Origin of the sequence: Parachlamydia acanthamoebae (genome assembly GCF_000875975.1) — a bacterium.
GTDB lineage: Bacteria > Chlamydiota > Chlamydiia > Chlamydiales > Parachlamydiaceae > Parachlamydia > Parachlamydia acanthamoebae.
This window is the reverse complement of sequence record NZ_BAWW01000008.1, coordinates 57,672-288,357: the sequence shown is the minus strand read 5'-3', so window position 1 is coordinate 288,357 and position 230,686 is coordinate 57,672. Positions and strand designations below refer to the sequence as shown.

205 protein-coding genes, 5 tRNA genes and 2 pseudogenes (1 of these 212 running past the window's edge) are annotated in these 230,686 nt (G+C 38.9%); 111 read left to right on the top strand and 101 right to left on the bottom strand.

Translation table 11 applies throughout. From position 1 onward, the window contains the following. A protein-coding gene (locus AOM43_RS05285; protein ID WP_059359325.1) for a tetratricopeptide repeat protein crosses the window boundary here: on the bottom strand, positions 1 to 2,003 show its 5' portion. The gene continues 622 nt to the left of window position 1, outside the view; the window shows 2,003 of its 2,625 coding nt (coding positions 1-2,003); it begins with the start codon at positions 2,001 to 2,003; its stop codon lies beyond the left edge, outside the window. Between the two features lie 234 nt (positions 2,004 to 2,237). Between AOM43_RS05285 and AOM43_RS05280 the strand changes: the two genes are divergently transcribed. Continuing rightward, a tRNA-Arg gene (locus AOM43_RS05280) sits at positions 2,238 to 2,311 on the top strand. A 1-nt stretch (position 2,312) separates the two neighbouring features. On the opposite strand, the gene AOM43_RS05275 is transcribed toward AOM43_RS05280, so the two are convergent. Genes AOM43_RS05275 through AOM43_RS05265 form a run of 3 tightly spaced genes read right to left on the bottom strand, consistent with a single transcriptional unit; the run spans position 2,313 to position 6,605 of the window. Further along, positions 2,313 to 3,038, bottom strand: a complete 726-nt coding sequence (locus tag AOM43_RS05275) for an N-acetylmuramoyl-L-alanine amidase family protein (RefSeq protein WP_013925289.1) — start codon at positions 3,036 to 3,038, stop codon at positions 2,313 to 2,315. Positions 3,039 to 3,053: 15 nt separating this feature from the next. Beyond that, on the bottom strand, positions 3,054 to 4,535 hold the full coding sequence (locus tag AOM43_RS05270) for a UDP-N-acetylmuramoyl-L-alanyl-D-glutamate--2,6-diaminopimelate ligase (RefSeq protein ID WP_059359322.1): 1,482 nt from the start codon (positions 4,533 to 4,535) through the stop codon (positions 3,054 to 3,056). 39 nt (positions 4,536 to 4,574) lie between these two features. Then, positions 4,575 to 6,605, bottom strand: a complete 2,031-nt coding sequence (locus AOM43_RS05265; protein WP_013925287.1) for a peptidoglycan D,D-transpeptidase FtsI family protein — start codon at positions 6,603 to 6,605, stop codon at positions 4,575 to 4,577. Between the two features lie 259 nt (positions 6,606 to 6,864). Between AOM43_RS05265 and AOM43_RS05260 the strand changes: the two genes are divergently transcribed. Continuing rightward, positions 6,865 to 16,014 (top strand): DUF3638 domain-containing protein, encoded by a 9,150-nt coding sequence (locus AOM43_RS05260; protein WP_059359320.1) that lies wholly within the window; start codon positions 6,865 to 6,867, stop codon positions 16,012 to 16,014. 1 nt (position 16,015) lies between these two features. On the opposite strand, the gene AOM43_RS05255 is transcribed toward AOM43_RS05260, so the two are convergent. Together AOM43_RS05255 and AOM43_RS05250 are read right to left on the bottom strand one after the other, a co-directional pair. After that, the gene (locus AOM43_RS05255; RefSeq protein WP_226987408.1) at positions 16,016 to 17,917 is read right to left on the bottom strand and encodes a methyl-accepting chemotaxis protein; all 1,902 of its coding nucleotides are present in this window, start codon (positions 17,915 to 17,917) and stop codon (positions 16,016 to 16,018) included. 110 nt (positions 17,918 to 18,027) lie between these two features. After that, positions 18,028 to 20,073: a methyl-accepting chemotaxis protein gene (locus AOM43_RS05250; RefSeq protein WP_059359316.1), complete on the bottom strand. Its 2,046-nt coding sequence runs from the start codon at positions 20,071 to 20,073 to the stop codon at positions 18,028 to 18,030. 393 nt (positions 20,074 to 20,466) lie between these two features. On the opposite strand from AOM43_RS05250, the gene AOM43_RS05245 reads away from it, so the two are divergent. Beyond that, positions 20,467 to 21,645 carry a DegT/DnrJ/EryC1/StrS family aminotransferase gene (locus AOM43_RS05245; protein ID WP_059359313.1) on the top strand — a complete coding sequence of 393 codons (1,179 nt, stop codon included), beginning with the start codon at positions 20,467 to 20,469 and terminating at the stop codon, positions 21,643 to 21,645. Here the strand turns inward: AOM43_RS05245 and AOM43_RS05240 are convergent. Further along, positions 21,642 to 22,037 carry a tetratricopeptide repeat protein gene (locus AOM43_RS05240; RefSeq protein ID WP_059359310.1) on the bottom strand — a complete coding sequence of 132 codons (396 nt, stop codon included), beginning with the start codon at positions 22,035 to 22,037 and terminating at the stop codon, positions 21,642 to 21,644. The genes AOM43_RS05245 and AOM43_RS05240 overlap by 4 nt on opposite strands. Positions 22,038 to 22,040: 3 nt before the next feature. Further along, positions 22,041 to 22,490, bottom strand: a complete 450-nt coding sequence (locus tag AOM43_RS05235) for a DUF5399 domain-containing protein (RefSeq protein ID WP_013925283.1) — start codon at positions 22,488 to 22,490, stop codon at positions 22,041 to 22,043. Between the two features lie 300 nt (positions 22,491 to 22,790). Between AOM43_RS05235 and rsmH the strand changes: the two genes are divergently transcribed. The 11 genes from rsmH to AOM43_RS05180 all read left to right on the top strand — a co-directional run bounded on the left by rsmH (position 22,791) and on the right by AOM43_RS05180 (position 37,809). Beyond that, positions 22,791 to 23,723: a 16S rRNA (cytosine(1402)-N(4))-methyltransferase RsmH gene (gene rsmH / locus AOM43_RS05230; protein ID WP_059359308.1), complete on the top strand. Its 933-nt coding sequence runs from the start codon at positions 22,791 to 22,793 to the stop codon at positions 23,721 to 23,723. Next, positions 23,720 to 24,022: a hypothetical protein gene (locus tag AOM43_RS05225; protein ID WP_013925281.1), complete on the top strand. Its 303-nt coding sequence runs from the start codon at positions 23,720 to 23,722 to the stop codon at positions 24,020 to 24,022. Before rsmH ends, AOM43_RS05225 begins: the two co-directional genes overlap by 4 nt. 197 nt (positions 24,023 to 24,219) lie before the next feature. Then, positions 24,220 to 25,992 (top strand): 30S ribosomal protein S1, encoded by a 1,773-nt coding sequence (rpsA, locus tag AOM43_RS05220; RefSeq protein WP_013925279.1) that lies wholly within the window; start codon positions 24,220 to 24,222, stop codon positions 25,990 to 25,992. 297 nt (positions 25,993 to 26,289) lie between these two features. Further along, positions 26,290 to 27,564: a transcription termination factor NusA gene (gene nusA / locus AOM43_RS05215; protein WP_006340100.1), complete on the top strand. Its 1,275-nt coding sequence runs from the start codon at positions 26,290 to 26,292 to the stop codon at positions 27,562 to 27,564. A gap of 4 nt (positions 27,565 to 27,568) precedes the next feature. Beyond that, a complete protein-coding gene (gene infB / locus AOM43_RS05210) occupies positions 27,569 to 30,310 on the top strand; it encodes a translation initiation factor IF-2 (RefSeq protein ID WP_006340101.1) in 2,742 nt (913 codons plus the stop codon). A 4-nt stretch (positions 30,311 to 30,314) separates the two neighbouring features. Then, the gene (rbfA, locus tag AOM43_RS05205; protein WP_006340102.1) at positions 30,315 to 30,713 is read left to right on the top strand and encodes a 30S ribosome-binding factor RbfA; all 399 of its coding nucleotides are present in this window, start codon (positions 30,315 to 30,317) and stop codon (positions 30,711 to 30,713) included. Continuing rightward, positions 30,691 to 31,407, top strand: a complete 717-nt coding sequence (truB, locus tag AOM43_RS05200) for a tRNA pseudouridine(55) synthase TruB (RefSeq protein WP_059359393.1) — start codon at positions 30,691 to 30,693, stop codon at positions 31,405 to 31,407. The genes rbfA and truB overlap by 23 nt, the downstream gene beginning before the upstream one ends. After that, entirely contained in the window at positions 31,404 to 32,327 is a 924-nt protein-coding gene (locus tag AOM43_RS05195; RefSeq protein ID WP_006340104.1) for a bifunctional riboflavin kinase/FAD synthetase, read from the top strand. The genes truB and AOM43_RS05195 overlap by 4 nt, the downstream gene beginning before the upstream one ends. Positions 32,328 to 32,475: 148 nt before the next feature. Continuing rightward, positions 32,476 to 34,761: a hypothetical protein gene (locus AOM43_RS05190; protein WP_059359305.1), complete on the top strand. Its 2,286-nt coding sequence runs from the start codon at positions 32,476 to 32,478 to the stop codon at positions 34,759 to 34,761. 232 nt (positions 34,762 to 34,993) lie between these two features. Beyond that, on the top strand, positions 34,994 to 35,830 hold the full coding sequence (locus tag AOM43_RS05185; RefSeq protein ID WP_006340106.1) for an amino acid kinase family protein: 837 nt from the start codon (positions 34,994 to 34,996) through the stop codon (positions 35,828 to 35,830). Then, positions 35,830 to 37,809 (top strand): hypothetical protein, encoded by a 1,980-nt coding sequence (locus AOM43_RS05180; protein WP_059359303.1) that lies wholly within the window; start codon positions 35,830 to 35,832, stop codon positions 37,807 to 37,809. The genes AOM43_RS05185 and AOM43_RS05180 overlap by 1 nt, the downstream gene beginning before the upstream one ends. Here AOM43_RS05180 and AOM43_RS05175 read toward each other — a convergent pair. Then, positions 37,798 to 38,964: a branched-chain amino acid transport system II carrier protein gene (locus tag AOM43_RS05175; RefSeq protein WP_079891762.1), complete on the bottom strand. Its 1,167-nt coding sequence runs from the start codon at positions 38,962 to 38,964 to the stop codon at positions 37,798 to 37,800. The two genes, AOM43_RS05180 and AOM43_RS05175, sit on opposite strands and share 12 nt — an antisense overlap. A 516-nt stretch (positions 38,965 to 39,480) precedes the next feature. Between AOM43_RS05175 and rpe the strand changes: the two genes are divergently transcribed. The 8 genes from rpe to AOM43_RS13280 all read left to right on the top strand — a co-directional run bounded on the left by rpe (position 39,481) and on the right by AOM43_RS13280 (position 45,552). Beyond that, positions 39,481 to 40,194 (top strand): ribulose-phosphate 3-epimerase, encoded by a 714-nt coding sequence (gene rpe / locus AOM43_RS05170; protein WP_006340109.1) that lies wholly within the window; start codon positions 39,481 to 39,483, stop codon positions 40,192 to 40,194. A 49-nt stretch (positions 40,195 to 40,243) separates the two neighbouring features. Next, entirely contained in the window at positions 40,244 to 40,798 is a 555-nt protein-coding gene (locus AOM43_RS05165; RefSeq protein WP_006340110.1) for an elongation factor P, read from the top strand. Between the two features lie 21 nt (positions 40,799 to 40,819). Next, the gene (accB, locus tag AOM43_RS05160; protein ID WP_013925275.1) at positions 40,820 to 41,320 is read left to right on the top strand and encodes an acetyl-CoA carboxylase biotin carboxyl carrier protein; all 501 of its coding nucleotides are present in this window, start codon (positions 40,820 to 40,822) and stop codon (positions 41,318 to 41,320) included. 18 nt (positions 41,321 to 41,338) lie between these two features. Further along, complete coding sequence (gene accC / locus AOM43_RS05155) at positions 41,339 to 42,700, top strand: acetyl-CoA carboxylase biotin carboxylase subunit (RefSeq protein ID WP_036745861.1); 1,362 nt, start codon at positions 41,339 to 41,341, stop codon at positions 42,698 to 42,700. Positions 42,701 to 42,892: 192 nt separating this feature from the next. Beyond that, positions 42,893 to 43,681, top strand: a complete 789-nt coding sequence (locus tag AOM43_RS05150) for a hypothetical protein (RefSeq protein WP_006340113.1) — start codon at positions 42,893 to 42,895, stop codon at positions 43,679 to 43,681. 69 nt (positions 43,682 to 43,750) lie between these two features. Beyond that, positions 43,751 to 44,401: a hypothetical protein gene (locus tag AOM43_RS05145; RefSeq protein WP_059359301.1), complete on the top strand. Its 651-nt coding sequence runs from the start codon at positions 43,751 to 43,753 to the stop codon at positions 44,399 to 44,401. Between the two features lie 42 nt (positions 44,402 to 44,443). After that, entirely contained in the window at positions 44,444 to 45,253 is an 810-nt protein-coding gene (locus AOM43_RS05140; RefSeq protein ID WP_006340115.1) for a hypothetical protein, read from the top strand. Positions 45,254 to 45,267: 14 nt separating this feature from the next. After that, positions 45,268 to 45,552 carry a hypothetical protein gene (locus AOM43_RS13280; protein WP_144016259.1) on the top strand — a complete coding sequence of 95 codons (285 nt, stop codon included), beginning with the start codon at positions 45,268 to 45,270 and terminating at the stop codon, positions 45,550 to 45,552. A 52-nt stretch (positions 45,553 to 45,604) separates the two neighbouring features. Here AOM43_RS13280 and AOM43_RS05130 read toward each other — a convergent pair whose 3' ends face one another. The 3 genes from AOM43_RS05130 to AOM43_RS05120 are packed head-to-tail and all read right to left on the bottom strand — an operon-like array spanning position 45,605 to position 48,147. Then, a complete protein-coding gene (locus AOM43_RS05130; protein ID WP_006340116.1) occupies positions 45,605 to 46,276 on the bottom strand; it encodes an LOG family protein in 672 nt (223 codons plus the stop codon). Beyond that, complete coding sequence (queG, locus tag AOM43_RS05125) at positions 46,269 to 47,294, bottom strand: tRNA epoxyqueuosine(34) reductase QueG (protein WP_226987406.1); 1,026 nt, start codon at positions 47,292 to 47,294, stop codon at positions 46,269 to 46,271. The genes AOM43_RS05130 and queG overlap by 8 nt, the downstream gene beginning before the upstream one ends. Then, a complete protein-coding gene (locus tag AOM43_RS05120) occupies positions 47,197 to 48,147 on the bottom strand; it encodes a YitT family protein (protein ID WP_013925271.1) in 951 nt (316 codons plus the stop codon). The genes queG and AOM43_RS05120 overlap by 98 nt, the downstream gene beginning before the upstream one ends. Positions 48,148 to 48,365: 218 nt before the next feature. Here AOM43_RS05120 and AOM43_RS05115 point away from each other — a divergent pair. Further along, positions 48,366 to 48,438, top strand: a tRNA-Val gene (locus AOM43_RS05115). A 17-nt stretch (positions 48,439 to 48,455) separates the two neighbouring features. Further along, positions 48,456 to 48,529 (top strand) — tRNA-Asp (locus AOM43_RS05110). A 169-nt stretch (positions 48,530 to 48,698) separates the two neighbouring features. Here the strand turns inward: AOM43_RS05110 and surE are convergent. Then, on the bottom strand, positions 48,699 to 49,487 hold the full coding sequence (gene surE, locus AOM43_RS05105; protein WP_013925270.1) for a 5'/3'-nucleotidase SurE: 789 nt from the start codon (positions 49,485 to 49,487) through the stop codon (positions 48,699 to 48,701). 60 nt (positions 49,488 to 49,547) lie between these two features. Between surE and AOM43_RS05100 the strand changes: the two genes are divergently transcribed. Further along, positions 49,548 to 49,934 carry a YidH family protein gene (locus tag AOM43_RS05100; protein ID WP_006340120.1) on the top strand — a complete coding sequence of 129 codons (387 nt, stop codon included), beginning with the start codon at positions 49,548 to 49,550 and terminating at the stop codon, positions 49,932 to 49,934. Here the strand turns inward: AOM43_RS05100 and AOM43_RS05095 are convergent. Both AOM43_RS05095 and AOM43_RS05090 read right to left on the bottom strand, forming a co-directional pair. Then, positions 49,917 to 50,720 (bottom strand): aminotransferase class IV, encoded by an 804-nt coding sequence (locus AOM43_RS05095; protein WP_059359299.1) that lies wholly within the window; start codon positions 50,718 to 50,720, stop codon positions 49,917 to 49,919. The genes AOM43_RS05100 and AOM43_RS05095 overlap by 18 nt on opposite strands. Further along, positions 50,713 to 52,902: a hypothetical protein gene (locus AOM43_RS05090; RefSeq protein ID WP_226987405.1), complete on the bottom strand. Its 2,190-nt coding sequence runs from the start codon at positions 52,900 to 52,902 to the stop codon at positions 50,713 to 50,715. The genes AOM43_RS05095 and AOM43_RS05090 overlap by 8 nt, the downstream gene beginning before the upstream one ends. A gap of 234 nt (positions 52,903 to 53,136) precedes the next feature. Here AOM43_RS05090 and AOM43_RS05085 point away from each other — a divergent pair, with 234 nt between their 5' ends. Further along, a complete protein-coding gene (locus AOM43_RS05085) occupies positions 53,137 to 53,646 on the top strand; it encodes a hypothetical protein (protein WP_006340123.1) in 510 nt (169 codons plus the stop codon). 32 nt (positions 53,647 to 53,678) lie between these two features. Continuing rightward, positions 53,679 to 54,257 (top strand): hypothetical protein, encoded by a 579-nt coding sequence (locus tag AOM43_RS05080; RefSeq protein WP_050784540.1) that lies wholly within the window; start codon positions 53,679 to 53,681, stop codon positions 54,255 to 54,257. A 48-nt stretch (positions 54,258 to 54,305) separates the two neighbouring features. Here the strand turns inward: AOM43_RS05080 and AOM43_RS05075 are convergent, their stop codons facing one another. The 10 genes from AOM43_RS05075 to AOM43_RS05030 all read right to left on the bottom strand — a co-directional run bounded on the left by AOM43_RS05075 (position 54,306) and on the right by AOM43_RS05030 (position 63,853). After that, a complete protein-coding gene (locus AOM43_RS05075) occupies positions 54,306 to 54,839 on the bottom strand; it encodes a hypothetical protein (protein WP_013925265.1) in 534 nt (177 codons plus the stop codon). A gap of 2 nt (positions 54,840 to 54,841) precedes the next feature. Continuing rightward, on the bottom strand, positions 54,842 to 55,507 hold the full coding sequence (locus AOM43_RS05070) for a sugar transferase (RefSeq protein ID WP_006340127.1): 666 nt from the start codon (positions 55,505 to 55,507) through the stop codon (positions 54,842 to 54,844). 85 nt (positions 55,508 to 55,592) lie between these two features. Next, a complete protein-coding gene (locus tag AOM43_RS05065; protein WP_226987404.1) occupies positions 55,593 to 56,522 on the bottom strand; it encodes a polyprenyl synthetase family protein in 930 nt (309 codons plus the stop codon). Next, positions 56,491 to 57,915, bottom strand: a complete 1,425-nt coding sequence (locus tag AOM43_RS05060; protein WP_059359295.1) for a UDP-glucose dehydrogenase family protein — start codon at positions 57,913 to 57,915, stop codon at positions 56,491 to 56,493. The genes AOM43_RS05065 and AOM43_RS05060 overlap by 32 nt, the downstream gene beginning before the upstream one ends. A gap of 52 nt (positions 57,916 to 57,967) precedes the next feature. Further along, positions 57,968 to 58,495: a GNAT family N-acetyltransferase gene (locus tag AOM43_RS05055; protein ID WP_013925263.1), complete on the bottom strand. Its 528-nt coding sequence runs from the start codon at positions 58,493 to 58,495 to the stop codon at positions 57,968 to 57,970. Then, positions 58,495 to 60,696 (bottom strand): LPS-assembly protein LptD, encoded by a 2,202-nt coding sequence (locus AOM43_RS05050; protein ID WP_059359292.1) that lies wholly within the window; start codon positions 60,694 to 60,696, stop codon positions 58,495 to 58,497. Before AOM43_RS05050 ends, AOM43_RS05055 begins: the two co-directional genes overlap by 1 nt. A gap of 17 nt (positions 60,697 to 60,713) precedes the next feature. Further along, on the bottom strand, positions 60,714 to 62,402 hold the full coding sequence (locus AOM43_RS05045) for a HEAT repeat domain-containing protein (RefSeq protein WP_006340132.1): 1,689 nt from the start codon (positions 62,400 to 62,402) through the stop codon (positions 60,714 to 60,716). Then, positions 62,399 to 62,980, bottom strand: a complete 582-nt coding sequence (locus AOM43_RS05040; protein WP_006340133.1) for a Maf family protein — start codon at positions 62,978 to 62,980, stop codon at positions 62,399 to 62,401. Before AOM43_RS05040 ends, AOM43_RS05045 begins: the two co-directional genes overlap by 4 nt. A 23-nt stretch (positions 62,981 to 63,003) precedes the next feature. After that, positions 63,004 to 63,324 carry a hypothetical protein gene (locus tag AOM43_RS05035; protein ID WP_006340134.1) on the bottom strand — a complete coding sequence of 107 codons (321 nt, stop codon included), beginning with the start codon at positions 63,322 to 63,324 and terminating at the stop codon, positions 63,004 to 63,006. 130 nt (positions 63,325 to 63,454) lie between these two features. Further along, entirely contained in the window at positions 63,455 to 63,853 is a 399-nt protein-coding gene (locus tag AOM43_RS05030) for a hypothetical protein (RefSeq protein ID WP_006340135.1), read from the bottom strand. A gap of 217 nt (positions 63,854 to 64,070) precedes the next feature. Between AOM43_RS05030 and AOM43_RS05025 the strand changes: the two genes are divergently transcribed. After that, a complete protein-coding gene (locus tag AOM43_RS05025; protein ID WP_013925261.1) occupies positions 64,071 to 64,667 on the top strand; it encodes a 3'-5' exonuclease in 597 nt (198 codons plus the stop codon). On the opposite strand, the gene mnmM is transcribed toward AOM43_RS05025, so the two are convergent. Together mnmM and AOM43_RS05015 are read right to left on the bottom strand one after the other, a co-directional pair. Then, the gene (gene mnmM / locus AOM43_RS05020; protein ID WP_006340136.1) at positions 64,617 to 65,231 is read right to left on the bottom strand and encodes a tRNA 5-(aminomethyl)-2-thiouridylate-methyltransferase MnmM; all 615 of its coding nucleotides are present in this window, start codon (positions 65,229 to 65,231) and stop codon (positions 64,617 to 64,619) included. The genes AOM43_RS05025 and mnmM overlap by 51 nt on opposite strands. A 3-nt stretch (positions 65,232 to 65,234) precedes the next feature. Further along, on the bottom strand, positions 65,235 to 66,716 hold the full coding sequence (locus AOM43_RS05015; RefSeq protein ID WP_013925260.1) for a hypothetical protein: 1,482 nt from the start codon (positions 66,714 to 66,716) through the stop codon (positions 65,235 to 65,237). A 182-nt stretch (positions 66,717 to 66,898) separates the two neighbouring features. Here AOM43_RS05015 and AOM43_RS05010 point away from each other — a divergent pair, with 182 nt between their 5' ends. Further along, positions 66,899 to 67,318 carry a BON domain-containing protein gene (locus AOM43_RS05010; protein ID WP_006340138.1) on the top strand — a complete coding sequence of 140 codons (420 nt, stop codon included), beginning with the start codon at positions 66,899 to 66,901 and terminating at the stop codon, positions 67,316 to 67,318. A 30-nt stretch (positions 67,319 to 67,348) separates the two neighbouring features. On the opposite strand, the gene AOM43_RS05005 is transcribed toward AOM43_RS05010, so the two are convergent. Continuing rightward, positions 67,349 to 67,873 carry an Asp23/Gls24 family envelope stress response protein gene (locus AOM43_RS05005; RefSeq protein ID WP_006340139.1) on the bottom strand — a complete coding sequence of 175 codons (525 nt, stop codon included), beginning with the start codon at positions 67,871 to 67,873 and terminating at the stop codon, positions 67,349 to 67,351. Between the two features lie 9 nt (positions 67,874 to 67,882). Continuing rightward, the gene (locus AOM43_RS05000) at positions 67,883 to 68,353 is read right to left on the bottom strand and encodes an Asp23/Gls24 family envelope stress response protein (RefSeq protein ID WP_006340140.1); all 471 of its coding nucleotides are present in this window, start codon (positions 68,351 to 68,353) and stop codon (positions 67,883 to 67,885) included. 211 nt (positions 68,354 to 68,564) lie between these two features. On the opposite strand from AOM43_RS05000, the gene AOM43_RS04995 reads away from it, so the two are divergent. Next, a complete protein-coding gene (locus tag AOM43_RS04995; RefSeq protein ID WP_006340141.1) occupies positions 68,565 to 68,990 on the top strand; it encodes a DUF4339 domain-containing protein in 426 nt (141 codons plus the stop codon). A 58-nt stretch (positions 68,991 to 69,048) separates the two neighbouring features. On the opposite strand, the gene rpsN is transcribed toward AOM43_RS04995, so the two are convergent. The 4 genes from rpsN to AOM43_RS04975 all read right to left on the bottom strand — a co-directional run bounded on the left by rpsN (position 69,049) and on the right by AOM43_RS04975 (position 73,486). After that, positions 69,049 to 69,354, bottom strand: coding sequence for a 30S ribosomal protein S14 (gene rpsN / locus AOM43_RS04990; protein WP_006340142.1), 306 nt, complete (start codon positions 69,352 to 69,354; stop codon positions 69,049 to 69,051). Between the two features lie 12 nt (positions 69,355 to 69,366). Continuing rightward, positions 69,367 to 69,504: a 50S ribosomal protein L36 gene (gene rpmJ, locus AOM43_RS04985; RefSeq protein WP_006340143.1), complete on the bottom strand. Its 138-nt coding sequence runs from the start codon at positions 69,502 to 69,504 to the stop codon at positions 69,367 to 69,369. 233 nt (positions 69,505 to 69,737) lie between these two features. Then, positions 69,738 to 71,618, bottom strand: coding sequence for a hypothetical protein (locus tag AOM43_RS04980; RefSeq protein ID WP_006340144.1), 1,881 nt, complete (start codon positions 71,616 to 71,618; stop codon positions 69,738 to 69,740). Positions 71,619 to 71,788: 170 nt separating this feature from the next. Then, a complete protein-coding gene (locus AOM43_RS04975; RefSeq protein WP_059359290.1) occupies positions 71,789 to 73,486 on the bottom strand; it encodes an RAP domain-containing protein in 1,698 nt (565 codons plus the stop codon). Between the two features lie 241 nt (positions 73,487 to 73,727). On the opposite strand from AOM43_RS04975, the gene rpmH reads away from it, so the two are divergent. From rpmH to AOM43_RS04965, 3 genes are read left to right on the top strand one after another with little or no spacing between them, the layout of a single operon-like run. Next, positions 73,728 to 73,865, top strand: coding sequence for a 50S ribosomal protein L34 (gene rpmH, locus AOM43_RS12985; protein ID WP_079891761.1), 138 nt, complete (start codon positions 73,728 to 73,730; stop codon positions 73,863 to 73,865). 6 nt (positions 73,866 to 73,871) lie between these two features. Next, entirely contained in the window at positions 73,872 to 74,231 is a 360-nt protein-coding gene (gene rnpA / locus AOM43_RS04970) for a ribonuclease P protein component (RefSeq protein WP_226987403.1), read from the top strand. A gap of 52 nt (positions 74,232 to 74,283) precedes the next feature. Beyond that, complete coding sequence (locus AOM43_RS04965; RefSeq protein ID WP_006340148.1) at positions 74,284 to 76,317, top strand: ATP-dependent helicase; 2,034 nt, start codon at positions 74,284 to 74,286, stop codon at positions 76,315 to 76,317. A gap of 36 nt (positions 76,318 to 76,353) precedes the next feature. Here AOM43_RS04965 and AOM43_RS04960 read toward each other — a convergent pair whose 3' ends face one another. Beyond that, positions 76,354 to 76,875, bottom strand: a complete 522-nt coding sequence (locus AOM43_RS04960) for a thioredoxin family protein (protein ID WP_100067475.1) — start codon at positions 76,873 to 76,875, stop codon at positions 76,354 to 76,356. A 139-nt stretch (positions 76,876 to 77,014) separates the two neighbouring features. Between AOM43_RS04960 and AOM43_RS04955 the strand changes: the two genes are divergently transcribed. After that, positions 77,015 to 77,494 (top strand): DTW domain-containing protein, encoded by a 480-nt coding sequence (locus tag AOM43_RS04955; protein ID WP_006340150.1) that lies wholly within the window; start codon positions 77,015 to 77,017, stop codon positions 77,492 to 77,494. Positions 77,495 to 77,582: 88 nt separating this feature from the next. Beyond that, positions 77,583 to 78,926, top strand: a complete 1,344-nt coding sequence (locus AOM43_RS04950; protein WP_039377327.1) for an amino acid carrier protein — start codon at positions 77,583 to 77,585, stop codon at positions 78,924 to 78,926. A 1-nt stretch (position 78,927) separates the two neighbouring features. Here the strand turns inward: AOM43_RS04950 and AOM43_RS04945 are convergent, their stop codons facing one another. The 8 genes from AOM43_RS04945 to AOM43_RS04910 form a co-directional block, all read right to left on the bottom strand. Next, positions 78,928 to 79,887 (bottom strand): adenosine kinase, encoded by a 960-nt coding sequence (locus AOM43_RS04945; RefSeq protein ID WP_013925253.1) that lies wholly within the window; start codon positions 79,885 to 79,887, stop codon positions 78,928 to 78,930. Positions 79,888 to 79,894: 7 nt separating this feature from the next. Next, complete coding sequence (gene pgsA, locus AOM43_RS04940; RefSeq protein WP_013925252.1) at positions 79,895 to 80,506, bottom strand: CDP-diacylglycerol--glycerol-3-phosphate 3-phosphatidyltransferase; 612 nt, start codon at positions 80,504 to 80,506, stop codon at positions 79,895 to 79,897. Positions 80,507 to 81,344: 838 nt separating this feature from the next. Beyond that, positions 81,345 to 82,841 carry a glycogen synthase gene (locus AOM43_RS04935; RefSeq protein ID WP_006340155.1) on the bottom strand — a complete coding sequence of 499 codons (1,497 nt, stop codon included), beginning with the start codon at positions 82,839 to 82,841 and terminating at the stop codon, positions 81,345 to 81,347. 79 nt (positions 82,842 to 82,920) lie between these two features. Further along, complete coding sequence (locus AOM43_RS04930; RefSeq protein WP_013925249.1) at positions 82,921 to 84,060, bottom strand: cysteine desulfurase family protein; 1,140 nt, start codon at positions 84,058 to 84,060, stop codon at positions 82,921 to 82,923. Then, complete coding sequence (locus AOM43_RS04925) at positions 84,035 to 84,808, bottom strand: Stp1/IreP family PP2C-type Ser/Thr phosphatase (protein WP_013925248.1); 774 nt, start codon at positions 84,806 to 84,808, stop codon at positions 84,035 to 84,037. Before AOM43_RS04925 ends, AOM43_RS04930 begins: the two co-directional genes overlap by 26 nt. Before the next feature lie 186 nt (positions 84,809 to 84,994). After that, the gene (locus AOM43_RS04920; protein ID WP_013925247.1) at positions 84,995 to 86,794 is read right to left on the bottom strand and encodes an ABC-F family ATP-binding cassette domain-containing protein; all 1,800 of its coding nucleotides are present in this window, start codon (positions 86,792 to 86,794) and stop codon (positions 84,995 to 84,997) included. A gap of 123 nt (positions 86,795 to 86,917) precedes the next feature. Continuing rightward, a complete protein-coding gene (locus AOM43_RS04915; protein WP_226987402.1) occupies positions 86,918 to 87,172 on the bottom strand; it encodes a hypothetical protein in 255 nt (84 codons plus the stop codon). Positions 87,173 to 87,526: 354 nt separating this feature from the next. Next, the gene (locus AOM43_RS04910) at positions 87,527 to 88,138 is read right to left on the bottom strand and encodes a collagen-like protein (RefSeq protein ID WP_013925244.1); all 612 of its coding nucleotides are present in this window, start codon (positions 88,136 to 88,138) and stop codon (positions 87,527 to 87,529) included. Between the two features lie 220 nt (positions 88,139 to 88,358). Between AOM43_RS04910 and AOM43_RS04905 the strand changes: the two genes are divergently transcribed. From AOM43_RS04905 to AOM43_RS04895, 3 genes are all read left to right on the top strand, one after another. Then, positions 88,359 to 89,807 carry an NAD(P)-binding domain-containing protein gene (locus AOM43_RS04905; RefSeq protein WP_059359288.1) on the top strand — a complete coding sequence of 483 codons (1,449 nt, stop codon included), beginning with the start codon at positions 88,359 to 88,361 and terminating at the stop codon, positions 89,805 to 89,807. Positions 89,808 to 90,159: 352 nt separating this feature from the next. Next, complete coding sequence (locus AOM43_RS04900; RefSeq protein WP_226987401.1) at positions 90,160 to 91,209, top strand: MORN repeat-containing protein; 1,050 nt, start codon at positions 90,160 to 90,162, stop codon at positions 91,207 to 91,209. A gap of 194 nt (positions 91,210 to 91,403) precedes the next feature. Then, positions 91,404 to 92,348 (top strand): MORN repeat-containing protein, encoded by a 945-nt coding sequence (locus AOM43_RS04895; protein WP_013925242.1) that lies wholly within the window; start codon positions 91,404 to 91,406, stop codon positions 92,346 to 92,348. 62 nt (positions 92,349 to 92,410) lie between these two features. Here AOM43_RS04895 and AOM43_RS04890 read toward each other — a convergent pair whose 3' ends face one another. The 4 genes from AOM43_RS04890 to AOM43_RS04875 all read right to left on the bottom strand — a co-directional run bounded on the left by AOM43_RS04890 (position 92,411) and on the right by AOM43_RS04875 (position 98,420). Further along, positions 92,411 to 93,001, bottom strand: a complete 591-nt coding sequence (locus tag AOM43_RS04890; protein ID WP_013925241.1) for a lipocalin/fatty acid-binding family protein — start codon at positions 92,999 to 93,001, stop codon at positions 92,411 to 92,413. A gap of 171 nt (positions 93,002 to 93,172) precedes the next feature. After that, positions 93,173 to 95,002, bottom strand: coding sequence for a hypothetical protein (locus AOM43_RS04885; RefSeq protein ID WP_059359286.1), 1,830 nt, complete (start codon positions 95,000 to 95,002; stop codon positions 93,173 to 93,175). A gap of 383 nt (positions 95,003 to 95,385) precedes the next feature. Continuing rightward, positions 95,386 to 96,321 (bottom strand): rhomboid family intramembrane serine protease, encoded by a 936-nt coding sequence (locus tag AOM43_RS04880; RefSeq protein ID WP_059359284.1) that lies wholly within the window; start codon positions 96,319 to 96,321, stop codon positions 95,386 to 95,388. 17 nt (positions 96,322 to 96,338) lie between these two features. After that, a complete protein-coding gene (locus AOM43_RS04875) occupies positions 96,339 to 98,420 on the bottom strand; it encodes a ubiquitin carboxyl-terminal hydrolase (RefSeq protein ID WP_059359282.1) in 2,082 nt (693 codons plus the stop codon). A 368-nt stretch (positions 98,421 to 98,788) separates the two neighbouring features. Here AOM43_RS04875 and AOM43_RS04870 point away from each other — a divergent pair, with 368 nt between their 5' ends. The 10 genes and pseudogenes from AOM43_RS04870 to AOM43_RS04825 all read left to right on the top strand — a co-directional run bounded on the left by AOM43_RS04870 (position 98,789) and on the right by AOM43_RS04825 (position 106,330). Further along, the gene (locus AOM43_RS04870; RefSeq protein ID WP_006340170.1) at positions 98,789 to 99,076 is read left to right on the top strand and encodes a type B 50S ribosomal protein L31; all 288 of its coding nucleotides are present in this window, start codon (positions 98,789 to 98,791) and stop codon (positions 99,074 to 99,076) included. 62 nt (positions 99,077 to 99,138) lie between these two features. Continuing rightward, positions 99,139 to 100,203, top strand: coding sequence for a peptide chain release factor 1 (gene prfA, locus AOM43_RS04865; RefSeq protein ID WP_006340171.1), 1,065 nt, complete (start codon positions 99,139 to 99,141; stop codon positions 100,201 to 100,203). A gap of 7 nt (positions 100,204 to 100,210) precedes the next feature. Beyond that, positions 100,211 to 101,068, top strand: coding sequence for a peptide chain release factor N(5)-glutamine methyltransferase (gene prmC / locus AOM43_RS04860; protein ID WP_059359280.1), 858 nt, complete (start codon positions 100,211 to 100,213; stop codon positions 101,066 to 101,068). Positions 101,069 to 101,122: 54 nt separating this feature from the next. After that, on the top strand, positions 101,123 to 102,451 hold the full coding sequence (ffh, locus tag AOM43_RS04855) for a signal recognition particle protein (protein ID WP_059359278.1): 1,329 nt from the start codon (positions 101,123 to 101,125) through the stop codon (positions 102,449 to 102,451). Further along, a complete protein-coding gene (rpsP, locus tag AOM43_RS04850; protein WP_006340174.1) occupies positions 102,442 to 102,774 on the top strand; it encodes a 30S ribosomal protein S16 in 333 nt (110 codons plus the stop codon). The genes ffh and rpsP overlap by 10 nt, the downstream gene beginning before the upstream one ends. Positions 102,775 to 102,791: 17 nt before the next feature. Continuing rightward, positions 102,792 to 103,445, top strand: a pseudogene (gene trmD, locus AOM43_RS04845) (tRNA (guanosine(37)-N1)-methyltransferase TrmD); the annotation flags it as partial. Positions 103,446 to 103,484: 39 nt separating this feature from the next. Continuing rightward, positions 103,485 to 103,919 (top strand): 50S ribosomal protein L19, encoded by a 435-nt coding sequence (gene rplS, locus AOM43_RS04840; protein WP_006340176.1) that lies wholly within the window; start codon positions 103,485 to 103,487, stop codon positions 103,917 to 103,919. Next, entirely contained in the window at positions 103,897 to 104,595 is a 699-nt protein-coding gene (gene rnhB, locus AOM43_RS04835) for a ribonuclease HII (RefSeq protein ID WP_079978239.1), read from the top strand. Before rplS ends, rnhB begins: the two co-directional genes overlap by 23 nt. A 33-nt stretch (positions 104,596 to 104,628) precedes the next feature. After that, entirely contained in the window at positions 104,629 to 105,663 is a 1,035-nt protein-coding gene (locus AOM43_RS04830) for a magnesium transporter (protein ID WP_059359272.1), read from the top strand. A 61-nt stretch (positions 105,664 to 105,724) separates the two neighbouring features. Beyond that, on the top strand, positions 105,725 to 106,330 hold the full coding sequence (locus AOM43_RS04825; protein WP_079978238.1) for an NADPH-dependent FMN reductase: 606 nt from the start codon (positions 105,725 to 105,727) through the stop codon (positions 106,328 to 106,330). A gap of 38 nt (positions 106,331 to 106,368) precedes the next feature. Here the strand turns inward: AOM43_RS04825 and AOM43_RS04820 are convergent, their stop codons facing one another. Continuing rightward, positions 106,369 to 106,671 (bottom strand): hypothetical protein, encoded by a 303-nt coding sequence (locus AOM43_RS04820; RefSeq protein WP_006340181.1) that lies wholly within the window; start codon positions 106,669 to 106,671, stop codon positions 106,369 to 106,371. A 139-nt stretch (positions 106,672 to 106,810) separates the two neighbouring features. Between AOM43_RS04820 and AOM43_RS04815 the strand changes: the two genes are divergently transcribed. Both AOM43_RS04815 and AOM43_RS04810 read left to right on the top strand, forming a co-directional pair. Beyond that, on the top strand, positions 106,811 to 107,965 hold the full coding sequence (locus AOM43_RS04815) for a hypothetical protein (protein ID WP_036745853.1): 1,155 nt from the start codon (positions 106,811 to 106,813) through the stop codon (positions 107,963 to 107,965). Between the two features lie 326 nt (positions 107,966 to 108,291). Beyond that, positions 108,292 to 109,893, top strand: a complete 1,602-nt coding sequence (locus AOM43_RS04810; RefSeq protein WP_059359271.1) for an F-box protein — start codon at positions 108,292 to 108,294, stop codon at positions 109,891 to 109,893. On the opposite strand, the gene AOM43_RS04805 is transcribed toward AOM43_RS04810, so the two are convergent. Both AOM43_RS04805 and AOM43_RS04800 read right to left on the bottom strand, forming a co-directional pair. Further along, a complete protein-coding gene (locus AOM43_RS04805; RefSeq protein ID WP_006340184.1) occupies positions 109,894 to 111,039 on the bottom strand; it encodes a trans-sulfuration enzyme family protein in 1,146 nt (381 codons plus the stop codon). Continuing rightward, the gene (locus tag AOM43_RS04800; RefSeq protein WP_013925233.1) at positions 111,036 to 112,022 is read right to left on the bottom strand and encodes a PLP-dependent cysteine synthase family protein; all 987 of its coding nucleotides are present in this window, start codon (positions 112,020 to 112,022) and stop codon (positions 111,036 to 111,038) included. The genes AOM43_RS04805 and AOM43_RS04800 overlap by 4 nt, the downstream gene beginning before the upstream one ends. A 171-nt stretch (positions 112,023 to 112,193) precedes the next feature. Here AOM43_RS04800 and AOM43_RS04795 point away from each other — a divergent pair, with 171 nt between their 5' ends. From AOM43_RS04795 to rpmB, 7 genes are all read left to right on the top strand, one after another. After that, on the top strand, positions 112,194 to 113,078 hold the full coding sequence (locus AOM43_RS04795; protein WP_013925232.1) for a YicC/YloC family endoribonuclease: 885 nt from the start codon (positions 112,194 to 112,196) through the stop codon (positions 113,076 to 113,078). Further along, the gene (gene gmk / locus AOM43_RS04790; protein ID WP_013925231.1) at positions 113,068 to 113,691 is read left to right on the top strand and encodes a guanylate kinase; all 624 of its coding nucleotides are present in this window, start codon (positions 113,068 to 113,070) and stop codon (positions 113,689 to 113,691) included. The genes AOM43_RS04795 and gmk overlap by 11 nt, the downstream gene beginning before the upstream one ends. Before the next feature lie 56 nt (positions 113,692 to 113,747). Beyond that, a complete protein-coding gene (locus tag AOM43_RS04785) occupies positions 113,748 to 114,035 on the top strand; it encodes a hypothetical protein (RefSeq protein ID WP_006340188.1) in 288 nt (95 codons plus the stop codon). 11 nt (positions 114,036 to 114,046) lie between these two features. Next, on the top strand, positions 114,047 to 114,712 hold the full coding sequence (locus AOM43_RS04780; protein WP_006340189.1) for a hypothetical protein: 666 nt from the start codon (positions 114,047 to 114,049) through the stop codon (positions 114,710 to 114,712). Between the two features lie 2 nt (positions 114,713 to 114,714). Then, positions 114,715 to 116,757: a methionine--tRNA ligase gene (gene metG, locus AOM43_RS04775; protein WP_006340190.1), complete on the top strand. Its 2,043-nt coding sequence runs from the start codon at positions 114,715 to 114,717 to the stop codon at positions 116,755 to 116,757. A gap of 590 nt (positions 116,758 to 117,347) precedes the next feature. Next, positions 117,348 to 119,432 carry a hypothetical protein gene (locus tag AOM43_RS04765; protein WP_059359269.1) on the top strand — a complete coding sequence of 695 codons (2,085 nt, stop codon included), beginning with the start codon at positions 117,348 to 117,350 and terminating at the stop codon, positions 119,430 to 119,432. 252 nt (positions 119,433 to 119,684) lie between these two features. Next, positions 119,685 to 119,969 carry a 50S ribosomal protein L28 gene (rpmB, locus tag AOM43_RS04760; RefSeq protein WP_006340192.1) on the top strand — a complete coding sequence of 95 codons (285 nt, stop codon included), beginning with the start codon at positions 119,685 to 119,687 and terminating at the stop codon, positions 119,967 to 119,969. Between the two features lie 26 nt (positions 119,970 to 119,995). Here rpmB and AOM43_RS04755 read toward each other — a convergent pair whose 3' ends face one another. Beyond that, positions 119,996 to 120,427 (bottom strand): hypothetical protein, encoded by a 432-nt coding sequence (locus tag AOM43_RS04755; protein WP_013925227.1) that lies wholly within the window; start codon positions 120,425 to 120,427, stop codon positions 119,996 to 119,998. 187 nt (positions 120,428 to 120,614) lie between these two features. Between AOM43_RS04755 and sthA the strand changes: the two genes are divergently transcribed. Together sthA and AOM43_RS04745 are read left to right on the top strand one after the other, a co-directional pair. After that, positions 120,615 to 122,018, top strand: coding sequence for a Si-specific NAD(P)(+) transhydrogenase (sthA, locus tag AOM43_RS04750; RefSeq protein ID WP_226987400.1), 1,404 nt, complete (start codon positions 120,615 to 120,617; stop codon positions 122,016 to 122,018). A 35-nt stretch (positions 122,019 to 122,053) separates the two neighbouring features. Further along, positions 122,054 to 122,587, top strand: coding sequence for a hypothetical protein (locus AOM43_RS04745; RefSeq protein WP_013925225.1), 534 nt, complete (start codon positions 122,054 to 122,056; stop codon positions 122,585 to 122,587). Here the strand turns inward: AOM43_RS04745 and AOM43_RS04740 are convergent. After that, complete coding sequence (locus AOM43_RS04740) at positions 122,584 to 123,477, bottom strand: methionyl aminopeptidase (protein WP_036745866.1); 894 nt, start codon at positions 123,475 to 123,477, stop codon at positions 122,584 to 122,586. The two genes, AOM43_RS04745 and AOM43_RS04740, sit on opposite strands and share 4 nt — an antisense overlap. 189 nt (positions 123,478 to 123,666) lie before the next feature. Here AOM43_RS04740 and AOM43_RS04735 point away from each other — a divergent pair, with 189 nt between their 5' ends. Further along, on the top strand, positions 123,667 to 125,517 hold the full coding sequence (locus tag AOM43_RS04735; protein ID WP_013925223.1) for a hypothetical protein: 1,851 nt from the start codon (positions 123,667 to 123,669) through the stop codon (positions 125,515 to 125,517). A 9-nt stretch (positions 125,518 to 125,526) separates the two neighbouring features. Continuing rightward, entirely contained in the window at positions 125,527 to 126,951 is a 1,425-nt protein-coding gene (locus tag AOM43_RS04730; RefSeq protein WP_006340198.1) for a cryptochrome/photolyase family protein, read from the top strand. Between the two features lie 45 nt (positions 126,952 to 126,996). On the opposite strand, the gene AOM43_RS04725 is transcribed toward AOM43_RS04730, so the two are convergent. Beyond that, on the bottom strand, positions 126,997 to 127,635 hold the full coding sequence (locus tag AOM43_RS04725; protein WP_039377226.1) for a tetratricopeptide repeat protein: 639 nt from the start codon (positions 127,633 to 127,635) through the stop codon (positions 126,997 to 126,999). A gap of 240 nt (positions 127,636 to 127,875) precedes the next feature. On the opposite strand from AOM43_RS04725, the gene AOM43_RS04720 reads away from it, so the two are divergent. Further along, positions 127,876 to 128,457, top strand: a complete 582-nt coding sequence (locus AOM43_RS04720) for a thioredoxin family protein (protein WP_059359267.1) — start codon at positions 127,876 to 127,878, stop codon at positions 128,455 to 128,457. A 22-nt stretch (positions 128,458 to 128,479) separates the two neighbouring features. After that, positions 128,480 to 129,397, top strand: a complete 918-nt coding sequence (locus AOM43_RS04715; protein ID WP_013925221.1) for a TIGR01777 family oxidoreductase — start codon at positions 128,480 to 128,482, stop codon at positions 129,395 to 129,397. Between the two features lie 137 nt (positions 129,398 to 129,534). On the opposite strand, the gene AOM43_RS13665 is transcribed toward AOM43_RS04715, so the two are convergent. The 8 genes from AOM43_RS13665 to AOM43_RS04680 all read right to left on the bottom strand — a co-directional run bounded on the left by AOM43_RS13665 (position 129,535) and on the right by AOM43_RS04680 (position 139,723). Then, on the bottom strand, positions 129,535 to 130,083 hold the full coding sequence (locus AOM43_RS13665; RefSeq protein WP_226987399.1) for a class I SAM-dependent methyltransferase: 549 nt from the start codon (positions 130,081 to 130,083) through the stop codon (positions 129,535 to 129,537). Positions 130,084 to 130,093: 10 nt separating this feature from the next. After that, a complete protein-coding gene (locus AOM43_RS13660) occupies positions 130,094 to 130,411 on the bottom strand; it encodes a class I SAM-dependent methyltransferase (protein WP_226987398.1) in 318 nt (105 codons plus the stop codon). Between the two features lie 124 nt (positions 130,412 to 130,535). Then, a complete protein-coding gene (locus AOM43_RS04705) occupies positions 130,536 to 131,225 on the bottom strand; it encodes a hypothetical protein (RefSeq protein ID WP_059359265.1) in 690 nt (229 codons plus the stop codon). Between the two features lie 10 nt (positions 131,226 to 131,235). Continuing rightward, a complete protein-coding gene (locus AOM43_RS04700) occupies positions 131,236 to 132,330 on the bottom strand; it encodes a hypothetical protein (RefSeq protein ID WP_144016260.1) in 1,095 nt (364 codons plus the stop codon). Positions 132,331 to 133,354: 1,024 nt separating this feature from the next. After that, positions 133,355 to 133,891, bottom strand: a complete 537-nt coding sequence (locus tag AOM43_RS04695) for an NUDIX hydrolase (protein ID WP_039377219.1) — start codon at positions 133,889 to 133,891, stop codon at positions 133,355 to 133,357. Between the two features lie 160 nt (positions 133,892 to 134,051). Beyond that, a complete protein-coding gene (locus AOM43_RS04690; RefSeq protein ID WP_059359263.1) occupies positions 134,052 to 137,261 on the bottom strand; it encodes an efflux RND transporter permease subunit in 3,210 nt (1,069 codons plus the stop codon). Positions 137,262 to 137,279: 18 nt separating this feature from the next. Next, the gene (locus AOM43_RS04685; RefSeq protein WP_006340626.1) at positions 137,280 to 138,500 is read right to left on the bottom strand and encodes an efflux RND transporter periplasmic adaptor subunit; all 1,221 of its coding nucleotides are present in this window, start codon (positions 138,498 to 138,500) and stop codon (positions 137,280 to 137,282) included. A gap of 8 nt (positions 138,501 to 138,508) precedes the next feature. Continuing rightward, entirely contained in the window at positions 138,509 to 139,723 is a 1,215-nt protein-coding gene (locus AOM43_RS04680) for a TolC family protein (protein ID WP_039377207.1), read from the bottom strand. 156 nt (positions 139,724 to 139,879) lie between these two features. On the opposite strand from AOM43_RS04680, the gene AOM43_RS04675 reads away from it, so the two are divergent. Both AOM43_RS04675 and AOM43_RS04670 read left to right on the top strand, forming a co-directional pair. Further along, entirely contained in the window at positions 139,880 to 140,821 is a 942-nt protein-coding gene (locus AOM43_RS04675; RefSeq protein WP_006340624.1) for a potassium channel beta subunit family protein, read from the top strand. A gap of 26 nt (positions 140,822 to 140,847) precedes the next feature. Continuing rightward, positions 140,848 to 141,543, top strand: a complete 696-nt coding sequence (locus AOM43_RS04670; RefSeq protein WP_059359261.1) for an SDR family oxidoreductase — start codon at positions 140,848 to 140,850, stop codon at positions 141,541 to 141,543. A gap of 4 nt (positions 141,544 to 141,547) precedes the next feature. Here the strand turns inward: AOM43_RS04670 and AOM43_RS04665 are convergent, their stop codons facing one another. After that, entirely contained in the window at positions 141,548 to 142,474 is a 927-nt protein-coding gene (locus AOM43_RS04665; protein ID WP_013925203.1) for a hypothetical protein, read from the bottom strand. Between the two features lie 239 nt (positions 142,475 to 142,713). Between AOM43_RS04665 and AOM43_RS13395 the strand changes: the two genes are divergently transcribed. Both AOM43_RS13395 and AOM43_RS04660 read left to right on the top strand, forming a co-directional pair. Continuing rightward, a complete protein-coding gene (locus AOM43_RS13395; RefSeq protein WP_161792754.1) occupies positions 142,714 to 142,881 on the top strand; it encodes a hypothetical protein in 168 nt (55 codons plus the stop codon). Positions 142,882 to 142,889: 8 nt separating this feature from the next. Continuing rightward, positions 142,890 to 143,261 (top strand): hypothetical protein, encoded by a 372-nt coding sequence (locus tag AOM43_RS04660; protein ID WP_059359259.1) that lies wholly within the window; start codon positions 142,890 to 142,892, stop codon positions 143,259 to 143,261. Positions 143,262 to 143,331: 70 nt separating this feature from the next. On the opposite strand, the pseudogene AOM43_RS13655 reads toward AOM43_RS04660, so the two are convergent. Next, positions 143,332 to 143,873: pseudogene (locus tag AOM43_RS13655) on the bottom strand (IS1 family transposase); the annotation flags it as partial. Positions 143,874 to 143,956: 83 nt separating this feature from the next. Further along, entirely contained in the window at positions 143,957 to 144,211 is a 255-nt protein-coding gene (locus tag AOM43_RS13275) for a hypothetical protein (RefSeq protein WP_006341272.1), read from the bottom strand. A 239-nt stretch (positions 144,212 to 144,450) separates the two neighbouring features. Here AOM43_RS13275 and AOM43_RS04650 point away from each other — a divergent pair, with 239 nt between their 5' ends. Next, on the top strand, positions 144,451 to 145,995 hold the full coding sequence (locus tag AOM43_RS04650; protein WP_226987397.1) for a hypothetical protein: 1,545 nt from the start codon (positions 144,451 to 144,453) through the stop codon (positions 145,993 to 145,995). Here the strand turns inward: AOM43_RS04650 and recN are convergent. Genes recN through rnhC form a run of 3 tightly spaced genes read right to left on the bottom strand, consistent with a single transcriptional unit; the run spans position 145,992 to position 149,056 of the window. Continuing rightward, the gene (gene recN, locus AOM43_RS04645) at positions 145,992 to 147,638 is read right to left on the bottom strand and encodes a DNA repair protein RecN (protein WP_059359256.1); all 1,647 of its coding nucleotides are present in this window, start codon (positions 147,636 to 147,638) and stop codon (positions 145,992 to 145,994) included. The two genes, AOM43_RS04650 and recN, sit on opposite strands and share 4 nt — an antisense overlap. Before the next feature lie 15 nt (positions 147,639 to 147,653). Beyond that, positions 147,654 to 148,094 (bottom strand): hypothetical protein, encoded by a 441-nt coding sequence (locus AOM43_RS04640; RefSeq protein WP_059359254.1) that lies wholly within the window; start codon positions 148,092 to 148,094, stop codon positions 147,654 to 147,656. Between the two features lie 47 nt (positions 148,095 to 148,141). After that, entirely contained in the window at positions 148,142 to 149,056 is a 915-nt protein-coding gene (gene rnhC, locus AOM43_RS04635) for a ribonuclease HIII (RefSeq protein ID WP_059359382.1), read from the bottom strand. A gap of 233 nt (positions 149,057 to 149,289) precedes the next feature. On the opposite strand from rnhC, the gene AOM43_RS04630 reads away from it, so the two are divergent. Continuing rightward, positions 149,290 to 149,694, top strand: coding sequence for a helix-turn-helix domain-containing protein (locus AOM43_RS04630; protein WP_006341266.1), 405 nt, complete (start codon positions 149,290 to 149,292; stop codon positions 149,692 to 149,694). Next, positions 149,694 to 150,929 (top strand): DUF368 domain-containing protein, encoded by a 1,236-nt coding sequence (locus AOM43_RS04625; protein ID WP_059359252.1) that lies wholly within the window; start codon positions 149,694 to 149,696, stop codon positions 150,927 to 150,929. Before AOM43_RS04630 ends, AOM43_RS04625 begins: the two co-directional genes overlap by 1 nt. Here AOM43_RS04625 and truA read toward each other — a convergent pair. Genes truA through AOM43_RS04605 form a run of 4 tightly spaced genes read right to left on the bottom strand, consistent with a single transcriptional unit; the run spans position 150,897 to position 153,401 of the window. Then, entirely contained in the window at positions 150,897 to 151,661 is a 765-nt protein-coding gene (truA, locus tag AOM43_RS04620) for a tRNA pseudouridine(38-40) synthase TruA (protein WP_059359250.1), read from the bottom strand. The genes AOM43_RS04625 and truA overlap by 33 nt on opposite strands. Then, positions 151,658 to 152,263 carry a MarC family protein gene (locus AOM43_RS04615; protein ID WP_006341263.1) on the bottom strand — a complete coding sequence of 202 codons (606 nt, stop codon included), beginning with the start codon at positions 152,261 to 152,263 and terminating at the stop codon, positions 151,658 to 151,660. Before AOM43_RS04615 ends, truA begins: the two co-directional genes overlap by 4 nt. Before the next feature lie 7 nt (positions 152,264 to 152,270). Next, a complete protein-coding gene (locus AOM43_RS04610) occupies positions 152,271 to 152,873 on the bottom strand; it encodes a MarC family protein (protein ID WP_006341262.1) in 603 nt (200 codons plus the stop codon). 12 nt (positions 152,874 to 152,885) lie between these two features. Further along, positions 152,886 to 153,401: a hypothetical protein gene (locus AOM43_RS04605; protein ID WP_059359248.1), complete on the bottom strand. Its 516-nt coding sequence runs from the start codon at positions 153,399 to 153,401 to the stop codon at positions 152,886 to 152,888. Positions 153,402 to 153,457: 56 nt separating this feature from the next. Here AOM43_RS04605 and tsaD point away from each other — a divergent pair, with 56 nt between their 5' ends. The 5 genes from tsaD (at position 153,458) to AOM43_RS04580 (ending at position 158,996) form a co-directional block, all read left to right on the top strand. After that, positions 153,458 to 154,486 carry a tRNA (adenosine(37)-N6)-threonylcarbamoyltransferase complex transferase subunit TsaD gene (tsaD, locus tag AOM43_RS04600; RefSeq protein WP_059359246.1) on the top strand — a complete coding sequence of 343 codons (1,029 nt, stop codon included), beginning with the start codon at positions 153,458 to 153,460 and terminating at the stop codon, positions 154,484 to 154,486. 226 nt (positions 154,487 to 154,712) lie between these two features. Beyond that, complete coding sequence (gene rpmG / locus AOM43_RS04595) at positions 154,713 to 154,868, top strand: 50S ribosomal protein L33 (RefSeq protein WP_006341259.1); 156 nt, start codon at positions 154,713 to 154,715, stop codon at positions 154,866 to 154,868. Between the two features lie 85 nt (positions 154,869 to 154,953). After that, the gene (locus tag AOM43_RS04590) at positions 154,954 to 157,113 is read left to right on the top strand and encodes an ABC transporter permease (RefSeq protein WP_059359243.1); all 2,160 of its coding nucleotides are present in this window, start codon (positions 154,954 to 154,956) and stop codon (positions 157,111 to 157,113) included. A 12-nt stretch (positions 157,114 to 157,125) separates the two neighbouring features. Then, positions 157,126 to 157,833 (top strand): ABC transporter ATP-binding protein, encoded by a 708-nt coding sequence (locus AOM43_RS04585; RefSeq protein WP_006341257.1) that lies wholly within the window; start codon positions 157,126 to 157,128, stop codon positions 157,831 to 157,833. A 101-nt stretch (positions 157,834 to 157,934) separates the two neighbouring features. Beyond that, the gene (locus AOM43_RS04580) at positions 157,935 to 158,996 is read left to right on the top strand and encodes a thioredoxin domain-containing protein (RefSeq protein WP_006341256.1); all 1,062 of its coding nucleotides are present in this window, start codon (positions 157,935 to 157,937) and stop codon (positions 158,994 to 158,996) included. Positions 158,997 to 159,030: 34 nt separating this feature from the next. Here the strand turns inward: AOM43_RS04580 and AOM43_RS04575 are convergent, their stop codons facing one another. The 3 genes from AOM43_RS04575 to AOM43_RS04565 all read right to left on the bottom strand — a co-directional run bounded on the left by AOM43_RS04575 (position 159,031) and on the right by AOM43_RS04565 (position 161,511). Beyond that, positions 159,031 to 159,450, bottom strand: a complete 420-nt coding sequence (locus AOM43_RS04575; protein WP_006341255.1) for an iron dependent repressor, metal binding and dimerization domain protein — start codon at positions 159,448 to 159,450, stop codon at positions 159,031 to 159,033. Beyond that, complete coding sequence (locus AOM43_RS04570; protein ID WP_013925188.1) at positions 159,447 to 160,514, bottom strand: hypothetical protein; 1,068 nt, start codon at positions 160,512 to 160,514, stop codon at positions 159,447 to 159,449. Before AOM43_RS04570 ends, AOM43_RS04575 begins: the two co-directional genes overlap by 4 nt. Before the next feature lie 91 nt (positions 160,515 to 160,605). Then, entirely contained in the window at positions 160,606 to 161,511 is a 906-nt protein-coding gene (locus AOM43_RS04565) for a LysR family transcriptional regulator (protein ID WP_059359241.1), read from the bottom strand. A gap of 104 nt (positions 161,512 to 161,615) precedes the next feature. On the opposite strand from AOM43_RS04565, the gene AOM43_RS04560 reads away from it, so the two are divergent. From AOM43_RS04560 to AOM43_RS04530, 7 genes are all read left to right on the top strand, one after another. Then, complete coding sequence (locus tag AOM43_RS04560) at positions 161,616 to 162,842, top strand: multidrug effflux MFS transporter (protein WP_059359239.1); 1,227 nt, start codon at positions 161,616 to 161,618, stop codon at positions 162,840 to 162,842. 175 nt (positions 162,843 to 163,017) lie between these two features. Beyond that, positions 163,018 to 163,980: a hypothetical protein gene (locus AOM43_RS04555; protein ID WP_059359237.1), complete on the top strand. Its 963-nt coding sequence runs from the start codon at positions 163,018 to 163,020 to the stop codon at positions 163,978 to 163,980. Between the two features lie 170 nt (positions 163,981 to 164,150). Beyond that, on the top strand, positions 164,151 to 166,334 hold the full coding sequence (gene recD2 / locus AOM43_RS04550) for an SF1B family DNA helicase RecD2 (RefSeq protein ID WP_059359235.1): 2,184 nt from the start codon (positions 164,151 to 164,153) through the stop codon (positions 166,332 to 166,334). Next, positions 166,331 to 167,383 carry a phospholipase D-like domain-containing protein gene (locus AOM43_RS04545; protein WP_039377157.1) on the top strand — a complete coding sequence of 351 codons (1,053 nt, stop codon included), beginning with the start codon at positions 166,331 to 166,333 and terminating at the stop codon, positions 167,381 to 167,383. Before recD2 ends, AOM43_RS04545 begins: the two co-directional genes overlap by 4 nt. A gap of 94 nt (positions 167,384 to 167,477) precedes the next feature. Then, positions 167,478 to 167,550 (top strand) — tRNA-Thr (locus AOM43_RS04540). Between the two features lie 8 nt (positions 167,551 to 167,558). Further along, positions 167,559 to 167,640 (top strand) — tRNA-Tyr (locus AOM43_RS04535). A 364-nt stretch (positions 167,641 to 168,004) separates the two neighbouring features. Further along, entirely contained in the window at positions 168,005 to 169,000 is a 996-nt protein-coding gene (locus AOM43_RS04530) for a phosphotransferase (RefSeq protein WP_059359233.1), read from the top strand. 262 nt (positions 169,001 to 169,262) lie between these two features. Here AOM43_RS04530 and ybiA read toward each other — a convergent pair whose 3' ends face one another. Then, entirely contained in the window at positions 169,263 to 169,712 is a 450-nt protein-coding gene (gene ybiA, locus AOM43_RS04525) for a riboflavin biosynthesis intermediates N-glycosidase (protein WP_059359231.1), read from the bottom strand. Between the two features lie 163 nt (positions 169,713 to 169,875). Between ybiA and AOM43_RS04520 the strand changes: the two genes are divergently transcribed. The 11 genes from AOM43_RS04520 to AOM43_RS04475 all read left to right on the top strand — a co-directional run bounded on the left by AOM43_RS04520 (position 169,876) and on the right by AOM43_RS04475 (position 183,142). Then, complete coding sequence (locus AOM43_RS04520) at positions 169,876 to 170,634, top strand: class I SAM-dependent methyltransferase (protein WP_013925175.1); 759 nt, start codon at positions 169,876 to 169,878, stop codon at positions 170,632 to 170,634. Positions 170,635 to 171,098: 464 nt separating this feature from the next. Then, complete coding sequence (locus AOM43_RS13390; protein ID WP_006341131.1) at positions 171,099 to 171,248, top strand: GNAT family N-acetyltransferase; 150 nt, start codon at positions 171,099 to 171,101, stop codon at positions 171,246 to 171,248. A gap of 605 nt (positions 171,249 to 171,853) precedes the next feature. Then, positions 171,854 to 172,837, top strand: coding sequence for an aldo/keto reductase (locus AOM43_RS04510; RefSeq protein WP_059359229.1), 984 nt, complete (start codon positions 171,854 to 171,856; stop codon positions 172,835 to 172,837). Positions 172,838 to 172,854: 17 nt separating this feature from the next. After that, positions 172,855 to 174,039: a cupin domain-containing carboxymuconolactone decarboxylase family protein gene (locus tag AOM43_RS04505; RefSeq protein WP_059359227.1), complete on the top strand. Its 1,185-nt coding sequence runs from the start codon at positions 172,855 to 172,857 to the stop codon at positions 174,037 to 174,039. A gap of 47 nt (positions 174,040 to 174,086) precedes the next feature. Further along, positions 174,087 to 175,139: an NAD(P)-dependent alcohol dehydrogenase gene (locus AOM43_RS04500; protein ID WP_013925170.1), complete on the top strand. Its 1,053-nt coding sequence runs from the start codon at positions 174,087 to 174,089 to the stop codon at positions 175,137 to 175,139. 21 nt (positions 175,140 to 175,160) lie between these two features. Further along, complete coding sequence (locus tag AOM43_RS04495) at positions 175,161 to 175,715, top strand: NAD(P)H-binding protein (protein ID WP_226987396.1); 555 nt, start codon at positions 175,161 to 175,163, stop codon at positions 175,713 to 175,715. A gap of 915 nt (positions 175,716 to 176,630) precedes the next feature. Further along, positions 176,631 to 177,137, top strand: coding sequence for an outer membrane factor lipoprotein domain-containing protein (locus AOM43_RS13650; protein WP_226987395.1), 507 nt, complete (start codon positions 176,631 to 176,633; stop codon positions 177,135 to 177,137). Continuing rightward, complete coding sequence (locus AOM43_RS04490; RefSeq protein WP_226987394.1) at positions 177,077 to 178,090, top strand: efflux transporter outer membrane subunit; 1,014 nt, start codon at positions 177,077 to 177,079, stop codon at positions 178,088 to 178,090. Before AOM43_RS13650 ends, AOM43_RS04490 begins: the two co-directional genes overlap by 61 nt. 51 nt (positions 178,091 to 178,141) lie before the next feature. Beyond that, positions 178,142 to 179,230 carry an HlyD family secretion protein gene (locus AOM43_RS04485; RefSeq protein WP_059359225.1) on the top strand — a complete coding sequence of 363 codons (1,089 nt, stop codon included), beginning with the start codon at positions 178,142 to 178,144 and terminating at the stop codon, positions 179,228 to 179,230. Between the two features lie 4 nt (positions 179,231 to 179,234). Next, on the top strand, positions 179,235 to 182,018 hold the full coding sequence (gene rbbA, locus AOM43_RS04480; RefSeq protein WP_006341122.1) for a ribosome-associated ATPase/putative transporter RbbA: 2,784 nt from the start codon (positions 179,235 to 179,237) through the stop codon (positions 182,016 to 182,018). Between the two features lie 2 nt (positions 182,019 to 182,020). Further along, positions 182,021 to 183,142, top strand: a complete 1,122-nt coding sequence (locus AOM43_RS04475) for an ABC transporter permease (protein ID WP_006341121.1) — start codon at positions 182,021 to 182,023, stop codon at positions 183,140 to 183,142. A 379-nt stretch (positions 183,143 to 183,521) separates the two neighbouring features. Here AOM43_RS04475 and AOM43_RS04470 read toward each other — a convergent pair whose 3' ends face one another. After that, positions 183,522 to 183,959, bottom strand: coding sequence for a GatB/YqeY domain-containing protein (locus AOM43_RS04470; RefSeq protein ID WP_006341120.1), 438 nt, complete (start codon positions 183,957 to 183,959; stop codon positions 183,522 to 183,524). A 674-nt stretch (positions 183,960 to 184,633) separates the two neighbouring features. Between AOM43_RS04470 and AOM43_RS04465 the strand changes: the two genes are divergently transcribed. Beyond that, on the top strand, positions 184,634 to 185,590 hold the full coding sequence (locus tag AOM43_RS04465) for an LURP-one-related/scramblase family protein (protein WP_006341117.1): 957 nt from the start codon (positions 184,634 to 184,636) through the stop codon (positions 185,588 to 185,590). Between the two features lie 99 nt (positions 185,591 to 185,689). On the opposite strand, the gene AOM43_RS04460 is transcribed toward AOM43_RS04465, so the two are convergent. The 7 genes from AOM43_RS04460 to AOM43_RS04430 form a co-directional block, all read right to left on the bottom strand. Continuing rightward, positions 185,690 to 187,117: a flavin monoamine oxidase family protein gene (locus AOM43_RS04460; RefSeq protein ID WP_193374855.1), complete on the bottom strand. Its 1,428-nt coding sequence runs from the start codon at positions 187,115 to 187,117 to the stop codon at positions 185,690 to 185,692. Positions 187,118 to 187,332: 215 nt separating this feature from the next. Next, positions 187,333 to 188,265 (bottom strand): phosphotransferase enzyme family protein, encoded by a 933-nt coding sequence (locus AOM43_RS04455; RefSeq protein WP_226987393.1) that lies wholly within the window; start codon positions 188,263 to 188,265, stop codon positions 187,333 to 187,335. Between the two features lie 49 nt (positions 188,266 to 188,314). After that, on the bottom strand, positions 188,315 to 188,983 hold the full coding sequence (locus AOM43_RS04450; protein WP_006341114.1) for a BON domain-containing protein: 669 nt from the start codon (positions 188,981 to 188,983) through the stop codon (positions 188,315 to 188,317). Positions 188,984 to 189,208: 225 nt separating this feature from the next. After that, positions 189,209 to 189,553 (bottom strand): carboxymuconolactone decarboxylase family protein, encoded by a 345-nt coding sequence (locus AOM43_RS04445; protein WP_006341113.1) that lies wholly within the window; start codon positions 189,551 to 189,553, stop codon positions 189,209 to 189,211. Between the two features lie 153 nt (positions 189,554 to 189,706). Then, positions 189,707 to 190,672: a C39 family peptidase gene (locus tag AOM43_RS04440; protein ID WP_006341112.1), complete on the bottom strand. Its 966-nt coding sequence runs from the start codon at positions 190,670 to 190,672 to the stop codon at positions 189,707 to 189,709. A 34-nt stretch (positions 190,673 to 190,706) separates the two neighbouring features. Further along, positions 190,707 to 191,780 (bottom strand): DNA polymerase beta superfamily protein, encoded by a 1,074-nt coding sequence (locus AOM43_RS04435; RefSeq protein WP_006341111.1) that lies wholly within the window; start codon positions 191,778 to 191,780, stop codon positions 190,707 to 190,709. 7 nt (positions 191,781 to 191,787) lie between these two features. Next, the gene (locus AOM43_RS04430; protein WP_100067506.1) at positions 191,788 to 192,555 is read right to left on the bottom strand and encodes a nucleotidyltransferase domain-containing protein; all 768 of its coding nucleotides are present in this window, start codon (positions 192,553 to 192,555) and stop codon (positions 191,788 to 191,790) included. A 178-nt stretch (positions 192,556 to 192,733) separates the two neighbouring features. On the opposite strand from AOM43_RS04430, the gene AOM43_RS04425 reads away from it, so the two are divergent. Both AOM43_RS04425 and AOM43_RS04420 read left to right on the top strand, forming a co-directional pair. Then, positions 192,734 to 193,315, top strand: a complete 582-nt coding sequence (locus tag AOM43_RS04425; RefSeq protein WP_059359223.1) for a hypothetical protein — start codon at positions 192,734 to 192,736, stop codon at positions 193,313 to 193,315. Between the two features lie 30 nt (positions 193,316 to 193,345). After that, positions 193,346 to 193,936, top strand: coding sequence for a chloramphenicol phosphotransferase CPT family protein (locus AOM43_RS04420; RefSeq protein ID WP_059359221.1), 591 nt, complete (start codon positions 193,346 to 193,348; stop codon positions 193,934 to 193,936). A gap of 8 nt (positions 193,937 to 193,944) precedes the next feature. Here AOM43_RS04420 and AOM43_RS04415 read toward each other — a convergent pair whose 3' ends face one another. Then, entirely contained in the window at positions 193,945 to 194,673 is a 729-nt protein-coding gene (locus tag AOM43_RS04415; protein ID WP_006341107.1) for a GNAT family N-acetyltransferase, read from the bottom strand. 205 nt (positions 194,674 to 194,878) lie between these two features. Beyond that, a complete protein-coding gene (locus tag AOM43_RS04410; protein WP_006341105.1) occupies positions 194,879 to 195,778 on the bottom strand; it encodes an NmrA family NAD(P)-binding protein in 900 nt (299 codons plus the stop codon). 158 nt (positions 195,779 to 195,936) lie between these two features. Between AOM43_RS04410 and AOM43_RS04405 the strand changes: the two genes are divergently transcribed. The 4 genes from AOM43_RS04405 to AOM43_RS13505 all read left to right on the top strand — a co-directional run bounded on the left by AOM43_RS04405 (position 195,937) and on the right by AOM43_RS13505 (position 199,508). After that, positions 195,937 to 196,404 carry a nucleotide triphosphate diphosphatase NUDT15 gene (locus AOM43_RS04405; protein ID WP_006341104.1) on the top strand — a complete coding sequence of 156 codons (468 nt, stop codon included), beginning with the start codon at positions 195,937 to 195,939 and terminating at the stop codon, positions 196,402 to 196,404. 352 nt (positions 196,405 to 196,756) lie between these two features. Continuing rightward, on the top strand, positions 196,757 to 197,875 hold the full coding sequence (locus tag AOM43_RS13645; RefSeq protein WP_059359219.1) for an efflux RND transporter periplasmic adaptor subunit: 1,119 nt from the start codon (positions 196,757 to 196,759) through the stop codon (positions 197,873 to 197,875). Continuing rightward, the gene (locus AOM43_RS04395; RefSeq protein WP_039377111.1) at positions 197,865 to 199,274 is read left to right on the top strand and encodes an efflux transporter outer membrane subunit; all 1,410 of its coding nucleotides are present in this window, start codon (positions 197,865 to 197,867) and stop codon (positions 199,272 to 199,274) included. The genes AOM43_RS13645 and AOM43_RS04395 overlap by 11 nt, the downstream gene beginning before the upstream one ends. A 60-nt stretch (positions 199,275 to 199,334) precedes the next feature. Next, positions 199,335 to 199,508, top strand: coding sequence for a hypothetical protein (locus tag AOM43_RS13505; RefSeq protein WP_006341070.1), 174 nt, complete (start codon positions 199,335 to 199,337; stop codon positions 199,506 to 199,508). Between the two features lie 2 nt (positions 199,509 to 199,510). On the opposite strand, the gene AOM43_RS04390 is transcribed toward AOM43_RS13505, so the two are convergent. The 5 genes from AOM43_RS04390 to AOM43_RS04370 are packed head-to-tail and all read right to left on the bottom strand — an operon-like array spanning position 199,511 to position 206,173. Further along, positions 199,511 to 200,743 carry an adenylate/guanylate cyclase domain-containing protein gene (locus tag AOM43_RS04390; protein WP_006341069.1) on the bottom strand — a complete coding sequence of 411 codons (1,233 nt, stop codon included), beginning with the start codon at positions 200,741 to 200,743 and terminating at the stop codon, positions 199,511 to 199,513. Continuing rightward, the gene (locus AOM43_RS04385) at positions 200,740 to 202,944 is read right to left on the bottom strand and encodes a hybrid sensor histidine kinase/response regulator (protein WP_013925143.1); all 2,205 of its coding nucleotides are present in this window, start codon (positions 202,942 to 202,944) and stop codon (positions 200,740 to 200,742) included. The genes AOM43_RS04390 and AOM43_RS04385 overlap by 4 nt, the downstream gene beginning before the upstream one ends. A 5-nt stretch (positions 202,945 to 202,949) precedes the next feature. Beyond that, positions 202,950 to 204,431: a methyl-accepting chemotaxis protein gene (locus AOM43_RS04380; protein WP_006341067.1), complete on the bottom strand. Its 1,482-nt coding sequence runs from the start codon at positions 204,429 to 204,431 to the stop codon at positions 202,950 to 202,952. A 9-nt stretch (positions 204,432 to 204,440) separates the two neighbouring features. Continuing rightward, the gene (locus tag AOM43_RS04375; protein ID WP_059359217.1) at positions 204,441 to 205,418 is read right to left on the bottom strand and encodes a chemotaxis protein CheW; all 978 of its coding nucleotides are present in this window, start codon (positions 205,416 to 205,418) and stop codon (positions 204,441 to 204,443) included. Continuing rightward, positions 205,415 to 206,173: an MBL fold metallo-hydrolase gene (locus AOM43_RS04370; protein WP_006341065.1), complete on the bottom strand. Its 759-nt coding sequence runs from the start codon at positions 206,171 to 206,173 to the stop codon at positions 205,415 to 205,417. The genes AOM43_RS04375 and AOM43_RS04370 overlap by 4 nt, the downstream gene beginning before the upstream one ends. Before the next feature lie 184 nt (positions 206,174 to 206,357). Here AOM43_RS04370 and AOM43_RS04365 point away from each other — a divergent pair, with 184 nt between their 5' ends. Beyond that, positions 206,358 to 207,401, top strand: coding sequence for an FAD-dependent oxidoreductase (locus AOM43_RS04365; protein WP_059359215.1), 1,044 nt, complete (start codon positions 206,358 to 206,360; stop codon positions 207,399 to 207,401). A gap of 45 nt (positions 207,402 to 207,446) precedes the next feature. Here the strand turns inward: AOM43_RS04365 and AOM43_RS04360 are convergent, their stop codons facing one another. The 5 genes from AOM43_RS04360 to AOM43_RS04340 form a co-directional block, all read right to left on the bottom strand. After that, a complete protein-coding gene (locus AOM43_RS04360) occupies positions 207,447 to 208,463 on the bottom strand; it encodes a coiled-coil domain-containing protein (protein WP_226987392.1) in 1,017 nt (338 codons plus the stop codon). Between the two features lie 72 nt (positions 208,464 to 208,535). After that, on the bottom strand, positions 208,536 to 210,362 hold the full coding sequence (locus AOM43_RS04355; RefSeq protein ID WP_006341061.1) for an Hsp70 family protein: 1,827 nt from the start codon (positions 210,360 to 210,362) through the stop codon (positions 208,536 to 208,538). An 11-nt stretch (positions 210,363 to 210,373) separates the two neighbouring features. Next, positions 210,374 to 210,874 carry a DUF2760 domain-containing protein gene (locus AOM43_RS04350; protein ID WP_013925139.1) on the bottom strand — a complete coding sequence of 167 codons (501 nt, stop codon included), beginning with the start codon at positions 210,872 to 210,874 and terminating at the stop codon, positions 210,374 to 210,376. A 15-nt stretch (positions 210,875 to 210,889) separates the two neighbouring features. Continuing rightward, the gene (locus tag AOM43_RS04345; protein ID WP_013925138.1) at positions 210,890 to 212,167 is read right to left on the bottom strand and encodes an amino acid permease; all 1,278 of its coding nucleotides are present in this window, start codon (positions 212,165 to 212,167) and stop codon (positions 210,890 to 210,892) included. Positions 212,168 to 212,250: 83 nt separating this feature from the next. Continuing rightward, entirely contained in the window at positions 212,251 to 213,450 is a 1,200-nt protein-coding gene (locus AOM43_RS04340; RefSeq protein WP_059359213.1) for a M24 family metallopeptidase, read from the bottom strand. A 106-nt stretch (positions 213,451 to 213,556) separates the two neighbouring features. Between AOM43_RS04340 and AOM43_RS04335 the strand changes: the two genes are divergently transcribed. Continuing rightward, positions 213,557 to 214,309, top strand: coding sequence for an ABC transporter ATP-binding protein (locus AOM43_RS04335; RefSeq protein ID WP_006341057.1), 753 nt, complete (start codon positions 213,557 to 213,559; stop codon positions 214,307 to 214,309). A 115-nt stretch (positions 214,310 to 214,424) separates the two neighbouring features. Continuing rightward, a complete protein-coding gene (locus AOM43_RS04330) occupies positions 214,425 to 215,270 on the top strand; it encodes a CDP-alcohol phosphatidyltransferase family protein (RefSeq protein ID WP_013925137.1) in 846 nt (281 codons plus the stop codon). A gap of 13 nt (positions 215,271 to 215,283) precedes the next feature. Here AOM43_RS04330 and lexA read toward each other — a convergent pair whose 3' ends face one another. Genes lexA through AOM43_RS04310 form a run of 4 tightly spaced genes read right to left on the bottom strand, consistent with a single transcriptional unit; the run spans position 215,284 to position 218,506 of the window. Beyond that, positions 215,284 to 215,904: a transcriptional repressor LexA gene (gene lexA, locus AOM43_RS04325; protein WP_013925136.1), complete on the bottom strand. Its 621-nt coding sequence runs from the start codon at positions 215,902 to 215,904 to the stop codon at positions 215,284 to 215,286. Continuing rightward, positions 215,888 to 216,574, bottom strand: a complete 687-nt coding sequence (locus AOM43_RS04320) for a phosphatase PAP2 family protein (protein ID WP_006341054.1) — start codon at positions 216,572 to 216,574, stop codon at positions 215,888 to 215,890. Before AOM43_RS04320 ends, lexA begins: the two co-directional genes overlap by 17 nt. Before the next feature lie 4 nt (positions 216,575 to 216,578). After that, positions 216,579 to 217,241, bottom strand: coding sequence for a queuosine precursor transporter (locus AOM43_RS04315; protein ID WP_006341053.1), 663 nt, complete (start codon positions 217,239 to 217,241; stop codon positions 216,579 to 216,581). A gap of 26 nt (positions 217,242 to 217,267) precedes the next feature. Further along, on the bottom strand, positions 217,268 to 218,506 hold the full coding sequence (locus AOM43_RS04310; protein WP_059359211.1) for an SH3 domain-containing protein: 1,239 nt from the start codon (positions 218,504 to 218,506) through the stop codon (positions 217,268 to 217,270). 366 nt (positions 218,507 to 218,872) lie between these two features. Here AOM43_RS04310 and AOM43_RS13930 point away from each other — a divergent pair, with 366 nt between their 5' ends. After that, positions 218,873 to 219,004, top strand: coding sequence for a hypothetical protein (locus AOM43_RS13930; protein ID WP_013925134.1), 132 nt, complete (start codon positions 218,873 to 218,875; stop codon positions 219,002 to 219,004). A 59-nt stretch (positions 219,005 to 219,063) separates the two neighbouring features. On the opposite strand, the gene AOM43_RS04305 is transcribed toward AOM43_RS13930, so the two are convergent. Further along, complete coding sequence (locus AOM43_RS04305; protein WP_006341050.1) at positions 219,064 to 219,780, bottom strand: hypothetical protein; 717 nt, start codon at positions 219,778 to 219,780, stop codon at positions 219,064 to 219,066. 231 nt (positions 219,781 to 220,011) lie between these two features. Between AOM43_RS04305 and AOM43_RS04300 the strand changes: the two genes are divergently transcribed. From AOM43_RS04300 to AOM43_RS04275, 6 genes are all read left to right on the top strand, one after another. Next, on the top strand, positions 220,012 to 221,307 hold the full coding sequence (locus tag AOM43_RS04300) for a PhoH family protein (protein WP_013925133.1): 1,296 nt from the start codon (positions 220,012 to 220,014) through the stop codon (positions 221,305 to 221,307). A gap of 146 nt (positions 221,308 to 221,453) precedes the next feature. After that, on the top strand, positions 221,454 to 221,783 hold the full coding sequence (locus AOM43_RS04295) for a rhodanese-like domain-containing protein (RefSeq protein ID WP_006341048.1): 330 nt from the start codon (positions 221,454 to 221,456) through the stop codon (positions 221,781 to 221,783). Positions 221,784 to 221,979: 196 nt separating this feature from the next. Continuing rightward, positions 221,980 to 224,718 (top strand): AMP-binding protein, encoded by a 2,739-nt coding sequence (locus tag AOM43_RS04290; protein WP_059359209.1) that lies wholly within the window; start codon positions 221,980 to 221,982, stop codon positions 224,716 to 224,718. Between the two features lie 5 nt (positions 224,719 to 224,723). Next, positions 224,724 to 226,193, top strand: coding sequence for a cysteine--tRNA ligase (cysS, locus tag AOM43_RS04285; RefSeq protein ID WP_059359207.1), 1,470 nt, complete (start codon positions 224,724 to 224,726; stop codon positions 226,191 to 226,193). Then, positions 226,190 to 226,432 carry a hypothetical protein gene (locus tag AOM43_RS04280; protein ID WP_006341045.1) on the top strand — a complete coding sequence of 81 codons (243 nt, stop codon included), beginning with the start codon at positions 226,190 to 226,192 and terminating at the stop codon, positions 226,430 to 226,432. Before cysS ends, AOM43_RS04280 begins: the two co-directional genes overlap by 4 nt. A 2-nt stretch (positions 226,433 to 226,434) precedes the next feature. Then, complete coding sequence (locus tag AOM43_RS04275; protein WP_006341044.1) at positions 226,435 to 226,797, top strand: 4Fe-4S dicluster domain-containing protein; 363 nt, start codon at positions 226,435 to 226,437, stop codon at positions 226,795 to 226,797. Here AOM43_RS04275 and AOM43_RS04270 read toward each other — a convergent pair whose 3' ends face one another. Next, positions 226,798 to 228,042: a hypothetical protein gene (locus tag AOM43_RS04270; RefSeq protein WP_013925130.1), complete on the bottom strand. Its 1,245-nt coding sequence runs from the start codon at positions 228,040 to 228,042 to the stop codon at positions 226,798 to 226,800. 216 nt (positions 228,043 to 228,258) lie between these two features. Beyond that, on the bottom strand, positions 228,259 to 228,825 hold the full coding sequence (locus tag AOM43_RS04265) for an HdeD family acid-resistance protein (RefSeq protein ID WP_006341041.1): 567 nt from the start codon (positions 228,823 to 228,825) through the stop codon (positions 228,259 to 228,261). A gap of 768 nt (positions 228,826 to 229,593) precedes the next feature. On the opposite strand from AOM43_RS04265, the gene sctJ reads away from it, so the two are divergent. Beyond that, positions 229,594 to 230,508, top strand: a complete 915-nt coding sequence (gene sctJ, locus AOM43_RS04260; RefSeq protein ID WP_039377079.1) for a type III secretion system inner membrane ring lipoprotein SctJ — start codon at positions 229,594 to 229,596, stop codon at positions 230,506 to 230,508. Positions 230,509 to 230,686: the final 178 nt, after the last annotated feature.

Sequence of the window (230,686 nt, the reverse complement as noted above, 5' to 3'; positions counted from 1 at the left end):
CGCAAGGCTCTTTGATTTCTGATATAGGCATGTTTGAGTTGTCGATATTGTTTGTGGGCTTTTTCGTAGAGGGAGTTTGCTTTTCGACGACTTGCTTTATCTAAATCGGGCTTAAATAGATCAGTAATTTCAACTTCAATCCACGCAATTTCTCCTCTTAATACCTGAGAAAGTTTGTTTTGGCGTTCATCAATGATCACATCGAGGAAAGCATTCGTTTCTTGTGTAGAGAGTAAATCCTGGCTAGGGATGAAATTAAAATCACTCGATGGACCTGAAAGGGTAGATTTGATTACTTGCCAATATTCTCGGGCAAATGGTCCCCATGCATGAAAGCCTTGTTTCTCTTTTGACTTTGCGGGCCAAGCAGGAAAGCCTTGCTGCCTTTTTACTGTTGCCTCGGAAACATTCTCTCGAAGAGTTTGCAAATCTTCAAACATTTTTGTAATTCTTTCTTTATCTGATTCTAATTCGATGATTAACTGAAAATTGGAAGGATTAAGTTCAAGGTGAATAAGGTTTGTTCTGATTTTATATAAATTTTCAGTATCAATATAATCGACTTTTCTTAAATCTTTAGAGTTCCAGCTAAGAGGTGAGAATGTTTCTCCCACGAGTTGTAACTTTCTTAAAAAAGCTAAACGCCCTTTTAATGTAGTCGGATTGAAATGGGCAGGGGAGCAATGATATAACAAGCGTTCTGCAGATGACGCCTCCCGATCCATTTTATCCTCCTGCATGTTAGCTACAGTTGCAAAGATCTGGTTAATCAGTCCATGGATTTTTTTCTTCTCTTCATTTGAGTTAGCCTCTTTGTCTATCATTTCATGAATGATTAATAAGGGACTTTCAGAAGAGCTACAACCCATGGCCTCAAAGGATGGATCTCGCATAGGAAAGTTGTTTGTTGCAAGAGGAAGAATGCAAAGAAGTCTTTGGGTATTGAATAATTGTTTGCTATATCTTAGGAGTGCCTCGAAATGTGGAATCGGACCCATTTTTAAGTCATCAAGGGGATGCTTAGTCGTTAATCTTTGTAATAAAGCATCGAAAAAGATTTGAATCGTTTTCAAATCTTCGAGAAGGTCAAAGCACGCAATTTTAACAATTAGATTTTGATCCATGACGGAGCGTAAAAAGAAGGCTTGTTGTTCATTTTTTTCAGCGTCATGAAACTGAAAAGGAATGAAGCGAGTGCCTTTAAGCTTAGCCAGATTTTCTATAGCGGCATCACTACAAAAGATGGCTCCGCAAAAGTCGAACAAATACCAGCTATTTTTATCCCAGGGTAAGTGTTTAACAAATTCTCCACGTTTTTCACGAGGAAAATGATACATTGTTTCAAAAAGCATTCTTAAAATTTTTTTTGTGTCTTCAAAAAAAATATCGCATTGCACATCTTCAAGAATCTGAAGAAGCTTGATATCAAATTTTTCAAGCCAATCATCATCTTTTTGTAGACCATCAGGATAAGCTTTAAGAAATGGAATTCCTATTTCACATAATCTTAGCTCTTGATTTAATTGGGCGAATAGCTCTGGGCGCATAAAAGGATAGTGAAGAGGATTTTTAACAAAATAAAATTGGAGAAATTCGATCAGGTCAAGAATTCTTTGAATCTGTAAAGTAAAATCTAGCCCTCTGACATTGACTGTTTCAAAGCTTTGAAGTTCTTCTTGGTAGCTTCTGGTACAAACAATGGGACGTAATAATTGATCAAGAGTTTGTGGAAATTTTTCTTCCGTTTTAAGAGCTTTTATCATCAAGCTTTCATGATGGATTCTGAGATTCCGATATTGTGTATCCAAAAGACTTGCTTTGCTGAATGCGATTAAGGCTTTACCATACTCTTTTAAAATTTTATGAGCCATTCCTTTACGAATCCAAGCTTCTGTTGAGCTAGCGTCGATTTCAAGGGCTGATTGATATTTTGCAATGGCAGCCAGGTAATGTTCACGTTGTAATTCATGATTTCCTTCGCTTATTAAAGTATTCAATTGCATTGGATGGCCTCATGGGATTGTTTTGATAGATGATTTATAAATCAATATGGTCCATCTGTAAATTGAAATATTGTTTGTGGAAGTTCACAAATTCAGGAATAAAAAACAGGTGTTGAGGCTGAGGTGGTAGGATCGACAAGCCTGTGATTGCATCACACTAAAAAGAAGACAAGCGTATGGAAGGAAAAGGCTTGAGAGAAAGCGGATTTTAGATTAATCTTGAGTTCTTTCAATGTTCTCGTAGCTCAGTAGGATAGAGCGGTTGCCTCCTAAGCAACAGGTCGCGCGTTCGAATCGCGCCGAGGACAATCATCCCGCTTTCTTGCTTAGAAATTGGTCAATTCCTTGAGCAACACCCCATGCGAGCTTTTTCAAATAAATTGGATCTTTAATATTTTTAATTTCTTTTTCATTCGTTAGAAAACCCCCTTCTACGAGAATGGCAGGCATATTGGTTTCTCGAATGACGGCAAAATTTCCAGTTCTTACACCTCGTGACTTTGCTGATGTGTTTTGAATGACTTGATCCAAGACTGTGCTTGCTAAGACTTTTGATTGAGCCGTTCTTTGTGTATCTTTATCTGATTGATAATAATAGATCTCAATCCCTTCTGCCTTTTTACTTGGAGCTGAATTGTAATGCAAGCTAACAAAAAGATCTGGATTTTTGGAATTTGCAAATGAAGCACGCTTATCGAGAGGAACAAAGAAATCTGCATTACGTGTCATGGCAGTGGAGTAGCCCAATTGCTTCAAGTAGGTACGTACAAGCCTTGCTGTCGTGAGATTTAGATGCTTTTCGGTATAATTTGTCGATTCAGCCCCTGCATCGTCTCCTCCATGGCCTGCATCAATGATAATGAGTTTTTTTGCATGTTGTCGTTTGATAATGGGAGAATAAGCAATTAAGGAGGGTTCTTCAATGATCACAGGCTGTTCTTCAATACGGGGAGTTCGATGGCTGCAAGACGTCAGTTGAAAGACAAAGAGTAAGCCGAAAAAGACATAAGGGATTCTGGAGAAGAAAGCTTTCATGTACTTTGCCATGGGTTAATAAGTGTTAAGAGACATTTTGGCACAGATTTCTTGAGCAATTTTCCGATCGTCAAATTCGATTGTATGATGAGCAAAAATTTGTGTTGTTTCATGTCCCTTTCCTGCAACCAAAATGATGTCACCCGGATTTGCTTTTTCGATCGCAAAGGCGATAGCAGAAAGGCGATCTGGTTGAACGATATAGTTGTCTTGAAGGGAGAACCCCTCAGTAATTTCCTGAATGATTTTTAGAGGATCTTCTGAACGAGGATTATCCGAAGTTACGATAGTTAGGTCAGAAAAAGATGCACTTGCCTGAGCCATTTTAGGCCTTTTTGTTTTATCACGATCTCCACCACATCCAAAAACAGTGATGATTTTCCCTTTTTTGAGTTCAGATAAGCATTCCAGGGCTTTGTATAAAGCATCTTCAGTATGTGCAAAATCAACAAAAAGATTTAAATCTAGGTCATTTTGAATAGGCTCCAATCGACCAGGAGGGGGCGGAAATTGTTGAGTTAGAGAGATCAATTTTTCTAGTGTAATTTTGCGTGTAAGCCCTACCGCAATAGCAGCTAAGCAATTGTAAATATTAAATCGTCCGATGAGAGGAAAAAAAGTGGAATAGCTGCGTCCCTGATAATGTAGATCAATATGTGTTCCAGTCGGTCCAAAAGATGTGGGGCAGGCACGTAAATCAGCAGGGCTGTCAATTCCAAATGTAAAAATAGGGGTTTTAATCCCTTTTAAAATGGTTTCAAACCAAGGGCAATCAAGATTTGCAATAATTTGTTTGCTTTTCTTAGATGGGACTTGATCGAGCTGCAAAAAGAGTTTTCGTTTTGCGGCCGCATAGCATTCCATATTTTGATGGTAATCTAAATGATCCTGCGTCAAGTTTGTGTAAATGGCGATATCATAATCGATGTGTTCCACTCTTTTTTGGTCAAGTGCGTGAGAAGTCACTTCCATGACGGCAGCTTGGCAGCCTTGATGAACCATTTCTCGGAGCATGTGATGATTGGAATGTACATCAGGCGTTGTGTGAGAGGCTTTGTAACGATACCTACCAAGAATGTATTCGATGGTGCCAATGAGGCCGCAGGGGAGGTTGAGCTGTTCGAGCAAATACTTCACTAAAAAAGATGTGGTTGTTTTTCCATTAGTTCCTGTGATACCGACAGTAAAAAGTTCTTGGGAAGGCATTTGGTAGAAATTAGCAGAAAAACGCCCTTCTACCTCCGCAACATTTTTGCAGATAATCTGCGTGATTTCTTTAAAGGATGGATCGTAAATATCCGTTACAATTGCGGTTGCTCCATGGTTAATGGCTTCTGGAATATATGAAGTGCCATCAAATTTTAATCCCTTTTTTGCGATAAATAAATTTCCTGGAGCAATTAATTGAGAATTTGCACATATGCCAGATATTTCAATTTCTTTTGAGCCTTTAACTTGCACAACAGGAATGTCTTTGAGGACTTTTTTTAACTTCATAGGAAATTTGCACACACTTTTGGTATTGAGACTTAATTTTTATGCCTTGTTATTCCACTTTTCATACATTTCTTGCAACTTCCGAGTTTCTTGCATCCAGTGAGCTTTTTCACTATCACGCCTTGGATCTCCCACGGGGTACCCATAAGGATCGTCGGGTTTAATTCCCAAATACTCTAAGGATTTCATCGCGATTTCCCTAAAAACAGGAGCTGTTGCGACACCTCCACGTGAATTTTTACCAATGCCAGGAATATAACAGCATTCGGGTTCTTCGATTGTGACAAGTAACACAAAAGCGGGATTATCTATAGGAGTAAAGCCAACAAATGTAGCAACGTTTTGAGTTTTTGAATATACTCCATTGACAACTTTTTCGGCTGTGCTTGTCTTGCCAACTTCGGTGTAGCCCCAAATATCCCCTTTTTGACCTGATCCACCGGGCTTTGTCACGTATTTCATCGCTTTTACCACTTCATCTACAATCGGTTTTGAAAGCATTTTAGGGAATTTTTGTGTTCTTGAAGGAGTTGTATGGTCAAGAACGAGTGTTTCTGTCCCATCAGGATTTTTTTTGACAATTTTCCTGATCAATGTGGGTTCTACTAGGTAACCCCCGTTTGCAAGCATAGCATAAGCTCGTGCAATCTGAATACTATTTAGCTGAATATTATGTCCTATGGCTAAAGAAAAGGGGGTTGGTGTAGACCATTCTAAAGCGCCATTTGGATGCTTTTTACCAATTCGAGGAAGTAGTCCCGGACTTTCTGAAGGAAGTTCAAGATTTGTTTTTTGTCCAAACTTGAAAGTTTCTGACAAAACATTTCGGTACCACTCATTTCCTAGACGATTGATCACACGTTCGACAATTCTCGCCATGTAAATGTTTGTCGATTTTTGCAAGGCCATATACATGTTGAGATAATTGTGAAAGCTTAAATCTTTTAAATCTTTAGATCTTCCTGGAAAGCGTCCATTTGCTGTGGGAATCATTTCTTCTGGATCAAAGATGGGGGCTAAACGCATATCACGCATCCGATCATTTGCCATTAAAGCTGTGGCAAGCGTAAAAGGTTTCATGACAGATCCAGGTTCATTTGCATCTGTGAGAGCTTTTATTTTCGTGTGTTCAGTTAAATTAGGATCGTTGAAGTATTTTTGGTAGTCAGGAGGATAAAAAAAAGGGTATTGAGCTAAAGCTAAAATTTCTCCTGTACGAGGTTCCATAATAACAGCCCAACCAGCTTTGCCTTTACATTTTTTTACCCCTTTAGAAAGCTCTTCTTCTGCTATGGCTTGAAGACAATGGTTGATTGTCAAGTAAACATCCGCTCCATTCTCTGGTGGAGTGATCACTTCCCCTGTTTCAAAAGAATGTCGAGGAGAACGCATGAGAAGTCTTTTTCCTTGTTTCCCTTGCAAAAAAGCATTGAATTTAAGTTCAAGTCCGCCAGTCGGTAACGCCTGTTTGGTCGCATCATCTTTTTGATTTTGGATTGTATGTAAAACTTGCCCTAGTAGCTTTCCAAAAGGATAAGATCTTTGGTAATCGGAGATAAAAAAAAGAGCATTGCGCGCAATTTTATGTTGCTTTGCATAACTCAGCCACCATTTCGAGAGCAAATCCTGATCTTCAGCGTTTAACCACATCGCCAATTTGCGATTACGGCTTTTTATGTCGAATTGACTTCGTAAAGCATTTCTTTCTGAAGAAGGCAGAGTTAAATTTTCCAGTAAATAGTGTGCAATGGGATCCCGATGTGCTTCAGGAATCGATAAAGGATCGATATGGAGATGAAATTTTTGAATGTCGACAACAAATTTTTGAGCAGGTTCAGCATGCCCGCGGGCTATCGAAGTGTTCGAAATAAAACTTCCTCTAAGAAAAGGCTCATCGATCGTAAAAAAGTGTTGCTTTTTAGCTTCTTGTGTCCACTTTTCACCTTGAATGATTTGAATGTTGTAGAATTGGACAATCAATAAGGCGAAGAGGCTAAAAATAAAGAGCGCTAAAATGATTAAACGTTTGCGATCTGTTAAAGAAATTTTTTGGGTTGTCTGATTTTTCATTTTTAAATCAAATTTTGGCTGAAATAAATTCCTGAGAGGTTGTTGTTGATTGCATTCTAATCGAACTGCATATTTATGGCATACCTTGAACTCATCTATTTACGTTATTTACTTCTTGAAATTTACTGATGATTATTTTTTACCTGTTTTTATTGTAAAGAGATGTTTTAATTTTTAAATTTTAATTTAAAAAAGCTTTTCTTTATTGAATCTTTACACAAAATTTGTAATTTGCGCGCCTTATTGAAATGAGGGTTTTATGGTATTTTCTGTTCATAGTTTTTCGGCAAATCAATCGTCTTTTATCCCAAGCTCTTTTTCCGCTGAGTTAAAAGAAAAATTGGAAGAAAATTTCGCTTCGATGGAGAAACCTATCACTCCGGAAAAAATAGAAAAATTATCATGGTTAACAGAAGCCACTAAGTACCCTCTTTCAACGACTTTCCAAATCTCTTTATTTGCACTTGAATCGGGGGATCCATTTATTAAAAACTCTTCTCTTGAAGGGCAGATAAAAACTGTGACATTAACCCGTTTCATTGATTGCTTGCAACGTGTGGGTTTCACTAAATATAATCTGGCGGACTTGAAGTTATATGAAGATTGTCTATTTTGGGCTTATCGCATACAGGGTCTCCTTACAGGAGAAAATTTTTCTGACAAGATTTCTGAGCTATCTGATGACCTTGTACAGCGTGTTTCGGGTATGGGGATTGGAGCGCGCCTACTTTTGCCAGGGGGATGGACAAATGGTGTAGAAAGTGGCCACACTCTTTTATATCTTATCCAAAAAAATAAAAACTCTTATTCTTTTTCCGTTTATAATACAGGGATGGGGCTCGGATATCATGAAGGAATTATTGAAAATCATATTCGAAAAGCAGATATAGAGCTAAAAGTAGAGAAAATCCATTCGAATCAAATCTGTCAGCGTGAATTCTTCCAAGCACTTATCGAATTGCAAAGTCTACCTGTCTTTGATCATTCATTAAAATTTTCAGATCGGTCTCTCTATGAAGGACCAATAGCCTATTTAAAAGGAAAACGTGTTTCATCTTCTATTTCGAACATGCCAGAGCTTATGCGCAAGCCACAGCATTCTGGTTCTTGTGCCATGGAAGTTTTATTTGGATCCTTGCGTTCCATGTTTATGGATCACGTGAAAACATATCCGGAAAAAATGGATGCGCTAAATGCTTATAGAAAAGTCAAGTTTGCTTATCGAAAACAATCCCTTGTGGATGCGTGTTTACATTTTTTTGATCCTACAACAACTTGGACACGCACCTCTCATAAGTTGATTTCTGAAGTGAGCAGCAAATTAGCGCGGGATACTTTAAAAATGCGAGCGGATAATCTGTTGACTGAGGAGGAATTTGAAGCTTACGCTTGTACGGCAATTGACATTAAACAGCGTCTCGCTGAAAAAAAACAGCGGCATCTCTCAACTAAAAAAACAAGCGCTTTACTTTCCTTTGAACTGAAGGAACATGCAATTTTGGTAAAAGCGGATTTGTCGCAGCCATTGGGAATTAAAAAATCTCTTGAACCAATCCTCAAAAATCATCTAAATGGACTTCTGCCCATCATTCCATTTGAAACATTTGGGACTATAGCTCCTGAAAATATTCTTGAATTCCTAAAAGATGGAAAAAAACAGATCGAGGCATTTGCGACAGTTACGACAAATTCCTATCAAGTTATTGAAAGTGTCTCAAGATTTCTATATGCCCTTCCTTTACCAGGCGATGCGATAGGCAGGAAATTTTGGGATGAAGTTCCGGATGTACAAATCACGACGTGCTTAGAATTGCTTTTTGATATTTCAGCAAAGTATTTTACTAAACCAGAACTTTTTTTGCCTCGCACAATTATTGGAAGTCACATCTCTCTAGCTATTGGAGAATACCTGGCTCGACGACAACACGAAAATCATTTGACAGGCTATCCATTAGATTCTGCAGGATTCATCGCTTTTGCGCAATCACCTCATTTTACGTTTGAAGACCCTTGTGATCAGCAAAAATTGCAAGACGTTTTGTCCACATTAGCTCCATCATATGTGGATGTGACAAAAAATGTCCCCGTTGGGGTATTGAATTCCATTAATAAAGAGTCTATTTTTTCTTTAATTCCTGGTCCTAACTGGACGATAAAAACAGACGAAGAAACTCCCGAAATAAAATACTATCGTGCTTTAATGTATACGCCTAGCATTTCTCAGGAGCTTGATCGAAGAGGAATAGGTTCGTATGAAAAACGTCTCACCGCATTTTTTCAGGAGAAAGTAAGTGACCAAAACTTAATCCCTTCAAGTGTTCTTTATCTTAGACAGCTTTCTTACTTTGCAACGGGTTTACTACAGAATCAAGTAAGAATGACAGGAGAATGTGTTTTTAAAAATGATTTTTTTTTTGGAAAGAATGTCATTGTTTTGGGCCTAAAAAATCTCTCTAATCAGTCTTCTGTTTCTTTTCGTTCCCCGTTAAATTTTGAGACACAAAGTAAAGACTATATTTTAAAGTTCTTTTCACAAAATAAAAAAATAAAAAAAAGCTTTACTCATCATTTTATGGGCCTAGAGCAAAACCAGTTTATGCGAGACATTCAGAATGAGGAAGTGCGTGATCGGTATATTTCTAGCGCTGTTTTGCAGGATGAAGTGGTTAGAGCTTTGGCTTATTACCAAGAAAGACCCGAGGCACTTCTAGAAGATGTTAATGAACAAGAAATATTAAAGCGCCATATTTTAAAGCCTAGAACATTATTAATGCAGCTTTATAATGAGCCTACAGTTGCTCTAAAGTTGTTATCCTTTATTAATAACCGTCTAGTTTTCTTTCAAAATAACGGCAAAAAAAATCCAGCTTTGTTTTTTTGCAGACTCGGAAATATTTGTAATCGTTATATTCAACATGTTCAAAATAAACATCCAGAAAGATTTCTGGGTATGGAAAAAGAATTAGAGGAAGTATGGCTTGATTATCACAAAAGAGTGACTGAAACCATTCTTCCAAAATGTCAGACTCCTGAAGAAGTGGAAGCAGTCTGCCAAACTTTAAAAAGCATGCACATTGGAAGAGATGTGCAGTCATTGAACAATGAAGAACTCTTAGAGATCGCTCAAGATTATTTTAGAGCGGAAATTTACACGATTTCTGCAGACACAGATTCATCAAGTGTTAGCAAAACCGATCAGTTTTATACGACAGTATTACCTAAAATTCAACATCTGTTAGATGAAGATATCACTTTTCGTCATGCACTTCTTAATGCTGTTCTAAGTCAGATTAAAGGGGAGAAAATTCAGCTAATATGGGAAGGACATTTCCCCCATTTTAAATCCGATCCGTTTTGGATTGATTTGGCCTCCAAAAAAATTTACGAATCAGGAGTCCCTTTTTCCCCTCTATCAAGGGATATGATAGAGCACCCCTTATTTACCAAAATTTTTCCTCAGATTCCTAAAGTTAAAAGTTCTTTTCCAGGGGGATGTGTTGTTATTGATAAAAATGGAGAATCAAAAATTGGATTAGATCAAAATGGAAACTTATTTGTCGAACGAATGATTGACGGCATTGCATATGCGATGGTTAAAGAAGTCCCTGTTCAATTTACACAAGCAATTTCTTATGATCTTTTCCAACATGATCCCATCATTTGGCAACATAATGGCTTGAGAAATGCGCATTATTTGATTCAATCTCTAAAATCTTCAAAGAATGCTCAAAAAGACTTTAGAATCTATTATCAATCATCAATATTCTCTGATTATAGCTTATTGGTTTCGGATGAAATGCATCCGCCCTTTAAATATATTCTTGTTGATCCATGGCATGAGAAAGGGCTTAGTCTATTAGAAGCATTCGAAAACAGAAAACACATCGCCTGCTGGGCTGAAACACAAGATACTTCTTATGTAAAAAAGATTGAAATGCCGCGCATGGGTTTGCATTTCAATGTGGTTAAAGGTTCCAATGGAAATCGAAAAGCTTTTTGTCGTGAAGTTCCCGGATATTATTTAGCAGAAGATCAAAAAGGTGAATTTGGTACAAAATGGCCCAAATATTTGGTATTAGAAAATGCTTTTGGACAAAAAAAAGTTTTAATGCCGAAAAATCCACTCGTCGCAAATGAAAAAGATGACTTACCTTTTGACGTAGAGCTTCTTTCACAGGGAGAAAATACAGCTCAAGTTATTATCTATGATGATGAAGTCATAGAAGGAGAGCGACGATTAAAACCCTCTTCTGTAGAAGATTCTCTGTATCTGGTCTACCTATATTTCTCGCAAAAAGATTATAAAAAAGCGTTTTATTATTTAAAAAAATCATATTCATTAGGTCCTTTTTCAAAATCTGAGCGGGCAATCATTTTGAATATGATTAATAAATTTTTTGATGAAGGTCATCCTTCTGCGGTTGTTCTCGGATTAAAAGCTGTTTTGTTGTTCAAAGAAAATCAACTAAAATATGTTTCTCTAAAGTCTCAAGCTTTAGAAGAAGATTTTGATGAAGCAACTTGGAAAAAGATTACGTCTAAATATGTTGAGTATATTCAAAATTTAAATAATGCAACACGAGGCAGGTTGTCATCTGAAGAAGAGAAGTCTCTTTTGCGTTTTTTTATTTCAAAAGAGTTTCATGGTGATCCACAGATCGGATCGCGTATAAACATTTTGATGAATCGAAAGACTTTTCCTCATAAATTATCTTCCAAACCATATAAAAAGTCTTTCGAAAAAGCAACGACTGTTAATTGTGTAGATGCCGGTAGATTTTTTGATCTTTTTTTATCAAGTAGCACTAGCACAACGTCAACAAATTTGATGGATTTAAAAGCAAAAAACCTCCGTTCTGCTTATCGCCTATATTACAACTGGGCGCGTCACGGTTCAAAACAAGAAAAAAAACATTTAGAACGTATTTTAGCTCTTCTTAAAGGTTCCAGATTTTATGTGGAAGGAAATCCATTTGAGATTGGAACGATTTTGATTTTAAAAGAGGTTTTAAAACGCCCGCGTAACTTTCCATCTGTTGAAGAAATTAATCAGGTTAATCGTATTTCTAATGTAGACGAAAAAGTGAGTGCAAAAATAAAGCTTTTTCAAACGCGTATTTTAAAAAATATCAAAAAAAAATCTTCGATCGCTGGTTTTTTCAAAAATATTTATCGAGACTTGTTTAGCCTTAAGCAAAATAGGAATCTTGAGGATGTAGAAGATTTATTGGTGCAGATGCCGACCGAATCTGAAAAAAAAGCTTCTTCATCTGTCGTTTTGAATACGCATTTAAAGGCTTTGGATAAAGAAGACGATCACTTTTTTGATCACATTTTGAAAACATATATGGTTGTTAAAGATATCAAAGTTTCCCCTCCTGTTGAATTTTCAGAGATTGATAATGAGGATCCTTTATCGCAAGCTTATCTGAATAGATTAAAAAAAGGAATGGAGCAATTTTATGAAATAAGCCCCAAGACATCTCGACGTTATCATTTTCATTCGACTGCAAACATAATGATGTTGGAAGATGAGTTGCAAGCAGGGCTTGAAAAATCCATGGATAATTTACAAATTCTTGAACAAGAGATTCTTTCGCTCATTAACGTTCCTATGGAGTTTCAAGGTTCTCTTAAGCAAGCTGGCAAACTTACTCCCGCCTTAAATTTATCGCAAGCAGTCGAACTTTTTGAGCAAGGCAACCAAGAGGCATATAAGGAAAAAACACACTTGAGAGATGATCAGGTTGCCGAATTCGAAAAACTGATGACTCAATATCTTGTGGTTTCAACACGCCGAGAACAAGCTCTTCGTATATTAAAAGATGTTATAGTCTTACAAAAAATACCCGATGATGGAGATGAAAGGAATACGCTAATTCAAAAGATAGGAAATGAAATAGCGAGTAGAAGGCATTATTCCGAGGTCTCTCAAGGGCATTTAGCGCGAACTTTTCTTCTTTTTGAGCATCGCAATAAGATACTTTTACGAAAAAAACAGATCGATTTTTTAGAGAAAATTTTTAAGCATCCATATCCTATGCAATTGATTACACAATTGGGGACAGGATCGGGAAAATCTAAAGTATTAGCCCCCTTCTTGGAATGGCTTGTGCACCAGCATTCTCGATTAGTATTCAATTTGTGGCCGAGCGCTTTATATCAAGTTAATAAAAATGACATGAAATCGCAGGTAAGGGAAACGTTTAACCAAATATCCGATGCTTATGAATTTGAGAGAGCGGCTTCCACAGATCTATACCATCTCATTTTTGCAAGAAGAGAGCTGAAAAAAGCACGTCAAGAAAAGAGGCAATTAAATGCGACACCTGAAAGCTTACAATGTACCGAATTAAAATTTCTTGAAACCCTTTATATAGCCTCTCTTCACAATCCTAAAATATTTAGTGGGAAAATTTTCGCTCTGCAAAATATATTAAAAGAATTTTTGAGTTCTGAAGCCCACTGCGATGAAGAGCATGTGACCCTTTCTGCTAAAAAAGAAGTTAATTTTACGATAGGGGATCCTTTCACAGAACCGCTCGAAAATATTCTATTTTTAGAGGAAATCTTTCGTTTTATTGCAAGCGATCCTGAGATTATTCAAAAGATGAATGTAAAAGAGAATTTGCAGCATCTCGTTTCGGAAGAGGTGATTAAGCAAGAAGTTACTCCTCGCATTGCTCAACACATGGGAGAATATCTAAAACTAGAATCCCATTTACACGCAGAGTTTTGTGAGTACGTTTTAGGTCAATCAACAGCAATCCCGAAATGGATTCTCACTCACCCGAGAAAGCAAGAAATTGGTTTGTTAAAAGGGGAATTAACGGCCTTGCTTCCCAGTATGCTTTCGAATAAAATTGTCAATGTGCATTACGGTCTTTCTCATCTAGTAAATGGTCCAGAATATGCTAAACCCTATGAAGCAAGTGACTCTCCCATTGAAACGGCAGACTATGACAATATTCATGAAACCTTAAATAAAACCTATCTCACGTATTTGAACAAACGGTTATCCACTGAAAGCTTATGGAAATTGGTTAATCATTTACAATCTTCTGCTTTGGCAGAATCCAAAATACGATTAATGGATGTCAAAAAAACAGCTGCGTGTTTATTTTTTGAAAAGTGTTTTCCACAAGGGATGAAAGAGTTATTTCTGCTAGAAAAAAGCGATATTAAAGAATGGGCAAATGCAATCAATCAGAATGATGATGTGATTTTCCATTATGTAAAAGTATTCGTAGCTCCTTCCATCAAGAAATATGCCTTAAAATTAAAAAGTGATTCTCAAAATCTTCGATCCCAGCTAGGGAGTTTACTCGCCATGTCTGCGACACCTGGGAATCCGAGCATGTATGGTCTATCCACAAAATATCAAGGGGACCTTGGAAGTGATGAGCGGGTATTAGATGTTCTTTCTAAAAAATGTGCAGATCCTAGCTGTATGCATATTTTAACAGGACAAACTTCAGCAGAAAATTTGGAGAGCTTATTTGAAAAAATTCTCCCTGGAAAAACTGACTTCCGGATGCTTATCGATATTGGAGCTTTGTTTAAAGATATTGGAGGAGAAACAGGCTCAGGAAGTTTGGTGATTGCTAAAAGATTACTCGCTCATTTAAACAAAAATAATTCAGAAATTCGAGGTGTCGTTTTTTTTCATGAAGATCAATTAAAGGTTTTAGAAGTTGGGAGGAATAAGCTAATCCCATTAGAGCAAAGTCAGCTGACACCCCATCAACGTTTTACTTTTTGTGATCAAAAGCACATGTTTGGTGCTGATGTCAAACAATTTTCAAGGGCTAAGGGGATTGCGACGTTTTCAAAGCATACGACTAAAGATGATCTATTGCAAGGAGTCGGTCGTTTGCGTGAGCTTTTAGAAGAGCAAACTGTGGAATGGGCGACAACAGAAGATATTTATAATGTCATTGCTAAACCAGAAGAAATTTTCACTTATCAAAAACTACTTAGTTTAGCGATTAGGAATCAGGCTGAACAGGAGGCAGATGATCTCTACCGTTCCATAAAACAACAAATGCGCAATGACATTCGATCCATTTTAATGCGAAAACTGATTCATGCAAAATCAGAAAAGGATGCAATTGCTTTATTTAAAGATTTCTCTCCCATTCTGATTGAAAAGGTAGAATTGGATGCATTTAAAATTTATGGAGGACTTCTTGAAAGAAGGACAGATGCCGAAGATCTAATTATTTATCGTAATCAGCTTCTCACTCAGCTAAAACAGCTTAAGCTTTTAAAAAAATCTGAGAAAAAAGCGATTCAGCAACAGCTTTTAACCTACGATCTTGCGATCAAAGAAAGAGAATGCCAGCTTTCGGCACAGAAAAAGCAGCATTTTGTAGAAATTGGTGTGGAGGCGGAAATTCAACAAAATGTGGAAACGAATGTAGAGATTAATCGAGAAACTCACAACAATGATGATGAATACTTGCAATTGCATTCCGCTAATAAATGGCGCAGATCTTTGAATCTTTACACTGAAAATTGGATAAAGCCATCATCGACAATTCTTTTCCGTATTAAAAAAATTGTGGCAAGTGTCATTATGTTTCCCCCAGTATTTTTCAGTTTTATAAACAATATAGCAAAGAAAATTGAGAAAAAAATTCACATGAATGTGGATATTCCAATTTATCTAGCGACTCTGCCTATTTCGATTCCTCTGATCATTTTTACTGCTGGGGGTCTTTTGGTTTACGCAGGGCTAAGCTTAATTGGAAGAATTGCCTATTTAAATTCTAGTTGTTTATTATTTTCTGCTGATGCTGTGATTAAAAATGCATCGGATCGCAAAATATCCTCTGCACATGCATTCTTCAAAAATTCCCCATACGCAAAATTAATCATGACGAATAATTTTGTGACGTTAAAGCCCAAAGATCCTTTTAAGTTTCCGATGCAACCTTTAGGAAAAGAACAAAGATCCTTATACGAAGTTTTAGTTGTAGAGGATGAACTTCCTAATGGCGCGAAACAATTCTCTGTTATTATGGGAGATCAATCAACAGATGGCGTTTTTTGGCGAAAAAAATTACTTGAAGATAGAGAAAAAACTTCGGTAGAAGATGCCCAAAAGCGCAAACGTAGAATTTGTTTATATGACTTGCATATGGGAATTGTTCAAAATGGAAAGATTCCCTTTGATGAAAAGGAATTAAAAAACAACCCACATTTTCTGGAATTAATTGTTAAAGCTAAACTTTACAATGCTGAATCGTCTTTTAATGATCAGGAAGAAGCTGTATTGATTCGGTTATTTTCAGACAACAAGATAAAGAAAAAAATAAGGGCTTTTTTTGAAAGAGCATTAATTTGGCATCATGCTAAGCAGTCCAAATTTTATAACAGTTTTATGCATGCTTTGCTGAAGAAGTAAATTATGAGATTTGGCTTTTTTCGGGAGCACTCGTTTTAAAAGTATGGACAGTTTTATTCAAGCTTTTCGCCGCTTGGTAGAGCTGCTCGATTTCTTGGTGCAATTGATGCGCTGAATTTGTAATTTGATGTGTCTCATCACTGAGGGCTGAAATCGAGAACTCAATTTGGGCAACTCCTTCTTCTTGTATTTTCATACCAGAATGAGCAGCTTCAAAACTTGTAATCTGTTTTTGAGTGTGGGCAATGAGGTCTTTCAGCTCGTTGTTAATTTTTGTTGTATGCAAATCTTGAAATTCTATCGATTTAGCAAAGCTTTCGACACTTAACACGGATTTTGAGACTGCTGGAAATAAGTCGGTCACCCGCTTTTCAATATCAAGAGTCACATAAGCTGTTTGATCTGCTAGTTCTCGAATTTTGCTGGCTACAACAGAAAATCCTGCTCCTTGCTTACCACTTTTATTCGAAATAAGAGTGGCATTCAGAGATAGTAGATTAGCCTGATCCACGATTTTAATAATGGTGCTGATCACTTCTTGAACATTCTCAATTTTTTCCTGTAATGAGGAGAGGGTATTGACAATATTCGAAGATCCTTCACGCATGTTCTGCATGATTGATTCCATTTCCTCTAAACTTTTTTGTCCGATGTCGGCTAAATTAAATGTGATTGTGGATGCTTGCTTGACTTCTTGAAGTGTAGAAGCAAATTCTCTCACATTATAAGCAATTTTTTTTGCTTGATTTTCTATTTGAAAGATTACAAGTTCTTGAGCTTGTATATTAGATTCAAGTTGTTTAGCTGTTTTTAAAATGGCTAAACTCGTTTGAAATACGCTTTTGGTGATGGTTCCCACTTGCACCATAGTGTGAGAATAAAAATCAGCCATTTTGTTAAATTCATGCGACAAGTGTGCGACTTCATCATGAGTGGTAATTTTTACACGAGCCCATAAATTGCCTTTTGCCAATTCCTGAGCAGCTTTTTCAAGTTCAGAAAGAGGAAGTCGTATCACACGGGTGATATAAAAAAGCAAAACTAATAATGTTCCTATGATCACAGAAACTGTAGCGATCAATTCCCGTTTTTTAAAAGTCTGCAATTGGATTTCAAGCAAATGCTTTAATTGTTCAGTACCTTCCATACTCAAATCATAGATGGCATTGAGAAACTCGTTTACTTCTCCGTAAAAGGCTTCTGGTTGTTGATCTTTAAGGGTGAGTTGTTCGTTCAACATGGAAACAAACTGATCAGCTTCAAATTTAAAAATTTCGATTCTAGAACCCATTTGAGATCTTTGAAGAGATTCATTTAAATAAGGGTTATCTTGTGCAGCACGATAAATACTAAAAATGGTTGCGTCGTTACTTTTTTGCAATCTTTCCAAAAGAACTCTTAAATCAGTTTGAGAAGAAAGTTTATTTATTTTGTTGAATATAATTTGAAATTGAAGGAGCTGCGTTTCTGGTAAATGGATCATAATGGCTTCAATAAAACGATGAGTGCCGACATCGAAATTTAGAATTAAATGTGTTGCCCTCCTATTTTCAGTAATCATTAGACGGACAATGTTGAGCAATTGATTTCCGAGAAGTTGTTTTTGCTTAACATCCATTTCTGGATTTTTAAAGGTTTGCCAGTTTTTTTGAAATTCAGAAAAAGTGTTTAAGAAGTTTTCATTTTCTGATTTTTCCTGAGTAAGCGGGAGTAATAATCGATTTAGATTTTTTAAATGTGCATCTATTTCTTGATCACGGACGGAAGATTTAAGATTTCTAAGTAATAAATTCTCTTCTTGCATAAGTTCATAGAAGATGGAAGAGAGTTCGCGATGGATTTCTGTGCCTTGAATTTGTAGTTGAATAATTTGTATAAATTGATTTTGCGAAAATTTAAGCATACAGGCTAACAAAATCGCTGATGCAGCTGCAAAAAATACGATAAAATTTATTTTGCTAGAGTAGCTAAATTTTGAAATGATCTGATTTAAATATTGGTAAAGAGATTGCATCATACCGGATTAGAGGGGGTGAAATTTTTTACTAAAGGTTCTAAACTGGCGGCAGATTCTTTTAATGTAGAAATCGTTTTGCTCAACTCCTGGATTGCAAATGAATTCTTTTTTGATGTTGCATTCATATCTATAATAGACTGCATAATTTGTTCTGCATCTTTAGCTTGCTCTTCCATGACTTTTGTGACGTTTAAAAATTGAGCCGTTTGACTTGATACTTGTTCCGTTATATGGGTTAGCTGTTGGCTCACGAGAGATAATCGATTTCCACTTTCATAAATTCCTTTTAGATAGATATCGACGTTTTGTACTGAAAGCACAACGTTTTGTGAAGCATCTGAAATAATATCTTGAATTTCATTTGTGGAAGTGAGCGATTTTGCGGCAAATAATTCGATGTTTTTCGTAATTTCTTTAAAAATTTTTATTTTAGGATTGGATTCAATTGCTGCATTCAAAGATAGCAAATGTGTTTGATCGGAGAGATGGATCATAAAACCAATCAAGTCCTTAACGCGTGTTACTTTCTCATCAACGTTTTGAAGCTGATTTACAATATCTACAGGAACTCGTGCAAGCTCGGACATTTCACTTTGTGCTTGCGAAAGAGAAGATCTGACATTACCAGCCAAATCAAACTGTGCTGATAATGCGGTAAACTCGGTCATCTTATTGACAATCGAACGGGCATTTCCAGCAATCTGCCTAGCAATCGTTTCAATTCTCTGTGTTCCTTCTTCTTGGTGAATCAAAGAAACGGCTTGTTGTTTAACTGTATGATCAATTTCAAATGAGGAGTCTTGGACGAGGTGACAAAGGGCGTTTAATTTATCAATAAATGTTTTCATTTTTTTAGAAATTAGAACTAAAGCTCGTCCGATTTGACCAAACTCGTCGTTGTTTTTAAAATCCGTGCGCACAGAAAAGTTACCTTTACTCAGTTCTTGTATAAGCGAAAGAAGCGACAGGATATGGCCAGTCAAGATTCTAAATAAGATGGCAAAAATAATGATGAAAGAAGAAAGCGTCACAAGAAGAATTGTTAAAAATTTTTGTAAGAAAAATTTCCATTTTTGCGTATTGAGTATCTCTTGAGATATTTCAATGAGCAATTGACGTGTTTGCTCGTTTGCGTTTAAAGCTTCAAGAATTAAATTTGATAAATTTAATGTTGTAAAAGCTGGAGAAGCCCGGGAGGTTTTTTCTTGTTCTAGAAACTGAATGGCTTCATGCAGAGCGTGGTTATAATTTTTCAGGCTATCTTTAAAAAGATTGTATTGAACAGGAGAAATCGTGGGTTCGAGTGTTTGCAAGGCCGCCAAAAAAAGGGCGTTCATGTTGGCAATGTTCGATTTTATTAAACCGACATTGAGAAGAAGGCTTGCTTGATCTGCTATTTCTCTTTTGATAAAAATTTTTGAGAGGATGACTTGAGCCTCAGGAAAAACACTCAAAGAGAGAAAAGTCAATTCTTGTAAAATGAGCTGAGGGTTTAATAATAGTTCGTATGAGTATCCGAGTTTTTGTAATTCCCTTTGAAGCTGTTTGATCATGGCATCATGAGCTTCTATGATTTCATGTTCATTTTTGTGATGAGCTTTCAGGAATGTTGCCCATTTGGTAAGGATCATATTCACTGCTATTTTTTGCGAAAGAGCGGTAGAAAACCCTGTACGAAAAGGGGATTGTGCATATGGGGGCGGCATATCTAGGCTGAGTTGCTCAAGCCTTTTTAATTCTTGATAAATTTCGTCTTCTAGTCTTTCTAAGCTTTCCGTCTGTTTAATTTTTAGCTGTATTTGCGCAATTTCGATAATCTCGTGCCTTAGAATTTTATTTAATAAGGATCCCAGGACTTGCTGAAGTTGATTTCCTTCTATTTTGGTTTTATTGCGTTGCAAAAGAAAATTCTGTGTTTCAAGCAACCAATAGGTTGGAAATGGGATAACAACAAAAAAGATGAGGGCAAACAAAATAAATCTTTGTCGATAGGTGAACTTTCCTTGGAATCGATTAAAAGCTTTTGTTAAATGACGAAACATACTTGCATCTAGAAAATGTTAAGGAATAGGATATGATTTATTCTTTAACTTTAACTGAGACTTTCGTCAATATGAATATTTAACAAGCTTAACAATAAGACAAAAGTTATGGATGTTAGGGGATGATAAGATTGGTTTTAATCAAGGTCTCTTGCTGTAGACTGAGTTTAGTATCACATGTGATTCATTTTAATTTGGGTATGAATTCAGAAGAAGTTCATATAATTTGATCATGTGAAATTTTTGTTTAATTTGTGCGGTTTTTATAGAGAAAATGCAGTTAGAACGGTTTGCAAAGAAAAAGGTTTAGGATCTCGACTTTGCTTTAAATTCTTGACAGATTCATATCGAGTCTTCATCCTTTAAGTGTACTTATTGAACGAGGAAACAACTGTGTTAGAATCTCCAAATTTTATCCCTTACGCCCGACAATCCATTGACGACTCTGATAGAGAAGAGGTGATGAAAGCTATGTCGGGAAGCTTTTTAACGCGAGGACCTTACGTACAAGCTTTTGAACAGGCAATAGCTGATTATTGCGGAGCGCAATATGCTGTGGCCTTTAATAGCGCATCCACAGGGTTAACGGCTGCTTGCCATGTCGGAAAAATTCAGCCGGGAGATCGCTTTCTCACAACCCCGAATTCTTTTGTGATCAGTTCCGGCGCAGCATCTTTAAGAAACGTGTCTCCTATTTTTATTGATATTGAGCGTCAAAGCGGCAACCTCAGTCTAGATCAATTAGCATATAATGTGAATCAGCCCATTTCTCGGGGGAAAAACGTCGTTCTTCCCGTGCATTTTGCAGGAATTCCTGTCGATATGAAAAAGCTCGACCAAATGATAAAAAATCCCGAGACTTTGATTATTGAAGATGCTGCCCATGCTTTAGGCTCGCGCTATCCGACGGGTGAAAAAGTGGGGTGTTGCACATGGAGTGCCATGACAGTTCTCAGTTTTCATCCTGCGAAAAATCTGACAACGGGTGAAGGGGGAATGGTTTTAACGAATGATCCAGATTTGGATGCTCGATTGCGTCGTTTTAGAAACAATGGAATGAAAAAAACGGCTGAAATGTTGAAAGAAATGCCCTGGTATTACGAAGTTGAAGAAATCACAGGGAATTTTCATATGACAGAAATGCAAGCTGCCCTGGGATTGAGCCAGCTCAAACGACTAGATTCATTCATTAAGAGACGGCAAAAACTCGTGTCCCTTTATCGCGAACTATTAAAAAATACACCATACATAACTTTTTTTTCACCCAAACATGATGCTTATAGTGCTTATCACTTGTTTGTGGTGCAAATAGATTTTAAAGCGATAAAAAAAACGCGTGCAGAAGTGATGCAAAAGCTTTATGAGGATGGAATTGGCACCCAAGTGCACTACATACCTATTTATAGGCACCCTATTTATAAATCGTCTTTAGGTGATATTTCTGAGTATTTTCCTGAAATGGAAGCGTATTATTCCGAAGCGCTTTCACTGCCTCTTTATGTGGATTTATCCGAAGAGCAGATTCAAAAAGTTTGCTATTCTTTAAAAAAGATTTTAGGGTTAAAAGCTTAACTATAAGCTAAAATTAAGGCTTTTGCCGTATTAGATATTATTAAACTGGGTTCATTTTGAAGAATTTGGGCTAATTTAAGGCCCTCCTCTTTTTTTCCGAGCATAAAAAGTGCTTTTGCCACATTTAAAAGTGTCGGAGCATGATCTGCCTCAACTTTTAATGCTTGATCGAAACATTTTAATGCTTTAACAGGATTATTGAGTTGCAAGTATAACGCGCCTAGAGTTTGAAGATCGTAGGCGTTATTGGGGGATAAAGCAGCTAATGCTTCATAAAAAGCGAGGGCAATATCATATTTACCCTGCCTTAAATAGGCATATCCAGTAAAGCGTAGGTCATCCAGTTGCTCTTCCGTCCACCCTAAAGATTTTACCCAATTGATTTTAGCCATGCATTATCCCTGTAAGAATTGTCCGATTCGTCCGACGATGAATCCAAGCCATTCGTTAATTTTACTAATTTGCTTAAAACAGTTTGTGATTGCTTTTTTTTCTTGCTCTTCTTCAGCTGTGCTGCAAGGAATCGCTGCGAGTGTAGCTTCTAGCTCTTCTTGATCCTCATAGGAGCCCAAAGAAGGGGCGACGCGATAAAAAGCAAAGGGTGAGCGTCTCAAATCTCGAATGCGTTGAGGCGGATAGAAATAAGCCCAAGGGGTATGAAGGGGGACAATCCCTAGCAAAATATCAAGCTCTGTTAGCTTGGGATTAATATCAACAATTTGTGTTTGTGGAGGGATCGAAGATGCTGACTTAAGGCTGAGTTGTTGGTCAATTTGCTCCAACATTTTGGTGCGAATTGCATACAAGTTATAGACGCTTAAGTCTAGTTGGTCAATGGTAGCCATACATCACCTCATTTATATCATACTGCTGCATAAATCGTCGTTTTAAAACGTCCGATTAAACAATGTTCCCCATATATTTACAATTAGCTTTTAGGCCATTTGTTTTGAATGGGGAATTTTCGTTAATTTTTAATAGAATTGTTGTGTGTTTAACTTTTCGACCCTTATATTTAGTTTAACACTGTGAGATTTTCTTGTAAATTGGACTCTCATATCTCTTGTCTTTCGTGTGAATCTCATTGCATGAATGCCCTAACTTTGGTAGGCTTTATATCTTATCCCAGTCTAAATTGAGATGTTATGTCAAAAGTCCATCAATCTGTATTAATGAAAGAGGTGATTGAATCCTTCAGTCCCTGTTCTTTGCGTATTTTCATCGATGGAACAGCTGGCGCGGGTGGTCATTCAGCTGCTCTTTTAGCCACCCATCCCGAAATCGAAAGGTTGATTGCAATTGATCAAGATCCTCTCGCTCTTACCGTTGCGGCTGAGAATTTAGCGCCTTGGAGTGAAAAGGTGACCTTCGTTTCAGGAAATTTTGAGAATTTAGAGAAATTCTTAGATCAACTAGAAATTAGCACTGTTGATGGGATTTTGCTTGATTTAGGGGTATCCTCCATGCAGCTCGATATTGCCGAAAAAGGATTTAGTTTTTCAAAAGAAGGTCCGCTGGATATGCGGATGGATCCCCGCAATCCCCTTACCGCTGCGATTGTTGTGAATACTTGGCCGCAAAAAGAATTGGAGCGGCTTTTTCGAGATTACGGTGAGGAAAGGCATTGGCGAGCAGCTGCGCGCGCAATTGTGCAGGCAAGAGCGGAAAAGCAAATCTTAACGACTCAGCAATTAGTGGAGGTCCTTCGACCAGTACTTCGCTTTAACCCAGCTAAAAGAATTCATCCTTGCACACTTGTTTTTCAAGCTTTAAGAATTTGTGTAAATAAAGAATTAGACGTGGTGGAGCGTGTCATTCCTGCGGCGATTAGAAGATTGAAAAAGGGCGGTCGCCTGGGAATTATTAGTTTTCATAGTTTGGAAGATGGAATTGTCAAGAATCTTTTTCGCCATGCGGCCAGTGATAAGTGGGATACGCGAGGATTAGCTGGTCTTTTTCGAGATAAAGATCCAGAGGTGCGCCTATTGACGCGAAAGCCGCTTGTTGCAAATGACGAAGAAGTGGCTGCTAATCCGCGCAGTCGCAGTGCTAAGCTTCGAGTCCTAGAAAAATTATGAATACGCGTAAGGTGTTGTTTTTCCAAATTCTTGTTTGCATTTCTTGCGCGGCTTTTACGCTTTATGGCTTAATCGATCGACAAAATGAATTGACGGAATTGCGTCTTGCGATTCCATCTCTTAAAAAAGAAGTTGAGCGTATTGAAAAAGATAATATTAGACTCAGTTATGAGATAGATCGATTTGAAAGTCCTATCCATTTAATGGAACTTCAAAGGAAGCCTGAATTTGGTCATTTACATTATCCCTATAAAAATGATATCGTTGTATTAGAAGAACCTCAACCACTACAAGATTAAGCACGTCTCTTAAATATTTAAGAGGTTGTGTAGAAGTGTCAAGTAAATCAATCAATAAGAACCCTCACTTTTTCTTTGTTTCTCCCTTTTTGTCGCTCCGTTTTTAATTGTGTCTGGAGATCTTTTACGGTTGCTTTTTTTCTTAACCATCTGATAGCATAATTCCTTTAGTCAAAAAGGAAGGAGAAACCTTATAAATGAGTAATAAATTTAAACGTGCGTGGGAAGAAAGTAATATCGTTGATGATGTTATGTTCGATGAAAAAGACGCACAAGCATTTAAAGCAATGTTAGATCAAAAAGGGGGAGATGTATCCATCGAAGAACCCACTGCGATGATTCCTGGTACCGTGCTAAAAGGAAGAATTGTTGAGATCACGAAGGATCATGTCGTTGTCGATGTGGGTCTTAAGTCTGAAGGACTTGTCCCCATGGAAGAATTCTCCGATCCTTCGCAAATCGTGTTAGATGGTGAAGTAGAAGTTCTACTCGATCAGGCTGAAGATGACAATGGTCAAATCGTGCTTTCTCGTGAGAAAGCTGAGCGTCTTCGTCAGTGGGAATACATCTTGCAGCATTGTGAAGAAGGTTCGATTGTTAAAGGAAGAGTCTTGCGTAAAGTCAAGGGTGGTTTAATGGTTGATATCGGGATGGAAGCTTTCTTGCCTGGTTCCCAAATTGACAATAAGCGTATTAAGAATTTGGATGACTACATCGACAAAACTTACGAATTTAAAATCCTTAAGATCAATATCGAAAGAAAGAACGTTGTTGTTTCCCGCAGAGAACTACTCGAAGCAGAGCGCGTATCGAAAAAAGCAGAAGTTCTTGAGAGAATTCAAGAAGGGGATATTCGTGAAGGAACTGTTAAGAATATTACAGACTTTGGTGTCTTCCTTGACCTGGATGGAATCGACGGTCTCTTGCACATCACAGATATGACTTGGAAGAGAATTAAACATCCTTCCGAAATGGTGCAGTTAGGCGATAAATTGAAAGTGAAGATCCTCAGCATCGACAAAGAAAAAGGCCGTGTTGCATTAGGTCTCAAGCAGAAAGAGCCAAATCCATGGGATCAAATTGAACAGAAGTATCCGCCAGGAACACGTGTAAAAGGTAAAATTGTTAACCTACTTCCATATGGCGCATTCATCGAGATTGAACCTGGAATTGAAGGTTTAATCCACGTTTCCGAAATGTCATGGGTAAAAAATGTGACAGATCCAAGCGATGTTGTGAAAAAAGGTGATGAAGTAGAAGCGATCGTTTTGTCTGTTCAGAAAGATGAAGGGAAAATTTCTCTTGGAATCAAACAAACAGAACACAATCCATGGGATGACGTTCAAAACAAATACCAAGTTGGCACCAATGTAAAAGCTGAAATTAAAAGCTTGACCAATTACGGCGCGTTTGTTGAGTTAGAGCCTGGTGTTGAAGGTCTCATTCATATTTCTGATTTGAGCTGGATTAAAAAGGTTTCTCACCCATCTGAAGTTCTCCGAAAAGGTGATGTTGTAGATGCCGTCATTCTTTCTGTTGATAAAGATAGCAAGAAAATCACCTTAGGTGTAAAACAGTTAAGTGATAATCCTTGGGAAAGCATCGAGAAGACAATGCCTGTAGGCACTCTTGTAAAAGGGGTTGTTAGCAAAATCACAGCTTTCGGAGCATTTGTAGAGCTAGAAAGTGGAATTGAAGGTCTCATTCATGTGACAGAGCTTTCAGATAAAGCATTTGGCAAAGTTGAAGATGTTGTTGCAAAAGGTGATGAAGTGATCGCAAAGGTCATTAAATTAGATCCAGAGTACAAAAAAATTGCATTGTCAATTAAAGAATACTTGATCGATCAAAACCAATGCAACCATGACGACATTGTTGTTGCTCCATCTAAACGCAAGAAAAAAGATGCGGAAGAAGGGCGTAAAGACGATGACGAAAATACCGAATCAGATGAATCTGACGAATCATAAATGATTCACTGCAAGCGCCTCTTAAAACTTTAAGAGGCGCTTAGGATATCCTGAAGACTCTAGCCAATCTCATGAATGATCTAAGTGGCAGTCAAGACAAGAAAAATCCAGAGCAAGCTCAATGCACAGCCTCCGCAGTAGATTCGATAAAATACAAAAGATTTTTCTGCTATTTATCAAAATAGCAAGAAGCTGGGATATAAATAAGCAACAGCAATAGATGCAAAAAAATAACCAATAATTCATCAGTGGTACAAAGATTCTGAGTTGTGTGCCACAGAGGTAAGAGGCAAAAACATGAACAAAGATCTAATTGCAATCTTTGAGTATTTAGAGCGTGAAAAAGGAATTAAGCGAAATATTGTTGTAGCTGCAATTGAGGAGTCTTTGCGAGCTGCTGCTAAGAAAAGTATTAGCGGAGCATCAAATGTGACGGTCACGATTAACCCAAAATCTGGGAACATTGATGTTTACTGCGAAAAAGAAATTGTAGAAGAAGTCGAAGTCGAGGCTCAAGAAATCTCTCTGCAAGATGCGCGTGAAATTGATCCCGATTGTGAAATCGGTCAATTTATTGATGTCGTTGCTACACCAAAAGACTTTGGGCGAATCGCAGCACAAAAAGCAAGACAGATTATTACACAAAAATTACGCAATGCTGAGCGAGATGTTATCTATGAAGAATATAGACATCGAACGAATGAACTCATTTCCGGCACAATCAAACGTTTTGTGCGTGGATCAAATGTCGTAATTGATCTTGGAAAAGTTGAAGCTATCATGCCGACCAAGCATTATCCGAAAACAGAAAAGTATCATGTCGGTGAAAAAGTTTTAGCTCTTCTCTACGAGGTTAACGAAACAGAAAATGGTGGTGCAGAAGTTGTACTTTCTCGCAGTCATCCTGAATTTGTCAAGCAGCTGATGATGCAAGAAGTCCCCGAATTAAATGATGGGATTGTTGTGATCGACCGTATTGTACGTGAAGCTGGTTACCGAACAAAAATGACGGTGCGTTCAACAGACTCAAAAATCGATCCAGTAGGTTCTTGTGTTGGAATGCGCGGGATTCGTGTAAAAAATGTTGTTCGCGAATTAAACAATGAAAAAATTGACATTATTCCTTATTCTCAAGATCCAGTAGAGTTACTGCAAAACGCACTAGATCCTATCGAAATTCGCAAGGTCAGTGTTAATGAAGATGACAAGACAATCTCAATTGTCGTTGATGACGCGGATTTTGCAGCCGTTATCGGTAAAAAAGGAATGAATGCGCGTTTAAATAGCCAACTGATTGGGTATGAACTAGAAGTTCAACGCATGGCAGAATACAACCATGCGATGGCCGTCGAGCGTTCAGAGCTTGCGACCTCTCAAGAACCTTGGCTAGATAAACCACTAAAAAATATTGAAGGTGTGAATACACTCATTTTCGAGCATTTAATCGCAGAAGGATATAGCACACCGCGAGCGATTTTAACTGCTGCTCCGGAAAAATTGGCTACAGTGCCTGGAATTAGCATTGAGCTCGCAGATAAAATATTAGAACAAATAAGAAAACAAAGGACATAAGGCCTTGGCAAAAAACCTTAAGTTAACAATTAAAAATACCCAAATCGCAAAAGCCGTAAATTTGGAAGCAGTTAAAAGCAAGCTGGCAGCAAAGAAAAATGCACCCGAATCTGAAGAGCAACTAGAAGCTAAGCCTGTAAGCAAGCCTTCTAAAAAACCTGCATCGGAAGAAGAGGTTAAAAGCCATAAGGAAGAAGCTGCTGCTCCACGCATCCGAGCTCGTTCCAAATCTGTTTTTGCAGAACCTGGCGAAGGGAAAGGGATTTCAGAAATAGCTTCAAGTGAGGATGTTGAAAATCAGCTATCTGAACAGATAGAAGCTGAAGAAACAATCGATGAAAAAGTAGCTAAATCTTCAGTCGTTGAAGAATCTATCGCACCTATCGCCGACGCCGAGAGTGCCAAAGAATTGATTGAAAAAGAAGAAGAGGCTGTTGTCGAATCTCTTTCACAAGTAGCGGAACCTAAAATTGAAGAGACCGTTGTTTCTGTGGAACAAGAAGAAATCATAAAAGAAGCGCCTAAGCCCGTTAAAGAACCTGAAGCTCCAGCACCTGTTGAAGCTCCTGCTCCAAAACCAGCCCCAGTTCGCGAGAAATTAGGCCCCACAGGGCGTCATATTAAAGATTTGCTACCACCTCCAAAACCACCTGTAGCAAAGCCTAAAAAAGTAGAACCTGCAGCACCTGTACGTACTGAAGCTGATTCTCGCGACGGAAAACCAAAACCGAAAGTAAAAAGACCTACTGAAGTGGCATCACCAGAAAAGCAAGAAGAATTAGTACAAGCTGAGAAAAAAGGGCCAAAGTTTAAAGATTTCCGCGATGTTAAACCGGTTAAGCGTCAGCCTACTCAAATGAGGTCTTTTGATTCACGTGACAGACAAGGTTTGCGTGAAAATGATGAAGATCAAAATTGGAGAAAAAGAAGAGGTAAATCAGCTCGTCAGCAAGAAGAAACTGTTACACGACCAACTTCTCTTTCTATTCGTTTACCTATTTCCTTGAAAGATCTAGCAAGTGAAATGAAGCTTAAAGCTTCTCAATTAATTGCTAAAATTTTCTTGCAGGGAATCGTTGTGACAATTAACGACATTCTTGAAGATGAAACACTTGTTCAATTACTTGGAAATGAGTTTGGTTGCGAAATTACCATCGACACGACAGAAGAGGAAAGAATTCGCGTTACAGATAAAAGCATTAAACAAGAGATTGAAAGTACAGATCCTTCCTTGCTAAGAACTCGTCCACCGGTCGTTGCCTTCATGGGACACGTTGACCATGGAAAGACAAGTTTGATCGATGCAATCCGTAAAAGTAATCGTGCTGCCGGCGAAGCGGGAGCTATTACTCAGCATATCGGTGCATTTTGCTGCCACACAGATGTTGGCGATCTAACCGTTTTAGATACTCCTGGTCACGAAGCGTTCTCATCCATGCGAGCTCGCGGTGCGGATGTCACGGATATTGTTGTTCTCGTAATTGCTGGAGATGAAGGCATTCGTCAACAAACAGTCGAAGCGATTCAGCATGCAAAAGAAGCAAAAGTGACAATTATTGTGGCCCTCAATAAATGTGATAAGCCAAATTTTAATGCTGAAAACGTTTACCGACAGTTAGCAGAACACGAACTTCTCCCAGAAGCTTGGGGCGGTCAAATCATTACGGTGAATTGCTCTGCAACAACAGGTGAAGGCATTAAAACATTGCTTGAAATGTTAGCTTTGCAGACTGAAATTCTCGAATTAAAAGCAAATCCTTCAGCCAGAGCTAGAGGAACGGTACTTGAATCCGAACTTCATAAAGGCATGGGTTCTAAAGCCACAATTTTGGTTCAGAATGGAACACTGCGTAAAGGCGACGCTCTTGTTTTTGAACAACTTTGGGGGAGAATTAAAACAATTCACGATGAATTTGGTCGTGAAATGGATGAAGTTCCACCTTCGACTCCAGCTGAAATTACAGGCCTTTCAGGCTTGCCAGATGCAGGACAAGAGTTCATTGTTGTGAGCAGTGAGAAAGAAGCCAGAAGCATTGCCGAAGCGCGTATGCTTGGAATTAGACAAGTTAACCTGCAAAAGATGAAAAAGGCTTCTCTGGAAAATGTATTCCAACAAGCGACAGAAACAGCTAAGAAAGTCTTGCACGTTGTTCTAAGAGCTGACGTACAGGGGTCTTTGGAAGCCTTGAAAGTTGCCTTAGAAAAAATTAAATCCACAAAAGCGGAATTAGTGATTATTTCAACAGGTGTAGGTGAAATCGCTGAATCTGATGTGCAATTAGCAGCTGCTTCAAAAGCTGTAATTCTCGGTTTTCATACAAAAATTGAAAGCCACGCAGACATTTTAGTTAAACAGTTGGGTGTTCAAGTACGCTTACATGATATTATCTATCATGCAATCGATGACATTAAAGAACTCATGTCAGCGTTATTGGATAAAATACCGATCGAGACTGAGAAAGGACAAGCTGAAGTTAGAGCAATATTTAAGTCTTCCCATCTCGGAATTGTCGCAGGCTGCTACGTGACCGATGGTGTTATTCGTCGAAATGACAGCATTCGTGTTAAGCGAAACGGCCAAAAAATATGGCAGGGGCCGATTTCTTCGTTAAAACGTGTCAAAGAAGATGTTCGCGAAGTTGCTAAAGGACTTGAATGTGGAATTCTTTTAAACAATTTTGGTGAAGTTCAGGCTGGAGATATCCTGGAAGCTTTTGAAGTCACTTATATTTCACAAGAGCTCTAATCATATGTCAGTACAAAGAACGGACCGCCTAAACTCTTTATTACGCGAAGTGATTACGGAAGTGATTAAAAAGGATGTGCGTAATCCCTACGTAAGTGAAATGACAACTGTCACTCGCGTTGATATCACAAAAGATTTGCGACATGCAAAAGTCTATGTGAGCATTATGGGAACCGGGGCAGAGAAGGAGGATACTCTTCAAGCTTTGCGATCTGCAGCAGGTTTTATTGCTGTGAATTCATCTCAGAAGGTTGTGATGCGCTTTTTTCCAGAACTTACTTTTGTTTTGGATGATAGCGTGGACCGCCAAATGCGTATTGAAAGTTTACTTCGCGAAATCGAAGATGAAAAAAGTACAAGAAGTGAAGAATCTGATGACAATGACGAATCTTCCTCAGAATAGTTCAGATATTGAAGGTGTACTTCTTCTTGATAAACCAAGGGGATGTACAGCCTTTAATTTAGTTGCAAGACTTCGCAAGGTGCTGGGTGTTAAAAAAATAGGGCACGCAGGAACTCTTGATCCCTTTGCAACAGGCGTCATGGTCATGTTGATTGGTCGAAACTTTACGCGTCTATCTGATCAATTTCTATGCCAAGATAAAGAATACGAAGCGGAAGCCTATCTTGGTGCCGCGACAGACACTTACGATTGTGAAGGACAAATCCTATCACAATGTGGCAGAGTCCCCACACTTGAAGAAATCCAGGTTGCTTTACAGAGCTTTCAAGGAGAAATCCTGCAAGTTCCTCCCATGTTTTCCGCCAAAAAACAGAATGGCAAAAAACTTTATGAATTGGCAAGACAAGGAAAAACAGTCGAAAGACCTCCTGCAAAAGTATTTGTGCAAATCACTTTATTAAGTTATGCCTATCCCTATTTGTCTCTAGCGGTTTCTTGTAGCAAAGGCACCTATATTCGTAGTTTAGCGCATGATTTAGGGCAATTATTAGGAGTAGGGGCTCATCTCTCCCAGCTTAGAAGAGTGCGAAGTGGCCAGTTTCATTTAAAGGATTGCCTAGATGGTGCTCCATTAAAAGCCTCTACCTATACACTTGATGACCTCAAACGACACATTCAACCAATGCATACATGAAAGTCATTCATCACTTACATGAGTTTCCAAGCACAAATCATCCCATCGTTTTAACGATCGGCAATTTTGATGGAATGCACCTTGGGCATCAGAAAGTGTTACAAGCCCTTAAAGAATTTGCAAAACTCCAAAATGCTCAAACGGCCGTTTTCACATTTGTCAATCATCCTTCCACAGTATTAAATTCAGCAAAATCGACTTGTCAGCTATGTACATTAGATCATAAGCTTTTTCTCTTAGAACAAGCAAAGATTGATTGGGTCATTTTACTTCCTTTTACTTTAGAATTTGCTGGTCAAACCGCAGAGATCTTCTTAGAAAAATTACAGGCATCCATTCCCTTTTCTCATTTAATTCTCGGGCATGATGCCTTTCTAGGAAAAGATAGAAAAGGTGATCGCTCCACTTTAAATCAGATTGCTAAAGAACATGCTTTTGAGCTCACTTATCTTCCTGAATATTCTATCGATACAAAAAAAATATCGAGCAGTGCAATTCGACAACTAATTGCAGATGGAAAATTGTCTGAAGCCAGTCAACTGCTTGGTCGGTCCTATTCTTTTTATGGCATGGTTAAACCTGGACAAAGAAAGGGACGACACCTAGGTTTCCCCACAGCTAATTTCGATGTCACAGGGATGTGCTTACCTCCCTATGGAGTATATGCCGTAAAACTGTGGCATCAAGGGATCTGCTTTCCTGCTGTTGCTAATTTAGGCATTGCTCCCACTATTCGAGAGGAAAATAATCCCGTTTTAGAAGTTCATCTTCTAGATGCTCAAGAAAATGATCTTTATGATTCTTTTTGCGAAGTCGTTTTTCACTCCTTTATCCGTCCAGAACAAAAATTTTCTTCTATTGAGCATTTAAAAGCTCAAATATCCCAAGATGTTCTTCAAGCTAGACAATGTTTGACCTAGTTTAATGCCTACTCCATGATTTGAGCTCAATAAAACTGTTGACATCTACCGACTTTTTCTAGCATTTGAATGATCATACATGCATTCAAAACTCTACTTCCTTTGCAGCATAGCATCTATAAATCGACCGACTACGAGGTATCGCGAAATGCAGGCACTTTCAGAATTTGGTAGAATGGATTTGTACCAAAATATTTACACTAGATATGAAATATTCGATAAGTATTTAACGACAGAATACTTGCCCACATTATGCGGTGTATTACTAGAAGTCGTTTTTGATTTGAGACCATTTTCAATAGAGCTTCTCATGGAAAAAATTTGTGAGGTGTTCGAGCAAAATTTTAAGAAAATTTCTGGATTGGACGAGGTTTTTTCTTTTCTGGAATTTCTTTTTAAGCTCAATGGAAAGTCTGAACTTAATTCAGAGCTTAAGGCTAAAATTATAACCTTCATTTTTCGTGCCTTTATTTCTTTTCAAAATGATGCAATATGTCCTCCTACTGAATGGGATTATTTGTTTAAAAGATTAAGTCAGCATGTCTCTTTCACCTCAGATGAGGAAAAAACAGCATGGTTCAATTTAATAGGCTCTGAGCTTAAGGAACAAAAAAACCATTCCCCAGAGGATTATGAGGTTGGGAAAAAAGCTTTAATTGCTTTTTTTGCCTGTGCTTGTAAACAAGAAAGTCCGCTAGAAGAAACTCGGGATAGACTTTATTTGAATATGACGCGCCTGATCCTCATAGATCTTAATAACACCGATATTGTCAAAAAAGAAATCTCCTATTTACTCAATCACCCAAAACGGGAAGATCATGACATCCGATTAATCCTAAGTGCTTTTGAAAAACACGCATTTTCAACATTCCAACGTTATGCTGAGATGAAAAAGTATTTAATTTTTTTGAGTCGTATAAATTCAAATTTACCTACGCCAGATGAAATGTTTCTTTTAATATGTGAGCACTTATTTAAAAAAAGCTTAGCTGATTCGCATGTTTATGCTGCAGATTTTATGGCGTTAGTGTCTGTCTTGATGCTATTTCCAGAAATAGCGAAAACACAAATCTGCTATCAATCCTACGTAAAAAAAGTGCATGAAATTTTAGAGAAAAAAGTTATGCAATGTGACTCCAATCATTTGGAAAGTATCCGCCAGATACGGCGTGAATTATTTGGAAGAGAGCCGCAAGAGAAAGATCGAAAAGAATTAGGCTCGAAAGTTTATGGTAACTTTCAAAAGAAAATAAATTTCATGACGCAAATGTTCAACCTTTTTGGAAGATCAGATGAGCTGAATCAAAATGGTTTTTCGATTATTTGTTTGTATTTTAAACATTTTGTAATGGGTTTGAACAAGGGGGGAATAAAAAAAGTTTTTTTTCTAATTTCAAAAAGTTACAGAATTCAAGAGGTTTCTGAATTCAATAAAAAGCTTATTTTGCAAATCGTTTTGGACTTATGCTTATCCAAACGATTTAGAAAATATGCTATCGACTTTTGTAAAGTTTTTAAACAATGCTTTTGCATAGATCAAGCTTGGCTAGGTGAAATTAAAATGCTTTGCCAAGCGACTCCTTCTCTGGCTATTGAAAAAAATCTAGGATTTTTAATCACTTTAATCCCCACTTTATGCGTGCCAAGCAATTCTGATGGCAGGTCGTCTGTAAAGGAAATAAGAAAGCAAATTAAAATTGAAGCCGCTAAGTTTCTCATCCCTTGTTTAAATGATCCAAAAAAAATCATTCAGATCCTGCAAAAATCCATACAAAATGGCGATACATTTAAAGCGTTTATCAAAATTATTCTATTTATTATGGACCATCCATCTCATTCACGCGCGTTCCAATTCAATCTGGGCAGTACAATTCTTGATCGAGCGTTAAGTGAAAAATATTATAAATATGGGGATTTTTGTGAGCTGTTAAAAATTCTAGGAAGAACGGTAGAACACTTTGAAGGTTCGATGAATGCTTTATCCAAGATTCTATGTAAACCTTTTTATTTTAGTAACATAAAACATGTTTCAAAGTTATTCGAAGAAAATGGCGTATTAAAAAGTTTAGAAAGCTTTTGGGTGCTGACTCGGCCATTCACAGAAATATTGCAAGAAAATCGTGATGCTGTTGCTTCTAAGATTTATTATAATTGGATGACTGCTTGTGGAGAGGGAAGTGCATTAAATGTTCTTGTGGGGATTTGGAGAATGAAGGTGCGTGCAAGTGGCTATGACAAACGTACATTTGCCCTTTTAAATGAACAAATTTTTGGCCAAATGAATTTCTATAAAACACGCTTACTCGAAATCATGCAAATATGCCATGAAAATATACAGGAGCTTGATAATGATCAGATTAGAAAACAAGCAGACATTCATTTAATGAAGCTCAGTCAAGGCTTAGAAATCATTGCGAAAAAAATATGCGAATAAAATTCTAGTAATAAGGCTTCCACAGCTATTTCAGGAAGTAAAAGAAAAGGTTGGATATTCAAGAAAAAATATAGGCGTTGACTCGTTTCCGAAATTTTAGTATGGTAGTCTACACCTTATTTGGATTAAAGTTAAGAAAAAGTCGCTTTAAGCCTTCAAAATGCATCGTAGCATATGGATCGCATCTTAACTTTGAAATATAAAATTTCTTCTACAGCTTGTTTTGAATTCTATGAAAAAAACGCTTGTTATGAAGTTTGGTGGTGCGTCTGTAGCTTCTCCAGATCATTTTTCGCAAATTGCAGATATCATTTTAGCGCGCAAGCAAGAATATGAACGAATTGCTATTGTGATTAGTGCAATGGGTGATTCAACAGATCAATTAATTGCTTTAGCGAAACAAGTTCATCCTAATCCTCCAAGAAGAGAATATGATATGCTCGTCTCGGTAGGGGAAAGGATCAGCATTTCCTTGCTTGCAATGGCTTTAGCTCTGAAAAATCAGCAGGCTGTTAGCTTTACAGGCAGTCAATCAGGAATTATTACATGTAATCATCATAGCAGTGCTAATATTATTGAAGTCAGGCCACATCGAATTCTTTCCGCTCTAGACTCTGGCAAAATCGTGATTGTTGCAGGCTTTCAAGGTGTCAGTCGCAATGGAGAAATCACAACACTGGGTCGTGGTGGATCAGATACATCTGCCGTGGCGTTAGGTCTTGCTTTAAAAGCTGAATGTGTCGAATTTTTTAAAGACGTTAAGGGCATTTATTCCGAAGATCCTAAAATAAATCCCAATGCCACTCTATTTTCCCAGATGACTTATGAAATCGCTGCAAACATCGTCCAAATAGGCCATAGTGTCTTGCACCCTCGCTGTATCCGTTTAGCAAGCAAAAATCAGCTGGCGCTATATGTGCGCTCCTTTATTGATTTTGCAACATGTGGTTGTGAGGGGACCTTAATCGGTGAATTAAATCAACTCAATGATTGGGTTGTATACGAAGAGGAAAACACGATAGATAACAGTTCGGTGATCTCTTCTTTAAATTGCACGGCAGCACTTTAATGAAAATTTTAACGAAAATTTCTAAAGATATGTCTATTCCGCCTATTGACATCGATTTTGGTGAACAAGAAGAGAGTGTAAACTGTTCTCTTTATCAGGAAATTGTGAAGAACATTCTAAAAAGGATTGTTCCTGAGGATTTGTTTGATCAAAATCAATCGATTTGTGAGCAACTAACAGGCTTGAATCGTGCATTGCCTATTATTAATGTCTCTTCTAAGCAAAATGTACCTTCCACCATGTCATTTTGCATATTCTGTAAATCTCGCCCGAACGTATTTAAGTTTTTTATAGAGATGCTCAGTCGCTGGCTTGTACCAGGAAAACGTCTCAATGTCATTTTGTCACATGCGGTTGATTTTTGTTTTCCTCATTTAGGACCCGATGTGTACATGGTTTCAGAAGTTATGATTGCTGTAGAATGCATACATGATCTGGAATTGATCCAAAGAAATCTACCTTTGCTGATTACAGAGCTCAAGTTAGGTGTTAACTCTGGATATTATGCAGGTCGGATTCTTGAGGTTAAGGGATTATCGAATGATGATAAAACTGTACGCGTACAAGAACACATTGCGGGTTTGATTGCTCGTTATCCCAAATATTTTAATTCAGATTTGTTTTCCGAAATGCAAAATGTGTTGGTGATGTGTGAAGATCGATTTAAAGTTGGTCGAGAAAGTTATCACTTGTGTCGCATGATTTGTTATCAATATTTATTTCGAAATTTCCTTTTAAAAGCTGTTAAGAGCGCTCCCAAATCCCGACATATGGATCTAAAAATCTTTCGATCAAAAGTGAAAGTTGGGGGAGAAATTAAAAATGTGCTTTCAATTATCATTGGAATCAATTTTTTGCAGGATAAAGAAGTTTTAGATGAAATGCATCTGATTAAAGGCATTCAAAACTACATTCCTCAAGCTCAGGCTGTTGAAAATTCTTTCTTTTGTAATCGTCGAGGCACTTTTAGTATTTGTACTTTCTATATTGAAATTGAAAAGAAAGATAATAGCCCCATTACCACTCAAGAGATTCAACTTCTCCGTAAAAAGTTATTTACCGAAGTTGAAGAACAAATTGAACAGGTTATGCATCCAGTTTTCATGCCTCGCAATGAAGAAGAGATGATGCGCAATATGTTGATTTTGAGTAATCAGATTAAATATATTCGCGATATTCCCCAGGTGATTATTACATTTGATGAACAAACCCATTTACATCTATTTTTTACCATTATTCTAGTGCGCGTTCTCAAGCCTAAAGATATGTCCATCATGGAAATGTTTAAGAATCGTTCAACTTTTTTAGAGTATATTCACGATGGGTGTAAGCTTGTCGGGACATTGCGTAAGAAACATGAAAAAGAAGCCACGATTTTTCGCGTAAAGGTATCAAAAGATCAATTCTTACGACGCGATCATTCTATTAATCTCTATGAAGCTAGACAGGCGGTGGTATCCGAAATCTCCAGAATTGTGGGAGAGATTCGAGATTTTAATGGAGGGATGATATCCAAGCAAAATGAGCTATTACTTGAGCTTAAAAATTTATTGTCATCGACGCGTAACTATAATGAAATCTTGCTAGAAAATTTCTTCTACTCTTTAAAGCCTGTGATCATGCGTACTTTTTTAGAGGTTGAAGCCCTAAAATCGCTTTTTCTTCTATTGGTCGAAGCGATTGAAGAAAGATTTTTTAATGAGGAGGTCTACACTCTTAAAATTCAAAGCGAATCCGATTTTGCTTTAGCAATGGTCGCTGCAGAGGATTGGGCCTTGGAAGAAGAATTGCAACGCGTATTTAAAAAACTCAATTATCCATCCATTTCTTTAGCAAGTTTTTGCGTTAGAATCTATGAAGCTTCTTATATCGGCTACATTTATCGATGCGATGACTTTTATAAGCAACGTCATTTTTTTCAAGCTATCCAGCAAACTGTTGAAGATTGGGATAGCCATAAAGATGCCTCAAGCGCCTGAAAATAAAAATCCTGCAAGAGATAAAATCAATACAATCGCTAAGGGTGTCTTAACGGGCTTAAAGTGATAAAGCTTGTAGAGGATATTGACGATTGACAGCGTAATCATCATGGGATAGCAAAAAAATAAAATGGGGGCCAGAAAATGAATGATTCCCTCAAAGTGCCACAGTGATACAAAAAATGCGATCACTAATGTGATGACAAGTGACCATTCATAAGATATTTTTTTCCCACTTAAATCTTGATGGATAAATTCTGAAAAAGCTGTAGCAAGCGCGATTTCCGTCGTAAGACATGCAAGAAGAACTGCTGCTATTGTAAAAATGCTTGCATGTTGTCCCAGTGTTTGAGTCGCTACAACCCGTAGCAATTCATCTTTAGGGACGTTCTGAAGACTCTGGCTATTAAAGGCCGCCACCCAGCTAAATCCCCAGCTCACTAAACCTAATAAAATAGCACAAATAAAACTAGCTTTAAGCGTTAGCGTCATCAGAGGTTTAAAGTTTTGTGGTATTTCACTTTTTACACTCTCTTTTAGGGACAAGATGATTGTCGAAGAAAAAAAGAAGGCCCCAAGCAAATCGAGCGTTTGATAACCTTGAATGAAACCATTCGAAAAAGCTTTGTGCCAAGAAAGGGAACTTATAGGAGCCGATGGTGAATTAACAAAGCCGAATCCGATAATGACAAGAACTGAAAACAGTAAAAAAGGAGTTAAAATATAACCTAAAATAGTCACTAAGGCACTTGGTCTCCAGCTTAGCCAAAAAATAATGAGGCAAGAAAGCAGGCTAAATTGCCATAGAGAGATAAGAGGTAAATACATTTTGATGGTAGAGTGGGATAAAGCAATGCAACGTGGTAGCGCACCAAAAGGGCCAATGAGGCCTAAAATTAAGGCTGTCATGATAAAGCCCGGTGTATTTCCCATGCGACCAAAGAACTCCTTATAATTTCCTTCAAACATAGCCATCGCAATAAGGCCCAGAAGAGGGACTCCAATGGCCGAGATAAGTAATCCTATAGAAGCATAAATATTTTGGCTTTCACTTTGAATGCCTACCAGAAGAGGAAATACGATATTACCTGCACCAAAAAACATGGAGAACATTGCCAGGCCAATTGCAAGTGATGAGCGAGAACTCGAGTTCATAGGAATTGCTTATTTAAAAATTGAGAAACATGTATATTTTGTATATGCAATTTTTTAAGATTTAAGCAAGGGCTCTTTCGAACCGATTAAATTAACGAGAATGATTGAGCAACTATTTTAAAGAAATTGGGTGGATTACAAAATGTAAAGCAGGGATCTACGCATAAATGGAGATCTTGTCCTTTCAAAGCGACTTAATGAAAGGGGGCAATTCTTCTTATGCCTCTCAAAATGATCATGTGTAATAGCGAGGAGCGAAATAGATTTTCATCGTCGACAAAACTTTAAAATTTGGCATAAAGGAAACCCTTCGACAGATTTTTTGAAATAAAGATAGATGGATTTGGGTAAAGATAATATAAAGGTGGTTTTTTAGAAAGGCTGTTTGCTTGGAAATCGATGGTAAAATAGCTTAAAAATGCCGCATTTCCATAAGGTTAAAAATCTTGACTTTTGCTAATATAATCATATATGACAGTAGTCAAGCTTTATACTTTGCTAAGGGTTAGTTTACCAATGAAAAATCATTCTCTTAAAATTGCTCCCTCTATTCTCTCCGCTGATTTTGGCCGAATGGCCGATGAAGCCCTCCGTTTAGAGGATGCTGGAGCAGATTTTATCCATATCGATATTATGGATGGAAATTTCGTTCCTAATCTCACTATGGGTCCTAAAATGGTTGCGGCGATCAATCGCGCGACTTCCGTCTTTTTAGATGTGCATTTAATGGTTTATCATCCCTTTGATTATATTGAACGGTTTGTCGAAGCCGGTGCCGATATGTTGACCTTCCATTTTGAGGCAACAGAAGATGTGGAAGAAACATTAGCCTATATTCGAAAATGTAATATTAAAGCAGGACTTGCTTTTTCTCCTGAAACCTCTTTGTCTATGATTCCAAAATATTTAGACAAGTGCGATATGATTCTACTCATGACGGTGAATCCGGGTTTTGGCGGACAAGAATTTATGCCAGAAGTTTTGGAAAAAGTGGAATTTACTCGGGATATTTGTAATAAACTGAATATTTGTGAAGGGGGTAAATATGCACCTGAAGGTGCAGATCCTGCAACAATAAAGCCTTTTTTAATCGAAGTTGACGGGGGAATAAACCCTCAAACAGCTGAATTGTGTGTGAATGCAGGCGCTAATGTTCTCGTCTCTGGATCATATCTTTTTAATGCTCCTGATCTGAAGACAGCTGTAGAGTCTTTACGTGTGAAGCAATAATGCTTCAATTTGTTTTTAATTTATTCACTTTAAGAAGTCGTGGTTAACTATGGTTGCAAGTAATCAAATTACTCCTGGAATGATTCTTTCTATTAGCGGCAAGCTGTATCGAGTAGAATCAAGTGTTAAAGTCACCGTGCCAAAAGGTACCCCTTTTATTAAAACCAAGTTGAAAGATCTTGCGACTAATCAAGTTGTTGAAAAAAACTTTAAAATCGGACAAACGGTCAGTGATGTTCCTCTGACCGAAAGACATTTAGAATATCTATATCTGGAAGGAAAAAACTACTTATTTTTAGATATTCGTAATCTAGATAAAATTTTAATTCCTATTGCAGTGATTGGCTCTAAAGTTAATTATCTGAAAGAGGGAGTTGATATCAAAGCTTCTTTTTACGGGGACACAGTTTTTTCTGTTGAACTTCCACAGTTTTTAGAGCTCATGGTATCAAATGTTGAAAATGAAAAGGGTAAAGGAGCGAATCCAGGATCTAGGATTGCTATTTTAGAAACGGGTGCTTCGGTTCAAGTTCCCCCTTTTATCGATGTTGGAGATATCATCAAAGTAGATACAAAGACAGACGAATATATACAACGCGTTTAGATCGTATTGGGAGGCTTTCAATTGGAACTTAAGCAAATTAAAGAACTCATGGCTGCAATGGGCCGGAGCGATATGAAAGAACTTTTCTTAAAAAAAGGGGATTTTGAGCTCAGATTAGAACGAGGAACTGTCATTCCTTACTTGGAGGCAGAATTTCCTCCATCTTCTCCTCATTTTACAGGCCACTATGATGACTCTTATCACCGCTCTGCAAGGCCTAAAACGGGGGATATACCCTCTTCTCTTCAAACCCCTATTCCTGATGAAGCTAAACCCGAATCAGCTCTCGGAGCTTATGTCAAGTCTCCCATGGTTGGAACATTTTATTCCTCACCAGCTCCTGACGAGCCAGCTTTTGTGAAAAAAGGAGATGTCATTACCAAAGATACTGTGATCTGCATTATCGAAGCGATGAAAGTCATGAATGAAGTAAAAGCAGGTGTAGATGGGGTTGTCGCTGAAGTATTAATTGAAAACGGCCAGCCAGTTGAGTTTGGTACTAAGCTCTTTAAAATTTCTTAGGAATATAGTTTTTTCATGATACAAAAAGTTCTAATCGCCAACCGTGGCGAAATTGCTGTTCGGATTATTAGGGCATGTCACGATTTGAATTTGCAAACCGTGGCCGTTTATTCGGAGGCAGACGCTGAAGCTTTGCATGTCTTGCATGCAGACGAGGCCATTTGTATTGGAGAGGCACCTTCGAGCAAATCTTATTTAAAAATTCCCCACATTCTATCTGCGTGCGAAATTACAGGAGCTGACGCTGTTCATCCTGGCTACGGCTTTTTAAGTGAAAACACAAACTTTGCGTCTATCTGCGAAAGTTGTGGCCTTAATTTTATTGGTCCTTCACCTAAATCCATTGCTCTTTTAGGAGATAAGGCACGAGCGAAGGCAACCGCAATGAGTGTTGGATGTCCAGTCATTCCAGGGTCCGATGGTGTTGTTTCCGATATTATTCAAGCGTTGGAAGTGGCTAAAGAAATCGGTTTTCCGATCTTTATTAAAGCTGTTGCTGGTGGAGGTGGAAAAGGGATTCGTATCGCTTATCATGAAGCAGAGTTTAATAAGCTCTTTTTGGCTGCTAGAGCAGAGGCTGAAGCTAGTTTTGGAAATCCTGATGTCTATCTAGAGAAAATGATTATGTCTCCACGTCACGTTGAAGTGCAAGTTGTGGGCGATAAACATGGCAATTACATCCACTTGGGAGAGCGTGATTGCACAATTCAAAGACGGCGTCAAAAATTGATTGAAGAGGCCCCTAGTCCAGTTCTTTCGGCAAAACTTCGAGAAAAAATGGGGCAGGCTGCAGTCAAGGTTGTAAAGGCGGCAGGATATCATTCCGTAGGTACAGTCGAATTTTTGTTAGATCAAGATCACCATTTTTATTTCATGGAAGTCAATACCCGTATTCAAGTTGAGCATACTGTCACAGAGGAATTGACGGGGGTGGATCTTGTGCGTGAGCAAATTAAAATTGCAATGGGGAAAGAACTTGCCTATACGCAAAAAGACATTCACTTTGAAGGGCATGTCATTCAGTTTCGCATTAATGCAGAAGATCCTATGAAAGGGTTTACCCCTTCTCCAGGTCAGCTTGAGTATTATCTACCACCGGGAGGTCCAGGCGTGCGTGTAGACAGTGCTTGCTATTCTGGATACAAAATTCCACCTAATTATGACTCAATGATTGGAAAATTAATTGTGCGTGGAAAAAATCGGGATGAAGCGATAGCTGTTGGAAAAAGGGCTTTACGCGAATTCCATATCGGTGGAGTCCATTCCACAATCCCTTTTCACCTATACATGTTAGAAGATGCGAAATTTTTAGAAACAGACTTTGATCTTGCATACATTGATCAACTGATTTCTGAAGGATCACAATTCACACGAGATTAAGGATTTGCGCCCAAAATCTTGGGCGCCCCTTAGACCTATCTTCAAAGCTAATCTAAAATTTATTTAATCTTAACACTGCCTTAATTATTCTGAGAGATATTGCGTGTTATTCGCAATTGTTGAACACAATAAACAATGGGTAAGAATGAGTATATCATTCTTTTCTCATGAAATTAAACAAAAGGAAAAGGCATGAAAGTTTTTTTAAAAAACTCATCAACCGCACTCGTGTGCACACTGCTAACTTTTTCAGGTGCTCTCCAGGCAACGACAGTACAGCCAGAAGAGATTGAGCCTCCAAAAGAGCATATCGTTGTTGGATCCCGTCCATTTTCTTTGGTAGATCACATTACCCTGCAAGAAGAGCGTGCAGCCGAAGAGGGAGAAGTAAATGAAATAACTTCCGAACAAGAAGAAGTGGCTTCAGAAACAAAAATTGATGAAGAAGGAAATGAGCTTCAAGCCAAGTTTTTCCCATTTACAACCTCAAATTTAACAACAACGCATCCAGGCATATATCAAAATCCATTAGCTGTTTCTCCGCTAGGAGATACAGTTGAATTGAGCGATGGGTCTATTTGGAGTGTTCAAGCAAGCGATCGCTATAAAACATTTAATTGGTTGACAAGTGATCAAATCATTATCCGACCAAACCACAATTGGCTTTCTATTTATCAGTATAACTTGGTTAACCTGAATACGAAGAAAACTGTGGCAGCTAACTTGTCTTTAGGGCCTATCTACAATGGTGTTAATACACATTGGATTGTGGCAATCGACTATGTTAATTATCAGGTTTGCCTAGAGGATGGAACAGTCTGGAAAATGAAAAAATCTGATCGTATTGCATTCAACAAATGGATTGTAAATGACACGGTGATTATCGGTGTTAACGATGGGTATTTTTCAAGTAAAAGCAGTCCAAATATTTTGATTAACGTGAATGTACTCAACAATGCGCGTGGCGCAGTAATGTACTAAAGAAACTGTGGATCATGCCCCAGGTAAAGATTAGAAATTGATCATAATAAATAATAATAAGGAAATCATATGCCTAACGCGATATTTACTGACCGTCCATTTCATTATTCATGTATGGAAGGTGATAAGGAAGTTAAACGAGAAATTTCTACAAAAGCTAAAGTCGCAATCATCGCGATAGCGATACTGGCTTCTCCTTTTGTTCTTTTCTTTGGGGCCGTTCCGTTATTTTTTCTTGCATGTGCTTGGTACAAATCCCGTCAACCTGGTTTTGTTCGACCTCCTCGTGCAGAGCCTATCCGTGTCGATTTTAATAGACAAAATGAAAGAAGCAGGGGGGGGAATTTTGCGCGAGGAGTAAGAAGTGTATTTGGGAGTGTCTTCTCAGCTGTGTTAACGACTGATCGCTCAAGTGCGTATGCTAGAAGAAGTCGTGAACCTTATCGTAGCACATATGGACACATTCCGGCAGGAAGTAGAACAGCGGCGAGGGATTCAGCCGGAAGATCAGCACGTCAAACCGGCTTTCAAGGGGGATTCGCTAGAGAATACGAAGTGCGCGAAGAGGAAAGGTCTACTTATCCAGGGGAAAGGGCGCGAGTGGGTGTAGATGTTAGTCGTGGTGACCAGCGTGGACTCAATGCGCGTGCGCGAGCAAGACCAGAGGGTGGAAATGTTGGAGGTCGGGGGGGAGTTGGCCAAAGAGGTCCTCGTTCCTAACAAGATTTTTAAATGTAGAAAATAAATTAAAAATGGAGATTGATGATGAAAGTTAAAAAATATGGGTTCCTATTTGTGCAATTGCTGTGTGTATGTGCAATGGCATGTGGTACGGAAGATGAGCTTATTGAAACGCGGGAACAAGATGAGCGTGTGCATCTCGCGGTTGGGGAGAGAATAGAGTCCTATTTAGAAAGAGTACTTGTAAAAGAATCTCGTCAAGAAGTGTCTGAAGAAAAAGAAGAGGCTGAAGAGGCGCGCGTTAAAGACGTCTTGCTAACTTCTAAAAGCTTACGTCAAGAAATCAATTTTGGAAATTCTGAAGATCCTCGTTTATTAGCTTCTTCTAAATTACCTAAATTTACGGGTTATTACACAACACACCAAGGTGTCTATCAGCGTCCTTACCTTGTTGCCTATGATGGAGGAAGTGTAGAGCTTTATGATGGTTCAATCTGGACTGTTTGCTCTTATGATCGTTATAAAACATTGAACTGGCTAACATCTGACAGCATTATTGTGACGCCAAATAGCAACTTTTTTTCTATCTATGACTATTGTTTAGTGAATTTAAATACCAATGTAACGGTGCAAGTCAATTTATTCGCAGGTCCTCTTTACAATGGCATTTATACCTACTACATTACAGGGATCGATTATGTGAATGATTTGGTTTATCTCAATGATGGTTCCTCTTGGGGGATTTCCGTGTTTGATTCCTCTACTTCTGCAAAGTGGTTTCTGAATGACACTGTAATCTTGGGTGTTAACAATGACCCTCTTTCTATCCGTCCAAATATTTTAATCAACGTGAACATGCTAAATTATGTTCGCGCAACTTGCTTAAACTAATTTAGGAGATTGTAATGACAAGTCCAATATATGGTTATGGTCGTCCTGCGCCAGTTCAAGGTCACCCAGCATTGCCTGGTTCTCGTAGTGCGCGTCCTCAGCCTTTACCCTCGCCTGTAGCGCAGCAACAAGCATTGCGGGAACGAGAGGTTGTTTTAAGTGGCAGGGTTGTTCCTGGATCAGGGCAAGGACGTAATGTTCCAAGGCCGGTTGCATTGCCACAGGCTCGAGGTGTAGTTAGTATACAAGCGTCCTGCGGTGGGGCCCCTGTACGAGCTCCGGTTGGGGAAAGGCATTAATTCGCTTTTTATTTAACAGGCTCTCTTTTGGAGAGCTTGTTTTTCTAAATACTTAAAAATTTCGCTTGGCGTGGTCGCGGCGATAATGTCTTTCAATTCCATTTGCCACTTCTTCTGGATTATCTGTGATATTGATGAGGTCCAGATCGCTCTTGGAAATGCATTTATGGTCGGTAACCGTACTTCGCATCCAATCCATTAGCCCTTCCCAATACTCTTTGCCCATTAAATAAATCGGAAATGGATGGATCTTCTGTGTTTGGATGAGGGTTAATGCTTCAAATAGCTCATCCAATGTTCCAAATCCGCCTGGTAAAAAAACATAGCCTTGAGCGTATCGGATAAACATCACTTTACGGACAAAGAAGTAGCGAAATTGCAACTTATATTTTGTATCAATGAAATGATTGAGTTCGTCTTCCATTGGTAAATTGATGCCTAGTCCACATGACTTTCCTTGTACGGATTGTGCGCCTTTATTTGCAGCTTCCATGATGCCAGGTCCTCCGCCTGTGATGATAGCGAAATCCCGTTCTGCGATGTGTCGAGCAACTTCTACGGCTAAGCTGTAATAGGGGGTGTCTGGCTGAAGCCTGGCCGAACCAAAAATAGAGACGGATGGACCTAGTTGAGTCATCGTTTCGAAGCCATCAACAAATTCGGATATGATCCTAAAAACTTTCCAGGAATCTGTTGCTAGTAATTTTGCATCAAGGTCATCCATGTTTATCTTCCTTCATTAAGGTCTCAAATGTGTGTCGCAATCCTGTCGCGCCGCGGCGTTGCAGTGGCGTGCCGAATAGCTTTTCCGGATTGTGCTCAATCTTTTCAATATCTTCAAGTGATAGATAAGCACCCATGCCTTGATTCGGGGAAAACTCGGGCACGGTGGAGGGTTTAGGTCTTACATTGTGAGGGCAAACATCTTGGCAGATATCACATCCAAAAACATAGCCTGGATTTTTCTTTTGAATTTCTTCTGGAATTTCTTTTTTTGATTCGATGAGGTGGTAGGATAAACATTTTGTGGCATTTAAAACATAGGGGGCTTCAAAGGCTTGTGTTGGGCAAGCATCGAGGCATCGACGGCATGTTCCGCAGCGAGGGAGGCGTAGGTTTAGCGATTTTTCCTGTATGTTTAAAGAAGTAAAAAGTCCGGAAAGAAGTAAAAAAGTTCCGAAGCGCCGATGAATAAGGAGCGTATTTTTTCCAAACCAGCCGAGTCCAGCTTGTACGGCTAGGGCTTTTTCCATAACAGGGGTGGAATCGCTAAAACCTTTTGCAATGTTGCTTTGACCAGAGCGTTGTTCAAGCCAAAGAATGAATTTTTTTAATCTTTTCCGATGGAGGTGATGGTAATCCCTTCCTCTTGCATAAGAGGCAACCACACCAGCATCATTCCGAAATTGCACTCTTTCTTGTTTGTAGTGCGTGACAAAAATAATGGCGGTTTTTGCACCGGGAAAAAGTTGTTGGGGATCACAGCGTATGTGATTTTCCATATACTGGAGATCCCCTTGATAATTGTTTGCGAGCCAGGTTTTATAGGCTTCGATATCATCTTCTAGAATGTGTGCTTCTGTGATTCCAACATCATCCCAGCCTAAGCGTAAAGCTTCTGCCCGAACTTCTTCAAAAGTAATTTCAGGAATCATTGGAATTTTTTTTGGATCCAAAAGCGCGCGACATGATAGATTCGATCCATTTTTGACTGCGATCAGTTTTAGAGCCCTGATTTCCATTGGCGACCTCATGCAGGTTTTCAATGGCAATAAAAGCTGAAGGATCTTCTCGATAGATGAGTTCTTTCAATTCAGCTAACTGAAGACGTTCAACAATGACGTATAAAATTTCTCTCGCATCACCTGAATAACCTCCACGTCCATACATGATGGTTAAACCTAAGCCGAGTTCATGAATAATGGCTTGTGCAATGGCATTGGAGTGCTTGGAGATAATGAGCATGGATTTCGTTTCGTCTAATCCCACAATCACCGAATCCATTACCTTGCTTGCAACCATAAAGGTAATCAAGGAGAGGAGTGGGGGATGCCAATCCTGAAATGCGATTCCTGCACCACCAAAGATAAAAATATTGCAAACGAGGACAACTTGTCCGACTGTGAAGCCAGTTTTCTTATTGATGATCAATCCTAGGATCTCTGTCCCATCCAAGCAGCCCCCATAACGAATGATTAAGCCCAAGCCAATGCCTAAGATGGCTCCCCCGATGACCACAACTTCCACAGAATCTCCATGAAATTCCACATGTAGGACAGATTCAATAAAGACGACGCACCCCATAAACAAAATCACAGCATACAGCATGTGAATTAAAAACACCTTTCCTATGTGCTTATAGGCTAGGTAAAGAAATGGAAGGTTGAAGATAAAAAGAAAAAGTGGAAATAAGCTTTGCTTAAACATATAACCAAAAATCATGGCAACGCCAACAATACCGCCGTCGATCAAATTACTGGGAATCAAAAAAACTGAAATCGAGAAGGCGGCCAAAAAAGCTCCAATAGCCATAAAGACGTAGTCTAAAATATAACTAGATAAAGGCTTAGAGGATGTAACAGTTGAATCTTTCATGATGAATATCCGGGAAAAACTGTGAATGAAGCATATAGTGTACTGAATAGGGTGAGGTTTTGTACAGCAAAAAAACGTGTCGATGCGATTTATATTCAGAATGAATTTATACTCATAAGATATTGATAAATAGGCTTTTGCGAAAAAATATGCAGGTGAGAATAAAATCCGCTTGCACGGAAATAGTAAAAACAGTAAAGTTAATGCTTATTTCGCAAGGGCGTATAGCTCAGTTGGTAGAGCTCCTGTCTTACACACAGGCGGTCATAGGTTCGAGTCCTGTTGCGCCCAGTCCTTTACAATACTCTGCGGGAGTAGTTCAATTGGTTAGAGCACCGGCTTGTCACGCCGGAAGTTGCGGGTTCGAGTCCCGTCTCTCGCGTTTATCTACCACCTACATAGGTGGTGTCTTAGGCAGGTATCTGCTTCTTATTCACAATTATCATTCAATTATATTCAATCAGTGTAGTTTCTTATTTTGAAATTGCCTAATTGTTATGCTTTAAAAAAAGAGATTCAGAGCAAAAGCGCTTTGAATCTCTTTTTTAGCTTTAAAGAGAAAGTTGTTCGAAATGGTCTCGATGAGCTGTGAGGTGGTGGTGGTCGGTTAATTCTCCAACGTGTACAGGCACGGCTGTTAAATATCCTTGTTGAAGGAGTGGAATATCCGAGTCTGCTTCCTCTTCAAATTTAGCCAATTTAGCACCGAGCCAGTAATAGGAATTGCCTTGATTCGGATGCTCCCGCTTATCAGGATTTTCGACCCAATATTCTTTTCCTTGACGCGTTAGCTTAATCCCTTTGATTTCATTTAAATGCTTTGGGGGGAAGTTAACATTTAAAAATGTTCCATTTGGAAGAGGGTGTTGCAGAATATGACGAACAATTAAGGGAATGTATTTTTCTGCCGCAGCATAAGCGGGGTCATGAAAGTCATAGCAAGAGAATGCAATGCCTGGAATATTATGCATAATCCCCTCAATAACACCTCCAACAGTACCGCTATAAAGAACATTTCTGCCTGCATTTGTGCCACGATTGATCCCAGATAAAATTAAATCGGGGGGGCTCTCTAAAACAACATTTAAGCCCAGTTTTACGCAATCCGCCGGGGTTCCTGAAACACTCCAAACATCCACATTGGCTGGCCATGTGACTTTTTCGATATGTAAAGGATTGCGAATCGTAATGGAAAGACTAACAGCGGATTGTTCAGTTGCAGGTGCAACCACAGTGACATCAGCAAATGAAGAAATCGCTTGCCATAAATGCTTAATTCCTGGAGCGTGAATTCCATCATCATTAGTGATTAAAATAGAGGGCCGTTTAACTTGAGTCATAGATAAACCGTTTTTGTGAAGAAATAATATGATAATACGAAGCATCTTGTCAAGGAGGAGATGATGACTCTCTATGAAAATGGCCCCCCCGACGAACGCGTTGTGCTTGCACAAGAACGAACGGGACTCGCTAAAGAGCGGAATCGACTTGCAAATCAGCGTACATTTTTGTCATGGATCCGTACAGGTTTAGCTGGAGTAGGTGGTGGAGTTGCCGTCGTTCGCTTGCTCACATTTGCGAATCCTGTGCATGAATTTGCCGCAAGAATTGTGGGAATGATTCTTATTTTTTGGGGAATTCTGATTTTTATTTTGTCATTTATCAACTACAAACGAAGTTCAATCCGACTTAAGGTTGATTATCGAGAAGGGATTTCGCCGCAAGTTTTTGCTGTGCTATCAATAACTCTTGTTGTGCTATCTTTGGTTTTACTGTTTATTGTGTAAAAAATGCTCAATCGATAAATTGCGCGCAAAAGTGCGATAAGCAATTTGTGTAACAGGACGAAAGCCCATTAAAGCATTGCATAGATAAGCAGAGGCATTTGAGGGGATCTCTTCAAGTATATAGGCTCCATGCTGAATTTTCCAACCTTGTTTGCTCGCTATTTTTTCAAATGTTTGTACACCAATTCCATAAAGCAAGGGCAAGGTGGGAGAGGGGGTATAAAAAGTTTGCTCATCCATCCAAAAGATATTCGCAACAGTCGTTTCAAGAATTTCCTTATGAGAAGTTAAAATAAGCATGTCATCAAAACCTTGTTGGATCGCCATTTGCTTAACAGCAAGTTGATCGAGGTAAGCTAATGTTTTGTGACGAGCAAAAGGGCGCATAATGGGTTCTGGAAAAAGACCCAAAAAAAGAGGTTTAAAAGGAATCTCTATGTAAGGTGTTAAAGTCATTAAAACTTGACCTTGCCGCTGAGGAAGGACTAAAGAGGCCGAATCGCCTCCTGTAATAATGATTTTTAACTTCCAAATACCCGTTTCGGCATGATTGCGTGCGATAAGTTCTTGAATGATTTTTTCATTAATAGGAGAAAAACAAATATTCAAAACTTCTGCACTTTTTTTTAAACGTTCGAGGTGTAAATCGAGGTGTGCAAGGATTCCCTCTGAAAGCCGTATAGAGGTAAAAAAACCGTCTCCATACAAAAAGGCGCGCTCCTTTGCCGTAAACAAAGGAGCTTCACTTGGATAGAAATGTTCATTAAAATAAATCACATCAGTCATGCGCGGATTTACTCTCAGGCTTTTCTTGATATCTCAATTGGAAAGGAGAGAAAGTCTTTTCCGGAAATAAAGTTCTTAATTCAACGGAACTCTTTTGGAAAGACTTTAATACATCTAATATTTTGGCAGAATTTTTTTTCCCTTCCTTGTGAACGATAAGGGCGGTTTCTATCTTTCCTTGGATATTTTGCAAATCGGAAGAAATGATCAAATTCGTGTTAAGCGTAATATAACGAAGCCCTAGATGAACTTGAACACAGTCTTTGTCTTCAGGATTGGTTTTAGGATAGATTGCATATTGTAAAGGAATCTGAATGCTGTATTGATCTTTTTCTACAGTCAAGTGAAAGCTGCGTTTTACATCGGCAGTGCTTCGCATTAATAGATCACACGAACCATTGTTTAAATCTGGCAAATAGGTTCTATAAATAGAAGTTGCGTACCCCAGGCAGTTGACTGTACAAAGTTGCAAAGCTTTATAAGGGGGAACTAGAAGACGTAAAAGAGTGTTTTCACTTTTTCTAATCGCCACATTAATGCTTTGAGCATATGTGTCCATTTTGCGCTCAAATTGGCTTTTTTCCTCATTTTTAGACGCTTTCCAATTTAAAACTTGTTGGACAATTTTCCAATCGACCAGACCTTTATTAATTGTATCAAGAAAGCTGAAAATTTCGTGAACTGATAAGGGGTCTTCTCTATCGAAATAAGGGATCTCAGCAAAGGCTTTTTGCATATTTTTCAAAAGCTTAGGTTGCAAAGACTCAAATTTTTCCATAAGATTCCTTGGGATTTGGAATTTGAGTGTTTCACAAATCAGGTCCCAGTTGACTGTTGGAGATAAAAGAGCTTCATGGATGACTCTTAAGGCTTTGGGTTCTCCGTATACAAAAAATAGAAAGAGAGAGACTTGGTCAGTAACAGCTATTTCGCTTAAGCCTTGTGCTGCATCAATCGCTGTGATAAGTGTTGTAAATAATTCTTCTTTTGATTCTATAAGCGTGTCTGCTTTGATCAAGTGACTTCCATTTAAAAAAACATCCGCAATGATTCGGTTGGTTTCTTTAGGGCTAAGCGAGCGCATGATTTCTGTAGCAGGAATTTTATATGTCGTCTCAGATTTCGTTTGAGTCCAATAAAATGTGTTTGAGATATTCCAATCGAGCATGAATTGAATAAATTTTAAATCTGATTCATCTAAAGCATAGAGGGGATTATGGCTGCTTTTTGTTTTTATAAAATAGCTATTTAATTCAATTAACTTGGCGATTAATGGTTGAAAGTTTCGAAGTTCTTCAACTTTATTGTAGATGTTATTTTCAGGAGAAGAAGAAAGTAAGTGTTCTAATTGTTGTTTAAATACATTAAGGGAATCTTCTTTGTCGACTGTGTTTTTTTTGAAATATTTTTTTAATTCATTTTCGATAGCTTTTAATTTTACCATAAAGCGTGTGAGCTGTCCGAAAAAGCAATCTGTTTGAAAAATTTCAAAAGATAAATTATCGAAATCTTTTTTTAAAAAAAATTTCATTTTTTGTTCGATATATTTGATTGCTTTTGATTCTTTTTCTTTTTCCGAATCTCTTGGTGAAAGAGGTGAAGAAAAAGGATTCTTAACTAACTGACGAGAACCGACTTGTGCGACATCGGATGATTTTCGAATATTTTCAGAGGACTTTCGACTTGTTTTAGCTGTCTCTATAAAAGGTGCTTGGCGTATTTCATGCATTGCTGCGACAGAACGGCTTCGAGTTCGCTTTTGATTATGGAGAGGAGAAGTCAGAGAAGTTTCAGCTCGAGATAGATGAAGTGCCTCTGCTGAAACGGTCTCCACTTTTTCCACTTTTGAAGCAAGATTAAGTTGTGGCACATTCGGTTTAGTGGAAGAAATACTCAGGGGATTTGCCGATGAAAGCGCACCAATGCGCACTTGCTTTAGACGTGGGGAAGTCATTGAATTTTCGGCTTTGAGCATTTCCGCTGAAACAGCATTTGTTTTATCTACTGCAGAATGGGAGAGATTGAGTTTGGGCACTTGGTTTTTGGATTCGGAAGCGTTTTGAGATCTAGAAGAATTCGCTGAAGAAAGCGATCCAACGTGGGATGAGGATAGAGGAGCTTCATAAAAATTAATAAGGTTGGAAATGCCGGATCCTGATCCAGATCCTATTTTACTAGTCATAATAATTCTCAAAAATAGTTAAAAAATGCAATCAACGTACACAAATGTTTTCGTTCCTAAATAGTTTTAAACAAACCAGATTTGATGTATATAAGCAATCATATTTTTAATCATTGATGAAGTTAATTTATTTTGAAAAGATTAGTTTTTTAAAGAGAGCTTTACAAAAATGAATGCCCTTCATAGTCTATGAAAAGATGATAAAACCGAAATGTGATGAATGAGGTTAAGTGTATGTTTTTTAAATACTTAAGTCTTTCAGATAAGGTTTTTTTAGGGACTGCTCTAGCTCTATTTATTCTTTTAATACCCTCGCAAGTCGTGATGGCTTATGATGATACGCCAGCTTGCTTCAAAGAAATAGAGGTCAATTTTTTTTCCTATGATGTGTTGAGTGAAGCCTTGAATATGAACGGGGTGGCTCAAAGTCAATGGATGCTCGTTTACCAGTCTCTCAGAGATAGAAGAGAGCGGATTGTGGCGCAAGTCAAAAATATTGCCAATCAAATGCGTCCGAACCCATTACTAAATCCTTTTGATCCAGATCGGGCAGTACGCATTCTCATGCAAGTTTTATTTGCGGAATATAGCGATGTGATGCTTGCTTTAAATGTCGCAAATCCGATAAGTCCAGTTGTAATTCGATCTAGTTTTGAATATATCAAGGGGCGTCATGCGACACGATTAAAAGCTTGCTTAGATAGTCGGAGGCTAACGCCAAACAAAAATCCAATTCCATATTGAGTTTAGTCTTATCCAAAATTAAGGAGAGAAGAATGAAGCTGTTAAATTGTGCGCTTTCATTATATTTGGGAGTCGTGGCTTTTGCCATGCCCTTTGAAGCTAAGGCTGCAGAACAAACAACAGAAGATTGTTCAAAAGAGCTTTTGCTTTCATATTTCCCCGAATCTTTTGTTAGCGTGACTTTAAAAAAATTTAAAGTGCCTGAGAAAGAATGGGCTGCAATTATCTCTGAGCTTAAACAACAAGACAAAGAAGTGATTAAGCTTGTTGAAAGCAAAGCGGCTAGCATGAACCCAAACCCCCTCAAGGATCCAAGTGATCGTCAAGCCGCTGTCAAACTTTTCAGAGAGACACTTTTAGGGGTTTTTTCAACTGTTTTGAAAAAACATGGGATTCAAGATACAAAGCAAATTCAGGTAATGCTTGATGATATTCAGCAACAAAAAGCCCAAAAATTTGCAGCATGCATGAAAAAATCAGATTCAAATGATGATGATGATGACGATGACGACGATGATGACGATGAGGATGTTGATGACGGGAAAAAAGAGGGAGATAAAAAAGTTCCTTCTTCTACAAAGATTGTCCCGGATGTTAATAAAAAGCCTTAATCGTTGCTCTATGATTGCCGCAGCCTTCAAGGTTTGCGGCAACATTTTTTAGCCCTTCTCAAAGCTTCTTTCTCTAAAATACTCCCTTCCTTTTCTGATCGGCTTTCCAAAAAGCCATGCAGGAAGAATAAAAATACAAAATGCATACAAGGCATCGAGAGCTGAGAAAAAAATGAGGTCAGTTAAAATCCAATTTGGATGAATGTGAATGTTTTTCTCAAACGTATAAACCAATAGCAGTAAGATTGTCGAAGTCAATACAGAGAAAAAGAAAGTCATGATAGGTAATGTGCTCAAGCTATCTGCAAAAAAATGGCGTTTAAAACCAAAAAGGATCCACGTTGTGCAGACATAGGCAAAAGCATGGATGCCTAAACGTGAGTGGGAGGAAAGAAGATCGATAATTACTCCACATAAGCAAGCACTCCACAAACAAACCGATAGTTTTTTTTTGTAAAAAAGGATAACGAGAAAAGGGGAAAAAAACAAGATGCGCAAGGAGTGAAAAAGAGCGGGTGTAAGAAACGTGAAAAGTAAACTAATGAGAAAGGCGCTGTTAATCTGCTTGGAATAGAGGTTCATTCCTAATAAGCGCCTTTAGATGTGAAAATAGCAGGGATTGTTTTCGCAATGAGTTTAAGATCCAAGATAATCGATTGGTCTTCAACATATTTTTGATCCAACATAATTCTAGTGTCGTAAGAAACATCGCTTCTACCTGAAACCTGCCAAGGTCCTGTAATTCCAGGGCGTAGGCGCAAAATGTCTGCTGCCTTAACTCCATAGTGCTTTGCAATCTCGTCTTGGACAACCGGGCGTGGTCCAACGACACTCAGATCTCCCTTCAAAACATTCCAAAATTGAGGAAACTCATCGAGAGATGTTTTACGTAAAAAAGAGCCGAGTGGGGTCACGCGAGGGTCATCCTTGAGTTTATGGGATTGATTCCATTCTTCCCGTGTTTTGGGACAGATGACCAACATTTCCTTTAGGCGAACTTCTGCATCCGGATACATGGTGCGAAACTTGTAACATTTAAAAGGTTTTCCTCCTCTTCCAATCCGTTCGTGCGAGAAGAAAACGGGGCCTCTGGAAGAGAGTTTAATGCTAATGGCCACAATAATAAACAAAGGAACACAAACGAAAAGTGCAGATAGGCTGAAAAAAATATCAAATAGCCTTTTAGCAGGGTTGTGCTTAACCTGTACTTCCAGTTCGTTCGGTGCGTAACTTGTATATTCCTGATTCATCAGATATCAATTTGTTAATTGCTTTGAAAGGTTTACTTATCATCAAGCGGTATATCTAAACTTTAATAAACAGGCAACAAAAAAATTATACATGAATGTGTGGGCAAACTTTAGCAACAAGTTGATTTAATAGGTCGGTTTTTAACGGCAATTTTTCAAGCTTTGCTAAGGCTGTTTGAACATGTTTTTGGGCTAGTAATTGAGCTTTTTCAACCCCTAGAAGCGTCGCATAAGTTGTCTTATTGTTTTTTAAATCGGAAGCGACAGAATCTCCATGTTTGGCGTGGCTGGAAGTGATATCCAAAACGTCATCAATAATTTGAAAGGCAAGTCCAATCTCATTTCCGAATTGTTGCAAAAGAGCGCGTTCTACAGGTGCGCAACCCGAAACAATGGCACCAAACTCAACTGCACAAGTGATCAAAGCACCTGTTTTTGTTTGATGAATGTGTTGCAGATTGTCCAATGTGAGCGTTTGGTTAACAGCCGAGATATCCATGATCTGTCCGGCGATCATTCCGTGACCTCCAGCGCTTTTAGCAAGCAAGGCAACAAGTTCTACGATTTGCTGCGCAGTCAAACCAGGGGAAGAGCACAAAACTTCAAATGCGTAGGTAAGAAGAAAATCTCCGGTTAAAATGGCATGTCCTTCTGGAAAAACTTTATGTAAAGAAGGTTTTCCCCTTCTGAAATCATCATTGTCCATTGAGGGTAGATCATCATGTACCAATGAATAAGTATGAATAAGTTCTAGAGCGCAGGCTGGCTGAATGGCTTGCGTGAAGGTTCCCGTCAAGGCCTGAATCACAGCTAAGCTTAATAGGGGGCGAATGCGCTTGCCTCCACCAAGCAAAGAATAGCGTGCTGCATCAAAGAGGGATTGATAGGGCATGTGGCTTTCAGGAAAAAGCTTTTCTAAACAGGCTTCAATATGTTGGAGAGCTACTTGCTGAAATTCCTCTAGGTAAATTTTCTCACTATTTTTATGACAGCAGGGTGACATTGGCTGAAGCATGATCCTCAATGGGTGGAAATTTTGAATCTAAAAAATGTTTTCTTTGTTCAGCTAAAGCTTGTAGCCGACCGATACTGATATAGTCAAATCCTTTTTTCGACATATCTTCTGGGGTGTATTGATTACGTCCATCAAAAAAGGCATTGCCTTTCATGACATTTAAAATCATTTTAAAGTCGAGAAAGCGAAATTGTTTCCATTCGGTGATTAACGCGATTGCATCTGCTCCTTGAGCAGTTTCTTGTTCGCTTGAACAGAAGTGGACAGCGGCATGGGAGCCAAAAATTTTGCGGCCGTTTTCAAGTGCAACTGGATCAAACACTCGGATTTGCGCTCCTTCGGATAGAAGATGTTCAATGAGTTTAATTGAAGGTGCTTCTCGCATGTCATCTGTCTCGGGTTTAAAAGCCAAGCCCCATACAGCGATGGTTTTTCCTTTTACCCCTTGTTCATCTTTTTGGGCAAAGTAATCACAAATTTTTTCACTCAAGACCATTTTTTGACGTTCATTTACAGAAAAAGTCGCTTCTAACAAAGGTGTTGGGTATCTCAATGATTTGGCATGGGAACAAAGTGCGCGAATATCTTTTGGAAAGCAAGACCCTCCGAAGCCAGCTCCGGCATACAGAAAGTAGTAGCCAATTCTTTTATCGGCGCCAATACCTTTGCGTACTTTGTTAATATCTGCGCCTGTAAGTTCACAAAAACCTGCTAGTTCATTCATAAAAGAGATACGGGTTGCTAACATCGCATTGGCGGCATATTTGGTTAGTTCGGCAGAAGGAATATCCATAATAATTAAACGATCATGGCTGAGCATAAAAGGTGAGTAGATTTCGTGCATGATTTCGCTGACGCGTTCACTGTTTGTTCCAATAATGACACGATCAGGTTTCATGAAATCATGAATCGCATCCCCTTCCTTTAGAAATTCTGGATTGGAAACGATATCGAATTCAATTTTTACCTGGCGTTCGTCTAAGACTTCTTGGATTAAGGAGGAAAGCATGCTCGCTGTGCCCACGGGGACTGTAGATTTGCTAACAATAATCCGGTACTCTTGCATATGCTCAGCTAAAGAACGCGCGACGTTTTTGACAAAGGTAAGGTTGGCTTTTCCATCTGCAGATACAGGCGTATCGACACAGATAAAGCAAACCACAGCAGAAGCTACAGCCCGCGCATAATCTGTGGTAAATTGGAGGCGGCCAGCTTTCATATTACGCTTAACCATTTCTTCCAATCCAGGTTCGTAGATTGGAATTAAACCTTGATTAAGGCCATCAATTTTTTGATGATCAATATCTAAACACAAAACATGGTGTCCCATCTCAGCAAGACAAGTGCCTGTGACTAATCCCACATATCCAGTGCCAATAATTAATAAATCCATAGAACCCTTTTTGTGATTAGTAAAAAGAAAACAATAGCATAATTGAACAAAATTACAAATGGTTAAAATTTAAGAGGGAGTCAAATCTTAACACCTCCATTATATGCGCTATCGGTTTAGGAATAAGAGTTTGAGTATGCATAAAATGTCCGTTTGTGTAGCGCTGAATGACTTTATTCCAGAAAGCAATCGCTCCTTTATTTTCTGGGATTTGCATGACCTCCCATAAACCAGGAAATTGCATGAAAATCTGCTCAGCCGCAGTGCGGCCTACACCTTTTCCTTGAAACTTAGAAATCACAAAAAATTCTCCCATGTTCCAATCAACTTCGGGGATGCTGCCTACTTTGTTAATTAAAACAAATCCAGCCAATTCATGATCCACTTTTATCAAAAAAGAATATCTATCGGAGTCTGTGAAGTAAGAGCTTAAATCGTCACATGTGTAAAGACCGTTTGGTGGCGTCTCCCAGCCGGGTAAAAAACCGCAGTAGCGAGCCATATCGTAAACGTAAAATCGCGCAAGATTTTGAACTGTTTGCCAATCATCTAAAGAGGCTTTAGAAATCGTCATATTCATTAGAACTCCAGAGAAGGCCAAAAACTGCGTGAACAGGAAGTATCAGGGCGTTTCATTCCCACAGATAAATATAAGGCAAGACGGTCATCATCTTCTTTGTGTCGATAAGAAAGTTGAACATGCCAGCAGGAACGAATAATTGTGTTAAGATCAATCTCAAATTCATTGTATGAAGGTTCTCTCATTCGATTCCAGCCATGGCGAGATTCAAATTCAATGGACCAAGCGGGGTGGAAACGGTAAAAAAGATGAAATAGCAGTGTATCGCGGCGGTCGGATAGTGAAGAATGCCTCAAAGAATTTTCTTTGCGAAAAGAATCTAAAATGAAATTGGTTTGATCCACTTTTCTCCAGTGGAAAGCACTACGATGTCGATATTCACACGCAAAAGCAATGTTTTGGCTGATGGTCCAATCGGTGTGAAAATTAAACTCATCTAATTGCTGATGCTCAAAGTCCCACGAAGTGACTAAAATATGTCGCAAGGTCTCAAAAGAGGCAAATCGGACTTGCGCATAGGCCTTAGGAACGGCACTGTGAATGGTGGAAGTATCAAAAAAAGCATATGCATACAAATCAGCAAAAATGGGGCGTTGGAAGCAGCCAATTCCTTCTTTACAATACAAACTTTGACTAACCCCAAAGCGTAATAAATTAAGGCGATACCAACCATCATCAATATCAAAAATATAGTGATCGTTTGGAGATACGGTAGGGCTAGTTAAATAACGATATTGCATATAAGGTTGCACGGCATGTTTGCAGTTTCCAAAAAAACGCTCAAATTTTGTATGTGCATTGAACCCAAAGTCTCCAAATGTAAGCAAACGGTCATCTTTTTTGGGGCTATTTCCGTAATAAATCAATTTTCCGCCAACTTCTGGGCTGATATTAAAAATCCCAGCTTTCCAAGAACGATAAAAACGCTGTGTATAAGCCAGGCGTGTGGCATGGTAATCGGGGACATTCCATTTATTTGGGGTGGAATAAACAAAATCTAGATAGGAAGCTGTAAAATGCATATCCGTAATAACGCGGGTGGGGCCTAAGACAAAGGGTCTCCAACTGGTTTTGATAGTTGGCAGTTCTTGCTTCAGCGTTTGAAAACCATTTGCACGCACGACAGTATAGAAGTTTGTAATCCATTGTTCGTGCTGGCGGCGAACATGCAATTGTGTGCGTAAGGCTGTTTCTAGCTCAAGGCTTTTATCTTGATAATCGGTAGCCATCTCTTTATCACTTAACTTGTCGTAGGTCAGATCAATGGTGACCTTATCATCCAGAACAGAATTGTGGTAAATACCTTGAAAGCGGTAGCGTAGCTTTTCGCTAGGGTGTAAAAGAGAGGAATCTCTAGCAATATAGCTAATCGACTGAAATTCGGCCCGATGATCAGGAGAGCGGTAATAAGTTTCAAAGCCAGCTCCAGGGCCACGACGAATTCGATAATCGAAACGAAAAAATGTTTTCCAGTTATTCCAAGAGAAAACCTCGTAAGTCATTCCAATACGAGGGCCTTGTCTTCCGCCCCAACGCACATTATAGCGAATTGGATTATCCAGAATGGTATTAAGGTTTAGCTTAAAAGAAGGAAGCCAAAACAAAGGCATTTTGACAAAAGTAAAATAAACATTTTTGGCTGCGACATTGCGTCCATCTGTTAATGATGCTTCATCGGAAGAGATTTGCCATTCCGGAATGTAATTTTCGGATGTTGTGACAAACCCATGGCGTACTCGGTAGTTGCCATCCGCGCATAATTCGATCTCTTTCCCTCCAAAATACCAAGGCTCAATGCCTGTTCTTGCATCGTAAATAACTCCAGAATTTGTTTGAAAATCGTAATCTAGGCGGGATCCGACAAACACATAATCTCCAAACTCTAACATGACAGAGTCTTGTGCATTCAAAAGACAAACTGGTTTTTTATCGAGCTTTTTTTTGGTATAGGTAATTTCTTTTGCTTGAATGCGAATATCGCGTCCTTGGATAACGCCTCCTTGATCTGTATGTAAAACGCCATCTGAAAAAGAAGGAGAGCGTAAATCGACGGTAATACCTTGGGCAAAAAGGTCATCGACTAATTTCTCGTCATCATTTGCCTGCATAGAGCTAAGAGGAACGAATAGAAGTAAGCTGAAAAAAAAGTGAAATTTTAACAGTTTAAGATGATTAATTTGTGATCGCAAATAAGTGTACATGTATGGAAAGCGTAATTTTATTGAATAGATCTTAATAGAAGCCCGGCAAGAGCATATTTATTTGTTTGATTGCCATTTTGTATCGCTTCTAATAGGACTTGGATCCCTTCATAATTTTGGGAACGGGCCAAAGCTTCAAAAGAATCAATCAGCAGGCGGGAGGTCTCGTGTGGTGTTAGATGGTAGGGGGAAGAAGAAATGTCGGAGCGCGTTTCCCAGGGAAGAAAAGGGCGGAATCGAATCAGTTCATTATCTTTTTGCTCAAGAACCCATTTTTTTAAATTTTCTTCATAGGGGCCGGGAATTTTTAATTTATATAGAGCCAAGTTGCAGTAATTGCGGATAAGGGGTGCTCCCGCTTTTTGCTGAAACCTTTTGAGGAGTTCGACCGCTTTCGGCGTTTGCACGTTTTCTAGTAAATCGACTAGGCAGGGGATTAAATCATTCTGTTCCTTTTCAAAAAGGACTGTGGCAATGTCCAAGAAATCTTCTTCAGGTAAGTCTAGCGTTTCCACTAAAACTTGCTCGCGCATCGATACGGATAACTCATAGGCAGAAGGGTTATTGGCGAGATTATGATGAGCGGAAGGGATGATTTTCCAATAGAACAAAGATGATCCTGGAGAATTTGCTTTGACGAATGCTAAATCGCGGGAATCTTGTAATAAAATGTCTGCAAGAAAAGGTAAGCAGCGTCTATCACCTTGTCGAAGTAAACTTAAACAGGCATTTAATTTAATCACAGCAGAACCAGATTTAGACAGCTCGTACAGGGTAGATTCATATCCTTTGATGTCTCCTAAAAGTGTAAAGGCATAGGGATTCTGGATTTTTGCGGCAGCAACTATTCCTTCACAAGCTTCTTTGTGTCCCAATTCATACAACGCGTTTAAAGCCGCTAGGCGAATAGAGATTGTTCCCGATTGAGCAAGTTTCTCTAAAAGGGGAATGGCTTGCTCATCTTTTAACATCCCTAAGACATAGGCGCAGATTTCTTGTTGCCGTACATCGTGCTGAGAAGCAAGAATGCGAATCTGAGGCAAAAAATCATCTCGACCAGCCTTTGCAGCACAATGAATTGCAGAAAGACGTGTATCTTGATTGGGAGAAGCCATTAATTTGCGAATAATCTGAAAGGCTTCAGCATTTCCGGCTAGGGCAAACAATTGAGGAAATAGAGGGTGTAATGCATCAGGCACTTTGTACATTAAAGATTCAATTTGAGAGACAGCCTGTGGGTGCTTTTTTCTGGCCAATTGAAAGGCGGCTTCTAAACGGATTAAGAGTTCATTTGAAAGCATCGCATGCATTAAAACATCATCAGCTTCATCATCAAAAGAACTTGCAAGTAAGTTTAAGCTGATGAGTTGCAGCATGGGATTCGGGCTTTTTAAGCCTTCTTCAAGCATGTACAATGTTTTATCATTTGTCGCCATGCCAGCTCCAAACATCGTCAGAAGCTGAACTTCTGGATCGCGCGTGCGTAGCCCCTGATCCAAAAGAATCAAACCCACTTGTTCAAGTAGCTCGAAATCGTGTTTGCCCGTTTCATCACATATTTGGCGATAAAGACTCAAAGCTTGCTGGGTATTTCCTCTTTGCATGAAATACAGCACTTGTTTTTTTTGGGGAGAGTCAGTTTGGCTATAGACAGCAAAGCAAGCAAACAAGCTAAAGATACTGAAAAAATAAAAGGGATATTTCACAAGTGCTCCCAGAGATTAATTCCAACTTTTGCTAACAAAAGTTTTGTGGTATGGACTGGCAATCCCAAAACATTATAATAACAGCCTTCAATTGAACGAATGATGATGCTCCCATTTTGTTGGATAGCGTAGCCTGCTGCTTTATCTTGCCATGCAATTTTGTCATGGTATAAATCGATTTCTTCGGGTGTGAGGGCATGGAATAGCACTTGCGTTCTTTCAAAAGAAGAATGGTGTTCTTTTGCATGTCGAACAGTCACTCCTGTGTAGACCTGGTGCCAATGTCCAGCTAATTGTTGCAAGATATCTTTGGCCTCTTCTCGATTTTTTGGTTTGCCATAGACTTTTCCATCTTTATGGACAATGGTGTCTGCAGTTAAAATGATGGCCTTTGGAAATTTTCGGGCTAATTCTTCAGCTTTCCCTTGTGAAATAGCGCAAACGTATTCTTCTGGATTATTTTGAAAAGCAATCGAGTCTTCATCGAAAGAGGAAGAAATCTGCTCAAAAGGAATTGAAAAGTATTCTAGGATTTCTTTACGTCTTGGAGATTGTGAACCTAAAATCAAGCGAGTCATGGAGGCCTATCCAAAGAAGAAAATTAACTGATAAAAATTTGGGGGAATACAACAAGCTTAATCGTTTCTTCTTCCAAAGAAGGGCAGTACTCTTTGAATTTTTGTTGGACAAGGCGTTCGTATTCTTTTAATTCGGAAAGAGTCAATGTTTCCTGAGGTAAAAACATTCCAACATAATCCTTTTGCTGATAGTGGACTTCGCAAAGCGTGCCATCTTGTGGTTTAGATTCAATCTTGACTTGTTTCCAGGCGTGGCTTTGGTTAAGCTGTAACCGCAATTCAGCATGTAAACGACATCCGACGAAAACTTTGACAAGAATGCGCTTTTCGATTTCTGTACTCATGCATTACCCTTCTATTTTTAGGAAGCATTGGACTATTGGTTAGAGTCTACGTCCGAATCGGGTTAAAAGTCGAGCTTAAAACCCAAGTTTATGTGGTTCTGTTTCAAGTTAGGAAATTTTTTGGAAGAGTTTAAAGAGGGGAGGTCTCTTTTAGAGGAATTTCTGCGCCCTCTTCTTGCAGAATTTTATTATGATGGATATAGATGCGTCGTAGGCGGGAATGACTGTCAAACTGCAGGATAAATTCTAGCCACCCTTCATTGAAATAGTAAGAAAAAAGGGAGTTCTGTGAAAACTTGTCTTTTTTACAGGCGGATTCAAAGGCGGCTTCTGCATCTTCACGCGGCATGTATTTTTTAAGTCTTTTAGGTGAACAATTTGGATCAATAAGTTGTTCAATAAGCTGATCAAACGTTAAAAAATTTGAGAAGGAAATCCCAAGGGCTTGTGCAATATCTTCAGGAAGAGAAACGGGATAACGAAATCGCATCAGAAGACGACAAAACCCTTCAATTAGATTGAGAGACATAAGAAAAAAGATGTTCCTGTGATTCTTAATAAAAATTGAAGTAAATTTAAGTATTAAAATTCAATTTAGCAAATATTAAAAAAATAATCAATCAATAAAAAATATAGAGACTCTCTTGTTAGCAATCTTTATTCTTGTTTTCAGAGAAGAAAGTTTGTTAAATTGAGAGATAAATACTCCAATATCGGAAGTTTAATTCCTGAATTTATGTGGTTTTATGCAAGCTGTATTTTTAGATTTAGAGACAACAGGTTTAGATTGTACTAAACACGTGGTGATAGACATCGCTTTTAAAGTTGTGGATTTATCAAGAAATCAAACCCGTGCCACCTATCAAAAGCTGGTTAATCATCCCTCTGAGATTTGGCAAAAAACTGATCCTATGAGTTTAGAGATTAACGGTTACACGCGTGAACTGGTCTTAGGGGGAGATGCTCCTTTGCACATTCGAGAAGAGGTCATTGCTCTTTTTACTCAGCTTGGAATCGAGAGGGGAAAATCTGTCTTTATTTGTCAAAATCCAAGTTTTGATCGTCCTTTTTTTAATCAACTGGTCGATACCTATACACAAGAGCGTTTGAACTGGCCTTATCATTGGTTGGATTTAGCTTCGATGTATTGGACGAAAAGAGTCGAGCTTTGGCAAATGATCAATGAAGATGTCCCGGATGCAATAAGTTTATCAAAGGACTCCATCGCAAGCTATTTTCATTTGCCTCCTGAAGCTTCGCCGCATAGAGCGATCAATGGGGTGAACCATTTGTTACTCTGTTATCAAACACTTTTTGGTGTTCGCTTTTTGGATCAGAAGTAAGCCAGGTGCTTTTTGGCGGTTGACCCAAGTTTGGTAGCTGCAGCTCCATTCTTGTGGTCGAAGCTTTTGAACAAAGTTCAAAATTGCTTCTTCCTCCCTTTTTCCTTCTTCATGCCCAGGATAACATGTAAGGCTCACAGCTCCTCCTGGAGCAATTAAAGAGAGGGCTGCTTGTAAGCTTATAAGTGTTGTATTCACACATGTTGTGAGGGACTTGTCACTTTTTGGTAAATAACCTAAATTATAGACAATCAATTGAACCGAATTTTCGGTTTGAATCGGAAAAATAGAATGGCAGGCGCAATGCAAATGTAGGCGTTCCATTTGATTTGCGGATAATTCTTTTGCAAGTTTTTCGCGTGTGGCTGCAATTGCTTGTGGTTGCACATCCATTCCTATCACGCATCCTGAGCTTGAGTCGAGCACAAGTTTGGCTAAGATGAGTGTATCATGTCCATTCCCACAGGTTGCATCAATCACCGTGTCACCGGGGTTGACGAGTTTTTTCCAGTGGTTATGTGCCACATCTAAATGAGATTGAAAGAGAGGATATTGTGTAAACATACATTAAAAATCTTTGGCTTTATATTCGAGGAGTTTGGCTTCATAAGTGTTTTCTTCAGGATTGTGTAAGATATGACAATAGGGACTTAAAAAAGTGTGAGCCTTACTAGATAAAAAGGAGATATCTTGTACAACTTCTCCGCTTATAAAATTTTTCCGAAGGGCATGTATTTGAGAGGCTTCTTCCTGTGAGAAATTTTGTTGCCATAAAGCTTTTCGAAAATTTGTCCCATTGTTTAAAAAGTCTTCTACCGCGCTTTTTGCGGTTGGATATACAATGATTCGATATAGATAATTTTTATTTTCGATAACGTTAACGGCATGAATGAGTTTTTCTTCATGCATTCTGCTTAAAATATAAACCTCATCTTCATTGAGGGATCCTGGAACGGATAATTTTTGTCTTAGTTCATAGTACAAAGATTCGTGAGAATTTAAAGCATTCAAATCATGTGTAATTTGGCAAAGGAAATCAATTTGTAGATTGGTTAAACCATAGACGGCTAAATGAACGTCGGCTATGTTTAAAACGTTTTTTTGATAACCTTGCGAAATAAGTTCCCTGTTTCGCCACTGGTCTGAAGGCTTTCTAACGATTAGGTCATTTTCATCTATTCTTGCATACCAATTATCTTCATCTAAAGTCCAAGCATCAATCACTTTATTTTTGACAAGATAATCGAGTACTTTGGCTTTTTGTGTGGAAAAAAGTTTGCTTGGAGGTAAAAGAAAGGCTTGATCCCAATTTTTAATCAATCGTTCATTAAATTGGACTTCGAGCTTTTCAATAACAGAAAGAAAATAGCCAAATTCTTTAGGGGAGAAATTGTTAGTGGGTAAATTTCTGAGGTCGTTAACTTTTTGCCAGAAGACCTTGAGTTTTGTTATATCTACTAGGGCTTCATCTTTAGGAAGCTTATTCCTATCAAAATAAATTTTGCAATCCATGCCCGCTAAAATATAGCCAGCAATTTCACCTTCCGAAATCATTGATCGCAAAATAGCCTCATATGTGTTTTTTTGAAAGGGGCGTTTTTTGAGATTCACAGACGCAGAGGATTTGTCTTTTTGTTTTTCAAAGATCGCAATGATGTCTGTTAGTTCTTTAGATGAAAGTTCCTCTGCATTTTTAAGTCCTACTCTTGAATTTTGATAGTTTTGCTGCCTTTTGGTTATCGGCTCAGAGGGATGAGTCTTTGGGGTGGAAATTAGAGGGTGAGTGACATCTGAGATTTTTTTTTCAATGCTTGAGCGATCGATAAAATGGATTTGTCCCATTTTAAGTTCATTTGTGATGAATCGTTGCGTCAGTTTGGATAAAAATCTTTCCCACGCATTTAAAGTGACCGCCGCATATCCTGATTCTGTGTGGTTTTCGACAATGAAGGTTCTTTTCCAATGATGCCATTTGCCTTTTTTCACTTGATCTGAAAAGGGTTTTATTAGAGCGGCATTAAGTGAGTAAGATTTTATTAATACTTTCATTATTAAACCCTTTTATTTAAGAAATTCCAAGCAATATTATCAGAATTTATTTTTTAAGAAAACTATCTAAAATATATAAAAAAAATATTGACAAGATGCGAGGGGATTCTTACATTCCAATTTAAAAGGTTAGGTTTTGATTTTTTCTAACCCCAATTCTTAAATATTTGAGGAGAGTTATTATGAAAAAAGTGATTTATCTATTGCCTGCATTGGGAATGCTTTTTACAGCTTGTGAAAAAAAAGAAACTCCAACAGGTCCTACACCACCAAATCCGAGCTCTTACTATACAGCTGATGCAGATAGTGCATTAGATGCGACAAGCACGAAGTCTAAAGATGCTTCAATCACGGACACGCATCCTGGCGATCAAGCTGATTCTTATGCAGACAGACCTTGGTTGCGAAAAATCCGTCAAGCGATCGCAGAAGATAAGGATCTTGAATCTCAAGCGGGTAACATCAAAATTGTGATCATCAAAGGGACGATTAACTTAAAAGGAACAGTGCCAAACGAAAAGGCAAAAGCTGATCTTGTTAAAAAAGTTAAGCAAGTTGTAGGAGATCGTAAAGTAGAAGATCAAACGGAAGTTTCCAAATAATTCGGAAGCTCCCTAATAAAGTTAGGGAGCTTACTTTTCTGGTAAGGCTTTAGGTTTTTCTTGGAAGTTAATCGATAGATAGAAATCGTTTCGATAGCCCAATGTACGAGTAAAAAGTTCGCTAATATTCTCTTCAAATTGTTTAAGAAATGTCCCTTGTTCCTCTTCAGGCATAAAAGGTAAATCAGCTGTTAAATAAATCTGATTCTTTTTAATCTGAACCTGTGTGGGTATCGCATGATGGGGAAATACTTGCCTCCAATAAAGATTTAAATATTCTTCGATTAGAGATTGATCCACTTCGACAGCATTTTTGCCTGAGCGAATCACGTAGCTTTTGCGTCGGGAAGTGAGGAAGAGTTGAAAAAAAATAGTGCAACTAATGAGCACAAAAATGGCGCCCGCAGAAAAAATGATCCATGTTCCGTCTGTAATGAGTCGCAAAATTTCAATCCGCATTTGCGGGAAAAATGAAACAAGCAAGCATGCAATTCCAACTAAAAGAAAGAAGAGAGCTAAAACAAAATTCATTAAAAAATAAAACAGATTTCCCATCGGATTTGCTTAAAACTCGTCGTTATATTCGTCTTCTAGGTTTGATTCCACGGGCATAGGTGCACTTGGTCCGAGAATTTTTTTCATTTGTGAAGGAGAGACGATATTCTTAAATACTACATGCACGCGTGATACATGAAGTCCCGTCATTTTTGTGATCTCTTCTGCGATTTTAGTTTGAATTTCTTCCGCCTTATCAGGAATCGAAACCCCATAGCAGATGTTCACTTCTACTTTGATGTCAACGGTATGTGTTTTGTTGTCTTGTTCAGAGTAGATCCCCTTGATTCCACCCTCCACATTTCCACGTCCTAGAATACTATCGATAAAGTTTCCTTCCACAAGGGTGATCCCCTCTACTCTGGCTAAGCATTGTAGAACAATCCCTTGAAAGACACGATTTTCAATATCCCGGATGAAAACAGTTTCAGGTAGTTCGAACTCTTTGGTATCGACTTTGCGAGTTTTTTCTTCTCCCATATCTGGCAAGCTCCTTAAACAAACAATCTGATTGTTTTTCAATGTAACATGCCAAACTAATAAAATAAACGTTCTTTTGCATTTTAGAATGAATTCAATAAAATATTTTGTTTTCTAGAGGATGAGGTTGACTTTTTCAAGGAATCGCTGTATAATAAATCTTATTCAAAATGGACTGAACAAGGTTCAGTTATTATTTACAAGGTAGTTTGTGCATTTTTTTTCTTCACTTATTTTTTTAGCCTTAGTTGGAAGTCTTGCTGCTCAATATGCGCGAGTTAAAGGGCGTGATCCATTCCGGTGGTTTGTTATTGGTATGTTATTCAGTCTTCTTGGACTGCTTGTTTTATTTCTGTTACCCGATCTTTCGAAAAAAAAGCAGGCGGAACAGGAGTCGGATTCAACCTCTTCTTCAGAGGAAGAGTTGTTAGATGTGCATCCAGTGGAGTGGAGTAAGGATTGGTTTTATGTAGATGTAAACAAAAAGTCCGTGGGGCCTGTTTCGATGCCCGTATTGATCGATCTTTGGAAAGCAGAGAAGATTCGGTTGTCTACTTTAGTGTGGAGTGAGGGGATGACGGGTTGGGAAAAAATTGAGGATCTTCGGTCGCTAATGACCTGTCTTGAAAAGAATTAAACGGATAAAGATCAAAAAAAAGCTTAGCGCTTAGTCTAAGCTTTTTTGAATTTTCTAATTACCAGCTGGACTTAGTAACCCCAGGAAGTAATCCGGCAAGAGCCATTTCTCGAAAAGTTAGACGAGACAATTTGAACTTACGAAGATATCCTCTTGCGCGCCCTGTGAGTTGGCAACGATTTCTAAGGCGAATAGGGGAGGAATCTCTAGGCATTTTGTTAAGAGCCGTACGTGCTTCTTCTCGCTCTTCTTCGCTGAGATTCATATTGTAGACTTTATTCTTGAGCTCTTGTCTTTTGTCCCACTTGAGCTTGACAATGCGCTCGCGGCGTTTTTGCTTTTCGACAGATGACTTCTTGGCCATAATTTTCCTTTCTTATTTTTTACGTGCAGGACCTTTTTGTCTCTGCTTGCGATTGGGATCTTTTTTGTTAAGTACGTAGAGACGTCCATTTCGGCGGACCAGAATGTCTCCCTTGGATTTATCGGCTTTAATCGATGCCTTTACTTTCATGACAATACCCTGATTTTTCTTTATGAGCTTTTTTCAATAGTTATCCGTTTTTTATAGATCAATGGAGAATTCTTTTCAATCCTTTTCTCTCTCTTTGCTTTGATAAAGATACAAAAGTTCGATAAGAACATATTTTTGAATTGGATTTATTTGAAGGCGAAATGTTTTCGACTTGAAATTCCCCATTCGTTTAAAACTTAGACTTTTGAAGTTTTGAGCCAAAGCTGAGGTTGCTACGGAAGAATTTGGTAAAGTATTTCAAATTCATTTTTAAATTCTTTTTGTAAAAAGAGAATTTGTGATTCTTCCAGCTTCAAGCGGTCTTTAATGTTTTTGCATAATTTCTCGTTCCCATTGATAAAAACTAAAATGGCTCGTAATTTTTCAATGGCGTTGTTTTTTTTAAATTTTGTGGTGTAAGTATGGATTTGTTGGGCCAGCCATTGCGGATTTTCGGATAATGTCGAAAAGAATATGTTGATGTCCTCTTCTGGAAAAGCAAGGTCGCAATCTTCTAACGGCGTGTTAGGTTTTGGTAGGTAGGGTTCTAGTAAGGCCGTCTCTCTTTTCCTTTGAAGGGCAAAATAATAAATCATTAATTCTTCATGTTCCACTAATTGATAGAGTAAGCAGTCGCTAAGTGGGACCCCTGCTTTCCTAAGTTGGTGGGCGGAATCCATGAAGTCTTTTGGGAGTCTATCGATGAGCATTTCCAGTCCGCCTTCAGTAAACTCTTGAATATCAATAGACTTACGAAAGGCTTGTAGCGTTTCTCGGCCTTCTTTTTCGAGCTTTTCCCATGCATCCGTTTTCATAAACTTCTTTTCTTGTTCAAATGCATCATGCACTTGCTGAAGTGTCATTGAGTCATCTTCGGATGAAGGGTCTTTGTCTTTGCCTTTATCGTTGGGTATTTGATTTTTGAATGCTAATAAATAGGCTCCAATTAAGGCTCTATTTTGTTCCAGGAGCATTGATTCGGATTTGGAGAATTGAATGATAATTTTTTTTAAGGGGGGGATAAGCTTAACTAATTGGATCATGGTAAACGGATCATTTATTTTGAGGGCTTCGTAAAATTTATGGTAAGCATTGAGGTGTTGCCAGCGTATTTCTTGAAGGTCTCTAGGAGGAAGCTCAATTTCATCAGTTGCAAACAGTTGTTTAATTTTAAGGATTTTGTTTGTTTGGTTTAGCTCTTGTTTTAATTCCTTGTCTATCCCGTTTTCTGAGAAATCATTATAACATTGGATTAAATGATTGATCGTTGGTTGATTTTGATAAATCCACTCCGTAGGAGTTGAGAAATCGATACAGGCTCTTCCCAATTCTAAAAGGGTGTCTGGTTCAGAAGATAGGTAAGCTTTTAATTGATCGAAATCGTGTAAACCAGTTATGTGCTCCCAAGTCGCTATGAGGAAGGCGTGGGGAGGTGGTGAGATGTTAGTTTTTGGAAACCAATGTGACGGAAGTTTAAGGAGCGTGTAGTGAAAATCTTCTGAATATGTGATGCTTGCTTCTTTTGTTAGAGACTGAAACTCTTTAGACGATCCAAAAATACGGATAATCGTGTTTTTTTGGACCAGAAGTAAGCAAGGGTCTTCGCTAAATTTTTTAGAATTTATCACATCTTTTACGCTAGGATGACTGCGAAAAATTTGTCGCAAGTGATTAAGCGTTTTAATGTCTTGATTCAGGTGCGCTTGTTCAACCAACGTGATGAATGAATGAAGGCATTCCTGTTTTTTTCTCGTTAGAATTTCACAAAATTTTTTTTGGGGGGCTTTTATTAATTCGAAAAGTTCCTCGATACGTCGGATTCTTTTTTTTTGGGTGAGAGATTCGTGTGTGACAATATTTGAAGAAAAATCGGAGGTAGAAATCAAATTGACATGAAGGCGATTAAAGTAACTGGAATTCTTTTGAAACCATTCGGGGCTATTAAAAGAAGCTAAAATGCCCCAGAAAAGAAACTTGAATTGCTGGTCGGGATTGTCATTAAAAATGGATTTAAGCTCCTCCTCTGGATTTGGGCTTTTCTTCAAAGCGTGAAGAGTTTCTGATGCGGGAAAATCTGGAGGTAGTGGAAATAATGAAGAAACGTTTGAGTTCATGGCAAGCTTCCCAACAAATATGTGATTTTTTTTGATGATCTATATTTATGGGAAAGTAATGGAGGAGGTGAAAAAACTGCAATTTATTTTAAATGATGATATCGAGAAATTAGGCTATTTAGGAGAGAAAATAGTCCTGGACTCTTGGTTGGGCCCAGGACTTCTTCAGATTAATTTTCGTGACTATTTAAGAGTTTATTGAGGAATTGTATGCGCAAATTCTTTAGCTCTTTTTTTTTATATTGTGTGGGCATCTTTTGTAAAGAGGTTGATTCGTTGTGAAATATATGTTCATACCCGGGCCATTCCTTGGAAATGCGAATCACTTGCCATCCCAATAATTTTAACACGAATTCTTTTACAGCATTTTTCTGCAAATAATTGCCAAATTGATCGAAATGAGCCGGTCCATCTACCTCAATGACAAGTTTGCGTGCAGGATAAGCAATGTCGACAAAATACGTTTCGATTTGAAATTCCTTTTCCGATTTTCCTAAAATATTCTCAATGCATTTTGCGACGCTTAAGTGAAAATCTGAACTAATGGGTTTTTTATCTTTTAATCCTTTAAGATGGATGTCGATGCGTTCTTGCAATGGAATAGGCATTGCCTTTTCCTGTTTCGATTTTAGTGTATAGATTAGGTGTATGGTGTGTATTTGCGATAGTTGATGAGCCTTCCACCTGGATGGATCGATTTGAAAGATGACATCCAGCATATTTAAAATGAATGTTGTATAGTCTTCTGATTGGCAATATCCCATGAGCATCGCATGGGTTAGCTCCGAAAGATTGGAAGGAGTAAACTGATGGGGATTATCCACTACTTTATCTTCGATCTTTTTAAGGAGCTTCCAAAGCAATTTCTTGTCAATAAAATTTAAGCTGATAAAGATCTTGGTAATATTGATAAGACCGTCATTTGTTAAGTCATTTATTTTTGGCTCTAGATGTTTGCATAGTTCTCGTAATAAATCTTCATGGATACAATTTAAGAAGTGATATGACCAAGCGATTCGGACGATTTCATCGGCATTTAATGAAGTCGCATTTTTTAAAAAGACCTCTTTTAGTTGTTCAAGAGTTTCCCAATTTGAATCTCTAACAAAGCAGGGATCTTTTTTATTTTGGCGTGCGTCATAGGCATAGGCCCACAGAACATGGATCGCATCGCTTACGGTAAGATCATTGACCTTATTTTTAATTCGATAGCTAATTTGCGAAAGTTGCTCGTTTTTGCAATAACTGGCCTGCACTAGGGCTTTAAACGTAATGGCTAGCTCTTGCGCATTAAAAAGCTGGATTTTTTCAAACGCCAAAACTGTCAAGCGGCGAAAAATAAGCTCTGGAAGGGGGGTTATTTTTCGAAAAGAAAAAAGGGTCCAGGCGATATCTTCCGGGGTCAATCTGGAAGCGCACGACGATATTTTTCTGCTTAAGAATCGAAAAAGATTTATTTCATGATATTCGATGTCATCAAAAACACGCGCAATACTAACAAGGTCTTTAGGTTCAAATTGTTCTAAGTTTTGCTTAGCGACACAACATAGTGTTTCCTTGAGTAATTTTTGTTGACCAGAAAAAGTGTCGCCTAAAGTTCTGAGGAAAATCCACGTTATTTTAGCTGTTGTTTTGGGAGTGAGGTCGTGTGGGTCATCTAAATTATTCGCATTAATCGGATCAGTAGATAATAAGCGCCACTCCAGCTGTGTGATTGTTTGGGCGAGTTCGACGAATTCTTTGGGATTGTAAAAGTTGATTTTTTTTAGGATGTTATCAATAAAATCAACGGGCGATTTTTTTTCGAGGGATTTTTCTGTGACAGAGGCTTTCGGGGGGAGGGAGGGGGAAAGCGCTGGAGCATGCATAATGATTTCCTTTTTCAGATTGTGTTTAGAAAATTCGTTTTATCTTATTAAAAAAGCGTTTTTACTGATACAACAGAAAAAAGAGTTTTGCTTTTGATAAAAATGCAGGCAAAGTTTGAGTGTCATTAAGAGTTTAAGCTTGCAATTATTCAAGGTGTTCGCTATCCTTTTGCCGTTAGAGTATAATCACTTCTGAACGAAGAAAACCTATATTTTTTAATGTCAGTATAAGGAAAAAATCGTGAAACGTACGTATCAACCCAGCAAACGTCGTAGAAAATCAGAGCATGGATTTCGTAAAAGAATGAAAACTGCCGATGGACGTAAAATTATCAATCGCAGACGCCGCCATGGACGTAAGCAATTAACTAGAGCGTAATAAAGGGTGATCTCTTGCTCTTTTCCAAAAGCATTAAAAATCCGCACCCGAAAACAGTATCAACGGTTATCTCATAAGGGTAGTCGATGCTTCGGGTGTTATGTGATGATTGAATTTTGTAAGCGCACACATGCGCAAACAAGGCTTGGGATAACCGTATCTAAAAAATACGGGAAGGCACATGATCGCAATCGCTTTAAAAGAACTGTGCGTGAAGCATTTAGAACTTGTCATCATTTGCTTCCCCCTCACTTAGATTTAAATGTGAAACCTCGTGGGTTTCACAAAAATCTAAAAACTCAAGATGTGCAAAAGGAAATGTTACTTTTGCTTCAGCCCTCCGATAATCAAGTCGCTTTACTTTGATCCTTGAAAAAAATACACTCTATTTTTTCACAAAATCAAAGATGGAATCATCATGAAAAATGATTTTAAAGAAGAACTAGATGCCTTAAATCCCTCGCAAAGAGCTGCAGTTACGACAACAGATGGTCGCGTATTGATTTTAGCTGGTGCAGGCAGTGGCAAAACCAAGGTTTTGACTGTGCGCATGGCTTATTTAATGTCGATAAAAGGGGCTTCTCCAAAATCGATTTTGGGACTCACATTCACCAACAAAGCGGCTGCGGAAATGCGTCATCGCATTGGAGCATTTGCTGCTCCCCACATTGCCAAGCAAATTTCTTTGTGCACATTTCATAGTTTTTGTATGCAAATACTGCGGGCTGAAATTCATAAGCTTGGTTATACACCTCAATTTAGTTTGTATGACGAAAAAGATGTGCAACGCCTGATCGGATTGATTGCACGTGATGTGCTCGAACATGAAGCGGAATTACCTTCCTTGGCCAGTACAACGGCCGTGATTAATCAAGCACAAAACAAAGGTTTGGCGAGTGAGGAAATCTGTGATACAGGTTCGGAATGGCATGACGAATTTGCAAGAACCATTTATCAACGGCTCCAGGCTAGTTTGCGTGCCTATAATGCTGTCGATTTTAATAACTTATTGGGTTTAACAGTTCAGCTTTTCGAAAATTTTCCCGATGTCTTAGAAAAATACCAGGAACGGTATCGGTACATCATGATCGATGAGTATCAAGATACCAATCCTGTCCAATACAAATTGGCTTCTTTACTTTCTCGAAAATATCAAAATTTATGTGTTGTTGGAGATGATGACCAATCTATCTATGGCTGGCGGGGTGCGGAAGTTAAGAATATTTTAGATTTTTCAGATGCGACAACCATTAAACTTGAACAAAACTATCGATCGACAAACAATATTTTAAAAGCGGCAAATGGAGTGATTAGTCACAATCAAACCCGTTATCAAAAAGTTTTATGGAGCAATCGAGGAGAAGGGGATCTGATAGAAGTATTTCATGCGCCCTCGGATAAAGAAGAGGCTGAGGCTGTTGTTTATCGCATTGCTCATATGCGAGAAAAATATCAATTAAAATGGCGAGATATTGCCATTCTTTATCGTTCAAATGCTTTATCACGTCTTTTTGAGCTCGCTTTAATGAATTATGCCTGGAAGGATGGGGATCAATGGATTAAAGGGATTCCTTACGAGATTTTTGGCGGCACAGAGTTTTACGAAAGACGTGAAGTGCGCGATCTTTTTGCTTATTTAAGAGTCATCGCAAATCCGTTAGATCAAGAAGCTCTTTTACGCATTATCAATCAGCCAAGGCGTGGGATTGGAGAGGCCTCTCTAGATGCTGCAACAGCTTATAACCGTTCACATCAACTCCCTTTATGGAATGTTTTAAAATCTTTAGCCAATCGAGAACCGGCGGTTCAAGAGGTGTCTTCTCATTGGAGCCAAAAGGCATTGGATTCTCTTCAGGGATTTATAGGGATTTTGGAAAATTCCAAACAACGCTTTGAGCAAGATTTTTCGTATGCTTTGACTGAGTTAATTGAAGCAGTTAATTATAAAAAAGCAATCAATGACGAAGTTAAAAGTGCACAAATGCGTGATTTTAAATGGGAAAATGTGCAGGAATTTGTTTCTTCTCTTGTTGAATTTAATGAATCTTTTTTAAAAGAATTTAATAAGACTCCCACACTTCATGATTTTATTACTTCAACTCCTTTGCAACAAGATTGGAATCAAAGTCAAAAAAATACGCAACAAAAAGATCAAGTGAATTTAATGACCTTTCATAGTTCTAAAGGGCTCGAATTTAAAGCTTGCTTTCTTGTGGGAATAGAAGATCATATTATCCCGCATGAGAAAAGCTTGAAGGAAGTTGGAGTAGAGGAGGAAAGGCGTTTAATGTATGTCGGCATTACACGTGCAAGACAGTTTTTAACGATCAGCATGGCAAGAAAAAGGAAGCGGATGGGAAAAGAGTATGCCTCTAAACCATCTCGTTTTTTGCATGAAATTCCCAAAGAGTTACTGAACATCACTAAATGGGATCAATCTCTTGAAATTTAGGGATTGGATGTATCTTTTCATCCAATCCCTCTTTAACTAAGCTGCTTTTGAAAGTTTTTGGCTTTCAGCAGTATTCATTTTTTGTAAATAAGCGGAATGATTATTCAGCAATTTTTGAATATGGTCAGCATAGCTTTTACCGCCACCTGTTTTATAGCCTGTTACCCCAATTTGGCCACCTTTAGAATCTAAAAGAATCACAGTTGGAAAGCCTTGGATATTGAATTTGCGTTTTAAAGCTTCGTTTTGTTCTTTGATTTGTGGGGGAACGGATGCTTTTGGGGGATAATCAAGTTTAACGAAAATTAAACGATTCGCTAAATCTTGCGAAAATTCTGGGGTAGCAAACACTTCGTTTTCTAATTTAATGCAATACGTACACCAATCTGATCCTGTGAATAGCAAAAATATTGGCTTACCAGTAGATGCGGATAATTTAGCTGCATCTGCATAATTTTCATGCCAATGGATTTGAGAAGTTGCTGTAGCGGCTTGTGCCGAGCTTAGCCAGCAGAAAGCGAGAGCTGTTAACAATATAAAAGATAATTGTTTCATCATTTCAACCCCTTGCAATTTTAGAACAGATGCCTTTATCTATTTGAAATAAAAGCTCCTACATGTTTAAATAAATGTTTCGTTGCACAAAAAATGTGCATAAATTGTACTTCAACGTCATATTAACCGAATTATTTAAACCATGCAATTCTTTCCTCCAACTCTAGTTATCCGCCATCGGAAGGAAAACCTGAAGAAGTGCAGCCTGCGTGGTTTAGAGAATAGACCCGATTTTTCATTTTTATCTTATCCAATTGAAGAACTGCCTTCTTTGGATTCTTATGTTTTATTGACAATTGATGCTCCTCCATTAGACTCTTCAGATGCCCAAAATGGCCTGCTCGTTTTAGATGCGACATGGCGTTATGCGGAGAAAATGTTTGATTGGGTGCAACAAAAAGCTTCAATTAAGCTACGCAGTATCCCCCCCCAATGCCGTACGGCCTATCCTCGTTGTCAAACAGCCTGTCCATTTCCGGAACAAGGCTTGGCTTCGATCGAAGCGATTTATATCGCCTACACAATTTTAAAGAGAGATCCTTCTCAACTTTTAGATCAATACTATTGGAAAGAAGAATTTATAAGGAAAAATAAGTCCTTTTTAGATTCTTTACGCCTCTGAGCGTTATATATAAATTTATTGACTTTTACTCTAATTTTTATTATTATATTTTGTAAAAAAACGGAATGTTAAGGATCTTATGGAATTCATGGCACCCATCTTAAAATTTTTGGTGAGTACGGAAGACTTTCTATGGAGCTACATCTCAGCCCCACTAGTTTTGCTGCTAGGCTTTTTTCTGACATTCCAGTCAAATTTTGTTCAGATAAGAAAATTCCCTTCAGCGATTTATACTTTAGTTAGTTTTTTAAAGGATACCAGTTCTCATGAAAACGGCGGCGTTCATCCAGTAAAAGTATTTTTTGCTTGTGTGGGTGGATGTGTTGGCATTGGAAACATTGTTTCCATTTGCACGGCTGTGCAAATTGGTGGACCAGGAGCCATTTTTTGGATCTGGTTGACTGCGATTGGGGGAATGGTCATCAAGTATGCCGAGGTTTACCTGGGTTTACGCTATCGGATTGCTAATGCTAATGGGAGCTTCGATGGGGGGCCCATGTATTTTTTAACACGCGCTTTTAAACAAAAGTGGATTCCTACATTTGTAGCTTTTTTACTCTGCCTTTATTGTGTAGAGATTTGGCAATTTAAAGTGATTACGACAAGTGTCTCCTCTAATTTTCCGATTAGTGAACCTGTGGTTGTCTTTATCCTAATCGCTCTCATTGTTTTTGCGACAAGTGGGGGAGTTGGAAGAGTGGGTAATATTTCGAGCGCCGTGATTCCCATTTTTATTGTGCTTTATGTCACTATGGGATGCTGGATTTTAATGCAAAATCTATCTGTTCTTCCAGCTCTCTTTCATGAAGTGATTACATCTGCTTTTTCTGGTCATGCTGCTACTGGTGGGTTTATTGGAAGCACGATGATGTTGACCGCTTCGCAAGGAATTAGAAGAGGATGCTATACAGGAGATGTGGGAATAGGCTACGCGTCCGTTATTCATAGCGAGACATCTGTTAAGATACCAGAAAAACAAGCTTGTTTAGTTTTTATGGATATTTTTTTAGATTCTTTTGTGGTTTGCACGACAACGATTCTCCTAACACTGATTACTGGTGTATGGAATCAGCCCCTTGATTGCTCTCTTTTGGTTCAACGGGCTTTGGAAGGCTACTTTCCTTTCATGAACTTTTTCATGCCTTTCTTTTTGTTCTTACTTGGCTATTCCACGATCAATGCGTTTTTCTGTGTGGGGCTTAAGTGCGCTCAGTTTTTACATCCGACGAAAGGGCGCCCGCTTTTTTATGTATATGCCGTAAGTGCTCTCATTCTTTTTGCGTTGGTAGATTCCACAGCAGCTCAAAGTGTGATGACGATTATGGGGGGAATCCTCTTGGTGATAAACGTGATTGGAATTTTCAAGCTGCGCAAAGAAATTTCATTTGAGATCGATTCAATCAAAGAAGAATGTGAGTTGTCGCTCGTTTAGTTTAAAGGCTGTTAATTTTAATTTGGTGCCAGCTTTCAGAAGAAAGCTCGGCTCCCAAAATTTGAACTACAGCCTTTCCTGCATTCATTCCTAAAAGAGCAGATTCTTTTAGTGAGTGTCCGGATAAGTATCCATATAAAAAACCACTTGTAAATGCATCTCCCGCCCCAGTTGAATCCAAAGGGATAATGGGAATATGGGAGGCAAAGGTTTCAAATTGACGCTGACCGATCCAGCAACCTTCAGGGCTATGAATCACAACCGTTTCGCAAAGATCTTTCAAAATGTTGCATCCTTTCTTTGGAGGAAGATGGGTTAAGGCTATGCTTTCTTGCTCATTAGCAAAAAGAATATCCACATATCGAGGAAGCAGTTCGATGATTTTGGATTGAAAAGAGGAGGCCATTTCGACACTTGAAACATCCATCGCAACTTTTGCTCCAGCCTCTTTGGCCAGCTCCATAGCTTTTTCAATGACTCCTGGATAAAGGAAGTTGTATCCTTCTAAGTAGACAAGTTTTACCCCTTCAAAATAGCAAGGTTTTAACTCATCGGGAGTAAATGTGGTCATTGGTCCCACATAGGTGCGAAAAGTTCTTTCTCCGTCGGGAGTGATTAAGCAAGCGGCCATTCCTGTTGGTTGTTCACTTATAGAAAAAAAAGTTTGAATGCCGATATCAGAAAGCACTTCTATGAGTTGCTGACCAATTCTATCCTTTCCTATTTTTCCCACAAGAGCGCACCTTTTCCCTAGTTGTGCCAGTCCTTTTACGGTATTGGTGGCACTCCCACCAGGTGTTTGTTGTGAAACCGGATTTTTCCCAATGATTTGCATAATCGTTTGGTAGTCGATAGTTTCCATCCCACCTTTAATCCCTGCTAATGCATGTAGATAGGCTTCATCAATCTGAATGATAAAGTCCATTAAAGGATTTCCAATGCCGAGAATCTCATATGCCATAGGCGGGTTATCCAGATTGAGTAGGATTTTGAGGGGGAATTAGCATGCGTGCGATATAGGACCAGTTTGCATAAATATAATCAAAACCAGAATAAATAGTGTACAAGGCAGCACCAGTCACAATCCAAGTACTTGTAAAGTGTAAATTTTCTTGAGAAAGCAAGCCTTTTGCATGAGGAATCATTAAAAGTAGAATAAAAAAGGCCGCCATGGCTTGGATGACAGCTTTAATCTTGCCGCTTGTGCGTGCAGCTAAGGCAAATCCTTTCAAAGCGCAAATAGTGCGAAGTGTACTGACAACAGAATCTCGATAAAGAAAGACGAATAGAAGCGGAATTGGTAGGTTGACAGGGGACTCTGTGAAGGTCAGAAAAACCGTTGTGTGGGCGATGCTATCTGCCATAGGATCCAGAATCTTACCTAGTTCTGTGACTTGGTTATAGCGGCGGGCTAGATATCCATCAAAAGCATCTGAAAGTTCGGAGACAGCCCATAAGGCTAAAAGCACATAGGGAAGGCCGGTTGTTGAGATATTAAAGAAATCGGGTTTCAAATAGACTAATAAAAAAAATGGGCTGATACAAAGTCGGATAATGGTCAAAGCATTCGCAATATTCAAAGAGCACCTACTGTCTAGTTGTTTTTGCGTTTATTTGGTTGATGGAATTCTAAATGAATAGCTTTATTCTGAAAAGCAATTACCAGCAAATTGTTGTGAATCAAACTTTTTCTGTTAAATGGGGACACTGTGCAACTTGTCTAATTTTTTTTACGTTTTTTATTCTTTAAGGCAGAGGAAATGAAATCATTGATATATTGGTATATGTATAATTCGAGAAAAAAGGAACTTTTTATGAAGGTAAAACCAGTAACAAAAACGATTCCAGAGTAATTGGGCGCTGCTTTGCATGCTAAAGAAGCTTTAATGATGAAGCAGATAAAGTCCCCGGGAAATATTGAGGTAAAGCAAAGCTTTTCGGAGATTGAGGGAGAGGATTTTATTAGATTGGATGAATAGCAGGTATAAATGAAGATGATTATCCAAGAAGAGGGGACGCGGCAAGGAAATAAAAAAACGCGTCCGTGACTTGTTATTTCTAGTGACTTTGCTAAACGTTCTGGGCTAATAGTTGTAGCCCCTATTACAAGTAACGTAGAACGTGTTTTTCCAAGAATTTAAGTAAACATTATTTTAGATGGGAAACCAGGGAAAATTTATTCCAAGACAAACGAGGTCTGTAGGTAGAATAAAAAAGACCTGGAGAAAATTGGTTCGATCAGCTGAAGAAATGAGGCTATTGGCGATGCTATACGTATAAAGCAGTGGGGTGTAGGGATTTAGTCGAGCAAGAATCTTCACAGTTTTGTAAACTTCTTGATAAGAGTCTCGATAAAAATCAGCATAGGGCTTTCACTTGATACCCCACATGCTGATTCATTAAAAAGAATATGATCCTTTATTTATGCTCGAGTTGTTTGTAGATTTCCAAATAACGATCAGCAGGGTGATTCCAGCTAAAATCAATATTCATGCCATGAACCATTAGCTGTCTCCATTTTTCCGGTTCGTCGAACCAGCAATGGATGGCTCTGTGAAGAGCTGCGTGGAAACTTTCGGATGTAGGATCTTCAAAAGTATAACCATTGGCTTCTCCAGCTTCATAGGGCGTATCGACATCAATGATTGTATCTGAAAGACCGCCCGTTTTACGCACAACGGGAATTGTGCCATATTTAAGCGCAATCATTTGGGTAAGCCCACACGGTTCGAACAATGAGGGGACAATTAAGATATCCGATCCAGCAAAAATTTCATGAGCTAACTCTTCTTGATGGTGAAGAATGAGGCTGACATCTGTATGATTCTGGTAGATTTGCTGTAAGTGATGAAAATCTTCACTAATGCTTTGAATAGGGCTAAATCCGAGCAGAACAAATTGCCCGCCTTGCTCAACGATATAGGAAATAGCCTGTTTAATCAGATCGATCCCTTTTTGAGGGACGAGGCGAGCGATACAACCAATGATCGGTTTATGTTTTTCAGATAGTTCTAAACGCTCCCTTAAAACTTTTTTAATAAACCCTTTATTATCGAGTGTATTGCGATCTTTTTTATCCTTTGGAAGCTCTCTTGCTGAATAGTGAGCAGGTAAATAGCGATCAATTTCTGGATTCCAATAAGAGTAATCGACACCATTTAAAATGCCTTTAAACTTATCTGTATTCTTGAGCAATGTGCTTTCAAGACCAAAGCCAAATTCTTTTGTAAGAACTTCTTTGGCATATGTTGGAGAGACCGTTGTGACATAATTCGAATAGGTAATCCCGCCTTTAAGAAGATTTAATGATTCGGGATAAACTTCATCTTGAAGTTTTTCAGGGGTATAATACGATTCGCCTTTTAATCCGATACGATCAAGATCAAAGGCTGAGCATCTGCCCTGATATTCGATGTTGTGAATTGTCAACATGGTTTTAGCATGATTAAATCCCAAATTTTCATAGATATCGCGTGCTAAAATAGGGATGACTGCCGTTTGCCAATCATGTAAGTGGATAATGTCGCATTGAATTTGCTTTTTAAACAAGAACTCCAAAGAAGCTCGGCAAAAATAGAGGTATCTTTCCACATCATCATCACAGCCATAAAAGCAACCGCGATTAAAAAAACGGCGAGGGTGGTGGGGGTCAATAAAGTAGACTTTTAAATTCTCAACCCAGCCCGACCAAACGGTATTGCGGTGCCATTCGTTGTGATAATAAGACATTAGATTGTCTGTATCAATTGTTAGATCTCCAATCTGATTGCTATCCATGCAATCGTATTTTGGGATAATAATATCAACATCATGACCTTTCCAAGATAGTTCACGAGAGAGTCCGAGAACAACATCTGCAAGGCCGCCGACTTTGGCAAGTGGTGCAAGTTCTGCTGCGATATGAATAATATGCATGGTTGCGCGACCTTTTAATTTGTGATTTAGGGTGGTATGGCTTATTAAAGATTGTACTGAATTTCTTTTCAATCCCGTTTCACGGTTTCATTAAATTGCGCAAATGGGACACAAGGCGAATAACTGTGGCAATTGTCTTGTCAATCTCTTCTGCAGTGGTAAAGCGGCTTAAAGAAAAGCGAATGGAGGAAGTTGATTGATCCATTGAGACTCCCATGTTAAGTAAGATTCGGGAAGGTTCAAGGGCTCCAGAAGAGCACGCAGATCCATGGCTCACTGCAATTCCTTCACGATCTAGAAGTGTAATAAGCGTTTCTCCTTCAATTCCTTCAAATGATAGGTTGCTCACATTTGCAATCCGTTCGCCTTGGCCATTGATTTTGACTCCTGGAAGATTACCTAGAAGTGTTGCTTCAAAGTGATCTCTTAAAGAACGCATCCGATGTGCTGCTTCAGGAAGTTCTTGGTTCAAAAGCATGACAGCACTAGCGAGTCCTACAATACCGGCTAAATTTTCTGATCCCGCGCGTTTGCCAAATTCTTGTGGCCCTCCTGTCAGAGTAGAAATGAAAGGCGTTCCCCGCTTTAACCAAATAAAACCCACCCCTTTAGGGCCGTGAATTTTATGAGCACTAAAGCACATGGCGGATACACCTGGCAAAATAGAAATTTCTTCTTTTCCTAATTGAGCAACACTATCCAAAACAAAAGGGATTTTGGCTTCCTGTGCAATGGAAGCTATAGAGGCAACATCGAGTTTTACACCTGTTTCGCCATTGACTGCCGTTAAAACAATTAAGCGAGTGTCTGGGCGAATGGCTGCTTTTATCGCTTCAGGTTGAACGGCCCCGCGTAAGCCGGCATTTAACCATGAAACAGCTTGTCCTTTTTTCTCATATGCTTTTAGGGTGTTAAATATGCATGCATGCTCAACGTTTGATGTGATGACATGTCCGTTTTTTTGCTCTAATAGGCCTTTAATGAGCAAATTAATTCCTTCGGTTCCACCAGAGGTAAAAATAATCTCATCTGGTGGGACTTTCAAATAAGATGCGAGAGAATGTCGAGCATTCACAAGTTTTGCACGTGATGCTTGCCCAAATGAATGAATGCTGGAAGGATTTCCCACATTTTCTGAAAGACATTCTAACATGGTCTGAAGGACTTGAGGTGCAAGCGGAGTGCTTGCATTATTATCTAGATAAATTTTCTGATTCATTCTCTTTAATTACATGTAACATAACAACCGTGACATTATCATAGCCGCCCTTATTTTTAGCTGCTTTGACAAGTTTTTCGACAGCCTCTTGGGGGGATGATGCATGATTGAGAATATTCTCCATTTCCTTTTGTGAAAGTAGATCGGAAAGACCATCTGTGCACATCATGAAAATATCCCCATACATAAAGTCTGTAATGGCGATGGAGGGATCTACGATCAATTCCGTCCCAATTGCTTTAGTGATAATATTTTTATATAAAAAATTGGGCATTTGCTGCTCATGAATTTGCCCTAAATCCATCATTTCACACAAAAGGGAATGGTCTTTAGTGAGCTGTTCTAATTTTTTATCTCTTAAACGATAAATTCGGCTGTCACCTACATGACCGTAAATGACTCCTTCAGTATGAAAATAGAGGCAGCAAAGAGTCGTTCCCATGCCTTTAAGGTCGCTTGATTCACGGCTCATTTTATAAATATGTTTATTGACTTGGACGATGGCGTGTTTCAATGTCTGGTAGGATTCTTTTAGCGACGGTTTAAGCAAAGCGTTAAATTTCTTTTGAGCCAATTTGCATAAGTGATGGACCGTTTCTTTAGCAGCGACCTCTCCTGCCTGATGTCCACCCATACCATCTGCTAAAACAAAAAAACGAATCGTTGGTACTTGGTCCCAAACGTCTTCATTATTTTGTCTGACGAGACCCACATCGGAAAGACCAAATGTAATAACTTTATATGACATTAGCGGAAGAACCATAGACTAGCGTGTTGAAAAGTTTGGGTTAGGAACTGTAGTAAAACACAACATACGCTCTTCTTCGGAAGCTATTCAAGGTTGTTCTCTTTTTAGCGAGTTGAGTTAGATTTAAATGAACTTTAGCATATTTTAAGATATTTTTCCATCAAACATATTTGAAAATGGCAATATTCACACACTCTGGGCCTTATTTTCGAGTTCTTCCCAGCGAGCATAAAGTTGGTCTAATTTTTCTTGTGTTAAAGTCAACTCTTGACAAGTCGCATGCAGTTTTGTTGCATCGTCAGAAACCATTTCAGCTTTTTTGTGCAATTCTTCCAGCTTTGTTTCAATCATTAGGATTTTATCCGTCATACCTTGTCGTTCCAATTCCTCAGCATAAGTTAGCTTTTTTGGTTTTGCGGATTCCTTCTCAGGTTGTTTATTTTTTTTCTGTGTCTTAGGTTCTGTTTCTTGCTTGAACGTTTGCTGATATGTTTCCCATTGGGTGTAATCAGCAAAAAAAGTAGGTTCTTCAGAAAGCCCTAGGCCAATCAAAGTTGTAGAAACGCGATCCAGTAAATAGCGATCATGCGTAATTAAAACGACGGCACCGGGAAATTGGAGTAAGCTTTCTTCTAGAACTTCTAAGGTTGAAATATCTAAGTCGTTGGTTGGTTCATCAAGAAGCAAAATATCAGCCGGTTTTAGCATGAGACGTGCAATTAAAACACGTGCTTTTTCACCCCCAGAAAGTTTATGGAGAGGCAAATCCAATCGCTCAGAGGAAAATTGAAAGCGTTTGCACCAAGAATTAATGTGTAAAGATTGTCCCTGGTAGTTGACGTATTCCCCATCGGGAGCAAGGGCATTTCTTAATGGTAGATTTAGAGGGAGCTCTTCTCTCTGTTGATCGAAATAGGCGATTTGCACACCGTCGGCAAATTTTAAAGTCCCAACATCAGGTTCTATCTCTTTGGCTAGCATTTTTAGAAGTGTGGATTTTCCACTTCCATTCAGTCCAATGATGCCGAGTCGCATTCCGGGAGACAAAATAAAATCGACTTTCCGAAAAAGAAGTTTGTCTCCTAGTGTTTTTGCTAAATTTTTTACAGTAAGGAGTTTACGAGTTTGTCTCTCTGTAGAAGAGAAGTCGATTTGGGCATTTGTGACTTTATTGCGACTCTTAACTTCTGCCAATTCATCAATTAAACGATGCGTCTGCTGAACTCGCGATTGCGCTTTTGTTGTGCGGGCTTGAGGGGATTTTTTTAGCCAAGCAATTTCTTCCCGTGTTTTGCCAGCGAGAGAGCGTTCGTATTGTTGCTGGCCGGACAGGAATTGATCCTTTCGTTCCAAAAAAGTGCTATAAGTTCCGTCGACAAGAAATAAGCCATCAGGGAACATGCGATTCAATTCGAGCATTTTAGAGGTGGTATTCTCCAGAAAAAAACGATCGTGGCTAATTAAAAGGAATGTTGGATTTTCCCGGTTTAAGAATTTTTCTAGCCACAAAATGCCTTCAAGATCCAGGTGGTTTGTAGGCTCATCCAACAGCAGAATATCAGGAGATTGAATAAGTTGGAGACCAATGCTTAATCTTTTTTTCCAGCCGCCAGAAAGAATGGTGGTGGATTGTGAAGGGTCCTCAAAGCCTAGTTTGCTCAGCATTTTACTGACCAATGCGTCTTGTTCATAGTCGTGTAAAGAGGATGACAGCAATGGCTTGCGCAAAATCTCCTCAACGGTTGCATCAGGGAACACCGCATCTTGTGGGACATATCCCACCTTGAGATTTTGTCTTAGCGCAATCGTTCCATTATCTGCATGTTCAAGGCCGGCTAATATTTTTAACAATGTCGATTTTCCAGCTCCATTAGGCCCCACAATTCCGATTTTATCGCCCTTAAAAATCGATAAATTAAGTTGATCAAACAATAGGCGAGAGCCAAATGTTTTACTGATCTTGTGGCAATTGATAAGCGGAGACATAGAATAAAAAGTACCTTAAAAGTTTTCTGGAAGAGTGAATTAATAGGATAAATGATTGTTGATTTCACAGATTTCTCTATAAATAATAGTATAGAAAAACAATTAAAGTCAAACCACTTATGGCTATTTGACAATCATAATTTGATACATTTTGTATAATTCGACAAAAACTGCTGAATCCTCAATAACTTGATTAAATTCCCGCAGAATTTCTTCGATCTGTGTAGACTTGGTTCCTCCTTTTTCTAAATAATGAAGCATTTCAGCATCCTTCGGGGGGAGGGGGATGGCTTGATTAAGGCGGAAGATTTCCAGTGAGAAATGATTGTCCTTTATGATTTTGTAAACATGCTCGCAAAAATGGTAGGAAGCTCCCAAATTTTCTCCTAATTTTACCAGAATTGTTTCCATAAATCAAGATGAGGAAGGGAGGGAATATAAAAAGCACTCACACCGGCATTCCCAGCGATCCTTTTTAAGCAATGCATGAAATGATGGATGATTTGGACTGGATCCATAACATGTATCAGAGCCATATTAAAGACTTTCTGTGTGTTTTTTGCGGAAAAAAGCTAATTGAAACAAGATTGTCAACTCCATAAATTTTACCAACAATGTTTGTATCCAACCAGAAGTAATTGTTGGGAAGCTGGCTCTGTAATGTTTTAAGCGATTCTTAGGCTTATTTTTCTCCAGGCATAAAAAAACTGCCAGCGTACTGGCAGGAACAAATTAAAACCCAATTTGTTGTAAGGTAAGTGAAATGGGGACAGTTGGTAAACGTGTGTTTGTTGAAACGGATAATGCATTAATGGGGCCAGATAATAACCCATTTGTGAGGGTCAGAATATCCCCTGCATTTAATCTCAAAATTAACGTGTTTTGATTCAAAGGCCCTGAAACACTTGTTTTTGGAAGCGCTTTTCCATTAACCGCAAGAGCGATAACTGCATTCTTTACGTTTGTAAAAACAGAGTACGAAATGGCATAAGCGCCACTTTGGGGAATTGAAACTCCTCCATTTATAGGTGCAGTAAATCCCCCTGCATTTTCTGGATCCAGGATTGTGAGGTTAATCGTTTCTCCTGCATAAATCGACAGCTGAGAATTTGGATTGTAATAGAAAGCGTAATTAGGTGTAACAGCAGACTGACCTTGAGGGCCTGTTGCTCCGGTTGCTCCCTGAGGACCTGCAGGACCAGTTGGGCCTGTCGGACCCGCTGCGGTACTCTTAAAATTAGTTGGAATTGGCAGAGGATGAGCTGTCAGAATTTCTCCTTGAAGAGATTGTGTTGTCATTAAAACGAGAGCAAAAGACGCAAAGCATTTTGATAATTGAATCATATTCCTCCTTTAAGCGAATGATTTTTTGAATCATAAAGTAGAAAGTCTAAAAATTCTATAAAAATTTCATTTGAAGCTGCTTGGCAAGCATTGGAGAGTCAAAAAAGAGACCCTTAGATTATCTGATTTTATTTTAGTGTGCTGAATAAAAAAACAGTGATATAGGTAGCTTAAACAACGAAAAAGCTTAAAACAATTAAAGATAGAATTCTAAGCCGATATGACTATTTCAAAATTATATCAGTTATTTTTTAATCAAAAAGCTAATCGCCTTAAAAAACTTGAGTGTCAAGCTTTAAAAGAATTGAAAATTCTTGACTATCCACCTAGAAAAAATTGGCTTCCCTCTCGAAAAACAGCGGATGGTCAGAAGATATACGATGTTGTGATTGTAGGGGGAGGTCAAACTGCAATTGCTGTAGCTTTTTCTTTAATTAGAGAAAAGATCACGAATATTTTGATCTTTGATGAAAATGACAGAGGTTGTGTAGGCCCATGGCTAACATATGCACGTATGGATACACTTCGAACACCCAAATATACACTCGGTCCCGATTGCGATATACCAAGCTTGACTTTTCAATCTTGGTATGAAGCGATTTATGGAGAAGATGCCTGGAAAGAAATACAATTTATTCCTCGCTTAGATTGGGCTCGCTATCTCACCTGGCTTCAAACATTTTTGAATCTCCCTATTGTTAATAATGCTAAGGTTGGCTCACTCAGGTGGCAACAGCAAGACAATTGTTTCTTTGTGCCAGTAAATTCAAACGAAATACAGCTGGTATATGCACGTAAAATTGTTTTAGCAACAGGATTGCAAGGTTCCGGTGGTTGGTCCGTTCCCGAACACATTCAACGAAATATTCCCCGGAAATACTATGATCAGGCAAGTGAAGTGATTGCCTTTGAAAAATTTAAAGATAAAAAAGTTGGAATTTTGGGTGCAGGTCCATGTGCTTTCGACAACGCCTTAAAATGTTCAGAATACGGGGCAAAAGAAGTTCACATATTTAGCAAAAAATCCAAACTCGTCAATTTGCATACCTTTCTGTGGGGAGAGTACGTCGGCTTTTTAAAGGGATTTTCCAGTCTATCTGATGAAGCTAAATTTCGCTTTATATCTAAAATGTATGAGATTGGCCAACCACCTACTCCTGATGGTGTAGAGAAGGTGAAAGCTAAAAATAATATTTTTACCCATTTCAACAGCCCCTGGATAGATTCCAAGATGTTAGGAAATCGTCCAGTTGTAATCACTCCCAAAGCAGAGGAAGTTTTTGATGCACTCATCATAGCAATCGGTTGGACTGTCGATTTACGTCTAAGGCAAGAATTGAATCACTTTAGGGATAAAATTGCTTTGTGGTCAGATCGAATGGTATCTACAAATTTCAAAGATGAGATGCTTTTGCGTTCTCCTTATTTAGGGAAGGGATCTAATTTTTCTGAAAAGCAGCCTGGAACTGCACCTTACCTGCATTCTATTTTCAATTGTACAGGAGGGGCTCTGCTAAGTACTGGTTTTAATGCAGGCACGGGTTTAACAGGGATGAAGTATAGTATAAAGAGTATTGTCGATGAAATTGTGAATCAGCTATTTGTAGATGATCAAGATTATTTTTACCAAACACTTGCAACTTACGACCATCAAATATTTGAAAATTAGGTGGTTGTTTGATTCTTCTCTGAAATCTTAATTTTTAAGTCAAAAAAATATTCAATAGGCATGCCTCATGGAAAATATGTCTCCTTGAAGACAAAATACGAAGGTCTTTTTAAAACAGCTCTAATTTCCCGGATAGCCATCATTTCGCCAACGATGGGCTTTTTATGCCACAACCTTCTCCTTTCTCTCTTATTTATTTGGATTTATAATTCATTGCGGTTTTTTATAAAAGTGAGTAATAAAAATATGTGAATCTATTAATTAATAGGTGTTTTTGTTTTAAAATATTGGAAATATATTTTTTTGTGTTATAAAATGTGAACTTACTTATTATTTTTTAGAGGGTTTTTTTATGAGTATGTCTATTCAAGTACATAGTGCAAAAATATCAACTGCGAAATTGATTTTTTTTCCAGAAAAAAGCGTTGGAAAAGAAAAAGGACGTCTTTTCTTTCAAGGTTTAGAAAATGATTCAAGATTTTCAATTGCTTTGGCATCTTTAAAATTTTATAAAGAGGAACAAAAAATTGAACAGAAGAAAGGGGTTGTTTTATTAAAAATTTTAGATTCCGACGGCTGTACAGTCATTGCCAAAGTGAATGAAAGTAGTTTGCGAAAAAGATTTGGGATAACTCAAGAAGAATTTAATTCTGCAAAAAAACAATACGGAGCGGATTTAACTAAATTTGTCTCCAATAAAATTAAAGAAAAAATCGAAGAAAAGAAAAATGTTTCCAATTTAGGTCATAAAGGAGCAAAGAAAGCTGATGGAAAAACACCGCATGGGATTGGTCGACATGTAGGAATGCATAACGAATACGAAGGCCATTATAGGAATGGATTATACCATGGAAAAGGAATTTTGACCGACCAAGATGGATCAGTGTATCAGGGATTATTTAAGAATAATGAGCCTAATGGTCAGGGTGTTTTCAGGTACCCCGAGAGAAAAAATTTTCCTGGATACACATATGAAGGACAATTCAGAAATGGAAAATTCCATGGATTAGGAACAATAACCTATACGAATGGCAAAAAATATGTCGGAAAATTTAAAGATGATGATTTTAACGGAAGAGGAAAATGTACATATCAGAATGGGGAAAAAGAGAAGGGCGTATTTGTAAATAATGAGCTTACAAAAGGCATTAAAATTCTCGAAAATGGGGATCGAGAGAAAGGAATATTTGAAGATGAAGAATTTGTTAAGGGCTTGAGAATTTTTAAAAATGGCGATAAAGAAAAAGGTGAGTTTAAAAAGGGTGAGCTATTTGAGGGTATAAGATATAGAAGAGGCAGGAAATACAGCGTAGTGAATGGTGAAGTAATGAAGATCCCACCCGCAAAGAATTTAAAAGAAAAAATCACTAGGTTTATAAAGAAGTTTAATCTTTTCAAATAATTAATTGTTGTCCTATTCTCTATCAAAATGAATAACTTTCATATTGATATTGCAAAGGTTAACAAATTGTCCAAAAAATAAATAGTTAAATGACATGCTTTTAGTTGAATGATATACTTTTTTTATTTAAAATGTTGAAATTTATTAATAAAAAGTGTATGATTTTTTATAAAAAATAACAAGAGGAATATGTTATGACATCTATTAGATCTTATATAGGACATTTTTCAGCTCAAAAGACATTGTTTCCAGAAAAAAGTACTGGAAAGAATAAAAACCGTATTTCTTTTGACGGATTAAAAAGTGATCCCAGGTTTTCAATTGCCTTGAAGTCTTTAAAACTTTACTCGGCTATTAATCAGCCAAAGATTCGTTTCTGGGAGGGAGCTGTTTTACTAAAAGTTGTAGTGGAAAACCCTCAAGAACAAGGTTGTTTTAAAGAAGCATATGTTAAAGTCAATGCAAGTAGTTTACGAAAAAAATTTGGAATAACTCAAAAAGAATTTAATGCAGAGAAGAAAAGATATGGAATCGATTTAACCACGTATATTTCTACAAAAATCGAAGAAAAAATTGCACTGAAAGGGACCTTTTCTGGTTTTGAAGGCGCAAAAGAAAATGCTGATGGAAACTTTAATGGGCTGGGCAGATACGTAGATAGTGAAAGGGAATATGAGGGGCACTTTAAAAACAACGAACTTAATGGTAATGGAGTGATTGTTTATAAGGATAGAAATAGTGGTGCCATTCAAGCTATCTACGAGGGGAAAGTTAAGAAAGACAAACACCATGGACGTGGAATTTTAAAGTGCACAGCTACTAAAGAAGAAACCTGTGAACACACATATGTTGGACAATTTAGAGAGACGCTTTTTAAGGGAACTATAACTTATTCTTCAGGTAAGAAGTACGTAGGAGAATGTCAGTCTGGCAAATATCATGGAAAGGGCGAATTGCGATACAATGATGGTTGTAAAGAGAAGGGTGAATTTAAAGATGGTGACCTTTATAATGGAATTTTAAGTTATAAAAAGGGCAAAAAATATAGATATGTTAACGGTTTGCAGCAGCAGCAGCCCGAAAAAAGTTTAAGTGAGAAAATTTTAAATTTCTTAAAAGGAAAAAAGATTTCTAAGTAATCACTTCTTCTGAATCGAAATTAAAGCCATGGTTGCATCAACCATGGCTTTTTCCTATTAAATTATAAGCGAAAACCTATTCCCAACCCCAATTTATAGCCTCCCACATTGACATTGTCTCGTTTTACTTTTGACGTATTAGAGAAATGAAAGGGTTGATACAAATAGTCAGCAAATAAGTCAAAAAATAAGCATTTCCAATAAAATTGAATACCTGTTTTTGCGACACCACCCCATGATTGTTTGTGGAGATGATTATCAACGAACGGTGAGTGATCCTTCATCCGTAGAAATGTGTAGCAAGCTCCTACCCCTGCATAGGCTTTCCAGCAAGATGCAAATTGATAAGAATATTTGGCTCCAAAGCTGATTGGAACAATGCTAATGCGTGAGGAATTTTTTATATCCCCTTTTGAGCGCCCTCTTTCGGTCAGCCATGATCCATTTACCCAACCGGAAAATCCGTAACAAATCGATTTCGAAATTTCAATTTGATAGTCGGCATCCCACTCGTGGTAAATTTTTCTAAATTTTTTTGACGAAGGATAAAAAGCTGCGGCTCGCACTTCTGGTTCCCAGCCGCATTTAAGATCGAATGCGGAAAGTTCTAATAGGGGTAAGCATATTGCAATTAGAAAAATAACAATTCTCATGGCCATATCCTCTATATGTAGGAATTAATAATACCATCTTATACTTCTCAAGAAGTATGGCATCCCTATTCAGGAATGCCTGAAATTTTTTAAAACTCTAAAAATTTTATTCATGGGGAATTGAAGAGCTGACAAAAACCTCCTTGATTCAGCTCTCATTCCATTCAGCCTTTAAGGGACTACTAGAGTTAATGTAGAGCTCTTCAGGCCTGTCTTTGTGAATGCATATAATTGGTAAACATCTGCGCCTTTCTTTTTCTTTCTCACGTCAGAGAAGGTAAAGGGGCCTTTTGCAGGAATACTTGCAATCGTTTTTCCATTTCTTATTAATAAATAGCCACTTGCGTTTTTATCTGGACTTGGGTTCCAGGATAATTTATGCACGCGCACTTTTTGAGAAAAGAAAGATTGTTTTACAACTTTCACTTTAAAATTTGTAGGGGGGGCAAGTTGTGGAGAAGCAACAACTGGACGACGTGGAGGTTGTGGGGGTGTTGCGGGAGGTTCCGCGTTTGGCAATGGAGTTGCTGGAATTTCTTCTGGTTGTGAAGGTTGCTGTGTCGGCACTTCTTCCTCAACGACTTCTTCAGGTTGAGAGGACTCTTCTGAAGGTGTGGGTTCTGCTTCAATGTCTTCCTCTACAATTTCTTCTTCATCTTCTGCTTCCAAAGGTTCTTCTTCAGGGCGATTGAATAAATTAAAACCGGACGATGCCTGGACAATATTATGTGTTCCATTTGATCGAATCCAAACAGCAACACCATTTCCTTTGGAATCTAGCACAATTTGTGGTGCAATGGCATATTGACCAGACTCAGATAAATCTTCAGGCAAGGACCATTTTCCGTTAAAAGGCAATGCGGCTGCCTGAATGACTTTTTTGATTGGATTTTGCCAAATGGCGATCGCATTTCCGTGAAAGTCCATTGCAACTTGCGGAACGGTGGAAAATTCTGAGGAATTCGAGACCACGATAGCCTCTTCCCAAGCGTTTTGAGACATTTTCATGGATTGAATTTCATGATTCGTTGTATCTTCCCACAAGGCTATTGCTGTCGCTTTTCCTCCTTGAGCCATGTTGATACGGGGATTCTGTGCATTTATTGTTTCGGAAGAAAGGTTTTTAGGTATGCTCCAAGCTCCACCAAAAGTAGATTGGCAGCTTTGAATCACATTTTTGTTGCCATTGTATCGGCTCCAAAGAGCAATGGCTTCTCCGGCGGCATCAAGAGCAATTTGTGGTTTATCAGCATTTTGCCCAGGCAGTGAGAGAATTGTTGGAGGTGACCATTTTCCCCCGTATGGAAGCGCTGCAGATTCGATAAGATAATGGGTTCCATCAAACCTTTTCCAAACAGCAAGCACATTTCCGCTCAAGTTTACAGTTAATTGCGGTAAAAGGGCTTCCTGACCAGGAAGAGAGATATCGACGGGCGTCGACCAGCTTCCATTGCGGGGTAATGTGGAGGCTTGAATAACCAGATGCATTCCATTCGATCTTTCCCAAATAGCCACGGCGTTTCCATTTTGATCTATAATAACTTGTGGATTAGTTGCGGTTTGTCCCGGAGGGGAAAGATTAGTCGGGACGGACCAGTTACCTCCAAAATTTTGAGTAGAAGCTTGAATAATGCCATTTGAGCCATCATTTCGGCTCCAAACAGCAACAGCGTTTCCGAGCGGGTCAACAGCGACTTGAGGAGAGGTCGCGCTTCTTCCTATGATTGACAGGTTAAAAGGCTCAGACCAAATACCACCATAAGCAAGGCTAGAGGCTTGAATGATTAAATTAGTTCCGTTAAAACGGCCCCACACAGCAACTGCGTTACCTAGGGGATCCGTAGCCACTCTTGGAATAGAAGCATTTTGGCCGGGGGCAGAAAGGTCTACAGGAGTTGTCCATCCTGCGATATCTACAGGTGATGACCATTCGGCGTAGAGACTGTTCATTGTGCAGGTTAAGGTTAAAATCAGGGAGGGAAGCGTTCGCAGAAATTTCATATTTTTCCTCGCTAGGTGTGGTTTAATCGGATGCTCGGTTTTCTAAATCCAGAAATCAATTTCTCAATACCCAAGAAATAAAATAAATTTGAAAATAAGAAAAGACAATATTGTTAGCTTACAGAAAAAATAGTTGAAAATAAGTTCTTATTTAGAACCTTTTGAATATTGATAGTTTAAATTAATTAAATTGAGATAGTTGATTGTGGTTCTGTTTCATTAGTTGATTTAATTAATCTCAGGAGTACGTTGTTTGTAGGTGAATATTTTATGCTCAATTATGATCAGATTTGATTCTTAATATGAACAAATTGTAAAAAGAAATTGGAATAAGCCAAGGGATTTATTCCTCAAACTTATTCCACAAATTTAGCTTGGATGGATTAATTGACTTTTTGATTTTTACGCTCAGAGATTTCTCGCATGCGTCTTCTTTCGCCCGCACTTAAAGATTTTTCTCCATCACGAGAAATTTTTGTTAGCATAGCATCAATAAACTGATCATCATCATTAAAAACAGGATCCCCAGATTTAATATCGAAGATTTTTGCTTTACTTGACTCTTGATCGCTTTTTTTAAACCATCTTCTGAAGAATTTCATTCCGTGATCGTACCAAATGGTAAGCCGATCATCCAGTGGGTGCGTCCAAGAAAAAGGGGTGCGTAGGCCTAATACGGTAACAGCATAAAGATAACCGACCAGCATGCCTGTTCCATAAAATAACAGCGAGACACCATCGGCGTGGGAAAGTGATATAAGCAATAGAATGCCAGCAACACCTGCAAGAAGCCATTTTGTTTTGATGGGGAATACGAAAAACAGCAGGATTTCACTTTCAGAGTATAGACAAGTCCATACAACAAATAGAGCTAGAATAATGGGGGCAGGTCCGGATAGGTAACCATTTGATCCCCCGATATACATCGCTAACAAACCCATCAATCCACTTAGAATTGCAGCCGATGTGGCCAGCAAAATAAAACCGCGGTTGTTAATCCGCTCCATGACGGCAGTTCCCACAACCCACAAAATGTACATGTTAAAACAAAGAGAGATTAGGTAGGACAAGCTAATTCCATAGAAAGTCCCTTCTTGGATGAATGGGTAAGTCAAGGGTTGCCATATAAAATAATTTGACATTCCATACTTAGAAAGACTCAACCATTGTGCGGGAGAAAGCACGCCAAATACATGGGCAAATAAAGGATGTAAAAGTGCGCAAATAATGCTAACACTTGCGATTGCGATAATCAATTGCTTAATGAGCGGAGGTGTCCACTCCGGTCCAAACTGGGAATATAGGGTTGTAGGTCTCATGCTTATTCTCTTTTTGCTTATTCCTGACCTCTAGTCAGACTTAGTAGTTTATCAGCTTTTGAAAAAGGTCTAGTTTCGACTCGTCTAAATTGCAAAAAAGTAGCTTCGTTGCGTATTTTCTTCAAAGCTTCTTCAGCAGATAGGAATCTAACGTCTCTATCACTGTGGTAAAGGTATTGCCCATTCTCGGTTTTCTGGATAGATACATAATGTCCACTACGACTGGATCCTCCATGGACAATCGCGGAGCAAATTTCGTAAGTACATAGATTTTTTGGCGAAATATTCCAAGGTTCACGCTCATATTGACCGATTGCTTCAGCTTCGTATTCTTCCAGTGTGATGCGACCATTGTTATCGATGTCATAGGGGCGATTGCATCTCTCCTGCTTGATTCCTCCATTTTCAATGACGACTCTTCCATTTTTTACGACAGAAACAACTCTAGGGAAGAAAAGATTTAACAATGGAGGCAAATGCACAGGGTAATTCTCTGTTTTAAATTCAGTTCCCTCTGCCAGTAGTTCTACAGGTTCGTTTTCTATGGCAAAATCAGCTCGAACGGTCGTTATATCGGGATTATGTAAAGCTTCCATAAAAGAAATGGGGAATTTTGAATGGGCATCTTCAGGCACAATCGTTATTTTAAAGATTGGCGTTGAAGTATCAAAAGAAGGAAAGTGGGCGTTATCTTTGGTCTTTTGAAGTGGATGATCCACTTGTAGGGGAGCATTTTGTTTGATTGGTTGATAAAGTGTCACACTTCGGAAAAAGTCATTTTTGCTTTCGTCTTTAAGATCAAAAACTCTCTGTAGGGTAAGGAAAAATTCGTTTGCATCCATTTGCCCTCCGGTTCCCGCCGCAGTGTCATCGCGCATAAGATTTGTCACCAATCTCTCGAATTTTTGACACGCACTTCTATCAATATACCCCTCTTGCGTTCTTAAAGTATAGATCATGTTTTTGAGGGCTTTTTGAAAATCGCGGATTTTATCTTGGTAACGATTATTCTGGTTAATTGCGTGTTTAATCAGAGCAGTATCAAAAAGTGTTGTCCAGTTATTATTGACCAAGTCTCCGATTAATTCTTGATTTTCTGGTGTGATAAGCCTTTCATTGTCTCCAGCATCATTTTCTTGGCCTAAATTTGTAATAAGATTTTTTAAGCGTCTTTGAAAATCGGCACTTGGCTTTAATTTGGACCCGACTGTAAAGAGATCTGTTTTAGAGAAAAGTAAGTTGTAATCTCTAACAAAGTTGCGCAACTGGTCCCGCTCTTCTTTGGTAGTGTGATATCGATTTTGTAACGCAGACAGAAAATCTTTTAAATCTTTTTGGAACTTTTCTACAACCTCTTCAGAGGTTGTCATATGTAAACTCGCATCGTTCACTTCCATGGCGTAAATCTGATCCCAAAAAACTGTGCTGGCCATAAATTTTAGAGAGGAATTTAACCAGCATGTATTTGCTAGATTTGTTAATCCAACTTTGATACCGGTAGGCGGTGGAAGTGGAAGGTCTTGGCCTTCAGGGATTGTCAAAACATGAATATGCTTAGATGTATTCGGCTGTTTAGATTTTGTTGGGGTCAGTTTCTGTGTTTGAGAAGCTGGCGTAAGATTAGTGGATTGTGGATTTTTTGACTGTCTTTTGCGATTTGGTTTGGGTGTGCTTGGGGGTGGTGGGGCTTGAATTGTAGGGGATGTCGCTGTCGAAGTCGGTTTATCTGACTTAACAGGTTGCTCTGTTGTTGGTTTTGAAGAAGCATCAGCATCATTTGCTGGTTTAGGGGTGGTTGGTTGTCCTGGTTTGGGAACATTCTGATGGTTACCCGGCTGGCCTGAAAGCTTGGTTGCTTTTCTTCTTTGATATAATTCTAAATTTTTAAAAGCCGAGGCCGAAAGAAAGAAAACAGGCGCAGCCAAAATTCCAAGGGTAAAGACACCGCTTGTTACAGCAAGAAAAATCACTGTGATTCTTTTTCCTACACCGATTTTTGCTTCCTCTATTTTTGTTTGATCTGTGACGGAGGTAACCTGAATAGTAAAAGGATTTTTCCAATGATCCCTCGAAAAAAATTGACCAAAAACAGTAGGCATAGATTATCACCTTAAAACTTATTAGTTAAATTGTATACTATTATAATAACATACTCGAGTTATTTTATCTTTAAAAAAGTTTAAGGGTTTTTAGGGTTTTAAAGGGGAATTTTTGCTGAATGGGGGCTCTAGAGTGCCGATCTTCCTGCTTTTTTGCTTGTTATTTATTAGCTAATTATCTATTTTTTATACATGAAAAATTTATCGAGTTGGGGCATCAACTTGGGGTTAGATTCTGTCGGAATTGCTTGAACCCAAAAATCACGATTTAATCGGCGAAGATGTCAGTAACAAGTTCAATAAAAAAGGCCCTAATTCCTCATTATCGCAAACGCGAAAAAGGGAAACCATAATTGTTTGGAGTTTTCATGAAAAAAAATACACATCCAAAATATCAGAAAATTTTGTTTGTTGATTCTGCGACAGGTCATCGATTTGTTTGTGGTTCTACTTTGCAGCCAAAAGAAAAAGAAGTATTTGAAGGTACAGAATACCCAGCTTACCGTGTTCCTGTTTCTTCTGCTTCCCACCCATTTTTTACAGGAAGTAAACAGTTTGTTGATTCCGAAGGTCGTGTGGATAAATTTAAAAAACGTTATATGTCAAAAGCTCAGAAAAATGCCGATGAGCAAAAAGCAAATGATGATGAGCAATAACCGTTTTTAAGCTTTCATGAATTAATGACCTTCATCGCTAATCAATCAACCAAAAAGATGTAATGGAAGCCAAAATCACAAAACTTCTTTCAAAGTTGCCTGATCTTGAAGAGGCCCTGGGAAATCCAGAGGTTTTTCAAGATCAAAAGCGCTATCGAGCTTTGACTCAAGAGCATGCATATTTAAGTGAGTTAAAATCTGTTTGGGAAAAAATGGTTAAATCCAACAAGCAGATCGAAGATAACCAAGAGATGCTTGCCGATGAAGCTAATGCCGAACTGAAAGAAGTTTTGGAAGAAGACACGCGCAATTTACGAAGTTTAGTGGAAAAATTACAGGTAGATTTAGAAAATCTTCTTGTGCCTCCCGATCCAAATGACCATCGCAATACCATTGTGGAATTACGCGCTGGAACAGGCGGAGATGAGGCTGCTCTTTTTGTGGGTGATTGTGTGCGCATGTATAAGCTCTATGCGGATTCCAAAGGATGGCGCTACGAGCTTCTTTCTTGCACCCCATCCGAAATGGGTGGTTTTAAAGAATATGTCATGGTTTTGTCTGGGCAAAACGTTTATCGCTTCCTTCATTATGAAGGGGGAACTCATCGTGTTCAGCGCGTCCCAGAAACAGAAGCCCAGGGACGTGTGCATACGTCTGCCATGACAGTGGCTATTTTGCTCGAGCCAGATGAAGACACAGAGGTTGTGATTGATGAAAAAGATCTAAGGGTCGACACTTATCGATCCTCTGGTGCAGGTGGTCAGCACGTCAATACCACGGATAGTGCGGTGCGTTTAACGCACAATCCAACCGGAATTGTCGTTTATTGCCAAGAAGAGCGTAGTCAGCATAAAAACAAAGAAAAAGCTATGCGGCTTTTGAAAGCAAAGATTGTGGAAGCTGAGCAGAGGAAAAAGCAGGAAGAGATTGCTTCTAATCGTTCACAGCAAGTGGGTTCAGGGGACCGCTCAGAGCGTATTCGAACCTATAATTTTCCGCAAAATCGAATTACAGATCATCGCATCAATTTAACGCGTTATAACTTAGATCGCGTGATGGAAGGGGATTTAGATGAGATCACGCTTGCGTTGGTCACGCATTTCCATCAAGAAAAATTGAAGTTATAAAAAAAGCATGAAAACCATCTTAGAAGTTCTCAATCTTTCGACAGAATATCTCCTTAAGCAGGGAATTTCTAATGCAAGGCAGCAAGCTGTTCAATTAATCAGTGATATTTTACACGTTGTCCCCATTGATCTTTATTTGCAATTTGATCGCCCTCTAGAAGACGTGGAATTACAGAAATGTCGAGAAGGGTTGCGTCGGCGAGGATTGCGAGAGCCTTTACAGTATATTACAGGCCAAGTTGAGTTTTACGACTGCTCTTTTAAGGTCAATCCTGCTGTTTTGATTCCCCGAAATGAGACAGAGATTTTAGCAGATCTAATTGCGCAAAATTTACGTCAGCAGGATCTTTCAGGCAAAGTGCTATGGGATGTTTGTTGCGGATCCGGGTGTTTGGGGATCTCTCTAAAAAAGAAATTTCCTCAATTACGGGTGATTCTTGCAGATATTTCAGATAAAGCTTTGCAAGTTGCAAAAGAAAATAGCTTTCTCAATCGAGTTGATGTAGAATTTGTGCAAGGAGATTTTTTGCAGCCTTTTAAAGGGACTCAAACAGATTTTCTCGTGTGTAATCCTCCCTATATCCCAGAATCTGACTGGGAATCTTTGGAAGATGAAGTGAAGTATGAACCAAAAGAAGCCTTGCTAGGCGGTGCTGATGGATTGCAGTTTTATAAGCGACTGATGACAGAGCTTCCATTTTTTTTAAAACCATTAGGAAAGGTTTGGTTGGAGATTGGTTTTAACCAAGGAACAGCCGTACAGACCCTCTTTGAGCAAAATTCAAGGGGGTGTCGATGGAATATTTGTCGCTTCGAGAAAGATTGGTCTGGGAATGACCGATTCTTTTTCCTTGAAAATGAATGATTTTTTGATTATCCTACTCCCTTTTATCACAGGGGATAAAGACGGAAGGCATTTATGCTAGGCGTATTGACAGAAAAAATGCAAGGTTTGATCTCGAAGCTCGTCGGAAAAAAGACGTTGACTGAAGAGAATATTGCGGAAGCTATGACAGAAGTGCGGTTAGCGCTATTGGATGCCGACGTCAATTATTCCGTCGTTAAGACGTTAGTTAAACGAGTGAAAGAAAAAGCTGTTGGAGACGTTTTAATTAAATCTGTTTCTCCTGGGCAACAATTCATCAAAATTGTGCACGATGAATTAGTCGCATTGATGGGAGGAGCTGAAGCTGCTGTTAACCTCACTGGAAATCCAGCAGTAATTATGCTTTGTGGATTACAAGGGTGTGGGAAGACAACACACTCCGCTAAGCTTGCTAAGTACCTGAAACGGAAAAACAATTGTAAAAACCCTTTGCTTGTCGCTTGTGACTTACAACGGCCTGCGGCTATTAACCAGCTGCAAACGCTAGGTGCGCAAATCGGAGTCCCTGTTTTTACGATTCCAGGCGAAAAAGATCCCGTGAAAGTGGCACAACAAGCTTTGGCACAAGCTAAAAAAGAAAATCACGATGTCTTGATAGTCGATACGGCTGGACGTTTACACGTTGATGAAGAACTGATGCTGCAACTTGAAAAAGTGCGCGATGCTCTTCAACCCGGTGAGATTTTATTTGTTGCGAATGCTGCAACAGGCCAAGACGCTGTAAAAGTTGCCGCAGAATTTAATGCTCGAGTTGCGGTAACTGGGACCATTTTAACGATGCTCGATGGAAGCACCCGAGGGGGAGCTGCCATTTCGATTAAAGAAGTCATTGGAAAGCCCCTCAAATTTGAAGGGATTGGAGAAAAACTCGACGATATTCAAGTTTTTAACCCAATGTCCATGGCAGATCGTATCTTGGGAATGGGCGATACGATCAATTTAGTCAAAAAAGCTCAAGAGCATATCAGTGAAGAAGACGCAAAGAATTTAGAAAAGAAAATTCGTTCCGCGACTTTTACTTACGATGACTACTTGAACCAGATCCAAATGATTAAAAAAATGGGATCTCTCAAGAGTCTATTCGGCATGTTTCCCGGTGCGAGTGGACTAAAATTAGATGATTTTGATGAAAAAGAATTCTTCAAAGTCGAAGCAATGATCCAATCTATGACTCCCGATGAGCGCTTCGAAAAAGTGGAATTATCCATTCCTCGACGCAAACGGATTGTGGCAGGAAGTGGAACTAAAATAGATGATATTAATCGCTTAGTGAAATCATTTAAGCAAGCTAAGCAATTTTTTAAAAAATTACCAAATATGAAAACTTTAGAAAAGATGATGGGAGGATCCCTATGGCGTTAAAAATTCGATTGCGACAACAAGGCCGGACAAATCGTCCATTTTATCGCGTTGTCGTAACAGACTGCTGTGCTCCACGCGATGGACGATATCTAGAAGATCTAGGCTGGTACAATCCAGGCGAAGCTGAAGCAGATAAAAACTTGCTCATTCGCGCAGATCGTGTACAGCATTGGCTAAATCTAGGAGCTCAGTTAACAGAAAAGACAGAAAGCCTCGTTGCGCAAGCAGCACCAAGCGTTCTTCGTGAGCAAACTGAAAAAAAATTAGCTCTTCGTGCTAAAGAAGCTGCAAAGCGTAAACAGCGCAAGAAAGGAGCTGCATAAGGTTGTCTAAAACAAGGATTGATATCCTCTCCCTTTTTCCAGATTATTTTAAAGGGCCTTTTGATGAGAGTATCATCATGCAGGCGCGGAAAAAGGGATTGCTTGACATCCATTTAATCAACATCCGAGATTTTGCAGATAATCGACATAGAAAAGTAGATGATCGTCCTTATGGAGGAGGACCTGGCATGGTATTAATGCCAGAACCTGTCACAAAAGCGATTCACAGTGTGAAGAAAGCCGAAACGAGAGTTATTTATCTTTCTCCACAAGGACAACCCCTAACTGCTGCAAAATGTCGAGAATTGGCAGGTTATTCCCATCTTGTTCTACTTTGTGGCCATTATGAAGGGATTGATCAGCGTGCGATAGACCGAGAAGTCGATGAGGAAATTAGCATTGGCGACTATGTGTTAACAAATGGATGTTTAGCAGCAATTGTTTTAGTTGACGCTTGTGTGCGATTTATCCCAGGTATCCTGGGGCATGAATCCGCTGCAGCTGAAGACTCTTTTGAAAAAAAACGATTAGACTGCCCGCATTATACACGACCAGAAGTTTTTGAAGGGCAGGCGGTGCCGCCTGTATTGCTCAGTGGAGATCATCAAAAAATTGCACACTGGCGTGAAATGGCAGCAATGGAAAAAACAAAGCAAGTCCGTCCAGACTTGCTCAAAAATGATTGAATGAAATTGAGGAGATAAACACTCATGAGCAAACGAGCTCTCATTAGCAAGCTGGAAGAAAGCCAGTTAAAAAAAGATGTGACCCCTTTTAGAGTGGGTGATACAGTGCGTGTACACATCCGCATTATCGAAGGGCAGAAAGAACGTACTCAGATTTTTACAGGTACAGTGATTTCCCGTAACGGAGGCGGCGTCGCAGAAACTTTCACGGTGCATCGTATTGCTTACGGTGAAGGTATGCAGCGTGTATTCCCTTTAAATAGTCCTCGAATCAGTAAGATCGAAGTGATTAAAGAAGGCGATGTTAGACGTGCAAAGCTTTATTATTTAATCGGTACTTCTGGAAAAGCATCCAAAGTTAAAGGCAAAGTTGGTCGTAGCAAACGCGTAGTAGCTCCAACAAAAGCAATCGAAGAAAATACTGAAGCGACTGCAAGTGCCCCCGCAACAGAAGCGTAGAAAGACTTCTCAGGAAGTTGATGAGCAAGAACTTAAGAGGTTGCACACCATGGCAACATATGAAGAAAAAGCCCGTCGACAGGGATACAAGCTTGTAGCTGGAGTCGATGAAGCCGGTAGAGGTCCTCTCGCAGGACCTGTAGTTGCTGCTGCTTGTATCCTTCCCCCACGTTTTCGGGTTCCCGGGGTTAATGATAGTAAAAAATTAACTCCGCAGAAGCGTGCCCAATTATTTCAAGAAATTACAACACACCCAAAAGTCATTTATGGCGTAGGAATTGTTGCGACTGAGATCATTGATACGATCAATATTCTACAAGCGACGATTCAAGCTATGCTTGATGCCGTGAATCAACTTTCGAGTCAGCCTCAAACTTTGCTCGTTGATGGTTTACAACTCCCCCACCCCGTTATTCCTTGTCAAAAGCTTATTCATGGAGATTCCCTTTCTCTTTGTATTGCAGCAGCTTCCATAATCGCTAAAGAAACACGCGATCGCTTGATGGTTGAACTCGACCAACAATGGCCTGCCTATGGATTTGCGCAGCATAAAGGATATGGAACTCAACAACATCTAGATGCTCTTCGAGAGCATGGTCCCTGTCCTATTCACCGAAAGACATTTGAACCCATCAAATCGATGTTTGCGGAAGCATTAAATTGCAGCATATGTTAATTAAACATCAATACCTCTTCATGGAGTATAGATGTGCGATTGAATTTTTCCGAAGGATTGACCCAAAAGGAATTAGATACACCCATTGGTTATTATGTTGTGGAAGTCGAAACAGCCTTCTATGACAATTTAACGATTGGTGAATTATTGGAGTCACTGCAAGGGAAAAAAATCACGCATGAAGTGCCTTATTTCTACACGATTGATCATACGAACAGGTTACTTGGAATCGTTGTGACTCGCGATATTCTATTTAGTCAACATGAAGCCAAGCTTAGCGATATATGTCGCAGGGGAGTTATCAGTGTTAGCCAGGATGAATCTCTCAGACACGCATTAAAGCTGATGGCTCAGCATGAGCTGATTGCCATTCCTGTGACCGATTTGGAGGGCAGGCTTTGCGGATTATTTGAATTACCAGCAAAGATGTCGGTTAATCACCATAAACATGCTCCTTACCGTGAAAAAAAGCAAATAAAAGAGCTTTTTCAGCTGGTTGGTCTATCGGTTGAGTTGGGTAAATTAACATCGAGTATTCAAGAATTTCGTTATCGTATGCCATGGTTGCTTTGTAATTTAGCTGCAGGCTTGATTTGTGCATTGATTGCCAGTCATTTTCACATGGTTTTGCATGAATTTATTGTGATTGCCATGTTTATTCCCTTGGTCTTAACTCTGGGGGAGTCTGTCTCAATGCAATCGATGGCTTTAAGTTTGCAATTTTTACATTACAAACAAATTCCCTGGAAAAGAGTTTTTAAGCGGGTTGTTGTGGAATGGGGAACGGCTATTTTATTAGGCATAACCTGTGGAATCTTGATCGGCTGTGTCTACTTTTTTTGGGATCACCGCTATCAACCGCTGATTGCAATTGCTTTGAGCATTATTTTTTCCATGCTGGCTGTTACCACATTTGGGTCTCTACTGCCTATTGTTTTGCACAGCATCTCATTAGATCCCAAAGTCGCTGCAGGTCCCGTCGTTTTGATGCTCACAGATATTGTTGTAACAGCAATCTATTTAGGGATTTCAAGTAGTTTCCTGTTATATGGGTCTGGTAAAATTTAGAATTAAAAAAATCTAGAGTGACAGTGTCATTCTACACCCTTTTTCTTAAATAGGAGTTTTTATGTGGAAATTAGTATTAGCTTTGTCATTGTTCACTAGCTCAATGCTGAGCGCTGAGACAAAAGTTTTGGCTTTTTCAGGAAGCACGAGGACCGATTCAATCAATAAGAAACTAGTTACGGAAGCAGGAAACTTAGCTAAGCAGCTAGGGGCAACCGTAACCTTTATCGATTTAAAAGATTATCCAATGCCTTTTTACGATGGGGATATCGAAAAGGAACAAGGAATGCCTAATGATGCCAAACGTTTGCGTCAATTGTTGATTCAAAATCAGGTGATTTTCATTGCTTCACCTGAATATAATGGCTCGCTCTCAGCCGTCTTAAAAAATGCTTTAGATTGGGCTTCTCGCAGCGAAGATGGAGGATCATCTCGAGATGCTTTCAAAGGGAAAAAATTTGTTCTGATGAGTGCTTCACCTGGTCAAGGAGGGGGAACGCGAGGGCTTGCGCATTTACGTTCGATTATTGAAGGAATTGGGGGGACAGTTATCTCGCAGCAGTTCGTTGTTCCTAATGCTTTAGAGGCTTTTGACTCTCAGGGAAAGCTAAAAAATCCGCAAGCAGGATCTGAATTAAAACAAATTGTGCAACAAGCCATTCAATAAATCTCCGGAGGAATTATAATTAATTTAATTCCTCTATTTTATTCCATTAATTTAGAAATCCCTTTCTTGCTTAAATAAAATGTTCCATATCCTGCAGCCCCAGCTGCACACAGGATGCCTGTCGAAATGGCTATGACTAGAATTCCTAATGGAATTCCTACCCCTGTCATACAAAATCCAATTCCTCCCGCCAATCCAAGCGTAGAGGCTGTCAATAAAATGCCTGTCGCGATGAGGCTGATTGCAGCCGCAACTAAGATCAGCGCTCCCCGTTTTTTGGTCGATTCTTGCAAAGAGGTATGCACATAAGTATTTGAGGGAACATGTACAGGAGATGACATTATTAATATCCTTTAAATTTGATTTTATCTATTAACCTGCGAATAATTTTAATTAAATAATTATTATACTTGATAATCAATAATAAATAATATAAAATTCACGCGGTTTTAATAGAATATTTTATTTTTGGTGATTTTAATGAATTTAAATAATATTAATAATTTTAAGCCTCATTTATTTGATCTTCCTCCAAGCTGTTTAATGAATGTGTTTGGAAATTTAACACATTCGAATAAACAGATTGCTTCTTTAGCGTGCAAACAGTTTCATTTTTATAGTGTAATCTCTGACATTTCTTTAAAATATATGAAAGAAGAAAAAAAATTTAAGTCAGAGGTTGCAACAACGATTAACAAATCTTTATTTTTTTTCAAAATAGGTCTAGAAAGTTTTAGAAATTATTCAGAACAAGACAGTTTGCAAAATGGCTTGGATTTTAATTTATCCGCATGCTTGGATGTAAAAAAACAAGATCTAGATACTGTGGCGAATTTTTTAAAGTTAGGTGCTATCGTTGATTTTGAAAATTTGTGCAAAGCTGTACAAAAAGGCGATGAGAAATTAGTTGCACTTTTGCTCTCTTCTATTCGCTTTAATGATTTAAAAGATCATGGGGGCTTAATTTTTAAATGGCAATTAGATAACGATAAGACACTAGAGATAGTGCACACAGATTCTATTTTTAACAATATAAAGTCTTATTGCGTAACCCCAGAAATTGCCGGAATGGTTTTTAGAAAATTTGAAGCCGCATTGAATGAAACTTTTGATGATGATTGTTCAGATACCGAACTAGATACAGACAGTGATTGTGTTGAAGTTTATTGTGAAGAGGATCCAAATACAACTCAGTGGGACCCTGATATAACAACACTGGATTCAAAAGATGATGAAGAGTGGGAAGATTTTTTACTTCTAGAAGATCTTTTAAATACAACAACTCAAGATCTCAATGAAACCCTGCAAGATTTCGATGTAACGAAGCTAGATGAAACTTATCGAGACTGGGATTTCGATATAACAGCCCTAGATGATGAAACACTCTTAAGAAGTTTTTTAATTCCTGAGGATCCTCTGAATACAACAATCCAAGATGATCTAAATTCAACGCTATTGGATCCAACGGATCGACATGATGAGTATAAATCAGAACACTCAACTTCTGAATCCCCTGATGAAATGGATATAGATTTAGATATTTCTTTCATTTCGAAAGAAGGTGATTCTGAATACGATACAGAAGATGATGCAGACTTTCCTGATTTTGATAATCCTTTAAATACTTCTTTTTGAATCTAGTCATTTTATAATCTTAAATGGAAGTGGCTTTACCATAGTAATTTACTATGGTAAAGCCACTTCCTTTTTTTAATTCAATCAAAGTTTATCTGAATTTAAAAATAAAAAATGATCAAACAATGGATTTGATTTTAATTAATCTTTTTGATTAGATAAAGGGGGCTTTATCGCTCCAAATAAAATTTGAGAGATATATTAAAGTTATATCGAAATGGATATCGCCAGCTTTTAATTGAATAATCTCTTATAGGACATTTCAATTAGTATAAATTTGTTTCCGGTATTTGGAAATAAGAACTAATCGTTTTACAAGGAAAAATATGACACCCCTTTCGCCTTCTGATCAATTGACCATCGAATCTCTTCCTGATCTTCCTCTTATAAACATCCTGTCTCGCTTAAATCCAGTTGATTTAGATGCTGCTTCATTGGCTTGCAAAACGTTGCAAGCATATTCACATGAGTTGATTCGTATTTTTGCTCGACAATCTAAGGTTTTTTCCAGTCGCAAAATTGAATCATCACAACAGAAAGTGTGTGCCAAGGTTTTACAAATTGTCCGATGTGCGTGTAGAGTATTCCCTGATATGAAACGAATCAATTGTTTACAATTTTCAGTGTTCGCTAATTTTTTAGAGAATAAGAATTTGAAAGAGGAGCTTTCAGCTTATTTGGATGTTTCTACACAGCCGATTGAATTTGTGAAAATTCTGATTGGATTTGGAGTTGAAGCCGATGTTAAAAATTTATACTCTGCAATTGACATGAAAAGCCAAAAATTGGTCCAGCTATTACTCGATTCCAGAAATTGCGAAACATCTTGGTATAATCAGGGAATGGTACAAGAGTACTCCGCAGATAAATCGAAAACAGTCCAACTCGTAAAAAAATATGATATTTGTGCCTATACTTTGAAAATTGCTCCCGAAAAAATTTCTCATCTGGTCATAAAAAAACTATTTGGATCTCTAGAAAGGTTTAAAACGATAGAGGGCGGCTTCCTCAAAGAAATAAACAACACAATCGGACAAAACGTCATTAATTTAACAAACGCAATTGTGATTCGAGATTCCAAAGTTGTCCAAGAAATATTAAAAAATCCCATTTGGGATACAGAACTTGGAGGGGATTATTTAGATAAACCTTATGTCGTTGATATTCCCGATCGTTTTGAGCTTTGTCTCTATGCATTGAAAGTCGGAACCCCTGAAATTTTTCTTATCGTTCTGAGTAGATTGTTCAGCTCAATTGAAGAATACTTGAAGGTTTTTGATGGAGATATAAAGGTATTGAAAAGCAGGCTACTTGATCTTTTACCGCTTATTGTAAAGGATTCTTCTTTAAGAAAAGCATGGTATGTCATCGATGTACAAGCAAAGAGCATATTGAAAGCTATTCGGGATAAAGACTTTGAATCCATTGAAAAAATGATTTCTGATAGAGAAAGTGTCATTCCTTGGTTTATAGAAGAAAATATTTTTGGTTTGTGGCGTGCTGCAAAATTAGCCATGGATTATGAAAATTGTTGTTTTGCTTTGTTGAAAGGCTCATCCAAGAGTTTTCTTCTTCTTTTGGATGTCATGCATATTTCCTTTGGCCAATTTCAGGAATTGGCTAATCTAAACAATCTATCGAACTCAAACGATAGAAGTAAAAAAGTGTTACGGCTTGTATCAAATATTGACAAAAACGAAGACCTTAAAAAACAGCTTAAGGCCAATAAAGAACGGGAAATGTGGTTGGAGGCAGATACGGAACTTGATGAAAGTTTCACGGATCAAATGGAATCTGGAGATGAAAAAAGGACTGGGGTGGATTCAACGCATGATTCTGAAACTGATTCTGACTCTGAATGCGGATTTCTTTCAGATGAAGAGTCCGCATGTGATGATCTAATGGATGTTGTTATTGAGCAAAGATAATTAAATTTTTTGCAGGGCTTGGTCGAGATCTTCGATCAAGTCCTCTGCGTCTTCAATTCCTATTGAAAAGCGAATTAACCCGTCGGTGATTCCCATCTTTTTTCGCTCTTCGGGAGGAATCGAGAGGTGAGTCATCAAAGCAGGGTGATTGACGAGAGATTCCACGCCGCCTAAGCTTTCAGCGAGCGAAAAAAGCTTAAAAGATGAAATGAGTTTTTTTGTCTGCTCGAGCTCAAGTTGAAATTCTGCCGAAACCATTCCACTAAAATTACGCATCTGTTTTTTAGCAATCACGTGTCCAGAATGACTTGGAAGTCCTGGATAGTAAACTTTTTTAACTTTTGGATGTTGTTCTAAAAACTGTGCAATAGCAAAGGCGTTTTTTTGATGTTGCTCCATGCGCACAGCCAATGTCTTGACTCCACGTGTAATCAACCACGTATCAAAAGGGCTTGGGTTAACGCCTAATGAAAGGCGTCGAAAATTGAGTTCTTTTTTTAGCTCTGCGTCATTGGTCATTACAACGCCGCCAATTACATCTGAGTGTCCTCCAATGTATTTCGTTGTGCTATGCCATACGATATCTACACCTAAATCTAGCGGATTTTGACAGTAAGGGCTTGCAAAGGTGTTATCTACAATGCTTAATATGCCGTGCTTTTTAGCTATTTTTGCGAGCAACTCAATATCAAAAACTTCCAAGAGGGGATTTGTAGGCGTTTCAAAAAGCAGCCACTTTGGGGCTTCTTTTTTTAAAGTTGCTTCAAGTTCATCATGGCTTGAGGGATTAATCGATTGAAACTGGACACCAAAGGGAGCAAAAATGCGATGAAAAAGGCGGTATGTTCCTCCGTAAACGCCATTCATTCCAATCACTTTATCGCCCGGTTTTAGTTGGCTGACCAAGGCTGTTAAGGCTCCTATTCCGGAAGAAAATACGGTGGCATACTGGGCATTTTCCAAAGAAGCTAACAGGTTTTCTAGAAGAGTAAAATTGGGGTTGCCGCCTCGTGTGTAATCATATCCTTTCGTTTGACCTGGAGCCTCTTGTTCAAAAGTGGATGTCATGTAAATGGGCGGCATGACTGCCCCATAAAGAGGTTCTGGCTCATAGCCAATATGGATAGCTTTTGTTGCGAATTTCATAGGGTTCTCTCTAGTAAATGGTGATTTTCCATCCATTCATTGTCAAATATTTTGCTTAAATATTTGACTCCTCCATCAGGTAGGACGGTGACAATGGTCGCAGGTTTTGTTAAGAATTTTGCTAAATTTAGGGCAGCCCAAACGTTTGCTCCAGAAGATCCTCCAGCCAATAGGCCTTCCATGGTGGCGAGTTGTCGAGTAACTTGAAAAGCATTTGCATCTGTCACAGGGACAACGTCATCGACGACAGAAAAGTCTAATGCATGTGCGATGTGATCTTCCCCAATCCCTTCTAAAAGGTAATTGCAGTTGCCCCCTGGCGGAATGTGCCCTGTTTTAAAGTAATCATAGTAGATAGACCCAATTGGATCTGGCATGATCACTTTTACTTCGGGATTGTGTTCTTTAAGATAGCGACCAACTCCTGTGATCGTTCCTCCGGTGCTTGCACTGGCTACAAAATAATCCACTTTCCCCTGGGCTTGTTCCCAAATTTCGGGTCCCGTGGTGAGATAGTGAGCTTCCGGGTTTTTGAGATTGTCGTACTGATTAATGCGAAAGCTGTTAGGAATGTCTTGTGCTAATTGTTTGGCTCGATTGACATAGTGTTCAGGGGAGTCGGGAGAAGCAGAAGTTGGGCAAACGATGATCTCAGCTCCATAAGCTTTAAGCGCATTTTGCTTTTCTTTGCTAACTTTATCTGGCATGGTTAAAATTACGCGGAAGCCTCGGATGGCACCGATCATAGCAGCGGCTGCACCCGTGTTACCAGATGTGTTTTCAACAATCGTTCCGCCAGGTTTTAGTAATCCCTTTTTCTCCGCATCATCGATGATATATTTGACAATTCGGTCTTTAATGCTGCTGCCAGGATTTAGAAATTCAACCTTAGCTAGGATTGTGACATGTGGATAAGGATTAATTTTATTGAGTTTAACTAGAGGTGTATTTCCGATAACATCTAAAATGGTAGGATGGAACATGGCGGCCCTCAAGTTCTTTGATTGCGACTCTAGAAAAATTGATAAAAACGATCAAGCTTAATTTGATTTATGTTAATTAATATTTGAATGAAATAGCTGTTTTTTTCTGGATTTTAATGTCTTACACAGTGTATTCTGTGGAAAAATCACTTACACTAAACGGTTAATTGCATGCTCAAAAGTATGACTGCCTACGGGCGCGGCAAAGCTTCTACCCCGATTGGAACTTTGACCGTCGAAATTCAATCTGTTAACCGGAAACATTTGGAAGTTCAAACGAATCTTCCCCGTGAGTTTCTTCAATTTGATAGCGATATCAAAAAATGGGTCGCAGAAAAAGTGTCTCGCGGACAAATTAGTCTTAAATTAACTGCCGCATTTGAAGAAAATGCATCTCGAAAATTAAAACTCAATCAACCGCTTGCTCAGCAATTGCAATCCGTTTGCCAAACCTTGCAAGCTACATTACCCGCATGCAATCAACAAGTTAACTTAGATTTTTTCTTGAACTTTCCAGGGATGATCGTTAGTGATGAAGAATTCGTTGATGTAGAGATTTATAGGGCTTCCATTAAAGAAGTTGTGGAAGCTGCTCTTCTGAAGTTGATGGAAATGAAAACAATTGAAGGGGAATCTTTGCAGAAAGAAATGCAAGGAAGATTTCTTTCCCTCCAAAAAGGGATTGATGAAATTAAGGGAAGCTCGACACAGGCGACTGAAAAATATCGGCAAAAGTTGAAAGAGCGTCTGGAAGAAATTTTGCCCGGCAGCGTCGAAAATGATGAGCGAATTCTTCGTGAAATTTGTATTTACGCTGATCGCATTGACATTGCAGAAGAGGTTGTCCGTTTCCAGTCTCATCTAGACCAATGTAAGCAACTCTTCCAGTCCTCCAATGATCGCATTGGGAAAAATCTGGAATTTATTCTTCAGGAGTTGCATCGCGAAATCAATACGATTGGATCAAAAACACCCGATGTTCAAGTCTCGCATTTGGTTGTGCATTGTAAAACTGAATTAGAACGTATCCGCGAGCAATTGCAAAATGTCGAGTAACATTCCACAATCGCCATTAGGGGATTTGAAAGACGGATTAATTTTTATTCTAAGTGCTCCCGCTGGGACAGGTAAAACGACACTTGTTCAAAAACTTGTGCAAGAATTCCCTAATGTTGTGCAGAGTATTTCGACGACAACTCGTCCTCTTCGACAAGGGGAAATTCCTGGAATCCATTACCACTTTGTTAGCGAAGCCGATTTTCAGAAAGCGATAGAAGATGGGGAATTCCTTGAATATGTTAAGCTTTATGGGTATTATTACGGAACCTCGTTAAAGTGGATAACAGATCAGCAAAAAAGTGGAAAACATGTTGTTTTGGTGATTGATACGCAAGGTGCAAAACAATTAATGGGGAAACTTTTGGCAACTTTTATTTTCGTTTTGCCACCTTCACTTGATGTTTTAAAAGAACGGTTGATTCGACGTAATACGGAAGAAAGTCGCGTGATTGAAAAACGCTTAGCCATCGTAGAAGATGAATTAAAGGCGGCTTCTCTCTATGATTATCACTTGATTAATGATGATTTAGAAGTTGCCTATGATATTTTAAGAAGTATTGTAATAGCCGAAGTACACAAAAATCGCGGCAAATCTCATCAAGAGAATTGATGACGCGAAAATTTGATTAAAATGTTTTTTTGATTTTGTTTAACTAAGGAGAATCCATGGATCGTAGTAAAAGTTCGTTAACAAATGAAAAGATAAGTCGCAAATTTGGAAATCAGTTTGATCTTGTTAACTATGCGATTAAACTAGCAGAAAATATGATTAAAACAGGCCGTGATGCGCGTGTGAGAACTGACAGCCAAAATCGTGCTTTACAAGTTTTAGCTGAAATTTCTGAAGACAAAGATCGTTTTGATGAAATCATCACACATGTCGACACAACGAATCAGCCTCAGGCTCATTCAAAACCTGAATCATCCAAAAGACCACCAAGAAAAAACATCTAAATGGATTTTAGATGTTCTTTACTTATGCAATTGATTTTTACATCGCTGCGGTAACACCTAATGACGCCATTTTTTTTAGTGCGCTCATCTTAGGCGTTTTTGTATTGCTTGTTGTTTTATGTGTAATAGGAATATGGATCTCTAGACAGCCGGATAGCGTAAGCCCTTATAGTGGGCTGCCTTTGCGGTATGCGCGAGATTTAAGTCTTGAAACAAAAGAAAAAGTCGTACGTTTTCTATACAATTTTCATCAATATGATAATCGTATTTTTGAATTTTCTCAGGCAACTTTTTGTCGTGAAACGGGACGCATTTTTCCCAATACAATCACATTATTTGGAAAAACTTCTTTAGATTGGACCTTTTTAAAAAAAAGGTACCCGGGAAACTATGTCTCATGGGGGAGCTTATCGGAAACCCAGCAAGAGATTATTCGAGATAAGCATGTTTCCTTGGATGGTTTTCAAACAGAACATTCATGTCCTTCTCCATCACCGCGGGCGATTACTCCCGAGTATGCTTTTACCATCCCAGGTCCCTTGTATGTTGATGTTGAAACACAAATTCTAATTGGTTGGAAGGAAGTTCCCGGAACTGAAGTGGAAGTCCTCATTGTACAAAAGCCGAAAGAATTGAAAATCAAAATTTTACCCGAAGACACTCAACCTGTAAAATAAATATGACAAAAAAAATTCTCGTCACTTCCGCATTACCTTATGCAAATGGTCCTCTTCATTTTGGTCACATTGCAGGGGCTTATCTCCCAGGCGACTGTTACTCTCGTTTTCAAAGATTACAAAAAAATAACGTCTTATATGTCTGCGGGTCAGATGAATATGGGGTGGCTATTACAATGAGCGCTGAGCTCGCCGGAAGAACTCCCAAAGAACACGTCGACATTTTCCACGAAGTGAACCTCAACTTGTTCAAGAAATTGAATTTTTCCTTTGATCATTATTCTCGAACAACCTGGAAAGGACATGCAGAAACTGTGCATCAATACTTTCTAGACCTCCTGGCAAATGGATATATCGAAGAAAGAACAACCGAGCAATTGTATTCAGAAGTCGATCAACGTTTTTTAGCGGATAGATATGTCGTTGGAACATGCCCTCGATGTGGCTATGAAAATGCGCGTGGAGACGAGTGTACAAAATGTGGTGCTAGTTACGAAGCAACAGATTTAAAGAATCCTCGCTCCAAACTGACAGACGCTCCATTGATTCTAAAGCCAACGAAACACTGGTTTTTGGTCCTAGATCTGTTTAAAGAACGTCTTTTAGAATGGATTGATAGCAAAAATTGGAAACCCAATGTGAGTAATTTTGCCAAAGGTTACATCAAAGATCTCCATGCACGAGCCATCACACGCGATTCTACTTGGGGGATTCCGATTCCGTTGCCAGATACCGAAGGGAAAGTGTTATATGTATGGTTTGATGCTCCGATTGGCTATATCTCTGCCACAAAAGAGTGGGCCGAATTGCGAGGATCTCCTGAGAGTTGGAAAGATTACTGGTGTGATCAGTCTACTCAGCTAGTCAATTTTATTGGAAAAGATAATATCCCTTTTCATGCGGCCATTTTTCCTGCGATGACAATGGGACAAAACCAGCCTTATAAATTAGTTGATGAGCTTCCCGCGAACGAATTTTACAACTTAGAGGGTAGGCAATTTAGTAAATCAGATGGTTGGTACATCGATTTAGATGATTTTTTCAAAAGGTACACACCAGATCAAATCCGCTATGCGATTGCGGCGAATGCACCTGAAACATCTGACTCCGAATTTACTTGGAAAGATTTTCAGCAGCGTTGCAACATTGAATTACTCGGTAAATATGGAAATCTTGTTAATCGCGTTCTCGTATTCGCTCATAAGCAATGTGAAGGGCGTGTTCCACAAAAAAAAGATTTGCAACCGATCGATTTAGGATTTTTGGAAAATATGCAGCGGCTAGTTGAAGAAGCGGCTCAAAGTTACGATACTTTTAAATTACGACGCGCGAGCCAAATCGTTATGGAGCTAGCGCAGTTAGGGAATGTCTATTTTGATGCAAAGCGTCCTTGGCAGGATGCGCGTGAAGAGGCGACTCGTGCAAGTATGGAGACAACCATTGCTTGTTGTTTAGATTGCTTAAAGCTCTTGGCGCTTATTTCATTCCCTATTATTCCTGAATCCGCAGAGCAAATCTGGAAGATGCTTGGATATTCTTCGCCTTTAAAAACGCAAGATTGGAATACCGTGGCTCAAACTCCTATTCCGGTGAGTCAGCCGTTGTTGCAGCCAAAGATTTTATTCCAGAAAATTGAAGATGAACAAATTCAGCAAGAAATAGATAAATTAAAACAGGCAACAACAATGACTCAGCCAAAATCCCAAGAATATACGGCTCTTAAAGATGTAATCGGAATCGAAGACTTTCAAAAGCTCGATCTGAGAGTGGGACAAATTCTCGAGGCCGTTCCTGTTCCTAAGAGTAAAAAACTGCTAAAGCTTTTGGTGGATCTCGGTTTCGAAAAAAGAACCATTGTTTCTGGCATTCACCTGGCCTATAAGCCTGAGCAACTCATAGGAAAGAAAATTGTGGTTGTTGCAAATTTAAAGCCCGCCATTTTAATGGGAATTGAGAGTCAAGGCATGGTTTTAGCTGGTCAGTGGCAAGATTCCTTAGAGGTTCTCTCTATTGAAAATTTAGCTCCAGGAAGCGTTGTGTCCTAGGAAAATAACCAGGTTGAGAAACAATCATTTCTCAGCCTGGTAAAAATAGTTTGCGTCTTTTTTTGAGTAAAAGTTCTCTGTATCTGACGTGTCCAAATCAACTCAACTTATCATTATAAAATTTGTTTTTTGCAATCTGTTCTGCATAAAAAATGGCATGAGATGCTTTGCTCTAAGCCATTATCTAAGACAATCATTACTTCAGTATTATCAAACAAATTTTTGTGGATTGATCCACTTACATTTGTGTATATTTTTAATGTATAATAAGTGGTTTTGCTTTCCAAAAGTTTTTTATGAAAAATTCGACTGTAAATTAAATTTTGTTTATGCAATTGCTACTTAGTGTTCTTGCATGGAAAACAAGAAAATAAAATCACGCCGGATCTAATCTAATAAAAAGAATCTTGCAATGGTTTATTTAAATAATTTTTTATGTTGTTGTGTTTTTATTAATAAATTTGACTGTATTTGCTTTTTATTGCTATAATATTTTTGATATTAATGTAGTTTATTTGAAAGACTGGCATTCTATTTGCAATTTGCGCTTGTTTAAGTATGCCACATGTCTTCGTTACAAAGGATTTTTTATGAATGATTTTAATTACCGGGACTATAAATTTAATAATCATTACGATAAACCCGGTCATAATTATCTTGAGGATTTAAAGAAATTTTCGAAAAAAAAATGGATTGGTGGTAGCCTTGTTGTGAAAAAAGATGGCACGCTTGAAGAAGTTGGGCTTTTTGGAAGTTTTCGTAATTTCTTTCGAAAGGATAGAAAGAAGCTGACACAACTTCGTGTATTGCATTTTATTGCCTTTGGGAAAAAAAATGGTGCTTTTTTGACACAAGAGAGGATTAAAAAAATAGAAGATCTAGCAAGACGTGTTGGAATCAAAGACATCAATAAAAATGACGATTTAAAAAAGCTTATCGGATCTGATGAAACACGCGAGATAGATAGAGCTATCGAGAGTTTTTACTCATCTCATAAAAAAGAATACCTACCCTTCGAAAAAAAGCATGGATGGATCCATGGGTATGAGCAAGACCCTCAAGATTCAAGTCTAGATTCAACTGAAAGCACAAGACAAGATCCTCAAGATTCAAGAAATGACGCAACTAACGATCTCTTAGACACCGATTCTTTCTCAGAAGACGATTCTCATTTAGGAGCCCATTCTTCCTCATCATCTCCATCAACAGATTCTTCTTGCGCAGAGACGAGTTCCTCCTCTTTAAGTACTGATGCGGGATCAACGACTCATGGATCTGAATTCTCAGCCCGAGATGATTCTGGATCTGAATCGTCTTCCCAAAGCTCAAGTGGTTCGTTATCCGAAACTGTAAGAGGAAGTATTCAACTTGATGAAGGAGAGCCTTCTGAAAAAGAAATTAGCAGTGGGTCAGTCTCAAGCCGCGGCAATTTACGTTTCGCAGATGATTCAGATCGTGTAGATGACCAAGAACAGCCTCGAAGTGAAAGAGAAGAGTTAAGTGATAGTGAAGATGAAGCTTCTGAATCAAGCGAGGGCGGTAATGGATCTGCTTCAACATCATTTGGATCTTCAAGACAAGGTAATGATTCATTTTCTGGTAATACTTATAGAAGAGACAGAACACGTTCATTAGATCTAAGTTCTTCAAAAAAAGCTGAAGATAGTTCTGCAAGGCGAGGATCTTTAGATGCTGGTTCTAGAAATGTATCTCCGGAAAGACCAAGACCGCTAGATGATCTTCCTATTCCAAGAAGTTCAGTAGTGCAGCGGGAAGAAGAGCAACCAGATGATACGCGTTTAGGTTCTCCTGAGCCTCAAGTGCAAGCTGAAATTCCTACAGAGCCACACTTAATACCTGATGCTCCACCTTATGTTCCAGCTCCACCGCCGCAGCCCACTATACCAACTCCCCCCCCTATCGGCATGCCTAATTCATCATCTCAGCCTCCACGACCTTTAGCTCCGCCTCAGCCTCGTGTAGACGACAATTTGAAGAGTCGTGTGGCACAAAGACGAATAGATCTGGGGGGACATGAAGATGAAGGCGAAGATGTCAATAGTTCGGGAGAACTTGAACCATCAACCGAAACTGGTAATGGACCTACTATTAATAATAATCAGATCATTCGGCAAGCAGATGCTATTATAGAATTTGCTCGTGTATTTAGTGAGTCATACAAGAATCTCAAAGAAAAATTTGAGGAATTCAGGCAAATTGTAGGTTTAGAACCTCGTAACGAACGACAACTACAGTCTGCATTTAATCTGCTAAACAAAGCATTTAACGATACTGATACTAAATTGTCTAAATTACGAGATTATGTGAGTAACGCAGATAAGTATGAAAGAGCGATGAGAGAATTGTTAGCGATCCGTGCAGCAAGATCAAATCCAAATGTTGTGTATCAAAACACTACCGATGCGATAATGAAGCGTGGTAAACGTATGACAGATAGCTTGAATAAGCTAAAAGAGATTGATGAGGAAGCGCTCCTGCCACGCGATGGAAGAGAACCTTTCTTCCGAATGGCTCGTGCATTTACCAGTGCTAACGCACCTAAAGAAACGATATCCTTGCAGCAGAGGATAGTAGATGCTGGAAGCTCTAGTAATATTACTAATTCAATCACTGATTCGTGGTTGATTGATAGCAGTTATCAAGGTGAAGATTAACAATTAGGTTAGTTGAGATAAAATTAAGCTACAGGGCAATAAGAATATTGTTCTGTAGCTTTTTATTTAATTCCTTTTGAGTCGTCATTGAGCTTTTCTGAGTCGTGGGATTAGGGGAATATCTGAAATGGACGCATAAGGTAAGAGCAAACAATTGTTTGTTTTTCCTGACAAAACTACTTGTTTGGTAAGAGAGTTTATGTTACACTACGCTCTTTACATATACAATACGCTATTATTCTGGAGATTTTCATGTCTAAGGTTTGTCCAGTAACTGGAAAAAAAACAACGCGCGGATTTAAATATGCTATCCGTGGTATTGCGAAAAAGAAAAAAGGAATTGGTCTTAAAGTGACAGGCAAAACAAAGCGTCGCTTTAAAGCAAATTTAGCAGATCGTAAATTATGGCTTGCAGAAGAAAACCGCTTTGTCAGCATTCCTAATTTGTCTATTTCAGGATTGCGCACTCTTGAGAAGAAAGAGGGTGGGGTAGCTGCATATGTTCGCCAAGTGCGTTCTCAGCATAAAGCTAGCTAAAGTAAAAGGCCGAGCTTGCTCGGCCTTTAATGCAAAGGCAACCATTTGTCTCGAGTGTTAAAACGTTTTGTTTTTTGACTTTTCAATTCGGATTCAATAATACGCTCGTTTTCAGAATCTGAATTTTCAGGCTCTACGCTTTTCTTGTATTTTTCGATTTTAGTTTTTAATTCTTCCAACTCAGCAATTTGTTCTTTCGTATAAGGATCTTTTTGTTTGAGTAATTGCTTGATATGGCCTTTTTCCACTTCCAATTTGAGCACAAAGTATTCATCGCGTTTCGCATACCATGTGAATTCGTGACGAAGAGATGCAACTAAAAGTGAAAGCTCATCTTTGTTAGATTTTTCCTGCTTTTTTGTGTGTTGGTCAGCTTCATTTAAGAGCTTGCTGACTGTCATTTTGCGTAAGCCTTCCGCTAAAGCTTCCTCAACTTTTGTAAAATTTGTCTTGGCCATTGTTCTCTTCTCCCGGGTTACCAGTCTAATCCTATTATAACAAACAAGAGAATATGCAATATAGTGAAATACATAAAAAAATCTTGAGTATTTAAAATGAATGTGGATGATCAAGGTTATACCAAGGACAAGGATGGCTGCAAATTTTTGTAGTTGGTCAAAAATTTCCACAACAGGAATATGCGCTATGGAACAGATAAATGTGGATCTTGCTGTAATTGGGGCTGGACCTGCTGGGCAGAAAGCCGCGATTCAGGCTGCTAAGCTTGGGAAAAAAGTCGTGGTTATTGAAAAACTCCCGGAGCCGGGAGGGAATTGCTTATTTTCAGGGACTATTCCATCTAAAACTTTACGCGAAGCAATCATCGATTTAACGCGCTATCATGAGCGAAGTTTTTATGGGGATGCCCATTTCATTCAAGAAGTTTCCATCCATGACTTGAATAATCGTCTTTATAAAGTCATTGATGAAGAAAAGCATATGCTCCAAAGACAATTCAAAAAAAATAACATTCAATTTATCCAGGGAAATGCGTACTTCGAAGCCTCTAATCGCATGACAATTACAAATGCGGATTTTAGGCAGTTGTATCAGATTCGTTCTGAGATGTTTATGATTGCGACAGGATCGCAACCCCGCAATCCTCCCGAAGTCCCTTTTGATGATGATGTCATCTTAGATTCAACCCGCTTACTCGGTTTAGACTTTGTTCCTAAGAGCATGCTTGTCTTAGGGGGTGGGATTATTGGGTCCGAGTACGCCAGCTTTTTTGCAGCTCTAGGAACAGAAGTCACCATCATTGATAAAAAAGAACATATTCTACCTTTTGTTGATGCCGAAATTGGCATTCATTTACAGACAGCTTTAACAGATATTGGTTTAAAATTTATGGGGCATAAGGAGCCGGAAGAAATTTCCCGCGTAGGAAACAAGGCTGTTGTGAAATTTAAAGATGGGACAGTTTGCAAGGCCGACTGTTTGCTATATGCCTTGGGAAGAAAAGCGAATGTGGATACTTTGGGCATAGAAAATGCAGGATTAAAGTTAAACTCAAAAGGGTATATCCCAGTGAATGCGCTTTTTCAAACAGAGTCCTCTCATATCTATGCAGTTGGGGATGTAATTGGCGGACCTTGTCTAGCTTCCACAAGCATGGAACAAGGGCGCTTGGCGGCTTTGCATGCGTGTGGTGTGCAAACACATTATTTCCCTTCCGTTTACCCGATTGGGATTTACACAATTCCTGAGATCTCAAGTTGCGGGTATACTGAAGAGCAATTGGAACATATGGGATTTCATTACGAGGTAGGGCGCGCCTATTACTATGAAATTGCACGTAGCCACATTGCAGGTAGCAATACGGGGATGTTTAAGATTTTGTTTCACGCCGAGACTTTAGAAATTTTAGGTGTGCACGTAATCGGGCGTAGTGCGACAGAAGTGATTCACATTGGTCAAATAGCGATGAGCTTTAGAGCGCGCATCGATTATTTTATCGACCATGTATTTAACTATCCCACCTACGCAGAAGGTTACCGTGTGGCTGCATTAAATGGGGTGAATAAAATACGTTTAAAGAGTAAAGTGTAGAGAATTTTCTAAGGTTAACTTATTCGAGGCACTTTATGGTACGGTATGAATTTCCGTCGGGCAATCAAGACCCTTCATCAAAAAATGGAGACCCTAATAAAAATGGGGGCATGACTCCACAAAAACTTCCTGAATTTATCTATATTGATGATATTCAAATCGAGCCAGACCAGGAAGAATCGAGAAAAAGCACTCGAGAAGAAAATCTCTATGCTTCGATTAATGAGCTGGAAAAAGCGCGCTACCCCTGGCTTTTACGCGTTCTCACTTTTTTTGCGTCGCTTGTTCTTGTTGTTGTCATTCCCATCTTGCTAATAGTTGTTCTTTGCAATGCACTATTCGCTTTTGGATTGCTTTGGAAGTTTGAACCTTTCAATAAGCAAACAATTCGCTACTGGAAGCAATTGAAAAAAGCTGTGGTGATTGCTTTAGGACTTTTCATTGCGACTTTAAGCCCAGCTTTTGGTTTTGGAATGATTCTCCTTTATTTTGTTTTGCAAGGAGAAGAAATAAACAATAGCTTTCTCAACCAAATGATGAAAAGTCGCAATGGGACTTCTCCCTTTTAGGGGTGTTTCCAAGGAGTCAAAATTTCATAGCCAGTTGGGGTAATTAAGAGCGTGTGCTCCCATTGTCCGCTGGCTTTTCCGTCTTTTGTCCTTGCTGTCCATTGATCTTTGCGGTCAACTACAGCTCCACGTACACCCGCATTAATCATCGGCTCAATTGTAAAGGTCATACCGGCCACTAAAGGAATGTGCATTGAGTTTTGATAATGAGGAATTTGAGGTCCTTCATGGAAACCCACTCCAACACCATGGGCGACGAATTGATTGACCACAGAGCACCCACGGGAAATGGCATAGGGTTCAATGACCTTACCAATATCAGAGACGAAGACACCAGGTTTTAAAATGGCACAAGCTCTCATCAAACATTCATAGGAAACATCGACAACCAGTTGTCGTTCAGGTGTTGTTTTCCCTCCAATCACAACCATTCGACTGCAATCTCCGTAGTATCCATTTAAAATGCATGTGACATCTACATTTAAAATATCTCCATCATGTAAAGGGATATCATTTGGAATTCCGTGACAAATCACTTCATTCAAAGATGTACAAATGCTTTTGGGAAAGGGAGGGTGTCCATAATTGAGGGGAGCTGGAATCGCTCCTGCTTCGCGGTGCATTTTATCAGCAAAGTCATTCAGCTCTTGGGTTGTTACTCCAGCTTTAGCAAGAGCACAGGTTTCATCAAGAATTTTTGCTGCTAAATGGCAGGCAGCGCGAATCCCTGCAATTTGTTCTTCTGTCTTAATAATAATATCATATTCATTATAATACTGCTCGGCTACAGATTTGGGAGTATTTTGCGTAATGCCGCCTTCTTCAAGAGGGTAATGGCATTTTTTCCATTTTTTCCAACTTCCGCACCAGCAAGGGTCATTTCTTCCGATCATTAGTCAACCTTAGATTGTTTTCGTTTGCAATAGTTTAGCTGAATCTTTTATTTTTTTACATACCAATACCATTTTCTAATTTTCTTTTTCCTGAGGAGGTTTTGTTAAAAAAAGTTGAGTCTTTGTTGCATAAAATTTCATATCTGAACATAAATAAACGACCGATTACACCATAAGAGTTTTAAAATGGCAAAAATAGAAGAGAACTTATCCGAATTCACCCAGATGTTAGAACAAGATAAAGCGATTCGTTATCAAAATAATGAATGGCACATTGAAAAAGGTGCTAAATCATTTTGTCGACGCCTTTTTCGCTTAGAACAAACGCGCATGCGTGAAGTAGCAAAAGCTTTTAATGCTTTTTTAGATCAGCAAGAGCGCATTCCTGTTGTGTTTTCCACTCAAGGAGTAATTGAAAACAAACAAAAGGAAAAATTTGAAGGAATTTTGAAAGCTTCAAAAGAGATTAAAAAACGCTTACAATCTTCCAACTCTAAAAAAAATCAAGGTGCTCTAAGAGCCTTAAAGATGCGTACAATAGCCTTAAAGTATCGAGTTGGAAAGGAATTAGGGGGGCTTGATTTACAAAAAGCCGAACACATCGACGAGCAGCTTAAGGATGCGATTACAGAAGCTTTTAAGGGATGGAAAGAACGACAAACCGTTTATTCCGAAAAAGCGATTACACCAACAGAGCAGAACATTATAAGAAATCTCTGTCAATATCCTAAATTTGTGAAAATGCTTCTGAAAGATCCTTATCAAAAGGAAGAATGCTTTAAAAGGCTTTTGCGTGATCGCTACGGTGTTCAGGAATATATTGAATTCTATTCTATTTATAAGAGGATGGAAGAATGTTTATTAGTTGGATGGATTGGACGTTTCGGAAAACAATTACTTTCAGTAGAAACGGAACGAGATGGAAGTATCCAGCGAAAAGTGGTTACCCTTAAAGTTGAAGGCAAAAAAGTCAATATTTTAGATGAAAAGAGCTCTGTGACATTCGATGGACATCTCAAAGTTGATATTAAAAATGTTTTAGACGTTTTTAAAGCAAAAAATGATGATCCAGGCAATTTTGCAATTTTTGGCCCTAATGGCGTGACACGTTTTAATGTGCACGTGCATGATCACTATAATGCCGAAAAAAATTGTTATGAACCAATTGACATGACTCAACCGAACATTCCATGGTGGGAACGTTATCCAGTATTTGAAATTGTGAGTCGACAAGAGGTGAGCCGACGTCATCCCCAAGCAATCAATAAAGAAGGCTGTGCAACAGACGTAGCTGGACACCTGAATGGAGGTAAATGGCTAGTGATAGAGAAGGCATCCAAGGAATCTCCTGGATTAGATTTGGATGCAAACCACGGATATTTAGATATTTATATTCCAGCAGGACCAGATCACTATATGCTAGTACCTATTGGCAAATTTGCCAGCCAATTTCCTAAAGGATTTTTGGGCCGCTTAAAATTTATTATGGGGACTTTTGAGGGAAAGATTGCTTATGGCGATGAAAATCAATGCTATTCCCGACGTCAACAAGCCTCGGTTCCCTATTTAGTCGAAGAAGATTTAGGGAAAAAATTAATGGAATTGATTCGCCAAGATATTCTTTTATCTCGCGAAGGATTTTTAATTTTCCAATTTCCTTGGGAAAATTGTTCCCATTGGGCCCACTTTAAGTTAAAGGCGGCTTTAGGGAAAAAAATCATTGTGAATCACTACAAGTTGTCTATTCTTAAAATCACGCCCTCTAATCCTGTATTAAAAAAATTAGTCAAGGGGGTCTCTCGAACTCCGAAAAAAATTCACCCTCCTCTGATAAAATTTGTCTTATTCTTTTTTGGTTCTTTTCGAAAAAAGGAAACTATGGAAAAAGGGGAATTAACGGAAAAATCTATGAGCCGAGTTTTCAAGCAAAGTACTGGAGAGGAAGTTGAAATCTACCTGCCGGGAAATCTGCATGAAAAAATTAAAGAGGGATCTATAGTCGGGACACTTTCTGTAGGTCCATTCGTACAACCATAAGGAATTAGTATGGCAAAAGTCACCATCGTATGGATGCGTCAAGATTTGCGCATTGAAGATCATCCGGCCCTAGACGCTGCAGCACAAAGAGGAAGTGTCATTCCTCTTTACATTTGGTCTCCTCAAGAAGAAGGGCATTGGCCTTTGGGTGGAGCGAGCAAGTGGTGGCTGCATCATTCTTTAAAGTCTTTAGAAAATGATCTACGATCCTTAGGTTTACCCCTGATCATTCGTAAAGGGAAAAGCCTAGATTGTTTGCGCGATGTGATTAAGGAAACGAATGCCGATGCCGTATTCTGGTCACGGCGCTATGAGCCTTATGCCATTAAAAGGGACATCCAGGTTAAATCAAAGCTTTCGGAAGAAGGCCTTTTAGCTAAAAGTTTTCCGGGAAATGTATTGTACGAACCTTGGAGCATTCAAAATAAGCAAGGGAAGCCTTTTCAGGTTTTCACTTTTTTTTGGAAAAATTGTTTGGCTAAAGAACAGCCGCTTGCTCCATTGTCGGCACCCATTGGTGTGAAAGGAAAGATTGTTGAGGTCGATTCTCTCCATATCGAAGATTTAAAATTGCTCCCAACAACTTCTTGGGATGAGGGGATTGCCCATACCTGGAAGCCTGGAAGTGTGTATGCTAAAGAATTTTTGTCATACTTTCTTGAAGGGGGAGCACATGATTACAATGAAAGGCGGGATCGCCCCGATTTGCCCGGGGTGTCTCGTTTGTCGCCCTATCTGCATTTTGGTGAAATAAGTGTCAGAATGGTTTGGGATGAAATTGTGAAAAAGCTCGGATTCCAAGAAGCCGAACCCTATTTAAGGCAGCTCGGTTGGCGTGATTTTGCTTACCATTTGCTCTACCATTTTCCTAAAACCCCAGAAGAGCCTTTACGACAAGAGTTTGCCTATTTTCCCTGGAAAGAAAATAAAAAACTGTTGAAAGTCTGGCAAAAAGGAATGACAGGTTATCCCTTTGTTGATGCGGGAATGCGGCAGCTGTGGATGACTGGTTGGATGCACAATCGAGCACGCATGGTGGTGGGGTCTTTTTTGGTAAAAGACTTGCTTCTTCCTTGGCAAACAGGGGCACAATGGTTTTGGGATACCCTTGTGGATGCCGATCTAGCGAATAATACTTTAGGCTGGCAATGGGTTGCAGGTTCGGGAGCTGATGCCGCTCCCTATTTCCGCATATTCAATCCTATTACGCAAGGAGAGAAATTCGATCCTGAAGGTAGCTATGTGAGAAAATGGGTCCCTGAAATTGCTAATCTTCCTGATAAATGGATTCATAAACCCTGGGAAGCACCTCTAGATGTACTAGAAAAAGCAGGTGTTAAGCTTGGACAAACCTATCCATATCCCATTGTTAATCATGATGAAGCTCGCTTGGCAGCGTTAGAAGCTTTTGAAGAAATCAAAGCGGCTCGATAAAACAAAAGGCCTCTTTCACATTCATGTGTAAGAGGCTTTATTTGATTAAAAACCTTGGGTATCTTCTATATCGCGCCACATTTCAGTTGCCTGAAGTTTTGCTAAGAATCCCAGGGCATTTGCATTTCCAAGATCGACAGCTTTTTTTAACCAGTCATATGCCAATTCTTTGGTTGCTTTTTCTTCAGCATTTTCTAAGTATAGTCGACCAAGAAAGTAAGCCGCTCGGTCTGATTGATAAGCAGTAAAAGCTTCCTCAAACCATTTTTTAGCAGATTCCATATTCTCTTCCGCTTGAAAAATCAAACCTAGTTCAAGTTGTGCTTCTTCATCGCCTAAAATGGCGGCTTGTTCGAGCCAATACTTTTCTTTTTCAGGACTGATTTCACATCCTCCTGTGCCATCTTGATAGAAAGAGCTGAGATCTACCATAGCGTCGACGTTTCTTTGCTCAGCGGCTTTTTGGATCCATTCTCTGGCTAGCGTGTAATTCGGTTCTCCATCCAGTCCATTAACGTACATATTGCCGAGAAGATATTGAGAAGAAGCATCATTTTGCATCGCTGCTTTTTCTAACCAAAATTTAGCTTGTGGATAGCTTTCTTGATCAAGAAAGTACCTTCCAAGCTCAGCTTGTGCCTGTAAATCACCTTTTTGTGCCTTTTCCTCAATGTCTTGCTGCATAAATTTTCCATACTTTTGAAATTATATCTGTTATAAAAATCAAATGATTAACGAGTGCGAGCCAGTATGCTATATTGAGGAATTTAGGGAAATTAATTTTCCGTAAGTCGTTCGTTTTAATCTGTTCTAAGCACAAAAAAGGAAATATATAAAAAATTTAAAAACGGTAAATTGACAAGATTGTGGAAAAAAGAAATAATGCGCCGTGAATAAAGCTTATATATGTTTTGGAGAGAAAATATGCCTTTTACGCTACCTATCGGGGAAAAAGCTCCCAATTTTTCCTTACCGGCTACAGATGGAAAAACCTATGCTTTAAAAGATTTTGAAAAGTATCCCGTTCTTGTACTCTTTTTTACATGTAACCATTGCCCCTATGTAATTGGATCGGACGAGGTGACTCGCCAAACAGCAGAAAAGTTTATGCCACAAGGGGTCATATTTGTCGGAATCAATTCAAATAGCAAAAACACCTACCCAGAAGATTCTTTTGAGCACATGGTTCAAAGAATGCAAGAGCATCACTTTCCATGGCTTTACCTGTATGATGAAAGCCAAGAGGTGGCAAAAAAATATGGTGCTCTCCGTACGCCCCATTTTTATGTGTTCGACAAAAATCGCACTTTAGTCTACACGGGGAGGGGTGTTGATCGCCCTCGAAATACAAAAGAAATGAAAGAAAATGATTTAGATCGCGTGTTAACAGAGCTTTTATCAGGGAAATCGATTTCCACCCCTACGTTGAATCCGATTGGATGCAATATTAAATGGGAAGGAAAAGATGCCCATTGGATGCCTGACGATGCATGTGACCTTGTTTGAATTCTAACATTGGAGTGAGTGAATGGATATTGTAATTTCAGGTTCTTCAGGTTTAGTTGGAGCTGCTTTAACCTCTTTTTTTAGAGATCAAGGGCATCTTGTTAAACGCCTCGTCCGAAAAAAAGGGGGATTGGCTCATGACGAAATTGGTTGGGATCCGGAAGCTGGAAATATTGATTCAGACCTTCTTGAGGGAACAGATATTTTAATTAACCTTGCGGGAGAAAATATTGCGCATGGCAGATGGAATGACTTTAAGAAGAAGAAAATTTTAAATAGTCGGCTGAAGAGCACCCAACTATTAAGTAAAACATTGCATCAGCTTAAGGCTCCTCCTCGAACATGGATTAATGCTTCTGCTATAGGCTATTACGGGAACCAGGAAGGAGATGCAATTCTCGATGAAAGTTCACCGGCAGGTACAAGCTTTTTGTCGAAAGTTTGCAAAGAATGGGAAGCTTCCGTACAAGCTCCTGCAAGCATTCGCACTGTTTGTACACGATTTGGATTGATTATGACTCCAAAAGGAGGCGCTTTAAAGCAGATGCTTTTACCCTTCAAACTAGGTTTAGGAGGTATGTTAGGGACAGGAAAACAATACATGAGTTGGATAACTCTGCAAGACCTTATGCATGCCATCGATCATGTCATTAAAACTCCTTCTTTAAAGGGGCCAGTCAATATGGTATCGCCTTTTCCTGTGACGAATCAGGAATTTACACATGCTTTAGGCAAAGCCTTAAATCGTCCCACCATTTTATCAATGCCAGCTTTCGCTGCACGCGTTATCTTTGGTGAAATGGCAGAGGAATTATTATTAAGTAGCATTCGTGTAGAACCAAAAAAACTGTTAGAATCGTCTTTTACTTTTGCTCATCCAAAATTGGAAGACGCTTTACACGCTTTGCTCGAAGTTGAACACCATGCGCTAACGTCTTAATACCAGTAGTCCAGGAAAAACTTTTTCTCCATCTAGTTTTATGAAAATTAGGACTTGAAATAGATACAGAACCTCTTCTAGTTGACCCATAATATGGGTCAACTAGAAGAGGAATATCTATCTTGTGGAGGAACCATCTATTTGTCAGTAAACAGTGCACAGCATTCTGAGCTGGGTTTGATAGCGATCACTTCTAGCTTATTTTGATAGATAAAGGGTTTTTCTGTGGCCTCAATTTCATAATTTTCACTTAGAACTAACGAAATGAGATCAGAAATAAAGTCAGCGCGCTGAAATTCAGGGAGGTAGTGTGCATGGGCGGAAACTGGTAAATAGTAGGCTTCTATTGCATCTTGATCGGAAAATTCGACCTTTTGCAGGATCGTCTCAACATGTTTGGGGATAAACCCCACTTTATATAGCAACTCAGAAAATTCTCTAGAATTATAGTATGTTCGTGTGCTTTTAAATTCTCTAAAGTCATTCTTCCATTTCTCAGATCGTGAGAGACGGTCTGAATGAACAGCCAGTGAACTGTCAAACTTACCAGGTAATGTAATAAGAGCTGCTCCACCGGGTTTTAAGCACCTTAACATGCAGATCAAAGCTTTTTCTGCATCTCCATAGTGAAGAGAATATCCGGCATGAACAACATCGTATTTTTCTTCAGTTGAGAAGTTAGTCATGTCTGCGACTCTAAAAAGTGAGACGTGGATTAAAATAGCTCTGCGAGGCTCTTTCTATCATTTTTTCCGAGATGTCAATGCCCCGAACATGGTTTTTGGTGCGATGTTGGCAAAGATGATCAGTCACTTTTCCATCGCCACACCCAAGGTCAAGCACCCTTTCAGTTCCATTGAATCTAAATAATTCAAAAATCTTCATGGCACCATCCCACTGATATGTCGAATTATTGGCATATTGTTCGACTTGCCCTTTTTCCGAAAAATGTGGGGCTTGAGCGTGAGAGATTGGTTTGATGAACGTCGTTGCTTCTGCATAAGATATGGTCATTAAAATCTCCTCACCATCAAAATTCCTGAACACAATGGATAGCAGGAATTTGTCTTTTTTAATCGATCTTTTAGAGAGGTCTAACGACCTCTCCTTAATTGATTGGTTTGAATCCTCTTATCCGTTATAAATAAATTTCTGTGCTTCGATAATTGTTAATTTTAGGGTTAATGATTTTCCAATAATTGGTGAATTCAGTGTAAGACCCTCCAATATCACTTGGGCACATTTCATTCACATGCTTCACAATTAAACCACGCTCTTCTAAGGATTCTTTTACCCATCCCATCACAATAGGTGAAATCGAATTCGGTTTTAATGTATATTCATGATACCCGGGATATTTGAGAATTGTAGCTTCAATTTTAGAGGTTAATTCTTGATATTGCTTATTCAAAGACTCTTGAATTTTCTTTTTTATTTCCGACGCTTTAAATTTAGGCTCCCAACCATCACTGAAGTATCCATCATCTTCTTCAATAGGGTTTTCGGTAAGAGATACTATTAGTTTTGGTTTAGTAAAACCACCATGGTCACCCATTCCCCCCGGGCAATACTCTGCCTTCATATGCTTACAAGAAAATCCCCGTTTGGTCATTTTAGATTGAAGTTTTGAAAGTGTGGAATGGCCGATATTTTGGGTATCAAATTCCCATGACATTTCATTGAAGTATTTTAAAACGTAATTTTGAATTTCTTTTTTCTTTTTTTTATAAACTTTTTTTTCTTGATCCTCATGTTTTTGCTGGACTGTTTCACTAGTCAGTTTATCCGAAAAACCACCGGAAGGTCTTTGAAAGGTAAGATTATTCATAGAGTTGCCTTTAATTTTCTTTGATTTTTTGATTAAACGTATCGACAATTTCAGCGTATCTTTGAAGGTCTTCTTTTTTTATCAATGGTTGTATGATGTCATTAAATAAAACAGTGAAATATCCCTTTCTTGGGACAGGAAATTGTGTTAATAAAGGCTCCTGAAAATCATTATGATGATAGCGACCGTTTGGCCAAAAAGTTTGATGAGCACCTAACCGAACTGGGATGATTTTTCTTTGAAGTCCTCTTATTCCTTCAATCGCATCAAGCCACATTTCTTCTTTTTGACCGCAGAGACTGTTTTCAGATTTCGCTTTATGTAATGAGTCTGTAGCAATTACCACAACAACTTTAGGTAGTCCAGATCCATTTAGGTATGAACCTTGTAAACGAGCAGGAGATTCTGATTTTTCCAAAGCTTCAGCTATCGTATTTGCTTTAATTGAGGCTACTTTAAGATCATCAGCCAAATCTTTGACCCATACCTTGTCAAGTTCTTTTCCTCTTTCCCATGGGGCAATGTCAACACATAAGAGTACGTCGTTTCTCTGAAAAAATTTACTACCCTCGCTAAGCAATATCTTAATCTTATTTAACGCCTCTTCTTTGGCTAGTTTGACCTTGGAATCTTTTCTCATATCCAAAAATTCGTAGAATGCAGGGTCATCAGGTGGTGTTTGTGCTTGTAAAAAGCAGTCATAATGGTAATTGACTTCTTTTTGCAGAAGAGGTTTCACTGTGTGAATTAACTCGACCTGAATATCTTCATCATCAGTAACAAAATATTTTAGTTTTTCAAATGTATGAGCTGTCAATGAATTTATTTGGGATTTTAATTCTATTGCACTTGAATTTGTGGGAAATTCTTTAATCGTTTGAAATATTGATAGGCATACTTTTTTTAATTCTACTAGAAATTCTTTATCCTGAGTAGTCGAACAGGATTTTGCCAGTTCATCTATTTCAGAAAGCGTTGTCCGAGATTTTTCCCGCATCTTAGCTTTTTTTCTCTCAATCCCATCTCTATCTGCTCGGTTTTTGATATCTAATGCAGTGAAACTATCACTAAATCCTAATCCTCCGGGGCGTACAAACATTGACATTGCTACCTCTCTCATGTTGTAATCTCGACTTTGTACAAGTATTGAACTCATCAACGTCGATGTAAATTTAATGCATCGGCGAAATAATATTAAAACGCCTTATTTCTGAATAGAGCCAATATAAGTAGGGAACAATTGGAGAGAAAGTGTTTTGATCGAATGCCCACAAAAAGGTGAGAAGAGATTTTAGTGTTTATTCGAAAATTGAAAAATGTTTAATAATTGTCCCTTTTTAGTATCTATTTGCAAAATACACCAATTCGAATTTTTTTAATTCAAACTGTAAATGACGATCTAAATGAATTGATCAATTTCATGATTAACGTTAAGAGAAGGGATCACAAATTCTTGAAAGGCGTTTTTAGATCCAATTTCTTGAAGTATTGGAATCTCGCCTGGGAATTCAATCAAGAAATTTGCTTGAAAATTTAGTTCAATTGTACGGAACATCGTGATGTCTGGATGAGTTTTAAATCACACATTTTAAGTTTGGTATGGAGCTACTCTCAAGCCGATTTTCAAGGTTAAGTGAAATGAATTTAAATGAAAAAGTTGTGATTTTCAATTATGCTGCCCCTGCAGGGCGGATCGACTTTTTGGATGGTTTTCACATTGAAGAAGTTGTTAGAAGATGAGGAGATATTTCCTAAGAGAAAATAAAAACAAGGGAATTTGGGAAAGATGGGGCAACCTGGACTTGAATCAGGGACCGACGGGTTATGAGTCCTATTTCATAAAAATAGCCTTCACTTCTTCCTGCTGTTATTGGAGCAATTTAAGTGCAAACCTTGCCAAACTCGCTAATATGGCTATTTTTCATAGGTCCTTACTACCATTAATATTGGTTTTAAGTTCATACATTAGGATTGCGTAAGCAAGAAACGGATCTCTAAATGGGATTTGTTTTTGTATCCCTCTTACCTTATGTTCATAGTAACCCTGTATAAAAGCCTGCTTTATTTCAGATAGGGTCAAACATAAAATTTCTTCGATCGCTTCCGAATCTTCACGTTGAGGAGGCTGATCACCAATTACTTTTGCCATATAAATTGGAACAACAGCACTTTTCTTCGATAGTTTCTCTCTTGGCCGCAGCTTCTACCTTTTCTCCGAAGTTTATGCCACCTCGAGGAAGTTCGATTTCCCAAGAACGCGTCGCATGACGATAATTGCAATTTAAAATAATTTTACCGTTAGACATAACGGGCATTACTGCTACTCCAGGACATGATTCTAAAGAGTTAACCCATAAAATTCTTCCATACACGCCTTTTTTCCCATTCGGAAATATGCACGCATCATTAATCCATAACCAATACTTATCCTTCACTATAACTCCAACATCCCTTGCCGTACTTTCTTCAATTAAAGCCATTTCTTGTGCATCTAAGACAATTTGGATTTCACCATCGGCATAATTTCCTTGAGATTCGATTAACTTTGGAAAATTCTCCAGGAGTTCAAAATATTGTCTTCTAGAACTTTCTCCAGCTTGGACAAACGTGAATAAAGCATGACAAGTGAGGATAAAGGTAAGCGTAAATGAAAACAAAGCTTGCATTGGCCATTGTCCTTAAGTCAAAGAGGTTTTATTATTGATCAAGTATGCTACGTAAAATCATCTATTAAAATCTCCAAGCCAATTCATTTCTACAGCACAAGACGACTGGACCAGTGGGATATGTTGGGATAGCTGTTGCAGCTCTCACAAAATATCCCATTTACTGTTCGAGACCCTTGGCAGCCTGATGATTAGGGCGCAGGAATAGCTTGCATAAAACAGGCAGGACGAAAAGGGTCAAAAATGTCGAGGTGATTAGGCCTCCAATCACGACGATGGCGAGCGGTTTCTGAACCTCAGCTCCTGTACCTGTGGCAAGTGCCATGGGGAGAAAACCAAGCGAAGCGACTAATGCAGTCATCAAAACGGGTCTGAATCGTATTAAAGCGCCTTTAAAAATCGCTTCTAAAGTTGGCATTCCTTCTTTCATGAGTTGTTGAATGCATGACATCATCACCAAGCCATTCAAAACGGCAATTCCTGATAGCGCGATAAATCCAGCAGCAGCTGAAATGGAGAAAGGTATTCCGCAGAGCCATAAGGATGCGATTCCTCCTGTTAAAGCAAATGGCACACCTGTGAAAACAACGAGCGATTCACGTACTGAGTGAAGGGCGCTTAATAGCAGCAGGAAAATCAGAAAAAAGCATAGAGGAATCGCGAGGAATAAACGTTCACGAGATGAGATCAGATGTTCAAATTGACCTCCCCATTCTAACCAATATCCGGGAGGAATCGAAACCTCTGTTTGAATTTTTTCTTTTGCCTGTTTGACAAATGAACCTAAATCCGTCCCACGTACATTCGTTTGGACAGTCACGATGCGCTTTCCATCTTCACGGCTAATTTCATTCAGTCCTTCTGTTAAGTCCAACATGGCCACTTCTCTTAAAGGAATGGACATAGAACTCAGATGGGGCAATGGCAAAGGTAAATTACCAATGGCAGTGACGTCATGTCTTAAATGTTCTGGTAAACGAACAAGAAGGTCAAAACTTCGATCTCCTTGCATGAGAATTCCAGCTTTGCTTCCTCCCACTGCAATGGAAATTAGATCGAAAATATCTGCAATTGGAATGCCTAGCTTATTGGCTTCTTCTCTTTTGACGTTTACTTGTAAAACAGGTAAACCATGTGTATGGGCAACTTGAACGTCTGCCGTTCCGGGTATTTTTGAAAGCGTATGAGCAATGGAATGTGCCGTTTTTTGCATGAGATCGAAATCATCTCCATATACTTTTACAGCTACATCGCTTTTCACCCCTGCAATCAGTTCATTAAAGCGCAATTCAATCGGTTGTGTAAACTCATAGTTGTTTCCCGGAAGCTTTTCCAAGGCATTTTCCAATTTTTCGATCAATGCTGCTTTGGAAAGATAAGGATTTGGCCATTCAGAACGTGGTTTTAGCATCACAAACGTGTCCGATACGTTGGGAGGCATGGGATCAGATGCCATTTCAGCTGTACCTGTTTTAGAGAAAACCAAGGCTACTTCTGGAAAAGATTTTAACGTTTTTTCTACAACTAGCTGCATCGATGTAGATTGTGTTAAGGAAGTGCTAGGGATACGAGAGACGTTGATGGCCAAATCTTTTTCATCCAATGTAGGCACAAATTCTTGTCCCAGTTCTAAAAAGAGGACTGCAGAGCAGATAATGAACAGTGAACCGACAGAAGCAACCGCTAAAGGGCGATGAAGGGCTTTTTCTAAAAAATGGCAATAGACGTTTTTGCAAGTTAGCACAAGCCAGTTTTCTTTTTCCGTCACACGTGTACTTAAAAGAATGGCAAGCAAAGCGGGGATGAAGGTAATCGACAAAATGAAGGCGGCGATGAGAGCAAAAATGACCGTTAAAGCCATGGGTTCAAACATTTTACCTTCGACACCCGAAAAGGTTAGAAGAGGAAAGTAGACGATTAAGATTATGAGCTGCCCATAAACTGTCGGTTGAACCATTTCTTTTGCTGAGGCATAAATTTCATCCAATCTTTCCTGCAAATTCAAGGTTCTGTTTAATTGTTGCTGATGAAGGGCTATGCGACGTAGACAATTTTCAGTGATAATGACTGCGCCATCGACGATCAATCCAAAGTCTAAGGCTCCTAGGCTCATTAAGTTTCCGCTAATTTTGGAATGCAGCATGCCGGCGGCAGTTAATAACATCGAAAGGGGAATAACGCAGGCTGTAACAAAGGCTGCTCGAAAATTGCCCAGCATGAGAAATAGGATACAAATCACGAGCAGGGCACCTTCAGCAAGATTTTTGATAACCGTTTCAATCGTGGCATCTACAAGCGTGGTGCGGTTTAGGACCGTGGTTGTGCGAATATCGGGAGGTAAACTATGCTGGATATGCTGCATTTTTTGATCGACAGCTTGTGCAATGGTGCGACTATTGCCTCCGATCAACATCATGGCTGTGCCAATCACAATTTCACGTCCATTTTCAGATGCACTACCCGAACGCAGCTCCTTTCCAATCACGACATCTGCGACATCTCGAATTTTTATACTTGTGCCATGATGGGCTCTTAAAGTAATTTCACCAATTTGTTCTGGATTTTCGATCCGTCCATCACCTTTTACAACATAGGCTTCACTATTTTGCTCGATGTAGCCTGCACCAACGTTCAGGTTGTTGGATTTCAGCGCTTGCAGAATATCTTGAAAGGTAATACCCAATGCAAGCATTTTTTCAGGGGAAGGTTCTACATGATACTGTAAAGTATATCCACCAATCGAATCTATTTCAGCAAGACCGGGGATTCTTTTAAGTTGAGGGCGAATAATCCAATCCTGGACGGTTCTAAGATAGGCCTCTAATTCTGCCGAGGTTTTAAGTTTTTGTCCTTCAGGAGTTAGATAGGCACCATTTCCTTGCCAGCCTGGCCTTCCTGGCTGAGTATGTGCTCCTATTCCATCTGGGTGTGCGTACTCTACTGTCCACATGTAGATTTCGCTTAAACCGGTGGCAATCGGACCCATGGCAGGATCTATCCCTTCAGGCAAGCTTTCCTTAGCTTCATTTAGTTTTTCAGCAATCTGTTGACGGGCAAAATAAATGTTTACACGATCATCAAAAATAGCTGTGACTTGAGAAAATCCGTTTCGAGAAAGCGAGCGTGTTGTCTCTAAGCCAGGAATTCCGGAAAGGCTATTTTCTATCGGAAAAGTAATCTGCTTTTCCACTTCGGAGGGGGAAAATCCAGACGCTACCGTGTTGATTTGGACCTGATTATTGGTGATATCAGGTACCGCATCGATCGGAAGATATTTCAAACAATAAAGGCCATAACCCGCTGCCATTAACGTTAAAATCAAAACCAGATAGCGATTGGTTACAGAAAACTTAATGATTTTTTCGATCATGCCCAGTCCTTGCAATTTTTAATGTTCATGATGAGCTTCTGCTTTTCCTTGTTCTGCTTTGATTAAAAAGGCATTTTTGACAGCAAAAATTTCACCTGCAGATAGGCCTGAGATAATTTCAATTTGTTTATTATCCTGTCGACCTACTTCCACAGGTCGGATATGAAAGCCTGCTGTTTCTTTAACGAAAATCACTTGCATCCCCTCCATCTTTTGGACAGCTTCTTTGGGAATTACAAGGGGAGGAGAGCAGCAACCTGTTTCAATTTGGGCAAATACGAACGTTCCAGCTGGGCTATTTAAAGCATCTTGCGAAATGAGTGCAACAGCTGTTCCCTTTCGATTTTCCTCGTTCAGCAGAGGACTGACGTAAGAAATTTCAGCAGGAGATTCTCTTCCTTCGCATGTTTGCAACACAATAGGATGACCGACTTTTACTTTGTAAAAATCAGTGGCCGGAATATCTAATTCCACCCAATAAGTTGAAAGGTCTGCAATCTGATAGGCCTCATGTGTTGTTTCAATCAACTCTCCAGGTGTGAGGTGACGATGAACAACGGTTCCTGCAAAGGGCGCCCGCAGCATGTAGTAACGTAGCGGACGGGTGTCTTTATCGAGCTGGTTCACTTCATTCTCTCGAATGCCTAGCGCGAGAAGGTGTTGTTTGGCGAGTTCCAGATCAATGACACTTTCTTCAAAGTTTGCTTCTGCTTGGAGGAAATCTTGTTCGGAAGAGAGTTTCTTTTCATAAAGCTCTTTTTCTTGTTGGAATACTCGATTTTTTAATCTTTCCCGTTTAAGAGCAGCTAAAAAGACGGCTTTGGCTTCTGCCATTTCACGGCTTTCGAGAACAGCCAAGATTTCATTTGCTGCAACAGTGTCGCCGACATTTTTTTTGGCTTCTACGACAATTCCACTCACTTTAGGAACGATGTAAGCGATTTTGTCGGGATGCATTCGAATTCGACCCGATGCGGTAATCATTTCTTTTAAAGTTCCAAACGAAGCCTCTTCGAGAGAAATATTGCCAGAGAAGATTTGTTCGTCAGAAAAGGTAATAAAATCGTCATGATCGTGTTCATGATCACCATGCGCATGATGGTGGTGGTTGTGATGATGATCATCTTCATCTTCAACTTTAAGTTTTTCATTGGGAGATTTTTCCCAAAGAGAAAAAGCTGCTAACAAGCTGATCGCTATGAGGACTAACGCAATAATGACACCGAAAATATTTTTCATCTTTAACCCTAATAAGGTTGGTGTGTGCATAGGAAGTTTGTTCCTATTAAAGTTTCTAAACGTATTTTTGCCTCGTGGTAATCTCTTAAGTATTCCAAATATTCTTCACGCAGTGCAAAAATGGTATTTTTCATTTCCATCCAATCTCCAAACCCGATTTTACCTTTTTGATAACCTTCTTCAGTCAATTCCATGGTTTGCAGGGCTTCATTAAGCATTTCTGTTTCTACCATCTTGGCATGTTGATAGGCAGTTGAGAAATGTTGATAGGCCTCTAAAAATTCTGCTCGTAATTCTTGATACACTTTGGTTTGAGCCAATTGAGCTTGATTTAGGCGATGGTTAGCTTTACAAATGTTTTCTTGATTACGATTAAAAATAGGTAGTGGGATGGCGAAGTCAAAACAAAAACCATCATCAAGTGAGTAAGCGGCTGTTACCTCGACATTCGGGACTCTTTCTTCCCTTTGCAAATGTAAGCTTTCGAGAGCCAAATGGACCCCATCTGTTTCCTTCAAATAGCGAGGATTTTTTTTTAATAATCCCTCTAAATACTCGCGGGGTGGAGGGGAAGGTAGTGAAAATAACGGGTATGAAACCGATTTAAAATCCGGCTCAACCTTTCCCCATTTCATACAAAGTCCCTTCTTAATTTTATCAAAGTTCGCTTGCAATTTCGTACAAGCTAATTGGCTTGATCGATGGGCGATTTGGGCTTTGCAGGCGTGAAGGGAGTCTTTTTTTCCTATGGCAACTTTTGAATTTGAGCTTTGTAGAATTTTTTCAGAGAGCAATCGACGCTCATCCACAATTTTCATTTTCTCTTGCATCAATGCAATGTGGAGAAAGGCTAAGGAAACCTCCTGACGTAAATCCCTACATAGGATTTCCACAGTCCACTCTGCTATGGATTTCCCTTTTGAGGCTACTCGATAGCGTTGGACTCGTTTCCCGGCAGGTTCAATAATTTGAGATACGGCATAGGTCATGTCATGGTCGACTTCGAGAACAAATAGCGGATTCGGATAAAGGGTCGCTTGCCTCTGCTCAGCTTGCCAGATCGCTGTTTCCTCATTGGCAATTTGCAGCATAGGTGAGCTTTGTAAAACTCTTTGCCAAGCTGTTTCAAAATCAAGAGGGAATGTTTCGACATCCTCTCCTAAAATAGGCTGAAAGCTGATCAAAGCGAGGAGTGGAAAAAAATATAAATAACGAGTGTTCATTTTTAACTACTATGTTTCGTTCAAAAGCGGATTGTGTCAGATTCTAAAAAAAAATCAAAGTTGAAATTTTAATATAATCAAAATGAGAGCTCTTGTTGATTTAAATCTTTGATTTGGTACTATCGGCTCATGTTATCAATAGACGCGGGGACTTACATGGAATATAGACGATTAGGAAAAGCGGGTCTAAAGGTCAGTGAACTATCTTTTGGATCCTGGATTACTTTTGGAAGCAATTTAAATTTAAATAACATCCGACAGTGCTTAAAAATGGCTTTTGATGCGGGGATCAATTTTTTTGATAATGCAGAAGTTTATGCAAATGGCGCTTCTGAGCTTTTGATGGGAGAAGCTATAAAGGATCTGCGAAGAGAAGACCTCGTGATATCAACAAAAATTTTTTGGGGAGGCAAAGGACCCAATGCGACAGGATTAAACTGGAAACATCTTGTAGAAGGGACAAAAGGGTCATTACGTCGCCTACAACTTGACTATGTAGATCTTTTATTTTGCCATCGACCAGATCCTACTACACCCATTGAAGAAACAGTCAGGGCTATGGATGTTTTAGTACGATCAGGATTGGCTTTTTATTGGGGCACGTCAGAATGGCGTGCAGAAGATATCGAAGAAGCTCATCAGATTGCACGGGCAATTCATGCTATTCCACCAGCTATGGAGCAACCAGAATATAATATGTTTCAACGTGCACGGGTAGAGGAAGAATATGCCTCTCTTTACCATAAATATGGAATGGGAACCACCATTTGGAGTCCACTTGAATCTGGCATTCTTACAGGCAAATATAATGAAGAAATTCCTCCAGGAAGTCGCCTGTACCGACATGAAGAATTACGTAATCGATTGACGAAAGAAAAAATTGCAAAAGTGAAAGCATTAGAAAAAATCGCGCACGAATTATCTTGCACCTTATCTCAGTTAGCCATTGCTTGGTGCCTAAAAAATCCCCATGTGAGTTCTGTAATCTTAGGGGCATCATCAATCCCTCAACTACAAGAAAATTTGGGAGCGGAACAAGTTAAGCTGCAGCTGACCGATGAAGTCATGCAGGCGATCGAAGGTATTTTACAAAGTTGAATGACGCAAGGTTAAGGATAAAGAACATGAATCAAAAAGTCGCCCTTGTGACAGGCGGAAATAAGGGGTTGGGATTAGAAACGTGTCGACAGCTAGGAGCTCAAGGATTTCAAATTCTTTTAACAAGCCGAGACCCTGCAAAGGGGAAACCTAGAGTTGAAGAATTGCGAAAACAAGGTATTAATGCAACTTACTATCCACTAGATGTTGCAAGCTCAAAAAGTATTGAAGAGCTTTTTCATAGTATTTTAAAAGAGATTGGACACTTAGATGTTTTAGTGAACAATGCCGCTATTTTTATTGATGCCGATCAATCAAAACCTCGTGATGTGATTTTAAGAGAAACACTCGAGACAAATGTGGTTGGAGCCTATCATCTATGTGAACTTTTTGCTCCCGTCATGTATAGACAAAAGTGGGGGCGTATCGTCAACGTCTCAAGTGGTGCTGGCCAGCTTTGTGAAATGTCTGGTGAATACGAGGCCTATGCGATTTCGAAAACGGCTTTAAATGCTGTGACCTGTGTCTTTGCTGCTAAAATGAAAGGCGTTGATGTACTGGTCAATTCCATATGTCCAGGATGGGTTAAAACAGATATGGGAGGAGAAAGTGCACCGCGATCGCTAGAAGAGGGGGGTAAAAGCATTGTCTGGGGAGCTTTATTGCCTACAGGCGGTCCATCAGGCGGATTTTTCCGTGATGGACAGCCTCTAGACTGGTAGACGATTAGAAATTGAAGTTAAGCATTGCTCCAACGTAGGGCGCACTGTCAAATTTCAAGTGTGTCGCATGGTTGTGATTGCGGTTGGAAATTTTAAGTTTTCCACCTGAACTATAACCAATATGAGCATCTGCTGTAATGTAAGGATCCCATTCATATCTAATGGCCCACTCCACACCCACATTCCGATATTCAATAATGCCTTTTCCCAAAGGTTCATTTGAACCGACACGGCAGCGTGCGCTAAAAAAACGTGCGGCCACAAGCGTGCACCAATGCGGATCAAATGTATAAACAAGAGACATTTTCACTGGAAAAACAGCATTTAGCTTCCAGTCACGACTAAATTGCCAGTCGAAACCTAAGACGGGAACGACGCGATCAGCTTCCATCCCTGTTTGGGCATAAAAGCCTAAATGGATTCCCGCTAAACAAGAATAGGTATAGCGGCCCCACAAAAGTAAATCCCAGGTGGAGTAATCGTCAAAATCGGGATGATCAATATCTAAGGCATAAAGAATTTGAGCTTTCCAATCCCAATCGCATAAACGTTTCGTAAAGCCTGTGATTAGCACATTGTAGGCATTAAAGTTTTGTTGATCAAAAAAAGGATTTTGGTCCCATGCTATTTTATTATAGGTGTAACCAACGCCGAGAGCTAAGCCTTCCTCGCAGGCACGATTGTAATAGACAACCGCGTTAAGTGAAGTCTCACCCTGTTGAAACCGAAGTTTTTGGTGATCGATTTCGTCTTTTGTGAACTTTGCAGGAGCAACAGCATCAAAACTCGTAAGAAGTGTAAATGGTCCTCCTTGGACATCTGCATTTTTTGTGATTTGCTCAGTCGAAATTGCAGTTTCTTCTACATCAGCATGCAATGTTGACATGCAGATTAGAAGTGTCGGAAGGAGAAAGCGGACTAGGTATTTCACGAGAAGCTCCACTTGGTAAAGGTTCTAAAAGAAGTTATTTGTATACGAAGTAAAACATCTCGTCAAGAATTAGATGAGCATCATGTTTTGTTTTTTGGAGAAGCGATCATTCCAAAATTGCGAAAATCATTTTAAGCCTGATATTTGAATTTGGAGAAAATAGAGAAAAATGTTGATTACTATTTTCAATTTTAATATAAACCCTCTGTTTTATTCATTTTTATTTTGAAGAGGGTGACATGAGATCTTTTCTAAATCTACTAGCCAGCCTAATTTTGCTCCTTAACCCCTTGATGGCAGAAGAAAATCTCACGTCTGAACCCTCGAACGAAGTGGTTAAAATTCCCCGCTCAACGACGGATGACAGTGATGGCCGTATTTCTTTTGCCAACCTTTTAGGCCCATGATAGAATCCATGCTGATACAAGTTAAAAGATATCTACCTTTAAAAATTTTAAAAATCGAATGGAATGGAACCACTTTTCATATGCACGGATCTTCTTGGGGTTTTAGTTCCTTAAGTTCTTGGCGAATTTCAGCAGAAAAAAAGATAGTATTTGGATGTTTTGATAAAGATTCTACGAGTCTTATTGCCAATTTTGAAAACATGGAAATTAAAGAAATTGGATTTCAAAATGAATCGTTGAAAATTGATCCGGTATTTTTCTTATCTAATGGGCAGAAAATAGAAATTTTTTCAACAGATACTTATGAGCCTTGGATTTTTCACTTAGATCAATTAGGAACTTATGTTGCAACTCCAAGTGAGCCGAACGATTTTGATTAGGCATATAGTGGAACTGCCTCCTTCAGATCATTATGATTTGTGCAATGGAAGTTATCAGAAAGAGGTAGTCCTAAATATGTAATGATCGATGTTGATTGTAATCACAAATAAAATATTTGATCATCCCGACATGATTTACAAGTTTCTTTGAGAATGATAGCGTTTTTCTTGCAAGTCGTACACATCTTTGTCTGAGCGTATTATTAAATCTTTCAATGTAACTCGTTTTTCCTGATTCCTTTCCGACTGGTCGGTGTTGTATCCAAGGAACAACTTCATAGTACACTGAGAATTTATCTGTATAAGATAGCTTTTTTTTAAGTCTTCAGGTAATTTTCCCAGCAAGCGTTCAGCATCTTTTTGTGTGCGTTTTACCCACATGCTTCGCTAAACTTGTCGCGTAGGCAAGTGAAAAGCTAGCCAAAGCCATTGCTGATTATTCTTGCTCCCTACATAGCTCCACTGTTCATCCAATTCAGTAACGGCGACTTCGAACTCTTCTGTGTTAGTTACTGTGGTATTTAAGTTCTCAGGCAAATCCTCAACAATTTCGTTAATGAATTATAAAAGCCACGGCATACTGACGGTAAAAATTCGACAAATGCCCTCGAGATATGATCAAAAGTTGTGTATGAGGTGAAAAAAAGAGATTGAGTTGTATATCCTCATTTCCAGGTCGTTGAAGCAATGCGTCGTCAAGTATGTAGCTGTCTGGAGCTACTTGTATAGGATCTTGGTACGCCATAGGTATACTGTCTGCGTATAGCTTCCAATTCTAAAAATTCACGTAAAGCATCTCGGTTGGTATTATTTGATGTTTCCCAGTAGCGACGAATGGGGGCCCATGCATCGCCAAGCCCTTCTTCATAGGCATTCTCATTTTGTGAAATTATGGCTCGGATCCGTTTTTGGTTGAGAAAGAGCCAGACGAAGTCCTGTGGGAGCACCATAATCAAATAAATGACGTATTGATCAAGACCAAGAGCATTTACAAATGCAGCGGTGGTTTTAGCAAAGTTTTCAAATGTATAGGTATGGTTTCGTTCCGAGGAACAACTGTATTGATTACATCAATAAGATTGAGCTAAATTTTTATCTATATCTTTTCTGTCCGATTTTATTGCTATTTTTTAAGGGAAATGTTATTTTTTTTAATTTAATTTAATTAAATCCATAGGTAAGGTTGATAATGACTCCATTAAGTTTTAATAAAGCGATTAGTTTTAATTCGGGAATGTCTGTTGCTTTTTTTGATGCATATTTTTCTTTTTCAGGAAGAAAATATCGGGTGATCGCACCTTGCACAGTTAATGGAATTAATGGGCACCATGTGGAAGAAATTCAAGTTAAACAGAGTATTCCCCTTAATATTCTAAAAGTTGCAAGTTTTATAACAGGAGTTGTTCCGCTTATCATGTTTGTTGGAAAGCTCATCGGTCGCCACAAGCATGCATTTTTTATTAATCAACCCGTTACTCCCTCTAAACCTCAGGTGAAACCTCAAAAAAAAGCAGCGCATAAAGTGGTAGTATTGGCTGCTAATCCACAAAAAATTCAGGAAAGAACTGCGGCAATTGAACATTTTAAAAATAACGCTTTATGTATTTTCAACAATAAAGCGGGTGCTGAAAAAACCTTTGATTTAACTTTGGATGAGCAACAAAAAAGAATTTTAGAAAAAATTAATTGGGATAATCCCCGAGCTCTTGAGGGTGGAAAAGTTGTGCGAGGTGGGTGTAATCGAGTCTTCTTTTTGGATTGCATGCCTCATGTTGTGTTTAAACCTATGGACGATTTCCAAAAAGCTCAAGAATATATAGACGTTGTAGAACGCGCTCGGAAAGTTGTGAATAAAAAGAATTTATATACCATTCGGATCCCAGCCACAGATGTGATTGAGGTGAATGGAAGATGTGTAATCATCCAAGAGAAAATGGATCTATTTGCAGGGAGTTATGCTGGGCAAAAGGGGATGCATGCTTATTGTTGGAATGACCCAGAGCTGAGAGAATATACAAAAATTGTTTATTCTCACCTTCTAACCTTTATTTCTACTACCAATTTTGGGGATGTAAAATATGATAACATCCCTTTTACAAGAGAAGGGCAAATTGCTTTGATTGATCTTGATGAGACTTCTCTCGTTGGAGGATTGTTACGTGGAGCAGCAGGCAAAAATAACGGATTTTTTAATAGTATTCCTTTGGATATGATGGATTATTATTGTGAAGAGGCCAAATCGCAGTTGGATGGTAAGAGTTATCAAGCACTAAATGCCGAAATTCCTAAAATCAAAAACCGCCTCAATCGAAAAATAGTGAAGCGGGAAGCTTATCTCAAATACCTTTCTTCTCATGAAATTGAGGAAGCAACCCAAAAAATTAATCCAGATTTACCTGTTATATTTGCAGACGCATGTAGACAACAAATCGCGAAGGCTATGGTGGAACTACTTAATGATGAGTTGGAGAAAACGGATAATTATGCTCTATCAGAGGGAAGAACGATAGAATTGCGAGCGAATATTGGAGATCCGTTAACTGCACAGGTACAAAACATTTGGAAAAGTCATCATGGAAAAGCTCTTCTGTACAACAAGTTGTGTAATCCGGATGATCCCACACCTCTTTTTGAAACAGTTATTTCGGAAGTGGCGACAGCTTTAATCAATGCCGGATTCATTCATCGATACAAAATAATACCTCACTACCATTATGCGAAAATTGCATGCTAAGAGGAAAGTGAGGCTAATTGAGGCTCCTTAGCTACACTCTTTCCGGCCATTCGGGCAAGCTCAGCTTGCCTTTTTTTCTTATCTAAACGTTCAATAGAAGAATAGGTGCGCCCTTCTTTCTCTTGTTTAAAGATATGCCAATGCGCAAAAGCATGCTGGGCAACTTGGGGGAAATGGGTGATACATAGCACCTGATGCTGTTGGCCAATTTCTTTTAGCTTTTCTCCTACAATTGCCGCAGTCTCACCCCCAATATTAGCATCGATTTCGTCAAAGATGAGTGTCGGGATTTGTCCATGACCCGCTAGCAATGTTTGCAAGGCGAGCATTAATCGGGAGAGTTCTCCACCACTGGCGCATTCTCGAATGGCAATTTCTTTTTCCCCTACATTTGGAGAAAGGAAAAATTCAATATGCTCATCACCCATTCGATTTCTAGCCTGAGGTGTGATTCTTACGTGAAATTCAACCTTGGGCATATTTAGAGAGCGAAGCTCATTTTGCAAAGCAATTTCTAATAGCTTAGCAGAGCTTTTTCTTTGTTCAGAAAGTCTTTGACAAAGCTCTGTATTCGATGCTGCCAGCTTGAGAACCTCTTCTTGTAAGGCTTCAATTTCGTTGGAAACATTTTCTAATGTATGCAGTTTTTGCTTCGTTTTTTCCTGATAGGTGTAAATCTCTTCGATGGAAGAGCCATATTTTCTTTTGAGTTTATTGATCAAGGAAAGTCGTTCGTTAATGATGTGCATCCTTTCGGGACATACATCAATTTTATTCATGTAAGCTTGCATCGAATAGGCCACTTCTTGCAATTCAAGACGCGCGTGATGACAGGATTGATAAATTTCATGAATCATTGGATCTAGAGCTGCCAATTTTTCCAGTACACCCACATATTGATTCAAAAGAGGAAGCAAGGCATCGCGCTTAGATTGTAATCCCTGATAAACTGTTTGGCTTTTTGATAGTCGCTCTTCGCTGTTCGAAAGGAGAAGATATTCAGCAAACAGTTCTTCATCTTCCCCATTTTTTAAGTCGGCTTCATTGAGCTCTTCCAGTTCATATAGGCAGACTTCTATCTCGCGCAGTCTCTGCGCTTCTGCGGCGATGAGCTGTGCAATTTTTTTTCTGAGCACATTTTCTTTATCCCAATTATACTGAAATTGGTTGATTAACACATGGTGTGAGCCGTAAAGATCTAAAATCAACCGGTGGTGATCGGTTGAAAAAAGATTTTGTGTTGCATGTTGGCTGATCATCTCAAGTAGCTGCTCACCAATTTTTTTTAATAGGGCTTGTTGAACACACTGGTTATTGATGAAAGCGCGACTTTTCCCTTGTAGGGAGATTTCTCTGCGAACGATGAGTTCTTCTTCTGTTGCGTGTTCAATTCCGGCCTCTTCCAAAAGATTTTGGACAATGGGTAAATGTTCAATATCGAATATGGCTTCGACACTCCCTTTGTCGGCACCATTCCTAATCAAGGAAGAGTCGGCTCGAGAACCTGCAATAAGGGCGAGGGCGTGCATGATGGCAGATTTGCCGGCACCCGTTTCTCCTGAAAGAACGTTGAGGTGGTCTTCAAAGGGGATTTCAACATTTTCAATAAGAATAAGGTTGCGAATAGTAAGATGTTTCAGCATGGGAACAAAAAATAACTATTTTTCTATGGATTGTGCAATAAGATTTTTGAGCTTTCCGTCGCTGAAATCGCGCATGTAGCCTGAAGGATTTAAATCAGGAGCAGAGAAGAGAAGATTCTGTCCAATATAGCCTACAGGAGTGATGGTCAGTTCTGGGTGCTTAAAACGATAAATGATAATTTTTTCAAAATCAACTTGGTCGTTTTGATTTTCGTATGTTTTCTTTTCAACAGGCTGTGAAAGATTTAAGTATTTCACGAGTTCAACTTGTTGTTCAAGACTTAAGGTGTGTGGTTTTCCCTCACGCTCGATAGTCACAGCTTTGATATCGTTTAGATCAATGTGATTTTTTTGGATACTTGCCGTATTGAGATTTGGAGAGAAATTCATCAAAAACAAGATTCCCATTCCGACCAAAACTAACAATGTCATGAGCCAAAGTGTGCTTGAATTCATAGAGGTGTCTCTATTTAAAGGGGTTTTTCTTAATTTTGATTTTGAGGTTAAGTCAAAATAGAGTCAAGAGTTTTAAAATGAAGTTTACAAACTTTTTCTAAGGCTTCTTTTCCATATTGTCTTGCAAATTGTCTTCCAATTTCAATCGTTTTAGCAGAAGCCCCTTTTGGCAGAGGAAGTTCAAATTCTCTGCTGAGTTTCTCAAGCCCTTCTAAAAAGGCTGCACGTGCGAGAATGGAGGCGGCTGCCACAACAACATCCTCTTCAGCTCGGTGTCTTTGAGTGAGATTGACCTTGAGCTTCTTTCTGCTTAATGCGGTAATGACAATATGCTCGGCCGCAAATTGGTCAATGACGACATCTTGACACTGTGTTTTTTCTACAAGATTTTCGATAGTTGTCGCGTGTCCCCATGCAAGTAAGCGATTGAGGTTAAGAAATTTTCCATAAAGTTCATTATATTTTAAAGGGTTAATGCGCACGATGTGATAAGTGAAGGATTCTCGAATCTTGGCACTTATTTTTAAAATGTCTTTGTCGGTGATTGTTTTAGAATCCCGTACACCAAGGGCTTTTAGACGCAAAATATCCTGCCCTTCTGCAAAAACACCAGCAATACATAAAGGCCCGAAAAAATCACCTTTTCCCGATTCATCAATGCCGATACGTCCAAGGAGGTTTTCTTGTGTGGTATGGATTTGTTCCGGGTAGGTATAAGCACACGATTTTAAAATGTGTGGTTCTAGATAGAATTCAATAAACGTGTCTTTATCTTTTCCTTGGACAGTCAATTTTCCCGATTGATAAAGCGTGCATGAAATGCCCTTCTTTTTTGCTGAAAACAGTGTGTAAGGAGGTGTTGACAAGGTGAAGCCTTGTTCAATGAGATCGCTTTGAAGTTGCTTTGCCAAGGAAAGATCAATAGCTGCAACAAAAGTATTGGGATTAGATTTATCTTGCATGTGCCAAAAAAGGATTAGGTTTTCAGCAAGTATACAAAATCTCCATTTTGCTTTCATGTGAAAACGAACGATAATACCCGCGGGATGCAACAAAAAAGCTAAAAACTCTCTTTACGAAATAAATAAAATCAACTTGTTTTAAGATTAATTCGTTTTCATGTATAAATGAAAGGAATAGAAAGTGTGCATAATTTTAACTAGGAGAGGGAAATCAGTTTCCCTGATTAAATCATATGAAAGAAGATGCCAAAAGTTTGGGTGAAGTTTTTAAACACAAACGAAAAGAATTAAATCTTTCGCTTAAAGAAGTTGAAAACGCAACTTCTATTCGAATGAGCCATTTACTCTCAATCGAAGAAGGGGAGTTACAGAAAGTGATCTCTCCTATTTATGCGCAGGGCTTTGTCAAGCAATACGCTTCGTTTTTAGGTGTAGATGGAGATAAGCTTGTCAAAGAATTTCCACACATTTTCAACAAAGGGATTTCGCAAGAGTTTTCTTATGGAATCGGAACTTTGGAAATGCGAGGCAATCCTGGCGCGGGTATTAAGTGGTTTCCAAATGCTATGTGGGTAGTTGCCTTTATTGCCATTTTAGGGGGAGCTTGGTATTTAGCAAAAATTCTTGAGGTTCTTTGATGTCTTCAGAACCGGTTCCTCAAAAACTTAAGTGGGGAAAAGGACTGAAGGTTTTACTCTCAGGAATGTGTATGGGCGCATGTGATCTTGTTCCCGGCATTTCTGGAGGGACTGTCGCTTTTTTGATGGGATTCTACTCTCAACTTTTAGACAGCCTTAAAAGCTTAAATTTATCGGCTTTTAGGTTGTTGCTTCAATTTAAATTCCAGGCTTTTTTTCAGACAATTGCTTGGAGCTTTTTGCTTCCTTTGCTAGCGGGAATCATCATCGCGATGGCTTCTTTGGCGCAAATTTTCGATTTCATATTAAATCATGAAAGTTACCGCACTTTTTTATATGCAGGCTTTTGTGGGCTTATTGCAGCCTCCGCTTATTTTTGTCTTAGGCAGATTAAGCATTGGCGAGGAATTCATCTTGCCATGTTATGCCTAGGGTTATGTCTTGCAAGTGTGTTAACAGGGCCGTTGCCTCAGTCGCAAGCCAAAGAAAAGGTATATGAGGTACGTTTACCAGAATCCATTCAGCTTGTTGCTAATGACAGGGCGATTCAAAATTACGTGCAATCCACTCATGCATTAACACAAGTTCGCTTAGAGACGCTTTCGGCGATGTCAGCTAAGAAAATTATCGATGAAGAAACGTGGATTTATGATCAGGATTTGGAACAGTCATTTCAGCTAAAAGATCTACGTATTATCTCGTATCGTACGTGGATTGATCTTGGATTAATAGGTGCAGGGATGCTTGCTATTAGTGCGATGCTGCTTCCTGGAATTTCGGGTAGTTATGTATTGACTGTTTTGGGGGTTTATCCGACTGCGATCGCGGCATTGGCCGATTTTATCAAAGCTTTGCGTCAATTTAGCTTCGATTCTGATGCCTTTTGTGTTCTATTAAATCTAGGTTTGGGGATTGTTCTGGGAGGTCTTCTATTTTGCAGGTTATTAAGTTGGCTTTTGCAAAACTGGTACCAAGGAGCCGTTGCTTTTTTAACGGGTGCTATGTTGGGCGCTAGCCGCACCATTTGGCCTTTTTGGAATTACCAATATTTTCTTTTGCCTTTACACTTGGAAAAAGGTGTTCAATTAAGTCCTAGTGAACCTTTTATGCCTGGTTTAGATTCTCCCTTATTTTGGAGCAGTCTTGGCATATCTATTACGACATTTGGATTTGTGTTGGGGCTCGAGTTCTTTGCATCTTATTTAAGATCTAAGCAGTCCATTCGCATAGTTTAAGCGATAGAGTGTTAACCCATGTGCAGGAGCTGTCATGCCAATTTTCGCTCTATCTCGACAGCTTAAAAGAAGCGGGATGTCTTCACAGCGTAGTTTGCCTTTTCCAACAAAAATCAGAGTGCCCACAATGTTGCGCACCATTTTATATAAAAAAGATTTTCCCATAACCTGGAAATAAAAATGGTGTGCATCGGTTTCGTGAATTTGAATGTTTAAGACTTCGCGCACATGATGGGTATAGCTTTCACTTGGTTTTAAATTGCAAAAAGCAGAAAAGTCATGCGTTCCAACAAGTTGTTCTGCTGCTTTTTTGATCAATTCTTTGTCTAAATGACCCGGACAGTGCCAAGCATAAAAGCGATGATTAGGAGGTTGGATTGGTCCAGTTGAAATATAATAACGGTATTCTTTGGATAAACAGTCTAATGTTGGGTGAAAATGATCAGGTGCAATTTGCGCATCCAACACCACAATATCTTTGGGGAGCAGTCTATTTAAGCTATTGGTAATTTTATTTAAATCAATGGGTTTTTCCGTAAAAAAATTCACCACTTGTTCATGTGCATGTACACCAGCATCGGTCCGGCTAGCAGCTTGTAGAATAATGGGTTCTTGGAGGATTTGATGGAGAACATTTTCGAGGTTTTCTTCAATGCTAGGACCCATGGAGGTCTTTTGCCAACCAAGGAAACGTCCTCCGTCGTAGGAAATGATTAAGCGAATATTCTTCATGCAGGAGGCAATGTTTTCACAAAATTTTCAACGCCTTCAAGAAAACGTTGAATGGCTAATAAAATAAGGACCATTCCCATCAATTTTTCAAAAGCAACTAATCCGTTGTTTCCAAGCACTGTGTATAACCGGTTAGAAAAGAGAAGGATGATTGAAGCTAATCCCCACGCAATAAAAATACTGCCAAGCATAAGCGGTACACTCGTTTCCATATGGGCATAGAGCATAATTGTGGCTAAAAGGGATGGACCTGCGACTAAAGGGATGGCCAAAGGAATGATAAAGGGCTCTTCCTGAGGAAGGTTACTGCGAGGACTGTCTTTGGATGGGAATAAAATTTTTAAAGCTGCTAAGAAAAGGATGATCCCAGAGGAGATCTGTACGGTTGTTTCTGTGACCTGTAAATATTCAAAGATCACTTCGCCCAAAAAATTAAATACGAGCATCGTGAATAATGCGATGAGCATTTCTCGCATGATGATGATTTTTTGTTTCTTAGGATCAATTCGTTTGAGCATTTCGCGAAACGATCCAATATTGCCCAAAGGATCCATAATTAAAAAGAGAACTAATGTAATAGAAAAAAGCGAAAGATCATTCATGGAGAACTTAACCTCGAATTGATAAAATGAATTGCTCGACACCTTTTACAAGCATGTCTGTTGAGATAATAGAGAGGACGAGTCCCATCAACTGTTCTAAAGCGAGCAATCCTCGTTTCCCTAAAACTCTGTTTAAATAAGGGGCAATCAAAAGAACAAAGAAAACTCCAACCCAAGCCAATAAAATAGCCAACGACATTGCAAAATTGCTTGAAACCTGCGCAGAGAGCAGCATAATCATAGCTAGCAGGCCTGGACCTGATAAGATAGGCGTTGCGATTGGGACAAAAAAGGGTTCGTGCTTGGTGGCTTTTACGGTTTCTTCATGATGGAGGGGAAAAATCATACTCAATGAAATCAAAAAGAGTAAGGTGCCTCCACAAAGGGAAACTGTATAACGATCAATGTGCAGTGTGTTTAAAAAAACTTCTCCAAAATATTGAAAGAAGAGTGCAAGTAAAAGAGAAAAAGTGGCCTCGCGCAACATAATGGCTTTTTGACGTGAAAAATCAAAATCTTTAATAAGCGCAATAATTGCAGGGGCATTTCCCACTGGATTGGTCACTAAAAAGAGTGTGAGCGCAATCGAAAAAATAGATTGACCGGACATGAAATGAAACCTTTAAGCAAAGGCCAGATTTTCCTTAAAGCTGGACTTTGTATTCTTTACATTTTCCGCATGTACTTTTCGCTGTAGCTTTATATGCTCAATCTGAATAATGAGTCCGCTCGCAATCCCAATTAACCCTCCAGCAAGACAGCCTACCACAGGTGAAATAAAGGAGATTGCAATAGCGAATACAAATGTGATCAGATGAAGTTTTGCATATTTAGTTGGAAAAGTACATGCTTTAGTTTTAAACTCTTCAATAATGGTAAAATGATACCGATCTAAAATTTTTACCACAAGGGTTGTTGTAAAAAGAGAAACTCCCATGGCTAAAAAAGCAGGGGAAAGGGGTGGGTAAAAAATCGCTAGTGCGACTCCGGCTACGATAAATACTAAAGAAAAGGCCGCCGAATCATAAACGGCATGCGCGGTGACTAAAAACCCGTTCCAGAGTTTTGCACCCATTTTTTTTAGTCGGTCCATCGGTGTTTGTTGCTGAGTAGGGCGAAAGCGAAAAATCTTTTCCATTGTTCAGAATCCTCCATCTTTCGTATAATCTAGCTAAAATTTTTTTGGAAATAATAATGACACTTGTACTTGGAATAGAAACGACATGTGACGAAACAGCTTGCTCACTTGTTCGAAGTGGAACCGAAATCTTAGCGAATGTGGTTTCTTCGCAAATTGATTTACATAACGAATATGGTGGCGTTGTTCCCGAACTAGCTTGTCGACGTCATGTGGATTTATTACTCCCAACTTTAGATAAAGCTTTGCAAGATGCCCAAGTATCGCTAGAACAAATCGACTTAATTGCCGTGGCACATGCTCCCGGTTTGATTGGAGCTCTACTAATCGGAATAAATGCTGCCAAATCTCTTTCGATTGCCTTGCAAAAACCTTTTGTTGGGGTAAATCATGTAGAAGCGCACCTTTATGCCGCTTTAATGTCTCAGCCTGCTTTTCCTACATTTCCTTGCTTAGGCATTGTCCTTTCCGGTGGACACACGTCCTTAATTAAGATGAATGCCATTGGTGATTATACGTTGCTTGGGCAGACAATAGACGATGCGATCGGCGAGTCTTTTGACAAAACGGCTAAAATATTGGGCCTGCCTTACCCTGGTGGTCCCTATATTGAGAAATTAGCTAAACAAGGAAATCCTTTAGCTTATCCATTTAAACCGGGTCGCGTGAAAGGGCGGGTCTTAGATTTTTCGTTCAGTGGATTAAAGACACAAGCTTTATATGCTGTTAAAGGGCAAAATGAAAGAGATGAGCAACGTGTATTATCGGATCAGCAAAAAAATGATTTATGCGCTTCTTTTCAAGAAACAGCTTTTATGGATGTGATCGGCAAAGCTCTTCAAGCAGCTAAGCAAGAGAATTGTCAAACGATCGTGCTTGGTGGGGGAGTCACACATAACCAACATTTAAGATCCCTATTTCAACAAAAAGCACCTGGATTTCATTTTGTTTGGCCCAAAAATGAATTGAGCTTAGATAATGCCGCAATGATTGCAGGGCTTGGTTATCATGTTTACCAGCAAAAAGGAAAGGGGGATTCGCTTGATTTGGAAGCTAAAACCCGCACCCCTTTTTACTCTCGGTGAAATGGTCCTAGGACCCGGGGCATTTGTTTGCATATGAGCTCCTAAATATTTAAGTACCAATTATTGTTCGTGTGTGATGATAGTGTTTTCTTGATTAAATGAAGGTATGATGACTTATTTTCTCTCTATGCGTTTCCCTTTGAAGTTAATCCTTGAATTTTATTCCGCTGATTCGCTAAGATTTAACTTTTCAACTTTGTAAACTTAATATACCGGAGTCTATTTCATGGCCTCTAAAAGAGAAAAAATTAAACTTAAAAGTTCTAAAAGCCATTACTTTTATTATACAGTCAAAAATAAAACGAAAACTCCAGATCGTTTGACATTGATGAAGTATGATCCAATCGTAAGAGAACACGTCGAATTCAAAGAGACAAAATAAGTTTTCTCAGAAAGAAGCAAGAGTGTGTTTAACACTCTTGCTAGTCCCTTTTCTTCTGCATTATCACCACACTTGAGTCGGGCCTATGTTTGAACTTTCTGTTGCTTTAAAATATCTTTTACCAAGATGGCGACAGCTATCGGTTTCAATTATTAGTCTAATCTCAATTCTTGTGATTTCCCTTGTCGTTTGGCTGATCGTCGTTTTTTTATCCGTTACGCATGGCTTAGAGAAAATTTGGACGCAAAAGCTTGTGGCTTTAACGGCACCGATTCGAATCACGCCGACAGAAAATTATTATCGTTCCTACTATTACCAAATTGATGGTATTAGCGCAGAATCTGATTTCACATCTAAAACCATTGGAGAAAAAAGGCTAGCGGCTGTGTCTGATCCTTATAATCCAGATGAGGATGAGGAAATTCCTGCACTATGGTTAGCGGCGGATCGATTAGAAGATGGAACGCTAAAAGATCCTGTCAAAAAAGCTTTTGCTATCTTGGAAGAAATGAAAGATGTTCCTGGTTTGCGTGTCAAAGATTATGAAATGACAGCGGGCAGTTTACACCTACGTTTGATTCGAAATCCATCTCAAGTACCTTCTTACACGACTCGTGCTGCTGAAACGGATCACATTCAATCTTTCATGTCTCAGTCTACCTGGCTGGGCTCTTTTGATGCCGAGCAAGTGAATTTGTTACAAGCGCTCTTGCCCGTTGATTCTAAAGACCTCACCAATGTTTTAGCGGCAAGTGATTTTGCTTTGGATAACTCCCAAGAAGAGCATGCAGAAGATATTTTAATGGCAGATGCAAAAACGATTCATAAGCGAATCCAAGCATTTTTTGAATCTGTTAACATTCGTCAATTGAAAACACGGGCAGGAGGATGGGTCATCCCTACATCGTTATTTCCTGCAAAGGCTGAATTTGCAGTATTTGTCGAAAAAAATCAGGAAAAACCCAAATTTGTTTGGATCGTTTCCGAGCCAAAACGTGAGATCTCCTCTCTTGCGAGTAGACCGGGAAAGGTTGTTCCTGCTACATTGCGCGTAGAAAGCAATCAAGGGCGAGTTCGTTTCTTTTTAAAGTTTCCTGAGGATCAGTCTGAGACTCTTCTATCAGCCAAAGTTCCTGTTTTGTTAGAAGAAAATATCGCTTTTCCAGCAAAACTTGTGACAGCATCGCTTGAAAATGCTCACAAAGTTTCCGATGTCCGTTTTCAGATCGAATTTAAGCTTCAGAATGTGCCTTGGAAAGGGGAAGTGCCCTTCCAAAATCTAGCGATTAACGAAGCTGACTTCTCAACGGTTTATACCCAGTTACCAAAAGATCTTCCTTTATGGCTTTTTGCGGTGACAGAAGACAAAAAACAAAAACTCGTACTCCCTATTGATGAAAAGCGGGGCCAAGGCATTTTATTGCCCAAAACTTTCAAAGAAGCGGGTGTCTTAATTGGCGATACAGGGTATTTGGCCTATTTATCACCCACTGTGAGCTCTGTACAAGAGCAAAGAGCTCCCGTTTTTGTGGCGGGCTTTTATGATCCAGGCATTATCCCAATTGGGGGAAAATTTGTTTTAATCAATCAAGAAATGACAAGCCTCATTCGCAGTTCACAAAATCAAACAGAAGTGTTATCAAGTAACGGTTTAAATGTGAACTTTGATCGCCTTCAAGAAGCTCCTAAAGTAAAGGAATCGATTGAAAAAGCGTTTTCGCAAGCAGGCATTTCGCCCTATTGGAAAGTGGAGACTTTCCGCGAATACGAATTTACACGCGATTTGATCCAGCAGCTCGGAACCGAGCGTACTCTGTGGAGTTTGATTGCGACCGTGATTATCATTGTGGCTTGTTCAAATATCATTTCAATGTTAATCATTCTGGTAAATGACAAGAAAATGGAAATTGGAATTTTGCGATCAATGGGAGCATCCTCTTTGAGTATCGCCATGATTTTTGGATTTTGTGGCGTTGTCATGGGGCTAGCAGGAAGTTTGATTGGAGTGACAATTGCTTGGATTACTTTGAGCAATATACAAGTGTTAGTAGATCTCATCAGTCAGGTTCAGGGTTATCAAGCATTTAATCCCGCATTTTTTGGACGTTCTCTCCCTAATGAGATGAGTCTTGAAGCACTCTTTTTTGTCTTTGTGACAACTATTGTGATTTCATTGCTTGCAGGGATTGTTCCAGCAGTGAAAGCTTCTATGCTTCGACCATCAGCCATTTTACGATCAGAATAAAGAGAAGGCAACATGAATCAACCTCTTTTATCGAGTGTCGTATTACGAGCGACAAAATTAGTGAAGTCTTTTTATACACCTGTTAAAGTCCCGATTTTGCGGGGTGTTGACTTCCAAGTTATGCAAGGGGAATCCGTTGCCATCATGGGCCGCTCTGGAGAAGGCAAAAGCACTCTTCTCCAAATATTAGGCACACTTGAAAAGCCTTGTTCGGGTTCCATTGAAATTTTAGATCAGGAAGTGACGTCTGCCAATCAAACGTTTATGCGAAATCGGCATCTCGCTTTCATTTTTCAATCTTTTCATCTTTTAGAAGATTACTCTGTTCTCGATAATGTTTTAATGCCTGCCCGAATTGGAAGGCAATCTGTTAAAAAAGGAAGTGTGGCATACCAACATGCTTGTGATCTTTTAGATTATGTTGGGCTTTCGCATCGTTTGCATTTTGATACAAAACGATTATCCGGTGGGGAAAAGCAGCGCGTTGCGATTGCGCGAGCACTCTGTAATAATCCCGATATCATCTTAGCAGATGAGCCTTCGGGTAATCTGGATAAGCAAACGTCAGTCGTTATCCATGATCTGCTTTTAGAGTTCGCAAAAGAGAGAGGTAAGGCTCTTATTGTTGTCACACATGATCATTCTTTGGCTAATTTATGCGACAAGCAATATATGTTGCAAAATGGCTATCTTGTAGCAATTCCATCCATGACACTTTAAACATCGCTTGACTAAAAAAAAAATCTAAAACAAGATGCGGAAAAAGGTTAGTTATATTTTGATTAACCTGATTATCATTTATTTAGCTTTAGAGAGGTAAGATGCCCGAATCTTCTTTAGCTAGACGCGCTTTTAGTCTAAGCTTTTTGATTGTCTCCCTCGCGCTTGCCTCGGGAATGATTTTAACAATTGTTTCTTGGTTAAAGCTTTGCTCCGTTGAATGCTCGGAAGGACATAAATACCGGTTATTTGGATTTCCTTTTGAGGTTCTTGGGGGCATTTTTTTTGTAGGAACGGGGATTGTGCACTTTCTTTCTTGGCGCAATTCTAAACTGACCTTTTTAACAGCTCTTTTACTCGTTGGGGGATTAGGAGCTGAACTTTATTTTATCTTGATGCAAAAGTATCAAATTGGGGTCTGGTGTCCAGTTTGTTTGGGAATCGCAGCATCCATAGGCATAGCTGCATTGGCACTCGCAGTTGAATACGGCATTCATTTTCGTAAAATACTTAAATTAGGCGATCGAGGAGAGATTATGAAAAACATATGGAAAGGAGCTTCTACCTGTGCCATTTTTTGCATTGGGTTTGCGCTAGCTTTTTTTGGTACATCTAAATTTAACCCCTTGCAAGCAGCAGAGAAATCTTTAAAAGATAATCTGGCATTTGGAAATCAGGACAGTCAAGTGGACGTTTATATTTTCACAGACTGGGTATGTCCCGCATGTCGGCATATCGAGCCTCGTTTAGAAGGCATTGTTCAAGCAGCAGGGGAAAAGGCGAAGATTTATTTTATTGATCTTGCCGTGCACCCAGAAACCATGAATTTTACTCCATACAACATGTCTTTCATGGTTCATAATAAGCCTGCATACTTCAAATTGCGTAAAATGTTAGAGAATATTTCCCAAGAAACAGGGACGCCTTCTCAAGAGCAGATCGAAACAGAGATGCGTAAACTAGGGCAAAAATTTGTTGAGTTGAATTATGCCGATGTTGATGTAGGAAATAAATATTTTAAGAAGCTTGAAAAACAGTTTAGTGTTAATAAAACACCAACACTCGTGGTGGTCAATTCCGAAGCGAAAAAAGGAAAGAAGTTATCGGGTGGTGAGATTACAAAAGAGAATGTTTTGAACTCGATTAATCTTTTGTCGAAATAAATTGAAAACGCATACATCCTTGTGGTGTATGCGTTTATTTTTGTAAAAATTCTAAATGCTTTTGAAAAGCCTCCATCGTTACTTGGCTAATGTGATGCTCCATTCCTTCCACATCAATAGCAGCGATATCTTCGGGAACACCCAAAGCCATTAAATAGACTAAAAGGAATTTGTGTCGCTTTTTACAGAAAGCAGCGAGCTTTTCACCTTCAGCAGTTAGGGTTACTGGTTGGTGTTGCTGAGAAGTTAAATAACCCTTTTTCTTTAGGCGTTCGACAGCGCGAATAACCGTTACATGGGAAACCCCCAAATATTCAGCAATGTCGCAGACTCTGGCCTCGCCTTTTGCCGTGATTAAGTCTTGCACAATCTCCACATAATCCTCCGCAACTTCTAAAAGATGGTGATTTCGAGTGGCAATAAAAGGTACGGCCCGATGAATTTTTTTTTTCATAATTCTCTAAATTGGTAGCGCAATGGGGATTTAAAAAAGTAGCAGCCTCCCGTTAGCTGCAACAACTCTTCATTAGCAAGTTTGCATAAACGATTATGGAGATCAGGGTTATCTTGCAAGTTTTTTAAATGACGTGCGTAGATTTTTCTTATTCTGGCAAAATCGCCCTCATTGATCATCGCCCATGCATGCAGAAAAAAGGCTGCACTTACTAATTCAATTCCGTTAAAAGGCCATTCTCCAAAGTGGCCGACATCCGTACGATCTTCTTGATCAATGTATAGAATTTTTCCCAGTCCAAATTCGCCTACAACACATAAGCTTGCATTTGCGAGAAGGATAACGGGGAGAGCAATCCCCATTATCAGTGAGGTGATTTGTCTTAAATATCCTCCTTCTCTTTTAATTGATTTTTGTCCGTCGTATAAGCGGCTCAAATAGGCTTGAAAAGTGGTTTTATCTTGGATTTTAGCTTTGATTTTTTTTAAGGTTTCTTGTAGCCGTTTATCCAATCGATAGACATCTTCCTCATCCTCATCGATTTCGGCATTTTCTACATCCTCTCCCGTTTGGCAAATCTTTAAGGCAGTTAAACGTCTTGAGACAAGCAATTTTGAAAAAAGGCATTGTGTTTGATAAGCTGTTAGCATGTCATTTAAAGTTTGATAGAGTTTTGGGTTGTCATGAATACTGATTCGATTATCTTGCATCCATTTTTGACAAATGGATTTTAGCCGCATGTATTCTCCTTCTCGGATAAATTGTATCGATAGCTTTCCTACGACAGCTCCTGAAAATAAAACGATTGCTTGCCATCCTCCCACATCTCCTAAAGGCCTTATATTTTTTTCTTCATGGGTGTCCATCAAAGAAAAGACAACCCCTTGCATGCAAAAAAAAGAAATTGCAAGGGCGGTGATTTTGACCGCAATTAAAGCCGTTGCTCCAAAGCATCCTGCCGTATAGCCTTTTTTTTCTGTAATCCTTTTGAGTGAGCGACCTAAGCGAAAGAGAAGAAGGCGATCGGTCTCATTTTCAATCGCACTTGAAAGTGAATTTAACATGGGAAACTCCTTAATTTTGAAAATGTAGCTATTGCTACATTAATATGTAGCCTATGCTACAATTGTTTTCAAAAAAAATCCTTTTCGCATTTTAAATAACTGGGGTAGAGCCAACTTTATGCTGTGTTGAGATGTGGCTTAAAACAAAGTCAATGAAGTATCGAATTTTAGGTTGTAAATGGCGACTTTCCTGATAATAGAGATAAATGGGAGTCTTAGGCTCCTTGTAGCTAGCTAAAATTTCTACGAGAGACCCTTTTTCAAGTGCTTCTGCAACAATATAATGGTGAATTTTAATGATCCCTAATCCCGCAATTGCGCATTGAGCAAGAGCATTAGAATCATTTAATTTTAGCATCGGATTCAGGTGAATTTCACTCCCATCATTGAATGATAGCTTGTCATCCGGTTTGCGCATGCTATGCGTAATGTAAATGTGGTTAGTTAGGTCTGCTGGCTTTAGAGGGGTTCCGTATTTGTGTAGATAATTGGGTGAGGCACATAGCACATAAGTGGTAGTGGCAATTTTTCGTTGAACAGCTAATTCTGGGCCTGGGATGGAATATCCAATCACAAGATCGATTTTCTCTTGATAAAGATCAGGAATTCTCTCTGCCAGTTCTAAATTCAGGCAAACGTGCGGATAAGCCTGAACGAATTCGCATAAGAAAGGTAGAATATAGTGCTGGGCAAAATGTCTGCCGCTTACGACAAATAAATTTCCTCTTGGTTCAGCTCGTACATTTGAAATCAATCTTTCAGCTTCCTCCATTTCATGCACAATCTTTTTGCAATGCTCAAAGTATAATTTTCCCGATTCAGATAATTCCAATCGGCGAGTTGTGCGGTGAATGAGCTCTACTCCTAAATGTTTTTCGAGAAGATGCATTTGTTTACTGACAGCTGCCGTTGAAATGCTCAATTTCTTTGCGGCTTTAGCAAAGCTGTTTGCTTCTACAATCGCCATAAAATACAAAATTTGATCGAATTTACTCATATTTGAGCTCCTTTATTAATTTAAAGTTAATAAAAATTAACTTTTACGTAAATTGATACTTTAAAGTGAATAAATTATAATGGTTTCTTTATAAGGAGAAGCTCATGCTAGAAGTTAGAAAAAAGGTCCCTTCATTTTTATTGCTGACACTCCTACTCGGATTTCCGCAAATTAGCGAAACCATTTATACCCCTTCATTGCCAGATATCGCGCATTCCCTCCAAACAACCGAGCATTTGGTTGAATTGACGCTTAGCGTTTTTTTTATAGGATTTGCGATGGGCGTTTTTTTATGGGGAATCCTTGCTGACTTTCTTGGTCGTCGCACTTCCATATTATGTGGATTGGGAGTGTATTTAATTGGAACTTTGCTTTGTAGCCTTGCACCCTCTATCTATTATTTATTAGCGTTTCGCTGGATCCAAGCGCTTGGTTCAAGTGTTGGATCTGTTGTCACACAAACGATGATACGTGATACATATGAAGGGAAAGAGCGCAATCAGCTGTTTTCTGCGTTAGGTGCACCTTTGGCTATATCTCCTGCGATTGGACCATTTTTGGGTGGATATATCGATCAGCTATTTGGGTGGAATGCGAATTTTTATGCATTATTGGTCCTTGGCATTTGCATTTTGCTCTATGCGTGGAAAGCTTTGCCAGAAACACGTCCCATGCATTGCCGGGTGCAAGGTTGGAGCGTGATGACTTTGGTTGCCAAAAAAATGGTAAACGACTGCAAAATTTGGGGCTATGTTCTGTTAATTGGAGGTAGCAATGGAATTTTATTTAGCTATTATGCTGAAGCTCCTTTTCTATTTATTGATTTATTAAAGCTGACTCCTGGGCAATATGGGCTAATGGGAATTGCTGTGGCGACTCCATTTTTTCTCGCTTCCTTCGTTTCACATCATTTAAATAAACAGTGGCAAGGCGAGCGCATTATTTTTTTAGGATGTGCGATCGTTTTTGTTGGGTCCTGTTCGTTAGCATTCAACGCGATGTTAGGTTTGATTGCGACTAAATGGGGAGGAACTGCTTTTATGGCATTAATTTTGCCACTCCTTTTTCTCTTTTTTGGAATCGGATTAGTTATTTCAAATAGTTTGAGTTTGGCCTTGGTGGATTATCAAGAGGCCCGAGGAATTGCAGGCTCTTTGCTTGGCCTATTTTATTATTTTGTAATTGCTGCTTTAACAGCTATTATGGGGCTAATTCACACGGGGACTCCTTATCCTTTGCCATGCTATTTTATAGTAATGAGTCTACTTTTATTTTGTGGCTATAAAATGGTAAAAGCCAGTCAAAAAGATGTTCAGGTAAAAAATGCCTAGGAAAAAAATGGTAAAAAAGAAAAAAATTCCACGTCAAAATATTTTTCAAGAGAATATTTTAAGAAATTAACTTGTTTATAATAAAAAGTTAATAAATTATTTTTTAGCATTCTCGATTATTGGCACTCTATTTGCTGTCCACCGGCTATCATTAATCCATAGAGGAGGATATGTCATGGTCGGTATATACAAAACAAGCTTTAAACAAAATTTAGATGGGTTGCATGGTCTTTTAAGAGCAGAGCCAAAAACTTCTTGGGCAAGAGGCGAGAAAAGAATTGGAAAGCACACACAGCTTTCTAAGACTTTTTTAAATCAAGCTGCTTCTCATATCCCACAATTAAAAAATCGGCCTTCTATCAATGCAGAACGTGTTGCAAAAGGCTACATTAGCTACATTGGCAGTCATAAAAATGAAGTGAACGATCTTCTTTCTGCAAAAAAAGCGCATAAGATTTTTAAAAAAATCTCGAGCCATGTTAAAGATCCTAGCGAAAAAGAAGAACTCGAAAGAGCTTTTCACAAGGCTTTGAATAGCAAAATGCAAAAAGATTTGCATGAATACATGCAGCAAACACAAAAGAAAACGAAATCGACGTCAAGAAAAAGAGCGGCTTCCACATCTACTTCTAGACTTTCAAAAAAGAGAGCGAGTGCTAAAGCTGCAAAAAGACCCTCTTCTACACAAAAAAGAGAGTTGGGCACAAGAACAAGCACGACTAAAGCAAGAAAGGCAACATCCAGTTCTTCTCATAAAAAAGTGAGTGCGCATTCAACTCGCAGCTCTACTTTAGCGAGAGCTAAAAATGCTTCCAGTACAAGAGCAAAAAGTGCTTCAACTACAAAAGCAAAAAGTGCTTCAACTACAAAAGCAAAAAGTGCTTTAAGCACAAAAGCTAAAAGAACACGTACCACAGCTAAAAGAGAGCTAGGAGCTCATTTAGAACAGAAAAAAGATTTAGCACGCACAAAAAGTTCGCTAAGAACAAAAGCGAAAGCAAGAAAGCTTCATTCTAGCAGCAAAAGAACATCTAAAACACATTTAGAACCAAAAACTTATAGCAGATCAAAAGCAGCTTCAAGATCGAGCGGACTAAAACGTCAAAGATCGAGCTTATTTTCTGCCTTCTTTGGCTAGAATAAGATGATGACAATACATAAGCCGAGAATATTCATTTCTCGGCTTATTTCTTAGTCTACCTGTCAAAAATTTAGAGAGATTTTCTCTTTATTTCTTTTCTTTTTTGTTGATAAAATTCTACTCTTCTTTCAGCTATTTGATTTCAATTTTTTTTATTTGAGTTTTGCATGCAGCAAATTGTAACAGGATATATTGAACGGATTACTTTTCAAAATCCAGAAACCGGCTATACTGTGGCCCAGCTTAAAGAAGCAAAGCGTACGGATTTAGTTTGTGTCGTGGGCATTATGCCAACCCTACAACCAGGAGAGACAGTTCGTTGCTGGGGGCAATGGAAAAGGCATTTAATCCATGGCAATCAATTTGAAGTTGAGCGTTATCAAGTAGAAGCTCCTGCGGATATTTTAGGTATTACAAAATACTTGGGATCGGGGTTGATTAAAGGGATTGGTCCAAAATATGCTGCTCGGATTGTGGAGAAATTTGGGACTGAAACGTTAGACATGATCGACCGTTTCCCGAACAAGCTTTCAGAAATACCGGGGCTTGGTGCGAAGCGGATAGAAACAATTAAAACATGCTGGGCGGAGCAAAAATCCATTCGGGATGTCATGATTTTTTTGCAAGCTCATGGCGTAAGTCCCACTTATGCTCAAAAAATTTTCAAAGCCTATGGCACCCACAGCATTGCAAAAGTTAAAGAGAATCCTTTTCATCTTGCTCGAGACATTTTTGGAATTGGCTTTAAAACCGCCGACTTAATTGCTCAAAAACTAGGGATTGATTCCAAGTCGAGCATTCGTACAGATGCAGGTGTCGAATTTGTTCTTTCTGAGCTTGCCAGCGACGGGAATGTCTGCTATCCGGTCGATCTATTTATTGAAGAAGCCAATAAAGTATTGGAAATAGAGCAGGAGAAGATCTCCGAAAGAATTTCTGTATTAAAAGAGCAGGGACGTGTTGAGCATTTTAAATTGATTCATGCTGGAGAACCTTTACAATTTATTTGGTTAAAACCTTTATTTGTTGCTGAAGTGGGGATTGCGCGCGAGATTCAACGATTGTTGTCTGCTCCGGTTGTTTTGAGAGACGTTGATGTCGATAAAGCCTTACAGTGGATTCAAGCGGTGCATTGCATCGATCTAGCAGTCAATCAGAAGGAAGCTGTTGCTCAAGCTTTATTCCAAAAGATGCATATTATTACAGGTGGACCAGGAACAGGAAAAAGCACCATTACAAAAGCTATCCTAGGTATCACGGAAAAATTGACTTCTAAAATTCTTCTGGCTGCTCCCACAGGCAGGGCAGCTAAGCGCATGAGTGAAATTACAGGCAAAAAGGCTTCAACCATCCATAGCTTGCTTGAATATGATTTCAAAGGAAAAGGATTTAAGCGTAATCGTTCTTCTCCCCTGGTGTGTGACTTATTGATCATCGATGAATCTAGCATGATTGATACCTTTTTGATGTACAGCTTGCTTAAAGCGATTCCTGACAACGCTCGTGTGATTTTTGTGGGAGATATTAATCAGCTGCCGAGCGTGGGACCAGGGAACGTATTGCAAGACTTAATTGCTTCCCAAGTGGTGAGTGTAACCACGCTTAATGAAATTTTTCGACAGGCTGCGGGATCCTTTATTATTACAAATGCGCATCGAATTAACCGCGGAATGTTCCCCGATATTCGCAATCTCAGTCAAAGTGATTTTTTCTTTGTAGAAGCACAGGAAACAGAAGATGTTTTAAAACAAATTGTGGCCTTAGTCTCTCAACGTCTGCCCAAAAAATATGATTTTCATCCCTCGGATGATATTCAAGTTTTAGCCCCTATGAAAAAAGGGAATATAGGCATCGACAATTTAAATGCCGTTCTACAAGAAACCTTAAATCCAAATCAGACTCCTTTAATGCGTCAGGGTCGTAAGCTAATGGTCAATGATAAGGTGATGCAAATTCGCAATAATTACTCAAAGGAAGTCTTTAATGGGGATATTGGACGCATTGTGGATATTGACCATGTCGAACAACAAGTTGTAGTAAAAGTTGAAGAGCGTGAGATTTGTTATGAATTTTCCGAATTAGATGAAATTGTTTTAGCTTATGCCGTTTCCATACATAAATATCAAGGAAGTGAATGTCCCTGTGTGGTGATCCCTGTGCATACCAGTCATTTTAAGCTTTTATATCGAAATCTTCTTTATACAGCTGTGACGCGAGGAAAAAAACTTGTCGTTTTGGTCGGGACAAAAAAAGCTTTATCCATCGCTGTGCGCAATGATGAAATCAAAAAACGGTATACGGGTCTTAAACAAGCTTTAGTGGAATTAAACACTGCAGTTTCGTCGATATGAAAAGGGGTGATGGCTCTGGCTTCAATCTGGAATGGATAAAAAAGATTTTTTGGATTTTAGCCTTCAGCTTTACAGCTTATGGCCTCTTTAAAATCGAACAGAAGCTTCTTTCTGTTGATTTACCAGAACCAGGCCAAAATGTCAAAATTTACGCCAATCAAGTTCGAGACGATTTACAACTTACCTTTTGCACAGCCATTTCTCAAGCCAAAAAATCGATCGTCTTAATTATCTATTCCCTCCAGGATCAAAAAATATTACACGCACTCCAAAAAAAAGCGAATGAAGGTGTGCGTGTTAAAATTTTCTGTGATGTGGGTGTGAGAAATTCGATCATGTATCAACTGGGTCCCCATGTGGAGATGGTGAAAATCGAAAGCAAGAAACTTATGCATCAGAAGATTTTGTTGATAGATGAAGAACAGATTTGGATTGGATCTTCGAATATGACGACAGATTCCCTCAGAATGTATGGAAATCTTGTGGTGGGAATGGTGCACCCTGAATTTGCGGGACTTATTCTTCGAAAGGTGGATGAATTCTCCCCAAATGCACATAGAAAAGCGATTCCTAAACAGACATTCGCGGTTGGCAAGCAGCGTGTCGAATTTTGGTTTTTGCCAGACAATCCTGAGGCCGATAAACATCTCATCCAATTGATTAATCAGGCTCAGAAAGATATTCGCATTGCCATGTATACATGGACACATCGAGAACTTGCATTAGCTGTTATCCATGCATTTAAAAGGGGAGTGCATGTCGAAGTGGTCATTGATGCTAAAGCAGGGAAGGGGGCGGGAGCGGCGATTGTTAAATTGTTGAAGCAGGAGAAGATTCCTGCGTCACTGAGCCTTCCGGGGCCTATGCTACATCACAAATTTGCTTACATTGACCATAAAATTTTGGTTAATGGGTCGACAAATTGGACAAAAGGGGCTTTTGCTGACAATGACGATTGTTTTATGGTGATTTACGATTTAAGCGTGGAACAACAGGCCAAAATGGATGCTTTGTGGGATGTTATTGTGTTAGAATCAGAACCAATTTAGTGTTGTATTTATATCATTATCAATGAGATAGGATTATTTGTTTTTTTGTGTTGAACAGAAAAAGGAGCTTTTGCTAGAATCTGGCATTCACATCGCTGGCATAGCTCAATTGGTAGAGCACCCGACTTGTAATCGGACGGTTGTGGGTTCAATTCCTACTGCCAGCATCCTCTTAGGGGGTGTCGCATAGCGGCAATTGCAAGGGACTGTAACTCCCTCGCCTTCGGGCTTCGCTGGTTCGAGTCCAGCCGCCCCCATCTCTCTAAACTGTTCTTCACTTGTATATAAGTGAGATGGTTCACGTAGGATTGTAAGTTATTCCCATCTAATTTTAAGTTCTAAAATACAAAATTCAATAGTTGTTGCTTTTCATCTACTTCAGAACTCTCAAAAATCTTTCTTGCACGCGTTGCCAAATTCCTCACTAGATTAGCCGTTACATAGAAATTTTCATCGGCTTTTTCGTGTCGATCCATCTGATCGACGATTTCCACTAAATTAGCAGAAAAATTTAGATCCTACCAAGGGAGTTCTAAATGGTTAAATCTACTGTTATAAATATAAGTCTCTTATAAAATATTTTTTGTTTTTAACCTTTGAAAGGAAATTTTGGTAATACTTATGAAAGTTATTAGAAGCGTTTTACTTTTTTTGTGTTTAGCTGCGAATCTTTGCGCGACAACTTTAGAAAATGCCCTACAGGAATGCTTTCCGAAAATTGAACAAAGTGAGATTACTGCAAAATTGTTGCTTGGAGGATTCTCTACAGATGAAAAGTATATTGTCACTCTAAACAACCAAAAATACGTTCTGCGCCTTTACGAGCTGACAGAGAATTCGAAAATAGACTCTGAGCTGTATATGCTAAATCTCGCAAGTCAGCTTGGGATCGGTCCTACAATCTTTTACGTAGCTAAGGACAAAAGCTTTGTCCTCATGGAATTCTTTGAAGGGGGAACGATCACGTTTGACCAGGTGCGTACTCGAGAAGCCTGTGTCAGCATTGCAAAGGCAATTAAAATCCTGCATTCAACGCCAACTCAAGAATGGATCCATTACGATTGCCTTGCACTTTACAAAGACGCTTATTATTTTTTGGTCCATAAAGCAGGCAAAAAACCTGAGTTTGATGAAGCGATCAATATGATGAGTGATGCTTATGTGGAGTTGAACAAGCTGTCGATCGAAAAAGTGAATACACATTCTGATCTTAATGCTCGTAATATATTCATTATCAATGGACAAGCGAAATTCATCGATTGGGGTGACGTAAACTACCATGATCCATTTTATGATCTAGCTTTATTTTCGATGTTTACAGCATACACCCACGAATTAGAAGAACTTTTACTGCAAACCTACCTTGGCAGAGAAATTGAAATCACTGATTGGCAAAAATTCCATCAATCCAAGCTCATTGCATATTCTACGATCATTATAAATGCTTTTTACATATGTTTTGCTTCAAATCCATCTGCTGAGATGATCGATGATCACCAAAGTCACGAATTTTTGATTAAGCAATTTGTCGATTATTCTGACAGTTCACATTCATTTTTAATGAACATTGCCAACACATTACTTAGAGAGGGACGTAAATTAAAAGCATCACTATGAAAAATTTTTCATATAGCAGCATTATTGGCCAGTTTCTTTTTTTCCGTATGCATAAAATATCCTTCTTCGAACAAATAGCTTAGGGTGATTTGCTAGGAGCTTTTTCCAATCAAAAATTCTGAAATCATCCAACTGTCCCCATTCAAAACTCTCTGCTTCTTAAAAATCTCTGCTACAGGGTCAACAACCCTTTGAAATCGCTTTCATCGATTCCCAAATGCTGATTCATCGCCGGTAAACCATTTTAATTTATAGCTAAGATTTAGGGGGATAACTTGGAGCGTAATTCTGAACGGATTTTAATGAGGATTTTACCGAGATGATTTTCGCCTCTTCCATCACAAATTCCCCAAAAATAATCTTCCCAATCGTTCCCTTCTTCGATTAACGCATTACCGGTTGAGAGCAATTTATTTCCTAGGAATGCATGATGAGTGAATTTGTATCGTACACATTGTTCCATCACTTCTAATTTAATTTGATCCCAATCATTGCGAATAGTCAGCCCTCTTCCAGCATTCTTTGCTCTTAATGGCGTAAAGAGAGCCGCGATCTGTTTGCGAATAGAAATGTCTAGGGTTTTTGCTGATTGATACGCATGTTCAACCGATGGATAGGTGATCCCCTCAAATTCGACCTTTGCAGGATAAAAATTAGATAGAAAATAAAATTCGCCCATAAAACATGAAACTATTTTTTGATGGTAATCCATTCTAAGATATTTCCTATAAGCAAAAGCTATTCATAATACTTTAAACGGTTTCAAAAAAAATCAAATTATTTGAGTAATAAATTTTGCCAATTTTATACATTTTTTGAAATGCAAAAATAGGAATTTTAATGTAATCTTCCTCATCAATAATCGGAGGGATGGTATGAATAAACAATCTGAGTCATATAGAGAGTTATGCACGGAATTTTATGTATTAGATAATCCTCACGCACCACTAGATGCCCTAAGATACTACTTAGCATGCGCAGCAGAAGCTAACGGATCAATTCTTGAACCGATGTGTGGTGCGGGGCGCTTTTTGATTCCACTAATCGAAGAAGGATATGATGTAACTGGATTTGACAATTCACCGCATATGCTGGAAGTATGCAGAAATAAGTGTTTTGAAAAAAAAATCAATCCACAATTAGTTGAAGCTTCGTTTGAAACATTTTCTTCCAACATATCCTATAAGCTTATTTTTATACCAAGCGCTTCATTTTGTCTTCTGGTAGATCTTGTGGATGTTCAACAAGCTTTGAGAAAAATTTTTGAGTGTCTCGCCAATGATGGAAAATTCATCTTTGAAATCGAGACATTAAAAGCAGTTAGAGAACCCCAAGGAATTTGGTCAGGGCGTTGGATAAAAAAAGATGACGGTTCTCTCTTTTTACATAATCGAATTTTTCATTTTGATACTGTAACAAACATTGAAACGCGTTTATGCCGAAAAGAGCTGTGGGAAAACAATCGAATTGTTCAAACAGAAGTAGAAGAATTTCGTTTGCATCTGTATGTCCATAACGAGTTAGATGAAATTCTTGAAGGCATAGGATTTAAGATAAAAAACAAATTCATTCCTTACACACGCACACAAGCCGATGAAAATGCCCAAATGATTCTCTACGAATGTGTGAAATAGGGATTTTTTTCGATATCTATGTATAGCATCTCAGAACTGAGGATACAGCTAATCGAGCATCGCAGGAGTTCTGGTGTCAGGTCTAACACCAGACATAAAGAATTACTTGATGCCAATAAAAGCTTTGCTTTCAAAACTACGGGTGCGGGAACAAATGCTGTTCAATCTCTTAAAGAGGTTAAAGTAAATAGCTATGAAATCCATCTAGTGCAATTGAATTTTAGGAAAGCTGCCAGGTATTTGTATGGAAGTGGTCAATGATTACTTAGAATGAGTCAAACACCGTTAAATAAGTTATCAACATGTCTTTTGCAATTCAGTCTTTCGAACCTAAATGCCAATCTGAAGTTATTGATTTGATAGAACGAATTCAAATAGGAGAATTCAACTTTCCAATTGAAGAAGGACAACAAAAAGAACTTCAATCAATTTTCTCAGTCTTTTCAAAAAAATAGGGGCAACTATTGGGTAGCTCTTTTTTTTATGGAAAGGTCATTGGAACTATTGCAGTGATCGATATTGATCACAGTGCATTTGAGCTAAGAGACGTTTTTCTTAATAAAGAATATCGAAGTCAACGGGGATTTGCAAAAAAATGCTCGATACAGTTTTAACATGGTCTAAAGAGCGCGACGTTAATGCAATTATTTAGGAACGACTCTTGCTTTTCGAGCTGCGCATCGTTTTTATGAAAAGCATGGATTTCGTGAAATTGCAAGGAATGGCATGCCTTCATACTGCCAACCTATGGATTGTGATGAAAAATTTTATCGGCTTGGTTTATAACAATTTCCTATAGATTGAATCCGCAATTAGGCGGGAAGCTAAGCGATAAAGTAGTCAAATTAAAAGTTCTGAATGCGTCCACCTCCCTATGCTTCTCCGGAAGTCTTTTTTTTAGAAAATGAATCTAAAAGCTTCACAAGCAATACTTGTCGCCATTCTTATCTTTGTAAATATTGTTCTCTCATCATTCTTTTTGCCTATTTTGTATAGGCGGCTCTCGTTGATATCGTGGTGCCACCTCTCTTTATTCTTTTCTCCCAGTTACTTAAGGCATTGTGATTATTTACACCAGGTTCTTTTTCTTACAAAGAGTAAGGAACGCAGAATATAGTAAATTTAAAAATTAAGTTTACAAAAAGTGCTGATTCTAGCTTAAGTGATAAGCGAAGGCATTGCAAATGCTAGGCTTTTAAGTGGAGAAGGAGGGATAACAATGAAAAAGAGACTACTCGGAAAAAGCAATCTTGAAGTATCAGCCATTGGGTTTGGTTGCATGGGACTAAACTATGCATACAGCCATATCTTGGATAAACAAGCCGCAATTTCACTGGTTCAAGCTGCCGTGGAACGCGGCGTTACTTTTTTTGATACGGCTGAGATATATGGTCCATATACCAACGAAGAAATTGTAGGTGAAGCATTGAAGCCATACCGGGATAAGGTGAAAATTGCCACCAAGTTTGGCATTAAATTGCAGGATGGAAAACAGGTGCAAGACAGCCACCCCAATCGCATTAGACAATCTGTAGAAGGCTCGTTGAAACGTTTAGGTACCGACGTGATTGATTTATATTATCAACACCGTGTGGATACACAAGTACCCATTGAAGATGTTGCAGGAGTTATGAAAGACTTAATTAGCGAAGGGAAGATCAAATACTGGGGTCTTTCAGAAGCGGGCGTACAGACTATTCGCCGTGCAAATGCTGTCCAGCCCCTTACCGCTATTCAAAGCGAATACTCTCTTTGGTGGAGACGACCGGAAGAAGAGTTATTGCCTACGCTTGAAGAACTCGGCATCGGCTTGGTTCCGTTCAGCCCTTTGGGCAAGGGATTTCTTACAGGAAAAATTGATAAAAATGCAAAATTCGATAAATCGGATTTTCGAAGCATTGTACCCCGCTTTACACCCGAGGCCTTAAAAGCCAATCAGGTTTTGATCGACTTGCTTGGAAAGATAGCGGAACAAAAAAATGCAACGCCTGCCCAGATCGCACTTGCTTGGATTTTAGCTCAAAAACCATGGATCGTGCCTATTCCCGGAACCACGAAACTAAGCCGCCTGGAAGAAAACATCGGAGCAGTCGGTATTAAATTGACTTCCCGAGAATTGCAAGACATTAATTCCACACTTGAAACAATCAAAGTGGAGGGTAGTCGCTATCCAGAAGAATTGGAAAAAAGAACGGGATTATAAGAAATAAAAAGGCGGTTATGAGCACATTGGAAAATCAAAATACCATTTTTCCCAGAGGTGAAAAAGCTTCGACAGACTATTTTACAGGAACTGCATGGGTGAAAATCTTAGTTCCTCAAGATGAAACAGGAACTTATACAATAGGTAATGTCGTATTTGAGCCAAGGAGTAGAAACAACTGGCATACACATGCGAAAGGGCAAATCTTGCTTGTTACCGATGGAAAAGGCTATTATCAGGAAAGGAACAAGCCTGCAAGAGTGCTTATGAGAGGGGATGTAGTCATTATTCCGTCAAACGTGGAGCATTGGCACGGCGCGGCAAATAATAGTCGTTTCACTCATATTGCTATAACCAATAATAGTGCAGAAGGTGCAGTTAAGTGGCTGGAGCCCGTAACCGATGAGGAATATAACAGCATTCAGTCTGCAAGATATGAGCCTGCAAAGATTAATTTGACCGAAGCCGCGATCAGAAACCATGAGGAATTACTTCCAAAACATGAGTCAATGCTACAAGTAACAGATCCTGAGCTAATCGAATTATTTGACAATTTTGCTTTTGATGAGGTGATTAGCTACGGGAGCTTGGATGCAAAAACAAGAGTAATGATGATTTTGGCATCAACCATTGGAAGCCAGGCTTTAACTGAATTCAAAGCAATGATTGGTGGTGCTCTTAATGTGGGTATAACCCCTATTGAAATTAAGGAAATTATTTACCAGTCAGTGCCTTATGTAGGGATTTCAAAAGTTTTAGATTTTATCCACGCTGGAAATGAAGTATTGCAAAGCAGAGGAATAAAACTCCCATTAGAAGGTCAATCTACAACCACACTCGAAAACCGGTATGAAAAAGGATTGGCAGTACAAAAGGTGATCTTCAAGGAAACGATTGATAAAATGTATCAGGAATCACCAGGGGATCAAATACACATCCAAAAATATCTGTCGGCCAATTGTTTTGGTGATTACTATACCAGAAAAGGGCTGGACACAAAAACAAGAGAGCTTTTAACGCTTTCTATGCTTATAGCATTGGGTGGAACCGAGCCGCAAATAAAAGGACATATTCAAGGTAATGTCAATGTTGGTAACAATAAAGAAACTTTACTAAGTGTGATCACGCAATTACTGCCTTATGTAGGATACCCTAGAACTTTGAATGCAATAAAATGCTTAAATGAAGTGATAACTAGTTAATCAGAACAATAAATTATTGAAATTAAAATCTAACCAAGAGTCAAGCGATGGAATCATTTAAAGTTAAAGCCTTTGGCACAGAGGCTGCCGATGCACCATTAAAACAGGTCAATATTCAACGCAGAGCGATAATGCCTCACGATGTGGAAATAGACATCCTTTACTGTGGTATTTGCCACTCTGATCTACACGCAGCCCGAAACGAATGGGGTGGAACAGTTTACCCGATTGTTCCAGGGCATGAAATTGTAGGTAGGGTAACAAAGATTGGTAACCAAGTGACTAAATTCAAGCCAGGTGATCTAGCTGCAGTCGGCTGTATTGCAGATTCCTGTCGAAAATGTGAATATTGCAAAGAAGGATTAGAACAATTTTGCGAGCCAGGTAGCACCATTGTGTTTAATTCTCCTGATAAGTACATGGGAGGGCGCACTTATGGAGGCTTTTCAGAAAGTATTGTGGTGGACGAATATTATGTTTTACGTGTTCCTGAAAAACTTGATTTAGCTTCTGCTGCACCCTTGCTTTGTGCGGGAATTACGGTCTATTCACCTTTAAAGCATTGGAAGGCTGGTCCTGGGAAAAAAGTAGGCGTTATTGGCCTTGGAGGTTTGGGGCATTTAGCGATTAAAATTGCCAAAGCAATGGGTGCTCATGTAGTCGTATTCAGTACTTCCCTTTCGAAAGTAGAGGATGCCAAGCGATTAGGAGCAGATGAAGTGTTATTATCCACTGATGTTAAACAAATGAGACAGCAATCTAAATTGGATATAATTCTGGATACCGTATCTGCAAAACACAATGTAAATAATTATTTGGACATGCTAAAAGTTGATGGTGCTTTAGTATTGGTTGGACTACCAGTAGACCCATTGCCGGTAGGAGCTTTCAACCTTGTTAAAGGAAGAAAAAGTTTTGCAGGTTCTAACATTGGAGGTATTCCCGAAACGCAGGAAATGCTGGATTTTTGTGCAGAACACAACATCACTGCCGATATTGAATTAATCAGTATTCAGCAAGTTAACGAGGCATTTGATCGATTGATAAAAGGGGATGTGCATTATCGTTTTGTTATTGATATGGCATCGTTAAAAAAATAATTCACACAACCTACAGAAGAAATGAAAAATATAATTATTCTAGGCGCCAGTGGAAATATCGCAAAAGATGTCTTTGATATTTTAGTAAAAAAGAATGAAATTAACCTTACCTTATTTTTACGCAACAAAAATAGGTTAAGAAATAAAAATGTTTCCAACTGTCGTATTATTGAGGGGGATGTTCTCGATTTTGATCAACTAAAAGAAGCAATAGCGGGACAGGATATTGTATATGCAAATCTCGCGGGAGATCTGGAACAGATGGCAAAAAACGTTGTTAAAGCAATGCATGAAATAGGCGTTAAAAAACTCATATTTATCAGTTCAATAAATATTTACAATGAGCCTGTAAGTCCCATTTTAACGCCTTACCGAAAAGCTGCCGATACGATAGAAGCATCAGACCTTGAATACACAATTTTAAGGCCAACCTGGTTTACTATCGCCGATGAAGTGGATTACGAAATAACCCGAAAAGGCGAACCGGAGAAAGGCTCGGTGATTTCTCAAAAGAGTCTGGCAACCTTCATAACAAGAATTATTGAAACTCCGAAGAATACATTCGGGAAAATCTAGGCATAAATAAACCGAATTCTTAATCCATTTAAATCATTGTATGTGCAAGGAGAATCTGCCACTTAACTGACGCTTCAAATGAAGAACCGTTGAAAGTCCATCAGAAAAAATACGGTGTGTGTATTCGATGCCAACATTTCTCCGCATGCTCGGAATCTTGCAATGATGCTGCGGTTATTTGATGCTGCCAGTTATGGGGCAAGTATGAACACAATGGTGAGATTCTAACGCCATTACTTGCATATCGTCAAAAATAAGTTCTAAACTTATGGAAAACATATCGTTTTGCAAGGTTGCTGCTCATGAATACAGGGTTATTGCGAATCGAAGTAGCTCGTAGAGCAACTTTACAGTTATTTTGATCTTCTTTTATATAAATATTGTTCTTTCATCATTCTTTTTGATGTGCGATTTTCCACAGACTCATTTTTTTACCTAAATAGTGTTTTAGCTACGCTTAAAAGTTTTACGATGGCTTTTTTAGAGAATCTCTTACAATCTCTTTAATAATACCTTCTAGTCTTCGAATATATTTGGGGGAGGTCGATCTTTCTCATGTGTAGGTTGAATTGAATGCCATTGCGAAATAGCATTTTCAGAATACCAAAAAAGGAAGGCTTACATATTGAATAATAAATTACACCGCGGCCTATTTATTTTGTATAGGAGGCTCCCGCCAGCATCGTGTTTAACTAACTGTAAGCCCTGCTTCTCTTTGTTCAATTTTCTGGATTAAAAAAAATGGTTGTGATTTACTCCATTTTTTTCATGATATGGGATATCGGTAGGTCTCATGCATTGATCATGGATTCAAATGCTAGTCGTTCTACCTTTTAAAAGCTCTAGAACGAGTATTGAAAACAAGAGGTGCAAACATAAGGCGTTTGGCCATTTTTCATTTGACTGAGAGAATAAATGTTATTGAAAAGTATAAAGACTTTATCCAGAAAATGCTTATTCTGCTACCTATCGGTAATGCTATCCGGTTGTTCGTTTATTCCTGTCTATGAAAGACCTCCCTTGCCTACCGCAGAGACATATCCCAGAGAAGAATGTACACAGAACTGCTCGAACATCCGGCAGCTTTGCTGGCAAGACTTTTTTACCGATCCGGCTCTCCAACAACTGATCGCGCTGGGGCTGGATAATAATCGGGACTTGAGAATAGCCATAGGACGAATATACGAAGCAAGAGCAGTGTATGGCCATAGCTGGGCGGATCTGTTTCCTACCGTCGATGGAATTGTCCCAGGTCTTCGAACTCGATTGCCTGGTGATTTATTATCAAGTGCACTTTCAACATTCTCCCTCCAACGACACCATCAACACCAAGCAACCCCGCAATTTTCAGTTCCGCTTATTTGGCTGCTCTTAGTATTAATGCATGGGAGCTTGATTTTTGGGGGCGCCTTCGAAGTCTGAAAGATGCCGCATTAGAAGAATATCTAGCTACCGAAGAGGCAGAACATGCCACTTTCATAAGCCTGATTGGACAAATTGCCAACACATATTTAATGGAACGCGAACTAAACGAGCTGGTTAGTATTGCCAAAAAAACTGTTGAAAGCCGTCAAAAGTCATACCATTTAATGAAACGGCGCTTTGAAGAAGGCTCATCATCAAAGTATGAAGCCATTCAGGCTGAAACGCTTTTGCAGCAGGCAAAGGCCGATTTAACTGTACTTGAACGTAGGCGTGAGTTGAATTGGAACGCTATGACGCTTCTCGTTGGCACACCTATAACCCTCGATAATCATTTACTGTCCCAAATCGAAGCTTATTTTATAAAGGAGATTTGCCCAGGGCTGCCTTCCGAATTACTATACAATCGTCCCGATGTGCTTGCTGCTGAACATAGATTGATGGCAGCCTATGCCAACATTGGCGCCGCCAGAGCAGCCTTTTTTCCTGCGATTTCACTGACGGGAGCCTATGGTTCAGCCAGCAGCGAACTTAAAAATCTGTTTCACCCGGGAAGCAAATTTTGGTTTTACTTTCCAAGTATCTCAGTTCCGATATTCGATTGGGGAAAAAATTTATCGGATCTAGGATTGGCAAAAGCACGCCAGAATATAGCTGTCAGCCAATATGAACATACGATTCAAGTTGCTTTTCGCGAAGTTGCCGATGCTCTGACTGAACGCGCATGGTTAGCAGAACAGAGTGTTATTCAAACCGAGGCTTTAGCTTCTCAACGTGAGCGCGCACGTTTGGCATGGATTAGATACGAACATGGAACTTCTCCCTATCTTGAATTTCTGGATGCTGAGCGGGACAGGTTTTCTGCTGAACAAGATCTTGTGCAAACACGACGTGCTTTTCTTGCCAGTGGAATCAACTTATTTATCGCACTTGGTGGTGGCTATAGTAGATAAATATGAATTCATCTACCGGCTTGTTGCTAGGACATTTTAATAAGGAATATCATGATAAAAGATAAGAAAATGTGGTTAATGGGTGCTCTAGGGCTGCTTATTATCGGAATCCTAGCTTTCGTCTTATGGCAAAGCTATATGCAACACAAAAAAAAGGACATTGTCAGTGGAAATGGGAGGATTGAGGCCACAGAAATTAATCTTGCGCCTCGGATAGCCGGTCAAATTAAGGAGCTTCTTGTGGAAGAAGGGGACTATGTCAAGGCAGGGCAGGTTTTGGCTTATATGGACCCTGATGTCCTGGAGGCACAGCTTCGAGAAGCCAAAGGTAGGCTGCTTGCGGCGAGAAGTGATGTTGCTATTAACCAAAGCAGACTTATTCAAAAAAAGAGTGAAAAAGCTGCTGCAGAGGCGGTATTGAAGCAACGCGAAGCTGAATTAGAAGTCTCAGAGAAAAGGTTGGCACGTTCTTCAAAGTTGGTTCTAGAAGGGGCGACTTCGCAACAGACCGCCGATGATGATTATGCGTCCTTTAAAAGTGCGGTTGCTGCTAAAAACGCGGCTATTGCCCAAGTTGAAGCTGATGATGCGGCCATCGTAACCGCACAAGAAGAGGTGACTGGAGCCAAATCGTCTGTTGAGGCTAATGAGGGGTCCGTAGCGAAAATAGAGGCGGATATAAAAGACAGCGCTTTGAAAACTCCTCGCGATGGACGAGTGCAGTATCGTGTAGCACAGGCAGGAGAAGTTGTCCCAGCTGGTGGTGCTGTATTGAGCCTGGTTGATCTAAGCGATGTCTATATGACTTTCTTTCTTTCAACGGCTTATGCGGGAAAGGTATCTATTGGGCAAGAAGTGAGATTAATACTCGATGCTGCTCCGTATTATGTCATTCCAGCATACGTCTCGTTTATCTCTGATGTCGCTCAGTTTACTCCAAAAACAGTAGAAACAGCGACAGAAAGAGAAAAATTAATGTTTCGCATCAAAGCTCAGATACCGAAAGATTTTCTCAAAGAGAATATCGCTCAGATTAAAACCGGATTGCCAGGCGTAGCGTACCTTAGGCTAGACCCTGAAAAGCCATGGCCGGACGATCTGCAGATAAATAAAAACCAAGGCCAACTTATTTTCAGGTAAATATATGAGCGTTCAACCCCAAACAAAATCGCCTTCTATAGAGCCCGTTGTGCGCATTAATGGGGTCACTTTGCGGTATGGAAATGTCATTGCGTTAGATGCTGTTGATCTTGATATTCCGGCTGGATGCACTGTTGGAATGATAGGACCGGATGGCGTAGGAAAATCGAGCCTTTTGTCTCTCATAGCTGGCTCACGAGAAATCCAAACAGGCAAGGTAATGGTTTTTGATGGAGATATGTCAGACAAGAAATATCGTGAGGCGCTCTGCCCCAAGATAGCCTATATGCCTCAAGGGCTTGGCAAAAACCTCTATCCGACTCTTTCTGTTTTTGAAAATGTCGATTTTTTCGGCCGCCTATTTGGACTAGGCTATCGTGAGCGAAAACAGCGCATCGATGAGCTTTTGCGTGCGACAGGGTTGTTTTCCTTTAAAGATCGACCAGCCAGTAAACTCTCTGGCGGTATGAAGCAAAAACTAGGAGTCTGTTGTGCATTGATCCATGATCCTGACTTATTGATCCTCGATGAACCTACGACAGGTGTCGATCCTCTCTCCCGTAGATTTTTCTGGGAGCTTATAGATCGTATCCGTGCAGTTAATCCGAATATGAGTGTGCTTGTTGCGACTGCATACATGGAAGAAGCAGTGCGTTTTAACTGGCTTGTGGCCATGAACGCCGGGCGCATACTTTTTACAGGAAAAGTTGTAGATTTTTTGGCGAAGACAAATTCTACAAACCTGGAGAAAGCATTTATCACCATGCTTCCTGAAACTCAGCTTAAAGATTACAAACCGGTAGTTATAATTCCCCGCAAAGTGGAAGACGTTTCGGAAATAGCCATTGAAGCCACGAATTTAACCATGCAGTTTGGTGATTTCACGGCCGTTGATCATGTAAGTTTCAAAATAGGACGTGGGGAGATTTTTGGATTCCTTGGTTCTAATGGCTGTGGGAAGACAACGACTATGAAAATGCTGACTGGACTTCTACCTCCGACTGAAGGCGAAGCCAAGTTATTCGGCAAAATCCTCAATTCAAATGACCTGGAGACTCGAAAACGCGTCGGCTATATGTCTCAGGCTTTCTCCCTTTATACCGAACTTACTGTAAAACAAAATCTCGTTCTTCATGCACATCTTTTCAATACACCCAAAGAACAGATCTCAGAAAAAGTGCAAAAAACCATCTCTCGGTTCGGGCTCGAGGGAGAAATTAATAGCCTTCCAGAATCTCTCCCTTTAGGAATGCGTCAAAGGCTATCATTAGCAGTCGCGATGATTCACGGTCCGGAGATACTGATTTTAGACGAGCCCACCTCAGGCGTAGATCCTATCGCGCGCGATGCTTTTTGGCAAATCATGATTGATCTTGCCCGGAATGATAGAGTGACCATTTTCATTTCCACTCACTTTATGAATGAAGCTGAGCGTTGTGATAGAATTTCTTTGATGCATGCAGGAAAGGTGCTGGCATGCGGTCCCCCGGCTTCTTTAGTTGAACAGCGCAAAGCGAAATCATTAGAGGAAACTTTCATCAAGTATCTTGAGGATGCGGGTGCCGGCAGAGCGGAATCTAAAGAAGAAGAGGCAAGTTTTTCGACCCCTACCCTTGGGGCCGTTGCACAAAAAGCCCAGCCTAACAAAACAAACTCAAGTTTTTTTAACATTCGGCGAATGACTAGCTATCTTCTACGAGAGTCATTGGAACTTTATCGTGATCCTACCCGCTTATCCCTTTCAATAATTGGAAGTTTTATCTTAATGCTGGCATTTGGATACGGAATCACTATAGATGTAGAGAACCTTTCTTTTGCTGTGTTGGACAGAGACCAGACGTTTATTAGCCGCGATTATGCTTATAATATAGCGGGGTCGCGATACTTTATCAGACGTGCGCCCATTAAAGACTATGAAGATATGGATCGGCGCCTGCGCAATGGTGAAATTAGCTTGGCCATAGAAATCCCTCCCGGTTTTGCACGTGACGTGCAGCGCGGCAGACAGGTAAGTATTGGGACTTGGATTGATGGGGCGATGCCAAGGCGTGCGGAAATTATCCGTGGCTATGTGGAGGGAATGCATTTGCATTGGCTACAAAACTCGGCGAGGAAGTGGCTTGAAATCCATACTCCACGAGAGCTGATATCCATTGAAACGCGTTTCCTTTATAACCCCGATGTTAAAAGTGTTCCGGCGATGGTTCCGGGTGTCATTTCGCTTCTCTTGATCATGATTCCTGCAATTCTCAGCTCGCTTTCTGTGGTGAGAGAGAAAGAGCTCGGCTCCATTATTAACTTCTATACCACTCCAGTAACACGTCTCGAGTTTTTAATTGGCAAGCAAACCGCCTATGTAATCCTGGCCCTGATAAACTTTATTCTTTTGGTTGGAGTGGCCCTTCTCATTTTTGATGTGCCGCTTAAGGGAAGTTTTTTAACCCTTGCAGCTGCAACATTCCTTTATGTGATTATATCCACTAGCATAGGATTGCTATTTTCCACCTTCACTAACAGCCAGGTAGCCGCAATTGTCGGAACGGCTATCATAACCATGGTTCCAACGCTCCATTTTTCTGGGATTCTCGATCCAATTTCATCTTTGGATGGGGGAGCCTATTTCATCGGACATATATTTCCAACAAGTTATTATTTAACCATTGCTAGAGGTACCTTTTCGAAAGGACTTGGCTTTCATGATCTCCAGGTGTGGTTCATTCCGCTCATAGTGACTATTCCCATTTTATTGGGATTGACAATAGCATTATTGAGAAAACAGGAGCGCTGACTATGCGAGTGGTAAATATATTTTATCTTGGACTTAAGGAATTGATCAGCCTAGGTCGAGATCCTATTTTGATGGTGCTGATTTTGTATGCTTTCAGTGTCTCCATATACATTGTTGCCATGTCCTTGCCTGAAACACTTCACAAAGCTCCTATCTCAATCGTTGACGAAGACCATTCCCAACTATCAAAAAGGATTATTGATGCGTTTTATCTCCCTTATTTCAGCGCACCGACGCTAATCACTCTTAATGAAGTTGAGGAACGGATGAATTCCGGTTTTGATACTTTTTCGATCGTCATTCCAACCAAATTTGAGCAAGATGTGCTTGGGGGAAGAAAACCTATAGTTCAGCTAAACATTGATGCGACTCGAGTAAACCAAGCTTTAATAGGCAATGAACAGGTCGAACAGATTATAATGACCGAGGTCATGGCCTTTTTACAAGGGCACCGGATCAACAAATCATTTCAAGTAGATGTACCCTTTAGGATATTTTTCAATCCCAATTTGACGGAAAGTTGGTTTGGTGGAGTGATGGAGCTTATCAGCAACATTACTTTGCTTTCGGCTATTTTGACTGGAGCAGCTTTGATCAGGGAAAGAGAACACGGGACTGTGGAGCATCTGTTAGTGATGCCCGTTACCCCATTCGAAATTATGCTTAGCAAAATATGGTCCATGGCGCTAGTCGTTATGATCACTTCATTCGTCTCATTAGTGCTAATTATACAAATGCTGATTGGAATGCCCGTTAAAGGTTCCTATCTATTATTCCTAACAGGGACATTTATGCATTTGTTTGCCACTACCTCTCTGGGCATTTTTCTTGGCACGATGGCTCGCTCCATGCCTCAGTTCTCCCTACTTGTGATACTTGTCCTTTTACCTTTGGAGATCCTTTCTGGTGCTGTCACTCCTCGTGAAAGCATGCCTGGATGGATTCAGAACATTATGTTGGTGGCCCCCAACACGCATTTTGTGATGTTCGCGCAGGCTGTGTTGTATCGAGGAGCTGGTCTATCGATTGTTTGGCCACAGCTTCTTTCTCTGGCTGTAATTGGGGCTATCTTGTTTTCGATATCCCTGACTCGTTTCCGAAAAACACTTGCTTTAATGACATAATGGGGAAGCTTAGAACACAATACTGAACAATCTGTCATTGAAGGAACCACTGAAACTGTCGCAAGTGAAACCCTCTGGTAGTCGGATAGTGAAATTTATCCGAATATCAACCAAGATGAGGAAGGACTAAAAAGCTATTCATCCAATTCTAGTTTCCCGGCATTGCTAAAATTAGCCCTTAGATTAGTATTTAAAGGTGGTTTTTCAAGAAAATTTAGGTGCACCATTACTTAAAAGGAATGGGCATAAATAAAAAAAAATTAAAGTATTTACAGTTAATAGTTTTCCCAAATACAGGTTGGTGATTTTGCGCTATGTTAATTTCGAGGTTCGGGAATCAGCATGGCCTTTCCCCGAACCAATAGTTTTTCCTCTTTGCCTAATCGGACAATAATTGATTTGCCAAGTCTTTGGCCAGTTTGCCGTCAACTGAATTGTTAAGTTTCATAATGCTCTTCATCACCAATCCAAAATCCTTCTTTGTTTTGGCTCCAGAATCCGCGATGGCTTGAATGACGATTTTTTTGGTTTCTTCAGGAGAAAGAGCTTTAGGTAAAAATTCTTGCACAATTTCCAGCTCACTTTTTAATTTCTCTGCGATGTCCGGTCGATTAAAAGTTTGAGCTTGTTCCAGGGCTTCTTTTAGGCTGCCAAAGTAAGTCTTAAATAGCTTTAAAACTTCTGCGTCTGGGAGGTTGCAGCGAGCATCCACAGCTAATATTTTTGATTTTAGCATTCGCAAGGTATCGAGTCTAATTTGATCTCGGCTTTTCATTGCTTCTTTGATGCCATCATTGATTTTTTCGACTAATGCCATAATTAACCCCTTTCACTTCGATTTTAAGTTTTATCTCTAATAAGATTTGGCAATAGCTTAAATCAGTTTTTGATTTTTCCCAATCAAAAGTTCGGGGATAGGGATTATGTCTATGCGAGAAGCTTTGAGAAAGTTTACAGATCGTAGACAATCCTTCTCAAAGGAAACAATCAAAACCTTATCTTTAGATATCTTTTCCATGAAAATTCTTGGTATTAAACAAGCTATTTTTGGGAGTTTGGCCAACGCGATCTAGGGCTAGATATATTGAGTGCTTTTTATGAAATCGCCAAACAAAATTGTTGTAATATCGCTTACATTTGAGTGGAGATGGATCGGATTAATCATGAAATACTTAAACTTCTGGCTGAATGAACTGTTTATATCAAGCGTGTGGATGATTTAAGATCTCAGAGATCTAAAATAGCAGACGATCATCAACGGGTAGCAGATCAAGAGCAAAAAATCATTGATCAATCAATTGTGTTGAAGCTTCCAACTGAAATCAGAGTTCCTGCTTGCTAAGTGTTTTTGGAAAGTTGAATTAAATTTCAACAGGGTTACATGGATCAATTGATTTCTGAGATTGCGTGAGCATTTACAATTATTTCCCATCATTATAATCTGCAAGGCATCTTTTAAAGATTTATACAAAAATTTAAAGCGAATAGAAAATGTTGAAACATATTATTTTTACATTGGCATCTTTTGGGCTTTTAAGAGCCTCATTATCCGCACAACTTCCCGATCCTTTACCTGAGCAATTTACTGTTAATCAGCGATGGTTTTCATGGACATCCGATTTTGATATTGAGACAAAAGAATATAGATTGGGCTACATCCATCGCAAGTTTATTTCTTGGATGATCGAATATGAATTCCGGGATATTTATGATCAACTTGAGTCAAGAGCAAAAGCTCGTTGGTTGTCATGGGGAGCGGTATTCGATGTAATTGATGCCATGGATAATCCCCTTGGGATAGTCGAAGAACGAATTTTTACTTTTTTTCCTACATTTGACATCATTTCTCCAACAAGAGAAATACTTGCTATTGCTAAATTGAATTTTTGGGGAACACGCTATACTTTAAAAGACCCTGTGACCGATATTTCCATGGTAACACTATACAGACCTTTCTTCCGTTGGAAAGAGAATTGGACGGTAACAATTGAAAATCCTGCTTTGTTTAATCAAAAGCAGATAGATCCACGTCTTTTCCTCATCGTCATGGCATTACAATCGGACCGAGAAATGTGGGCAAGGAAGAGGCGCCGAAACAGCAAATCGAGCTATTCCAAAGTTCCCTTTGCATGCACAATGCAAGATTTGTTAGATACCGAAAAATTGTCAGACACAAAAAATGCATTCAATGCTTTACGTGAACAATTAGAAATCTATCGAAGCATATTGACTTCAGTAGATCCCTCAGAATTTGATTTGGAGCAAGTTGAGGAAATCGTGGAAACCAAATTGCAATCCATTGAATATCCTTCAACTGAAAATGAAAAAGGCGAGGAAAGGATTATTTCAGGTTTACAATATCTTATGCCTCTTTTGGATAGTAATGAGCTAACGGATGGGCAGAAAAGTGCTTTGTACATGCTCATCGATTATAAACTCAATAAATAATATTTAAACTTAGAGAAGTCGATCAAATGCAGGAACTAATTTTGGATGAGGTTTCGTCAATTTTGGCACAGTTGAAAGTTTGGAAGCAAAACTAATAGTTCAAAGATTGACGGAATTTATAATCATACGCGATGTGCGTTCTCCTGATTCACAGGCAGCTTCCATTGTTCCAGGAGCTTCCAGTAAAATGGAGGTATGCTCGCCAGCAAAATAAAGTTGTTGGTTGATGGGAGCAAAAAGTACCTTAACTTTTTCGCCTTGCTCTTCTTTTATTGTAGTCAATTGGGCTTCTTGGCCTGGAGCAATGTAAGAATAGGAACCTTTTGCATAGGGATCATTTGGCCAACTATAGCCCACAGGGTTTTCATAGGAAGCAAAAGATTGATCTTCTGCTAATACCGGAGTAGAAAAAGGTGGTAAAGCATTTCCAAACCCTATTTCTAACATAGGCCTATCTTGTTGATAGGTCTCCATAATAGTTTCAGCTGAGAATCGACTTGTAATGTCAGTGTAATACAAGGTGAGAATATTGCAATTTACATCGAAGAAGCAGCCCAGATGGTCATTAAAGAATCCTATTCTTGCTGGAGGGGGAGTGGAAAAAGGGATCAAGATTTTGGCATTCGTGCCATATTGCACCTTTTGTATGTCTTGAAGTCTAGTTAGGGGTAGAATATTTTGGTCAAAAATGATCTCTTGATAGACTGAACAGGGGATTGCTAATACAAGAATATCTGCTGTTACGATTTGATCATCCTGAAATGTTAAAGCAAAGGTATGGTCTAAGTTCTTTGAGACTCTTTTTAGAGGGGTATTGAGATGGAGTTTGCCTTCTAGTTTTTGGGCAAGTTTTTCTGGAAGTAATGCATTTCCACCTTTAATGCTCAAAAGATCAATATAGGTTTCTGTCCCAGCCCCTTGATGAACTGCTGACAAGCCACCAAGAAGCATATGATACAATGTCTCTGTATATATAGGGGAAAGTTTTTCGATTGTGGCCCCCTCATAACCCGCTAATCTGACAGCTAAAGTTTTGTAAAGGGGATTTTCTTCTTCAAGGATTCCACGCAATACATCACGCATTGTCGTCGATTCTTGCATAAGCTTATTTAGTTTTATTCTGAGGTTTTCTGGATCAAATGGATTGTTTCTTAAAAGTTGTTCTGCAAATATGAGTTCTTTTCCTGTGTAATAGGCATAATTTAGAGAAACTGTATCACTTATTAATTCAAGATCCAATTCTTCAATTAAACGGCGCATATTCTTTGCTTCTCCACCGTCTGTGATGTTTTGTCCACCTAATTCCGCAATGTGGCCTCTAACCTTTGCAGTGAGAATTCTTCCACCAACTCGGCTGCGAGCTTCATAAACATCAACATCCATGCCTTTTTGTTGCAAACGATATGCGGTTGTCAATCCTGCCAATCCAGCTCCTACAACAGCAATTTTGGGTGTTTTGCTTTCTGCAATCATTGAGGTGGTTGTGAAAAACATCGTCATGAAGTAAAGTACCTTTGAAAAAGCCATTGAATCTCCATTGAGAGCATCACTGCAAGCAATCATCTAGCTAAGTTTTAAAAAAAGTAATCGTTTTATTCCTAACAAAAAAATTGATTCATTACAAGAGACTTCTGTGTATGTTTTGATATTAAAAGAGCTTTTCACTGTGTTGTTGCATGGTCTCAATGAATGATTCAGGGATTTACCAAAACTCTGGTAGTTGGTGAATGCTCCTGAGATTGTTATTTTGAGAAAAAAGAGACGTTTTGAAGAAAAACTTCGAGAAAGTGTCGATTAAACTTGTATATGCGCTTGTGAGTGTTTTTCCAAGTTCCGCGTTTGACTGTAAAGCCAATCGTTGCAATCGCTATATTCACGCGTAAAAATGGCATGAGATCTTTGTAATCAGGAATAGGGCGTATGCTTGCATAACCCTCTAAAAAAGATTTTTTGCAATTTGGGTTATTTGGCCATCCTCCATGCTCTAGAAGGCAAAAATCTTCCTCTGCAAAACTTGCGCGTGCTCCAGCCCAATCGATAATTCCTTGCAGTTTGCCATTATAAATAATTAGATTCCCTGGACGAAAATCACGATGGACCATGCAAGGACCGTCTACAGAATTTAAGAGATCGAGATGTGCATCATAATAGGATTGGCATTGTTCAATGAGTTTTTTAGGCAGATGGTTTCTACATTCATCTAAACCCTCTTTAAATTTGAATGTAAAATAGGCGCGTGGATTGTTACTCAAATGATCTCGTTGAATTGGATCACCGTAGGTAGGGATCCGATTGAGGTGAATACATGCAAGCTGAGAGCCCAATTCGTAAGCTAGGCTGGTTGTAAATTTCGTTTCTTTAAGTAAAGCCCCAGGTAGGTATTCCATTAAAATAGCTCCACAGGTGCCTCTATCTGGCTGTACGGCTTCGACAATGCGAGGAACAGGTAATTTATCTGCGAAATATTTCAAAAAATAAATTTCTCTGAAATAATCGTTTAAACGTTCATGTATTTTTAAAATGAGCTTGGTGCCATTAGAAAGCATCACCTTATAAACGGTTGCAACCATTGCATCCTCATGATCTATGAGGATGAAAGCGGCATGTTGAAGATTAAGGTGTTGTTGAAAAAAAGTGACGAGATGATAATTCATGTTGATTTTGTTAAATTGCATATCCTTAAAAGGACCCAAAGATAACCTTTGGATCCTTTAACAAGTTCAATTATCTGATTTGAAGATTGTTGATAACTTGATTAACTCCAGAAGCATTTTGAGCTGAAGTTGTCATAAAATCACTTATTTCTCTACTAGATACCGATCCGGACAATGTAACAACACCATTATGTGTGGTTATTTGAACGGTTTGTAGTTCAGATGCCAAATTTGGCTGAGAAAGAAAAGCATTACGCAGGCTACTCGAAATAGCACGATCCGCAGGTGTTTCCACCACAAACTGTTCTTGCGTAGCCGTTGGTGTTCTTGTTACTTCAGGAGTTCTAGTGCCACTACTTAAAAAGTATGTAGCCAATAAGAGAAGGGGGATTCCCAAACCTAGAAGCCATTTGAAAAGAGTCGAATTATCTTCTTCTCTTCTGACTCTATCTTCTCTTCTAGCAGTATCTTCTCTTCTGATCGTATTTGCATCCTCTCTTCTTAGCTTTTCATCACGGATAGCATCTCTAGGTCCTGCTGCCATCCTATCAAAATTCCAAGATCGGATTCTATCTTCAGCTTCTTCTTTCGAATAGCCATATTTTTGCTGTAGCTTAGCGACAAGTTGATCATATCGTCCGTTAATTTGTCTGATGTCATCTTCAGACAAATTGCTGAATTTTTCTCTCAAGATTTCACGGACTTGAACCCAGTTAGTTTCTAGTACATCCCTGTTCATAAAAACCTCCTTTTCAAGGCCAATGCTGTTAGGCCAATATAAATATGCTAAAACGATAGAATCTATCTTGTCAAACTGCTTTCTTCTATTTTAATATGTAAATATCTGAAATTAAGTGTGTTGATGCATTTAAAATTATTTTTTAACTATAAGAGAAAATACCGCAGATTATTCCTGATTGTCAAAGTGTACACAAAACCGCAGGAAATAGCAATTTCTCGAGCATTACACCATACTAAATTCTTCAAATGCTTTAAGGGCTTCTGCTGCATACATTAATGAAGGTCCACCCCCCATGTAAACAGCCATGCTTAATGTCTCGAGAAATTCCTCACGAGTTACTCCCAATCTGACCAAGGATTGGGTGTGAAAGCCAATGCAACCATCGCAACGTGCCGCAATGCCAAGAGCAAGCGCTATTAATTCTTTTGTCTTTTTATTAAGTGCTCCATCTTTTGTTGCAGCTTGGGCTAAATGGGAAAATCCATTCATGACATCTGGAATTTCTTTACGCATTTTTGATAAATACATGGAAATATCTGCTGTAATCTCTTTATAATTTTTTGTCATAACTCACTTCCAATCAGTTTTTTTGTTTAAATTTATCAAATAAAAATCTTTCATAATTGCTAGCAGGACAACTCAATATCAGAACTCATTTTTTTGGCTTCTCTCAATTAGCACCAACAGTTGCAGATTGAGAGAAGTTATTTCTAATAGATCTTAAAGGTTCTTACTGAAGATATAAGCAACCTTTCCTCTGCGACTCCAAGCTTCTATAAAGTTTGAGAGATCATAAGAAACATGTGTTTGATCATCGGAGGGAAATGCTGGATCCATGCAAATCACTTTTTGATTTAAAGAATCATATCCGATAACCACCATCAAATGTCCCGCGGAATAACTCAGAGCACTTCCATGTAAAGGGCCTCTCACGCTGACAATGATGGGGGTCCCTTGGATTAACCGTTGATGTATCTGATCAAATCCATTCAATCTCTCTACCCAACAACTCCAAGATGAGCCTAATTCAGAAGAGGCCTGTGCGACATTAAACACCCAATTTCCAAAAATATCGAAACCACGATCCCACACGTTTTGTGCAAAATAAATAGGGTCAATAGCATCATTATTCGAAAGGTAGCGTATGACAGCAGTTGTGGAAGTTGGGGAGCAAAGAGCATTATGTCGAGCATGATTAATTGTCATTTGTGAAAGCCCTGGTACATCGATATGGATTAAGTTTGATGAAGGGAGTCGCTCAGGTAATAATTGTGGGGTATTCCCGTTTGTATAAACATGGAGATGATGGATGTTATACAAGACACAATCTTCAGGAACTATTTTTATTTTAAAACCTGTGGCTTTTTTCCCTTCCAATACTTCAAAAGTATCCTGGTAAACTTTAACAAAATTCTCTGGAGCCGAGTTTGAAAAGCTTGATTGCCCGTCACTTCCCCATGAGGCGTATAAGAGCCAAGGAGACCATTCATTGACCTTAGCACTTACATAAAAAAGCAATTTTCCTTCGGTGGGGCGCATGCCATTCCAAGATAATATGAGTTCATCAAAAGGACTTAAGTTTTCTTCTTTCCATTCTTGCTCAAAGGGGGCTTCTCGGTGAGCCATATAAGCTTCTAAATGAAAGATGTTAAACAACATAAAAAAATAAAAAATAAGGTTTTTCATAAATTCTCCGACTTATAAAATGTGTTTTTTTGTGTTATAAACTTTGCTGTTCGCAAGATTGATAAAATTCTGTACGTATCTCTACTAACAAGTGATTGATGTATTCCAAGTTTGGTTTTTTAGGTAAAAGAGAGCATTGAAAAATCTTTTCGATTTCTTGCACTTTATCGTTCATCTGTTCCTCAAGTTCAGCGAAGCTTAAAATACCTTTTCGAATATTTAAAAGTTCTTCTCGTGCAGGAGGGCGAACGACAAGCATTCCAGAACGCCCTATTTCCTCAGTCATCATTAATAAGCGAAATAGGTGCATCATATTTTTGGAATCATAGTTTTTGCTATGTTCAAGGGTATTATGAAATCGATCTTCATTGCGATTCTCAACCCAATCCCAGTATTCTTTATAGTCTTTGCAATAAGTGCTATACCCATCTTTATTGAATGACATTGTTGCAATAGGTATTTCGCCTGTTGGAATGGTACTGAGAGCTACATCGCCTGAATTTTCATGATGTATGATCCCTTTGTAGCCATTGTCTGGGTCATAAAAAATGGCATAGAGATCCCGCATATGAGGAATTACGGATAATCCGCAGTTTTGGGGGGAAAGACTTTGATTTTTTAAGAAGTTCAATAAAGGAATAGAATGCTGATTATCTAAAACATAGCAAAAATCCATAACACTTTTATGTTTTTTATCAACAGGGTGTAGGATTTTTTTCTTGAGACCTCGAGCTTTTTTGAACTGGCTTACAGCGTAACCTAGAAAGGTATCCTTGCATAATTGAGAGAGAAAATCTAGAGATTTGATTTTGTCATATAAAGGATGTTTAAAGAGAATGCAATCTTCTGGAATGTTAAGCAATTCCAGCATGCTAGGATTGTTTTTTGCTAATAAATCGAGAAATTTTCTAAGTTCATAATAGATAATATTCTGACGTTCATCATTGATTTGATCTTGGTAGTCAAAAGAATAAAACTTTTCTCGAGGCAAAATAAAAACTCCTCTAATATCCTCATCAGAAGTTTCAGTGGATAACCCATAGGCTTTACTGCCGCTAATGCACTCAAAAATAATGCAATTACTTTCTTTAAGCTCTTTTAGATCCATCTTTCAATTATCCTTCGATTGTATTCTGAAAAAACGTATTTAACACTTTGTAATCAAGAAAGCCTTTTGGTAAGGAAGAGGCTGTAGATTCACATAAGGAGATTGTTTCATAAAAAAAGTGATTTAGGTCAGTTTCACGCGGATGTAAATAAGATTCATTTTGAGTGGCTTTGAGTTGAAGAAGAACATGAATTTTTTCAATTAGAAGCTTTTTTTCATTTATTACATCCATAAGTTTGTGTAATTCCATTGGGGGAATGGTTTTAAAACGATGTAGCCATAGCGCTGCCAAAGTTGACCGCAGACAGTAAAAGTAGGTCTTTAGCTTAACCATGTTCTCACTGATGCATTTTTCATAATATTTTTTTGATGAGCTTAGATAATGATACATGGTTGCTATTTGCGAAAAACAAGAAGTGGATATTTCTGCAAAATCCTTTTTAAATGTTGTGTTTTCGACATAAACAATAGGGGATTGAATCCATTCGTAGAGAACAGCGTTATGTTTGATCAGGAGCCGAAGTGCTTTTTTTAAATCCCATCCATTAATATCAAGAATACTATTGATGGGAAAGTCCAGGACATCCGATTCTTCACGTAAAGACAGGTACCAGGTTTTTGGATGTTTATAGATGAATCGCACATCAAAATCGCTATCAGGTGATGGAAAGCCCCATGCACGGCTTCCAGATTCACAAGCAAACAGGATGTGTATATTCTGTTCTTTTTCGATTTCTTCAATTTTAGTTTTGATGAGGCTTTTACTATCTTCCATCATTTTACCTTTTTTTAAAATGCATGATTAAAAATAAAACGAATTATCAAGAAGCACAAAATGATTGGATATTAAAATTGTTATATGACAATTTGTGTTTCAAGCAATTGAATTGCTTATTTCGTATCAAAAATGATTATTCTGACCACTCAATCAGCATACACATCGGGAGAATATAATGAAAAAATTATGTTTCGCTATAGCGTGGACAATCTTTTTAGCAGGCTCTTTTCAAATAAATGCTGCGGGATATAATCAAAATGCGCTGCATACACATTTATTGCCCAATCTTGGAGCACCTTTTGCAGTCGCACTTTATCTCCCAAAAAATTATGTTTCCATTAGGTCTGAAGGCATGCCTAGCGATGAGTATATTTTAGGGCCAAATGATTTAGGTAAAAATTTTGTAGAAAATCCACGATTACTTACAAAGCCTGTGATTCATGTGGCAAAAGAAGATGGAATTAAATCCTTTTCTGTTGATATGAAGCAAATGATTGCACAAATGAAGAAAGAGTTCCCAAAAGGATTTGAAGCAGCTTTTTCTCAATGGGGAAATTATCCACTCGTTGCAATTAAAATGATTATTGGAAAAGATGTTGTGCATATGGCCTATGTCGGTCTTAATGATAGAGCTGGAAATGTTCTCGTGTTTCATCTTATTTATCCAACTAAAAAAAATTTTGGAAATAGTCCAAGCAAAGAAGATCTTGCTCTTTGGGTCAATTTCTTAAATGGGACAAAACCATTAAATAATTAAGACTCTTTCTAAAGACAATGTGGGGCATGCATGTCTAAGATTATTTATCTTAACGGGCCTTCGAGTTCTGGTAAGACGACGGTGGCGAAGGCCCTTCAAAATGCATTTATAGAACCGTATCTTCATATCAGTCTCGATAAAATGATTGGTTTTATGCCAGAAAAGATCAATAACTGGGAAGGAGGGGCTGCTCCTCTTGGTTTTTCTTGGAGGCCTGCCGTAGATCCGACAGGCCATCCCATCTATAAAATTCATGCAGGTCCTTTCGCTGATAAGATCTCAAGAACTCTCAAGGATGTCGCCATACTTCTTGTTTCCCAGCAATATAATCTGATTATCGATGACGTGGCATTTGGTATTCTTGAAGTTGGTGAATGGAAGCAAGCTCTCAAAGATTACCCTGTTCTGTATGTAGGAGTGACTACTCCTCTAGATATTTTGGAGAAACGTGAACGTTTGCGAGGAAATCGATTTGTGGGAGGGGCTCGTGGACAGTATTTTAAAGTTCATGAAAACGTCGCTTATGATCTAGAAATTGATACGCACGCTCAAAGCTTAGAAGAAAATATAGAAAAAATTAAACAGGCTTTCTCTGAAAAAGAGAATTCAAAACAAGTTTAATTTATCTTTTAAACGAAGCATGGTTCTGTAGCTTTTTTTAGAGCAGGCGATTTTTCTATCTCACATTCCATATTCACCCAATATTCCATCATATTTTGTGTTTCTGCAAAGCCCCATGTGCGATAAGCATTGAGGGCCTTTTCATTCGTTATGCGAGTGGAAAGAAGAATTTTTTTGGTTTCAGGAAATTGATTTAAAATCGAACTCATTAATAATTTACCTAGGCCCCGATTTTGATTTTTTGGAGCAATTCCAAAAACAGGAACTCGTACGTTGCTTTGAGGTTGTTCTTTAGAAATAAAGAAATAGATGATTCCAAGAGGTGCTTTTGTCTCTTTATTTTTAGCAGTTACAATTAGATGATCATAAGCGGCGCATACTTCTTTATTTACGACCATGCTTTTTGCAAAGCCCTCTGCAAAAAAAAGTCTTAAAATTGCTCTTATTTTCTCTTCGGCAAAATTCCAGTTGACGTTGCTGAGACCATTTTTAAAAAGTGGTTCAAGTGTATTTAAAAACATGTCTTTACCGATTGATTCAGGAAACTGCATAGCAAATTGCTTTTCTACGGGCATATAAGCTTCGGCCAAAATTTCGCTATATTCATTGAATTGTTCTGAAAGAAATGTGGATTGCGGATCGATTTGTTTTAGTTCGATGAGAATCTCTTCGCCTGTTTTGTCGTGAACTACATATGAAAGGGTGTCATTTGGAAAAGTTTCAACTTTATGAGACATTTTTCTCTTGTGGGTATTAAGTTGATTGTTGTTTTAGGTTAAAGGCCTTTCGGTATATGATAAAAGGAATAGAAAAATTTTTCTATCAAAATCACATGCGAAATATTTGGAACCAGCTGAAGAGAATAAAAACGTTTTTAAATTATTCAGCCTTTAGAGAAAATTTCCAATTGTATATTGCTTTAAGAAAAACGATCTCTTGAGCCTAGGCTAATGCAATCAGTTCGTCCTTGTGCAATTTTGCCCACTCTTTGAGCGTCGTTCCTTTGCGTCCAATGAGTAGAGGGGCATCATCGCGGACTTCAGCAATATAGGCCATTCTACCGTCCACAACTTGCTCGAAAAATTTTTGTACTCCAATAAAATAGGGATCTACGTAGGTCACATTAACGCTGAAATCTTTGATAAATTGCTCGGGTGGTTGTGAGTCAGCAATGAATTTTTTGCCTGTGACTTCTGTCAGAATCCAGGCAATTTCGTCTAAATTTAAAGACTCTGTTGAAAACCAATAATCTTTTCCGTGGTGTTTCGCTGGACCTTCAGTTAAAATTTTGACAGAAGCTTCCGCAACATCTTCTAAGGCAATCCATCCTAACTTTTTATCATTGGCATAAAAACGAACTTTACCATTCTTAACCATGCTATAGAATCCTGAAAGATTTTGCATAAAGCAATTCGGATGCAGAAACGTGTAAGAAATCCCGCTTGCCTTAATGTACACTTCAATCATCTGGTGCCAAGCGAAATGAGGATCGTAGCAGTCTTCTTCAGGTGTAAATACACCTAGATGAACGATATGTTTGACATGGGCCTTTTTAGCGGCATCTACAATGGCTTTACTTTGCACAAGCATATCAACAGTATAGCCTGTGAGTAAAAAAAGTCTTTCTACACCTTTCAGAGCTTCAGGAAAAGTTCGCGGATCGTCAAAATCTAGATAAACAGCATGTCCGTATTTTTCTTTAAGCGTTGGTAATTGTTCTCGTTTTCTGGTTGCCACTGAAAGTGTGACTGAATCCTTTTTTTTGAGACCATCAGCAATGATTTTTCCTAACTGACCTGTAGCACCAAGTACTAGGACAGTCGGTTTGTTAGAAGATGCCATCTTTGCCTTCCTTGTTAAGGTTAGGAGTTTTGTTATGACGACTTAGCGAAAAATGCTATCATATTTGGGATTTGCAAATATGATCAAAAATTAATCTATGAGTAAGGAAATGCAATGTCAATGGTATTTTTTTATTTGAATGGTTGAGGGAGGAATCAATGGGCAATGTGGATGAGCAAATTTTAGATATTAATGAACTTCAAAATTTCAAAAAACGTCCTTTAATTGGTGTGGCTGTAGTTGTTTTTAAAAATAATAAAGTTTTGTTAGGTAAAAGAAAAAACTCGCATGAGGAAGGAAAATGGGCTTTTCCTGGTGGACACCTAGAGTTTGGAGAAAGTGTCGAAGGCTGTGCTTCTAGAGAGTTAATGGAAGAAGTTGGCTTACAGGCTATTTCTTTAAAAATTGGTCCCTGGGTCGAAAATATCATGGATGCCGGCAAAAAACATTATGTTACGCTATTCGTATTTGTGGATAGTTTTAGTGGAGAGCCTCAACTGTTAGAACCGGATAAATGTGAAGGATGGGAATGGTTCGAGTGGGAGAATCTTCCGTCGCCAATTTTTCCTACAATCATTACTTTGAAAAACAAAATTTCCATTAGTGATTTGACAAATGAAGCTTGAGATCGCATTTTAAGAATGATTTGGAAAATTTTCATAGCGAGTTTTTTGCTTTTTGGACCTTGCATAAAGTTTAAAATGAATTTGATGAAAGTGATCTGCTAAATGGATAGTCAATCCCGCATATTGACTATGAATGCGGCTCATAAAATGAATTGGAAGACTAATTCTAAAAGCGAGGCCGACCTTGTATTAAACCAATCTTTTCCATTTTATTTTCTCGATTCGAGAATTTAAAGTTCACGATTTTTTGTGGGGTGTGTTTTCGAGGAATTGAAAATTTAATTTTGCATACCAATGAAATTACGCATCTAATATAATGCAAATACTTAAAGCTAAAAAGAGTATGGGCAATATGAACTTAGAAACACACGTTTACGAAGAGAAGCCGGAAGGTTTTTCTCCTAAAGTAGAGGTCGCAGCAACTTATGTCATTGTGGATGATAAGCTTTTACTTTTGGAGTTGGCCCAAGGCAAGCAGGAACCTGGATTTTGGGGAGTTCCAGCTGGAAAAATTGAATTTAATGAAACCGTTGTAAAAGGTGCTTTTAGAGAGTTATTTGAAGAAACAGGCATTCAAGTTAGCTGTGAGAGTTTATTTTGCTCTATTGGTCAACTTTATATACGCAAGCCTGAAATGGATTATACTTATCATCTCTTTGAAATTGTCTTAGATAAACAGCCCGTTATTCAGCTATCTAGTGAGCATACTCGTTATAAATGGGTCTCTAAGCAAGATGTGGAGAAACTGCCTTTAATGAAGGGAGCGAAGAAAGCCTTGGATTTCTACCATACAAAAGTCGGCGATCCTGTACATCGAGGAGATGCACTCCTACAACTTGACACTCGGGCATTAAGAGCTAAGCTGGAAGTACAAAGAGCAAATGTGGAAGTGGCCGAAGCAACTCTCAGAAAAGCGATCGATCAGTTTGAAAGAGTTAAGAAGGTAAAAGATCCTCGAGCAGTCAGCAAAGAAGATGTTACAACGAGAGAAAATGAAGCCCGGGTTGCTGAAATGAGAGTGAAGGCAGCCAAAGCCGAAGTCGAGGAAACCACCGAACTGTTAAACCGTTTAATCGTCCGTTCACCTATTGATGGAATTCTGCTTAAACAAGATGTAAGAGACGGGGAATTTGTTAGCAGAAATAAACCTTTATTGATGGTCGGCAATTTGAAGAACTTGCAAATACGGGTAGATATCGATGAGCAAAACGCAGGATATTTTGATAAAAATAGTCCAGCCGTTGCTTATCCCAAAAATAATGCTAATGTGATGATTCCGCTTAAATTTGTCCGTATTGAGCCCTATGTTGTTCCTAAAAAATCCCTGACAGGAACTTCTGAAGAGCGAGTGGACACACGTGTCTTGCAGGTGATCTATTCTTTTGAAGAACCCAAGGACTATAACATGTATGTGGGGCAACAAGCAGATGTTTATATAGATAATCCATTACCAGAGCATCATGAAGACTAAAATCTATTTTTACTTTTGCTTGAGCATGTTGTTTTTACCTGGTTGTGTGGTAGGTCCTAAGTATCATCGCTCATGTTCTCCCACACCCGATCATTGGAAATATGAAGAACAAGAAGAAATCGCCAATCCAGATGTTGAGAATTGGTGGGACATTTTTGAAGACCCCATTCTAAATAGCCTGGAATTGCAGGCTCTAGGAAATAATCAAAATCTCTTTGCTGCATTGTTTCGTGTTTTTCAAGCTAAAGCGTTAGCAGATATTCGTAAGAGTGACCTTTATCCTCAAGTCAATTTAGATCCCGACTACAATAGCACAAATGGATTGATTGAGGTTTTTGGATTACCTGCGAATCTTCCGACGATTTTGCGTGCGCATCAAATGTTATATGCACTCCCGTTCAATTTGAAATATGAATTGGATCTGTGGGGTAAATTGAAAAGTCAATATTGGTCTTCTTTACGACAATTAGAAGCACAAGAAATGGCCTTCCAATCCAGTGTACTAATTTTAACATCTGAACTGGCAAGCACATATTTTCAAATCCGTTCATTAGATGCCCAAATTGATGTTTTAAAAGACACCATACGTGTTCGCAAAGAAGAAGTAGAGGTTAATCAAGAACGATATGATGCAGGTCTAGTTAGCTATATCGATGTTTCACAGGCAGAACGGCAATATCAAAATGCCAACGCACAATATTATGACGTATTGCGACAGCGTGCATTGAATGAAAACATGATTGCCCTCTTGATTGGTGTTCCACCTTTAGACGTTTCAATCGCTTATTCTCCTATTACAGAAATGCCACCTAGAATTCCATCGGGTATTCCTTCTGAGGTTTTACTTAAACGACCAGATGTGAGAGAGGCTGAAAGACGCTCAGCTGCCGAGCACGCTTTAATAGGCGCTGCCTACGCCTCGTTTTTTCCCTCTTTTACCCTCACAAATACTTTGGGTTTTTCAAGTCCTGATTTGCATGACTTCCTATCTGGAAAAAGTCGTTTATGGGCAATTGATGTTCGAGGAACCGAAAACATCTATGACGGAGGGCGCAACATATCGCAGCTGCGTCTTACTTGGGATAGATTCAGAGAAGCGGATGCTCACTATCAGCAGCAAGTTTTGATTGCATTTGAAGAAGTCGAAAGTGCTTTAGCGAATTTGAAATTGCAAGGGGAAGAGATTCACAGTTTGGAAAAAGCAGTGGCGGCGTCACGTGAAACGACTCAATTATCGAATGATCGTTACAGTGAGGGGGTCATCAATTATCTCGAAGTTGTGGATAGTGAAAGAGCCGAATTAGAATTAAAAAGGGATCTTGTCAATCGAATCGGACGTCAATATGTCTCAACGATCCATCTGATTAAAGCAATCGGTGGATTATGGACGCTTCCTTGATGCTGGCATAAAAATTGCATTTTAAGACGTGGTTTGTCTCATTCTTTTGTAAGGTAAGCTATGTCAAAAAAAAATAAGAAATCAAAAAACCTCAAAAATTTACCTAAAGAAATCAAACAAGTTTCTGAAGTTATCATCTTTGAATTTGGAAAGAAATTTAATAAACCTCAGGCAAATGAAGGGAATAATCAAAAGATGAGGCCCTATTTTCTAGATGAATTGCTGAACCCCTGAATTTATTTTTGTCTAAGGCTTTCCACGAAATACATATCGATTGAAAGACTATTCGTTCCTTTACGTCTTTGAATAGGCAATTTGCCTCGATATGTGCAAATAAAAACATCCTTAATCCTTTCATAAGTTTCATGGGAAATATTAATTTTACCCTCTTCACTTTGCGCCTGTAAATGATTAGCGATATTGACAGTATCGCCCCATATGTCATAAGCGAGCTTTTGTTTACCCACAACTCCCGCAATGACAGGACCAGAATGAATTCCCAGACGAGCTTTCCATTCAATATGATATTTTTGTTTGACTAAGGCTTCGGATTCTATCATAAAATCACGTATTTCTATCGCTGCTAAGACACAATCGAGGGCTGGTGAATCTTTATGCTCTAGGACACCACTTGCAAACATGTAGCCATCCCCGATTGTTTTAATTCGTTCGATTTGTCTGGATTCAATGATGCGGTCAAAATTTTCGAAATAAAACTCGAGAACTTCAAGTAAATTTTGGGGCTCTAGTTTAGAAGAGCTTTCGGTAAATCCGGAAAAATCGACAAATCCAACGGTTGCATTTTCAACACGTGTAGGATTAACAGATCCATAGGCTAGTAATTCTTGCGCAACATAAGAGGGAAAGACATTGAGCATGATTTGTTCTTGCTCTTTTTGAGCTTGCTTTAGCTCTGAATTTTTTCTTTGAATTTCCTCTTTAAGCTCTTGCAATTCAATATTTTGTTGGTGAATATGTTCATAGGTTGAAAGTAAAAAATTCAAAATGTATTGTCGATTCGTGCTAATTTTGTAGGTTTGATTTCCAAAGACAATTTCTTCGGTACTCGAAAAAATTTGAGGACTGCTAGATCTCCCTACCAGCTCTTTTATGCGCAAGAGCAAGAGATCGTTATTCCAAGGCTTGGTGATATAGTTGTCTGCACCTGCTTCAATCCCTTTAATCAAATCTTCTGGGGAGGCCAGAACGGTGCAAATAATCACTGGGGTCGATCTAAGATTAAGGTCGGTTTTTATAATGCGGCATAGCTTAAATCCATCCATAATGGGCATATTTACATCGGTGATCACTAAGGCAAATTTTTGCTTCTTTAAGAATTCTAAGGCTTCGGCTCCATTTTTGGCTGTGAGAACATCGTAATTGGCTTGGACAAGTACACGACGTAGCATGATCGCTTGCAAGGGAGTGTCATCCACGACTAAAATGGTTTTTTTATTGTCATCATTCATTTTATTAACTCTTCTAATGTGGTGATAATATTTTGTAGATTGAACTCTGATTTCGTGAGATAGGCATTAGCACCAGCTTTTAGCCCTTTTTCTTCATCTTTTTTTGATGATAGATCAGAAATGATGATAATAGGAAGGATGTAATTATAATCTTGTGTTCGAATGTGTGAAGTGAGTTCTAATCCATTCATGCGAGGCATTTCTACATCGGTAATCATTGCGTCAAATTTCATTTCTTGGAGAAGTTCAAGCGCTTGTAGGCCATCCTCAGCAATAGTCACTTGATAATTTTTTTCTTCCAACGCATGTTTAAGGATTACGCGTGAAATGGTGGAGTCGTCTACCAGTAAAATGGATTTTTTTTTGCTTTTGAAATGTAAAGCTTCTTCATTTTGAACATTTGAAAGGTAAATGAGTTCAAATGGGTCAATCACAATGCAAACACTGCCATTTTTTAAAATGGCAGTTCCGATAACTCCCTTATAATCAAATAAGGGGGTTTTATTAGGAAAAATGACGAGTTCTTGTTCTTCAAGGATAGCGTCTACAACCAATCCAATATGTTTTTCAAATTTACGAATCATGACACAAGGAATGGGATCTGCTAGTGAAAAGTGTTCTCTTGTTGAATTTAGAAGATATTTTAAAAAATAAACCGGATAGGGATTTTGAGAAATGTTGATCATGTCTTGTCCTTCAATCGAAAAAAACTGCTCGGATTTAATCCATAAGCAGGCATCTACCCTATCAACAGGAATGGCGTAAGTGTCCCCATTTTGTGAAATGAGTAAAACATGATTGGTGACGAATTCAATCGGCAGCTCAATAGAAAATGCGCACCCTTTTTCCGCTTGAGAACGCACACGGAGATGCCCCGAACAATCTTGCACCATTTTTTTGACAATATCTAAACCGATCCCACGACCTGCAATATCTGAGGGTTGCTTAGAGGTTGAAAATCCAGGAAGAAAAATTAGTTCAATTAGCTCTTGAGGCGTTTTATGATCGAGTTCTTCTTGGGTAAAAAGCTTTGAATCCATGGCTTTTTGCTTAATTTTTGTGAAATCTAAACCAGAGCCATCATCAATGATTTCGATCACAATCGTTTGTTCTGTCTGAAATGCTTTTAATTCGACTTTTCCTTTAGGATTTTTGCCGAGCTTTTTTCTGATTTGCGGAGGTTCTATTCCATGGGCAATTGCATTGCGTAGAATATGTGTAAGGGGATCCTTTAGATTATCAATGATTTTACGATCCACCCCAATCCCTTCACTAGAAACGATAAACTCAACCTCTTTATCTAAGCTTAAGGCAAGCTCACGTATCATGGTTGGGAATAAATCAAAAAGTTTGGAAATCGGCAATAAAGTAAGACGGCGAACATGTTGAATGAGTTTAGAAGAAATCACCTGCAATTTATGGATAGGATCCCTTGCTTGATTTTGCAAAAGGTTGAGCTTGTCTTCAATTTGCTGATTGAGTTGTTCTATTTTTGTATGTGCTAATTTTCTTGAGAGGATCTTTTTTTCTTCCCAGGTCTCCACTAGCGAATCAATTTGGCTATTCAGTTGTTCAATTGTGGTTTTGACGACATTTAATTCTGTAACTTCATTCATTAGCTGGTTGATCTGCTCAAAATTAACGCGTACAGTCGATATGTGAATGTCCTGATTTTTAAGGGTGCCATGAGGTGCAATCGTTTTAGTTAGGAAATCTTTTCTTTGAGAAATTTTTTTTATTTTATTAATGAGGGACGTGTCTTTTTGACTGCGAGGAGGAGGGAGTTTCGGGGAAGAAGCTGATGAAGAGAAAAGAACCTCTTCTTGCATGACATGTGAGGCTTTTTCCAACAGTTCTGAAATATCGACGCGTGCTGGAGCTCTCCCAATCTCTTCCTCTGTAAATAAGTGAATGGCATCTAAAATTTCGTAACACAGTTTTATTTGTCCTGGAAAAATTTGACTTTTGGATGCTTTAAGATGTTGTAAAATACCCTCAAATCGGTGAGTGATAATCTCAATAGATTTAATTTTGAGTAAGCGAGCAGAGCCTTTAAGGGTATGTGCATCACGCAATAATTCATTCCAAACGGTTTCATCGCGAAAGTTGGTTTCTATTTTTTTTAGATTGGATTCGATTGAATGAATTTTTTCTTCACTTTCTGCTTCGAATAAAATTCTAAGCTCTTCATCTTCAATCATATATTTTACACAATGGTTTTTAGTTCTTCAGAAACAAGATTGAGATTTTCCAGTTCTTTACGCGTTTGGTCCATTCCTTGTAATGTTTTACCTGTTGACGTGTTTGCTAAGTCAAGTGCTTCAGTGACCCGCTCAACTGCAGAGCTTTGTTGCTTCACATTTTTAGAAACCTGCTCGGCACCCACGAATGAGTCCGTAGTAATGGAAATGATTGCATTAAAAGCCTCGGTGGAAGATTGGGCCAATTTAATGCACTCTTGTACCGTTTTATTCCCTTCGTCGGCAATTTGCATCGTTGAATCGGTCGCAGATTTAATGTCTTCGGCCAAAACATCAATTTGCAATAAAAATTTTTTGCTTTCATCTGCTAATTTGCGTATTTCGCTAGCTATGACCGAAAAACTTTCACTATGTTGCTTAACTTGGGCAGCTTGAACAGCGGCATTTAGAGCTAAAATGTTCGTTTGATTAGTGATATTTCCCGTCACGGCAGCAATATTGTGAATTTGTTTGGTGATTTCAGTCAGTCGCAAAACATGCTGGCCGATTGCTAAAACTTTGTCTTTATGTTGAATCAGTCCCTCGAGCATTTGCTTAATCAGCTTATTGCCTTTTTCAGAAACATGAAGGGAGTTTTTACATCGATTGCTTGAATCCAGGGCAAGCTCTTCCGTATGTTTAAAAGAACGATTTAATCCTTTTAGAGAGGAAGTTGCATCTTTAACGGAAGACACTTGTTCAGAGGTTAAGGACGTTTGCGTTTTTAAAAGGCCATCAATTTCATTTGAGGTTGATAAAATTCTTTTCAGAACTTCACGCAGACGGTTTGTTACGGAATACCCAATGATTGTAGCTAAAATGACCCCCATTAAAATCGTAAAAATCCAGCTGATGTTGGCAAAAAATTGCATTTTTTGACCCAAGTCATTAATGGTTCTTTCTATCGTTTCGTTATATTGATTTGTTAAACGGATGACCTCGTCAATTTTGGCGCGATGCAATTGATAAAAAGTTTTTAAGGGACCAAATAGGAGTTCTTCAGCTTTTGCATGATTGCCCGCTTTAATTGCGGGTAAAAATTGTTGATGCCATTGAGTGAAGAAATCTTCGGCAGGTAAGTGAGATTCCGTTAAAACATGTTTAATGGGACTTTCAGGCAAGTTTGTCATCCAAAAGTTATAGCGTTCGTTATATTGTTTTTGTAAGTCTAAACTTTTTTGAATGAGACTTTGTAATTCTTCTGGGTCTTTTTCATAGGCTTCTTGAAAAGAGAGCAAATATGATTCGACAATATAGGCCGGAGGGGGGAGAATATCTGCGAGAAGAGCTTGACCCGAACGAATTTCTTGGTAGTAAGGCCCATTAATAGCAATTTTTTGTACCGTGATTGAAGACATGTAGCCGTAGATAAGCATCCCTAGAATCAGAATTCCTGTCAGCCAGGCCAGCTTGGTTCTAACCTTTAAGGCATTGAAATAATCGAGCATTTTTTCTCCTTATAAGGAAAATAACTTAAAAATTTTGTGTGTGTCTAAAACACCTAAAAATGCATTTTTATAATGAATCGTTGAGGTCAAATAATGACTTTTTTCTTTTTCGATGCTAGTTTTAATCGCTTCTTTAGGAAGTAACAAAACATCGATCACATCATCTACAACCAGTCCAAAGAGAGTCTGGGAGATTTCAATCACAATGACTTTTAGTGATTCAAGATATTTTTCTCGCTTTGACTGAATGAATGTCCCACTATCAATTAGAGGGAGAATCATTCCACGTAAATTAATGAAACCGAAGAGATAGGGATGCGAAAAAGGGAATGGTGTAAAGCTGCGAACGGAATAAAATTCTTTAATGTGTTGAACTTCGAGGCCAAATAACTCTTTATTTGATTCTGCAATGGCAAATGGAGCTAAGTTGTGATTTTTTTTTGACGTCAAGGTCTGAGAAAGTTGTTTTGCCCTTTCAGAAAGAATGTTTTTTTCGTATTCTTGTGAAAGTAGAGCTATCGAAATCAATGTTTTCTCTTTAGTAAGAGTCTTTGAAGGATATGTATATAAGTTTTTGTGATTTAAAATAAAAACAGCTTCCTCGTTGTAAAGAGCGATTGAAGAAAAAAATTGGGTGTGGGTTTTGTGCAAATTTTCTTTTAAGAGGGCTTGAGAAACATTCAAATTGATAGGTGAAATCGCTAAGACATCCTTTATGATCAAGCCATAACATAAGTCCTTATCTTTTAATATGATTATGTTGTCTTGCAGAGAGTAAGGAGTTGCAGGGGATCCCAATAAAATTGCGGGATCCAGCACAGGTATAACGTCTTGGTGGTAATTGAAATAACCCACGAAGCCAGGAACTGAGAAAGATAAAGATTTTAATTCTGGTAGCAAGACAATTTCGAGAATGCACGTCACATTCAAAGCGTAAAGGCTGTCTTTGATTTTAAAGAGAAGATAATGTAAATCACTTTCATTCATAAATCAAATCGATCTCCCTTCTGGACAAATCCACGAAATCCATCCTTTAAGGCATTTGGAAGGGGACCTGGTTGATAGTGGTAAAGCCACATTTTGCTTTTAATAGCAAGAGGAAGGGTCGCAAGTTCAGGATAGCGGGCATGGCATCCGCTGCAAATCGCGGCAGTTTCACAATCATGAAAGATAAGATCAGCTTTTTCAAAATAAGGTAGTAAATGTTGTGGATCAAATTGCGTATCGGTTGTGATGAAGATCGATTTTTCTTTAAAGGTTATATAGAGACCAAAGCAAGGTTGTGGAATGTGATTAGAAAGGACATGCGTTGTGGGGATTAATGTGAAATGGATCTTTTCCCATTCAAAAGTTTGAGAAATTATTTTGACATGAAAGAAGCTTTCCAAAGAGGCTTCCTCGTTTTCCAAAGAATGCAGTCCACCCGATAAAACATGCTCCCATAAAGGACCGGCCAAAGCATTATTTATATAAAGCGTTGGCTTAGCATGAGCCTCTAAATTAAATTTGGTTTGAAAGGCCAGCCATTCTAATCCTCCCACATGATCGGCATGCAGATGGCTAATATAGACATCATGAATGTCTTGATAATCCAGATTTTGTTCATGCAAAGAGAACCGCGCATCGCTCCCACAGTCTATGAGTAGATTTTTGTGTGTATCTGATTGCAATAGTAAATTCGAATGGTAATTTCCATCTCCGACTGTGAAAGCTGACCCTGTTCCTAAAAAAAGTAATTTCATTTTTCCTAATGATTAGACAAGTGATGGAGAATCAAGAGATGAGTACACCTTTTTTTTGTATATAACTTTGATTTTAAAAAATGCAAACGGATCTTTTACGAGAAAGTTCAAAAAAAATCTGTTTTGTGGTTTTACGCAAGTTTGTTACACTCCAAACCTTTACTGACAAGCGAGTACATAACCGATGAAACGTTTTCAAATTCTTCTATTTTATTGTTTTCTCACCCTGATTTTTTGTGAAAAAATACAATCCAGCGAAGTTCTCATCATTGGCGGAGGGCCTACCGGGCTGGCGACAGCCATTGAAGCTCACAAAAAAGGTGCGCACGTCACAATCATCGAAAAAAGAGCGTCCTATTCGAGGCCTCAGTTTGTTTTTCTTTTGAAATCCTCTTTAGATCTTTTAGAAAGCTGGAATGTGGCCTTATCCCATCTTCAAGTATTAGATTTTGGAGGGGAACACATGGGGTTGGTGCGCATTAAAAATTTGGAGAAAGGATTGAATGCCAGAATTAAGGAGTTGGGAATCAAAAAAATTCAGGGTGAATTTAGGGCTTTAGAAAAGGATAAAAAAGAAGCCATTGTTGCAATTTCTGGAGAAAATATTTCCCTTCCCTATGATTTTCTTGTTGCTGCAGATGGGGTGCATAGTAAGGTGCGCGATTTTGCCGGGATTGAGTGTGAGTGCTTAGGTCAGGCTGTAGGTGTGTGGACGTTCGTTCCTTTTAAAGATCATTCAAGGGGAGTGGATGTCTCACCCATATTGAAGAAGGAAGATTACTTTATTCGAAGAATTTCTGTTCCAACGGGAAGTATTATTTTTTTACAGAGTTTTACGCATGACACCGAATTATTTGCCCACATTTCGTTGGAAGATTTAAAGGAAAAAGTTGCTAAGTGTGAATGGTTTTTAGAAGTGGAAAAGCTGGAAACAGACCCTGTTATTATAGCGGATAATGTTTCTATTCTTCTTCAGAAAGCCAAAACTTTTTCATCTTCGCAAAAAGGGGTTTTGGTTCTAGGTGATGCGGCCGCCACGGCTAGCTTTTTTCATGGGATGGGAGTTAACACTTCTTTGCAAACAGCTGTTTTGGCTGGAGACTTTTTTCAAAATAGTGATCGACAAGCCGCATATGTGGACTTTAACCACAAGATGGAAGAAGTGACCGATCAACTGATTAATTTTAGCCGATTTTTATTTGAAGAAGAGCATATAGATGAAGAATAAATTTTTTAGGAAACTCTGGCTTAGAGCTTCCTAAAATGAGAAAAATTATGATTTAGCTACTCGGCGAGCTTCTTCATCTCGAGCGTTTGCTTCAGCGGCATTTTTTGCTCGTTCCTCTGCTTGGCGTTGTTCAAAAGCTTGAGCATGCTCTTGATCTGCTAATCGTTCGGCTTTTCTTTGTGCTTCTTGAGCTTCTTCCGCTGCAATTCTAGCTTCTCTCTCTGCTTTTCTTTCCGCTTCTTTTTGTTCTTCTTGCTTTTTGATTTCTGCCTGACGAGCTTTTTCTTCAGCGATTTGCTGGTCTAATTTATCATTTTCAGCTTTAACTTTTTGTTCATTTTCTCTTCGGCTTTTTTCCAATGATTCAGCCTCTCTTCTATTTTTTTCTTCAAGTCTAGCTCGTTCAGCTATTTGGTCTTCTTCAAGCTTTCTATTTTCTGCTTCAGTCTTTGCTTTATTTCTCTCGCTTTGTTCTTGAAATAAGCGATCTTCTTCAGCTTTTAACTCTGCCTGACGTTGTTTTTCAGCTTCCATTTCTTCCGCAGCATGAGCCTCTAATTCTTCTTGCCTTTTTCGCTCAGCTTGTTGTTGGTCAGCGATGTTTTTGGCATCATGCGCGATGCGTTTAGCTAAATACGCTTTTTGGTCTTCTGGTGTTAAAAACGGTCCTGAGTCGGGTGATGCACAAATCAATCTTGTATCACTAGACATTTTGATAGCTAATTCGAGTGAAGTTTGAAATCCATAACCACGGATTTTATTCCAAAATTTACTCATCCAATTAGCAATTTTTCGTGCAGGTTTAAAAGCAATTTGTTTGTTTTCTTTATCAGCTTTGATATGCGTAATAATTGCGTTAATTTTTTGGGTGTTTTCTGGAGAAGGCGTTGAACCAATGATTTCTTGAAGATCTGACAGAATTTTTATGGTTTTTAATTTTTTAAAGCCTTTGTCAACTTTATTTTCAAAAACTCTAATTTCATTGCCTTTTACAGCAATTGATTTGAAGTTAGAAAGAGATTCTAGATTAAAACTATTAATGTGATTTTCTGTAATTTTCATATATCCCCCAATTTAATGTTGGGGGAGAATGCATCAAAATTGTTAAGAAATGATAAAGATTAAAAACATGGTTTACTTTTGTCTTAAATCAAATTCTAATTTCCAATGTTGATTAGTTGAAGAAACACACCATAATTCTAAAGTGCCTAATTCTGTAACACGAGATTTTAATTTGACGCGGAGTGTTTTTCCATCTCCTTCCATTTTTTCAATGAACGTTTCGATGGGTGGAAGTTCGGTTAATTCTTGTTTCCATTGTTTGATGATGGTTCCTATTTCTGGATCTGTTCCATCTGCAAATTTTTGAGTCGCATGGCTGAAAAAGCGGAACGTTGTGGGCTCTCCTACAACAAGAGAAAATTCTTGGTCGGGAAGTTCTTTTTCAGAGCCTTCTTCCATTCCAAAAGGAACGACACAGATGGCTTTAAGAGGTGTTGGCATCCCTGGAATTGCTGGAACAGCATCTTCCACCCCAATATAGTAGCTTCTACTTGTGCCACTTTTAATCCGTATCCCTTTTCCTTGGCGAGCTAAGCCATAGTAGACAGCGCCACGGCTTACTGCAAAATCTAGATCAGGATTTGGGAGAACTTGAATAGGAGCTTTATTAAGAGTTGTAGCCCAATTATTTAATAATTCGACAAAACGATCTTGGAAAGCTTGCGCTTTCATTGTTCCCCCATTGAACAAGATTTTTGAGGGTAACACAAATTCTTCCATGCTTCCACGATCCCCTTCTCCCGTCATTGAAAGAAATTTCGCGAGTTGTGACGTAATACGTGGATCTTGTGCATAAGGTAAGCCAATTTGTTGCAATCCTAAACGTTTTTCTGTAGGGGAGCGGTCTTCCGGAGCAATTAAGGGGTAAAAACCATCGACGAGAATAGCTTTGGCCTCTGCCAAGGTAATTTTTGTTTTAAGTGATCCGCCGATAAGTTTGCTGCCTCTTCCCATGACTGTGACATCCACATGTTTGGGTGGATTTTCTGACATTAACAATTCTTTTGCATGGCGGCAGGTTTGGGTGAGAGCTTGCAATTGTCTTTCATCTAAATGGTGCCCTTGTTCTTCCAGTTTGTTTTGGGCTAGATAGGCTAAGCTTAAATCGAGGTTATCACCCCCTAAAAGTAAATGAGAGCCTACTGCTTGCCTTTTTAAAGTGAGATTTCCGGCTTCGTCCAATATCGAAATCAAGCTAAAGTCCGTGGTTCCTCCACCTATATCGACGACAAGAATGCTGTCACCTACTTGTAGTAGGTTATTTCTCCAAATGTCGTGGTGTTGGTGCATCCATGCGTAGAAAGCAGCTTGAGGCTCTTCCAATAAAATTGTTTCGGGATAATTTGCTAAACGAGCAGCCTCTTGAACAAGTTCTCGAGCGCTTGGATCAAAAGAAGCGGGAACTGTAACTAAGATTTTTTGTTCGACAAATGGGGCTTCGGGCATTTTTGTGTCCCAAGCTTCTTTCAAATGCCTTAACAAATGTGCGGTCACTTCAAGGGGGCTCATTTTAGGGCTTTCATCTGCATGAGGAGGTAAAATGGCGGATCGACGATCCACTCCAGAATGGCATAGCCAGGATTTAGCGGATGAAATGAGTCGATCGGGAAGTTCACCTCCGCGGTCTCTTCCAAATGTTCCCACACAAAATTCTCGTTCGGCATCCCAGCTCAACGCGGCACTCTTTGCCTTTAATTCTTCTTGCAAAGGAAAATACAGAAAAGAGGGAAGTGAGGGGAGTTCTTGTTCCTCACCTGCTGCTGCAAGCTGAGGAATGGAAAATTGATGAATCAAAGGCTGAGAAGTTGGTGGAAGGGATGGATCAAATTCTGCAAATGCAAGTGTGCAATTGGTTGTTCCAAGATCTATGCCAATAATCCACTGTTTATTCTCACTCATTTTGATTTCCCTTATGATTTTCTAATGATATCGATTTCAGCAGGACAAATAATTTCATCCAGATGCGTATCAGTTTTTTTAGGTAAAGATTTCTTATGCGCCTTCCAGCCTCGATGGATCACTGTTCCAGTGAAAGGAGGTGTGCCGCTTAAATGCCCCACAAGCTTGTACATTGAAGGATCATATCCTGCCGCGATTTGAATTTTTGAGCCTTCATTTTCGTCTAAAAGAGGGCGAATCGCGACCAAGTCATCCAATGTTTTTTGACAGTCTTGATGAATTTGCCTGACAGCGGCACCCACCTGGGCATCATCAAAAGATGAAATGTCTTCTTGAATAAAGTCGATTAAACGACCCGTTCTTTGCAAGATGGCTAGCAAACGTAGATGAGAAGGATCTGATTCTTGCTGAGGAATTTGTTTAGATGGTTGTTGTCCATCTAAAAACTGTTGAGCCCCTTGCGGGTCTTTAAAGGCTTTAAAAAATGCTTTAAAGGCTGTGATTAATCCCATAATCGATTCCTGGTGTTAGACTTCATGAATGAGTGTTTCAAGGTCATGCAAATGATACTCTTCGTAAGGGGAAGCAATCCAGCCACCTTGAATAAGAATTTCTAAAAACAGTGTACATGTGAAGAACAAAAAGAGAATGGCTAAAAGAGGCTTTCCTCCGGGTACTTTAAAAGGGCCTTTGAGGTTCATCCAGTAGCGGCCGATCCAGATCATCAGAATAGGGAGCATCCCATTTAAAATAGAGTCTCCAAAGCCACCTGATGTTTCTAGGGCAACGAGGAAGATTCGTTCAAACTTAACTGCAAATAAAAGCGTTGGCACAGCGATTAAGATGCTTAGTAAAACTTTTCCAATCCCTTCTTTTTTGATGGACAAACCATCAGCGAGAAAGTCGAATAAACCTAAAGTCATTCCAAGGAATGAGGTGGCGATTGCAAAGAAAGCAAAAAATTCCGCAACTGTACAGATCCAAGTGCCAATCACATGTTGATGCAAGCATTGTGTCGCAGGTTCCCCTTTGATTAAGGCTGCGGCAAGTCCATTATGTCCACCTACAGGAATGATCCCTAAAATCAGAGACTGCCAGATTGCATAGATAACAAATGCGATAGAAGTCCCACCAATAATGGCCCAGCGTAAAGCATTGGGATGACTTTTGAGATAGGGAGTCAAGCTGGGAACCATGGTTTGAAAGCTAAAAGCGGTCAGTAAAAAAGGAACCGCAAAAAGGGAGACGTTCCATTTTTGATAGCTAAGTAAGGTTGGGTGGATTTCATCAATTCCGACGACAACAAGTCCAAGATAGGCTGCAATCATGGCAACGAAAAGAATGGTATTTACTTTTCCTACAAATCGGCTTCCCAGATAAATGACGAAGGTAAAGAACACCACGAAAATTAGAGCTCCAATTTCTTTGCTGATGGGCAGGCCTAAGTAATGTCCCAAAGCAGACGCAATTTGAATGCCTCCGCCAGCAGTATAAGCGACGATAGAGGCGTAGCAAATAAATAGATAAAGAAACCAACTTACAGCTTTTCCAATTGGACCTAAAATCTTTTGCGTCATGGTGATCACATGTGCGCCTTCCTCAAACCATAAACTTACTTCGACGAGGAAAAGAGCTGTCAGAGTCATTGCTAGCCAGCAAACGGCCATGATAGAAAGAGAGGGAATAAAGCCGCTGACTCCAGTTGCAACAGGTAGTGCGAGCATTCCACCGCCAATGCAAGTTCCAGCAACTAAAAACATTGCTGAAAAAATATTTCCTCTTGAGATGGGCTGTTGTTGCTCCACACAAATCCTTTATGTTGATTATCTAAAAGGATAAAAGTTTAATCCTAAATCCAATTGTATGCAAGTTAAAATGGTATCAAAAATTATTTGTATTCACCTAGACAAATCAAGCTATTTTGCACATTTCCAGTGACTTCGACTCTGCGGTCAGGATGGATAAAGACATCATATTCCAATCGTACTCCAAATTCATTTGGAAGATAGATTCCAGGTTCTATTGAGAAGCAGGTTTCTGGCAATAAAAGTCTTTCATCGTGTGTCTCAAGATTATCTAGGTGAGCTCCTGGACCATGGTCTTCTTCTCCAATGTTGTGACCCGTGCGATGGATAAAAAAATTCCCAAAACCTGCTTCTGTGATTACATCGCGACTGACTTGATCGGCTTCCCAGCCCATAACGGGCAGGTTGTTTTCGATATTTTCTTGGATAAAGCGTGTTGTGGCATCTCGGGACTCTTTAACAACCGAAAAAATCGTTTGTTGCCACATTGTTGGGGTTTCGGCAGCCACGCCGACTTGCGTGATATCTGCATAAACAGCATGAGTGATATTTTGTTTGCACCATAAGTCAATGAGAATAAAATCACCTGGACGAATTTCTGCAAAATGTTTGGCATCAGGTGTATAGTGAGGGTTCGCAGAATGCGCGTTGACTGCGCAGATGGGGGGATCGGATGTGATGCAGCCTTTTTCTTTCATGCAGTTCAAGAGAAATTGTTGTACATCATACTCTGTCACTTTTTGACTTGTGCTTAATTTATCTGCGATCAATTTCCAAGCTAGCTGAGCACTTTCTTCCAAAATTTTAAGCGCATTTCGATGTGTCTGTAGTTGAAAGGCGGTCCATGTACTCGTATAGCTTTGCAAAAGATCGGCCGAGCTCATCACTTCAATGCCGTATGAGCGAATCATTTCGATGGTGCCCGCATCTACTTTAGAGATTGCTGGAATGGCGTTGCGTGGAGAGTATTCCATTGCTACTTGTTTTTTATCCGAAAGAAGCCGAGCTAGATGGCCCTCTAGCTCAGGCCATGAGCGGTAGGTTAATTTTTCTCCAGGTAAGTGGTCCAGGAGGTGGCTTTCAATGATGCTAATGATTTTAATGGGGGAGCCTATTTGAGGAATCCAATAAAAAAAACGTCTAGTTAAATTGGTTTCAGGCGCAATTTCAAGAAATTGGCATGCCAAGGGATTTGAGCGGCGAAAGTCATAAAGCAGCCAGCCATCTAATTGGTTGTCTTTAAGCTTGTGCTGAACATCGTGTAAAGTCTGCTGAAATGACATATTGCCTCTAAAAAAGTGATAATAATTGTTCTGAAAATAGGTTTACAAAAATCAAATGAAATTTTAAGATTTCTTCTTTTAATTTTAATGTCAAAGTTGTTTTCGAATGCTAAATATATCAAATCTCTCATTTTCGTATGAAGGAAACAAGATTCTTAAAAATCTTTCGCTTAAATTGAATAAGGGAGAAAGCGGAGCTCTGATTGGAGCGTCTGGATCGGGCAAATCGACATTGTTTAAAATTTTAACGAGGCTTCTTTCTCCTGCTTCAGGAGCAATTTTAATTGATAACAAACCATTGTCAGAGAATGACGATTTAATTGCATACATGATGCAAGAGGACTTGCTTCTTCCATGGCGTACGGTTATTCGCAATATGACACTCAGTGCAGAGCTAGGCAAAAAAACAACAGTCCCTCTTCCTCAGTTAAAAGAAGATGCGCGTCGATTATTGGGTTTGTTCGGATTATCAGACTGTGAAGATAAATTTCCGGATGAACTTTCTGGTGGAATGCGGCAAAGAATTTCGCTTGCTCGTGCCTTGATTTTAAATCGTCCAGTCTTACTTTTAGATGAACCGTTTGGATCTCTAGATGTTGTCTTGAGGGAGCAGATGTATGTCTTTATGCGACATATCCAAAAACAATTGGAGACAACCATTTTGATGGTGACCCATGATTTTCACGATGCTCTTGCGATGGCCGATCACGTATTTTTATTGCAAGAAGGGGAGATTACTGAGGAATGGAACATTTTAGATGAAGACCGCCACCATCCTGAAAAAGCCGGACGCCTCATGCACCAAATGCGTGAAGCTTTACGGCAAGTGGAAAGAGTTCAAGGGTTAGCAGCTCTTTAATTAATTCTTTAGTTTAATATACCTTTTTTTAAATCTGAAGCTATCAGTAAATGAATAAATCCTTTATATTAAACTTAATGGATTCAATATTAATCAGATAATGTCTGAGGAAAAGATGAAAAAAATCTACTTACTTCCCAATATTATAACAGCATTTAGCTTAACATGCGGTTTGTTTGTCATTTTTAAAATGACTATGACAAATTTTGGCCAAGTAGATCAACATATCTTAATGGCAACAGCAGGAATCATGTTACTAGCTGCGTTCGCGGATTTGCTTGATGGAGCGGTGGCTAGAGCGATGAAAGCGGAAAGTGAATTTGGTGGGATTTTTGATTCTTTAGCTGATGCTGTAACCTTTGGTGTTGCTCCCGCTGTGATTGTACTTAAAACAGCTAGCTTGGAACAGGGATCGCAACTTTCAGCTTTTTTGACAATTGCGGCAATGATATTTTCTGTTTGCGGCGTTTTAAGATTAGCGCGTTTTAGTGCATCTGCCCAACAGGCTCGTGGCGATGAGGAGCTTTTAGCTGCCAATAAAAAAAATTTCACGGGGCTGCCAATTCCTGCTGGGGCAGCGGCAATGGTCTCTGCTAATCTGTTTTTGGCTTCAAATGATTTTAATCACTATATTTCCATCAGTCTTGAAACGCAAGCGTGGTTTTTGATCTCCGCTTTTGTTGTTTTGGGCTATTTTATGATTAGCCGATGGAAGTTTCCCAGTTTTAAAAGCTTACATGTCAGAGTGGCTTCTTTTCAGTTAGTGTTTTGCATTGTTGTGGCAGCAGTTTTGATTTTTTATGGAATCGTACAGCATTTTCCTTTGCTGTTTTTCATCCTGTCTTGGACTTATGTTTTAATTGCCTGGACTCTTTCTTTGATTCGTTTGATTTCTGGAAAAAAGTCTAAAACATTAGAAGATTTTGAGCCTGAGCCTGAAGACACTGAATGGCATGAATAGGAAATCCTATCCATTAGTCATATAATCTGACGAGTCCGACAACGATTCCCTGGATGACAAGATCATCCAAGTGAATCATGATGGGCGACTGTGCGGAATCATGTCCAGCCAAGCGCACATATTGGCCTTCAGGATAGTAACGTTTAATAAATGTTTCATGTTCATTGAGTAAAGCGACAATCCATTCCCCTGAGCACGCTTCTCTACCCGTTTCGACTATTAAAAGATCTCCGTCGCTGATCATCTCATCATTTAAAGAGTTTCCACGCGCTCGCAAAATATAACTTGAATCGGGTTCCTGTACTAAAAACTTTGGAACCGCGAGGGATTGTGTTTTTGGAAAAATTTCAACAGGAAATCCGGCCAAAATATGTCCAATGAAGGGGAGTTCTAATTCATGTTGATTAAGGTGAGATGGTTTTGTTTCTAAGGGCTTTATTGATCTGCTGCATTTTTTTTCAGACGTTAATAAACCTTTTCGCTTTAAGACTTGTAAATGCTTGGAAACAGAACCCAAAGAAGAATATCCAAAATTTTGCATAATCTCTCGATAACTGGGAGAAAATTGATGTGAATGGATAAATTCTTGGATGTAATCCAAGATTTCTTGCTGTCGTTTAGTGAGTCCTTTCATATGCTTTCTGATGTAATAACCAATTAATACTCAAAGCACACCACCACATGATTAAGCCGGAGAAAAGAACATCCGAAAAAAAATGTCCCCCTTGCGCAACGCGCGTTAAACTGAGTAATGTGCCGAAAAGAAGTGTGCAGATTGCTCCCATATAAATGAGGGATTTATTTTTTAACGTATAACCTAAAACAACAAGGACAAGAAAATAAAATCCCATTGAGCTGTGTCCACTCGGAAAGGATTTAGTTTTTTCAGGTTGCTTTGCAAAATAGGGGACATAGTAGGGACGAAAATTAAGCTGTCCGCCAAATTCGGTGATTTGTCTTGGTCGTGGCCTGCCCCAATTTTCCTTCAGAATGGCATGGACAACGAGGCCTGATCCAATCGCGCAAGTGAGGACAAGCAAAAGTGCACTGGATCTCCATTTTTGCCATGCGTGAATAAAAAAAGAAAGAATTAAAACGACAAGCGCGCTTACCGCAAGGAAAAGTCCTGGCCAAGCGCCGTAGTTATAAACCCATTGATAAAAGGCATTTGAAGCAAAATGTTTCGTGCTGTCTGAGTAGAAATAGTGGCTCAGTGCTAAATCGATGCGCGGAGTGAAGGGCGTGATGCAAAGCCATATTATGAGTGGAAGCAACCAACGTATATGCCTTTTAAAATGGATCATATTCTCAAGCGTCGACAACAATAGGTTTAGAATCGGGTTGTCCAATGTTATTTTTTAGTAGATAGACAAACCCATAAAATAAAGGTGTTCCGCAAAATGAAAGAATCAGCTTATATACATAACACGCCAAGATAATATGGATCGTTTGCTCTAAATCCAGTTTCATTCCCAGATAAAGAAGAATCCAATTTGCAATAAACGTGTCGATAAATTGCGAAACAACAATCGCACCGTTGTTTCTAAGCCATAAATACTTTCCGTTAGTTAGTTTTTTTATGAACAAGAAAAGCTTAATCTCAAGAGTTTGTGAGATAATGAATGCTAACATAGAGCCATAAATGGTGATTCCATTTAACCCAAAAGCAGCTTTGAAGGCGACCTGGATTTCGGGATTTGAAGAGGGGAGGGATATCGCAAAGTCAATAAAAAAATGGGTAATAAGAGCTAATCCAAATCCCAGGTAAATCATAAAGCTTGCGTGACGAGACCCATAAATTTCAGTGACAATGTTGCCAGCTAAAAATGTAAAAGGATAGCAGAGCATCCCAACAGGCAAATAAAAATTGGAACTGAAAGGTGCTGGAAATAGCTTCGCAGATAGTAAGCTGGTCACGACAACAACTAGGCAAAAAAACGAAACGATTGAAGTGTAAAATTTTTCTTTCATATTTATTAAATTTAATAGTTTAAAATCTATTCAAACGACAAGATATAATAAGCCGGATAAGCAAAGTGATGATTGGGCCTTGGAGAGGCATGAATCGTCACAGGTTGCCCTATCTTGTCTTGAATTGAGCCGATTGTTGTATACAGATAAGCAATGGGTAAATGTGTGACTTGGTTAATTAAAACAAAATCACCCGGTTTATTTTTAACAGGGCGGGAATATGGTTCAATAATTCCTGTTAACACTGTGTGATTGACTTCTTGTTCTTCATAAAATTCATCAAAAGTTCCTTCTCCGCCACGCTTAGCAATCCATTCTTCGAAACGCTGTTGCTCAATGGATGCCCATTGCAAAGAAGGGGTTTTAGCTTTAGGGGGCGTCGTTGGAGTCGCGACATGACTTTGTTGGGCTTGTGCTTTTGCAGCTAATTCTTTTTCGAGTTGAGCGAGCTTGTTCTGTTTTTCTTCTAATTCAGAAGTCAATTCATAATGCTTTGCCTGCCAATTCTGAGAATGGTCTTGTGTTTTGTTTTCTAGATACGCGATTTTTTTATGCAGATAAATTTCTTGGCTGTGCTTTAAGAAATCTTTTGCTTGCGCCGAAACATCTGGTAAATCGGTGTATTCTTTAGCCATTTGATTCAAGCTTTGAAACAAATGGTCGACATGCATATTTTCGAACGGTTTTTGGAGCTCTGTTTGGAGAGCTAATGTCGTTTGGCTGAAAGTGGAGCAGGCTTCTTGCTTTCTTTTTTCGATTTTAGCCATTAAATCGGGGGGGCCAATTTTTTCAATATAATCTTTGGCAATGTAGAACCGTACATGATTTGGAGGTGTGATTTCCAACCATTTTGCGTTTGATGTACTCACAGATCCGTTTACCCGATCTCCCGTATTCAATTGCGCAATTACAGGGGATTCAAGTGAGGGGGATAGGCGCACGTTTACTTTATGCCCTTCAACAATGTCGTCTAGCACGAATGTGCGAAAAATGTAGGCTTTTGTTTCTTCAGGAGGCAGAATGGCGTAAAACTCGTCTGTTTCACCCGTTACAACAACCATATCTCCGTTGACGATTTCTTTTAAAATCATGCTTTCCATGGAAGGTTCAAGTCGAATTCTGACTTTATTGCGAATCACCTTTCCAGTAAAAGCCGGAAATGCATTTGTGGAAAGTCCAGGTGGATTTGCGGCCATTAAGGGAGAAGGGATAGTTCCAATTAAAGTTGAACAAAAAAGAAGAAGGGTTGTGGAGATTTTGGACATGATCTGCTCCAGGGTAATGATGACAGTGGATAAGTAGATGTTATGTCTTTTAAGGGTTTTAATACAAGAAAAGGATCAGCTAAATGGGTCTTTTGAAGTCTAAAATTTGACTCTTTTTATTTATCTTTATCATGGATTCCAAAGAACTGTAAAATTTAAAAATTGAAAGTTAAAAAGGCTAAAAATACTTAAACCAATGAGTTAATATTTAATATGGGAAGTGTTGAGATTGCGGTGTGAATGCTTAGTAAACATGAGAAGGGTTTTCGTTGCTCAAGTGAGAAAGGACTTAGGAATATTTTTGGAGGCGTTAGCTAAAAACAATAACGTATTCTTCTTACTAATCACAAGAGGCAGGTTGCTATAGTGCCAATTGAGGATTTAGAAATTTTGGAAGCTCTGGAAAATGCTGAAGATATTCGTAAAGCAAAGCTTGCTTTAAAAAATGCAGCAAAGGGAACGATTTCTTTAGAAGAGATGAAGAAAAAATTAGGTTAAATTTACTCTAAGAAGAGTCTTAAAAAGGAAGAACCTTTTGAATTCTTCCTTGTATGCATTTAGCTTTTTAAAACGGCTAAGATGTGTTCGCAGCCTGTGTGGCCACAGGTGCACCCTACTGGGTGACCGAGATAAACACTATATTTCTCTGCCGGGTCTAGGCGTTTAACCACAGAAAATAGCTTATCGCCAGTTTGCGTGATATCCCAGTCGGAAAAACGTAGATCTTCTTCAGAAACGTCTTCTACCGCATTCTCTTCAATGTTCTCGATTTCTTCATAGTCTTCTTCATCAGTTAGGTTTTGATGAATCGTTCTTGCGATTTGGCAATGCATGCAATTGCAATGCGGTTCCGGTTTCGGAATATCGCCTTCAGTTTCGGGAGAAATAATTTTAGCAATAGCTCCAATTTTTCCGAGAATTTCTTCAGGGAGGTCAGGGGCGTCAGCGTGAGCTGGATTGTGCTGTAAGGCTGTTCCTATCCCATCTAATGTTGAGAAACCCATCCGAAAAGGAAGTTCAATTTCACTCACTGTTCCTTTAGAAGACAGTAAGTGAGATGTGGAGGAGGGGGCAAGGGTTTCTTGTTCTAAGAAAGTTGCATGGGTAGAAAAGATTTTCTCAATAATTTCTAGAGATAAGCCTGGTATATTGACGCTTTCGCCTCCCATTAGAGTGACTACTAAGAGAAGTCCCTTCATTTGTAGAGAGGAAATGTTAGCCCAAGTCGTTGAAATATGAGGAGGGATGCTTAAAATTTTATCTGTTATTTTCATAAAGCTCCTTTAACTTCTTTATCTACTTGAAGTTTCAATCTTAGCTCGAGAGGGGATTTCTCGTCAAACTAAATTAGCAGTCGATGGGGTTGATTGCTGAATTGTTCAAAAATAGATCTCTCAACATGCATTTTTGTTTCGCACTTTTTTTCTTTCTTTCGTAAGCTTCGGCTCATAGGTTCACCATACTAAATTGCGTCCCCTTTGAAAAGTTCGGTAAAGGAGGTTCTAGTGAAAAAAACATTTGTACTTGATACTAACGTGATCCTGCATGATCCTGAAGCGATTATTAAATTTCCTCGTAATCGTGTTGTCATTCCAGTAGCTGTTTTAGAAGAACTCGACAAAATGAAACGCTTACCTAATGATTTAGGAAAGAATTCGCGGGCTTTTTTTCGTTTTCTAGATTCTTTAGCATCCGAAGGAAAGGGTGATTTACATAATGGAATCTCTTTATCTAATGATTCCGACGTGCGCATTGCGCTTGAGATTAAAAAAGATTATAAGGGAGACTTTTCTTTATCTACAACAGATAACAAAATCATTATGGCAGCTTATCTGCTATTTGAACGCTCAGAAAATGTTGTTTTTGTTTCAAAAGATTTTGCCGCTCGCATTAAAGCAGAAGCAATTGGCTTGGAAGCAGAAGATTATGAGAACCTCAAGTATGCTTATCAAACCATGTACCGGGGAAACCGACGAGTAGAGGTGACAAAGCATGATGTAGATTCCTTTTTCAAAGATGGATTCATCAAGCTGCCCGATTTAGATTGCCATCCGAATGAGTATCTTGTGATGACCTCTCCAGAGAATTCTTCGGCTGTAGGAAAGTACGACCCTGTACGTAAGCAGGTAGAACCCCTGCTAAAATCTGTCAATATGTGGGGAATTAAACCACGGAATGTGGAGCAGCGCTGTGCGGTGGACCTGCTGTTGCGTGACGATATTAAGCTTGTGACATTACTGGGGCCAGCGGGAACAGGTAAGACACTATTGGCCTTGGCTTGCGGATTAAGGAAGGTCTTTGACGAAGGAATCTATTCACGGATTCTCGTTAGCCGACCCGTAATTCCTCTTGGACGTGATATCGGGTATTTGCCGGGGACAAAAGAAGAAAAGCTCTTTCATTGGATGCAGCCTATTTATGATAACTTAGAATTTTTGTGTGAATCTCCTTCAGGGCAAACAACCGATACCCTGCGCTGGGTCACGGAAAGCAAAAAAGTTGAGATGGAAGCCGTAACTTACATTCGTGGACGTTCTTTACCAAAAATGTATATCATTGTGGATGAAGCCCAAAACCTAACTCCACACGAAGTTAAGACGATTATTTCTCGTGCGGGTGAAGGTACTAAAGTGATCTTAACGGGGGATCCTACACAAATTGACCATCCTTATTTGGATAAAGATTCAAACGGATTGACCTATGCAGTAGGTCGGTTTGCCGATCAAAAAATTTATGGGAATATGTTTCTAGAAAAGACAGAAAGATCGGAATTGGCGGCACTGGCTGCAGAAATTTTGTAGAGTAAAGAAAACGGAATAAACGATATAGATTTTTTTTTAATTCAATATTGCCAGATAGCTCCAAATGCGCCATAATGCAATTTAAAGAAACAAATGCTAGAATTGTTTGCTTTTTTGAGATTATGGAAATCGTTTAGGGGGCGTATATGGCAAAAAAAATTAAAGAAATTGATCCTCAGACTTTAAAGCAATGGATGGATGACTCGCAAGTTGTGTTGGTGGATGTCCGGGAATTGTGTGAATATCAAGAAGAGAGGATTTCTAATGCGACTCTTTTGCCGATTTCACAATTTAAAGCTGAGAAAGTTCCATCTGTACCCTCTACGAAAAAAATTGTGTTCTATTGCAAGTCAGGCCATCGATCTGCTTATGCTGCAGCTTGCTGGAGCGTAGATAAGCAAGAAAGCGAGGCTTATAACTTGGCGGGTGGGTTAGTCGCCTGGCAGCATCGGGGACTCCCTGTAGAAAAGGGGTGATGTAATCGATCCACACTACTCTGGCTTTGCCATCAAATTTGATGGCAAAGCTTTTCCATTTTCAGCATTTCTTGCCCTGAAAGCGACACCTTTCTAAGCTATGGAAGAAAATCTCGAAAAAGTTTATACTCAACTCTTTATTCAAGAGACATGGATTAAATATTAAGCCATGCTTCATTAAAATGGAGAATATATTGTGCGATTTATTGCCGAGCTTTTAATTGTATATTTTTTTCGTTTTGTCCTTTGGTTTAGATATAAAGTAACGTACAAAGGCCTAGAAAATTTGAATGAAAACACTCTGAATAAGCCTGGAGGCGTTCTCTTCTTGCCGAGCCATCCAGCTGTTTTCGTCGATCCTGTTTTGACATCTATTGGCATTATGAAAAAATTTTCCATCAGGCCAATGGTGATCGAGTATATGTATTACAATCCTGCTATCAATTGGTTAATGCGTTTTTTCAAGGCCATTCCAGTTCCCAATTTCGAAACTTCGGGAAATAGTTTAAAGCGCAATAAAAGTGAAAAAGCTTTGCAAGCTGTGATTGATGGCTTAAATCAAAAAGATAACTTTTTAATCTATCCCGGAGGCGGTTTAAAACAAACTGCTCGCGAGATTTTGGGGGGAAATTCGGGTGTCCATCGTATTTTACAAGCGGCTCCCGATACTAATATTGTCCTTGTACGCGTTAAAGGATTGTGGGGAAGCTCTTTCTCACGCGCATTGACAGGCCAAACGCCAAATATGTTTAAAGTCATTATGGATGGAGTCAAAAGCGTTTTTAAAAACCTTTTGCTTTTTACTCCCAGACGTGAAGTTATTATTGAATATGAAGTTGCTCCGGCAGATATGCCTGTTCACGGTAGCCGCTTAGAATTTAATCGTTATTTGGAACATTGGTACAATCGCCCCGATGGACTAACGCAGCAAGAGGGTGAATATCCTGGTGATTCTTTAATTTTTGTTTCGACTAGTATGTGGGGAGAGGTTTATCCTAAAATAACCGTCGAAGATAACAACGATGATCCTGATGTAAACATCGCTTCAATTCCACCGGGTATTCGCGAAAGCGTTCTAAGCAAATTGCAAGAAATGACAGACATTTCGGCTGCGAATATCCATCCAGAGATGTCATTGTCCTCAGATCTTGGCTTAGATTCTTTAGATATTTCCGAATTGAATGTGTATTTAAAAGATCAATTTGATGTCGATACCGTCCCTTTTAAAGAGTTGACGACTGTCGGTAAATTAATGGCTTTGGCATCCAAACAGATTGTCTGTAAAGAACAAACTCAAAACGAAGATAAAGATTTTTCGAAATGGAATAAAAAATTTTCTCGGCATGAAGTAAATTTAGCTCCAGGTCAAACGATTCCGGAAGTCTTTCTTAATCAATGTGCAAAAAAGAAGGGGACGATTGCCTGTGCGGATGAACGTTCTGGCATATTAACCTATTCACAACTGAAAATGCGTGTGTTGCTATTGGCCGCCTATATTCAAAAGCTGCCCGGTAAACGTATTGGTATCATGCTACCCGCTAGCGTTCCTGCCTATGTAGTCATTTTAGCAACCCAAATAGCGGGCAAAGTTCCTGTTTTGATTAACTGGACAGTGGGAGCTCGTCATTTGGAATCTGTAGTCCAATTAGCTGGTTTAGAGACTGTTTTAAGTTCGTGGGTTTTTATCGATAAGCTGCATAATGTCGATTTAACACCTATTGAAAACCAGTTGATTTTACTTGAAGATGTGCGACATGAATTTAGCCTCTCTGACAAATTAAAAGCCTTTTGGTGGTCGAAAAGAAGTACGCGAGCGATTTTGAAAAAGTTTAATATGCAAAATATCTCAAAAGACGATGAGGCCGTTCTACTTTTCACGAGCGGAACAGAAAGCTTGCCAAAAGGGGTTCCTTTGACACATGAAAACTTGTTAAGTAATCAGAGAACCATTTTTAATGTAATCAAAATTTATTCTGACGACGTTTTTTATGGATTTTTGCCTCCATTCCACGCATTAGGATTTAACATTTGTGGGATTTTATGCCTGCTTGCGGGAGTGCGAGTGGTTTATTCTCCAGATCCAACAAACGGCAAAGAATTGACTCGAAATGTCGAAAAGTGGAAAGTCACGATTACCTGTGGGGCCCCTACTTTTCTAAGAGGAATGATTAAATCTTCAAATCCTGGCCAGTTGGATTCCTTACGTTTATGTGTAACGGGTGCAGAAAAAGCTCCCCCTCAGTTATTCCGAGAAATGGAGCAAATCGGAAAACTAGATGCGCTTCTTGAGGGATATGGAATTACCGAATGTTCACCTATTTTGACCGCAAACGAAGTGGGCAAGCCGAATCGAGGTGTTGGAAAAGCTTTCCCCGGAATCGAGATTGTGATTGTGCATCCGGAAACGTATGCATTTCTTCCGCAAGGTCAACAAGGATTAATTCTGGCAAGAGGTCCAAATGTTTTTCAAGGCTATTTAAACCCGGGACTTGCATCTCCTTTTGTCGACATCGAAGGAAAAACCTGGTATAAGACGGGCGACTTGGGTTTCCTCGATCCAGAAAGTAATTTAACGATTTCTGGCAGAATGAAACGATTTATCAAAATCGGTGCAGAAATGGTGAGCTTGCCGGCTATAGAAGATGTGCTCTTGCAGACAGCTCTTGAAAAAGGGTGGTCGGCAGAAGAGGGGCCTATTCTTGCCGTTAGTGCCAAGGAGCACGATGGAGGAAAAACAAAACTCTTTTTATTTACGAAGTTTTCTGTCACGTTGGATGAAATTAATAAAGCATTGCGTGATGCAGGATTTAGCAATTTGGTGAAAATTTCAGCCTTGATCCAGCTGGAAGAAATTCCATTAATGGGAACAGGAAAAATTCATTATCGTGAATTGGAAGCAGAATATATAAATAAGCAAACAGAAACATCTGAGTAGGAACAATGACATTTGTGGATACCAAGCATTTATCATTAAATTTCACAAACTGCCCAATTCAACTATTTAACACTGAGAAACGTGTCAAAGAAACCTTGGTCGCAGAAAAGGGGCAAATCACATTGTATACATGTGGACCCACCGTGTATAACTTTGCACACATCGGAAACTTTAGAACCTATGTGTTTGAAGATTTGTTGAGAAGAACTTTGAAATTTTTTGGTTTGAAAGTTAAACAGGTGATGAATTTGACTGATGTTGATGATAAAACCATTAAAGGGGCTATTGCTAAAGGAATTACGCTAAATGCCTTTACACAGCCTTATAAAGATGCTTTTTTTCAAGATCTTGCAACTTTGCACATTGAACCTGCCGAAGTTTACCCGGCTGCCACTGACTATATCCAGCCGATGATTGAGATGATTCAAACACTCATCGATAAAGGATTTGCCTATAAAGGGCAAGATGGCAGCATTTATTACGCTATTCGAAAGTTTCCTCGCTATGGATGCTTGTCTCATCTTAAATTAGATGAGTTGAAGGTTGGTGCATCGGAACGGGTGGCTGCAGATGAATATGACAAAGAAAACGTATCAGATTTTGTCTTGTGGAAAAATTATGATCCGCAGAGAGATGGAGAAATTTATTGGGATAGCCCCTTTGGTCCTGGCCGTCCCGGATGGCACTTAGAATGCTCAGCCATGGCCATGCAATTGTTGGGAGATACCATTGATATCCATGTGGGTGGGGTTGATAATATGTTCCCTCACCATGAAAATGAAATTGCGCAATCTGAAGCATGTTCAGGAAAGACATTTGTTAAGCACTGGATGCATGCTGAGCACTTGATTGTGGATGGGAAGAAAATGTCTAAGAGTATGGGAAATTTCTATACGCTGAGAGATCTCTTAGCCAAAGGATTTTCAGGTGTCGAAGTACGTTACATGCTTTTGCAAACGCATTATAAAACACAGTTGAATTTTACTTTTGAGGGACTGGACGCTGTTCGGCACAGCTTAAGAAGAGTGCAGGATTTTATCAGACGAGTGCAAGAGATCAAGGGATCTGCAGACTCGGGATCAGTGGCACCAGTCATCGAAAGAACGCTCTATGCATTTGCTAAAGCTCTAGCGGATGATCTCAACATTTCTGTTGCATTAGCCGCTTTGTTTGAAATGATTCGAGAAATCAATACTTTGTGTGATAAGGGGCTTGTGGGAGATTCTGAAGCTGCAGAAATTTTAGATTTTCTGCAAAAAATTAATCAGGTTCTGGCCATTTTTACATTCGAAGTGCAAGCAGAGCAGATTCCTCAAGAATTACAAGACGCGCTTGAACAGCGCAATATTGCTCGACAGAATAAAAACTGGTCTGAAGCTGATCGATTGAGAGATTTGATTCATTCTCATGGATATATCATTGAAGACTCTGTTAAAGGGGCAAGGTTAAAAAAAATAAAAAGGTCTACTAAATGAGTCGCGCTAAAACAAAAGATGAACGCTTCATGATTGCTGTATATGAAGAGGTGCAGGATGATTTTGATCGAGAAGTCGATCGTTATGAAATGGGAAATCGGATCGGTTTACAATCGCGTGGTGTAGATGCCATTTGCAATATGCTTATCCAAGCAAATTTTCTTAAAAAAAGAAGCCCATTGACAGTTTCATTGACTGAAAATGGAAAGAATCTGGTTTTAAGAGTCCTTCAAGAATAAGGATGGATCGTCAGCATTTCTTTGCATCAGCTTTTAGGAAGATTGTTTCCAGTGGACTGAGTTTAATTGAAGACCATCCCATAGTGAAAAAATTGGAATCCATGGCAGACGAAACACAAAAAGTCCGCCCGCCAGGAGCTTCCTCTTCCGAAAGAACTTTCCAAGAATTATGTACAGGCTGTGATGCATGCATGGCAGCCTGTCCGGCAAATGCCATCTATATAGAAGATTTGGAAAAAAGGCATCCTTTGCTCTATCCGCAAAGGCAACCCTGCTTGCATTGTTCAGATTATCCTTGCATGAAAGTGTGTGAACCGCAAGCTCTATCTTTGACAAATGGGACTGAATTGCGAGAGCTGCTTTAATTACTGCATCGTTATATTTGCGAGAAGGTTGTCCAGTCCCTTTTGTAAAGGACACCATTTGAGTTTCATTTTGAACCATTCAATTTCTTTTAATTTAAATTCGACGGCATGATAAGCGGGTAGTCTCCACAGACCTAGAGCAGATCCTGGTTTTCCAAGAAACATGATGTGCATTGGCTTATTATTTTCATCAAATCCAATGACAACATCGCCTGGCTTTCCTTGTGTTGTCATTGACTCCATGTCTTCAAATTGATGTGTATCAAATCCATAAAAATGGGTAGAAATTGCAGAGGCTTGATCATCCATCATTTGTTGTTGTCTGGCACTTTGGTAGATCTGCAAAATTTGATCTTTAGTAATAACTTTTGCTTTGTACAATGATAAATAGAAAAAATCTGCACACGACATAAAAATAGGAGAAGGGTGCTGATTTGGATGTTCTAAAATCTGGGAAATGTTCATCTTTGAATCAGATAGTTGTTCACTATCAGGTCTCTCATTTAGCCATTCCAAAAAATAATTCTTTGTGAATTTACTATTGAACAGTTTTAGTGTTTCTTCTTTTCCAAAATAGAACATACAATGGCGTGATCCATAAAAATCTGGAACATTCATATACTCGTCTGGAAAAGGACCCTCAGAATTTGTAAAAAGGGGATGAGGCATCCAATAGAGCAATTTTTTCTCGGCAATTTTCGCCGCCTGTGTATAAACCAGAGTATTTAATTCAGAAGTTGATATTGTTGTATATGTATCGGAAATTGTAGAGACTTTCTGCTGGGGCGGAATATCATTGAATTTCTGAGAATTTAAGCCATGAATTAGCGCCATGTCAGTAGAGGCTCTCTGCTCAGACTGAATTTTTCCAAATCCCTGGTCCACAGTGAGCTTTTTTTGAATTCGAGAAGCTATAAATTGGGTTAAATCCCCATTATTGCACTTTTTTTGTTTCGCTAGTTCTTTTTTACTAATTTCAAATCTTTTTCGCAAACTATTTGCATTTACTTTGATATAGCCTTCATTAGATTTTAATAGAACAAACCTTTTGTTAGCAAAAAAACCTAGTTTGGGAGGCACCCCATTTTTTGTCTGAATAACTGAATCGTAAGCAATTAAGTATCTGTCTGTTCCTTCTAGACTAGAAAATTCAATCCGTTTTTTGCTTTTTCCTAAACTTTTTTCTGGAATAAAAAGTTTTTCAGCAGATTTATTTTTATAGAAAGCAACAGATAAAGTTGTCATGTGATTCTTCCAATTAAAGAAATAATTGTATTTTATCAAAAACCATCATTAACGACAAGAAGTGTAAAATATAATAACGTTCGGTTTTTATTTTGTTTAGTCAAACTATCTACTTATAAAAATGGACGGATAAGTTTTTTAAAGGAGGGAGTGTTACCATCAAATAAAAGAAGAGATTTAGCAGGATAGCCATTTGCTACCCTGCTTGAAAATGCTCTAGCTTTCACTCTTTTTGGCTGATAGAGCTAAGAGAACCCATGTCCAACCTAAGAGCAAAATGTCAATTCCTACAAACAATCCAATCACCCATAAACCTGATACAGGCCAATCGGATAAAATTAAAATACCCAAAATAAAAGTGATTAAACCATTAAAGAAAACCCAGCCCCACTGAGAAAAGCGAAGTACGATCGCATTAAACATTTTGACTAGTCCACTAATTAAGCAAAAAGCTGCTATCAAAAGAGTTAATGCTATAGCACTTGAAGTGGGCCTAGCAAAACAAATTACTCCTGTCACAAGATATAGAATCCCAAGAGCCGCGGAAAGGAACAAGCCGCTCCATTTTCTAGCCCAAAAACTTTGAATAATTTGAAGGATACCAGCCGAAGCCAAGAAAGCACCCAGAATAAAGATAGAAAAAAGAGTTGTAAAAACTGAAAATCCAATTGCCGCACTACCGATAATAATCAATAAAATGCCTATTGCAAGAAAACCGGTCCAATTTCGACGAATTTGATCGAATTCCTGGAACCTGTACCCGAGTCCATATTTTTCATCCATATAAATTCCCCTATAGAGATTTAGTTATCTTTTTTTTTGCTTAAAATATATTTAATTTTTTTACAAGATCAAAAGATGAATATTATTCTAAGTTGAAGAATATAAGTTATCGATAATTAGATTAAGTTTTTTGAAGATCTTTCAATCCTTTTTCTAAAGACACCATTTAAATGTTGTTTAAGTTGTCTAAGTCGAATTTTAAAGCATGATAGGAAAAGGGGTGGGGTTGAAGAAATGGCTTCATTGCGATTAATGTTTTCAAATGGTTCTTTGTAAATGGATTTTGCGTCAATTTCAGTGTTTCTTCTCTTCCGAGGTTTTAAAAAGAGGGGTGAGGCTTCCAGAAGATCTGCTTTTTTTGAATGATTTCAAGCACTTTTTTCATACACCTTAGAATTTAATTCTGTATTTCTTAACATTTGTCAATTTTTTTTCTTTTCATTGCATGCTTTGGCACATTCTTGTTTGTTGAAAATAGGTGGGAATGTAAAAGAAAGATTATATGTGCTTAGCGTGGTTTCGATGACTCCCGATTTTTTTTCTTGAGGATTTGAAGGAATAAACTTTCGTCCATCTAATGGTCCACTCTGAATAAAAGAGGCCGAGGTAAAACCTGTGGTTTGGCTAGAAGCGCTTAGCTCATTTGTATTAACCTCGAATGTATTATTTTGTCTAATATTTTAAACTAATGAAGACTAATTAATCGTGGAAATGTTTTCAGAAATTTAATAAGAAAATGAAGTTCACGATCAAATTTAAAGAGTAATAATGAAAAATACCATTGTTAAAATTGTCTATCTATTTATTTCATTGTTTCTTTTAACAAGTTGTTCATCTGAAAGAACAATTGTTCATGGAATTAGAGAGCAAGACGCAAATGAAATTATCGTTTTTTTGAATAGCAAAAATATTGAATCGACAAAAGTTGAAAGTTCAGAAGGCGGCGGAACTGGACCTCAAAAAGCCGTTCTTTGGGATATCCAAGTTCCCGAAAATAAAGCCATGGATGCGATGAGCTTTTTGGATGAGGAAGGGCTTCCAAGAAAGCATCAAGAAAGTTTACTCGATATTTTTGGGTCTTCGAGTCTTGTTCCTTCCGAAACGCAGGAAAGAATTCGATATCAGGCAGGATTAGCGCAACAGATTGCCAATACAATTAAAGAGATCGATGGTGTGATCGATGCAAATGTGATGATTTCTTTTCCAGAAGAAAATCCCATTACAGGGACGACATCTGGACCTATCACAGCTTCTGTTTACATCAAACATAACGGGATTTTAGATGATCCAAATAGTCAACTAAGGTCTAAAATTCGACAGCTTGTTGCGGCGAGTGTGACGGGATTAAAATATGATAATGTAACCATTATTGGAGAACGAGCTGCAATTACTGAACAACCTTTCCGGATGCATTCAAATGCATTGCAATTGGAAAATATTTGGTCGATCGATCTTGCAAAAGAATCAGTATCACGATTTCGTTTTATTTTCTTTTCGCTTTTATTTCTAAATTTAATTCTTCTCTTTTGTCTGATAGGGTTGATTTGGAAATTATATCCTATTTTAAAAAAGTTTATTTTCTCAGATTATTTGTCTTCTAAGCAGCTTGATCTCAAGCAAAAAGAACCTAGCGTTGTCAATGAAGATGCTAAAAAGAACTCTGAAATAAAAAAAGAGCATTAAAATTAATGAAGAAGGTAAGAGTGTATAGCTCTTGCTTTCTTCTACCGGTGTTTGACTAAGCTGAAGGGGCTTCTTTTCCCTGCATTAGCAATGGTGCAGTGAAGCATCCTTCTAGGTGTCGATATTTTCCTATATCCACAATTGAAAAAATTAGCCAAATTGGCTGAAGTTTCACAAT

Excerpts from the sequence above, each read along its gene's own strand:
- AOM43_RS05275 (WP_013925289.1), bottom strand. The coding sequence starts at position 3,038 with ATGAAAGCTTTCTTCTCCAGAATCCCTTATGTCTTTTTCGGCTTACTC.
- AOM43_RS05270 (WP_059359322.1), bottom strand. The coding sequence starts at position 4,535 with ATGAAGTTAAAAAAAGTCCTCAAAGACATTCCTGTTGTGCAAGTTAAA.
- AOM43_RS05265 (WP_013925287.1), bottom strand. The coding sequence starts at position 6,605 with ATGAAAAATCAGACAACCCAAAAAATTTCTTTAACAGATCGCAAACGT.
- AOM43_RS05260 (WP_059359320.1), top strand. The coding sequence starts at position 6,865 with ATGGTATTTTCTGTTCATAGTTTTTCGGCAAATCAATCGTCTTTTATC.
- AOM43_RS05255 (WP_226987408.1), bottom strand. The coding sequence starts at position 17,917 with ATGCTTAAATTTTCGCAAAATCAATTTATACAAATTATTCAACTACAA.
- AOM43_RS05250 (WP_059359316.1), bottom strand. The coding sequence starts at position 20,073 with ATGTTTCGTCATTTAACAAAAGCTTTTAATCGATTCCAAGGAAAGTTC.
- AOM43_RS05240 (WP_059359310.1), bottom strand. The coding sequence starts at position 22,037 with ATGGCTAAAATCAATTGGGTAAAATCTTTAGGGTGGACGGAAGAGCAA.
- AOM43_RS05235 (WP_013925283.1), bottom strand. The coding sequence starts at position 22,490 with ATGGCTACCATTGACCAACTAGACTTAAGCGTCTATAACTTGTATGCA.
- rsmH (WP_059359308.1), top strand. The coding sequence starts at position 22,791 with ATGTCAAAAGTCCATCAATCTGTATTAATGAAAGAGGTGATTGAATCC.
- AOM43_RS05225 (WP_013925281.1), top strand. The coding sequence starts at position 23,720 with ATGAATACGCGTAAGGTGTTGTTTTTCCAAATTCTTGTTTGCATTTCT.
- rpsA (WP_013925279.1), top strand. The coding sequence starts at position 24,220 with ATGAGTAATAAATTTAAACGTGCGTGGGAAGAAAGTAATATCGTTGAT.
- nusA (WP_006340100.1), top strand. The coding sequence starts at position 26,290 with ATGAACAAAGATCTAATTGCAATCTTTGAGTATTTAGAGCGTGAAAAA.
- rbfA (WP_006340102.1), top strand. The coding sequence starts at position 30,315 with ATGTCAGTACAAAGAACGGACCGCCTAAACTCTTTATTACGCGAAGTG.
- truB (WP_059359393.1), top strand. The coding sequence starts at position 30,691 with ATGACGAATCTTCCTCAGAATAGTTCAGATATTGAAGGTGTACTTCTT.
- AOM43_RS05195 (WP_006340104.1), top strand. The coding sequence starts at position 31,404 with ATGAAAGTCATTCATCACTTACATGAGTTTCCAAGCACAAATCATCCC.
- AOM43_RS05190 (WP_059359305.1), top strand. The coding sequence starts at position 32,476 with ATGCAGGCACTTTCAGAATTTGGTAGAATGGATTTGTACCAAAATATT.
- AOM43_RS05185 (WP_006340106.1), top strand. The coding sequence starts at position 34,994 with ATGAAAAAAACGCTTGTTATGAAGTTTGGTGGTGCGTCTGTAGCTTCT.
- AOM43_RS05180 (WP_059359303.1), top strand. The coding sequence starts at position 35,830 with ATGAAAATTTTAACGAAAATTTCTAAAGATATGTCTATTCCGCCTATT.
- AOM43_RS05175 (WP_079891762.1), bottom strand. The coding sequence starts at position 38,964 with ATGAACTCGAGTTCTCGCTCATCACTTGCAATTGGCCTGGCAATGTTC.
- rpe (WP_006340109.1), top strand. The coding sequence starts at position 39,481 with ATGAAAAATCATTCTCTTAAAATTGCTCCCTCTATTCTCTCCGCTGAT.
- AOM43_RS05165 (WP_006340110.1), top strand. The coding sequence starts at position 40,244 with ATGGTTGCAAGTAATCAAATTACTCCTGGAATGATTCTTTCTATTAGC.
- AOM43_RS05150 (WP_006340113.1), top strand. The coding sequence starts at position 42,893 with ATGAAAGTTTTTTTAAAAAACTCATCAACCGCACTCGTGTGCACACTG.
- AOM43_RS05145 (WP_059359301.1), top strand. The coding sequence starts at position 43,751 with ATGCCTAACGCGATATTTACTGACCGTCCATTTCATTATTCATGTATG.
- AOM43_RS05140 (WP_006340115.1), top strand. The coding sequence starts at position 44,444 with ATGATGAAAGTTAAAAAATATGGGTTCCTATTTGTGCAATTGCTGTGT.
- AOM43_RS13280 (WP_144016259.1), top strand. The coding sequence starts at position 45,268 with ATGACAAGTCCAATATATGGTTATGGTCGTCCTGCGCCAGTTCAAGGT.
- AOM43_RS05130 (WP_006340116.1), bottom strand. The coding sequence starts at position 46,276 with ATGGATGACCTTGATGCAAAATTACTAGCAACAGATTCCTGGAAAGTT.
- queG (WP_226987406.1), bottom strand. The coding sequence starts at position 47,294 with ATGGAAATCAGGGCTCTAAAACTGATCGCAGTCAAAAATGGATCGAAT.
- AOM43_RS05120 (WP_013925271.1), bottom strand. The coding sequence starts at position 48,147 with ATGAAAGATTCAACTGTTACATCCTCTAAGCCTTTATCTAGTTATATT.
- surE (WP_013925270.1), bottom strand. The coding sequence starts at position 49,487 with ATGACTCAAGTTAAACGGCCCTCTATTTTAATCACTAATGATGATGGA.
- AOM43_RS05100 (WP_006340120.1), top strand. The coding sequence starts at position 49,548 with ATGATGACTCTCTATGAAAATGGCCCCCCCGACGAACGCGTTGTGCTT.
- AOM43_RS05095 (WP_059359299.1), bottom strand. The coding sequence starts at position 50,720 with ATGACTGATGTGATTTATTTTAATGAACATTTCTATCCAAGTGAAGCT.
- AOM43_RS05090 (WP_226987405.1), bottom strand. The coding sequence starts at position 52,902 with ATGACTAGTAAAATAGGATCTGGATCAGGATCCGGCATTTCCAACCTT.
- AOM43_RS05085 (WP_006340123.1), top strand. The coding sequence starts at position 53,137 with ATGTTTTTTAAATACTTAAGTCTTTCAGATAAGGTTTTTTTAGGGACT.
- AOM43_RS05080 (WP_050784540.1), top strand. The coding sequence starts at position 53,679 with ATGAAGCTGTTAAATTGTGCGCTTTCATTATATTTGGGAGTCGTGGCT.
- AOM43_RS05075 (WP_013925265.1), bottom strand. The coding sequence starts at position 54,839 with ATGAACCTCTATTCCAAGCAGATTAACAGCGCCTTTCTCATTAGTTTA.
- AOM43_RS05070 (WP_006340127.1), bottom strand. The coding sequence starts at position 55,507 with ATGAATCAGGAATATACAAGTTACGCACCGAACGAACTGGAAGTACAG.
- AOM43_RS05065 (WP_226987404.1), bottom strand. The coding sequence starts at position 56,522 with ATGCTTCAGCCAATGTCACCCTGCTGTCATAAAAATAGTGAGAAAATT.
- AOM43_RS05060 (WP_059359295.1), bottom strand. The coding sequence starts at position 57,915 with ATGGATTTATTAATTATTGGCACTGGATATGTGGGATTAGTCACAGGC.
- AOM43_RS05055 (WP_013925263.1), bottom strand. The coding sequence starts at position 58,495 with ATGAATATGACGATTTCTAAAGCCTCTTTAGATGATTGGCAAACAGTT.
- AOM43_RS05050 (WP_059359292.1), bottom strand. The coding sequence starts at position 60,696 with ATGTACACTTATTTGCGATCACAAATTAATCATCTTAAACTGTTAAAA.
- AOM43_RS05040 (WP_006340133.1), bottom strand. The coding sequence starts at position 62,980 with ATGACTCGCTTGATTTTAGGTTCACAATCTCCAAGACGTAAAGAAATC.
- AOM43_RS05035 (WP_006340134.1), bottom strand. The coding sequence starts at position 63,324 with ATGAGTACAGAAATCGAAAAGCGCATTCTTGTCAAAGTTTTCGTCGGA.
- AOM43_RS05030 (WP_006340135.1), bottom strand. The coding sequence starts at position 63,853 with ATGTCTCTCAATCTAATTGAAGGGTTTTGTCGTCTTCTGATGCGATTT.
- AOM43_RS05025 (WP_013925261.1), top strand. The coding sequence starts at position 64,071 with ATGCAAGCTGTATTTTTAGATTTAGAGACAACAGGTTTAGATTGTACT.
- mnmM (WP_006340136.1), bottom strand. The coding sequence starts at position 65,231 with ATGTTTACACAATATCCTCTCTTTCAATCTCATTTAGATGTGGCACAT.
- AOM43_RS05015 (WP_013925260.1), bottom strand. The coding sequence starts at position 66,716 with ATGAAAGTATTAATAAAATCTTACTCACTTAATGCCGCTCTAATAAAA.
- AOM43_RS05010 (WP_006340138.1), top strand. The coding sequence starts at position 66,899 with ATGAAAAAAGTGATTTATCTATTGCCTGCATTGGGAATGCTTTTTACA.
- AOM43_RS05005 (WP_006340139.1), bottom strand. The coding sequence starts at position 67,873 with ATGGGAAATCTGTTTTATTTTTTAATGAATTTTGTTTTAGCTCTCTTC.
- AOM43_RS05000 (WP_006340140.1), bottom strand. The coding sequence starts at position 68,353 with ATGGGAGAAGAAAAAACTCGCAAAGTCGATACCAAAGAGTTCGAACTA.
- rpsN (WP_006340142.1), bottom strand. The coding sequence starts at position 69,354 with ATGGCCAAGAAGTCATCTGTCGAAAAGCAAAAACGCCGCGAGCGCATT.
- rpmJ (WP_006340143.1), bottom strand. The coding sequence starts at position 69,504 with ATGAAAGTAAAGGCATCGATTAAAGCCGATAAATCCAAGGGAGACATT.
- AOM43_RS04980 (WP_006340144.1), bottom strand. The coding sequence starts at position 71,618 with ATGAACTCAAACGTTTCTTCATTATTTCCACTACCTCCAGATTTTCCC.
- AOM43_RS04975 (WP_059359290.1), bottom strand. The coding sequence starts at position 73,486 with ATGCATGCTCCAGCGCTTTCCCCCTCCCTCCCCCCGAAAGCCTCTGTC.
- AOM43_RS04965 (WP_006340148.1), top strand. The coding sequence starts at position 74,284 with ATGAAAAATGATTTTAAAGAAGAACTAGATGCCTTAAATCCCTCGCAA.
- AOM43_RS04960 (WP_100067475.1), bottom strand. The coding sequence starts at position 76,875 with ATGATGAAACAATTATCTTTTATATTGTTAACAGCTCTCGCTTTCTGC.
- AOM43_RS04955 (WP_006340150.1), top strand. The coding sequence starts at position 77,015 with ATGCAATTCTTTCCTCCAACTCTAGTTATCCGCCATCGGAAGGAAAAC.
- AOM43_RS04950 (WP_039377327.1), top strand. The coding sequence starts at position 77,583 with ATGGCACCCATCTTAAAATTTTTGGTGAGTACGGAAGACTTTCTATGG.
- AOM43_RS04945 (WP_013925253.1), bottom strand. The coding sequence starts at position 79,887 with ATGGCATATGAGATTCTCGGCATTGGAAATCCTTTAATGGACTTTATC.
- AOM43_RS04935 (WP_006340155.1), bottom strand. The coding sequence starts at position 82,841 with ATGCATATTATTCATATCGCAGCAGAACTTGCACCACTTGCCAAAGTC.
- AOM43_RS04930 (WP_013925249.1), bottom strand. The coding sequence starts at position 84,060 with ATGAATCAGAAAATTTATCTAGATAATAATGCAAGCACTCCGCTTGCA.
- AOM43_RS04925 (WP_013925248.1), bottom strand. The coding sequence starts at position 84,808 with ATGTCATATAAAGTTATTACATTTGGTCTTTCCGATGTGGGTCTCGTC.
- AOM43_RS04920 (WP_013925247.1), bottom strand. The coding sequence starts at position 86,794 with ATGTCTCCGCTTATCAATTGCCACAAGATCAGTAAAACATTTGGCTCT.
- AOM43_RS04910 (WP_013925244.1), bottom strand. The coding sequence starts at position 88,138 with ATGATTCAATTATCAAAATGCTTTGCGTCTTTTGCTCTCGTTTTAATG.
- AOM43_RS04905 (WP_059359288.1), top strand. The coding sequence starts at position 88,359 with ATGACTATTTCAAAATTATATCAGTTATTTTTTAATCAAAAAGCTAAT.
- AOM43_RS04900 (WP_226987401.1), top strand. The coding sequence starts at position 90,160 with ATGAGTATGTCTATTCAAGTACATAGTGCAAAAATATCAACTGCGAAA.
- AOM43_RS04895 (WP_013925242.1), top strand. The coding sequence starts at position 91,404 with ATGACATCTATTAGATCTTATATAGGACATTTTTCAGCTCAAAAGACA.
- AOM43_RS04890 (WP_013925241.1), bottom strand. The coding sequence starts at position 93,001 with ATGAGAATTGTTATTTTTCTAATTGCAATATGCTTACCCCTATTAGAA.
- AOM43_RS04885 (WP_059359286.1), bottom strand. The coding sequence starts at position 95,002 with ATGAAATTTCTGCGAACGCTTCCCTCCCTGATTTTAACCTTAACCTGC.
- AOM43_RS04880 (WP_059359284.1), bottom strand. The coding sequence starts at position 96,321 with ATGAGACCTACAACCCTATATTCCCAGTTTGGACCGGAGTGGACACCT.
- AOM43_RS04875 (WP_059359282.1), bottom strand. The coding sequence starts at position 98,420 with ATGCCTACTGTTTTTGGTCAATTTTTTTCGAGGGATCATTGGAAAAAT.
- AOM43_RS04870 (WP_006340170.1), top strand. The coding sequence starts at position 98,789 with ATGAAAAAAAATACACATCCAAAATATCAGAAAATTTTGTTTGTTGAT.
- prfA (WP_006340171.1), top strand. The coding sequence starts at position 99,139 with ATGGAAGCCAAAATCACAAAACTTCTTTCAAAGTTGCCTGATCTTGAA.
- prmC (WP_059359280.1), top strand. The coding sequence starts at position 100,211 with ATGAAAACCATCTTAGAAGTTCTCAATCTTTCGACAGAATATCTCCTT.
- ffh (WP_059359278.1), top strand. The coding sequence starts at position 101,123 with ATGCTAGGCGTATTGACAGAAAAAATGCAAGGTTTGATCTCGAAGCTC.
- rpsP (WP_006340174.1), top strand. The coding sequence starts at position 102,442 with ATGGCGTTAAAAATTCGATTGCGACAACAAGGCCGGACAAATCGTCCA.
- rplS (WP_006340176.1), top strand. The coding sequence starts at position 103,485 with ATGAGCAAACGAGCTCTCATTAGCAAGCTGGAAGAAAGCCAGTTAAAA.
- AOM43_RS04825 (WP_079978238.1), top strand. The coding sequence starts at position 105,725 with ATGTGGAAATTAGTATTAGCTTTGTCATTGTTCACTAGCTCAATGCTG.
- AOM43_RS04820 (WP_006340181.1), bottom strand. The coding sequence starts at position 106,671 with ATGTCATCTCCTGTACATGTTCCCTCAAATACTTATGTGCATACCTCT.
- AOM43_RS04815 (WP_036745853.1), top strand. The coding sequence starts at position 106,811 with ATGAATTTAAATAATATTAATAATTTTAAGCCTCATTTATTTGATCTT.
- AOM43_RS04810 (WP_059359271.1), top strand. The coding sequence starts at position 108,292 with ATGACACCCCTTTCGCCTTCTGATCAATTGACCATCGAATCTCTTCCT.
- AOM43_RS04805 (WP_006340184.1), bottom strand. The coding sequence starts at position 111,039 with ATGAAATTCGCAACAAAAGCTATCCATATTGGCTATGAGCCAGAACCT.
- AOM43_RS04800 (WP_013925233.1), bottom strand. The coding sequence starts at position 112,022 with ATGTTCCATCCTACCATTTTAGATGTTATCGGAAATACACCTCTAGTT.
- AOM43_RS04795 (WP_013925232.1), top strand. The coding sequence starts at position 112,194 with ATGCTCAAAAGTATGACTGCCTACGGGCGCGGCAAAGCTTCTACCCCG.
- gmk (WP_013925231.1), top strand. The coding sequence starts at position 113,068 with ATGTCGAGTAACATTCCACAATCGCCATTAGGGGATTTGAAAGACGGA.
- AOM43_RS04785 (WP_006340188.1), top strand. The coding sequence starts at position 113,748 with ATGGATCGTAGTAAAAGTTCGTTAACAAATGAAAAGATAAGTCGCAAA.
- AOM43_RS04780 (WP_006340189.1), top strand. The coding sequence starts at position 114,047 with ATGTTCTTTACTTATGCAATTGATTTTTACATCGCTGCGGTAACACCT.
- metG (WP_006340190.1), top strand. The coding sequence starts at position 114,715 with ATGACAAAAAAAATTCTCGTCACTTCCGCATTACCTTATGCAAATGGT.
- AOM43_RS04765 (WP_059359269.1), top strand. The coding sequence starts at position 117,348 with ATGAATGATTTTAATTACCGGGACTATAAATTTAATAATCATTACGAT.
- rpmB (WP_006340192.1), top strand. The coding sequence starts at position 119,685 with ATGTCTAAGGTTTGTCCAGTAACTGGAAAAAAAACAACGCGCGGATTT.
- AOM43_RS04755 (WP_013925227.1), bottom strand. The coding sequence starts at position 120,427 with ATGGCCAAGACAAATTTTACAAAAGTTGAGGAAGCTTTAGCGGAAGGC.
- sthA (WP_226987400.1), top strand. The coding sequence starts at position 120,615 with ATGGAACAGATAAATGTGGATCTTGCTGTAATTGGGGCTGGACCTGCT.
- AOM43_RS04745 (WP_013925225.1), top strand. The coding sequence starts at position 122,054 with ATGGTACGGTATGAATTTCCGTCGGGCAATCAAGACCCTTCATCAAAA.
- AOM43_RS04735 (WP_013925223.1), top strand. The coding sequence starts at position 123,667 with ATGGCAAAAATAGAAGAGAACTTATCCGAATTCACCCAGATGTTAGAA.
- AOM43_RS04730 (WP_006340198.1), top strand. The coding sequence starts at position 125,527 with ATGGCAAAAGTCACCATCGTATGGATGCGTCAAGATTTGCGCATTGAA.
- AOM43_RS04725 (WP_039377226.1), bottom strand. The coding sequence starts at position 127,635 with ATGCAGCAAGACATTGAGGAAAAGGCACAAAAAGGTGATTTACAGGCA.
- AOM43_RS04720 (WP_059359267.1), top strand. The coding sequence starts at position 127,876 with ATGCCTTTTACGCTACCTATCGGGGAAAAAGCTCCCAATTTTTCCTTA.
- AOM43_RS04715 (WP_013925221.1), top strand. The coding sequence starts at position 128,480 with ATGGATATTGTAATTTCAGGTTCTTCAGGTTTAGTTGGAGCTGCTTTA.
- AOM43_RS13665 (WP_226987399.1), bottom strand. The coding sequence starts at position 130,083 with ATGACTAACTTCTCAACTGAAGAAAAATACGATGTTGTTCATGCCGGA.
- AOM43_RS13660 (WP_226987398.1), bottom strand. The coding sequence starts at position 130,411 with ATGACCATATCTTATGCAGAAGCAACGACGTTCATCAAACCAATCTCT.
- AOM43_RS04705 (WP_059359265.1), bottom strand. The coding sequence starts at position 131,225 with ATGAATAATCTTACCTTTCAAAGACCTTCCGGTGGTTTTTCGGATAAA.
- AOM43_RS04700 (WP_144016260.1), bottom strand. The coding sequence starts at position 132,330 with ATGTCAATGTTTGTACGCCCCGGAGGATTAGGATTTAGTGATAGTTTC.
- AOM43_RS04695 (WP_039377219.1), bottom strand. The coding sequence starts at position 133,891 with ATGCAAGCTTTGTTTTCATTTACGCTTACCTTTATCCTCACTTGTCAT.
- AOM43_RS04690 (WP_059359263.1), bottom strand. The coding sequence starts at position 137,261 with ATGATCGAAAAAATCATTAAGTTTTCTGTAACCAATCGCTATCTGGTT.
- AOM43_RS04685 (WP_006340626.1), bottom strand. The coding sequence starts at position 138,500 with ATGAAAAATATTTTCGGTGTCATTATTGCGTTAGTCCTCATAGCGATC.
- AOM43_RS04680 (WP_039377207.1), bottom strand. The coding sequence starts at position 139,723 with ATGAACACTCGTTATTTATATTTTTTTCCACTCCTCGCTTTGATCAGC.
- AOM43_RS04675 (WP_006340624.1), top strand. The coding sequence starts at position 139,880 with ATGGAATATAGACGATTAGGAAAAGCGGGTCTAAAGGTCAGTGAACTA.
- AOM43_RS04670 (WP_059359261.1), top strand. The coding sequence starts at position 140,848 with ATGAATCAAAAAGTCGCCCTTGTGACAGGCGGAAATAAGGGGTTGGGA.
- AOM43_RS13395 (WP_161792754.1), top strand. The coding sequence starts at position 142,714 with ATGAGATCTTTTCTAAATCTACTAGCCAGCCTAATTTTGCTCCTTAAC.
- AOM43_RS04660 (WP_059359259.1), top strand. The coding sequence starts at position 142,890 with ATGCTGATACAAGTTAAAAGATATCTACCTTTAAAAATTTTAAAAATC.
- AOM43_RS13275 (WP_006341272.1), bottom strand. The coding sequence starts at position 144,211 with ATGGTGCTCCCACAGGACTTCGTCTGGCTCTTTCTCAACCAAAAACGG.
- AOM43_RS04650 (WP_226987397.1), top strand. The coding sequence starts at position 144,451 with ATGACTCCATTAAGTTTTAATAAAGCGATTAGTTTTAATTCGGGAATG.
- recN (WP_059359256.1), bottom strand. The coding sequence starts at position 147,638 with ATGCTGAAACATCTTACTATTCGCAACCTTATTCTTATTGAAAATGTT.
- AOM43_RS04640 (WP_059359254.1), bottom strand. The coding sequence starts at position 148,094 with ATGAATTCAAGCACACTTTGGCTCATGACATTGTTAGTTTTGGTCGGA.
- rnhC (WP_059359382.1), bottom strand. The coding sequence starts at position 149,056 with ATGCAAGATAAATCTAATCCCAATACTTTTGTTGCAGCTATTGATCTT.
- AOM43_RS04630 (WP_006341266.1), top strand. The coding sequence starts at position 149,290 with ATGAAAGAAGATGCCAAAAGTTTGGGTGAAGTTTTTAAACACAAACGA.
- AOM43_RS04625 (WP_059359252.1), top strand. The coding sequence starts at position 149,694 with ATGTCTTCAGAACCGGTTCCTCAAAAACTTAAGTGGGGAAAAGGACTG.
- truA (WP_059359250.1), bottom strand. The coding sequence starts at position 151,661 with ATGAAGAATATTCGCTTAATCATTTCCTACGACGGAGGACGTTTCCTT.
- AOM43_RS04615 (WP_006341263.1), bottom strand. The coding sequence starts at position 152,263 with ATGAATGATCTTTCGCTTTTTTCTATTACATTAGTTCTCTTTTTAATT.
- AOM43_RS04610 (WP_006341262.1), bottom strand. The coding sequence starts at position 152,873 with ATGTCCGGTCAATCTATTTTTTCGATTGCGCTCACACTCTTTTTAGTG.
- AOM43_RS04605 (WP_059359248.1), bottom strand. The coding sequence starts at position 153,401 with ATGGAAAAGATTTTTCGCTTTCGCCCTACTCAGCAACAAACACCGATG.
- tsaD (WP_059359246.1), top strand. The coding sequence starts at position 153,458 with ATGACACTTGTACTTGGAATAGAAACGACATGTGACGAAACAGCTTGC.
- rpmG (WP_006341259.1), top strand. The coding sequence starts at position 154,713 with ATGGCCTCTAAAAGAGAAAAAATTAAACTTAAAAGTTCTAAAAGCCAT.
- AOM43_RS04590 (WP_059359243.1), top strand. The coding sequence starts at position 154,954 with ATGTTTGAACTTTCTGTTGCTTTAAAATATCTTTTACCAAGATGGCGA.
- AOM43_RS04585 (WP_006341257.1), top strand. The coding sequence starts at position 157,126 with ATGAATCAACCTCTTTTATCGAGTGTCGTATTACGAGCGACAAAATTA.
- AOM43_RS04580 (WP_006341256.1), top strand. The coding sequence starts at position 157,935 with ATGCCCGAATCTTCTTTAGCTAGACGCGCTTTTAGTCTAAGCTTTTTG.
- AOM43_RS04575 (WP_006341255.1), bottom strand. The coding sequence starts at position 159,450 with ATGAAAAAAAAAATTCATCGGGCCGTACCTTTTATTGCCACTCGAAAT.
- AOM43_RS04570 (WP_013925188.1), bottom strand. The coding sequence starts at position 160,514 with ATGTTAAATTCACTTTCAAGTGCGATTGAAAATGAGACCGATCGCCTT.
- AOM43_RS04565 (WP_059359241.1), bottom strand. The coding sequence starts at position 161,511 with ATGAGTAAATTCGATCAAATTTTGTATTTTATGGCGATTGTAGAAGCA.
- AOM43_RS04560 (WP_059359239.1), top strand. The coding sequence starts at position 161,616 with ATGCTAGAAGTTAGAAAAAAGGTCCCTTCATTTTTATTGCTGACACTC.
- AOM43_RS04555 (WP_059359237.1), top strand. The coding sequence starts at position 163,018 with ATGGTCGGTATATACAAAACAAGCTTTAAACAAAATTTAGATGGGTTG.
- recD2 (WP_059359235.1), top strand. The coding sequence starts at position 164,151 with ATGCAGCAAATTGTAACAGGATATATTGAACGGATTACTTTTCAAAAT.
- AOM43_RS04545 (WP_039377157.1), top strand. The coding sequence starts at position 166,331 with ATGAAAAGGGGTGATGGCTCTGGCTTCAATCTGGAATGGATAAAAAAG.
- AOM43_RS04530 (WP_059359233.1), top strand. The coding sequence starts at position 168,005 with ATGAAAGTTATTAGAAGCGTTTTACTTTTTTTGTGTTTAGCTGCGAAT.
- ybiA (WP_059359231.1), bottom strand. The coding sequence starts at position 169,712 with ATGGATTACCATCAAAAAATAGTTTCATGTTTTATGGGCGAATTTTAT.
- AOM43_RS04520 (WP_013925175.1), top strand. The coding sequence starts at position 169,876 with ATGAATAAACAATCTGAGTCATATAGAGAGTTATGCACGGAATTTTAT.
- AOM43_RS04510 (WP_059359229.1), top strand. The coding sequence starts at position 171,854 with ATGAAAAAGAGACTACTCGGAAAAAGCAATCTTGAAGTATCAGCCATT.
- AOM43_RS04505 (WP_059359227.1), top strand. The coding sequence starts at position 172,855 with ATGAGCACATTGGAAAATCAAAATACCATTTTTCCCAGAGGTGAAAAA.
- AOM43_RS04500 (WP_013925170.1), top strand. The coding sequence starts at position 174,087 with ATGGAATCATTTAAAGTTAAAGCCTTTGGCACAGAGGCTGCCGATGCA.
- AOM43_RS04495 (WP_226987396.1), top strand. The coding sequence starts at position 175,161 with ATGAAAAATATAATTATTCTAGGCGCCAGTGGAAATATCGCAAAAGAT.
- AOM43_RS13650 (WP_226987395.1), top strand. The coding sequence starts at position 176,631 with ATGTTATTGAAAAGTATAAAGACTTTATCCAGAAAATGCTTATTCTGC.
- AOM43_RS04485 (WP_059359225.1), top strand. The coding sequence starts at position 178,142 with ATGATAAAAGATAAGAAAATGTGGTTAATGGGTGCTCTAGGGCTGCTT.
- rbbA (WP_006341122.1), top strand. The coding sequence starts at position 179,235 with ATGAGCGTTCAACCCCAAACAAAATCGCCTTCTATAGAGCCCGTTGTG.
- AOM43_RS04475 (WP_006341121.1), top strand. The coding sequence starts at position 182,021 with ATGCGAGTGGTAAATATATTTTATCTTGGACTTAAGGAATTGATCAGC.
- AOM43_RS04470 (WP_006341120.1), bottom strand. The coding sequence starts at position 183,959 with ATGGCATTAGTCGAAAAAATCAATGATGGCATCAAAGAAGCAATGAAA.
- AOM43_RS04465 (WP_006341117.1), top strand. The coding sequence starts at position 184,634 with ATGTTGAAACATATTATTTTTACATTGGCATCTTTTGGGCTTTTAAGA.
- AOM43_RS04460 (WP_193374855.1), bottom strand. The coding sequence starts at position 187,117 with ATGGCTTTTTCAAAGGTACTTTACTTCATGACGATGTTTTTCACAACC.
- AOM43_RS04455 (WP_226987393.1), bottom strand. The coding sequence starts at position 188,265 with ATGCAATTTAACAAAATCAACATGAATTATCATCTCGTCACTTTTTTT.
- AOM43_RS04450 (WP_006341114.1), bottom strand. The coding sequence starts at position 188,983 with ATGAACAGGGATGTACTAGAAACTAACTGGGTTCAAGTCCGTGAAATC.
- AOM43_RS04445 (WP_006341113.1), bottom strand. The coding sequence starts at position 189,553 with ATGACAAAAAATTATAAAGAGATTACAGCAGATATTTCCATGTATTTA.
- AOM43_RS04440 (WP_006341112.1), bottom strand. The coding sequence starts at position 190,672 with ATGAAAAACCTTATTTTTTATTTTTTTATGTTGTTTAACATCTTTCAT.
- AOM43_RS04435 (WP_006341111.1), bottom strand. The coding sequence starts at position 191,780 with ATGGATCTAAAAGAGCTTAAAGAAAGTAATTGCATTATTTTTGAGTGC.
- AOM43_RS04430 (WP_100067506.1), bottom strand. The coding sequence starts at position 192,555 with ATGGAAGATAGTAAAAGCCTCATCAAAACTAAAATTGAAGAAATCGAA.
- AOM43_RS04425 (WP_059359223.1), top strand. The coding sequence starts at position 192,734 with ATGAAAAAATTATGTTTCGCTATAGCGTGGACAATCTTTTTAGCAGGC.
- AOM43_RS04420 (WP_059359221.1), top strand. The coding sequence starts at position 193,346 with ATGTCTAAGATTATTTATCTTAACGGGCCTTCGAGTTCTGGTAAGACG.
- AOM43_RS04415 (WP_006341107.1), bottom strand. The coding sequence starts at position 194,673 with ATGTCTCATAAAGTTGAAACTTTTCCAAATGACACCCTTTCATATGTA.
- AOM43_RS04410 (WP_006341105.1), bottom strand. The coding sequence starts at position 195,778 with ATGGCATCTTCTAACAAACCGACTGTCCTAGTACTTGGTGCTACAGGT.
- AOM43_RS04405 (WP_006341104.1), top strand. The coding sequence starts at position 195,937 with ATGGGCAATGTGGATGAGCAAATTTTAGATATTAATGAACTTCAAAAT.
- AOM43_RS13645 (WP_059359219.1), top strand. The coding sequence starts at position 196,757 with ATGAACTTAGAAACACACGTTTACGAAGAGAAGCCGGAAGGTTTTTCT.
- AOM43_RS04395 (WP_039377111.1), top strand. The coding sequence starts at position 197,865 with ATGAAGACTAAAATCTATTTTTACTTTTGCTTGAGCATGTTGTTTTTA.
- AOM43_RS13505 (WP_006341070.1), top strand. The coding sequence starts at position 199,335 with ATGTCAAAAAAAAATAAGAAATCAAAAAACCTCAAAAATTTACCTAAA.
- AOM43_RS04390 (WP_006341069.1), bottom strand. The coding sequence starts at position 200,743 with ATGAATGATGACAATAAAAAAACCATTTTAGTCGTGGATGACACTCCC.
- AOM43_RS04385 (WP_013925143.1), bottom strand. The coding sequence starts at position 202,944 with ATGATTGAAGATGAAGAGCTTAGAATTTTATTCGAAGCAGAAAGTGAA.
- AOM43_RS04380 (WP_006341067.1), bottom strand. The coding sequence starts at position 204,431 with ATGCTCGATTATTTCAATGCCTTAAAGGTTAGAACCAAGCTGGCCTGG.
- AOM43_RS04375 (WP_059359217.1), bottom strand. The coding sequence starts at position 205,418 with ATGAATGAAAGTGATTTACATTATCTTCTCTTTAAAATCAAAGACAGC.
- AOM43_RS04370 (WP_006341065.1), bottom strand. The coding sequence starts at position 206,173 with ATGAAATTACTTTTTTTAGGAACAGGGTCAGCTTTCACAGTCGGAGAT.
- AOM43_RS04365 (WP_059359215.1), top strand. The coding sequence starts at position 206,358 with ATGAAACGTTTTCAAATTCTTCTATTTTATTGTTTTCTCACCCTGATT.
- AOM43_RS04360 (WP_226987392.1), bottom strand. The coding sequence starts at position 208,463 with ATGAAAATTACAGAAAATCACATTAATAGTTTTAATCTAGAATCTCTT.
- AOM43_RS04355 (WP_006341061.1), bottom strand. The coding sequence starts at position 210,362 with ATGAGTGAGAATAAACAGTGGATTATTGGCATAGATCTTGGAACAACC.
- AOM43_RS04350 (WP_013925139.1), bottom strand. The coding sequence starts at position 210,874 with ATGGGATTAATCACAGCCTTTAAAGCATTTTTTAAAGCCTTTAAAGAC.
- AOM43_RS04340 (WP_059359213.1), bottom strand. The coding sequence starts at position 213,450 with ATGTCATTTCAGCAGACTTTACACGATGTTCAGCACAAGCTTAAAGAC.
- AOM43_RS04335 (WP_006341057.1), top strand. The coding sequence starts at position 213,557 with ATGCTAAATATATCAAATCTCTCATTTTCGTATGAAGGAAACAAGATT.
- AOM43_RS04330 (WP_013925137.1), top strand. The coding sequence starts at position 214,425 with ATGAAAAAAATCTACTTACTTCCCAATATTATAACAGCATTTAGCTTA.
- lexA (WP_013925136.1), bottom strand. The coding sequence starts at position 215,904 with ATGAAAGGACTCACTAAACGACAGCAAGAAATCTTGGATTACATCCAA.
- AOM43_RS04320 (WP_006341054.1), bottom strand. The coding sequence starts at position 216,574 with ATGATCCATTTTAAAAGGCATATACGTTGGTTGCTTCCACTCATAATA.
- AOM43_RS04315 (WP_006341053.1), bottom strand. The coding sequence starts at position 217,241 with ATGAAAGAAAAATTTTACACTTCAATCGTTTCGTTTTTTTGCCTAGTT.
- AOM43_RS04310 (WP_059359211.1), bottom strand. The coding sequence starts at position 218,506 with ATGTCCAAAATCTCCACAACCCTTCTTCTTTTTTGTTCAACTTTAATT.
- AOM43_RS04305 (WP_006341050.1), bottom strand. The coding sequence starts at position 219,780 with ATGAAAATAACAGATAAAATTTTAAGCATCCCTCCTCATATTTCAACG.
- AOM43_RS04295 (WP_006341048.1), top strand. The coding sequence starts at position 221,454 with ATGGCAAAAAAAATTAAAGAAATTGATCCTCAGACTTTAAAGCAATGG.
- cysS (WP_059359207.1), top strand. The coding sequence starts at position 224,724 with ATGACATTTGTGGATACCAAGCATTTATCATTAAATTTCACAAACTGC.
- AOM43_RS04280 (WP_006341045.1), top strand. The coding sequence starts at position 226,190 with ATGAGTCGCGCTAAAACAAAAGATGAACGCTTCATGATTGCTGTATAT.
- AOM43_RS04275 (WP_006341044.1), top strand. The coding sequence starts at position 226,435 with ATGGATCGTCAGCATTTCTTTGCATCAGCTTTTAGGAAGATTGTTTCC.
- AOM43_RS04270 (WP_013925130.1), bottom strand. The coding sequence starts at position 228,042 with ATGACAACTTTATCTGTTGCTTTCTATAAAAATAAATCTGCTGAAAAA.
- AOM43_RS04265 (WP_006341041.1), bottom strand. The coding sequence starts at position 228,825 with ATGGATGAAAAATATGGACTCGGGTACAGGTTCCAGGAATTCGATCAA.
- sctJ (WP_039377079.1), top strand. The coding sequence starts at position 229,594 with ATGAAAAATACCATTGTTAAAATTGTCTATCTATTTATTTCATTGTTT.